This window comes from Bacillus infantis (assembly GCF_020171945.1).
Lineage (GTDB): Bacteria > Bacillota > Bacilli > Bacillales > Cytobacillaceae > Bacillus_AB > Bacillus_AB infantis_A.
Window position 1 is genome coordinate 1 of the sequence record NZ_JAIVAP010000006.1, and the last position, 227,208, is coordinate 227,208.

Annotated in this window: 243 protein-coding genes and 3 pseudogenes (1 of these 246 only partly in view); 176 read left to right on the forward strand and 70 right to left on the reverse strand. The window is 47.6% G+C overall.

The annotated features are described in order from the left end of the window. Positions 1–804, forward strand: an 804-nt coding sequence (locus LCM00_RS10995; RefSeq protein WP_224901528.1) for an ISL3 family transposase, incomplete at its 5' end; no start/stop codon positions are given. A 56-nt stretch (positions 805–860) separates the two neighbouring features. On the opposite strand, the gene LCM00_RS11000 is transcribed toward LCM00_RS10995, so the two are convergent. Next, positions 861–1,154 carry a YesK-like family protein gene (locus LCM00_RS11000; protein WP_224901533.1) on the reverse strand — a complete coding sequence of 98 codons (294 nt, stop codon included), beginning with the start codon at positions 1,152–1,154 and terminating at the stop codon, positions 861–863. A 124-nt stretch (positions 1,155–1,278) separates the two neighbouring features. Here LCM00_RS11000 and LCM00_RS11005 point away from each other — a divergent pair, with 124 nt between their 5' ends. The 14 genes and pseudogenes from LCM00_RS11005 (at position 1,279) to LCM00_RS11070 (ending at position 10,129) form a co-directional block, all read left to right on the forward strand. Beyond that, on the forward strand, positions 1,279–1,827 hold the full coding sequence (locus LCM00_RS11005) for a TVP38/TMEM64 family protein (protein WP_224901535.1): 549 nt from the start codon (positions 1,279–1,281) through the stop codon (positions 1,825–1,827). Positions 1,828–2,011: 184 nt separating this feature from the next. Further along, positions 2,012–2,497, forward strand: coding sequence for a helicase (locus LCM00_RS11010; protein WP_224902243.1), 486 nt, complete (start codon positions 2,012–2,014; stop codon positions 2,495–2,497). Further along, on the forward strand, positions 2,494–2,931 hold the full coding sequence (locus tag LCM00_RS11015) for a GNAT family N-acetyltransferase (RefSeq protein WP_224901537.1): 438 nt from the start codon (positions 2,494–2,496) through the stop codon (positions 2,929–2,931). Before LCM00_RS11010 ends, LCM00_RS11015 begins: the two co-directional genes overlap by 4 nt. 8 nt (positions 2,932–2,939) lie before the next feature. After that, positions 2,940–3,671, forward strand: a complete 732-nt coding sequence (locus LCM00_RS11020; RefSeq protein WP_404802156.1) for an alpha/beta fold hydrolase — start codon at positions 2,940–2,942, stop codon at positions 3,669–3,671. Positions 3,672–3,789: 118 nt separating this feature from the next. Then, the gene (locus LCM00_RS11025) at positions 3,790–4,104 is read left to right on the forward strand and encodes a hypothetical protein (protein ID WP_224901541.1); all 315 of its coding nucleotides are present in this window, start codon (positions 3,790–3,792) and stop codon (positions 4,102–4,104) included. A 68-nt stretch (positions 4,105–4,172) separates the two neighbouring features. After that, positions 4,173–4,964 (forward strand): alpha/beta fold hydrolase, encoded by a 792-nt coding sequence (locus LCM00_RS11030; RefSeq protein ID WP_224901545.1) that lies wholly within the window; start codon positions 4,173–4,175, stop codon positions 4,962–4,964. 81 nt (positions 4,965–5,045) lie between these two features. After that, positions 5,046–6,071 carry a serine hydrolase domain-containing protein gene (locus LCM00_RS11035; protein WP_404802153.1) on the forward strand — a complete coding sequence of 342 codons (1,026 nt, stop codon included), beginning with the start codon at positions 5,046–5,048 and terminating at the stop codon, positions 6,069–6,071. A 155-nt stretch (positions 6,072–6,226) separates the two neighbouring features. Further along, positions 6,227–6,735: pseudogene (locus LCM00_RS11040) on the forward strand (GNAT family N-acetyltransferase). Positions 6,736–6,819: 84 nt separating this feature from the next. Then, positions 6,820–7,668 carry an AraC family transcriptional regulator gene (locus LCM00_RS11045; RefSeq protein WP_224901548.1) on the forward strand — a complete coding sequence of 283 codons (849 nt, stop codon included), beginning with the start codon at positions 6,820–6,822 and terminating at the stop codon, positions 7,666–7,668. Positions 7,669–7,797: 129 nt separating this feature from the next. Beyond that, positions 7,798–8,484, forward strand: a complete 687-nt coding sequence (locus LCM00_RS11050) for a DUF5694 domain-containing protein (RefSeq protein ID WP_224901551.1) — start codon at positions 7,798–7,800, stop codon at positions 8,482–8,484. A gap of 103 nt (positions 8,485–8,587) precedes the next feature. Beyond that, entirely contained in the window at positions 8,588–8,854 is a 267-nt protein-coding gene (locus tag LCM00_RS11055) for a SunI/YnzG family protein (protein ID WP_224901554.1), read from the forward strand. 132 nt (positions 8,855–8,986) lie between these two features. Next, on the forward strand, positions 8,987–9,205 hold the full coding sequence (locus LCM00_RS11060; RefSeq protein ID WP_224901557.1) for a hypothetical protein: 219 nt from the start codon (positions 8,987–8,989) through the stop codon (positions 9,203–9,205). A gap of 35 nt (positions 9,206–9,240) precedes the next feature. Further along, the gene (locus LCM00_RS11065; RefSeq protein WP_224901559.1) at positions 9,241–9,663 is read left to right on the forward strand and encodes an HIT family protein; all 423 of its coding nucleotides are present in this window, start codon (positions 9,241–9,243) and stop codon (positions 9,661–9,663) included. Between the two features lie 235 nt (positions 9,664–9,898). Next, on the forward strand, positions 9,899–10,129 hold the full coding sequence (locus LCM00_RS11070; RefSeq protein WP_224901561.1) for a hypothetical protein: 231 nt from the start codon (positions 9,899–9,901) through the stop codon (positions 10,127–10,129). A 287-nt stretch (positions 10,130–10,416) separates the two neighbouring features. On the opposite strand, the gene LCM00_RS11075 is transcribed toward LCM00_RS11070, so the two are convergent. Continuing rightward, positions 10,417–11,430 (reverse strand): DUF3231 family protein, encoded by a 1,014-nt coding sequence (locus LCM00_RS11075; RefSeq protein WP_224901563.1) that lies wholly within the window; start codon positions 11,428–11,430, stop codon positions 10,417–10,419. 181 nt (positions 11,431–11,611) lie between these two features. On the opposite strand from LCM00_RS11075, the gene LCM00_RS11080 reads away from it, so the two are divergent. From LCM00_RS11080 to LCM00_RS11125, 10 genes are all read left to right on the forward strand, one after another. Next, entirely contained in the window at positions 11,612–11,977 is a 366-nt protein-coding gene (locus LCM00_RS11080) for a hypothetical protein (protein WP_224902248.1), read from the forward strand. Between the two features lie 355 nt (positions 11,978–12,332). Beyond that, on the forward strand, positions 12,333–12,839 hold the full coding sequence (locus LCM00_RS11085; protein ID WP_224901565.1) for a DUF5662 family protein: 507 nt from the start codon (positions 12,333–12,335) through the stop codon (positions 12,837–12,839). A 193-nt stretch (positions 12,840–13,032) separates the two neighbouring features. Continuing rightward, on the forward strand, positions 13,033–13,404 hold the full coding sequence (locus LCM00_RS11090; RefSeq protein WP_224901567.1) for a GntR family transcriptional regulator: 372 nt from the start codon (positions 13,033–13,035) through the stop codon (positions 13,402–13,404). Positions 13,405–13,408: 4 nt separating this feature from the next. Then, positions 13,409–14,275 (forward strand): ABC transporter ATP-binding protein, encoded by an 867-nt coding sequence (locus LCM00_RS11095; RefSeq protein WP_224901570.1) that lies wholly within the window; start codon positions 13,409–13,411, stop codon positions 14,273–14,275. Beyond that, entirely contained in the window at positions 14,268–14,873 is a 606-nt protein-coding gene (locus LCM00_RS11100; protein ID WP_224901573.1) for an ABC-2 transporter permease, read from the forward strand. The genes LCM00_RS11095 and LCM00_RS11100 overlap by 8 nt, the downstream gene beginning before the upstream one ends. A 78-nt stretch (positions 14,874–14,951) precedes the next feature. Beyond that, positions 14,952–15,407, forward strand: coding sequence for an SAM-dependent methyltransferase (locus tag LCM00_RS11105; RefSeq protein ID WP_224901576.1), 456 nt, complete (start codon positions 14,952–14,954; stop codon positions 15,405–15,407). 268 nt (positions 15,408–15,675) lie between these two features. Continuing rightward, positions 15,676–15,852, forward strand: a complete 177-nt coding sequence (locus tag LCM00_RS11110; protein ID WP_224901579.1) for a hypothetical protein — start codon at positions 15,676–15,678, stop codon at positions 15,850–15,852. A 496-nt stretch (positions 15,853–16,348) separates the two neighbouring features. Next, positions 16,349–16,930: a hypothetical protein gene (locus LCM00_RS11115; protein ID WP_224901581.1), complete on the forward strand. Its 582-nt coding sequence runs from the start codon at positions 16,349–16,351 to the stop codon at positions 16,928–16,930. Between the two features lie 37 nt (positions 16,931–16,967). Next, complete coding sequence (locus LCM00_RS11120; protein WP_224901583.1) at positions 16,968–17,246, forward strand: hypothetical protein; 279 nt, start codon at positions 16,968–16,970, stop codon at positions 17,244–17,246. Between the two features lie 68 nt (positions 17,247–17,314). After that, positions 17,315–17,485 (forward strand): hypothetical protein, encoded by a 171-nt coding sequence (locus LCM00_RS11125; RefSeq protein WP_224901586.1) that lies wholly within the window; start codon positions 17,315–17,317, stop codon positions 17,483–17,485. A 45-nt stretch (positions 17,486–17,530) separates the two neighbouring features. On the opposite strand, the gene LCM00_RS11130 is transcribed toward LCM00_RS11125, so the two are convergent. Then, positions 17,531–18,073: a hypothetical protein gene (locus LCM00_RS11130; RefSeq protein ID WP_224901589.1), complete on the reverse strand. Its 543-nt coding sequence runs from the start codon at positions 18,071–18,073 to the stop codon at positions 17,531–17,533. 167 nt (positions 18,074–18,240) lie between these two features. On the opposite strand from LCM00_RS11130, the gene LCM00_RS11135 reads away from it, so the two are divergent. Continuing rightward, on the forward strand, positions 18,241–19,524 hold the full coding sequence (locus LCM00_RS11135; RefSeq protein WP_224901592.1) for a S41 family peptidase: 1,284 nt from the start codon (positions 18,241–18,243) through the stop codon (positions 19,522–19,524). Between the two features lie 49 nt (positions 19,525–19,573). Here the strand turns inward: LCM00_RS11135 and LCM00_RS11140 are convergent, their stop codons facing one another. Next, positions 19,574–20,500, reverse strand: a complete 927-nt coding sequence (locus tag LCM00_RS11140) for a sigma-70 family RNA polymerase sigma factor (protein WP_224901595.1) — start codon at positions 20,498–20,500, stop codon at positions 19,574–19,576. 171 nt (positions 20,501–20,671) lie between these two features. On the opposite strand from LCM00_RS11140, the gene LCM00_RS11145 reads away from it, so the two are divergent. Then, on the forward strand, positions 20,672–21,262 hold the full coding sequence (locus LCM00_RS11145) for a hypothetical protein (RefSeq protein WP_224901598.1): 591 nt from the start codon (positions 20,672–20,674) through the stop codon (positions 21,260–21,262). Between the two features lie 64 nt (positions 21,263–21,326). Here the strand turns inward: LCM00_RS11145 and LCM00_RS11150 are convergent, their stop codons facing one another. Continuing rightward, complete coding sequence (locus tag LCM00_RS11150) at positions 21,327–22,064, reverse strand: MerR family transcriptional regulator (RefSeq protein ID WP_224901601.1); 738 nt, start codon at positions 22,062–22,064, stop codon at positions 21,327–21,329. Between the two features lie 91 nt (positions 22,065–22,155). Between LCM00_RS11150 and LCM00_RS11155 the strand changes: the two genes are divergently transcribed. After that, positions 22,156–22,860 (forward strand): CPBP family intramembrane glutamic endopeptidase, encoded by a 705-nt coding sequence (locus LCM00_RS11155; RefSeq protein WP_224901604.1) that lies wholly within the window; start codon positions 22,156–22,158, stop codon positions 22,858–22,860. Positions 22,861–22,947: 87 nt separating this feature from the next. Then, positions 22,948–23,404: pseudogene (locus LCM00_RS11160) on the forward strand (NUDIX hydrolase). A gap of 40 nt (positions 23,405–23,444) precedes the next feature. Here the strand turns inward: LCM00_RS11160 and LCM00_RS11165 are convergent. After that, the gene (locus tag LCM00_RS11165; protein WP_224901607.1) at positions 23,445–25,091 is read right to left on the reverse strand and encodes a hypothetical protein; all 1,647 of its coding nucleotides are present in this window, start codon (positions 25,089–25,091) and stop codon (positions 23,445–23,447) included. Between the two features lie 2 nt (positions 25,092–25,093). After that, positions 25,094–25,870, reverse strand: a complete 777-nt coding sequence (locus tag LCM00_RS11170) for an ABC transporter ATP-binding protein (protein WP_224901610.1) — start codon at positions 25,868–25,870, stop codon at positions 25,094–25,096. Positions 25,871–26,391: 521 nt separating this feature from the next. Here LCM00_RS11170 and LCM00_RS11175 point away from each other — a divergent pair. Both LCM00_RS11175 and LCM00_RS11180 read left to right on the forward strand, forming a co-directional pair. After that, positions 26,392–27,789: an alkaline phosphatase gene (locus LCM00_RS11175; protein WP_224901613.1), complete on the forward strand. Its 1,398-nt coding sequence runs from the start codon at positions 26,392–26,394 to the stop codon at positions 27,787–27,789. Between the two features lie 63 nt (positions 27,790–27,852). Continuing rightward, a complete protein-coding gene (locus LCM00_RS11180) occupies positions 27,853–28,500 on the forward strand; it encodes a DUF4352 domain-containing protein (RefSeq protein ID WP_224901616.1) in 648 nt (215 codons plus the stop codon). A 158-nt stretch (positions 28,501–28,658) separates the two neighbouring features. On the opposite strand, the gene LCM00_RS11185 is transcribed toward LCM00_RS11180, so the two are convergent. Continuing rightward, complete coding sequence (locus tag LCM00_RS11185; protein ID WP_224901619.1) at positions 28,659–29,276, reverse strand: lysozyme inhibitor LprI family protein; 618 nt, start codon at positions 29,274–29,276, stop codon at positions 28,659–28,661. 359 nt (positions 29,277–29,635) lie between these two features. Between LCM00_RS11185 and LCM00_RS11190 the strand changes: the two genes are divergently transcribed. Next, a complete protein-coding gene (locus LCM00_RS11190; protein ID WP_224901622.1) occupies positions 29,636–30,055 on the forward strand; it encodes a universal stress protein in 420 nt (139 codons plus the stop codon). 55 nt (positions 30,056–30,110) lie between these two features. On the opposite strand, the gene LCM00_RS11195 is transcribed toward LCM00_RS11190, so the two are convergent. Together LCM00_RS11195 and LCM00_RS11200 are read right to left on the reverse strand one after the other, a co-directional pair. Continuing rightward, a complete protein-coding gene (locus LCM00_RS11195) occupies positions 30,111–30,803 on the reverse strand; it encodes an LrgB family protein (RefSeq protein ID WP_165352629.1) in 693 nt (230 codons plus the stop codon). Next, the gene (locus LCM00_RS11200; protein WP_224901625.1) at positions 30,776–31,177 is read right to left on the reverse strand and encodes a CidA/LrgA family protein; all 402 of its coding nucleotides are present in this window, start codon (positions 31,175–31,177) and stop codon (positions 30,776–30,778) included. Before LCM00_RS11200 ends, LCM00_RS11195 begins: the two co-directional genes overlap by 28 nt. Positions 31,178–31,336: 159 nt before the next feature. Between LCM00_RS11200 and LCM00_RS11205 the strand changes: the two genes are divergently transcribed. From LCM00_RS11205 to LCM00_RS11265, 13 genes are all read left to right on the forward strand, one after another. After that, a complete protein-coding gene (locus tag LCM00_RS11205; protein ID WP_224901628.1) occupies positions 31,337–31,774 on the forward strand; it encodes a MarR family winged helix-turn-helix transcriptional regulator in 438 nt (145 codons plus the stop codon). Positions 31,775–31,888: 114 nt separating this feature from the next. Next, the gene (locus LCM00_RS11210) at positions 31,889–32,692 is read left to right on the forward strand and encodes a hypothetical protein (protein WP_224901632.1); all 804 of its coding nucleotides are present in this window, start codon (positions 31,889–31,891) and stop codon (positions 32,690–32,692) included. A 216-nt stretch (positions 32,693–32,908) separates the two neighbouring features. Then, positions 32,909–34,099 carry a YhgE/Pip domain-containing protein gene (locus LCM00_RS11215; protein WP_224901635.1) on the forward strand — a complete coding sequence of 397 codons (1,191 nt, stop codon included), beginning with the start codon at positions 32,909–32,911 and terminating at the stop codon, positions 34,097–34,099. Between the two features lie 45 nt (positions 34,100–34,144). Further along, positions 34,145–34,684: a PadR family transcriptional regulator gene (locus tag LCM00_RS11220; RefSeq protein WP_224901638.1), complete on the forward strand. Its 540-nt coding sequence runs from the start codon at positions 34,145–34,147 to the stop codon at positions 34,682–34,684. Positions 34,685–35,391: 707 nt separating this feature from the next. Then, complete coding sequence (locus LCM00_RS11225) at positions 35,392–36,267, forward strand: SMP-30/gluconolactonase/LRE family protein (RefSeq protein ID WP_224901641.1); 876 nt, start codon at positions 35,392–35,394, stop codon at positions 36,265–36,267. Between the two features lie 153 nt (positions 36,268–36,420). Beyond that, entirely contained in the window at positions 36,421–36,993 is a 573-nt protein-coding gene (locus tag LCM00_RS11230; protein WP_224901644.1) for a class I SAM-dependent methyltransferase, read from the forward strand. A gap of 15 nt (positions 36,994–37,008) precedes the next feature. Next, on the forward strand, positions 37,009–37,695 hold the full coding sequence (locus LCM00_RS11235; protein WP_224901647.1) for a response regulator transcription factor: 687 nt from the start codon (positions 37,009–37,011) through the stop codon (positions 37,693–37,695). Then, entirely contained in the window at positions 37,683–38,759 is a 1,077-nt protein-coding gene (locus LCM00_RS11240) for a sensor histidine kinase (protein WP_224902250.1), read from the forward strand. Before LCM00_RS11235 ends, LCM00_RS11240 begins: the two co-directional genes overlap by 13 nt. Before the next feature lie 236 nt (positions 38,760–38,995). After that, on the forward strand, positions 38,996–40,450 hold the full coding sequence (gene treP / locus LCM00_RS11245) for a PTS system trehalose-specific EIIBC component (protein ID WP_224901650.1): 1,455 nt from the start codon (positions 38,996–38,998) through the stop codon (positions 40,448–40,450). 84 nt (positions 40,451–40,534) lie between these two features. Continuing rightward, a complete protein-coding gene (gene treR / locus LCM00_RS11250) occupies positions 40,535–41,251 on the forward strand; it encodes a trehalose operon repressor (protein WP_224901655.1) in 717 nt (238 codons plus the stop codon). A 137-nt stretch (positions 41,252–41,388) separates the two neighbouring features. Beyond that, positions 41,389–42,393 carry a TRAP transporter substrate-binding protein gene (locus LCM00_RS11255; protein ID WP_224901657.1) on the forward strand — a complete coding sequence of 335 codons (1,005 nt, stop codon included), beginning with the start codon at positions 41,389–41,391 and terminating at the stop codon, positions 42,391–42,393. Between the two features lie 14 nt (positions 42,394–42,407). After that, positions 42,408–42,953, forward strand: a complete 546-nt coding sequence (locus LCM00_RS11260; RefSeq protein WP_224901660.1) for a TRAP transporter small permease — start codon at positions 42,408–42,410, stop codon at positions 42,951–42,953. Then, on the forward strand, positions 42,950–44,245 hold the full coding sequence (locus LCM00_RS11265) for a TRAP transporter large permease (RefSeq protein WP_224901663.1): 1,296 nt from the start codon (positions 42,950–42,952) through the stop codon (positions 44,243–44,245). The genes LCM00_RS11260 and LCM00_RS11265 overlap by 4 nt, the downstream gene beginning before the upstream one ends. Positions 44,246–44,362: 117 nt before the next feature. Here the strand turns inward: LCM00_RS11265 and LCM00_RS11270 are convergent, their stop codons facing one another. Further along, positions 44,363–44,722, reverse strand: a complete 360-nt coding sequence (locus LCM00_RS11270) for a hypothetical protein (protein ID WP_224901666.1) — start codon at positions 44,720–44,722, stop codon at positions 44,363–44,365. A gap of 210 nt (positions 44,723–44,932) precedes the next feature. On the opposite strand from LCM00_RS11270, the gene LCM00_RS11275 reads away from it, so the two are divergent. After that, on the forward strand, positions 44,933–45,658 hold the full coding sequence (locus LCM00_RS11275) for a DUF421 domain-containing protein (RefSeq protein WP_224901669.1): 726 nt from the start codon (positions 44,933–44,935) through the stop codon (positions 45,656–45,658). Positions 45,659–46,037: 379 nt separating this feature from the next. Here the strand turns inward: LCM00_RS11275 and LCM00_RS11280 are convergent, their stop codons facing one another. Then, the gene (locus LCM00_RS11280) at positions 46,038–46,526 is read right to left on the reverse strand and encodes a CBO0543 family protein (protein ID WP_224901672.1); all 489 of its coding nucleotides are present in this window, start codon (positions 46,524–46,526) and stop codon (positions 46,038–46,040) included. 138 nt (positions 46,527–46,664) lie between these two features. Here LCM00_RS11280 and LCM00_RS11285 point away from each other — a divergent pair, with 138 nt between their 5' ends. From LCM00_RS11285 to LCM00_RS11295, 3 genes are all read left to right on the forward strand, one after another. Further along, positions 46,665–46,862 (forward strand): GNAT family N-acetyltransferase, encoded by a 198-nt coding sequence (locus tag LCM00_RS11285; protein WP_263623333.1) that lies wholly within the window; start codon positions 46,665–46,667, stop codon positions 46,860–46,862. Between the two features lie 152 nt (positions 46,863–47,014). Then, positions 47,015–47,413 (forward strand): cytidine deaminase, encoded by a 399-nt coding sequence (locus tag LCM00_RS11290; RefSeq protein WP_224901679.1) that lies wholly within the window; start codon positions 47,015–47,017, stop codon positions 47,411–47,413. Positions 47,414–47,541: 128 nt separating this feature from the next. Further along, positions 47,542–48,576: a DUF3231 family protein gene (locus LCM00_RS11295; RefSeq protein ID WP_224901682.1), complete on the forward strand. Its 1,035-nt coding sequence runs from the start codon at positions 47,542–47,544 to the stop codon at positions 48,574–48,576. A 56-nt stretch (positions 48,577–48,632) separates the two neighbouring features. Here the strand turns inward: LCM00_RS11295 and LCM00_RS11300 are convergent, their stop codons facing one another. Next, positions 48,633–49,790, reverse strand: a complete 1,158-nt coding sequence (locus tag LCM00_RS11300; RefSeq protein ID WP_224901683.1) for an acyltransferase family protein — start codon at positions 49,788–49,790, stop codon at positions 48,633–48,635. Between the two features lie 143 nt (positions 49,791–49,933). Between LCM00_RS11300 and LCM00_RS11305 the strand changes: the two genes are divergently transcribed. Continuing rightward, the gene (locus tag LCM00_RS11305; protein WP_224901686.1) at positions 49,934–50,485 is read left to right on the forward strand and encodes a GNAT family N-acetyltransferase; all 552 of its coding nucleotides are present in this window, start codon (positions 49,934–49,936) and stop codon (positions 50,483–50,485) included. Between the two features lie 100 nt (positions 50,486–50,585). Beyond that, positions 50,586–50,872 (forward strand): annotated as a pseudogene (locus LCM00_RS11310) (DUF523 domain-containing protein); the annotation flags it as partial. A gap of 436 nt (positions 50,873–51,308) precedes the next feature. Here LCM00_RS11310 and LCM00_RS11315 read toward each other — a convergent pair. Further along, the gene (locus LCM00_RS11315; protein WP_224901688.1) at positions 51,309–52,070 is read right to left on the reverse strand and encodes an SDR family oxidoreductase; all 762 of its coding nucleotides are present in this window, start codon (positions 52,068–52,070) and stop codon (positions 51,309–51,311) included. 157 nt (positions 52,071–52,227) lie between these two features. Between LCM00_RS11315 and LCM00_RS11320 the strand changes: the two genes are divergently transcribed. The 3 genes from LCM00_RS11320 (at position 52,228) to LCM00_RS11330 (ending at position 53,992) form a co-directional block, all read left to right on the forward strand. Then, positions 52,228–52,410 carry a DIP1984 family protein gene (locus tag LCM00_RS11320; RefSeq protein WP_224901690.1) on the forward strand — a complete coding sequence of 61 codons (183 nt, stop codon included), beginning with the start codon at positions 52,228–52,230 and terminating at the stop codon, positions 52,408–52,410. 332 nt (positions 52,411–52,742) lie between these two features. Next, a complete protein-coding gene (locus tag LCM00_RS11325; protein ID WP_224901692.1) occupies positions 52,743–53,531 on the forward strand; it encodes a hypothetical protein in 789 nt (262 codons plus the stop codon). Between the two features lie 2 nt (positions 53,532–53,533). Next, positions 53,534–53,992, forward strand: a complete 459-nt coding sequence (locus LCM00_RS11330; protein ID WP_224901694.1) for a hypothetical protein — start codon at positions 53,534–53,536, stop codon at positions 53,990–53,992. 137 nt (positions 53,993–54,129) lie between these two features. On the opposite strand, the gene LCM00_RS11335 is transcribed toward LCM00_RS11330, so the two are convergent. Next, a complete protein-coding gene (locus LCM00_RS11335; RefSeq protein ID WP_224901697.1) occupies positions 54,130–54,456 on the reverse strand; it encodes a hypothetical protein in 327 nt (108 codons plus the stop codon). A 137-nt stretch (positions 54,457–54,593) separates the two neighbouring features. Then, positions 54,594–55,025, reverse strand: coding sequence for a DUF4395 domain-containing protein (locus LCM00_RS11340; protein WP_224901700.1), 432 nt, complete (start codon positions 55,023–55,025; stop codon positions 54,594–54,596). Positions 55,026–55,355: 330 nt separating this feature from the next. Here LCM00_RS11340 and LCM00_RS11345 point away from each other — a divergent pair, with 330 nt between their 5' ends. Together LCM00_RS11345 and LCM00_RS11350 are read left to right on the forward strand one after the other, a co-directional pair. Further along, positions 55,356–56,981 (forward strand): catalase, encoded by a 1,626-nt coding sequence (locus tag LCM00_RS11345; protein ID WP_224902253.1) that lies wholly within the window; start codon positions 55,356–55,358, stop codon positions 56,979–56,981. A gap of 498 nt (positions 56,982–57,479) precedes the next feature. Next, positions 57,480–58,718, forward strand: coding sequence for an MFS transporter (locus LCM00_RS11350; protein WP_224901703.1), 1,239 nt, complete (start codon positions 57,480–57,482; stop codon positions 58,716–58,718). Between the two features lie 14 nt (positions 58,719–58,732). Here LCM00_RS11350 and LCM00_RS11355 read toward each other — a convergent pair whose 3' ends face one another. The 6 genes from LCM00_RS11355 to LCM00_RS11380 all read right to left on the reverse strand — a co-directional run bounded on the left by LCM00_RS11355 (position 58,733) and on the right by LCM00_RS11380 (position 61,758). Then, positions 58,733–59,032, reverse strand: coding sequence for a spore coat protein (locus LCM00_RS11355; RefSeq protein WP_224901705.1), 300 nt, complete (start codon positions 59,030–59,032; stop codon positions 58,733–58,735). Between the two features lie 14 nt (positions 59,033–59,046). Then, entirely contained in the window at positions 59,047–59,241 is a 195-nt protein-coding gene (locus LCM00_RS11360) for a hypothetical protein (RefSeq protein WP_224901708.1), read from the reverse strand. Between the two features lie 16 nt (positions 59,242–59,257). Continuing rightward, positions 59,258–60,394 carry a zinc-dependent alcohol dehydrogenase gene (locus tag LCM00_RS11365; protein WP_224901711.1) on the reverse strand — a complete coding sequence of 379 codons (1,137 nt, stop codon included), beginning with the start codon at positions 60,392–60,394 and terminating at the stop codon, positions 59,258–59,260. An 18-nt stretch (positions 60,395–60,412) separates the two neighbouring features. Beyond that, positions 60,413–60,784: a spore coat protein gene (locus LCM00_RS11370; RefSeq protein ID WP_224901714.1), complete on the reverse strand. Its 372-nt coding sequence runs from the start codon at positions 60,782–60,784 to the stop codon at positions 60,413–60,415. A gap of 16 nt (positions 60,785–60,800) precedes the next feature. Next, positions 60,801–61,046 (reverse strand): spore gernimation protein GerQ, encoded by a 246-nt coding sequence (locus LCM00_RS11375; RefSeq protein ID WP_129613181.1) that lies wholly within the window; start codon positions 61,044–61,046, stop codon positions 60,801–60,803. Between the two features lie 184 nt (positions 61,047–61,230). Next, a complete protein-coding gene (locus LCM00_RS11380) occupies positions 61,231–61,758 on the reverse strand; it encodes an MEDS domain-containing protein (RefSeq protein ID WP_224902256.1) in 528 nt (175 codons plus the stop codon). 221 nt (positions 61,759–61,979) lie between these two features. Between LCM00_RS11380 and LCM00_RS11385 the strand changes: the two genes are divergently transcribed. Next, positions 61,980–62,576 carry a cupin domain-containing protein gene (locus LCM00_RS11385; protein WP_224901717.1) on the forward strand — a complete coding sequence of 199 codons (597 nt, stop codon included), beginning with the start codon at positions 61,980–61,982 and terminating at the stop codon, positions 62,574–62,576. Positions 62,577–62,686: 110 nt separating this feature from the next. Then, entirely contained in the window at positions 62,687–62,887 is a 201-nt protein-coding gene (locus tag LCM00_RS11390; RefSeq protein ID WP_224901720.1) for a hypothetical protein, read from the forward strand. Between the two features lie 80 nt (positions 62,888–62,967). Here the strand turns inward: LCM00_RS11390 and LCM00_RS11395 are convergent, their stop codons facing one another. Next, a complete protein-coding gene (locus LCM00_RS11395; protein ID WP_129613185.1) occupies positions 62,968–63,837 on the reverse strand; it encodes an SDR family oxidoreductase in 870 nt (289 codons plus the stop codon). Positions 63,838–64,104: 267 nt separating this feature from the next. On the opposite strand from LCM00_RS11395, the gene LCM00_RS11400 reads away from it, so the two are divergent. The 3 genes from LCM00_RS11400 to LCM00_RS11410 all read left to right on the forward strand — a co-directional run bounded on the left by LCM00_RS11400 (position 64,105) and on the right by LCM00_RS11410 (position 65,676). Next, positions 64,105–64,584: a DUF2975 domain-containing protein gene (locus tag LCM00_RS11400; RefSeq protein ID WP_224901724.1), complete on the forward strand. Its 480-nt coding sequence runs from the start codon at positions 64,105–64,107 to the stop codon at positions 64,582–64,584. A gap of 9 nt (positions 64,585–64,593) precedes the next feature. Further along, positions 64,594–64,818, forward strand: coding sequence for a helix-turn-helix domain-containing protein (locus LCM00_RS11405; protein WP_224901727.1), 225 nt, complete (start codon positions 64,594–64,596; stop codon positions 64,816–64,818). 90 nt (positions 64,819–64,908) lie between these two features. Next, positions 64,909–65,676 (forward strand): DUF817 domain-containing protein, encoded by a 768-nt coding sequence (locus LCM00_RS11410; protein WP_404802157.1) that lies wholly within the window; start codon positions 64,909–64,911, stop codon positions 65,674–65,676. 46 nt (positions 65,677–65,722) lie between these two features. On the opposite strand, the gene hpaB is transcribed toward LCM00_RS11410, so the two are convergent. The 3 genes from hpaB to LCM00_RS11425 form a co-directional block, all read right to left on the reverse strand. Beyond that, positions 65,723–67,168, reverse strand: a complete 1,446-nt coding sequence (gene hpaB / locus LCM00_RS11415; protein WP_224901730.1) for a 4-hydroxyphenylacetate 3-monooxygenase, oxygenase component — start codon at positions 67,166–67,168, stop codon at positions 65,723–65,725. 180 nt (positions 67,169–67,348) lie between these two features. Further along, positions 67,349–68,332 carry a zinc-binding dehydrogenase gene (locus tag LCM00_RS11420; RefSeq protein ID WP_224901735.1) on the reverse strand — a complete coding sequence of 328 codons (984 nt, stop codon included), beginning with the start codon at positions 68,330–68,332 and terminating at the stop codon, positions 67,349–67,351. Between the two features lie 12 nt (positions 68,333–68,344). Next, complete coding sequence (locus LCM00_RS11425) at positions 68,345–68,842, reverse strand: lactoylglutathione lyase family protein (protein ID WP_224901738.1); 498 nt, start codon at positions 68,840–68,842, stop codon at positions 68,345–68,347. A 172-nt stretch (positions 68,843–69,014) separates the two neighbouring features. Between LCM00_RS11425 and LCM00_RS11430 the strand changes: the two genes are divergently transcribed. Further along, on the forward strand, positions 69,015–69,338 hold the full coding sequence (locus LCM00_RS11430) for a winged helix-turn-helix transcriptional regulator (protein ID WP_224901741.1): 324 nt from the start codon (positions 69,015–69,017) through the stop codon (positions 69,336–69,338). A 70-nt stretch (positions 69,339–69,408) separates the two neighbouring features. On the opposite strand, the gene LCM00_RS11435 is transcribed toward LCM00_RS11430, so the two are convergent. From LCM00_RS11435 to LCM00_RS11445, 3 genes are all read right to left on the reverse strand, one after another. Next, a complete protein-coding gene (locus LCM00_RS11435; protein WP_224901743.1) occupies positions 69,409–70,308 on the reverse strand; it encodes a phosphotransferase enzyme family protein in 900 nt (299 codons plus the stop codon). A 225-nt stretch (positions 70,309–70,533) separates the two neighbouring features. After that, the gene (locus LCM00_RS11440) at positions 70,534–70,836 is read right to left on the reverse strand and encodes an ArsR/SmtB family transcription factor (protein WP_224901746.1); all 303 of its coding nucleotides are present in this window, start codon (positions 70,834–70,836) and stop codon (positions 70,534–70,536) included. A 44-nt stretch (positions 70,837–70,880) separates the two neighbouring features. Then, positions 70,881–71,648 (reverse strand): SDR family NAD(P)-dependent oxidoreductase, encoded by a 768-nt coding sequence (locus LCM00_RS11445; protein ID WP_224901749.1) that lies wholly within the window; start codon positions 71,646–71,648, stop codon positions 70,881–70,883. 163 nt (positions 71,649–71,811) lie between these two features. Between LCM00_RS11445 and LCM00_RS11450 the strand changes: the two genes are divergently transcribed. The 5 genes from LCM00_RS11450 (at position 71,812) to LCM00_RS11470 (ending at position 74,940) form a co-directional block, all read left to right on the forward strand. Further along, positions 71,812–72,084 (forward strand): hypothetical protein, encoded by a 273-nt coding sequence (locus LCM00_RS11450; protein WP_404802154.1) that lies wholly within the window; start codon positions 71,812–71,814, stop codon positions 72,082–72,084. 19 nt (positions 72,085–72,103) lie between these two features. Beyond that, positions 72,104–72,409 (forward strand): hypothetical protein, encoded by a 306-nt coding sequence (locus LCM00_RS11455; RefSeq protein ID WP_224901752.1) that lies wholly within the window; start codon positions 72,104–72,106, stop codon positions 72,407–72,409. Positions 72,410–72,657: 248 nt separating this feature from the next. After that, positions 72,658–72,972, forward strand: a complete 315-nt coding sequence (locus tag LCM00_RS11460; RefSeq protein WP_224901756.1) for a putative quinol monooxygenase — start codon at positions 72,658–72,660, stop codon at positions 72,970–72,972. 142 nt (positions 72,973–73,114) lie between these two features. Continuing rightward, complete coding sequence (locus tag LCM00_RS11465) at positions 73,115–73,720, forward strand: TetR/AcrR family transcriptional regulator (RefSeq protein WP_224901760.1); 606 nt, start codon at positions 73,115–73,117, stop codon at positions 73,718–73,720. Positions 73,721–73,740: 20 nt separating this feature from the next. Beyond that, positions 73,741–74,940 (forward strand): MFS transporter, encoded by a 1,200-nt coding sequence (locus LCM00_RS11470; RefSeq protein ID WP_224901763.1) that lies wholly within the window; start codon positions 73,741–73,743, stop codon positions 74,938–74,940. Positions 74,941–75,055: 115 nt separating this feature from the next. Here LCM00_RS11470 and ahpF read toward each other — a convergent pair whose 3' ends face one another. Continuing rightward, positions 75,056–76,585, reverse strand: a complete 1,530-nt coding sequence (ahpF, locus tag LCM00_RS11475; RefSeq protein WP_224901766.1) for an alkyl hydroperoxide reductase subunit F — start codon at positions 76,583–76,585, stop codon at positions 75,056–75,058. Between the two features lie 13 nt (positions 76,586–76,598). Further along, on the reverse strand, positions 76,599–77,162 hold the full coding sequence (ahpC, locus tag LCM00_RS11480; RefSeq protein WP_009794427.1) for an alkyl hydroperoxide reductase subunit C: 564 nt from the start codon (positions 77,160–77,162) through the stop codon (positions 76,599–76,601). Positions 77,163–77,524: 362 nt separating this feature from the next. Here ahpC and LCM00_RS11485 point away from each other — a divergent pair, with 362 nt between their 5' ends. Further along, entirely contained in the window at positions 77,525–78,133 is a 609-nt protein-coding gene (locus LCM00_RS11485) for a LysE/ArgO family amino acid transporter (protein WP_224901769.1), read from the forward strand. A gap of 73 nt (positions 78,134–78,206) precedes the next feature. On the opposite strand, the gene LCM00_RS11490 is transcribed toward LCM00_RS11485, so the two are convergent. The 4 genes from LCM00_RS11490 to LCM00_RS11505 all read right to left on the reverse strand — a co-directional run bounded on the left by LCM00_RS11490 (position 78,207) and on the right by LCM00_RS11505 (position 82,696). Then, positions 78,207–80,153 carry an ABC transporter permease gene (locus LCM00_RS11490; protein WP_224901772.1) on the reverse strand — a complete coding sequence of 649 codons (1,947 nt, stop codon included), beginning with the start codon at positions 80,151–80,153 and terminating at the stop codon, positions 78,207–78,209. Next, positions 80,143–80,904, reverse strand: a complete 762-nt coding sequence (locus tag LCM00_RS11495; RefSeq protein ID WP_224901775.1) for an ABC transporter ATP-binding protein — start codon at positions 80,902–80,904, stop codon at positions 80,143–80,145. The genes LCM00_RS11490 and LCM00_RS11495 overlap by 11 nt, the downstream gene beginning before the upstream one ends. A 101-nt stretch (positions 80,905–81,005) precedes the next feature. Then, on the reverse strand, positions 81,006–82,010 hold the full coding sequence (locus LCM00_RS11500; RefSeq protein ID WP_224901778.1) for a sensor histidine kinase: 1,005 nt from the start codon (positions 82,008–82,010) through the stop codon (positions 81,006–81,008). Continuing rightward, positions 82,007–82,696, reverse strand: a complete 690-nt coding sequence (locus LCM00_RS11505) for a response regulator transcription factor (protein ID WP_224901781.1) — start codon at positions 82,694–82,696, stop codon at positions 82,007–82,009. Before LCM00_RS11505 ends, LCM00_RS11500 begins: the two co-directional genes overlap by 4 nt. 211 nt (positions 82,697–82,907) lie before the next feature. Between LCM00_RS11505 and LCM00_RS11510 the strand changes: the two genes are divergently transcribed. From LCM00_RS11510 to LCM00_RS11535, 6 genes are read left to right on the forward strand one after another with little or no spacing between them, the layout of a single operon-like run. Beyond that, positions 82,908–83,888 carry an FUSC family protein gene (locus LCM00_RS11510; RefSeq protein ID WP_224901786.1) on the forward strand — a complete coding sequence of 327 codons (981 nt, stop codon included), beginning with the start codon at positions 82,908–82,910 and terminating at the stop codon, positions 83,886–83,888. A 34-nt stretch (positions 83,889–83,922) separates the two neighbouring features. Beyond that, positions 83,923–84,927, forward strand: a complete 1,005-nt coding sequence (locus tag LCM00_RS11515; protein ID WP_224901789.1) for an XdhC family protein — start codon at positions 83,923–83,925, stop codon at positions 84,925–84,927. Next, positions 84,924–85,538: a nucleotidyltransferase family protein gene (locus tag LCM00_RS11520; protein ID WP_224901792.1), complete on the forward strand. Its 615-nt coding sequence runs from the start codon at positions 84,924–84,926 to the stop codon at positions 85,536–85,538. Before LCM00_RS11515 ends, LCM00_RS11520 begins: the two co-directional genes overlap by 4 nt. A 1-nt stretch (position 85,539) precedes the next feature. Then, positions 85,540–87,861, forward strand: a complete 2,322-nt coding sequence (locus LCM00_RS11525) for a xanthine dehydrogenase family protein molybdopterin-binding subunit (RefSeq protein ID WP_224901794.1) — start codon at positions 85,540–85,542, stop codon at positions 87,859–87,861. Then, the gene (locus LCM00_RS11530) at positions 87,858–88,697 is read left to right on the forward strand and encodes an FAD binding domain-containing protein (RefSeq protein ID WP_224901797.1); all 840 of its coding nucleotides are present in this window, start codon (positions 87,858–87,860) and stop codon (positions 88,695–88,697) included. The genes LCM00_RS11525 and LCM00_RS11530 overlap by 4 nt, the downstream gene beginning before the upstream one ends. Continuing rightward, positions 88,694–89,194: a (2Fe-2S)-binding protein gene (locus LCM00_RS11535; protein WP_224901800.1), complete on the forward strand. Its 501-nt coding sequence runs from the start codon at positions 88,694–88,696 to the stop codon at positions 89,192–89,194. Before LCM00_RS11530 ends, LCM00_RS11535 begins: the two co-directional genes overlap by 4 nt. 17 nt (positions 89,195–89,211) lie before the next feature. Here the strand turns inward: LCM00_RS11535 and LCM00_RS11540 are convergent, their stop codons facing one another. Both LCM00_RS11540 and LCM00_RS11545 read right to left on the reverse strand, forming a co-directional pair. Beyond that, positions 89,212–90,201 (reverse strand): ornithine cyclodeaminase family protein, encoded by a 990-nt coding sequence (locus tag LCM00_RS11540; protein WP_224901803.1) that lies wholly within the window; start codon positions 90,199–90,201, stop codon positions 89,212–89,214. Between the two features lie 58 nt (positions 90,202–90,259). Continuing rightward, complete coding sequence (locus tag LCM00_RS11545; RefSeq protein WP_224901806.1) at positions 90,260–91,579, reverse strand: MFS transporter; 1,320 nt, start codon at positions 91,577–91,579, stop codon at positions 90,260–90,262. A gap of 394 nt (positions 91,580–91,973) precedes the next feature. Here LCM00_RS11545 and LCM00_RS11550 point away from each other — a divergent pair, with 394 nt between their 5' ends. Then, a complete protein-coding gene (locus LCM00_RS11550) occupies positions 91,974–92,543 on the forward strand; it encodes a sigma-70 family RNA polymerase sigma factor (protein ID WP_224901809.1) in 570 nt (189 codons plus the stop codon). Then, complete coding sequence (locus LCM00_RS11555) at positions 92,540–93,607, forward strand: DUF4179 domain-containing protein (RefSeq protein ID WP_224901812.1); 1,068 nt, start codon at positions 92,540–92,542, stop codon at positions 93,605–93,607. The genes LCM00_RS11550 and LCM00_RS11555 overlap by 4 nt, the downstream gene beginning before the upstream one ends. Positions 93,608–93,653: 46 nt before the next feature. On the opposite strand, the gene LCM00_RS11560 is transcribed toward LCM00_RS11555, so the two are convergent. The 3 genes from LCM00_RS11560 to LCM00_RS11570 form a co-directional block, all read right to left on the reverse strand. Continuing rightward, the gene (locus LCM00_RS11560) at positions 93,654–94,106 is read right to left on the reverse strand and encodes a DUF305 domain-containing protein (protein ID WP_224901816.1); all 453 of its coding nucleotides are present in this window, start codon (positions 94,104–94,106) and stop codon (positions 93,654–93,656) included. A 189-nt stretch (positions 94,107–94,295) separates the two neighbouring features. Beyond that, entirely contained in the window at positions 94,296–95,204 is a 909-nt protein-coding gene (locus tag LCM00_RS11565) for a Gfo/Idh/MocA family protein (protein WP_224901819.1), read from the reverse strand. 26 nt (positions 95,205–95,230) lie between these two features. Next, on the reverse strand, positions 95,231–96,070 hold the full coding sequence (locus LCM00_RS11570; RefSeq protein ID WP_224901822.1) for a DegV family protein: 840 nt from the start codon (positions 96,068–96,070) through the stop codon (positions 95,231–95,233). A gap of 202 nt (positions 96,071–96,272) precedes the next feature. Here LCM00_RS11570 and LCM00_RS11575 point away from each other — a divergent pair, with 202 nt between their 5' ends. Further along, positions 96,273–96,620: a PadR family transcriptional regulator gene (locus tag LCM00_RS11575; protein WP_224901825.1), complete on the forward strand. Its 348-nt coding sequence runs from the start codon at positions 96,273–96,275 to the stop codon at positions 96,618–96,620. Next, positions 96,607–97,602, forward strand: coding sequence for an HAAS signaling domain-containing protein (locus LCM00_RS11580; protein WP_224901829.1), 996 nt, complete (start codon positions 96,607–96,609; stop codon positions 97,600–97,602). The genes LCM00_RS11575 and LCM00_RS11580 overlap by 14 nt, the downstream gene beginning before the upstream one ends. A gap of 29 nt (positions 97,603–97,631) precedes the next feature. On the opposite strand, the gene LCM00_RS11585 is transcribed toward LCM00_RS11580, so the two are convergent. Then, entirely contained in the window at positions 97,632–98,009 is a 378-nt protein-coding gene (locus tag LCM00_RS11585; protein ID WP_224901833.1) for a VOC family protein, read from the reverse strand. Between the two features lie 12 nt (positions 98,010–98,021). Beyond that, entirely contained in the window at positions 98,022–98,912 is an 891-nt protein-coding gene (locus LCM00_RS11590; RefSeq protein ID WP_224901835.1) for a helix-turn-helix domain-containing protein, read from the reverse strand. A gap of 211 nt (positions 98,913–99,123) precedes the next feature. Between LCM00_RS11590 and LCM00_RS11595 the strand changes: the two genes are divergently transcribed. The 8 genes from LCM00_RS11595 to LCM00_RS11630 all read left to right on the forward strand — a co-directional run bounded on the left by LCM00_RS11595 (position 99,124) and on the right by LCM00_RS11630 (position 108,708). Continuing rightward, positions 99,124–100,122, forward strand: coding sequence for a sugar-binding protein (locus LCM00_RS11595; RefSeq protein WP_224901838.1), 999 nt, complete (start codon positions 99,124–99,126; stop codon positions 100,120–100,122). A gap of 1 nt (position 100,123) precedes the next feature. Then, positions 100,124–101,596, forward strand: a complete 1,473-nt coding sequence (locus tag LCM00_RS11600) for a sensor histidine kinase (protein ID WP_224901840.1) — start codon at positions 100,124–100,126, stop codon at positions 101,594–101,596. Beyond that, a complete protein-coding gene (locus LCM00_RS11605) occupies positions 101,574–103,151 on the forward strand; it encodes a response regulator (RefSeq protein ID WP_224901842.1) in 1,578 nt (525 codons plus the stop codon). The genes LCM00_RS11600 and LCM00_RS11605 overlap by 23 nt, the downstream gene beginning before the upstream one ends. 405 nt (positions 103,152–103,556) lie before the next feature. Beyond that, a complete protein-coding gene (gene mglB, locus LCM00_RS11610; protein WP_224901844.1) occupies positions 103,557–104,618 on the forward strand; it encodes a galactose/glucose ABC transporter substrate-binding protein MglB in 1,062 nt (353 codons plus the stop codon). Positions 104,619–104,790: 172 nt separating this feature from the next. Further along, a complete protein-coding gene (mglA, locus tag LCM00_RS11615) occupies positions 104,791–106,293 on the forward strand; it encodes a galactose/methyl galactoside ABC transporter ATP-binding protein MglA (protein ID WP_224901849.1) in 1,503 nt (500 codons plus the stop codon). Positions 106,294–106,305: 12 nt separating this feature from the next. Then, positions 106,306–107,325: a galactose/methyl galactoside ABC transporter permease MglC gene (mglC, locus tag LCM00_RS11620; protein ID WP_224901852.1), complete on the forward strand. Its 1,020-nt coding sequence runs from the start codon at positions 106,306–106,308 to the stop codon at positions 107,323–107,325. Positions 107,326–107,402: 77 nt separating this feature from the next. Next, positions 107,403–107,594: a hypothetical protein gene (locus tag LCM00_RS11625; RefSeq protein WP_224901855.1), complete on the forward strand. Its 192-nt coding sequence runs from the start codon at positions 107,403–107,405 to the stop codon at positions 107,592–107,594. 124 nt (positions 107,595–107,718) lie between these two features. Then, positions 107,719–108,708, forward strand: coding sequence for a glycosyltransferase family 2 protein (locus LCM00_RS11630; RefSeq protein ID WP_224901858.1), 990 nt, complete (start codon positions 107,719–107,721; stop codon positions 108,706–108,708). A 13-nt stretch (positions 108,709–108,721) separates the two neighbouring features. Here the strand turns inward: LCM00_RS11630 and LCM00_RS11635 are convergent, their stop codons facing one another. Further along, positions 108,722–109,621, reverse strand: coding sequence for a PhzF family phenazine biosynthesis protein (locus tag LCM00_RS11635; RefSeq protein WP_224901861.1), 900 nt, complete (start codon positions 109,619–109,621; stop codon positions 108,722–108,724). Positions 109,622–109,778: 157 nt separating this feature from the next. On the opposite strand from LCM00_RS11635, the gene LCM00_RS11640 reads away from it, so the two are divergent. After that, complete coding sequence (locus LCM00_RS11640; RefSeq protein WP_224901864.1) at positions 109,779–111,563, forward strand: S9 family peptidase; 1,785 nt, start codon at positions 109,779–109,781, stop codon at positions 111,561–111,563. A gap of 96 nt (positions 111,564–111,659) precedes the next feature. Here the strand turns inward: LCM00_RS11640 and LCM00_RS11645 are convergent, their stop codons facing one another. From LCM00_RS11645 to LCM00_RS11660, 4 genes are all read right to left on the reverse strand, one after another. Next, complete coding sequence (locus LCM00_RS11645) at positions 111,660–113,180, reverse strand: UDP-N-acetylmuramoyl-L-alanyl-D-glutamate--2,6-diaminopimelate ligase (protein WP_224901867.1); 1,521 nt, start codon at positions 113,178–113,180, stop codon at positions 111,660–111,662. Positions 113,181–113,371: 191 nt separating this feature from the next. Continuing rightward, complete coding sequence (gene pepT, locus LCM00_RS11650; protein ID WP_224901870.1) at positions 113,372–114,604, reverse strand: peptidase T; 1,233 nt, start codon at positions 114,602–114,604, stop codon at positions 113,372–113,374. A 384-nt stretch (positions 114,605–114,988) separates the two neighbouring features. Continuing rightward, complete coding sequence (locus LCM00_RS11655) at positions 114,989–115,372, reverse strand: VOC family protein (protein WP_224901873.1); 384 nt, start codon at positions 115,370–115,372, stop codon at positions 114,989–114,991. A gap of 45 nt (positions 115,373–115,417) precedes the next feature. Further along, a complete protein-coding gene (locus LCM00_RS11660; protein WP_224902264.1) occupies positions 115,418–117,070 on the reverse strand; it encodes a M20/M25/M40 family metallo-hydrolase in 1,653 nt (550 codons plus the stop codon). A 451-nt stretch (positions 117,071–117,521) separates the two neighbouring features. Here LCM00_RS11660 and LCM00_RS11665 point away from each other — a divergent pair, with 451 nt between their 5' ends. Together LCM00_RS11665 and LCM00_RS11670 are read left to right on the forward strand one after the other, a co-directional pair. Then, complete coding sequence (locus tag LCM00_RS11665; protein WP_087944255.1) at positions 117,522–118,700, forward strand: ParM/StbA family protein; 1,179 nt, start codon at positions 117,522–117,524, stop codon at positions 118,698–118,700. 14 nt (positions 118,701–118,714) lie between these two features. Continuing rightward, entirely contained in the window at positions 118,715–119,323 is a 609-nt protein-coding gene (locus tag LCM00_RS11670; protein WP_224901876.1) for a hypothetical protein, read from the forward strand. A gap of 95 nt (positions 119,324–119,418) precedes the next feature. Here the strand turns inward: LCM00_RS11670 and LCM00_RS24645 are convergent, their stop codons facing one another. Further along, the gene (locus LCM00_RS24645; protein WP_263623336.1) at positions 119,419–119,541 is read right to left on the reverse strand and encodes a thioredoxin domain-containing protein; all 123 of its coding nucleotides are present in this window, start codon (positions 119,539–119,541) and stop codon (positions 119,419–119,421) included. A gap of 81 nt (positions 119,542–119,622) precedes the next feature. Here LCM00_RS24645 and LCM00_RS11675 point away from each other — a divergent pair, with 81 nt between their 5' ends. Further along, positions 119,623–120,525 (forward strand): NAD(P)/FAD-dependent oxidoreductase, encoded by a 903-nt coding sequence (locus LCM00_RS11675; protein ID WP_224901879.1) that lies wholly within the window; start codon positions 119,623–119,625, stop codon positions 120,523–120,525. A gap of 151 nt (positions 120,526–120,676) precedes the next feature. Here the strand turns inward: LCM00_RS11675 and LCM00_RS11680 are convergent, their stop codons facing one another. Then, positions 120,677–121,399, reverse strand: a complete 723-nt coding sequence (locus tag LCM00_RS11680; RefSeq protein ID WP_224901882.1) for a class I SAM-dependent methyltransferase — start codon at positions 121,397–121,399, stop codon at positions 120,677–120,679. A gap of 182 nt (positions 121,400–121,581) precedes the next feature. Here LCM00_RS11680 and LCM00_RS11685 point away from each other — a divergent pair, with 182 nt between their 5' ends. The 5 genes from LCM00_RS11685 to LCM00_RS11705 all read left to right on the forward strand — a co-directional run bounded on the left by LCM00_RS11685 (position 121,582) and on the right by LCM00_RS11705 (position 126,336). Then, entirely contained in the window at positions 121,582–122,043 is a 462-nt protein-coding gene (locus LCM00_RS11685) for a hypothetical protein (RefSeq protein ID WP_224901885.1), read from the forward strand. A 224-nt stretch (positions 122,044–122,267) separates the two neighbouring features. Continuing rightward, complete coding sequence (locus LCM00_RS11690) at positions 122,268–123,926, forward strand: glycoside hydrolase family 13 protein (RefSeq protein WP_224901888.1); 1,659 nt, start codon at positions 122,268–122,270, stop codon at positions 123,924–123,926. 135 nt (positions 123,927–124,061) lie between these two features. Then, positions 124,062–124,538 carry a Cys-tRNA(Pro) deacylase gene (gene ybaK / locus LCM00_RS11695; RefSeq protein WP_224901891.1) on the forward strand — a complete coding sequence of 159 codons (477 nt, stop codon included), beginning with the start codon at positions 124,062–124,064 and terminating at the stop codon, positions 124,536–124,538. Between the two features lie 168 nt (positions 124,539–124,706). Further along, positions 124,707–125,819 (forward strand): PRK06851 family protein, encoded by a 1,113-nt coding sequence (locus LCM00_RS11700; RefSeq protein WP_224901894.1) that lies wholly within the window; start codon positions 124,707–124,709, stop codon positions 125,817–125,819. A 25-nt stretch (positions 125,820–125,844) separates the two neighbouring features. Then, positions 125,845–126,336 (forward strand): hypothetical protein, encoded by a 492-nt coding sequence (locus LCM00_RS11705; protein ID WP_224901897.1) that lies wholly within the window; start codon positions 125,845–125,847, stop codon positions 126,334–126,336. 265 nt (positions 126,337–126,601) lie between these two features. Here the strand turns inward: LCM00_RS11705 and LCM00_RS11710 are convergent, their stop codons facing one another. The 4 genes from LCM00_RS11710 to LCM00_RS11725 all read right to left on the reverse strand — a co-directional run bounded on the left by LCM00_RS11710 (position 126,602) and on the right by LCM00_RS11725 (position 132,135). Next, positions 126,602–127,918: a YjiH family protein gene (locus LCM00_RS11710; RefSeq protein WP_224902268.1), complete on the reverse strand. Its 1,317-nt coding sequence runs from the start codon at positions 127,916–127,918 to the stop codon at positions 126,602–126,604. A 206-nt stretch (positions 127,919–128,124) separates the two neighbouring features. Further along, complete coding sequence (locus LCM00_RS11715) at positions 128,125–129,891, reverse strand: ABC transporter ATP-binding protein (RefSeq protein WP_224901900.1); 1,767 nt, start codon at positions 129,889–129,891, stop codon at positions 128,125–128,127. Continuing rightward, positions 129,878–130,645 carry a MerR family transcriptional regulator gene (locus LCM00_RS11720; RefSeq protein WP_224901903.1) on the reverse strand — a complete coding sequence of 256 codons (768 nt, stop codon included), beginning with the start codon at positions 130,643–130,645 and terminating at the stop codon, positions 129,878–129,880. Before LCM00_RS11720 ends, LCM00_RS11715 begins: the two co-directional genes overlap by 14 nt. 170 nt (positions 130,646–130,815) lie before the next feature. After that, positions 130,816–132,135 carry a short-chain fatty acid transporter gene (locus LCM00_RS11725; protein ID WP_224901907.1) on the reverse strand — a complete coding sequence of 440 codons (1,320 nt, stop codon included), beginning with the start codon at positions 132,133–132,135 and terminating at the stop codon, positions 130,816–130,818. 150 nt (positions 132,136–132,285) lie between these two features. Between LCM00_RS11725 and LCM00_RS11730 the strand changes: the two genes are divergently transcribed. The 5 genes from LCM00_RS11730 (at position 132,286) to LCM00_RS11750 (ending at position 136,080) form a co-directional block, all read left to right on the forward strand. Then, complete coding sequence (locus LCM00_RS11730; protein WP_224901910.1) at positions 132,286–133,185, forward strand: SDR family oxidoreductase; 900 nt, start codon at positions 132,286–132,288, stop codon at positions 133,183–133,185. A 107-nt stretch (positions 133,186–133,292) separates the two neighbouring features. Continuing rightward, positions 133,293–133,784: a GNAT family N-acetyltransferase gene (locus LCM00_RS11735; RefSeq protein ID WP_224901913.1), complete on the forward strand. Its 492-nt coding sequence runs from the start codon at positions 133,293–133,295 to the stop codon at positions 133,782–133,784. 147 nt (positions 133,785–133,931) lie between these two features. Next, positions 133,932–134,612, forward strand: a complete 681-nt coding sequence (locus LCM00_RS11740) for a sigma-70 family RNA polymerase sigma factor (RefSeq protein WP_224901917.1) — start codon at positions 133,932–133,934, stop codon at positions 134,610–134,612. A gap of 23 nt (positions 134,613–134,635) precedes the next feature. Then, entirely contained in the window at positions 134,636–135,217 is a 582-nt protein-coding gene (gene clpP, locus LCM00_RS11745) for an ATP-dependent Clp endopeptidase proteolytic subunit ClpP (protein ID WP_224901920.1), read from the forward strand. A gap of 137 nt (positions 135,218–135,354) precedes the next feature. Further along, on the forward strand, positions 135,355–136,080 hold the full coding sequence (locus LCM00_RS11750) for a hypothetical protein (protein WP_224901923.1): 726 nt from the start codon (positions 135,355–135,357) through the stop codon (positions 136,078–136,080). A gap of 63 nt (positions 136,081–136,143) precedes the next feature. Here the strand turns inward: LCM00_RS11750 and LCM00_RS11755 are convergent, their stop codons facing one another. Next, entirely contained in the window at positions 136,144–137,661 is a 1,518-nt protein-coding gene (locus tag LCM00_RS11755) for a BCCT family transporter (RefSeq protein WP_224901926.1), read from the reverse strand. 215 nt (positions 137,662–137,876) lie between these two features. On the opposite strand from LCM00_RS11755, the gene LCM00_RS11760 reads away from it, so the two are divergent. The 3 genes from LCM00_RS11760 to LCM00_RS11770 are packed head-to-tail and all read left to right on the forward strand — an operon-like array spanning position 137,877 to position 140,611. Next, positions 137,877–138,539 carry a DNA alkylation repair protein gene (locus tag LCM00_RS11760; RefSeq protein ID WP_224901929.1) on the forward strand — a complete coding sequence of 221 codons (663 nt, stop codon included), beginning with the start codon at positions 137,877–137,879 and terminating at the stop codon, positions 138,537–138,539. A gap of 60 nt (positions 138,540–138,599) precedes the next feature. Beyond that, on the forward strand, positions 138,600–139,466 hold the full coding sequence (locus LCM00_RS11765; RefSeq protein WP_224902271.1) for an HAD family hydrolase: 867 nt from the start codon (positions 138,600–138,602) through the stop codon (positions 139,464–139,466). A 59-nt stretch (positions 139,467–139,525) separates the two neighbouring features. After that, complete coding sequence (locus tag LCM00_RS11770; RefSeq protein ID WP_224901932.1) at positions 139,526–140,611, forward strand: PQQ-dependent sugar dehydrogenase; 1,086 nt, start codon at positions 139,526–139,528, stop codon at positions 140,609–140,611. Between the two features lie 398 nt (positions 140,612–141,009). On the opposite strand, the gene LCM00_RS11775 is transcribed toward LCM00_RS11770, so the two are convergent. The 3 genes from LCM00_RS11775 to LCM00_RS11785 all read right to left on the reverse strand — a co-directional run bounded on the left by LCM00_RS11775 (position 141,010) and on the right by LCM00_RS11785 (position 143,498). Further along, positions 141,010–141,663, reverse strand: coding sequence for a TetR/AcrR family transcriptional regulator (locus LCM00_RS11775; protein WP_224901935.1), 654 nt, complete (start codon positions 141,661–141,663; stop codon positions 141,010–141,012). Between the two features lie 78 nt (positions 141,664–141,741). Then, a complete protein-coding gene (locus tag LCM00_RS11780) occupies positions 141,742–142,770 on the reverse strand; it encodes an ABC transporter permease (protein ID WP_224901938.1) in 1,029 nt (342 codons plus the stop codon). Then, positions 142,767–143,498 carry an ABC transporter ATP-binding protein gene (locus tag LCM00_RS11785; RefSeq protein WP_224901941.1) on the reverse strand — a complete coding sequence of 244 codons (732 nt, stop codon included), beginning with the start codon at positions 143,496–143,498 and terminating at the stop codon, positions 142,767–142,769. The genes LCM00_RS11780 and LCM00_RS11785 overlap by 4 nt, the downstream gene beginning before the upstream one ends. A 176-nt stretch (positions 143,499–143,674) precedes the next feature. On the opposite strand from LCM00_RS11785, the gene LCM00_RS11790 reads away from it, so the two are divergent. Further along, a complete protein-coding gene (locus LCM00_RS11790; protein ID WP_224901944.1) occupies positions 143,675–144,118 on the forward strand; it encodes an SRPBCC family protein in 444 nt (147 codons plus the stop codon). 70 nt (positions 144,119–144,188) lie between these two features. Here LCM00_RS11790 and bshB2 read toward each other — a convergent pair whose 3' ends face one another. The 3 genes from bshB2 to pdxK all read right to left on the reverse strand — a co-directional run bounded on the left by bshB2 (position 144,189) and on the right by pdxK (position 146,187). Next, the gene (bshB2, locus tag LCM00_RS11795; RefSeq protein ID WP_224901947.1) at positions 144,189–144,854 is read right to left on the reverse strand and encodes a bacillithiol biosynthesis deacetylase BshB2; all 666 of its coding nucleotides are present in this window, start codon (positions 144,852–144,854) and stop codon (positions 144,189–144,191) included. 21 nt (positions 144,855–144,875) lie between these two features. Continuing rightward, positions 144,876–145,223, reverse strand: a complete 348-nt coding sequence (locus LCM00_RS11800) for a YojF family protein (protein ID WP_224901950.1) — start codon at positions 145,221–145,223, stop codon at positions 144,876–144,878. A gap of 127 nt (positions 145,224–145,350) precedes the next feature. After that, positions 145,351–146,187, reverse strand: a complete 837-nt coding sequence (pdxK, locus tag LCM00_RS11805; protein ID WP_224901952.1) for a pyridoxine/pyridoxal/pyridoxamine kinase — start codon at positions 146,185–146,187, stop codon at positions 145,351–145,353. A 148-nt stretch (positions 146,188–146,335) separates the two neighbouring features. Between pdxK and LCM00_RS11810 the strand changes: the two genes are divergently transcribed. From LCM00_RS11810 to LCM00_RS11850, 9 genes are all read left to right on the forward strand, one after another. Then, entirely contained in the window at positions 146,336–147,007 is a 672-nt protein-coding gene (locus tag LCM00_RS11810; RefSeq protein ID WP_224901955.1) for a response regulator transcription factor, read from the forward strand. Further along, positions 147,004–148,383, forward strand: coding sequence for a sensor histidine kinase (locus LCM00_RS11815; protein ID WP_224901958.1), 1,380 nt, complete (start codon positions 147,004–147,006; stop codon positions 148,381–148,383). Before LCM00_RS11810 ends, LCM00_RS11815 begins: the two co-directional genes overlap by 4 nt. 608 nt (positions 148,384–148,991) lie before the next feature. Next, positions 148,992–149,903: an ABC transporter ATP-binding protein gene (locus LCM00_RS11820; RefSeq protein WP_224901961.1), complete on the forward strand. Its 912-nt coding sequence runs from the start codon at positions 148,992–148,994 to the stop codon at positions 149,901–149,903. Continuing rightward, on the forward strand, positions 149,903–150,610 hold the full coding sequence (locus LCM00_RS11825; RefSeq protein ID WP_224901964.1) for an ABC transporter permease: 708 nt from the start codon (positions 149,903–149,905) through the stop codon (positions 150,608–150,610). The genes LCM00_RS11820 and LCM00_RS11825 overlap by 1 nt, the downstream gene beginning before the upstream one ends. A gap of 1 nt (position 150,611) precedes the next feature. Next, positions 150,612–151,346 (forward strand): ABC transporter permease, encoded by a 735-nt coding sequence (locus tag LCM00_RS11830; protein ID WP_224901967.1) that lies wholly within the window; start codon positions 150,612–150,614, stop codon positions 151,344–151,346. Between the two features lie 428 nt (positions 151,347–151,774). Beyond that, entirely contained in the window at positions 151,775–152,371 is a 597-nt protein-coding gene (gene mobA / locus LCM00_RS11835) for a molybdenum cofactor guanylyltransferase (RefSeq protein WP_224901969.1), read from the forward strand. Positions 152,372–152,442: 71 nt separating this feature from the next. After that, complete coding sequence (locus LCM00_RS11840) at positions 152,443–152,907, forward strand: molybdenum cofactor biosynthesis protein MoaE (protein ID WP_224901971.1); 465 nt, start codon at positions 152,443–152,445, stop codon at positions 152,905–152,907. Continuing rightward, positions 152,900–153,130 (forward strand): molybdopterin converting factor subunit 1, encoded by a 231-nt coding sequence (moaD, locus tag LCM00_RS11845; protein ID WP_224901973.1) that lies wholly within the window; start codon positions 152,900–152,902, stop codon positions 153,128–153,130. Before LCM00_RS11840 ends, moaD begins: the two co-directional genes overlap by 8 nt. A 13-nt stretch (positions 153,131–153,143) precedes the next feature. Beyond that, on the forward strand, positions 153,144–154,163 hold the full coding sequence (locus LCM00_RS11850; RefSeq protein WP_224901975.1) for a ThiF family adenylyltransferase: 1,020 nt from the start codon (positions 153,144–153,146) through the stop codon (positions 154,161–154,163). A 98-nt stretch (positions 154,164–154,261) separates the two neighbouring features. On the opposite strand, the gene LCM00_RS11855 is transcribed toward LCM00_RS11850, so the two are convergent. Beyond that, on the reverse strand, positions 154,262–154,585 hold the full coding sequence (locus LCM00_RS11855) for a general stress protein (protein WP_148975640.1): 324 nt from the start codon (positions 154,583–154,585) through the stop codon (positions 154,262–154,264). Between the two features lie 178 nt (positions 154,586–154,763). Between LCM00_RS11855 and LCM00_RS11860 the strand changes: the two genes are divergently transcribed. The 4 genes from LCM00_RS11860 to LCM00_RS11880 all read left to right on the forward strand — a co-directional run bounded on the left by LCM00_RS11860 (position 154,764) and on the right by LCM00_RS11880 (position 157,353). After that, positions 154,764–155,540 carry a DUF4230 domain-containing protein gene (locus LCM00_RS11860; RefSeq protein WP_224901977.1) on the forward strand — a complete coding sequence of 259 codons (777 nt, stop codon included), beginning with the start codon at positions 154,764–154,766 and terminating at the stop codon, positions 155,538–155,540. Then, a complete protein-coding gene (locus LCM00_RS11865) occupies positions 155,524–156,198 on the forward strand; it encodes a uracil-DNA glycosylase (protein ID WP_404802155.1) in 675 nt (224 codons plus the stop codon). Before LCM00_RS11860 ends, LCM00_RS11865 begins: the two co-directional genes overlap by 17 nt. Before the next feature lie 478 nt (positions 156,199–156,676). Next, positions 156,677–156,958, forward strand: a complete 282-nt coding sequence (locus tag LCM00_RS11875) for a YwdI family protein (RefSeq protein ID WP_224901982.1) — start codon at positions 156,677–156,679, stop codon at positions 156,956–156,958. A 23-nt stretch (positions 156,959–156,981) separates the two neighbouring features. Beyond that, complete coding sequence (locus LCM00_RS11880) at positions 156,982–157,353, forward strand: DUF423 domain-containing protein (RefSeq protein ID WP_009794339.1); 372 nt, start codon at positions 156,982–156,984, stop codon at positions 157,351–157,353. A 35-nt stretch (positions 157,354–157,388) separates the two neighbouring features. On the opposite strand, the gene gerQ is transcribed toward LCM00_RS11880, so the two are convergent. The 3 genes from gerQ to hemQ form a co-directional block, all read right to left on the reverse strand. Next, complete coding sequence (gene gerQ / locus LCM00_RS11885) at positions 157,389–157,892, reverse strand: spore coat protein GerQ (RefSeq protein ID WP_224901985.1); 504 nt, start codon at positions 157,890–157,892, stop codon at positions 157,389–157,391. A gap of 21 nt (positions 157,893–157,913) precedes the next feature. After that, positions 157,914–158,336 (reverse strand): cell wall hydrolase, encoded by a 423-nt coding sequence (locus LCM00_RS11890; protein ID WP_224901989.1) that lies wholly within the window; start codon positions 158,334–158,336, stop codon positions 157,914–157,916. Between the two features lie 267 nt (positions 158,337–158,603). Beyond that, positions 158,604–159,347, reverse strand: coding sequence for a hydrogen peroxide-dependent heme synthase (gene hemQ, locus LCM00_RS11895; RefSeq protein WP_263623337.1), 744 nt, complete (start codon positions 159,345–159,347; stop codon positions 158,604–158,606). A gap of 455 nt (positions 159,348–159,802) precedes the next feature. Here hemQ and pta point away from each other — a divergent pair, with 455 nt between their 5' ends. Beyond that, complete coding sequence (gene pta, locus LCM00_RS11900; protein ID WP_224901992.1) at positions 159,803–160,780, forward strand: phosphate acetyltransferase; 978 nt, start codon at positions 159,803–159,805, stop codon at positions 160,778–160,780. A 399-nt stretch (positions 160,781–161,179) separates the two neighbouring features. Further along, entirely contained in the window at positions 161,180–162,034 is an 855-nt protein-coding gene (locus tag LCM00_RS11905) for a lipoate--protein ligase family protein (RefSeq protein ID WP_224901995.1), read from the forward strand. Between the two features lie 107 nt (positions 162,035–162,141). Here the strand turns inward: LCM00_RS11905 and LCM00_RS11910 are convergent, their stop codons facing one another. Continuing rightward, complete coding sequence (locus LCM00_RS11910) at positions 162,142–162,921, reverse strand: RsfA family transcriptional regulator (RefSeq protein ID WP_224901998.1); 780 nt, start codon at positions 162,919–162,921, stop codon at positions 162,142–162,144. A gap of 312 nt (positions 162,922–163,233) precedes the next feature. On the opposite strand from LCM00_RS11910, the gene LCM00_RS11915 reads away from it, so the two are divergent. The 3 genes from LCM00_RS11915 to LCM00_RS11925 all read left to right on the forward strand — a co-directional run bounded on the left by LCM00_RS11915 (position 163,234) and on the right by LCM00_RS11925 (position 165,615). Next, on the forward strand, positions 163,234–163,458 hold the full coding sequence (locus LCM00_RS11915) for a DUF1450 domain-containing protein (RefSeq protein ID WP_022544517.1): 225 nt from the start codon (positions 163,234–163,236) through the stop codon (positions 163,456–163,458). A gap of 302 nt (positions 163,459–163,760) precedes the next feature. Next, on the forward strand, positions 163,761–165,059 hold the full coding sequence (locus LCM00_RS11920) for an HD domain-containing protein (protein ID WP_224902001.1): 1,299 nt from the start codon (positions 163,761–163,763) through the stop codon (positions 165,057–165,059). Between the two features lie 49 nt (positions 165,060–165,108). Beyond that, positions 165,109–165,615, forward strand: a complete 507-nt coding sequence (locus LCM00_RS11925) for a YwgA family protein (protein WP_009791656.1) — start codon at positions 165,109–165,111, stop codon at positions 165,613–165,615. Positions 165,616–165,661: 46 nt separating this feature from the next. Here LCM00_RS11925 and LCM00_RS11930 read toward each other — a convergent pair whose 3' ends face one another. Beyond that, positions 165,662–165,901 (reverse strand): 2-hydroxymuconate tautomerase, encoded by a 240-nt coding sequence (locus tag LCM00_RS11930; RefSeq protein WP_224902281.1) that lies wholly within the window; start codon positions 165,899–165,901, stop codon positions 165,662–165,664. Between the two features lie 154 nt (positions 165,902–166,055). On the opposite strand from LCM00_RS11930, the gene LCM00_RS11935 reads away from it, so the two are divergent. Both LCM00_RS11935 and LCM00_RS11940 read left to right on the forward strand, forming a co-directional pair. Next, positions 166,056–166,718, forward strand: a complete 663-nt coding sequence (locus LCM00_RS11935; RefSeq protein WP_224902006.1) for a site-2 protease family protein — start codon at positions 166,056–166,058, stop codon at positions 166,716–166,718. A 72-nt stretch (positions 166,719–166,790) separates the two neighbouring features. Next, the gene (locus tag LCM00_RS11940; protein WP_224902009.1) at positions 166,791–167,303 is read left to right on the forward strand and encodes a YwhD family protein; all 513 of its coding nucleotides are present in this window, start codon (positions 166,791–166,793) and stop codon (positions 167,301–167,303) included. Between the two features lie 163 nt (positions 167,304–167,466). Here the strand turns inward: LCM00_RS11940 and LCM00_RS11945 are convergent, their stop codons facing one another. Continuing rightward, on the reverse strand, positions 167,467–169,539 hold the full coding sequence (locus tag LCM00_RS11945; RefSeq protein ID WP_224902284.1) for a transglycosylase domain-containing protein: 2,073 nt from the start codon (positions 169,537–169,539) through the stop codon (positions 167,467–167,469). Between the two features lie 263 nt (positions 169,540–169,802). Here LCM00_RS11945 and speE point away from each other — a divergent pair, with 263 nt between their 5' ends. The 5 genes from speE to LCM00_RS11970 all read left to right on the forward strand — a co-directional run bounded on the left by speE (position 169,803) and on the right by LCM00_RS11970 (position 174,372). Next, the gene (speE, locus tag LCM00_RS11950) at positions 169,803–170,630 is read left to right on the forward strand and encodes a spermidine synthase (protein WP_224902013.1); all 828 of its coding nucleotides are present in this window, start codon (positions 169,803–169,805) and stop codon (positions 170,628–170,630) included. 42 nt (positions 170,631–170,672) lie between these two features. Further along, complete coding sequence (gene speB, locus LCM00_RS11955; RefSeq protein ID WP_224902017.1) at positions 170,673–171,548, forward strand: agmatinase; 876 nt, start codon at positions 170,673–170,675, stop codon at positions 171,546–171,548. A gap of 404 nt (positions 171,549–171,952) precedes the next feature. After that, positions 171,953–172,396 (forward strand): DUF1934 domain-containing protein, encoded by a 444-nt coding sequence (locus LCM00_RS11960; protein ID WP_224902020.1) that lies wholly within the window; start codon positions 171,953–171,955, stop codon positions 172,394–172,396. After that, positions 172,393–174,063, forward strand: a complete 1,671-nt coding sequence (gene argS, locus LCM00_RS11965) for an arginine--tRNA ligase (RefSeq protein ID WP_224902023.1) — start codon at positions 172,393–172,395, stop codon at positions 174,061–174,063. Before LCM00_RS11960 ends, argS begins: the two co-directional genes overlap by 4 nt. A 129-nt stretch (positions 174,064–174,192) precedes the next feature. Next, positions 174,193–174,372, forward strand: a complete 180-nt coding sequence (locus tag LCM00_RS11970; RefSeq protein WP_224902026.1) for a XapX domain-containing protein — start codon at positions 174,193–174,195, stop codon at positions 174,370–174,372. An 894-nt stretch (positions 174,373–175,266) separates the two neighbouring features. Here the strand turns inward: LCM00_RS11970 and uvsE are convergent. Both uvsE and cls read right to left on the reverse strand, forming a co-directional pair. After that, entirely contained in the window at positions 175,267–176,223 is a 957-nt protein-coding gene (gene uvsE, locus LCM00_RS11975; protein ID WP_224902029.1) for a UV DNA damage repair endonuclease UvsE, read from the reverse strand. A gap of 59 nt (positions 176,224–176,282) precedes the next feature. After that, entirely contained in the window at positions 176,283–177,485 is a 1,203-nt protein-coding gene (gene cls, locus LCM00_RS11980; protein ID WP_318247612.1) for a cardiolipin synthase, read from the reverse strand. A gap of 212 nt (positions 177,486–177,697) precedes the next feature. Here cls and LCM00_RS11985 point away from each other — a divergent pair, with 212 nt between their 5' ends. The 10 genes from LCM00_RS11985 (at position 177,698) to LCM00_RS12030 (ending at position 191,913) form a co-directional block, all read left to right on the forward strand. Beyond that, positions 177,698–179,809 (forward strand): (Fe-S)-binding protein, encoded by a 2,112-nt coding sequence (locus tag LCM00_RS11985; protein ID WP_224902032.1) that lies wholly within the window; start codon positions 177,698–177,700, stop codon positions 179,807–179,809. 362 nt (positions 179,810–180,171) lie between these two features. Beyond that, on the forward strand, positions 180,172–181,359 hold the full coding sequence (locus LCM00_RS11990; protein WP_224902035.1) for an acetyl-CoA C-acetyltransferase: 1,188 nt from the start codon (positions 180,172–180,174) through the stop codon (positions 181,357–181,359). A gap of 37 nt (positions 181,360–181,396) precedes the next feature. Further along, a complete protein-coding gene (locus LCM00_RS11995; protein WP_224902038.1) occupies positions 181,397–182,248 on the forward strand; it encodes a 3-hydroxybutyryl-CoA dehydrogenase in 852 nt (283 codons plus the stop codon). A gap of 38 nt (positions 182,249–182,286) precedes the next feature. Continuing rightward, positions 182,287–183,417, forward strand: a complete 1,131-nt coding sequence (locus tag LCM00_RS12000; protein ID WP_224902041.1) for an acyl-CoA dehydrogenase — start codon at positions 182,287–182,289, stop codon at positions 183,415–183,417. Between the two features lie 42 nt (positions 183,418–183,459). Beyond that, entirely contained in the window at positions 183,460–184,599 is a 1,140-nt protein-coding gene (locus LCM00_RS12005; RefSeq protein ID WP_224902044.1) for an acyl-CoA dehydrogenase, read from the forward strand. A 273-nt stretch (positions 184,600–184,872) separates the two neighbouring features. Continuing rightward, complete coding sequence (locus tag LCM00_RS12010) at positions 184,873–185,550, forward strand: TetR/AcrR family transcriptional regulator (protein ID WP_224902047.1); 678 nt, start codon at positions 184,873–184,875, stop codon at positions 185,548–185,550. Continuing rightward, complete coding sequence (gene icmF / locus LCM00_RS12015; protein ID WP_224902050.1) at positions 185,547–188,813, forward strand: fused isobutyryl-CoA mutase/GTPase IcmF; 3,267 nt, start codon at positions 185,547–185,549, stop codon at positions 188,811–188,813. Before LCM00_RS12010 ends, icmF begins: the two co-directional genes overlap by 4 nt. Before the next feature lie 118 nt (positions 188,814–188,931). Further along, the gene (locus LCM00_RS12020; RefSeq protein ID WP_224902054.1) at positions 188,932–189,162 is read left to right on the forward strand and encodes a hypothetical protein; all 231 of its coding nucleotides are present in this window, start codon (positions 188,932–188,934) and stop codon (positions 189,160–189,162) included. A gap of 349 nt (positions 189,163–189,511) precedes the next feature. Beyond that, positions 189,512–190,084: a DNA-directed RNA polymerase subunit delta gene (gene rpoE / locus LCM00_RS12025; protein ID WP_224902058.1), complete on the forward strand. Its 573-nt coding sequence runs from the start codon at positions 189,512–189,514 to the stop codon at positions 190,082–190,084. Positions 190,085–190,305: 221 nt separating this feature from the next. After that, positions 190,306–191,913: a CTP synthase gene (locus LCM00_RS12030; protein WP_094769141.1), complete on the forward strand. Its 1,608-nt coding sequence runs from the start codon at positions 190,306–190,308 to the stop codon at positions 191,911–191,913. 258 nt (positions 191,914–192,171) lie between these two features. Here LCM00_RS12030 and LCM00_RS12035 read toward each other — a convergent pair whose 3' ends face one another. After that, the gene (locus tag LCM00_RS12035) at positions 192,172–192,714 is read right to left on the reverse strand and encodes a DUF2529 domain-containing protein (protein WP_224902061.1); all 543 of its coding nucleotides are present in this window, start codon (positions 192,712–192,714) and stop codon (positions 192,172–192,174) included. Positions 192,715–193,158: 444 nt separating this feature from the next. Here LCM00_RS12035 and LCM00_RS12040 point away from each other — a divergent pair, with 444 nt between their 5' ends. The 37 genes from LCM00_RS12040 to atpD all read left to right on the forward strand — a co-directional run. Continuing rightward, entirely contained in the window at positions 193,159–193,533 is a 375-nt protein-coding gene (locus LCM00_RS12040; protein ID WP_009792595.1) for a response regulator, read from the forward strand. 300 nt (positions 193,534–193,833) lie between these two features. Further along, positions 193,834–194,691 (forward strand): class II fructose-bisphosphate aldolase, encoded by an 858-nt coding sequence (locus LCM00_RS12045; protein ID WP_101548883.1) that lies wholly within the window; start codon positions 193,834–193,836, stop codon positions 194,689–194,691. A 110-nt stretch (positions 194,692–194,801) separates the two neighbouring features. Continuing rightward, positions 194,802–195,449 carry a fructose-6-phosphate aldolase gene (fsa, locus tag LCM00_RS12050; protein WP_224902064.1) on the forward strand — a complete coding sequence of 216 codons (648 nt, stop codon included), beginning with the start codon at positions 194,802–194,804 and terminating at the stop codon, positions 195,447–195,449. Positions 195,450–195,773: 324 nt separating this feature from the next. Next, complete coding sequence (locus LCM00_RS12055) at positions 195,774–197,060, forward strand: UDP-N-acetylglucosamine 1-carboxyvinyltransferase (RefSeq protein ID WP_224902067.1); 1,287 nt, start codon at positions 195,774–195,776, stop codon at positions 197,058–197,060. 37 nt (positions 197,061–197,097) lie between these two features. After that, positions 197,098–198,060, forward strand: a complete 963-nt coding sequence (gene glpX / locus LCM00_RS12060) for a class II fructose-bisphosphatase (protein ID WP_224902071.1) — start codon at positions 197,098–197,100, stop codon at positions 198,058–198,060. A gap of 436 nt (positions 198,061–198,496) precedes the next feature. Beyond that, positions 198,497–199,771: a transcription termination factor Rho gene (gene rho, locus LCM00_RS12065; RefSeq protein WP_009792602.1), complete on the forward strand. Its 1,275-nt coding sequence runs from the start codon at positions 198,497–198,499 to the stop codon at positions 199,769–199,771. Positions 199,772–199,927: 156 nt separating this feature from the next. Then, the gene (gene rpmE, locus LCM00_RS12070; RefSeq protein WP_009792603.1) at positions 199,928–200,140 is read left to right on the forward strand and encodes a 50S ribosomal protein L31; all 213 of its coding nucleotides are present in this window, start codon (positions 199,928–199,930) and stop codon (positions 200,138–200,140) included. A gap of 165 nt (positions 200,141–200,305) precedes the next feature. Beyond that, positions 200,306–200,926 (forward strand): thymidine kinase, encoded by a 621-nt coding sequence (locus LCM00_RS12075; protein WP_129613013.1) that lies wholly within the window; start codon positions 200,306–200,308, stop codon positions 200,924–200,926. A gap of 139 nt (positions 200,927–201,065) precedes the next feature. Beyond that, positions 201,066–201,527, forward strand: coding sequence for a hypothetical protein (locus tag LCM00_RS12080; RefSeq protein WP_224902074.1), 462 nt, complete (start codon positions 201,066–201,068; stop codon positions 201,525–201,527). Between the two features lie 344 nt (positions 201,528–201,871). Further along, a complete protein-coding gene (prfA, locus tag LCM00_RS12085; RefSeq protein WP_009792606.1) occupies positions 201,872–202,945 on the forward strand; it encodes a peptide chain release factor 1 in 1,074 nt (357 codons plus the stop codon). Positions 202,946–202,955: 10 nt separating this feature from the next. Further along, positions 202,956–203,813 (forward strand): peptide chain release factor N(5)-glutamine methyltransferase, encoded by an 858-nt coding sequence (gene prmC / locus LCM00_RS12090; RefSeq protein WP_224902077.1) that lies wholly within the window; start codon positions 202,956–202,958, stop codon positions 203,811–203,813. A gap of 696 nt (positions 203,814–204,509) precedes the next feature. Then, positions 204,510–205,208, forward strand: coding sequence for a stage II sporulation protein R (gene spoIIR, locus LCM00_RS12095; RefSeq protein ID WP_224902080.1), 699 nt, complete (start codon positions 204,510–204,512; stop codon positions 205,206–205,208). A gap of 186 nt (positions 205,209–205,394) precedes the next feature. Then, the gene (gene gsiB, locus LCM00_RS12100) at positions 205,395–205,781 is read left to right on the forward strand and encodes a glucose starvation-inducible protein GsiB (protein WP_224902081.1); all 387 of its coding nucleotides are present in this window, start codon (positions 205,395–205,397) and stop codon (positions 205,779–205,781) included. Between the two features lie 156 nt (positions 205,782–205,937). Next, entirely contained in the window at positions 205,938–206,378 is a 441-nt protein-coding gene (locus tag LCM00_RS12105; protein ID WP_224902082.1) for a GNAT family N-acetyltransferase, read from the forward strand. 176 nt (positions 206,379–206,554) lie between these two features. Next, positions 206,555–207,595, forward strand: coding sequence for an L-threonylcarbamoyladenylate synthase (locus LCM00_RS12110; protein WP_224902083.1), 1,041 nt, complete (start codon positions 206,555–206,557; stop codon positions 207,593–207,595). Between the two features lie 222 nt (positions 207,596–207,817). Next, complete coding sequence (locus LCM00_RS12115) at positions 207,818–208,375, forward strand: manganese efflux pump MntP (RefSeq protein WP_224902084.1); 558 nt, start codon at positions 207,818–207,820, stop codon at positions 208,373–208,375. 369 nt (positions 208,376–208,744) lie between these two features. After that, positions 208,745–209,182 (forward strand): low molecular weight protein arginine phosphatase, encoded by a 438-nt coding sequence (locus LCM00_RS12120; RefSeq protein WP_224902085.1) that lies wholly within the window; start codon positions 208,745–208,747, stop codon positions 209,180–209,182. A 16-nt stretch (positions 209,183–209,198) separates the two neighbouring features. Further along, a complete protein-coding gene (locus LCM00_RS12125) occupies positions 209,199–210,491 on the forward strand; it encodes a methyl-accepting chemotaxis protein (protein ID WP_224902086.1) in 1,293 nt (430 codons plus the stop codon). A 117-nt stretch (positions 210,492–210,608) separates the two neighbouring features. Then, positions 210,609–211,241, forward strand: a complete 633-nt coding sequence (locus tag LCM00_RS12130) for an NUDIX hydrolase (protein ID WP_224902087.1) — start codon at positions 210,609–210,611, stop codon at positions 211,239–211,241. A gap of 122 nt (positions 211,242–211,363) precedes the next feature. Further along, the gene (rpiB, locus tag LCM00_RS12135; protein ID WP_224902089.1) at positions 211,364–211,804 is read left to right on the forward strand and encodes a ribose 5-phosphate isomerase B; all 441 of its coding nucleotides are present in this window, start codon (positions 211,364–211,366) and stop codon (positions 211,802–211,804) included. A 20-nt stretch (positions 211,805–211,824) separates the two neighbouring features. Next, complete coding sequence (locus LCM00_RS12140; protein ID WP_009792620.1) at positions 211,825–212,388, forward strand: TIGR01440 family protein; 564 nt, start codon at positions 211,825–211,827, stop codon at positions 212,386–212,388. Between the two features lie 436 nt (positions 212,389–212,824). Beyond that, complete coding sequence (locus LCM00_RS12145) at positions 212,825–213,370, forward strand: sigma-70 family RNA polymerase sigma factor (RefSeq protein ID WP_224902091.1); 546 nt, start codon at positions 212,825–212,827, stop codon at positions 213,368–213,370. Further along, positions 213,351–214,349: an anti-sigma factor gene (locus LCM00_RS12150; protein WP_224902093.1), complete on the forward strand. Its 999-nt coding sequence runs from the start codon at positions 213,351–213,353 to the stop codon at positions 214,347–214,349. The genes LCM00_RS12145 and LCM00_RS12150 overlap by 20 nt, the downstream gene beginning before the upstream one ends. A 131-nt stretch (positions 214,350–214,480) precedes the next feature. Continuing rightward, entirely contained in the window at positions 214,481–215,722 is a 1,242-nt protein-coding gene (locus tag LCM00_RS12155) for a serine hydroxymethyltransferase (protein ID WP_224902096.1), read from the forward strand. A gap of 164 nt (positions 215,723–215,886) precedes the next feature. Continuing rightward, complete coding sequence (upp, locus tag LCM00_RS12160) at positions 215,887–216,516, forward strand: uracil phosphoribosyltransferase (protein ID WP_224902098.1); 630 nt, start codon at positions 215,887–215,889, stop codon at positions 216,514–216,516. Positions 216,517–216,531: 15 nt separating this feature from the next. Next, positions 216,532–217,680: a non-hydrolyzing UDP-N-acetylglucosamine 2-epimerase gene (gene wecB, locus LCM00_RS12165; RefSeq protein WP_224902100.1), complete on the forward strand. Its 1,149-nt coding sequence runs from the start codon at positions 216,532–216,534 to the stop codon at positions 217,678–217,680. 320 nt (positions 217,681–218,000) lie between these two features. Continuing rightward, on the forward strand, positions 218,001–218,954 hold the full coding sequence (locus LCM00_RS12170; RefSeq protein ID WP_224902290.1) for a nuclease-related domain-containing protein: 954 nt from the start codon (positions 218,001–218,003) through the stop codon (positions 218,952–218,954). A 25-nt stretch (positions 218,955–218,979) separates the two neighbouring features. Continuing rightward, positions 218,980–221,220 (forward strand): S8 family serine peptidase, encoded by a 2,241-nt coding sequence (locus LCM00_RS12175; RefSeq protein WP_224902102.1) that lies wholly within the window; start codon positions 218,980–218,982, stop codon positions 221,218–221,220. Between the two features lie 328 nt (positions 221,221–221,548). Continuing rightward, positions 221,549–221,770, forward strand: a complete 222-nt coding sequence (locus LCM00_RS12180; protein WP_129612995.1) for an AtpZ/AtpI family protein — start codon at positions 221,549–221,551, stop codon at positions 221,768–221,770. Between the two features lie 6 nt (positions 221,771–221,776). Continuing rightward, complete coding sequence (locus LCM00_RS12185; RefSeq protein WP_224902104.1) at positions 221,777–222,151, forward strand: ATP synthase subunit I; 375 nt, start codon at positions 221,777–221,779, stop codon at positions 222,149–222,151. Between the two features lie 21 nt (positions 222,152–222,172). Then, positions 222,173–222,883, forward strand: coding sequence for a F0F1 ATP synthase subunit A (gene atpB, locus LCM00_RS12190; RefSeq protein ID WP_129612993.1), 711 nt, complete (start codon positions 222,173–222,175; stop codon positions 222,881–222,883). 76 nt (positions 222,884–222,959) lie between these two features. Beyond that, a complete protein-coding gene (atpE, locus tag LCM00_RS12195; RefSeq protein ID WP_009792631.1) occupies positions 222,960–223,172 on the forward strand; it encodes a F0F1 ATP synthase subunit C in 213 nt (70 codons plus the stop codon). Between the two features lie 217 nt (positions 223,173–223,389). After that, positions 223,390–223,923 carry a F0F1 ATP synthase subunit B gene (gene atpF / locus LCM00_RS12200; RefSeq protein WP_129612992.1) on the forward strand — a complete coding sequence of 178 codons (534 nt, stop codon included), beginning with the start codon at positions 223,390–223,392 and terminating at the stop codon, positions 223,921–223,923. Further along, positions 223,920–224,456, forward strand: coding sequence for a F0F1 ATP synthase subunit delta (locus LCM00_RS12205; protein ID WP_009792633.1), 537 nt, complete (start codon positions 223,920–223,922; stop codon positions 224,454–224,456). The genes atpF and LCM00_RS12205 overlap by 4 nt, the downstream gene beginning before the upstream one ends. Positions 224,457–224,480: 24 nt before the next feature. Next, complete coding sequence (atpA, locus tag LCM00_RS12210) at positions 224,481–225,989, forward strand: F0F1 ATP synthase subunit alpha (RefSeq protein ID WP_129612991.1); 1,509 nt, start codon at positions 224,481–224,483, stop codon at positions 225,987–225,989. 155 nt (positions 225,990–226,144) lie between these two features. After that, complete coding sequence (locus tag LCM00_RS12215) at positions 226,145–227,005, forward strand: F0F1 ATP synthase subunit gamma (RefSeq protein ID WP_009792636.1); 861 nt, start codon at positions 226,145–226,147, stop codon at positions 227,003–227,005. Between the two features lie 173 nt (positions 227,006–227,178). Continuing rightward, a protein-coding gene (gene atpD / locus LCM00_RS12220) for a F0F1 ATP synthase subunit beta (protein WP_129613042.1) crosses the window boundary here: on the forward strand, positions 227,179–227,208 show its beginning. It continues 1,392 nt past the right edge of the window; only the first 30 of its 1,422 coding nucleotides appear in the window; the start codon lies at positions 227,179–227,181; the stop codon falls past the right edge of the window.

The following is a 227,208-nucleotide window of genomic DNA, read 5'->3' on the forward strand; positions in this document are numbered from 1 at the left end:
ACTGTGAACGAAGAAGCGAAAGAACTGCCGGAAGTCATTGCGATTGATGAGTATAAAGGGGATACAAGAGAAGGAAAGTACCAGCTTATCATCGCTGATGGGGTCACTCGTGAACCCATTGATATCCTTGAGAATCGTTATAAGAAAACAATCAAGCAATACTTAAGGAAGTATGGAGCCAATGTCAAAGTGGTTGTCATGGATATGAGCCCGTCCTTCAAGGCGGCTGTCCAACAGGCGCTCGGAAAGCCAGTTATTGTAGCTGACCGCTTTCACTTCGTCAGGTACATCTATTGGGCATTGGATGGGGTCAGAAGAAGGGTTCAGGCGGAATGGCATGATTATGACCGGAAGAAATGCAAGAGGGGTCGCCATGTATTCTATAAGAGGTCAAATAAGCTGTCGGAGGAAGACAAATGGCTTCTTCGCAGATACCTAGATATGTCCCCTGAATTGAAATTGGCGTATGAATTAAAAGAGCAGTTTTGTCGATGGTTTGACGAAGCAAAGCTAAATGGTGAGGAAAAGATTCTCCTAACCAAAGAGTCACTTTATAATTTCTACGAGGACGTTGCCCAGGCGGGCATTCCTGAGTTCATGAAAGCTGCCAAGACAATTAAAAACTGGCAGATTGAAATACTAAATAGCTTTAGCTATAACTATTCAAATGGCTTTTTAGAAGGCCTCAATAACTTAACAAAAGTCATGAAACGAAATGCATTTGGCTTTAGAAGCTTTAAGCGTTTCCGAGCCAAAATCTTATTAACTCACAAGTATAAAAAATTGGGTGTGCATATTGGATAAGGGTGAAGCCCTTTGGACCTCCCCCCAACATTTGACGTAGAACCTATAAAGTTAATTTACATATAAGGCTTTTTATCTCGATTACGAATAGAGTTTATGAGCCAGTATATAAATCCGTTTAAAATAGTTCCAATAAACATGCAAATGCCAATAAATCCATATCCCATACCGCTCCAGCCGCCGATAAACAAACTAATAATAACGATGGCTATGCTGATTATGATTAGAGCTGAAAAGCCTCCTCTCAGGTACTTGTCTTTCATTTTAGAATTTTTTAGAACTATAGATGCAACTGCCAATAAAGTGCTGATTCCTAATGAAATAAAGATAAAAACTCTAAAGCCTGCCATACTTTTCCCTCCTGAACAAACACAGTTTACAATTAGTTGTACTATTATAGTAATTTTCTTCAAAAAAGCTACAAAGTTTACGAAAACATCCTTATAAAAAGCCGGGAAGGAATGCCTATTTAGTATGAAGGAAATGATCATTGATTTATTTGAGTCATATACGCATATAGCCTTGCTGCTAAGCCTTGTAATCAACATTATCATCAGTCTGCTTGGAGTTGTACCGAGTGTTTTTCTGACTGCCGCGAATTTGGCGGTATTTGGTTTATGGGGAGGTATCACAGTATCCTTTGCAGGTGAGGCCATCGGTGCCGCTGCTGCCTTCATCCTCTACAGAAAAGGATTTCATAGGCTAAAGGATATGCGCGGCCTTTCCCATCCCAAAGTACAGAAACTATTGGAGGCCGATGGCAAGGAGGCATTCTCCCTGATCCTCGCATTGAGGATTCTTCCTTTTGTGCCGTCAGGTCTTGTCACCTTCATTGCATCAATTGGAAAAACCAGTTTCCTTACATTTTTCCTCGCCAGCACCCTTGGAAAAATACCGGCCATCTTGATTGAAGGCTTTTCCGTATACCAGATTATCAATATGGAATGGGAGTGGAGAATAGCGGCAATCGCAATTGCCGGCATTCTGCTCATTTATGTTTCAAGGAAGTTTCGTACCCGGTAAAACAAGACAAGCGCCATTTGAGCGCTTGTCTTGTTTTTTTCCGGAGAATGGGAAAAGGAAATAGGCTTGCTGCATTGAATATGAATATACAAAGCAATGATTAGGAGTGATCACATTGTCCGTTAACAGCCTCAAAATATACCCGGATTGCCCTGTTGTAAAAAGAACGATAGAAGCGGGCGGCATGACAAAGCAACAGCTTCTCCAGAGATTGCAGCAAGCCTCTATCCTGATGAACGAGTATGGAGAGAGATTGTTTGCTGATGATCTGTACACAGCTTCCGCTGAAAGGTACGAGGTTAAAACCATTGAACTGACAGTGGCGAGCCTTGGTTTTCAGCAGGGAGCTCCTCTGGACCAGATTTTTCAAAGAGCAGGTGAACTTGGACTGAGTTTGTGTCCGCTGGAGCTGGGTCCTTATATAAGGCTGCAGTATTTGGATCAGCCTGAAGGGTTATCCGCAGAATCTCAGCGGCATCAGGCACCTTCCGGCTCCATCACCATTGCTTCAGCCGTACTGACAGATGACCATGATTTCCCGAAAGGCTTTTATCTAAGAAGCATGGACGGCGCCTTATGGCTGCGCGGTTATATTGCGGATTACCTGCATATTTGGGATCCCAATGATCATTTTATTTTTGCAGAACCATCCTCGGGAGAAAAGAAATGAAAATGATCCCGTATCAACCGCACTATGCCTCCGAGACCGTGAAAATGTGGAGAGACAGCAAGGAGAAGGCAATTGGCCAAAAGGAAATTCACAGCTTTGAGGACCATGTGTATTTTTTAAATAATATACTGGCTGAACAGTTTCGGATCGAACTGGCGCTGGTGGAAGGAAAAGTAGCCGGAATCATCGCCTATAATGACATTGAAATCAGCCAGCTTTATATTCATACTGATTATCAGGGAATAGGAATAGGAACAGCACTGCTCAGCAGGGCAAAAGAACAGTCGAGCGGAAGGCTAAACCTGTATACATTTGAAATCAATAAGAATGCGCAGCGGTTTTATGAGAAGCACGGATTCACCATTATTGGCCGGGGCACCGTGAACGAAGAAAATTTGCCTGATATTCTTTATGAATGGAAACGAGAGGATTAAATAAATTTATGAAAGAAAAGTTTGTAAATATAAAAGACTGCACACTATTTATAAGAAACATGGGCGAAAACAACGGAAATCCAACCATCATCTTGGAAGCAGGCTATGGCGACCATTCAAAAGCCTGGGACCCGGTAATTGAAGAGCTTTCAACATTGTCGAGAGTCTTCACCTATGACCGGGCAGGGCTCGGAAAAAGTGAAAGAAGCTCCAGCCCGAGAACCAGCGGCGAGATGGTAAAGGAACTAAAACAGCTGCTCACGGCAGCAGGGATTGCCCCGCCATATCTATTAGTCGGCCATTCATTTGGCGGCGGGAATATGCGGATGTATGCAACAGAATATCCTGAAGAAGTATGCGGGCTGATTCTGATCGACTCGACGCCTGAAGAATACAGGGAGAGATTTCTCCCGACAATGCCGGAGGATTTTCAGGAAGCCTATCATAAGCAATTCGTCCGGGAAGGCAATTATGATGAGTTTATGGAAAGCCTCCAGCAGCTGAAGGATACGAGGCGCCGGTTAGATGTGCCGCTCATTGTTCTATCAGCCGGGAAGAAGGCTTACTATTCTGCTGAATCACAGGCATTGTGGAACGATATGCAGCGGGAACTGCTGGAGATTTCCTCGCATGGTGAACTGGTGATTGCTGAAAACAGTGCTCATTATATACAGCGGGATGAGCCTGAAGTGATTGTTGATGCTGTAAGGAAGCTCATTGATCTGCAAGGCTGCGGATAAATATCTTTTAAAAGGACGTTGATTCTATATAATTGAATGTCCTTTTTATTTTGCGGGCAGAGATATCTGGATAAAAGAGGGGATTGCGTTCTGATATAGAACTGTTTATATAGCTGACATGAAGGGGGTGAACCTAATCAAAAAGCTGGCCAAGTACTATTTGCTTGTGAATCTATTTTCTATTCCTGTTTACTTTTTCTCCTTAACAATGGCAGCATTCTCATCAGATTCCGGGAAGGAGTCTGTTTTAACAGATATCCTGATGTTCGCTCCCTTTTTAATTATAAATCTTATCGCGATGCTGTTCAGTTTAAGAAAGAAGGATATTGATCTGCCCTTAGTTTGGAGAATACTCTTTTTGCCGATTGTGTTGTTTGTAGTGCCAGCTATTTCGGTTGCTGTGATCTTTGTGGCAGCGACTGTGTTTTTCTGACCAATTTTAATACTCAAGACAAATTAGATTCTTACATACTTTTAATTAGGAAAAGGAGAACTACAACTATGTCCATGTACCATAAAACCATAGGAGAAGGCTTTCCCATCGTCATGCTGCACGGCTGGACACTTGACCACAGAGTGATGATGCATGCAATGGAGCCGTTGTTCGAAAAGCGGGACGGCTGTAAGAGAATCTATATAGATCTGCCGGGGATGGGACAGTCTCTGCCGCAGACTTCCATACAGAACTCGGATGATATGCTGGAAGCTGTGCTGCAGCTTTTGGACGATATCATTCCTGAAGGGCCGTTTGCAGTCTACGGCTATTCCTATGGCGGCTATCTGGCGAGAGGAGTCGCTTATTCAAGGCGAAATCGTGTCCGCGGACTTATGCTGCTGGCGCCGGTGGCCATAGCTGAATCTGCAGGCAGAACCTTGCCGCAGCATGCCGTATTAAAAAAGGACAGCAGCTTAATCTCATGCCTGTCCCCAGAAGATGCCGAAGAGTTCTGTTCAGTTGGGGTCGTGCAGGGCGAGGGAGAATGGGGAAGGTTCGAAAAAGAAATTCTGCTTCCTTCCAGACTGGCAAATGCAGAGTTCCTTGAGAGAATCCAGACAAATGGATACGGCTTTAGCTTCGATATATCCGCTAAACTTGACTGCCCGGCGCTGATTATCACAGGAAGGCAGGACCATATTACCGGCTACCGTGATACTTGGGAGCTGATAGAGGATTATCCGCGGGCAACTTTTGCAGTTCTAGATATGGCAGGCCACAATCTGCAGATTGAGCAGGAAGATGTATTTAACGCTTTAGCTGATGAATGGCTGGATAGGCTTGAGTCGAAGGACTGAGAATAGGCATAGGAGCAGGTTTCTTGAGTCCAAGCGGGCCGAGGGACCTGTCCCCCTGGCTCAATAAGGAGGAAGCTTAACATGGATGAGATGTTAAGACGCATTACGGCTGCAGCGGACGAAACTGGATTCTCGGGTACAGCTTTTGCCAAAAGGGAAAGGGACGTTTTGGCTGAGGTGAGCTTTGGCTATGCCAACCGTTCTGAAAGGATAAAAAACAGTGCAAATACCCGATTTGGGATAGCCTCTGGATGCAAACTGTTTACAGCGATCGCCATCTGCCAGCTGGTGGAAAGCGGCAAATTATCTTTTGATGCAAAGTTAAAAGATTGTCTGGATGCTTCATTTCCTTCTTTCGATGAATCTATAACAATCCATCATCTGCTGACACATACTTCCGGTATCCCCGATTATTTTGACGAAGAGGTCATGGAGGACTTTGAGGATTTGTGGGTTCATAATCCTATGTACAAAATAAGGACACTGGAGGATTTTCTGCCCCTCTTCCAGGACCAGCAGATGAAGCTAATGGTTGGAGAAAGATTTCATTATAATAACGCAGGGTATATTTTACTCGGCTTAATTATTGAAAAGACCAGCGGCTTGTCTTTTGCAGATTATATTCAAGAATATATATTCAATATGGCAGGAATGAAAGAATCAGGGTATTTTGAGTTTGATAGTTTGCCCGCAAACACTGCTGCCGGATATATCGATTTCTCTGATGGAAGCTGGAAGACCAATATCTATTCGCTGCCCGCAAAAGGCGGTTCAGATGGCGGGGCATACATCACCGTCAATGATATGGATAAGTTATGGGATGCACTGCTCCATCATAAGCTTTTAGGAGATGTTTATACGAAAAAACTCCTCACCCCTTCTGTGCAAACCGATGAGGAAGATCAGTATTATGGCTATGGCGTGTGGATTGAGATGAATATGGAAGATATTTTAAAGTATCATATTATGGGCTATGACCCTGGCGTCAGCTTCCATTCCGCCTACTATCCTCAAAACGGCAGTAAGGTTGTTGTGTGCTCGAACCAATCGGAAGGGGCATACGATGTGATGAAGGAAATTGAAGGTGCAATATTGCGTTTAAAGTAATCAGGAAGGACACAGGGACAGGTTCCTTTTCCAAATTGGGAAAGGGGCCTGTCCCTTTTTCTCGTGATTTCCAACAGCAAGCAGGAAACCTGCCGCCCTGCAGCGAAAAGAGTTATATGCATTTTTTGGAAAAACAGCAAAGGAAGCTGATCATAATGAAATTAATAAGACCTGAACAGATACATGAAGATCAATTAATGAGTTACCGAAAAGCATTTTTGGACTCGGGAGAACATCTTTATGGAGGCTCTTCCCTGCAAAACTATGAAAAATATGAGGAATGGCTTGAAAAAGTCATCAGCCAGGAAAAAGGGGAGATGCGCCAAATCGGGTCCCTGCGACACAGTTCTTGAGCATGGTTGATGATAGAGCAGTCGGACTGATTAATATCCGTCATCGGCTTACACCAGAACTGCTGGTGGAGAGCGGGCATATCGGCTACAGCATACATCCGGCTGAACGCCGCAAAGGATATGCCGCTGAACAGCTGAAGCTGAGCCTGGCTGAAGCAAAAAAACTGGGGCTGGAAAAAGTGCTGGTCACATGTGATAAAGCGAATATAGCTTCAGCCAGGACCATTCAGAAAGCTGGCGGGGTTTTGGAGAATGAGGTCATTTCTCCAGACAGCGGCGGGGCGGTTCAGAGGTATTGGATACAAGTATGACTTCTAATCCGTCTTTTTCCGCACAGGGAATGGCGGATTCAGCTTTTCTTTTTAAGATATAGTAAGCAGGAAAGGAGGTTGAATATGGATTGGCTTTCGAGATTAAATAGAGCAATGGATTATATTGAGGAAAATTTAGCAGGTGAAATAGATGGAAAAGAAATAGCAAGAAGAGCTTGCTGTTCGGGTTACCATTTTCCAAGGATGTTTTCTTCAATGACCGGATTATCTTTATCAGACTATATCAGACGGAGACGCTTATCACAGGCGGCATTCGAGCTCCAAAACAACCCTGAAGTCCGGGTTATTGATCTGGCGTTTCTTTATGGCTATGATTCCCCGGATGCCTTCAGCCGTGCTTTTAAAAATCTTCATGGGATTACTCCATCTGCGGCCAGGAACAAGGGAATTAAGCTAAAAGCCATTCCAAGGCTTTCCTTTCAAATTTCAATTAAAGGGGACGTGGAAATGGATTACCGGATCGAAGTATTGGAAACTGATGTTGAAATAGCGGGAGTCAAGAGGAAGGTGGTTACGGAGGATGCTTTCAAAACAATCCCTGGGCTGTGGAAAGAGGCAACCGAAACTGGCCTGCTGCAGCGGTTTATTGATCTGTCCTGGGAAAATCCCCAGTGCAAGCTGGAAGGGATACTGGGCGTAGTCGGAAAACAGGCTGCCATTACAGATGAGGAATTCGATTATTTCATGGGCTGCCGTTATTCTGGTGAATCTGCAAGCGAAATGGAGAAAATCGTGATTCCTGCAGGTACTTGGGCGGTGTTCCCTGACGTTTCTGAAGCATGGAAGCGCCTTTACACCGAATGGCTGCCTGCTTCAGGTTACGAACTGGCAGATTTGCCGTGCATTGAGAATTATTTGGCGCCTGATAGAGTTCCGAACAGCGAGTTGTGGGTGCCGGTTATAGCTAAATAGACAGGTTATTGTGCCAAGCTGTATGCGGCCTGTTTCTCTGCTTTAAAAATATATTTAGGAGGGGGTTCTATCAAGCCAACTCTGTTAATCTTCGGAACGGACCATTTTGCAGGCATAGACAATGGAGATATGTATGTCACGGACAAATTAGATATTTTATCGAATAAAAGACAGGCAGAAATCCAGGAGGTCGTCACTTGTTTAAAGAAATTTAATCCGACAAAGGTAGCACTGGAAGTTCTGCAGGAAAACGAAGAAGCATTAAATGATGAATATGCTTCTTATTTGAATGAAGACTATGCCTTAACCGTTAATGAAGTCGATCAAGTCGGATTCAGGCTCGCAAAGGAATGCGGTTTGGGACAGGTACATGCGGTCGACTGGAATCAGGATGAGGATGGTGTTCCGGACCTGGGGGATTTAAGTGAATGGGAAGATACAGAAGAGTATAAGGCATTTACAGAGATAGGGCAGAAAATCACTTCTGAAGCAAATACATACTTGCAGAATCATTCCATAAAAGACTATTTGCTTTGGCATAATGATCCTCAGAATATTGCCAGGGGGCAGGAACTTTATATGAAGATGTCCCTGACAGGCAGCAACAGCAACCCGGCGGGCGCTATTTGGACAGCGAAGTATTGGTATTATCCCAATCTGCTAATTTATAAAAATCTGGTTAACTTAGTGGATTCTAATGAAGAACGGATTTTTGTACTATATGGTGCGGCCCATCTCCATTTGCTATTGCAGTTTGCAAGGGAGAGCGGGTTATTTAATGTTGAGGCTGCGGGGGATTATCTAAGGCAGGGATAACTTCTTGATACAGTTTTGAGGCCAGGGGGTCTGTCCCTCTGGCTCAAAAAATGAAACTCTCCTGGCACTTATCCGTATACATATATTAACAGGAGGGATAACGATGGAAGTTAAAGTGGCAGAGAAGAATGGGAATTTGCAGATAAGCTGGCTGTTAAATAAAACTGAAATACCGTTATCGGCTATTACGGAAGTGTCAAATGACGATACATATGCCGGGCAGGAAAAGGAAGCCATAAGAATTGGGTTTCCATCCGGCAATACAGACAGAGTAGTCATTAAAACAGAGAAAGAAACTTATATACTTTTTACGAGTATGGGCGGCATAAAAGAAAATATCTTAGCTTTGGTGAATAATTGTGTGCGTTGATCTCAAGGAGGATTGACGCTTCTTCTGTTGAAGTTCTTTAATAAGCGGGCAGGCACTCATATGTGCAATCACAGCTGAAATGGGCCAGGGGGTCTGACCCTATGGCTCACAACTTGAAAAGGGGGCTGAAATGTGGATTTACTATTCTGGGTTCTTTTCGGTTTTTTCATAGGCGGATTTGCGGTGCTTGTTTCTATGAAGAAAAATATGGAACACAGGGTCGCTTCGCTAAAAAGAGATGGGGAAAGCAGCAGTGTCTCATCCCGGCCTGTAGTCTGGTGGATTATTTTGACGACAGTCTGGGGAATTGTGAGCATGGGGCTTGTTGTGTGGTGGTTTTCGGTTAGCTGACATAAGTTTTGCCGATAAAAGTGAGGAGATCAATTATGGAAAACTGTATTTTTTGCAGGCTGGAACTCGAGCCGGATCAGAATATTATCATGAGCAATGAACATTGTCTGTTTTTACAGCTGGGGCAGAGTCAAATAAAGGGAAGCCAGCTGGAAGGCGCCGGATTAATTGTTCCGATAAAACACAGGGAAACTGCCTTTGATCTATTACAAGAAGAATGGAAGGCAACGTACAGTCTCCTTCAGGATGTCAAAAAGTACTTGGATGATAAGCATCAGCCTCAAGGCTACAATCTGGGCTGGAACTGCGGCGAGGCTGCCGGGCAGCATGTTTTCCATGCCCATTTTCATGTGATCCCAAGATATGGGGACGAGCCTCTTGCAGGTAAAGGAATCAGGTATATGTTTAAAGGAAAAGAAAATCAAAGGGGGCTTAGACCTTCCCCATTGGCCACTTAAAGGAGAGCGCTAATGGAAAACAACGTGTTTGGCAGATTGCTCAAAGATATGATACAGAGAAAAGAAAGCAATCAGCGGAAGTAGTCGCTGGAGAAGTAAGGACTGAACTGCAGAATAGCAAGGATCACATCTGTATGCATACGGCAAGGACTGAATATATATAAAGTCATAGGACAGGTTCCGTGCGAAACGGGCCAGCGGACCTGTCCCCTTGGCTCACAGGGAGGACTTTCAAATGTATAATAAAAACCACGACCCAAAGGGAAACGTGAAGGCGGAGATTTTACTGTCGGGGCAGTCCCTATCTTTTAAACTGGATAAAAGTGAAACAAAGATTTTGCTCGACAATATGGAAAAAGCATCGCATGATTTTAAAAAAATGGACTCTATTAAGCTGTATCATCCTGACGGCAGATTAAAATCGGTAATCAACCCACTGCAAATATCCAGGATTTGGTTTACATGAAAAAGAAGGGACAGGTTCCTTGTCCCAAGCAGACGGGAAACCTGTCTCTCTGTATTAATGTGGAAGCATAATAGTCTTGAGATACTTATTGCTTATGTTAAAGGCTGCATTCTCATTAAGTGATTAAGCCTGTGCTTAAATGTATCCATAAAGAATTCGATCTTTATGAGCAGCGTAATAATCCTTTTAACTAAGCTTGAGAGTGTACTCAAAATTTATCCCTCCACAAGAATATTAGTGCCAGGAAGAACCGGCACTACCATTAATATCTTCTATAGCCATTCCCTTTATTCAAGTCCTTTCTTGATGATTTGGGAACGGTTTTCCATTTGCGGGGGTTCCTCGAACCAGCCATTTTTAATCTTAATGTCAATCCCTTCCTGAGCGTAGAAATAGACATCTTTTGCGAGCAATAGTGTTTTCATCGCCAAATCGTTTCTTAAACTGAAAAATCCCCCTGTGCCTGAACCGATCAGTCCAAACCCATTAAGAATATATATGCAGTGCATCATCAGCTTGTCAGAAAAGGGAGGAACTGTTGATGCAGTTACCGTTGCACCGGAAGTCGCGGAGAGGTGGACATCCCCTTCCAGAAGCAATTCCTCCATAACTTTGACCTGTTTCTTAGCAAGATCTTTCCCTTTTAAAAAATATTGCCTGGCTTCTTTGTTTTGGGCGCACTGAGCAAAGCCTGTGATTAACTGCATTCCAATATTATTAACTTCAAGATTGTGATGAAGTATCCCAACCTCCAGGGCGGATAAAGGCCTTTTTTCACCAATTAACTTAAAACCTTCCATGTACTTTTTGCTTTTAATAAATTCTGTTTTCTTTGGCATTGTCATTTTGGGAGGAAGAGCCAGAATTCCGTTTTCAAGTAAATAACGTGTTGAAAGTTTATAGATTTTTTGAGTGACAGTTGTGAGTCCCTCATAAATGGCCATTACCTTTTTGTTGTAGGTCATATTTAAGCCAAGGGTATACAGGCCCATGCTAACTTCCTTTAATACACGGACAAACATGATATCAAATCCATTGTCATATAACTTGGGGGCCTCCAGGTTTACATCCTCTGATGTGAAGCCCACAGGTTTAACCATCCCCTGTTCAGAAAATAAATTTTCCATCTCAGCTACATAAAAATCAAGCTCCTGCCATAATCCGCCCAGAATATTTCTTGCTTGCGGGTCATCTGCCTTTTCAAGAAAGTATTCCAAAAACCTCATAATCAAGGTTTTTTCCTGATATGTCTGCCAAAGCGAACCTATTTCGGACACATTTAAAGGGTTTGTCAGAACCATGCAAGATACCTCCTAATCAAATATCCCTATATTTGACTATGTATTAATTTCTAGAATATCCAATTAAGGAAATACAATTCTGCTTTAAGGGCAGAGTAACCTGTGACACCGCCTTATTTAATGGTAAAATTTAGTGCGGGAGTGGAAAGAAAAAGATCATCACAGAGAGGAGAGGATCAACATAGAAAAGGTTTCCTTTGAAGATCAGCTGGAAGCAATAAAGTCCTTTCAATCAACCATTCGAAAACTCGAAAAGGCATTGGCCCAAATGACTGAAAAAGGTGCAAATACAAATTTAGTAAAGAAACGATTTAAAGCCGCTTGTATCGGCCTGGATACCCTGGAATACATATGGAATCAAAAACCCCATCATTACTCTTCGGAAGAATTAACAGAAGCCCGCCAAGTCCTTATAGGATTATTCCCATCCATTGAGAACACATATGACAAGTTAAAGGCAGGCAGTCCTCAAAGGACGCTTCTTGATAGAAGACTCAAAGCATTGGAATTGGCGGTGGAAGCCATTGACGACTGTTTCAATAAATAAGTTAACTGCCTGTGGGTGTTTCCTATGATTGTGTTGCTATGGCAAATATCATTAATCCTTTGTATTATCACTCTCCTCTATGGTCTATTTGGGAGATCGCAGCTCTCACTGCTGATTAGCTTTATCACATCAATTCCAATAGCTTATTACTTCCTTGGAGCTGAAAATGGCTGGAGGCTGGTTGCTTTAGCTCCTGTACTGATACTGATGCTGGCTTTTGTTTTATGGAGAAATAAAGCACAATGATCCGCTGAGCAGAAGGATTCCCATCCTTTTTGTGGAACTTTAATTTAGAACCGTCTTTGGTAAGGAGGTCTAGAGGCAAATTAAAGTTCCAGATTTCAAGAAGAAACTGATGAAGCTGGATGGGGGAAGTATCGTGCTGCAGGCAGTCTGGAAAAACACATTGTATATACTGGAACATAAACTCAATGTCCTAATCGAGTGCTGGAAAGAAGGACTATTCCTGCAGGGAATTATCCACGATTGGTCAAAATTTTCCCCGCAGGAGTTTCTGCCGTATGCTAAGAAGTTTTTCTATAAAGGTCAAAAGGACTCCACAGATGAACTAAAGTGGAAATATGCCTGGCTCCACCATCAGCACAAGAACAAGCACCATTGGGAACACTGGGTGGTTGATCCGAAAAATAAACAAGCCCTGCCTATGCCCAGAAAATATCTTCTTGAAATGGTTTGTGACTGGCGTTCGTTTTCGAGGAGATGGGGAAGAAGGGTGAAAGCTTCTGCTATGGACCTGAGCGGCAATATTATATTGCATCCTGATACGAAAAAGGAACTGGAAGTTATATTGATGAAGAAGACAGCAGAGGATGCTAAGCGGAAAAATAGAGACGTGATTTAACTTGGAAAAGGCTGCCCGCAAGGCAGCTTTTTTGCTGTTTCTAAATATAATGCAGGAAAGAAAAGCGGTAGCGGATTTGAAAAGTGAGCCAGGGAACCCGACCCCCTCGCCCAAAAAATGGTTGCACGGTTTTGTCAGTGTGTATATAATGTGTATATAGTATATATACAATAGTTGAAAAAGAGGGAATTCCATGCAAATCATTATCTCCAATCGTAGCAAGGAGCCGATTTATGAACAAATTACTAAACAGATTCAATCCTTGATTTTAGCGGGGGATCTGCCGGAGGGGGCAGCGCTGCCTTCTATACGCCAGCTCGCTAAGGATCTGCAGATCAGTGTGATTACGACGAAACGGGCTTACGAGGAATTGGAGAAGGCAGGCTTTATTTATTCAATTGTTGGCAAAGGGTCTTTTGTCGCCGAACAGAATTTAGAGGTCATTAGGGAAAAGAAGCTGAAGGTCATTGAGGAACAGCTGGGAGCGGTTATAACCAACGGCCGGGAAATTGGTCTCTCATTGGATGAACTTCAGCAGCTATTGAAGATTTTATATGAGGAGTGACTGTATGGAAAACGTGGTCGAATTTAAAAATGTTGCCAAGGAATTCAAGAGTTTTTCCATTAAAGATATAAATTTTCAAGTGAAGCAGGGCTTTATCACAGGATTCATTGGAGGGAATGGCGCCGGAAAGTCGACGACCATTAAAATGATGATGAATCTGCTGAAGCCGGATCAGGGCGAGATCAAGATCTTCGGGCTGGATTATAAGACACATGAGAAGGACATCAAAGAGCGCATCGGCTTCGTTTATGATGGCAATGTGTTTTATGAAGGGATGAATTTAAAAGACATAAAACGTATTGTTGGACCGGCATACAAGCGCTGGGATGATCGTATGTTTTATCAATATGTGGAGCAGTTTGAGCTGCCCCTTAATAAAGCGATCAAAACCTTTTCAAAAGGAATGCAGATGAAGGCGTCGCTGGCGATTGCCTTATCGCATCATGCGGAGCTGATTATCATGGATGAGCCGACATCAGGCCTGGATCCTATTTTCAGGCGGGAAATGCTCGATTTGCTGCAGGAATTGATGCTCGATGACCGGCGCACGATTTTCTTCTCTACACATATCACCACAGATTTGGACCGCATCGCTGATTATATTGCTTTTCTGCAAAATGGGAGACTGGTATTTAATCAGTCTGTGCACGAGGTGGCGGAAAATTATGCGCTCGTAAAAGGCGGGCTGGAACTTTTGGACCGGGATACAGAGAAGGCTTTTGTCCATATTCACCGGGCTTCTACAGGGTTTGAGGCCCTGACTGACAATATCGAACTTGTAAATAATACTTTTGGCCATTCTGTGGTAGTGGAACAGGCGAGCCTCGAGGATATTATGTATTACATGAAGGGGAGGAAAAGCTATGTTTAACCTTATCAGGCGTGATGTGATACTGCAGAAAAAACTGATCTTGACCTTTATTCCTTTTATCCTGTTCTTTATTGTAATGGACTCGCATCCTGTGCTGATTTTCAGTGTTGCCAGCATTTTCATCCCTTTTAATGCCTATGCCTACGATGAAAAAGCAGAGGCGAACATTCTGCTGAACAGCCTGCCTTATACGCGCAATGAAATCATTGCTTCACGTTATCTCGGAGCAGTTATCTATATGATTTTGGCCATAGGCGGCACTTGCCTGGCATTGCTCGCATTCAATAAGGCATTTACCATCGAAGATATGGCTATGGGCGGCGGCATCTTCTTAGCATTTGCTGCATTCACATTTCCGCTGTTTTATATATTTAAACCAGGGCATATCACAACAGTCCTGATGATTACATTCGTTCTATTAACAGGGATGGGCCCGCATCTCCTGAACTTAATTGCTGAAGATTTATCTTTAATCACTGGCTTTATAGAAAGCTTATCCAATCCGGCATTGTACACGTGGGCAGCAGCCATTATTTTGGGCCTGTATAGCATATCTTGGGGAGTCACCACATTCATTTATCAGAGAAAAGCATTTTGAGAAAAATGGATGAAGTATTAGAAAGCTAAAAAAGCAGGGATATATTACATACTAAATAGGGGTTGGAGGGGGAAGGCAATGATTAGTTTGAAGCCAATCGGGTTTGCCTGCAATGAAAGGAATGAAATAGAAGACGATTATTGGGGCGAAGTGGTCAGCAGGATCGTACTGGACAATTCTCTGCCAGAGGAAGCGCTGGCCGGAATTGAATCCTTCTCCCACTTAGAGATCATCTATCACTTTCATCGGGTGGATCAAAGTAAAATTGTGCCTGGTGCAAGGCATCCCCGTAATGACAGCAGCCTTCCTAAAGTCGGGATCTTTGCTCAGCGCGGCAAGAATAGACCGAATCAATTAGGCCTGACAACTGTAAGGGTGGTCAAAAGAGAAGGCAGGGAACTGACCGTTACAGGACTTGATTGCATCAATGGGACACCGATTCTTGATATCAAGCCGGTGATGGAGGAATTTCTCCCTGAAGAGCCGATCAGCCAGCCTGACTGGTCCCGGGAGATTATGAAGAATTATTGGTGATAATGTTCCGGGCGAAAAAAAGAGATCAGCGGCTTCCTGCTGATCTCTTTTTCATTCAGTTGGCTCTATTTATTACCAGAACCGAAACAAAGGGGACAGGTCCCTTGGCTCTTTTTTGACAGGGCCGGGGGACCTGTGCCTGCTGCATTAGAGTGAGGGTTTGTGAATTGTGGTTAAAGATAATTAATGGCGGAAGGTAATAATCTTTTTAATAAAGAATAACTTATAGAAATGGAAATATAGATTCAGAAAAACTGGGGGACAGGTTATGAAAGACAAGGCGGAAAAAAAGTTCAAAGCACCAGCTGGTTCTAAAAGTGCCATTACATTCGGTTCTGCTTTAGCTATAACAATATCGTGGAGTATTCATAAATCCGTTCTCTGGGCAATCCTTCACGGATTCTTTAGTTGGTTCTACGTTATATACTATGTTTTAACAAGATAAGACTAATTAACGGAGCTTAGCAACTCTATGATTCTACAGCAAAGTTCAGAAAAGGGATGGCGCTCTCCATCCCTTTAGTCATTGCCTTCCTATAACATCCTCAACAACCTCAAATGCCTTCTCCTTAGTTATTCCCGCTCCATAAAACCTGAATATCATAAGAGTCTTCTTCAGGACTGAAGAAGGTTATAAGTAAGTCAGTCAGTATCCCCAGCAGCTTCCCTATAGTGAATTACCAATCCGTCTGCGATCTTTTACTCGCTTTCACTGCCACCGCAAAAATCAGTTGTGAAGAATCAGTCACTCAAGTTCGCTATGTATGGTCTCGAGTAAGATTTTTATTAAGCCACTAGCTGGCTAACTTTGAGAGATTAACACTCTAGTTTATGGAAAAAAGGCCAGGTATGTTTTCATAAGTAATGAAACATATTGATATCTTTAACGTAGTAATAGAGAGGACTTTGAGTTATCGTTTGATAGAAAGGGGGCAGGGACGTTGGTGAGAGAAGTAAATAGGTCAGTTAAAAACTTCTTTGATTCAAATGCAATGTACCTCCTGTTTTCAAATATATTGTGGGCGGTATTTATGTCGCTTATCCCGTATGGAATCTGGAATATGAAATTATTTATAACGTTTATGATCGTTACAGTCATCGAAGTTTCAATAGCTTGGATATGGTGGAAAAAGCCCGATATTGGGATAGTAAGATATAATTCTTTAACAGCTTATACTCAATTTTTAACAATGTCAGTGTTTCTCTCCGTTCCTATTTATAGGATGACATGGGGATATATGTGGTTTGCAGTATTCTTAGGGATATTTGTTCTTGTATGGATATTGTCAATGTATAAAAGGGAATCTTTATTCTTGGCCTTTACGAGTCCAAAAGGTTCGAAAACTTTAATCCCAATATTAATGGTACTAGGTGTTTTTTTTATTCTGGGAGGCTTATCTTCATATAGAGGTCAGGAAATGGTACTCATGGCTAGTTTAACGGATTACGGAAAAGCGTGGTATATTTCGTTATTTTCTTACGGATTAGGTTTATTCATAATGTTTATAACTGCGCGCTATTAAAGAAGGGCTGAATGAGTTTACGATCTTGATATATCCTTTGAAAGATTACGAGATAGCATTAAAAGAATTCGCAAGTTTGATGACCAAGCATCTCGGTTCGAATAAAGGGCAGAAAAAGTTGAGAAAGAGAGGACCTCCCTTGAAGCCTTTTAAAGATAAGATTTATTGGACGCTGCTGCCTGTTGGAATAGTAATTGGTATTTTCGCCGTATTTGTTCTCCCAATAAAAAATACCTATGCCTTAATATTGCCAATTGTATTTTGGGTTGTTTATTATACTTGGACTTATCTTGACGTAAAAAAACGTAATAGATAATTTCTTACTGATGTTTAGGTTAAAGGTCAGCTAACATAATCAAGGCGGCTATTAAAGGGAGAAGAAGAATGAAAAAAGTAAGAAGTTTATTTTTTGCTGGCTTACTCATATTGTTGTTAGGAATATATTTGTCTACTCTTTCATTAACTTATTGGGTTAGTATCGGTACATTACTTGCAATTATCGGTGGATTTTTAATGGGCGGCAGTACATATTTTATACCTAAATCCAAGGAGTAAGCATCGTCCCGGCAAAAAAACAAAGGGATGAAATACCCCATCCCTCTACCCATTATTCTCAATAATATCCTCAACAACCTCAAATGCCTTCTCCTTTGTCATTCCCTCTCTCAATGAAAACTCAATATTATAAGAGCCATCCTCGAGATTGAAGAATGTTACTAGCATATCTGTATCCGCTGAAATCTCTCTATAATGAACATCCACACCGTTGATAGTCTTTATCTTGCTGTCATTTTCGCCATCAATAATCTCGAAATTGCTGCAGGTGATGATGAAAAGCCAGGGTTCTCCATCATATAGTCCATATAGAACCTTCGAATCCATTGTGCTCTCGTATTTTTCGATAAACTCTTTGTCCCTTAACTTGCCTTTTTCTTTCGAATAGACCACAACCAGGTCCTTTTTGTCACCTGTTGGCGGATACTTAATCTCTGCAGAGGTGATGGGATACTTCTCATATTCAGGGATATATACATCTGTCTCAATTTCCTCGGCAGCTTGATCTTTAAAAGAATCGGCTCCTCCATTCGTTTGAGAGGAACAGGCACCGGCAATAAACATCAAGCCAAGCAGTAAAAGACTCATTCTCCGCTTCAATTTCTCAGCTCCCTGTTTTTAAGACTGTTATCACATTTTAACATATTATTCCAAACGCTATAAAGGAAGAACAGTTTACCCCTTCAAAGAAGGTCAAACTTCTAATGATATAGAATAGGTAATAAAAGGAAAAATAATGATAGCGGAGGGTTAGAATGGAACAGATCTTCAGAGAGATTGTAGAAATCATGCATCACGACTACGCGGGGTGCATTGATAAAGAGGGATGGGATCATCCAGAGGCTTATTTTGAAAAAATACAGCTTTTAAAAGAAAACAATATGCTGACCAGGGAACATTTTGCAGATACAGTAAGAGACTATCTATTGGACTTTCAGGACCACCATATTTACTTTTTTGACAGCTCGGAGGAAAAAAGAAAGCCACTGGACAGGGGATTCCGGGTCAGGCGGTATAAGGACTGCCTTTATGTTACGGGGGCGAATAATGAACAAGATGTAAAAATGGGAATGGCATTTATTTCACTTGGGGGCTTCACCATCCCGGAACTGAAAGAAAAGCACAGCCGGCTTTTGAAGGCTAACCATCCAGAACGGGAAGACTGGATGCCGATCCTTTCGCTGTATGAATATGGAGACATACAGGATGAACAGGGGAATGTCCGTAAAATCACTTTCAATAGTTATGAAAAACCAGGATATACGCCAGACTATACTGTGGAAAAGGTAAATCAGGATACATTGCTATTCACCATTACAGATTTTGCGGATCCGGATGCCATTGTAAAATTGGTCAATGATAATAGGAATCTGCTTGAATCAGCAGCTCAATGGATTATAGATGTACGGGTCAATTATGGAGGAAGCGACTCCAGCTATTATCCTTTAATGCCGTATATAATGCCTGAAGAAGGTGTGGAGCTCGCTGACAGAGAGGACACAATGCTGTTTAACTGCACTCATTCGAACGCCGGCAGATTCCTGGCAGAAACGCTCCCGGAACTGGAAGGCATCCAGGGGGAAGAGGCACAGCAATTCCTTAAGGTTTTTATTCGGGAGTGGGAGAAGAACAAAGGAAAAGGGTTCGTAGAGTTTGACTTTGAAGATATTGTGCCTGACACCTTTGTTAAAGGCACCCAAAATCCTAAATCAGTTGCAGTTTTGTCAGATTATATGTGCGGCAGCTCTGGTGATTCCTTTGTTGAGCTTTGCAAAAAGTCCAGTAAAGTCCGGGTCATCGGCAGGCCGACAAAGGGATTAAATGATTATGCCAATCTCATAAGCAAGAAATGGGATAACGGATTTGAATTTATGTATCCCACTTCAAGGCTGTCGCGGATCGATAGAGGCATGGGGATGACAGGCAAGGGAATAGAGCCGGATTTGTATGTCCCTTGGACACCCGAGCATTTGGAGCGGGATGCTGACTTGGAGAAGGCGCTAGAGTGGCTGGCATTGGAAAAAAGTACAGCCAGGTAGGGCAGATTTTACAAAAGAAAAAGACAGACCCAAATCTGCCTTTTCATCATTATCTCGCCCAATCCACAGGCGGCTTAGTAAGCTGCGCGGGCACACCTAATTCCTCTGCTGCTGCGAGAATGAATTCTTTCCGGAAAAAATAGCTTACATGCCTGACGATTTTCCCGTTTTCGGTTTCCTGGTACTGAATATCATGGATGAGCGGGCCTTGTCCTTCGTCGGCAAAAACAATAATAACCGGCTTGCCCCAAAGTATTCGGGGTTCTGCCCTGTATCCAGGCAATCCATAGCGCAGCGAGCCATTCCGCATCTCTTCTTTGCTGAATTCCGCGAAGCCTAATGGCGCTTCATTTTGGGCCTGGTCGCTGATCAGATTCAGGACAGCTTCGACATCGCCTTCGTTTAAGGCCTTTAAGTAGGCTTTGATGACCGGCTCATTTTCGTGGTTGAAGTGATGAATGGGAGTCTCGGGACTATTATGCTGCTTCAGTTTCTCCTTCATCCTTCTCGTTGTGGCATAAACGGCTCCCGGCGTGGTCCTGGCCATGCCTGCCACTTCCTCTGCCTTGAATTGAAAGACTTCAAACAGCAGAAATACGGCGATTTGCCTTGGCTTGAACAGCTCAACAAGGCAGCCGAGTGCCTGCTGAAGCTCCAGCGTCTCCGTAAATTCAACCGCTGGGATATCTTCTTCGTCTAATGTGCCAAGATTTCTTTTCTCCCTGCGGCAGTGGTCGATCCAGATGTTAGTGGCCATCCTGTACAGATAGGATTTTGTATTTGTCGGATGCCATCTTTGAAATAATCCGCCCAATGCCCTCAGCATCGTTTCCTGAAACAAATCCTCGCCATCCCACGGAGATCCGGTCAGATAGCGGCAATAATTCCAAAGCTGCCCGGAATGAGTGTCTGCCAGCTCAGTAAACAACTCCTTCAGCTCACGCGCCTTGCTCGTTAGTTCTTGATCTGTCACCATATAATCAGCTCCTTTATTGTTAAGACGAATAGGAAAGGCAAAATTGTACTATAAAAAAAGCAAAAATTACTAAATCTTATTTTAAGTCTACATCGCCGGATGGAATAATGCCCGGTAATATTTTGAATCGCCTAAAAGCTGAAACCTTTTACATAAGAATCCCTTCTAATATTGAAAGAAGCCAAAAGGAGAGGTTATGTGAATAAATATTTGCTCTCAGCTGTATTGCTGCTGTTCACTATTCTAACGGCGGCCTGCCATTCGTCCAATTCTGTCAATAACAGCGATTTAGAAAAACATGAAGTTTCTCAGACCAGCGATGAAACCGTTCAAGGTGACTTTGTCTTCCGGATTAAGAGTGAAAAGGCGGAATATGAAGAGGGTGAGGATATAGAGCTATATGGGGAAATTGAATATTTAGGGGAAAAGGAAGAAATTATTATCCATCATTCCTCGTCCGCCATTGTTTTTCCGATGAAAGAGAAGATTCGGGGCTACGAAATAGGAAGTGCTGTAAATGACATCGGATTATCAACAACGCTTAAGAAGGGTGTGGTTTACCGGGAAGAGTACGGAAAAAGCGGCGGGTATAGCGAGGCTCAAGATCCTCAAGACTATGTAAACTTTATGAAAGAGTTCCTGAATGACACCGGCTTTCCCGCTGGTTATTATGTGGTTCAAGGCTCTACTGATTTTAGTGTTGAATCCGGAGAACATGTCAGGGTAAAGGGGACCGTAGACTTTAAGGTAATGAAAAAATAAAGGGCTATCCAGCCGCAATGATTCAGCCTTGATCTTTCTCCTTTCCAGCTATGTACCATTGAGCTTAGCTGCCAGCCCTTGAATCCGAATAAGCTAAACAGTGCTCCACAAACTCCAGCACCTCTTCTGAAACCGGATAGAGCCCAGTTTCCTCAGCAGGCAATTTCCTGACTTCCCAAAATTGGTCCATCAGCTCTGAATCTCCCTGGAAGCTTAACTGTGACAGTCTGATTAACTCGGAAGCAATCTCAAAGCCTTCGTCTGACTCGGCTGGAATGTGGTTTTCCACGCACCTTTCAATCCTCCGCAGCAGGGAAATATACTGCTGGGTAATTTCATCATTGCTGCCCAGGTTTGGGATTGATTTTTCCAGGAACGCTTTTTCCTTTTCCTGAAAATAGTCGGTCCATTTCTTAGAACGCTTTTGTGATTGCTGCACAAGCTCAGCGACACGGTCCCATGATAGTGATTCCTCCAAATCGGTCATATTGATCAGGGATGCTGTGTTGGAGATGCTTGTTTGCAGCTCTGATAGCTGCTCCTGCAGGTAATTATAGTGGGATACTAAGATTTGTTTATAAGAAAGCTGTTTCAGTACTTCGCGGATCTCCTCTAACGGAAGTGAAAGGGACTTGAGAATCATGATTTTCTCTAATGTAAATAAGTCTTCCTCTGAATAATACCGCTTTCCATTCTCATCTTTAAAGCCTGGGGCCAGAAGTCCGATCTGATCATAATAGCGGAGTGTACGGACAGAAATATTGCGCTGCTTCGCTGCTTCTCCGGTTGTCCAGCGTTTCATTGGAATTCCTCCTAAAAAAATGCTTGCGGGTTACGCTGCGTCACCTAATATAGTTAGATTATACCATTTAATAAAGAAAGAGGGACGGAGAATGGAAACAGATACAACCAACTGGAAAAGGCAGGATCTGTGGGGCTGGAGAGAATTCATTTTATTAATGCTGCTTGAGTTTATTGTTGTAATTGGAGGCATCAAGCTTTTGGTCCAGCCGATATACGCTGAGCTATTCAAGGATGATTTATATGCCGGGACTTTAACCGGGCTGACCATAGCCATCATTCTTATGCTGGGGATATACTTTATTGCCCTCCGCCCAAAAAGGCTGTCGTGGAAGGAAGTCGGAGTAAAAGCATACAGCCCCAGGGACTGGAAGCTTATAGGCCTATATTCAGTGGCTTTGCTGATTGGCGCCGTCATCATTGTCGTGCTTACCAGTTTCATAGGAAACTCATGGGAAAACAGCAAAACAGAGGCCATGCAGCAGAACGTCACTTTTTTCACAGTGCTCATTGCCTTCATTTCTGCTGCTGTCATTTCGCCCATATATGAGGAAATCTTCTACCGGGGCTTCCTGTATCGCTGGCTGCGGACACGGATGGGACTGACGGGGGCACTGCTGCTCAGCTCGCTCATCTTTACCATCATTCATATCCCGACCTATAACGTCATGCCCGTCAATTTCTTCAGCGGCATTCTTTTTGCCCTGGCTTACGAGCGGACAGGCTCCATCTGGCCTCCGGTTCTAATTCACGGGCTGACGAACGGGTTTATGGTCTTGCTGACTAGTCTTGGATAATGGGTGGGATTTTTAAAATAAAATAAGAAGGCGACTGGATTGAGAATATGGAAATATAATCCATGTAGAAAAGAAGTGGGGGAGACTATGGGGTATATAGAAGATTTACGCAGTGTTGTAGGCAATGACCCGCTCATACTGGTTGGCGTTGCAGTAGCGGTCATCAATGATGCAGGAGAATATTTGCTGCAAAAAAAGGATTGACGGCCGCTGGGGCGTTCCGGGGGGATTCATTGAATTGGGCGAATCCACAGAGGAAGCAGGAAGAAGGGAAGTCCTGGAGGAAACCGGCATTGAAATAGGCAGGCTTAATTTGGCCGGCGTGATTTCAGGAAAAGAGCATCATGTGAAATTACCGAACGGAGATGAATTTTATCCTGTGACAATCGCCTATATTTCGAGAGATATGAAAGGCGGCGTTCTTAAAGCGGACGGTTTGGAAACGACTGAGGCAAAATTTTCCAGATTAGATGACCTGCCTGAAAGGCTGAATCCTATGATAAAGAATCTTATTAAGCAATATGCACAATCTTTGTCACAGTAAAAAGGGAGCCGCCAAACCATGGCGGCTTTCTTCTGCCTTCCTATTCAAGAACATCCTTCCAAGTAACCTTAAACGCCAGCTTCCAAAAAACAGCCAGATAAATGAGGGCAACAGCCAAATACAGATAGATTCCATACGGCAGCAATGTGCTTAAATAGTGCAGTCCGGCAAACAATCCGGCAAACAGCATCAGTCCGATTATAATCACACCATTGCCGTTCTGATTATACTGGTCAAAAGACTCCGAAAACGGAATCGCTGTTTTCAGGATCATGAAGCAAAGGACCGCATAGGTGCAGGCATTGATAAACACGACAGCCAGATCCGGCACAACCCTTGCCCCGAAAAGCAGGACAAACAGGACACTCAATATAGAATAGATCGGCAGATACAATTTAAGGATAAATGCCTTTATCGTCCCGCTGAACATGGGGCCAAGCTGGTTTAAAGGTGCGGCTCTGAAAATCCAGCTCCCTTTATATTTACCTGAATACTTCAGAAGGATCATGATGGTCGGGATGATGATCATGCTGAAATAAATAGATAAATATGATTTGCTTCCTTCCAGGCGGCTGAGGTCTGTATCAAAGCTGCTGAAAATCATTAGAAATGGAACAACGATGGAAAAGCCTAATGAAGGGTACACCTTCAGCTTGAAATCCCGTTCATTTTTCATCATGCTGCTGGCAAATTTAAAGAACGCTCTTTCTTCCTTTGAAGGGCAAAGCACCTTAAGGAAGAATTCGCGGGCTTTACTCTGCTTCTTTTCCTTCGCTTTACCGTGATAGGCAAGCTTCTGAAGGTTTTGCTCAAAAGATGAATTGAATTTCGTATAAATCCAGATGCTCAGGAGCGGAACCGCGATGCTTAAAGCTGTAAAGATGATATAAAACGGCTGGAAGCTGCCGTTCAGCACCAATTCCGTATTGGCCCCAAACCACATTGGGAAGATGAATGCCTGCCACCATTCAGGCTCCAGCGAAACGGTGAAATCAATGATGGCGAAGGAGCGGATCAGCAATTGATAGCCGACCATAATCATCAGCGACAAACCAATCTGCACATAATTGATCATGTCTTTTAATTTTTCCCCGTCAAAGAAGCGCAGGAATGCCAGATAGATAAGTGCAGTCAATCCAACGATAAACAGATCAATCAGGATGATGTTGATGACTGCAGTCAGGAAGAATAAGGGGCCAATCCTGAAGAGTCCGACAAACAAAGGGATCGTGACAAGCGCGATGGTAAGGAATGATAGATAGATGACAACATGAACCATTTTCGCCGTATTGATTGTTTTGCGGTCAACAGGCTTCGGAAACAGGATATTCCGGTCTCGGATATCCAGCAGGACTGAAGAAAAATCGGAAATCATTGAAGTCATGACAAAAAAAGTGAAAATCCCATAAAAAAGGCTCATCTGAAAAAGGTAGTTCTCACCCATAAGCAGAAAGGGAATCATAAACAGCCCGAATAAAACATAAATCCATAGTGACTTTATATACTGATTGCTCTTTTCCTTGCCTTCTTCCTTCCGTGCATTCTGTGCAAAAACGGTTGGCACACGCCGCCCATCCATCGTCAGCTTTACTTGCAGGATCATTCTCATAACATTGTAGTCTACACCAAACCTGGTGAATATCCGCTCAAAACGGTCCAGTATTTTGAGAGTTTGAAAGTCCTGCATCCTTACATCTCCCCTACAATCGAAACAAACCTGGCGCCCAGTTCCTTATGCTCGCTGAATCCGGTCAGCTGGTTAAAAATCTGTTCAAGTGAGCCTTCCGTGGTCTGCTGCAGCTCTTCAAAGGTGCCATCAGCAGCGATCCTGCCATCATGAAGGAGGATGATGCGGCTGCTGATCTTTTCGACCACATCCATAATGTGAGAAGAATAGAATATCGTTTTACCCTGCACAGCCAGCTGGGCCATAATCTCTTTAAAAATCATGACACTGTTCGCATCCAGGCCATTGATGGGCTCATCAAAAAACAAGAGGTCCGGATTATGCAATAAGCTCGAAATGATGAGCAGCTTCTGCCGCATTCCCTTCGAATAAGAAGCAATCCGGGAATAATAGACCTCACCGATGCCAAACAGCTCCATCAAGGTCTTTGCCTTATAGCTGGCAAGGTCAGAATCAATTCCGTACAGCTCGCCGATAAAAGTTAAATACTCATGGCCCGTCAGGTTGTCGTATACCTCGGCAATTTCCGGCACATAGCCGATTTTCCTTTTATAATCGATCTTTCCATCCGATATATCCTGGCCGAATATCTTCACACCGCCTGAATACCCGTCCTCAATCCCCAGCATAATTTTCACCGTCGTGCTCTTTCCGGCGCCATTCGGACCGATATAGCCAATGATCTCCCCGCGCTTCACCTGAAAGGAAACACCATTCAGCACTGACTTTGATCCATAGCTCTTTTTCAAATCCTCAATCTCTAATATGATGTCTTCCATACCAGCTACCTCATTTCAAAATAATTCCATTTGTTATTAGTGTAACATTAGGTGCTTGGGGGCTAAAGGGGGGATCGGGAATTGTTTTATTTTTTCGGCTGTAAACATCCTGGAAGGAGGATATTGAATCAGTTAGGGGAGGGGGCTTTAGATGGGGGAGAGTCCGGTATGAGATATTCAAAAGAGGATTTCACTGGCCGAGAGTACCTCAGAAGCATGCCATGAGTCACTCAATAGGATGTATTATCGATCCAGAGTGCTTCAAAAGCCTAATATGAGACACTCAAAAGAGTTAACTAGAGTATCAGAGTACTTCAAAAACCTGACATGAGGTACTCAAGGCAACTAAACGCTGCCGCAGAGCACTTCAACCTGCCAACGCAAACATATTCGCGGCTCGTTTATATCACAACCAAGATTTGTCATCCACTTTTTACAATCCCTTTACTATCTCTTAAACTGCCATCAACAAAACTTCCTTATAGTTTTAATAGAATCATACATAACAGGAGGTTGATCCTATGTTTAAAAAAGGCCGTTTGAGCAAAAAAATTCTTCCTATCGCTGTGATGTCAGCTGTTGCGCTTGGAAGCATCATGTCTTTTGCTCCTGAGAAGGATGTACAGGCAGACAAAGGCGGAAAAGTTAAAAACGTCATTTTCCTGATTGGCGATGGAATGGGTGTTTCCTATACTTCAGCCTATCGCTATATGAAAGATAACCCAAAAACACCTGGCGTCGAACAGACTGCATTTGACCCATATCTTGTCGGACAGCAAATGACCTACCCGGAAGATCCTTCTGAGAACATCACCGATTCTGCATCGGCAGCGACTGCGATGTCTGCCGGCGTGAAGACTTACAATGCCGCTATCGCAGTTGATAATGATAAAAAAGAAGTGAAAACTGTACTGGAAGCCGCAAAGGAAAAAGGCAAAGCGACTGGACTTGTGGCAACTTCTGAGATTACGCATGCGACTCCTGCCTCATTTGGCGCACACGATGAAACCCGCAAGAACATGAATGGCATCGCAGATGATTATTATGATGAGCTGATCAATGGCAAGCATAAGGTGGATGTCCTTCTTGGCGGAGGCCTGTCAAACTTTGTGCGGGAAGACCGCAACTTGACAGAAGAGTTCAAAAAGGATGGCTACAGCTATGTAACGGACAAAAAACAGCTGCTGGCTGATAAGAATGACCAGATTCTTGGTTTGTTCGCTCCAGGCGGTCTTCCAAAGATGATCGATCGCCCTGCTGAGACACCATCACTTGAGGAAATGACTAAAGCAGCCATCAAACGTTTGAACAATGACAAGGACGGCTTTTTCCTGATGGTAGAAGGAAGCCAGATTGACTGGGCCGGCCATGATAATGACATTGTCGGTGCAATGAGTGAAATGGAAGATTTCGAGAAGGCTTATAAAGCAGCTATCGAATTTGCCAAAAAGGATAAAAACACATTGGTAGTGGCAACAGCCGACCACTCTACAGGCGGCTATTCCATTGGAGCTGACGGCGTGTACAACTGGTTCGCGGACCCAATCAAAGCTGCAAAGAAAACACCTGATTTCATGGCTGCAGAAATCGCCAATGGCGCAGATGTTGAAAAAACACTGAAAACGTACATCGACCAGAAGCAGCTAGCCCTGACACCGGAGGAAATCAAGGCGGTTAAAGATGCAGCAGCCTCAAAAAAGGCAGTGGATATTGATAATGCAATCGAGAATATTTTTAACAAGCGCTCCTGCACAGGCTGGACTACTGGCGGCCATACAGGTGAGGATGTACCAGTTTATGCTTACGGCCCTCACAAAGAACGCTTTGCCGGCCAGGTAAACAATACAGACCATGCCGAAATCATTTTCGATTTGCTGAAAAGCAAAGGAAACAAGTCAAACTGGTGGTTCAATAACTAATACATCAATAAGCTTCCCGCTGCCCAGCGCATCGGGAGCTTTTTCTTAAGGGAGGATACTCACTTGAAAAAGCTGGTTCTCATCATGCTGGCAGCGGCCCTTGCCGGCTGTTCGGCGGAATCTGAAACTCAAAAAAAACCAGACAGCGGCGAGGCGACGGTCAAGGCCTCTGCAGCAGTCAAAAAGGATGTATATGTGCCCAATCCGCAGGTGACAGACGACCGCGATCTGGTGCTGGCTGGCGAGACCGTTAAGGACCTCAAGGGCGAGCTTACCCTGAAAGCCTACAGCCCGGTCAATGAGACCATAAAGGTCGGGCCGATAACGATGACAGTCAAAGATGTCAAAGTGCTTCACTATGTACCGGACTACAGTATGATTGACTTTTTCCATGCTTTTACCCATGAAGAAGCATTCGACTTTGTAAAGGTAAGCGTTGAAATAGAAAACAATTCCGATACATCAGTCAAATTTAATCCGATTGCGGCCCTGAAGATGAACAGCGGCGAGCATAAAACATGGGAAGACGACATTTACCTGGAAGAGCTGACCGGGGAAATCGCAGGCAATTCCGTTAAAAAGGGCAGCATGGGCTTTATCCTGGAAAAGAATGATGACTACCAATCGGTGGATCTGTTGACGAGCGATGCTGTCGATGAATCCCATGATGTGGTTGAGCAGGGGAAGCATGTGAGCGTAAGGCTGAACTAGCATCTGGCAGCAATTGTTTTCAGTGATGGAACGGATCGTGAGCTTTTCTAAATCAGCCGCCTGGAAGACTATCACCTGTTGAACTGTTTCCGCTTCGCCATACTTGAAATTAAAAAGAAAAGGCATTGCACAGAAGCAATGCCTTTTTTGTGTGTCCCTTATTTTGCTTCATTCATATAAGTTTCAACCAGCTCATAGCATCTTTCTTCGGTGAGATTGGCCAGGACAGCAACATATTCTAAATGTTCCTGTGTACCGCCTTTATATTTGAGGGATGCCTCCAATGCGCGGGCGTCGCGTTCCTTTAGCCAATCGCGCTGTTCCTCCCTTAAAGACTCCATCTCTTCTGCCGGAAGCCGATCTTGCAGAACTCCATAAATTTCATTCAGCCTGTCATCCCAAATTTCCCAACGGTCATTTTCTACTTTTTTCAAAGCATATGTTGATGAGTCAGCCGCTTCTAATGCGTCTGCTTCTTTTTTGCTGGCATTCAGTTTTTGAAGGTACTCTTCCTTCAGGCTATTTTCCGTATCATTAGCAGGAGGTTCTTCTTCTTTCACTGAGGAGTTGTCCTCAGTATTTGTGCCGCCGGTATTTGAGTCGTCTGCTGGAGAATCGGCATCAGAAGAATCAGGATCTGCTTTTTGAGACGAATCACTATTTTGCTGCTTATTAATATCCTCATTTGATGCACCAGATGAGCTTTCGCAAGCAGCTAAAAGCAGTACTAAGATAACAGTAAATATGGCTATATAATGTTTGCCTTTGTTTTTCATGTTGAAAAGTCCTCCTCTTTCAATTTACTGACTTATTCCGGCGGACAGTTAGAGATTTGGCCTGCCTATTATACTGTAACATTATCTATTTTATGAGGAAAAGCAGCAGGGGTATTAACGGAAGCGGCTGGCCTGTCTGCTCACTGGTTTCAGAACCGTTTTTTCTGCCGTCCTTCCGGCAGTGGGCCGATATCTTCGGGCTTGTTCTGGTTCATAAAAAGGCGGCGGAACAAAAATGATCATGAGGGCAATATTCCTTTTGTATCCTGCTTCATAGCCATTTAGAATATAAATACATTAGTAAGTTGTAGAAAAGGCTAAATAAAAGCGTCATCATTTTAATATCAGGAGGTTATCATATGTACCAAAAGATATTATTAGCAACAGATGGTTCAGAGCACAGTAAAAGGGCTGCTGAAAATGCCATCCATATCGCCAAATGCAGTTCAGGTTCCAAGATTGAAATCATCTATGTCGCCGATCCTGATAAAGCCAAGTCGGAAACGCTGAGCCACTGGAATTCTGCCAATCTTGGCGAGGGGAAAAAGAGGCGGCTGGCTGAAGTTGAAAAGCTGGCAAAGGAATCCGGAGTACAGTATGAGATCATTGTTCTGGATGGAGACCCGGGCCCATGCATTGTCGACTATGCCAATAAAAATAAAGCTGATATCGTAATCATCGGCAGCAGGGGGCTGAATGTCCTCCAGGAATTTGTACTGGGAAGTGTGAGCCATAAGGTTGCCAAGCGGGCGGCCTGTCCGGTGCTGATTGTGAAGTGAGCTGCGGCTTTAAACATAATAAAACCTGCCTTCCAAATGGATAAGCAGGCTTTCTTTAAATATGGAACAGCCACACAATAACCGGACCAAACACGGATCCAAGAAGGGCGCACAGGGTCATCGAAACAGAGCTCATGGAGACGCTGACTTCGCCGTACTCGGAAGCTTTTGAGGTGCCGAGTCCGTGTGAGGCGCTGCCGAGTGCGATGCCGCGGCCAAGCGAGGAGCGGATCCGGACCCACTTGATGATAGAAGGGCCTAATAGGACACCTGAGAAGCCGGCGAGTGTGACAAAGATGACGGTCATGGAAGGAATGCCCCCGATACCGTCTGCAATCTGCATGGCAACGGGCGTGGTGATCGATTTAGGGATGAGCGACAGGATGAGCTCGTGGTTCATCCCGAGCAGCATAGCAAACAGCATGCCGGTGATCATCCCGGTGAACAGGCCCGTGAACACGCCGCCAAGTACCGGCAGACTGTATTTTTTCAAGACTTCGCGCTGAGTATAAAGTGGATAGGCAAGGGCAGTCACAGCAGGGCCAAGCAAAAAGTGGATCCATTTCCCGCCTGTCATATACTCTTTATACGGTACATGAAGTCCTGCAAGCAGGGCGACAATAATGATGGTAGAAGTCAGGACTGGAATGAATACAGGATAAGAATATCGCTTATATACGGAAGCCATCACCATATAGATGGTGATGGTCGAGAAAATCATCAGGATTGCGATGATAAGGCTTTGCACGCTTTTTTCTCCTTTCGTTTATCGGCACGGTTTTCTAAAAACTGGCTCATCAGGCCTGCAGCGGCAATCGTGGCTATCGTGCTCACGACAACGATGGCAGCCAGTACTGCTCCGGTAGCGGAAAGCAGGCTCGGATAATTGACGACGCCTGCCATCGACGGGATGAACAGGAGAGGCAGGATCGACAGCAGGAAGCTTGCTCCGTCTTTCACAAAGATGACCGGCACAATATGGAGCAGCAAACAGGCAAGCAGCAGCAAGAGTCCTATGATGCTGCCTGGTATTGGTATATGAAAAGCCCGCTGGATCACATCACCCGTAAAGGTGAAGGCGTATAGTACACAGATTTGGAGGATAATTTGAAGCCATTTCATGATAGTCATAGCTGTCCTGGAAAATAAGAACAGCGTTCCTCCTTTCAAAATCACTTTACATTTCAAGTAAATGTTTGTATAGTACAAGTATATATTTGTATTATACAAGCATTTTAATCTTTGTCAATCTATGTGCCACTCATATCAGGAGGGGAAAGCATGTCAAAAGAGAAACAAAACGACGTAGAACTAATAGAATACGAATTGGCGACCTTCATCCGCAAGGCAGTCTATCTTGAGCAGTCGGAAAAGAAGATCGGCCAGCTGGAGCGCTCAGCCTATCTGCTGCTCAGACAGCTTGATGAATTCGGCCCAGCCCGCGTTAAAGAGCTTGCTGAAGCATTTAAGCTTGATATCTCGACATTGTCCAGACAGGCTGCGTCACTCGAATCAAAAGACCTTATCAAGCGCTGTTCCGATCCAAAGGATGGCAGAGTAAGTGTATTTTCGATTACAGACCTGGGAAAAGAAAAACTGGAAGCAGATATCGCAAACCGAAGGGCCCATTATTACAAGGTTCTAAAGGACTGGACAGAAGAAGAAAAGGAGATGTTCGGAAAGCTGGTTGTCCGCCTCAATACATCATTCTTTGAGTAGGCTTTTAAGATCCGAAGAAAAGTAAGCGCATCCATATCCGGAGCCGACAGGGAATTTCCATCTGCTTCCCCTTTGATATAATAAGAGAAAAAGAGTGAAAAAAGAGGGAATCTTATGCTTCTTTATAAAATATCAGCATACCTGATGCTTGCCGGCCTGATATGCCTGCTTGGCGATGGTATATGGATCATCAGCAGCTATGAAGACCCTGCTCCTTATCCGTTCGCCGCCTATCTATGGCTCTTTGCCGGAGTTCTTCTTATGCTCATATCTTTTACTTTTATGGAAGTGCTGAAGGGGAAGGCCGGCGGAAGCGATTCAGGCTTCCCTGGTTCTAAAAGAAAAGATATGAGGGAATATATCCAGCCTTTAGCGGCAAAGGCACAAAACGGAGATAAGCGTATTTGGGCTTTGCTGATTGCCGTGGTAATCATCCTGGCTGCGGTCTTTTTTGCCTTTCCGGGTTTTCCGCTGCTCGATGTAGTTTTCACGATGATCCCGGCTGCTGCCGGAGCCGGCTTCGTTCTTTATATGGCGAAAGCCGAGCCGGAGGAAGATGATGAACCAGGCAATGCTTACCGCTGGCTGCGCTTCATTGATTACCGCAGGCATCCGTTCAGCCTCGCCCTCCTTGTATTTATTCTGATGAACTTGTCTTTGCTTTTATCCAAGAAATACGGAATCAGCCTTGTGATTGGTCAGGAAGGCTACAGCCCTTATGCCACCTCTCTCAGGACAGAATTCCATCTCAATGCCGCTCTATTGGTGTCCTGTGCCTGCCTGTATATCAACCAGCACGCCCCATTTCTCGGCTTTCATCCAAAAAACAGCAGCCATATGGTTGTTGTCGGAGTTCATTTTTTTGAGATTCTGGTCTGTGGTGTCGGATTGTTTGTGCTGATTTTGAGCTGGTTTTAGGATGCGGTTTAGTACATACTTGAGTGATTTGCCCTTCAGATCTAAATACTTTCAAAGGACTGCAAGCTGCGTTTCATAGCGCCAAGCCTGCAGTTTTTTTATGTTGACTTTCCCTAAAAGATGCAATAAACTAACAAAGTACTCAAATTAAAGTACTTTTAATAAAGTATATAAGTGAAAGTAATATAAATTTTTACAGAAGGAAGGAAAGCAACAATGAAATTTACGCAGTTTCTAAAAACACGAGGGGCGATCGCATCGATTTTTATGGGGATTTTTTATGCAGCTGCGATGCTTGGCATCTTTCTCCCAGGCTATTCTGCGATTCCAGGGAATGTCGATCAAATGCCGATTGCGATAGTGAACGAAGATGCCGGCGCTTATGGTGCCCAGATTGCCGGGCAGCTCCAGGAGAATCTGCCTTTTAAAGAAATTGAAACAGATATAAGCAATAAGCAGGCCATTAAGGACCTGAATCATAATGACCTGGCTTTAGTCGTGCGGATTCCGGAAACCTTCTCTGCGGATCTGCAAAAAGGTGAGGGATCGACAGGCATTGATTTTACAATTAATGAAGCCTCGGCCACTACCGTTTCTTCTACTATGAAATCTGTCGTCGGTGAAATTAACAACCAGCTGCGCAGCCAGTTCTCACAGCAAACCGCACAGGGTGTCCTGATGAACTTCAATCTGCCGGAAGACCAGGCAGCGGAGATGGCTAAGAAAATTGAAACAGCTTATAGCGGAAATGTCATATCAATCAATAAGATTCCAGCTGGCATGAATAATAATATGCTGCCGATGTTCCTGCCGATGGCTGGCTATGTTGGTGCCATGATCGGTGCGATGCAGCTGGTCGCTGCTTTCAGGGAAAGCCGCGGCAAAGCAAGCAAAACCAGGCTGTTCCTTTATGTGCAATTAACAGCACTCCTGATTGCTGTTGTATCCTCGGCTGTTGCCGTCGGAGTGGCGTATCTGGTCAATGAGCCAAACGGCGATCTGTTCTTCGGCATAGCCGGACAGCAGATCCTGAACTATATGGTCTGCTTCAACTTCACAGCAGTTCTGATCTTCCTCATCGGGGAAGGCGGAATGGTGTTGAACCTGCCGATCCTCCTGATGCAGACACTAGCAAATGGCGCTACCATCTCACGGGAAACGATGTATGCTCCATTCCAATGGATGAGCCATATTTCTCCGATGTATTATTCCGTCCAGGCTTATATGGCCAATATGTACAGCAGCATCAGCCCAAGCCCATACCTCTGGTCAATGGCCGCAATCGGCGGAGCTGCCATGCTGATCAATATCGCCATTGTTGCATTCCTTCACAAACCGGCGCCAGTCGTGGTTCCAGAGCTTGATTCAGGTGATGCCCTCAAGGCTGCAGGTGAAGTCACCGCCTAGTTTTGCTATGATAAGAAGGAGAGTCTTCTTGCAGGAGGATATAATATGTCCATTCAAATTTTCATCCTAAGCAAACTGATGGAGGATAATAATTATCCGTATAAATTAAAAAAACAGCTTTCCGAACCGATCCCGCTCGATCAGCTGAGCGGACTGACGGAAAGCAAGCTGTACTACCATTTCGATACACTGGCGAAGCAGGGCCTCATTGAGACAGTCGAAATTATCAAAGAGGAACACCGCCCTGATAAGCAGGTGTTTGGCATCACAGCTAAAGGCCGTGAAGAATTGCCGAAGAAAATCTACAAGGAATTCGAGAAATCGACCCAAATCGGGGAGATGGTCGTCGCGATTGCCAATATTAAATATGTGGAGCGCGGCAAGGTCATCACCATCCTGGAAAAAAAGCTGGACGCCATCAAGGCCCGCTGGGAGCAGATCAGCAGCATAGACGCCGAGAAGCATGTCGGCGAGGCACAGCAGAACATCAGAGAATTCATGGAAGGCTATGTTTCAACCAGGATGGAGCATACGATCTACTGGCTGGAAGAGCTGATCCGGCGGGTGGAGCGGAAGGAAATTTAGCGTTCCAGGAGAGAGCTGGAGCCACTATTTCAGAGAAAAGCCGGGATAGTGGTTCCAGGTAAGAGAGCTGGAACCACTATTTCAGAGAAAAGCCGGGATAGTGGTTCCAGATGAGAGAGCTGGAACCACTATTTCAGAGAAAAGCCAGGATAGTGGTTCCAGATGAGAGAGCTGGAACCACTATTTCAGAGAAAAGCCAGGATAGTGGTTCCAGATGAGAGAGCTGGAACCACTATTTCAGAGAAAAGCCGGGATAGTGGTTCCAGATGAGAGAGCTGGAACCACTATTTCAGAGAAAAGCCAGGATAGTGGTTCCAGATGAGAGAGCTGGAGCCACTATCTCAGAGAAAAGCCAGGATAGTGGTTCCAGATGAGAGAGCTGGAGCCACTATTTCAGAGAAAAGCCGGGATAGTGGTTCTAGATGAGAGAGCTGGAGGCACTATCTCAGAAAAACGCAGGAATAGTGGTTCCAGGTAAGAGAGCTGGAGCCACTATCTCAGGGAAAAGCCGAAATAATGGTTCCAGCTAAGAAAACTCAAAACCCTTCTGTTAAAAAATTGATAAATGCCCCTAAAGATGCCGCACTTCAGGCTGCCGACTAAGTCGGCAGCCGTTTTTATATTGTTAGCTCAAACGTTTCCCGCCGCTTCCTCCCGGGAAAGTTTATAATAAAGGTAAATCCTAAACAATTGACGGGGTGTTAAAAATGGGAGAAGCGGAATTGGTCCTGGATGCAAAGGCAACACTCGGAGAAGGCCCATGCTGGGACGCTGAAAAGCAGTTATTATACTGGGTGGATATCAAGGAGAAAAAGGTGAACATCTTCAGCCCGGTCTCCAGAGAAAACCGGGAGATCCAGCTGGATCAGAATATAGGGACGATCGTTCCGAGAAATGCGGAGGAAGCGGCAGTGGCGTTGGAGGATGGCCTTTATCTTCTTAACCTCGATACAGAGAAGCTCAATTTAATAATAGAATTAGAGAGCGATATTCCCTCTAATCGTTTCAATGACGGCAAGTGCGATCCTGCCGGCCGGTTCTGGGCAGGTACGATGGATAAGCAGGGTGCAGGTGCTGAAGGGTCGCTGTACTGTCTGGATACTGATAAGCAAGTTGAGAAAAAGTTGGATCAGCTTGGCATTTCGAATGGCCTCGCTTGGTCACCGGATAACAGATTCATGTATTTTATCGATACACCAACAAAAGAAATCAGCCGCTTTGATTTTGACCTCGGAACGGGGGCGATTGAAAATCGCACTGAAATCATCAGCTTCCCGGAAGGAGACGGTGCGCCAGACGGGATGACAATTGATGGAGAGGGAATGCTGTGGATTGCCCACTATGGCGGCGGCAAGGTATCCAGATGGAATCCTCATACAGGTAAGAGGCTGTCAGAAATAAAGGTCCCTGCCAGAAATGTGACCTGCTGTACATTTGGGGGCGAGGACCTAAAGGACTTGTACATCACCACTGCAAGAGATGGGCTGAACGAAGAGCAGCTGAATGAGTATCCATTGTCAGGCGGGCTGTTCAGGGTAAAAACGGATGTGAAGGGAAGTCCGGCTTATTCTTATAAAGGTTAAAATCTGAGCTGCCATGAAGGCAGCTTTTTTTAATTTTCCAGCCTCTTAGCAACTATATAAGCATCTTAATGATTCTTAATAAATTCCCTAAGAAATTCTTCAGGTTTTGAATTTATGCTAAAGGTATAAATTCGACAAATGGAGTGAAGCGAAATGAAGGGGCATGTATTTCTGCAGCAATATTTGAAGCATCCAAGAAACGTTGGGGCACTCTTGCCCAGCTCCAGCTATCTGGCTGAAAAGATGGTCAGTGATCCAGCATTCCGGAGCGCTAGATTGATTGTTGAGTATGGCCCTGGAACAGGCGTGTTCACCAAAAAGATCCTGGAAAACAGAAACCCCGATGCCACCGTCCTGGTGATCGAGAACAACTTGGAATTTTATTCTTTGCTGAAGGAAAAATATAAGAACGAAGAAAATCTGATCATTGTTAACGGGTCGGCAGAGAAGGTAGATTTTTATATTGAGTGGCACGGTCTTGGAAAGATAGATTTTGTCATCTCCGGACTGCCCTTTGCAAGTTTGCCTGAGCCTGTGTCCCATGCTATCTTAAATAACACCAGAAAGCTGCTGGGATCTGACGGGCATTTTATCACCTTTCAATATACAAGGCTGAAAAAAGCATATATAGAGCAATTCTTTAAGAATATAGACATTAAACGGGAGTACCGCAATTTTCCGCCGGCTTATGTAATGAGCTGCAGCAACGATAAACAAGAAGTATGATGGGATGTGTTACGGGTGGATGGCCATATTTTAATCGTGGATGATGATAAAGAAATCAGGCATCTGATTTCGGTCTATCTGGAAAATGAAGGGCTGGAGACAAGCCAGGCAGAGAACGCGCTGGACGCTTTAGGCAAGCTGGAAGAGCAGGCATTCGATTTGATCATCCTGGATATCATGATGCCGGAAATGGATGGCATAGAAGCATGCATGAAAATCAGGGAAGAACAGCATATGCCGATCATCATGCTCTCGGCGAAATCGGAGGATATGGACAAAATCCAAGGGTTGACCTCTGGGGCAGACGATTATATGTCAAAGCCGTTCAACCCTCTCGAGCTGATCGCAAGGGTCAAATCCCATTTGAGAAGATACAAGAAATACAATACAGAATCGGAAGCAGAAAAAAATGTGATTGTGATTGGCAGCCTGGAGATCAATACAGATACAAGGCTGGTGTATGCAGGCGGAAAAGAGATCAGGCTCACCCCGAAGGAATTTGACATTCTGGAGCTGCTGGCGAGGAATAAAGGCATCGTTATGAGTGTCAGCAAGATTTATGAATCTGTCTGGAAAGAAGACCTGCTGAAATCAGACAATACGGTCATGGTCCATATTACAAAAATCAGGGAGAAAATCGAGGAAGATTCCAAGCATCCGATCTATATCAAAACCATCTGGGGAGTGGGATACAAGATATGATGCTGAAAAACAGGCTGTTTTTTAAACTTCTGGGATCTATCGCCATCAGCTTTGCAGCATCTTTCCTGGTGATGGTTGTGCTTTCTCAAATGATTTTCAGGATGTATGATGTTAAGTTTCTGACTGAGCTGAGTGTGCCGATTTACAATGTCACCATGTTCCTGTTCTTTTCCATAATTATTTTAAGCTTCATTCTTGTTTTCCTTTTGCTGGTACGCAAGAAGATTTTCTATTTGAAAATGATCAGCGATCGTGTCCAGGAAATAGCTGGAGGACAGCTGGGCCTGACGATCAATATCAAAGGGAAGGATGAACTATCCCAGCTCGCCGGTAATATCAATTTTATGTCCAAGGAGCTTGAGAGCAGATTCGAGCATGAACGTAGCCTTGAGAACGCCAAGAATGAACTGATCACCAATGTTTCCCATGATTTAAGGACGCCGTTAACCTCGATTATCGGCTATCTTGATCTCTTGAGAAAAGGGCAATACCAGGACACCACAGAATTAAAGGAGTATCTGGAAACTACTTACTCGAAGTCGCAAAGGCTGAAAACATTGATGAATGAATTACTGGAATACACGCGGCTGGCCAGTCCTGATGTTCTCTTGAATATGGATAAGATTGACCTCTCGGCATTATTGAGGCAGATGGCCGGCGAGTATATGCCTATCATGGAACGGGAGCAGCTTACCGTTGATTCATCTATTGCAGAAGAGCCTGTCCAGATTTTGATGGACGTGGAAATGATGGTCCGAGTCTATGAAAATCTTTTCTCGAACAGTATAAAATACAGCACGAAGCCGTCTTCAATAGAAATCTTTCTGGATGCCGAGGGTTCCAGGGCCGTGCTGAAAATCTCCAATAGGACGGATAAGCCTCCTGTTGCCGACTTGAATCAATTATTCGACCGGTTTGTCACAGGAGAAAAAGCGAGAACAGAAAACCAGGGAACCGGCCTTGGGCTGGCCATATCGAAAAGGATCGTCGAGCTGCATGGCGGAAGGATTTATGCGGAATACGCAGAGGGCTGGATGACGGTTGTGGTGGAGCATCAGATATAGGAAAGCTTATGGGCTGTAAAGGCTCATAAGCTTTTTTATTGCCCTCTGACCCAAAAAAAAGAGAACCAGAGGGTTCCATTATAGAAACTGTCCCCATTATCCTGGCAAAAAAGATTGTGTTGACAAACTTGTATATATAAGTTAAATTCTAAGAGAGCTCAGCATTTGTATATACAAGTTAATGAAAGCGCTATTATATCTTTTATGTGCTGATTATAAAATATGGGGGAATACCTATGACAAAATATACAGGCCCTGCAAATGAGCTGCTGGAGCATATCGGCGGCCGGGAAAATATTGCAGCGGTGACACATTGTGTGACGCGCATGCGCTTTGTTCTGAATGATCCATCAAAGGCTGATATTGAAAAAATTGAAAGCATCAAGCTTGTAAAAGGCACTTTCACGCAGGCAGGCCAATTCCAGGTTGTAATCGGCAATGAAGTTTCAAGCTTTTATAATGAATTCACAAAGATTGCCGGTGTAGAAGGCACTTCAAAAGAGGAAGCCAAAACAGCGGCCAAGCAGAACCAGAATTTGCTTCAGCGGATGATGGGGCATATGGCGGAAATTTTTACACCATTAATTCCCGCCCTTGTAGTCGGCGGTTTGATTCTCGGCTTCAGAAATGTAATCGGTGACATTAAGCTCATGGAAGATGGCACCAAGACCATTGTTGAGATGTCCCAATTCTGGGCTGGCGTCCACGCCTTCCTGTGGCTGATAGGCGAAGCGATATTCCACTTCCTTCCTGTCGGGATCACCTGGTCTGTTGCCAAGAAGATGGGAGCGTCCCAGATCCTTGGAATCGTCCTTGGTATTACATTAGTATCACCGCAGCTGCTGAATGCCTATGGAGTTGCCGGAGCAGGGGCAGGAGATATCCCGCAATGGGACTTCGGGTTCGCCCAAATTGATATGATCGGCTATCAGGCACAGGTCATTCCTGCCATCCTGGCTGGTCTGACATTAGGCTTCCTTGAAACAAGACTGCGTAAAGTGGTTCCAAATTCTATTTCAATGATTGTCGTTCCTTTCCTTGCACTAGTTCCGACTGTTTTGATAGCGCATACAGTGCTGGGCCCTATCGGCTGGCAGATCGGTTCCGTAATTTCGGATGTTGTTTACTCCAGCCTGACTTCTTCATTCGGCTGGCTGTTTGCAGCAGTGTTTGGCTTCGTGTACGCACCACTGGTTATTACCGGCTTGCACCATATGACAAATGCCATTGACCTTCAGCTGATGAGTGAGCTCGGCGGAACGAATCTGTGGCCAATGATCGCCATTTCAAACATTGCCCAAGGATCAGCCGTATTGGCCATGATCTTCATCAACCGCAAAAATGAAGAAGAAAAGCAGGTTTCCATCCCTGCGGCCATTTCCTGCTACCTTGGTGTAACCGAGCCTGCCATGTTCGGGATCAACCTGAAATACGGGTTCCCATTCCTGGCTGCCATGATCGGATCGATGATTGCAGGGGTTGTCTCTGTAGCGAGCGGCGTCATGGCCAACTCAATCGGTGTTGGCGGACTGCCTGGTATTCTTTCGATCCAGGCACAGTATATCGGAACATTTGCCATCTGCATGATCATTGCGATTGTCGTTCCATTCGTCCTGACTACCATCTTCGCTAAAACAGGAGTAAAGAACTTTACTTTCAAAAAGCAAAAGAAACAGAGTGCAGCTGTCTAACTGCATACAGGAAGGGGGACGGGTGATTCTCCCTTCCTTTTTCTTTGCCTTTGCCTGATATAAATAATGATTGGGGATTGTTATATGAGAAAGAAGTATCTAGATATCTGCCAAAGCCTCACAGAGCAAATCAGGAGCGGAAGCATTAAACCAGAAACCTTTCTGCCGTCTGAGAATGAAATGGTAAAAGAATATCAGGCTTCAAGGGAAACCATCCGCAAAGCATTGAATCTCCTTGCCCAAAATGGCTATATCCAGAAAATAAGGGGAAAAGGCTCGATGGTCCTTAATACTTCCAAATTCGACTTCCCTGTGTCCGGTCTGGTCAGTTTCAAGGAGCTGGCAGGCAAGATGAGTGAAGCTCCACAGACGATTTTGAACAGCTTGAGCCTGGGGGAAGCCAGGGGCTTTATCAAAAAAGAGCTGCAGCTGGAGGAAGGCGATCTGGTATGGGACGTCCTGCGGACAAGAAAGATGGGAGGAGAAAGAATCATTCTCGACCGCGACTTTCTGGCTGAGAAGCATGTTCCCCACCTGACTGGTGATATTTGCAGGGATTCCATCTATCAGTACCTTGAAAAAGAATTGAAGCTGAACATCAGCTTTGCCAAGAAGGAAATCATCGTGGAGGAACCCACCGATGAGGATCGCTCCCTTCTGGACCTTGATGGCTTCCAGAATGTAGTGGTCATCAGGAGCCATGTATACCTGAACGATGCCAGCCTATTCCAATTCACAGAATCCAGGCACCGTCCGGACAAATTCCGTTTCACCGACTTTGCCAGAAGAGCGCTCCATTGAATAAAATCTTGAAATGCCGGACCTTGCTCCGGCATTTTTTTATGCTCTTTATAAACCCCTCAGTTTTAATAGTCATATTTTAGGGAATAGCTTCAGGAAATCATACAACATTGCATACATAACCTGGAGGGGGATTTATGAAGAATTTTAAGGTGTTTGGCATTATCCTTCTGCTTTTGGCAGGAATCCTGGCCGGCTGTACAGCCCAGGCTGCCGGGGAGGAAGGGACAGTTACATTGAGGCTTGCCCATAATCAGGGTACGACGCATCCGATACATACTTCGCTGACGGAGTTTGCAAGATTGGTAGAGGAAAAGACAGATGGCAGTATGAAGGTCAAAATTTATCCGAGCGGACAGCTTGGCGGGGAGCGCGAGGCACTTGAGCTGACGCAGACCGGTGCGATTGACTTTGCCAAGGTGAGCGCCGGCTCGCTTGAGAATTTTTCAGAAGTCTATTCATTGTTCAGCCTTCCTTATTTATTCGACGATAAAGACCATTTCTATAAAGCGATGAACAGCAGCACCGCAAAAGAGATCTATAAGACTACAACTGATATAGGTCTGAGGGGACTGACGTTCTATGAATCAGGCACAAGGAATTTTTACACAAAGAACAAGCCGATTATGCACCCGGATGATCTGAAGGGGCTGAAAATACGCGTCCAGCCGAGCCCGACGAACCTGAAGATGCTTGAGCTGATGGGCGGATCGCCGACGCCGATGTCCTTCGGTGAAGTCTATACGGCTATGCAGCAGGGGGTCATCGACGGCTCGGAAAATAATGAAACAGCCCTGACGGATAATAATCACGGAGAGGTGGCAAAGCAGTACAGCTACAGCGAGCATGCCATCATCCCGGATATCCTGATTATCAATGAAAGCAAATGGAAGCAATTTACTGCTGAACAGAAGAAAGCTATAACAGAAGCGGCAGAAGAGTCTTCTGTTTACCATAAAGAGGTTTGGCGGAAAGCGACAGAGAAGGCGATAAAAGACGCCAAAGATATGAATGTCACATTCAGCAGGCCGGATAAAGAGCCTTTCATGGAAGCAGTCCAGCCGCTGCATAAGGAGTTTGCAGAAAAGAAGTCGACCGGAAAATACTATAAAGAAATCCGGGAAATGGCTGAAGGCAGCTAAAAGGGGGAGCGATCATGCAGACCATGAAAAAATGGATCGATCTGAGCATTGCCTTTGTGACCTGCACCCTCCTGGGTGTAATGGTCCTGATGGCAATCTGGCAAGTGTTCACAAGATATGCACTGGATTCGCCAAGTACGATTTCGGAGGAGTTTCTCCGGTATTCGCTGATATGGGTTTCCATGCTGGGCGGAGCCTATGCTTTTGGGAAGAAGAAGCATATCGCAATCGAGTTCATCGTAGAAAAGCTGGAAAACAGGAAGAGGCTTGCCGCAGCTGTCCTGATTGAGCTGATTGTCCTGGCATTTGCTGTTTTTGTCATGATTGTCGGCGGGTCTAAAACAGTTGGGATTTCCATGGAGCAGTATTCTGCCGCACTCGGCCTCCCGATGGCCTATATTTATCTGTCATTGCCGGTGAGCGGCGTCCTGATTGCTGCTTATTCTATGATTTCGATCAGGGAAATCTCGGCAAACAGAAAAGCGGACTTATATTCAGAAGAAGTAGAGACTCCAGAGCCAATACATATTGATAAGGATAGAAAGGAGGGGCTGGGATGACAATCACAGCAGGACTCCTATTGCTTTTTGTATTCTTTCTTCTCTTATTTTTGGGCGTGCCTATTGCCATCAGCATCGCCGGTGCCTCTCTTGTCACCATGCTGGTTCTGTTTCCTTTTGATATCGCCGTATTCACAGCGGCGCAGAAGATGGTGGCGGGTCTCGACAGCTTTTCCCTGCTCGCCATCCCGTTCTTCATCCTGTCAGGGGTTATCATGAATAATGGCGGAATTGCGATTCGCCTGATCAATTTTGCGAAGGTCCTTTCCGGGAGGATGCCCGGATCGCTCGCCCATACGAATGTAGTCGGGAATATGCTGTTCGGTTCGATTTCCGGCTCCTCTGTTGCTGCAGCAGCAGCGATCGGCGGCGTCATGTCGCCCCTTCAGAAGAAGGAAGGCTATAACCCGGCGTATTCTGCGGCCGTCAATATCGCATCGGCACCGACAGGGCTTCTGATCCCGCCGAGCGGCCTGCTGATCGTCTATTCCCTTGTCAGCGGCGGGACGTCGATAGCCGCGCTCTTCATCGCCGGCTATATTCCCGGTATCCTATGGGGCCTTGCAACCATGGCTGTAGCATATGTGATTGCTAACAAAAAGAATTATCCGATTGCGCCAAAGATTACGTTCAGCCAGGTGATGAAAGTATTCCTTGATGCGATTCCGAGCCTGCTGCTCGTGGTCATTGTCATCGGGGGAATCATTGCCGGGGTATTCACTGCAACAGAGGGCGCTGCCATTGCAGTTGCCTATTCTCTCATCCTATCGATGTTCTACCGGACTTTTAAAGTTAAAGATATACCGAAAATGCTGATGGAAACGGTTGAGATGACGGCCATCATCATGCTTCTGATCGCCGCATCGACCATCCTTTCCCTTGTCATGGCGTTTACGGGCATTCCTGAAGCCATCAGCAGCGGAATCCTTAGCCTCACCGACAACCCGATCCTGATCCTGCTGCTGATGAACGTCATCCTGCTTGTTATCGGAACTTTCATGGATATCACGCCTGCAGTCCTGATATTCACGCCGATCTTCCTGCCGATTGCGACGAGCATCGGGATGGACCCGGTGCACTTTGGCATCATGATGTGCCTCAATCTTTGCATCGGAAGCATTACCCCGCCTGTCGGAAGCGCCCTGTTCGTCGGATCCAGCGTCGGCAAGGTGAAGATCGAGCATCTTGTGAAGCCGTTGCTTCCATTCTACGCTGCCATCATCGTTGTGCTGCTGCTTGTCACATATATCCCGCAGGTCAGCATGGTGCTGCCGGGGCTGTTTGGACTATAGACTGAAAAAGGGCTGTCTCTGGTTATAAGCAGTTCAGATAATGTCAGGAAAGCCTAAAGTCACAGCCCGAATAGCCTGCGTTTTCGTAACGTATAAGGAAATTAACTATACAACTAACTAACCGAAAAGCTTGGGATATCCCGGGCTTTTTACTTTAGAATGATCTTCGCTGAATAGTTGAACAGACGATTTCCCATTAACTTTAACATTCTTAAACAATGAAATTAGATTCCCTGCTAATGGAGATTGATAGAGGGAGAAATTACCCTTATTTTGAAAATAGTACTCAAAACAGCTTGAATAGAGGGAGAAATTACCCTTATTTGACTCGAAAACATGAAAAAAGATAGTTTTTCTTTGCATAGAAGGAAAAACTCCCCTTATTTTTACAAAAATTACTTCTAATTTGCATTTAAGAGTAAAAACTCCCCTTATTTTTCTACCACTGGCAACCCACTCTTCAGCTGCTTGGGGCAAATTACATTCACAAACATCAACACCCTAAATTGCACGATGACATTATTTATTGTTAAGGTGTTATCTCGGGTGTGGATAGCTATGCCATTTACAGTGTTCCTCCAGGAAAACTGAACTACACACTCTGGGCAAGGGGCCCTTTTAGTTTTCCGTATAGTTCCAGCTCTCCTCCGGATAAACTAAGTGCATCATCTGCCAGGAGGAAAGACTATGGAAGATCTGCTGCATAACTGCCTTCTCATTGCCGGAAGAATCATAACCATTCTGCCGCTGCTGCTCTTTATCACTCTCTTTATGGGGAGACGTTCGATTGGCGAACTTCCTGTGTTTGATTATCTTGTCATCATAACGCTAGGCGCAGTTGCCGGGGCAGACATAGCTGATCCCTCGATCCGGCATCTGGAAACAGGCTTTGCCATCATAGCCATCGGCCTGCTCCAGCGCCTGATTGGCAAACTGAAAATTTCAAAGCGGAAATTTGGGAAACTGATCACCTTTGAACCGGTCATTGTCATACATAAAGGAAAATTTCTTAGCGCCAACCTGAAAAAATACCACTACAGCATTGATAACATTCTCCAGATGCTCAGGGATAAGCAGGTCTTTGATGTTGAGTATGTGGAGCTGGGTGTTCTTGAAGGGAACGGGATGCTGAGTGTGCAATTGAAGCCTGCACAGATGCCTGCCACAAAGGGTGATTTGAATATATCCGGAAGCTCCTCCCAAATTGCCTTTCCCGTCATCGTTGAAGGAACGGTATACCGGGAGGTCCTGGAAAGGTTTGATGCGGATCTGGCCTGGCTTGATTCAGAGCTTTCCCGGCTGGGAATCTTCCGGCTGCAGGAAATATTCTTTGCTTCTATCACCCCTGAGAAAAAATTGCATATCTCGCTGAAAAATGAACAGGTGCATTCTATACCGTCTTTATATCATTAGTGGATTATCATACTGACTGTCTGAAAACGGCAATGTTTGGGGTGTAAAAATAGATAAACAAAATTGCCATGTCTGTTTGCTTGCCCAAAAACTTTGAAAACATGCTGATTGGAGTGCAAGGCACGCAGACTCCTCATAAAATGCATGCGCATTTTCTTCGTGCGATGCAAATTCGTGGATGAGGATTCAACGTCCTGCGGGATTGCAGCGGAAATGTTGAGACCCCGCAGCGCGCAGCGCGAGGAGGTTCAACTTCGCGCCGCGGAAAGCGAATTGCCTGGAACGGAAATTAGCAGCCCCATCCATAATCCATACTTATACAGCAGGGTAAAATAGTTCTATATGCCATCAGACGTCCTTAAAACAAGGGCACCAGCTCCTACTTGTTATCAGGAACTGGTGTATTGTCTGCTTTGCGTATAAACGCTATAAAGGTCCTGGAGAGCAAAAAGATCAAGGTCATGGAATAAAAGCTGGTTAAGGAATTCCAGCCTTTTTTAAATTTGATCAGCTTTGTCCTCTTTTCAAGAAAGTGTTCGGCTACAGCCATTGGGAGACTAAAGTAAAGTACTTTAATAAGAATCCCGAATAAGCTCGATGATTTTGTTGCCTGGTTAAAATACACACAGGCGATCGGGTAGAGCAGGTAATCAAATATGAAGCTGACGTCAAAAGATTTCAGCAGCTTAACAGGGTAGGTGATATAGCCTTTCCTGACAAGAAGCTTATCAATAATCGAGGATATAAACCCTTTAAATAAGAAAATCAGCATCCAGTCTTTCACCGGCGGCTTCCTCATTAACTTGACAAGAGAAATCAGTCCAAAGATGAGCAAAAATCTCAATGTGTTTTTTTCAAACTTATTCATAGGACTTCCCTTCCCGCAGCAGGATTTCTTCTATGGTTACTATCCCATGGATGGCTGGGATGTATTCATATTCAGGGCATTTATCCTTCAAGGAAGGAATAGCTCCCTTTGCGGCACGGATATCGGGGCTGCAGTTATATGAAGGAGGCCTTGAAGGCTGCAATCAATAACGGGTTTAGCCACATGGAGCTTAATCGGATCCATGCCTATGTGGCGCTGAAGAATACAGCTTCAGGAAAACTGCTCGAAAGCCTTGGATTTTTGAAACGGGGCATTTACCGGACAACCATCTGTTCATGGAACAGTATTATGATCAATATACTTACTCCCTGCTGAAAATAGATTGGGAGCAGGAATGAATTGCCTTTTAATCAATATTCGGTATTGACAAACTATTCCCGGAAATATAATATAAGAAGTCCTGCCAACTAAAAATTGGCGAAAGGGGACTGTGAAAGGTTCATTCTTATGTGAGGGGATGGATTGTGATGGATAAAGAAAAATTAATGGAAAGTGCACGCGCTGTAAAACAGGCTGCGTATGCACCGTACTCCAATTTTCCAGTGGGAGCAGCTTTGCTGCTGAAAGATGGAACCGTTATCAACGGAGTGAATGTAGAGAATGTTTCCCTTGGAGCAACCAATTGCGCTGAGAGGACGGCTATCTTTACTGCCGTTGCAAATGGCTATAAAAAAGGGGATTTCCAGGCAATCGCGGTTTCCGGGAATACGGCTGATTTCCTTCCGCCTTGCAGCATCTGCAGGCAGGTGCTGGCAGAATTCTGCTCACCGGACATGCCGGTTTACTTAACGAACGAGAAAAAAGATATATTGGAACTGCCTTTGAAGGAGCTATTGCCATACGCCTTCACTGATTTAGAAATGTAAAGCCGACAATTACTAGAGCCTGCTTTGAAATTATTTCGAAGCAGGCTTTTTCTGTGCATATATACAAAGAATACGTTTCCGGCGTGAGGAGGATACTAACACAATAAAGTGGATGAAGGAGATTGATCATGAATACGATCAAGCCGATTAAAGCTGGAACGAATAAGACTAATCCCAAAGAGCCATTAACATCAGCAGAGATGGGAAAGCTCTGGGCTACCTATATGGGAAACAGTATGTCGAAGTGCATCCTGGCTTACTATCTTAAACATGTAGATGATCTTGATATCAAAGCTTTATTGGAAAATGCTTCAAAACTATGCGGAGAAATCATGAAAAGGACAGAGCGGCTGTTAAAAGAAGAAAACTTCCCAATTCCAGATGGCTTTAATGAAAATGATGTCAATCTTGGTGCCCCCCGATTGTATCATGATGACTATTATGTCCATTATTTAAAATATGCGGCAAAAGCAGGTATGAGCATCTATAACGTAGGATATCCCCTAGTCTTCAGAAAGGATATTGTAGAATTTTTTCAATATTGTCTGCAAGAATCGATGCTACTGATGGATCAGATCAAAGACATTCTTATGAACAAAGGATTGATTATGAAACCGCCTTTCATTCCTATTCCCGACAAGGTAGATTATGCCCAAAAAGATTTTTTAAATGGTTTCCTGGGACGTGTCAGGCCGCTGCACGCGCTGGAGATCACACATCTTTATGACAACATTGAAAATAATGTAACCAGCAAGGCCTTAATTATGTCATTTGCCCAAACGGCTAAAAGTGAAAAGGTCCGGCAGCTGTTCCAAAAAGGGACAAGCATGACACATACCAACCTGGAGAGGTATATGCAAAAGCTGCATGATGAAAACCTGCCGTCACCGATGTTTCTGGACGACCTGGTAACAGACTCCACCTTTGCGCCTTTCTCGGATAAGCTCATGCTGTTTCATAAGATGGATATGTTCTCCATGAAAATCAGGGCATTTGGGAATTCACTGGCAGTGAATGGCAGGCATGATATCGGACTCTTATATTCAAGGTCGCTTATGAGTATTGCCCGATTTGTCACAGACGCATCGGATATTATGATGGAGAACGGATGGATGGAAAAGCCGCCTGAAGCCGCGGAAAGGCAGAACCTGGCTTCCAAGTAACATTCTAAGGGGGTGGATCTGAGGCGCAGTGGGACTCTTCAGATGCACCCCTCTTCTTAAAGGGCAATGCCTCCTTCATTTTTTTGAAGTGAAGGCGGTTTTTGCTGTTTGCGCAAGCCAAATGCAATTCTCAATATATTAAATCTCCGAATGATTACATGATATAAAGCCATGATCACTGCAAAGGAAACGGCTGCCAGGAAAATAAACTTATAAGGCACCATCCAATTTACTTGGACAATCATAAAGCCTAAAACAATAATGAATGGCTGATGCAGGATATAAAAGGGCATGGATGCCTCATTGGCATAATTAAGTGTACGATTGGTGAAATTTAAATACTTATCGCCCAGGAAAAAGACGAACAGCAGGGTATTCCACACCAAGAGAACACGAAGGATCGTAAAGATATAAAAGGCAGTCCCATGCATGGGAAAACCTATCAGGAACGCCCACATGACATAGGCAGCTATACTGACTATGCTTATTGTACCTGTTAGCCTGCCATTGTTTCTTACAAAAATTCTGAATGACTCCCTCGCAAAAAAATAGTACCCATAGATGTAGATCAGCAAGTAAAATATAATTCCCCAGCTAGCCAGATTCAAAAATCCGTTCGTCCATAAAGCTGCACCTGCTAAAGGCAGAGGCAAAAGCAAATAGTGATTAAACGAAAATGAGTTATCCTTTATCCTCTGTCTCTCGTTTAAAAAAAATGGCAATGTTAAGGCAGAAAAGATAAGAAGCATTAACAGATACCATAAATGATGACCAAAGAATGCGAAATTCCCCGTCCCGCCTATCTCTAAATACAATCCGTCAAAATAATGGGGGAAGAATTCAAAGAAAGATCCTTCAAATTGTTTATTGGTCAGCCTCTCTATATACACCTGGGGAGGGGAAAGGAAAAAGACCCCCAAAAGCAATGGAATGCCAAGCCGGACAGTCCGTTCTTTCAAAAATGCTCCTGAATTGCGTTTTTCTAAAGCAAAATAGGTACTGATTCCTGAGATGGCAAAAAACACTGGCATGATCCAATTGCCGACAGATAAGGAAAACAGCTCTATGTACGTTTTGTTAATCACATTATTTTTTACATGCCAGTCAAATGAATTAAAGAACATTGAACAGTGGTATAAAAAAACAATAAGCATTCCCAACACCTTAATCCAGTCTAAATCATAATGCCTTGTCTGCTTTCCCAATGACCCCATATAATTCCTCCCCAGTTAAGTTCAAAGCAGCTATGTATCCCACAGCCTCATATATAATATTTAATAGATTACCTGCCTTTATCAGTGTATATTAATACTTACAAATATAGTATATTTTTACCAAAAATAATGGGGGTGTGCAGATGATCTATGACCATATCAATAACACCATACTCACAGACCGGCTGCTGCTTAGATTGTTTCAGGTATCCGACGCAGAAACAGTGGCAAAGCTCTGTGACAATTATAATCTCTATAAAAGCACCCTTTACCTGCCTTATCCGTACTCACTAAACGATGCCCTATCCTGGATGGAGCATCACCGTGAAAACTTCAACGAAGATAAATCATATGAACTGGCGGTGACCGGCAAGGAAACAGGTGAATTGTTCGGCGCGATTGCTTTATCCAATAATCAACGGTTCCGCCATGGCGAGCTGGCGTACTGGATTGGGGAGGAGTATTGGGGTAAAGGCTATGCTACCGAGGCGGCACAGGCAATGGTGAGGTTTGCTTTTGAGGAAAAGAATTACCACAGAGTGTTTGCCCGCTACTTCGAGTCAAACCCGGCTTCAGGGCGGGTCATGGAGAAGCTCGGCATGAAGGAGGAAGGGGTCCTCGCTGACCATGTGCGGAAGGAAGGCCGGTATGAGAGCCTGGTGTGCTATGGACTTATAAACCCAGTAGAAAAATAGGAACCTTTATAAGAGCTGCCCGTCAAGTGAAGAGAGCAGTCCAGAAGCCATTGCGGCTTTGACCTTCATCCCTGCTTTTTTAAAAACACATAAATCCATAATGGAGTTGATAGCTTCGTTATTAGTCAGTTCGTGCCTGGCGGGGCTGGAAGTAAGATACAACGGCACTCATTGCTGCATGAGAAGATCCATCAATTGATTGATCAAAAGAAAGCTGTGTCCATCTGCCCCGAACTGCTTGGGGAATTCCCGGTACCGCGGGAGCCTGAAGAAATTACAGGCGGCGATGGGGGCAATGTCCCGGACGGCAGGGCTAGGGTCATAGAGAAATCAGGCAGAGATGTAACAGAGTTATACATAAACGGCGCTATTGCAGCTTTGAAAAAAAAGCGGAAGAGCTGCTTGAAGCCTTTAGGCTATAAATGGTATAAACGTAATTTCAGGAAAATACCTGTTATTGTAAAGGGTAACAAATAGTGTTAATCTTGAACAGACATAGTGTCCTTCCTATGTAAAAGGAGCGTTTACACTATGCTTAGTAAGGCGGAACACTTACTAATCAGCAGAGAACTTGGACGTTTAAGAGATGAACTTATGCTATGCAGCGATGACCAAGTAAGGAAAAGCATTCACCAGTATATTCTTTTACTCCGCAGGGCGTTAACAATTACTGCTAGAAAATAGCAGTTTTTTTTCTGCGGTTTTTGCATTAGTGAAACTTACTTTGTTATTGGCTGCTTCTGATATCTGAGAGGAAAAGTAAAGAGGGCCCAGCACTGAGCCCTCCATTTAGATGCGCATTAAGCGGGAAACGAGAAAAAACCTATTCGATCGTGTGTTTCATGGCCTGATACATCTTTGCTGTATGTGCATCGAGTTCATCCCTGGACATGCGAAGGCGCTCAACAGAAGAGCCATAGCCAATCTCTTCTTTGCCTTCTGCCAATCCTTTAAAGATTCCATCTGCAAATTCATTCAAAGGTTCGCCCTGGGTATGAAGCCCGGCTCCGCCCAGATCGGTGTTCACTGCAGGAGGGGCAACTTCAATCACTTCGACTGATGTCCCGGAAAGCTGGTGGCGCAGGCTCACCGTAAAGGAGTGGAACGCTGCTTTCGTAGCGGAATAGATTGGAGCAATAACGAGCGGTGTGAACGCCAGCCCGGAAGTCACATTGATGATGGCCGCTTCTTTTTTCTTTGCCAGAAATGGAGCGAACAGCATGGAAAGGTGGAAGGGTGCTTCAATATTTGTAATGATTTCTTTGTTAAAATAGCCCCAGTCCTTCTTTGCATCCGCTGTCAGCACATTAAAACGCTGCTGAATCCCGGCATTATTCACCAGTACATTCACGTCAGGATGATTTTCCTCCACCCAATCAAACAAGGCCGACCGCTCTGATTCCACAGCAAGATCACAAACTCTTGTAATCAATCCGGGTAATTTCTCCTTGGCTTCCTGCAGGACACTTTCCCGCCGGCCGCAGACAATGACAGTATTGCCGGCCTTCATAAAGCGCTCTGTAAAAGCCAATCCGATTCCTGCGCCGCCGCCTGTGATAAGTATTGTGTTTCCTGAAAGTTTCATTCTGGCACCTCTTCTCTTTCAATTGTTGATTTCCCTATCCACATAAAATTGGCGATATCCCCACTATGATTGTTGATAATTAAGATATCCACAGCAAGATTTTTGGGATTTGCCTGTAAAAGAGCGATATCCACAACAAGATGGTTGAAATCCTTCGATGAATAAGGATATATCCACAATTACTGTATACCCCCAATTGAAGAATGTTCATCCGGTCGTCTGCAAGACCACCATAAGGATCTGGAAGCAGTATGAGCCAGCAAACTGTTCCCGGAAATACAGGAACCTGGATGTAAAGATCCAGGAATTGAACTGGAAAACAGAATTGATGGAACGCTGATTTTTGCTATGGAAGTTGGTAGCGTACGGGAAGGCGAATGCCAAACCCTGCAGCAGGGTCAAGCTGCACTTAATGGTCGGGGTTCGGGGTGGCCCTGAGGTTCAACTCCTCATTCACAGCTCATACCCAGTATTGTAACCACAGAACCATTTACAGATAACATCTAACAACCGGGCATTGATTCTCGTTTCGTGAGGGCGGATAGGGGAAAATTGAAATATCTGAGAGGGCGCTGATCTGAAAGGATCGGCGCCTTTTTTACATTGCCATTTCGAATAAATGAAGGAATGAGAGGAAGGATAATACAATAGAAACTGCTAAGGTGGAAGGCTATGAATAACTATACCAATGACAATACAGCCCGAAGGTACAGAGCGCATGTGAGCATTTTGGGAACCACACAGATCCATCTGAGGGACCCTTATATCATTGCATGGTGGAGCGCCGCCTTTCCAGGTTTTGGCCATCTTCTTTTATCAAAATATCTGCGCGGGTTTGTGCTATTTATCTGGGAAGTGGTCGTTAATATTAAATCGAAACTCAATCTGGCTATGATTTATTCTTTTCAAGGAGATATAGATAAGGCTAAAGATGTTTTGGATACGAGGTGGCTGCTGATATATATTCCAGTCTACATCTTTGCCATTTGGGACAGCTACCGGACAACTGTGGATCTTAATAAGATTCATTTCCTTGCTGAAAGAGAGGAGCATGTGTTCAACACCTTCAGTATGGGGGCCCTTGAAATCAATTATTTGGATAAGCGAAATCCTGTAATGGCCGTAGTATGGTCTCTATTTGTACCAGGATTGGGGCAGCTGTACATCCACCGGATTGTCTCTGCCTTTTTAGGCATTATCTGGACGGTGATCTTTTTTTATTACTCTCATGGACTCGAGGCCCTGTCCTATTTGCTCATGGGAGATATAAAGAAGTCTACTTCTGTCATCAGTCCGGAGTGGCTGCTATTTTTCCCCTCCTTATACGGATTCTCTTTGTACGATTCTTATATAAACACGGTAGAAAACAACAAATTATTTGAAAAAGAACAGCGGGCTTATTTCAGGAAGAATTACCAGTCTTCTTCTTTTCAGATTTTAAAAGGACAGAAGGTGAAATAACGGTGCAGCTGTTTTCCACATTTGAGCATAGCGCTTCTATAGAAATGGCCGTTTCTACTCTGGAGAAGAAGGGAATTAAGCGCGAAAAGATCTTCATCGTCCCATTGGATAACAGGCAAGAGGCACATCAGCTGTTCGATGGCCTGAACCGTTCAGACAGCACCTCCCTCATTGATATTGGAGCAGCCCTTGCGACTGCTTTCTCGGTTGTCGGAGCGAGCATCGGGTTTAAATTGGCATGGGGGCCCATTTACTGGGGACTGATTACAGCAGCTGCCGGGTTTTTGATCGGTCTTTCCATCCGCCTTTTTACAGAAACAGTTGTCAAAAAAAAGAAAAGGCAGCTTAAAGGAGTACATTCCGAAGTCATTCTCATCGTGGAATGCGAGGACTCCGAGGGTGAACTGGTCGAAAATATATTGTTTGGCCATTATGCACTGGGAGTGGCAAAGGTGAAGTGAATAGGGGGAGGGAAAATTCAGGCTGCTTTGCAGGCGGCTTATTCTTTTAGTCCGGCTGATTAAGATTAAAGCCCTCTTCCTAAGGATTGAAAGAGGGCGCTGATCAGACTTAATGTTTAAAGCATCCTGGCTTCCTATCAGGCATTGCGTCCAAAGATTACATAATCAGTTGAGATAGGAATAATATCGATAATGCTATTAGTGTTCAATAGATTATCGAGCTGGCTTCCTCTTCTTGTGACAATCTGTGTTTTACTATAGATATCCCCATTGAAGTTTGTGCTCAGCACAATGCCATTGAGGAATACATTTTGCGCATTTCCATACATGATTGTCCTAGTTTGTCCTGGAGCCAGCGTAAAAGTAACTTCTCCATCAAAGTTGGCCGGGTTATCGCCTTGACGGACAAGCAGAGTGACCTGTAAAGCAGCTGCGCTGCGGTTATTAAATATTTTTTGTGCCATTTTTACACCCCCTTTCTTCTATATACTATGAATGCTGATTATTATGGAGAGGGCTTGTATAGTAGGGGAGATTGATCAATTTTTAATAGGCAGGAAACAGAAAGAGGGAACCTCTGATTTGAGGTTCCCTCTTTCTGTTATTTCTGGCTCATTTTTCGTTTAGCCCGAAGTCTGATCAGCTGGAAGCGGATAAAGCAGCCGATGCAGAAGCCAAGGATGGCAACGAATGCAGCGAGTGCAACCATAACCGTAAAGATATGCCCAAGGATTGTGAAGCCTAATGCGTAGGACAGCAATCCCCCGGCAAGACACACAACTGCAATGACCTGGTTGAACTGCTGCTGGTCCCATTCCTCTGGAATATAGGCGGAAGGTGCTTTCTTCAGGAATGTTCTGGCTGCCCGCATGATGGGGTTGAATCCGAACAGGAGGCCCATCAGACCGGCAATAAGCGGGATGGCCAGAATCCACTCCTGCCCGGTCAGCCAGCTCGCTGCTACACTGATGACAATGAACCATTGATTGGTCCTGACGAGGGGACGGGGAATCGAACGTACTGTTTCTGCCATATATAAATACGACCTTTCGTATATGAATTTAAGGTTTTATACTATCATACTCAATTTACAGCATTTTTGAAAGAGGAAAGTCTTTCTCAATTTATAATTATTTTTTTTTAATAGACAGTTTAAAAGGGTAGCCGGGCGGGTAAAAAATTGGTTGTAATAGCTGGTTTTTCCTTAGAGTTCCCCGGTCAATGTCATCTTTAGACCTACATAGCAAGAAGATCAATTTACAAAATCATCCTTTATCTCTGTATAAAATTTCCTTAACTTGAAAAGATAAAGGTGATTAATTTGAGGAGGTTATGCAGTTTGGATCAGAACAAAGACAAGAATATGCAAAACGGCGATGATGTGAAGCGCGAGAAGCTGACGACCCGCCAAGGCCATCCTGTAAGAGATAACCAGAATATACGGACAATCGGCAACCGCGGTCCCGCTACCCTTGAGAATTACCACTTCATTGAGAAAATTTCCCACTTCGACCGTGAGGAAGTCCCTGAGCGCGTCGTCCATGCTCGCGGCTCTGGAGCATTCGGCTATTTTGAGACGTACGGAAAAGTAGGCGATGAGCCAGTCGAAAAATATACCCGCGCGAAAGTATTTTCCGGTGCAGGGAAAAAGACTCCGCTGATGGTCCGATTCTCCACAGTGGCAGGAGCAAAGGATTCTCCTGAAACAGCCCGCGATCCGCGCGGATTTGCGGTTAAAATGTACACTGAGGATGGAAACTGGGATCTGGTTGGGAACAACCTTAAGATTTTCTTTATCCGTGACGCGATGAAATTCCCTGACATGATCCATGCCTTTAAAGCAGATCCTGCTTCCAACGTGCCTAACCCTGAGCGGATGTTTGACTTTGTTTCCCGCACACCTGAAGCGACCCACATGATCACATTCCTGTTCTCTCCATGGGGCATCCCTGCGACTTACCGCCATATGCAGGGCTCTGGCGTCAACACGTACAAATGGGTCAATGACAAAGGTGAAGCGGTGCTTGTTAAGTACCATTGGGAGCCGAAGCAGGGCATCCGAAACCTGACACAGGAAGAAGCGAACATGATCCAGGCGAAGAATGTAGGGCATGCTACACAGGATTTGTATGAGGCGATTGAACGCGGCGACTATCCGGAATGGGAGCTGTATGTACAGATCATGGAGGATGACTATCACCCTGAGCTGGACTTCGATCCCCTTGATGATACGAAGCTTTGGCCGGAAGACCAATTCCCATGGCTGCCGGTTGGCCGCATGGTCCTTGACCGCAATCCTGTTGACTTCCATGCAGAGATTGAACAGGCTGCCTTCGGAACAGGGGTACTGGTCGATGGAATGGACTTCTCTGATGACAAAATGCTTCAGGGACGCACTTTCTCATACTCAGACACACAGCGTTACCGCGTCGGCGCCAACTACCTGAAGGTGCCGGTAAATGCACCGAAAGCGCCTGTCCGCACAAATCAGCAGCGCGGCCAGATGGATATCCGCGATCCGAAAGAATCCGGGGACAATCCGCACATCAATTATGAGCCATCCATGCTCGGCGGCTTTGAGGAAGTGGGAGAAGCAAGCCCGGCACCGCACCAGCCGACATATAATGCAGCTGCCATGAGCGCGCCGATCGACCGCCCGAATAACTATGGCCAGGCAGGTCACACCTACCGCAGCCTGGAGGATTGGGAGCGAGATGAATTGATCAAGAACCTGTCCGATGCGCTTGCTGCCTGCAATAAGCGCATCCAGGATGCCATGGTCGAGCACTTTACACAGGCCGATGAAGATTACGGCCGCCGCGTGAAGGAAGGCATCGAAAAGAGGACAAAAGAGCTGAAAGAAATGTCAGCAGAAGACAATGTCCCTGGCCGTGAAGCAGGGCAATCCAAATACGGTCAAGGCTCATTATCTGCCAATGAGGCAACAAGGGAAGCAGTGGACAAAGGACACGAAGCGGATCCATATTAATACTCGATAAGCCGGAGGGCTGCCCGGAACATCAGGATGACTGATGGGCCGGGCGGCTTTTTTTATTGTTTAGGAAATTATAAATTGTATGCCTTGTGGATTAAAATCAATTCTTGATCCACGTCCAACCCCCTCGAGGTCACAAGCCAAACCTCCCAAAAAGGCAAAGAACGCCTTTCCGGAAGGTTCGACTTGAGGTCCCCAGGATGGGGGGCATGCAGACGCTGCCACAGGACGTGGCGTTCTTAGTCTGCGTTCCTTAAGGGTGATCAAGGCGCTTGCGCTTCTGTTCTTGAATGAAATTTCAGCTGACAAATAGGTTGTGAAAAATGGAGAGCAATCTGCTGCTGACCCTTTAATTTCTCTTTTTGTCCATCTCCTAAAACTCCTCACTATATAAAGGACTAACTGCAGGTTTTGTCGAATTGGTTCCAATTAGGAGAACTAGCCTTAAAAAGTTCACTTTAATTTATTCCTCAAACATAAGGACTGATAATCTTGCTTTTCAAAAATAGAAATTTCCTTGTTTTATGGATTGGGCAGCTGGCTACGATTTTTGGCAATCGGCTCAGTGAGATTGCCGTTCCTCTGGTTGTACTGCAGCTGACAGGCTCGCCCTGGAAGGCGGCATTGATTGCTGTCTGCTCCAGGGTGGTGCCGCTGGCATTATCCCTGCAGGCGGGCTATTGGGTTGACCGCCATTCAAAGAAAAAAATTGCCATGGGGGCAGATGCCCTCAGTTTCATGACGATGTCTGCACTGGTCCTTTGCTTTTATTTTAATATGCTGAACATCTGGATTTTAGCGATCTGCCTGCTCGTATTGGGAGCGGCAGGGCTCTTTTACAGGATATCGCTGGGAGCGATGCTGCCGTCGATTGTGGGGAGGGATCAGCTTGTCAGGGCCCATAATTATATTGAAGGGGCTGATGCCGTCAGTACACTGGCAGGACCAGTGATGGCAGGTGCTGCTCTTTCCGCTCTTGGTGCTGCCGCCGTGCTCGGCATTGATGCTGTGACCTACTTGATTTCATTAGCAGGGCTGGCTGTATTGACCTATAAAGAAACGCCTGCTGCTGCAAAAGAGGGGGAGGGCTTCAAAAATGTTCTGGCTTTTAAAGAAATAAAATACCTGTTCATCAATTCCTTTCAGCGTTTCATTTCTTTTCATCAGGCTGTTTTAAATTTTACTTCCTCCTGTGTGGTTCTTGCTGTCATTTTTTATACAAGCCAAACGCTCGGCTTTAGCGAATGGCAGACGGGTGCAGTATTATCAGCGGCAGGGGCAGGAAATCTCCTCGGTGTCTTCCTGATGAACAAATCGGTTCACTTCTCGTGGAAAAATTTATATGGAGTGCTGATGGCTGTTTCAGGGCTGGGCCTTCTGCTGATTATGCTGTCTGGCCAGTTCGCTGCCATCGCCTGTGGCATGTTTTTATTTGATGGAGCTTTGTCGATGGCCTTCGTAGTGAATGGTGCTGCCCGGCAGGCGATCACCCCTGATGGGTTTATGGCCCGTGTAGCAGGAGGGGGAATTCTCTTGTCCGGTCTGGCGGCTGTCAGCGGCACACTTTTTGCTGGGGGAATAGCTGAATCCTTACATCCGCGGATCGTTATTGCAGGCTGCTCGTTCCTGCTTTTCATGGCTGCCGCCGTTTCACTGTCGTTCAAGCAGGGTAAAAGCCGGCTGGATAAGCTGGAGCCGATAAGTTTTCAAAAAAAGATGGACCGCATATAAGCAGTCCATCTTTTTCACAGAGTAGGCAATTTCAAAGCAGTCTCCATATTCTGCAGGTTCAGCTTCGTTTGCTCTTCTGTATTCCAGGCATGATACCAGCCTTTTTTCATTATATAAGTGGAGATTTCCTCATGCAGATCCAATGTTGCCTCCAAATGGCGGGTCAGCATTTCCTTGATTTCCGGTGTTCCTGCATCTGTTACAGCCATGGCCAGGTTTCTTGCGCCGCTTTTTGCTGAATTCAGCAGGTCCATGGCGACCATCTGGTCTGTCAGTGCGTCCATGCCGGTCAGTCTTTCTATAAATTGAATCATATAGCGTCAACTCCTCATTGCTGTACTTTTGATAAAACAGAACTGAATTCCTGCAGCTGGATGGTAGAGGCATCCACGTCTCTCTGCATGATTTGTTTCAGCTGCGGATCAGTGACAAGTGCTTTCATCGTTTTCGACTTTGTCAGGCAAAGTGTTTTAAATGCTGCGATTTCCTGGACTTCCAGGATTTCATGTAAAAGATAATCCATTCTGCCAGCTCCTTAGTTAAGGTTTTAGTACGACTTTAATGCAGTTATCCATTTTCGTATCAAAGATTTCGTAGCCATGCTTGGCTTCGCTGAGGGGGAGGACATGGCTCACTACATCTCCCGGGTCAATTTTTCCTGTGGCCACTAGTTCATACATATAGGGCATCAGGTGGATCATAGGGGCCTGTCCTGAACGGATATTAACGTTGCGCTGCATGATGTCCCCAAGCGGAAACCCATTGTACCGGCCGCCGTACACGCCTGTAATCTGGATGGTTCCGGCTTTTCGGACTGCCTGGGCGGCAATGACAAGGGCACTCATGGCCCCGCCATGAAGCTTCAGGCCGCTTGCCAAAAACTCCATATCAGTCATCTTTCCGTCCATGCCGACTGCATCGATGACAACATCTGCTCCGCCATGTGTGATTTCCTTCAAATGGCTCCCTACATTTTCATACTGCTCAAAATTGATGATTTCGACCTTGTTCGTCCGTTTGGCATGCTGGAGGCGGTAATCCACATAGTCAACGGCAATGACCCGTTTGGCTCCCTTCATCCAGGCGAACTTCTGTGCAAACAGGCCGACTGGTCCGCATCCGAGTACAATGACGGTATCCCCGCTTTTTACTCCGGCATTGTCGACACTCCAGAAGCCGGTAGACATGGCATCGGCGATAACACTCAGTTTTTCATCCGGCTCTTCGCAGCTTTCCGGAATTTTGAAGTGGGTGAAATTGGCGAAAGGCACCCGCAGATATTCTGCCTGTCCGCCAGGGTAGCCGCCTGTATTGCCGGAATAGCCGAAATAAGCACCCATATCGCCGTTGTCATTCGTGTTGTCGCACTGGCTCTCCAGCTGGTTCTTGCAGTAAACGCATTCCCCGCAGGCTATATTAAAAGGAATGATGACGCGGTCACCTTTTTTAACCTTTGTCACCTCAGGGCCGACTTCTTCGACGATGCCCATCGGTTCGTGCCCGATTACATAATCCTCCTGCATATTGGGGATAAATCCGTGGATTAAATGGAGGTCAGAACCGCAGATCGCTGTGCTTGTGACCTTGATGATCATATCATCAGGCTTTTCGATCCTGGGATCAGGAACCTCTTTGACTTCGACATTTTTGATGCCTTGATAGGTGACTGCCTTCATGTATGCAAACCTCCAATATTAATGGGACTCATCAGGTGTACGGTCAAACATGCCTTTTCTGTTCGTTTCATGAGGGAAAAGGTTCATGCTGCCGATCATGATTGTATTTTTGGCTGAGAGCTGGTCCAGCTTGTATTGTTCGCTCAGGTCATGGGGATGGAACCATTTCTTTCTGACCATAAGCTCGGAAATTTCCTGATGCATCTGAATTCCCTGCATAAGCTGTTTCCTAAGCAGCACCCGTACATCCGGCGTAGCTGCTTCCGTCAAAGCCACGGCCATATTTCTTACCGCTTCCTTTGTGCGGATGAGAAAATCGAGCGCGAATGTCATATCAGCCAGTTCAGGCATATTTAAGGCATTGATAGGATCTAAATAATCTTGATTCAATTGAGATTGCCTCCTTTCAATTAATGATTGGCGTTGGACGGCTTTCCGGGACGGGAGCACTAAAAGGAACGCGTTCATAGAGGGCCTGAAGCTCGCTAAGGTCTTTTTTGGACTGTTCCAGGTCTTTCTGCATAAGGGCCTTTAAGTCTTCATCAAAAACAAGCCCCTGCATAAGCTTGGATTTTGCGACGCAGAGTGTTTTGAAGTTGACGATCTCATGTAAATCCATTGATTCATGGGGAGCCAGATGCTTCATATCCATTGATGTTCATCCTCCTTTTGCATATACGCGGATTATTTTTCCCCGGCAGCATTTATTTACGCTGGCGGTTTTTGTAAGCTGGTGAGGATTGCAGATGTGAGGGGAATTTCACTGCGGATTTAAAGGTAAAATTTTTGTGAAAATAAAAAAGCTCCCGGAATTGTCCGGAAGCCATTTATTCATTCTATTGGTCAAGCAGCAGGTAATTGTGGTTGGCGAGGAGCCCTGCTTTGAATTCCTGGCTTGCCCTATCTGAGTCATAGGCACAAACCGATAAGATTTTGTTGTCGGATACAATTCCATCTGCTGCTTTTTCGGAAGCCAGCAATTTGCCCTGAATTTCCTCTTCGTTGCGCCACTCTACATGTGCCCAGCTGCGGATCACTGAATTCTCTTCTGAATAATTGTCCAGTACCTTTGGAAGAAAATCAAAAATTGAATTAACCCGAAAATCTCCCTTTGCATAATAAAAATCGAAGTTGTTTATAAACGCTACTTTCTGCAAATAACGCTCTTCCAAGCTTTCACAAAGTTTATTTCTGATCTTTCGGATCCATCGGTCATTTTCTATAATAACGGCATATTCATTCAATTTTAATCCGGTTATGACAAAATCTTCTACATTCGACAGGTACCGGTCATAATCCTCAAAAAAATATAAAACATGTCCCTTGGCAAGGCTTCGAAGCTCGGTAACTTCTTTCACTTGCATTCTTTCCAAATTGGCACCCCATTAAGTATAGACATATAACGCCTTCCGTTCAGCTTAACATACTTTAAAGAGAAAAAATGCTATTCGTTAAAAATAGACAAGTTCTGCATTCAATTCCGGGCTTTTATTAATAAATAGGAGGATCGGAATGTACACGAGGATGGCATTCACCCAGCCCGGAGCATAAGATATCCCGAATAGAAGTGAAAGGATGAGAGCGAATGCATGACTACGGAATGTATCCATATCCATTTATGATGCCGGCAGCTGCCAGCCATCAGCCTGTATTTGGGGGCTATCCGGTGGAAGGGGACTATGCCGCCAGTTTTTATCACATGCCCCACGGGGATTACCGGGTGCCTTTAAAGGATTATGGCCCCAACCCGTTTGTCGTCAATATCAATGAAGCGACGAAACAGAACAAAGCTTTCCGTACAGCCTTGTGGACAGGGAAGCACCTGCAGCTGACACTGATGAGCCTGAAGCCTGGTGAGGACATTGGACTCGAGAGGCATAATAACCTCGACCAATTCCTCCGTGTAGAAAAAGGCCAGGGGGTCGTCCAGATGGGGAAGAAGAAGAATAATCTGGATTTCAGAAGGAATATTTATGATGATTCAGCCATATTCATTCCTGCAGGCACTTGGCATAATCTCACGAACACCGGCAATACATCGCTGAAGCTGTACTCTATTTATGCGCCTCCAAACCATCCATTTGGCACGATCCATCAAACAAAAGCAGCCGCAGAAGCGGCAGAACAAAGCCACGGACATCGCTCCATTTACGCGGGGTATCCTTATGGATGGGGATATTAAGCTAAAAAGATAGATGAAAGGAGGCTGCCGGAGTGTGGCAGCTTTCTTTTCAATATAATCATGGTTAATTATGGTATTATACAAATAAATCCAGCAGAGGAGGGACAGCGATGGCCAAGACTGTCACTTTTTCTTTTGATACAAAATACATCGATTCACGTACAAGTGAAACTTTCACCTTTGAAGAGCTGGGCGTTGCCGAAAACTTGGATGAGGAAGCAGAGAGAAAGATTCTGGAGGACATTCTTCACGCGTGGATTTGGGACAAGCTGAACATCTCTTTCAGCATGGTGTGGAATAAAAATGAATAGATGCTAATAAAGACCCGGAGCTCCTGAATCACCAGGAGTGCGGGTCTTATTTTTATGCCGATGCAAGCATTGCCGCATTCTTAGTACGGAGTACCCCCGTTAATATGCAGCACCTGCCCTGTAACATATGAAGATTCATCAGAAGCAAAGTATACATAGCCTGGTGCAAGTTCGCTCGGCTGGCCCGGGCGTCCCATTGGCGTCTTGAATTCTCCCTCACTGCCGAAACCGTCCACTTCGTCTTTTGTAAAAGAGGCGGGGATGAGCGGTGTCCAGATTGGGCCCGGAGCCACGGCATTCACCCGGATTCCCTGTTCGACAAGAGATCCTGAAAGGGAACGTGTAAAGGCAAGGATGGCACCTTTCGTTGAAGAATAGTCAATCAGCTTCGGTGCACCCTGGAAAGCTGTGATGGACGTGGTGTTGACGATAGAGCTGCCAGGCTTCATGTGATCAAGTGCAGCTTTTGTCAGATAGAACATGCTGAAGATATTGGTGCGGAATGTGCGCTCCAGCTGCTCTGCTGTAATGTCTTTGATGGAAGGCTGGGTATGCTGCTCCCCGGCGTTGTTGACGAGGATGTCCAGCTTGCCGAATTCAGAGACCACTTTTTCTACGGCTTCCTGGCAAAAAGCTTCTTCGCCGATATCACCGGAGATCAGCAGGCAGCGGCGGCCTTCCTGCTCCACATACTTTTTTGTTTCCCCTGCATCGTCATGCTCATCGAGATAGGATATAGCTACATCAGCGCCTTCCTTCGCGAAAGCAACAGCGACAGCACGGCCGATTCCGCTGTCGCCGCCTGTAATCAGCGCAATTTTGCCTGACAGCCTCTCACCTTTTCCTGCCAGGTTCTGTGTAAAGTCGGGACGAGGTTCCATTTCATTTTCAAAGCCTGGCTGGCGTTCCTGCATCTGTCCGGGAATCTGTTTTGGCATGTCTTTATCCATGAATCAATCATTCCTTTCTTCTCACATAATTTATGGTTTGTGATTTATATCACTTATTAGCCATATAGATTTCTTACCCTTGAGGTTGGTTTTAAAACAGGATTGTTTACTGCTGCACTGCTGAGTCGGGCCGTTCTTTATACAAACTTGTTTTTAAGGGAAGAAAATCTTTCTTCAACAAAAATCAATAAAAAACATTAATTATTTATTGAAAAACAATAAAAAATAGCTTATTATCAATATAACTTAACCTGTGAGGTGTTAAATGTGAAAAGGGAAACACTCTTTTTGAAAATAGCTATCTTCCTTATTGGGGCTCCGATACTGGCATTATGTTTATTCGGACTGCCTTCGCTTGCAATCAATGCAGCCGAAAGCGGCTTGGAATGGCGGAACCTGCTTTATGGCATTTTGGCGATTATGTATATATCGGCTATCCCATTTTTTGCTGCTTTGTTTCAGGCCTTCAAGCTTTTAAATTATATCGACCATAAAAGCGCATTTTCAGAAATGGCTGTGAAGGCTTTGAGGGCGATAAGAAATTGTGCCATTGCGATTATACTTTTGTATACAGCAGGCATGCCGCTCTTTTATTTTGCGGCAGAGATTGACGATGCCCCTGGCATCATCCTGATCGGGATGATCATCATTTTTGGTTCCATTGTGATTGCTGTTTTTGCCGCTGTCCTCCAAAAATTATTGAAGAACGCGATCGATATCAAGTCAGAAAATGATCTGACGGTCTGAGGTGAAATTATGGCAATTTTCATTCATATCGACGTGATGCTGGCGAAACGCAAAATGAGCGTGACTGAGCTCTCAGAGAGGGTCGGCATCACCATGGCCAATCTTTCTATATTGAAAAATGGGAAAGCAAAAGCAATCCGGCTGACGACCCTGGAAGCCATCTGCAAGGCGCTGGACTGCCAGCCGGGTGATATTCTGGAATACAAAGAGGACGATGAAGAGCCGGAACGGTGAATTATTACAGATTCTGTTTAGTTAAGGGGGAGGTTTCTTATGAGCATAGCCATACAGAATGAGGTTAAGAAAAAAACAGTAAGATTGCAGATGTTGGGAGGAGCCCAGCAGCTCTGCCGTTTTGGCTGGGAGCAGGCCTTATCCTGCCTGTTTCCTGTTGTTATCTTTGCTTCCCTGGCTTTGACAAAGATCATCCCGCTTCCGTTCCTGCCGCGGTATGACTGGCTGCTCCTCATCTGTCTCGTGATGCAGTGGGGGATGCTGCGCTCAGGACTCGAAACTCGCGATGAATTAAAGGTCATCACATTATTTCACCTTATCGGGCTTGCGCTTGAGCTGTTCAAGGTCCATATGGGCTCCTGGTCTTATCCGGAGGAGGGTTACTTCAAAGTTGGAGATGTGCCTTTGTACAGCGGGTTCATGTATGCGAGCGTTGCCAGCTATCTATGCCAGGCATGGAGGAGGCTAAAGGTTGAACTGGTCGACTGGCCGCCATTTTGGCTGGTTGTTCCGCTTGCAGCTGCCATTTACCTTAATTTCTTCACCCACCATTATTGGATAGACATCCGCTGGTGGCTCTCGGGGCTTGTAATCATTGTTTTTTGGCGCTCTCGGGTCATCTACGAGGTGGGAGGGATCAAGCACCGGATGCCGATTTCCCTATCATTCGTACTCATCGGATTTTTTATATGGATAGCGGAAAACATTGCTACCTTTTTCGGGGCCTGGGAATATCCGAACCAGGAGGAAGCCTGGAGCCTGGTCCATCTTGGCAAGGTGAGCTCCTGGCTGCTGCTGGTGATCGTCAGCTTCCTGATCGTTGCGACGCTGAAGCTGGTCAAGGAAAAGTCACATTAATTAAAAAAAGCCGTATCCTTCTTGCATGGATGCGGCTTTACCAATCCTAATCTGATTTTCGCTGTTCCAGGAATTCACTGATGTTTCGGACAAAGTCTTCCTTTGGATAAGTGTGGTATAAAGTGCTGGCAAGCCGTACGGGGTCGCCGGAGAAATATCTTTCATAATGGGTCTGCCTTGTGCCAAAGGGGCTCATTGTCAAATCCCAGGCCAGCCGGAAGAGCTGGACCCGTTCCTTTGCATTCAAGCCTTCCGTTTGAAGATATTGATCAAGATCCGCCCGGATCCCTGATACAAAATCCTTTTCCGTGGGAAGTGAAGTCATGCCGCTTGCACCGATCATCTGGATGATCTCGCAAAAGCGGGGATACAAATCAGGGAAAAGATTGCTGGCAATCTGGAGAGGGACGATGCTCGGGCGCATGCAGCCGAATTCATCGGGAGCTGCATCGTTTTCTGACTTCTCGAGCAGCGCTTTCATCGATTCAAGACCAATGATGATCTCGGCCATCTTGGCTTGTATATGCTGATATTCGCTGACATTGATGCACTTTACGATAGATTCGGCAATGCCGAGGATGAATTCTGTTTTAACGATCTGCCTGATTAATGCCTGGTGGTAAGCAAATGAATGGAAGCTGCTTTTATTTTTGAATGCCAGGGCGGCCTCGACATTGTCATAGAGGAATACCCTTTCCCAAGGGACCAGTACATCATCAAACACGACAATAGCATCCATTTCATCATAATGGGAGCTGAGGGGATAATCAAAGGCAGAGCCTTCGCCTGCAAAGGAGCCCCTGCAGATAAATCTCAGCCCCTCTGTATTGGAGGGGATGGAAAAAGCAAATGCCTCATCCGTATCAAACCTGCCGGGCGAGCTGAGGACCAGCAGTTCATCGGTCAATCCTCCCTGTGTCGCCAAAAGGCGGGCTCCCTTGATGACCAGGCCATCACGGTTCCTCTCTATCACTCTCGCTGAGATAGGGATGTCAGAGCCAAGGTAAAAGGCAGTGCGGTTAACCTGGGGTGTAATGAGCGTATGGGTAAATGAAAGATCCTGATTTGTGGCGCGGTCATAAAGGGCGCGGACATTGTCAGGAAAGCAGTTTTCCCTGCCCTCCAGGATGGAGGCTGAGGCAGCAAGGCTCATGACTGCCGTATTCATATAATCCGGGCTCCTGCCCATCATGCCATGAGTGCTCCTCGCCCAATGTTCAATCATCTTCCTTCTTTTCACCAGATCCTCTTTTGTTTGTGGCTTCAGGTATGACAGGCCTGCAAGCTCTCCCGTGCCAGGCATGCGAAATGTCATCTCATCCTGCAGTTGCGGATGGTATTGTCTGTCATAAAGCGAGGCCTTTGCCGCCACAATTCCTTTAAAAGCAGGATGTTCCGAGATCTTCCCCGCGACCCTTTCCCCATCCAGCCAAACCTCGTTTTCCATCAGATCCAAACGTTCAATGAATTCCTTTCCATTCCGAATCCCCATTGTCCCAATCCCCTTTACATTTTTGGCCAACAGAACGCGCCTTTAAGCTATTATCACTGTATTGTCCGGCTTGGCTGTTCGTTACTGGGGGAAAAGCCTGATTTAAAATGGGTGATGCATACATTTAACAATCTCTTCAACCAGGGAAGTGCAGGAGCCTGCCTAAAAGGGGGAAGAAGGTTATGAATCTATTTTGGCCACAATTTTCCCTTTAACACGGCGGGTCGCCAGCACATCCAAGGCTGCAGGCACCTCTTCTAAAGATATAATCTTTTCAACGAGAGCATCCAGTCTGCCTTCTTTTAGCATTGAAAGCATATGGTCTCCCATCTCTGCCAGCTTCTTCTGTTCATGAATGTTGCCGGATTGATGTACACTGCCCAGTCCGATTTGATGGAATGAAAGAGGGTGGGCAAAGGAGATGGCCCCATTCACATTGGGAGGGCCGGCGATAAAGGCAATTTGTCCGTTAAAAGCCAAGGCTTTTACAGATTTGTCGGCATTCTCCCTTCCGACTGTATCAAGCACCAGATCAACTCCCAAGCCATTGGTGATTTCCAATGACTTTTGCACAAAATCTTCATTGTTATAATCAATGGCAAAATCTGCCCCAAGGCTTTTTACGAACTCATGGTTGGATGAGGAAGCTGTTGTCAGAACGGTCAGCCCTGCCATTTTGGCCAGCTGGATGGCGAACCCTCCAACACCGCCTGCTCCCGCATGGATCAGGATCGTCTGTCCCTTGGAAGCATTCATTTTGTGGAATAAAGCCTGATAAGCTGTGTAACCGGCGCAGGGAATAGCTGCCGCCTCTTCAAAGGAAACTCCTTCAGGAATAATTGAAACGGTATGTGCCGTTGTGACTCCATATTCGGCAAACCCGCCCTTTTTAGCCAGGTCGCTGTGATATACCACACGGTCTCCGGGCTTTATGCCAGTTGTGCCAGGCCCGGTTTCTTCCACCACGCCCGCTGAATCCACACCAAGAACATGGGGATAATTCCAGTTGGGATTTCCTCCATTCCCGGTCTTGTAGTCAACGGGATTCAGGGCGGCTGCCATAATCTTCACAAGGATTTCCCCTCTGCCGGGAACTGGTTTTTCCAGGCTGCCGACCTTCATCTGACTGACCATTCCTTTGTCTTCCAATAATAAAGCTTTCATATCTTTCACTCCTCAGTAAGCCCCTTGTGAGTAGGTCAGCTCATAGCTGTGTGTGTAAATCTCAATCAGGTTCCCGAAAGGGTCTTCGCAATAAACCATTTTATACGGCTTCTCATTAGGATAATACTCACGGATCGGCATGCGTTGCTTGCCGCCATGCTCTATGATCTTCTGTACAAGTCCTTCGATATCAGGATCCTGTACACAAAAATGGAAAATCCCTGTCTTCCAGTATTCAAAGTTGTTTTCAGGCTGTTCGTTGCCTGCAAACTCAAACATTTCGATGCCGATTTTGTCAGAAGTGGCCAGGTGGGCAATCCTGAATTTCCCCCAGCCTTCTCCGAAGACATCTTTGCACATCAGGCCGATCGGACTGTCATCCTCCACAATTTCCGATGGCTCCATGATGACATACCATCCTAATACCTTTGTATAAAAGCTGACAGCTTCCTCAAGATTCGGCACAGATAATCCAATATGTGAAAAGGAACGCGGGTAAGTCTTATTCATTCCAGTCATCCTCCTTTTTAATCTAAGTTCTTTTTCAGTATAATGATTGCAGACAGTTGATGAAAGACGGCACTTTCCTGTAACCAGGTACCCTGATGGTAACCCTATGCCACTTAGGATAGAACATCATGCCTGATTTTATAACCTGATATCAGTGGAGGATGGATTAGCAATGAAGAAATATAATGTACCTGTCGAAGCAACACTGGAAGTAATTGGAGGAAAATGGAAGGTAGTCATCCTCTGTCTGTTGAAAGAAGGAGAAAAGCGCTTCAGTGAGCTGCAGCGTGCCATGCCTGCCATTACGAAGAAAATGCTTTCCCAGCAGCTGAGGGAATTGGAGAAGGACGGAATGATACACAGGAAGGTTTATGGTGAAGTTCCGCCTAAAGTGGAGTATTCCTTAAGTGAGGAAGGGGAGAGCCTGAGGGAGATTTTGAATATGATGTGTGCCTGGGGAGAGCGAAGGATGGGCGGGGAGCCGGATTGCGGATGATCCAGCAGCGTCTTAAAGAAAGAGCCGGCTGTTCTGTATTTTTGTTAAACAGCTGGTCTTCTTTCCTGATTTATCTGTAGGCAGAGAAATCCGCGATCCCCGCATAAGTTTCACGATTCCTGATTTTCCGCTCCAAATCCAGCAGGGTATACTCCTGCCAATCTTCTAAATGAACTTTATCCCATTTTCGGTAGAACAGCTGATATAAGAAAATCTCCCTTAATTTTAAAAAAATCGGTATCTGGGCAATGGTGTCATGGTGGAGCTCTGATTCGGACTGATATCCGCTAAAAACATGATGCATAAACCGGATTGAGAAAGCTTCTGGCTCCCCAATGAACGAGTCCTGCTGCCAGTAGGCGTGGTAAAACAGCACGGCCAGATCCTGCGCAAACCAATTAAAGGCGCATTCATCAAAATCGATTACCACGAATTCTCCATTTTCCCGTACGATAAAATTCCCTTGATGGAAGTCGTTGTGGATGAGCCCAAAGGTGTTATAGGATGGTTTATATCGGTGCAGGCCTTCCATTAGACAGTCATATTCTTCCCCTAGCCAGCCAGCAAGATCATCTCTGATGCCAAACACATCCGGATCCTCTTTCGTCCAAACCGGCCGCCTATTACGCTCGATCGTATAGTCTTTTGATGAAGCGTGCATCCTTCCCAATATCCGGCCGAACTGTTCAAAATTCTTTTCATTCCAATGGGCGGGATTGGTCACATCAACCGGGTTCCCTCTGACATATTCGAAGTAAGCCTTTACCAGTCCGCCATCCACTTCGATTTCCTTGGCCGGCTGCGGTAAAGGAATTCCGTTTTTATGTAAAAAATTCATCCACTGAAGCTCCTGCCGTACTTCTTCTGCTGACTTGCCAATAGCGGAAATCCTTATAATTCTATTATGTTTTTCATCGAAAAATACTTCATTATGGAAACCGCCGCTGAGGCGCACGTATTCCTCTTTCATACGAGAATCCCTCTTCCTGAGAACTTGATCTTATTATTAGTATAAGCCGTTTTTAAGCGAAAGGAAATCGTTTCTGGTTTAACCTGTAAAATGCTGGGGCTTACAAAGATTATAAATAAGGATGGAGCAAATGATGGCAAAAAATAAGATTCCCCTGGGCTTGCAGGAGAATCTAATAAAGAATATATCTATATTTTCCTTGGCTTCAAACTGCACACAGTATAATCACAAACACTCCGACTCAACGATATGGATCAGGTCCTTCAGCATCTCAACTGACTGGTCCAGTGTAAGGGAGTAGTAACGCTGCGTACCCCGCTGTTCCATTGTAACCAGCTTCTGGTCCCGGAGGATTTTTAAATGATGGGAAATTGCCGGCCTGGATAAGGCAGACTGATCCGCTATTTCATTTACGCTTAAGCTTTCATGATCGGCCAAGAGTAAAATGATATCCTGTCTTGCGGGATCGCTTAATGCCGTGAAAAGCGGTATGCATGAACGGAATACTTCAATTGCCTGCTGTCCCATCGAACAAACTCCTTTAGCCTTTTTCTCCCATAATTAAAGCTTATTTAAGCGTCTTTTGCAACATATTTAGCGATCTTGGCCGCGGCACTTCTCGGAAGAAATTTTGCCGCATAGGCGCCAAGCTTATTTGAAGTTCCAGTAATGACCACACGCTTTCCAGCCATCAGATCCCGGTAGCCTTGCTGTGCAACCTCCCAGGAATCCATGGCTCCGCTGAACATTTTTGTTTTCTCCACCTTTGCAACAGAGGCAAAATTAGTCTTAGTGGCTCCCGGACATAAGGTAGTGACGGTGACATTTGTATCTGCCAGTTCTTCGGCCAGGGCTTCTGACAATGATAATACATAAGCTTTCGTCGCATAATAAACAGCCATTAAAGGACCGGGCTGGAAGGCAGCAGTACTTGCGACATTCAGGATCCGGGCTTTGTCTGGACGATTCTTCATGCCAGGGAGAAAATGATAGGTCAATTCGGTAAGAGCAGAAATATTTAATTGAATCATTTCTGTCTGCTTTAGAATATCCAGCTCATCAAATGGTCCCATAAGCCCGAAGCCTGCATTATTCACCAGCACATCAATGGATATTCCAGCCGCTGTGACTTCCTCAAATATCTCTTTTGCCGCGCCTGCTATGCTCAAATCCTTGCTGATGGTTAAAACCGAAAGATCCGAAAACTCCCTTTGGATTTCCTCCAGCTTGGCTTTATTTCTGGCGACCAGGACCAGGTCATATCCGTCTGCCGCAAACAATTTTACAAAGTCATACCCTAATCCACTTGTTGCCCCTGTAATTAAAACAGATTTCTTCATTATTAAAACCTCCATTTTTTCGTGAATGTTTAATTGTTTAAATGTTTAAGTGTTTAAACACATAATATAACAGGCGATAACTGCTTGCAAGCTTTTTACTGCAAGAAAGAAGGAAAGGGTCCAACTATAGAGAATCTATCCGTAGGAGCCGTTTCAGCACTTCATGAATAGAGGGATACGGATGGATATCGATAAAAGAAACCGGCTGGAAGAGACCCCATACAGCTATCGTGTCAATAAAGAGAATACAGTTTTTCTAGACTATCACGGAAAGCAAGTGAAGGTTTTAAAAGGAAAAGAGGCCGGCAGGTTTTTAAAAAGAGTGGAATCTGCTGTAAACGAAATGGAATTACAATTGCTCATGGCGAAGGCAACAGGCAATTTCAAGAGAGGAAATGAAGGAGACCGGGCCTTGAAGCAAAGAGGAAAGCAATAGGCCGGGCAGGGAGGGTAATATGCTGGCGGTTACCGTGGTCATAATGGCTTTAGGGCTTGTTATTATAGGGGTTGGAATCTATATCAGGGGGAAGGGGAAAACAGCATTCATCGCAGGAAACAATGAAGTATTTGTACCCAAAAATGAGAAGCGGCTGGCAGGCCGGATCGGGGCAGCTGTTCTATTGTTTGGGATTGAGACAGTCCTTTTTCCTCTGCTCTACCAACTGATTGATGGATTGAAAGGCTCCTATTTTGCTGTATTGGCTGTTGTTCATTTATTGGCTGTATTGGTTTTTATGGTGATGGATCAGATAGAGAGATGAGGGAGAAGAGCCTAAGAGGGTTGTGCTCTGAGAACTAAGACCCTCTGAATCATAAAAATGTAAACAGAGGGTGCTGGTCAGGAGAGTAACACCCTCTAAACCGCAAAAATCCCATCAGAGGTTATACATTGATCAAAAAAGACGGGGAAATCGGGTGGGTCACGAAGAAAGTATTGCCAGCTGTTGTGCTTGCAAATTGAAGGATCTGGACAACCTTATAACAGTCTAAATCAGAGGAGGGCATTTAAATGAATAAATTCAGTCTGTTCGGCAGGTTTACAGTAAAAGAAGGAGAACGGGATCATTTGATCAGTATCCTTCTTGAAGCAGCGGAATCCATGAAGGAACTGAATGAATGCGAAATCTATCTTGTCCATACATCGGAGGGCGATCCGGATGCCGTCTATGGTTACGAGGTGTGGAGCGATGAGGCTGCCCACCAAAACTCTTTGTCCCTTGAAGCAACCCAGACCTTAATCAAGCGCGCCAAGCCTATCATTATCGGGATGGAGCGGATCAGCACCATGGAAGCCAGAGGTGGAAAGGGTATTTCCGGCTCTTAATATTGAACAGGGGAAAATCAGCTGCCAGCCATTGGCGGCTTTTCTTTTTTCCGGAGGATGAGCCTGCTCAAATCAGAAGGTTGACTTTCCCGCGGTTTCGGTGTTTAATATGACTAACGAACGTTAGGAAGGGGATTTAACTTTGGCTGTTGAGCTGACCAGAGAAAGAATCAAAATGACTGCTCTGAAGCATTTTGCCCAGTTTGGCTATGAAGGGGCCTCAATGGCTAATATTGCAGAAGAAGTCGGTATCAGGAAGCAGTCTATTTATACACACTTCAAAGGAAAAGATGAGCTGCTGCTGGAAGTGCTGGATGATGTGCTGAAGGACGAACTGAGGTTTCTGGATGACTATGCAGAAACCCATAAGGAGAGCCGGCTGGAGGATTTTCTTTATGGTTTTCTTTTACAATACCGTGACCGCTACGGGAACGATGACTTTACGAAGTTTTTATTAAGGATGCTGTTCTTCCAGCCTGCCCATCTGTCAAAAGAGGCGGAGGAATTCGGCCGGAAGTATGTCGATCATCTGGAAGGAATGCTTATCCTTGCTGCCAGTAAAGGAGAAGAGGACGGCCAGATTGACAGCGAGGTGGGAGCGGGGCCGGCCGCAGTGGCGTATACAGGTGTATTGGATGGTTTGTTTTTCGAACTGTTGACAGGAGATGCATCAAGGGTCCAGGAAAAGCTTGATTTTTCCTGGCGTGTCTATTGGAGAGGGGTATCCAGCCAGCACAGCAGGAAATGACACCTACAGGAGGAAGAGGTATGAAAAGAAATAATTTTGCTTTGGCCATTCTGCTTATGAATCTGCTGATTGCCTTTCTGGGGATCGGCCTTGTTATTCCTGTTACACCTGCCATTATGAATGAATTGAATATATCAGGTACTGTAGTCGGCTATATGATTGCTGCCTTTGCGGGCGCCCAGCTGATTGTGTCGCCTATTGCGGGAAGATGGGCAGACCAGTTCGGCAGGAAAAGGATGATTGTGATCGGCCTGTTCATTTTCAGTGCCTCTGAGCTCTTGTTTGCCCTGGGGCAGTCTGTTATGCCTCTATTTATCTCCCGCATTCTTGGAGGCGTGAGTGCTGCGTTCATCATGCCTGCTGTTACGGCGTTTATTGCTGACATTACAACGATTAAATCCAGGCCAAAAGCGCTTGGCTATATGTCCGCGGCCATCTCGACAGGATTCATTATCGGGCCTGCCATCGGCGGATTTTTAGCTGAAGTTGACACAAGGCTTCCGTTCTTTTTTGCGGCGGCGTTTGCCCTTGGTGCGGCTGTATTATCGCTGATTACGCTGAAAGAGCCGGAGCGGAATCCGGAAAACGGGGAAACGGAGGCAGCCGGGGGACAGAAGGCAGGCTTCAAGCGGGTCTTTGCACCAATCTATTTCATCCCGTTTGTGATCATTCTGATCTCCGCCTTTGGCCTGGCGTCCTTTGAGTCGCTGTTCTCATTGTTTGCCGACCGCAAATTCGGTTTTTCGCCCAAGGATATAGCAATCATGATTACAGGGGGAGCCATTCTTGGTGCCATCGTCCAGATTGTCTTCTTTAGCAAGCTCACGATTTGGCTCGGGGAAATCCGGCTCATCCGCTATTGCCTGATCTTTTCGGCAGTGCTTGTATTTCTGATGACGGCTGTGGACTCTTATGTGGCAATCCTGATGGTTACGATGACGGTATTCGTCGGCTTTGATCTGATAAGGCCTGCAGCCACCACATATCTTTCGAAAATCGCGGGGAGTGAACAGGGCTTTGTCGGCGGCATGAACTCGATGTTCACAAGCGTCGGCAATGTATTGGGCCCTATCATCGGCGGCATGCTTTTTGATGTGGATTTTGACTATCCATTTTATTTTGCAGCCGTGATGATTGTCCTTTCGATTGGCCTTTCATTCTTATGGGCGGAACCAGGGAAAAGGAAGAAAAAAGTGGCGGGGAAGTTGTCTGCCGGATGATAAAGTTTAAGGTGGCTGATTGGTTTAATGCCAGTCAGTTTTTTTCTTGCTGCTGCTGCACCCGTGGAAAATATATAAAAAAGCCGCTCTGCTGCAATGGCAGAGCGGCTTTTTTTTAGTTGCGGATCAGGTAATCAAACGCGCCGAGGGAAGCAGTCGCACCGGATCCCATGGAGATGATGATTTGCTTAAAGGCGCTGTCTGTGCAGTCGCCGGCCGCAAATACACCAGGGAGGCTGGTTGCGCCATGCTTGTCCACGATGATTTCGCCGAAGCGGGTACGCTCGATTTCATCCCCGAGCCAGTCAGTGTTTGGTATAAGACCTATCTGGACGAAAACCCCCTGAAGCTCAACGTGATGCTCTTCTCCTGTTTCGCGGTCAACATAGGAAATGCCGTTCACTTTATCAGTACCGGTGATTTCCTTAGTCTGAACGTTCTTCAGGACTGTTACGTTAGGCAGGCTGTACAGGCGGTCCTGAAGGACAGCATCGGCCTTCAGCTCAGGATTGAATTCAAGCACGGTTACATGCTTGACAATACCGGCAAGGTCGATCGCCGCTTCAATTCCGGAGTTTCCGCCGCCGATAACAGCGACATCTTTTCCTTCAAAGAGCGGGCCGTCACAGTGAGGGCAGTATGCCACACCTTTGTTCTTGAACTCGGCTTCCCCAGGAACGCCGACATTCCGCCAGCGGGCACCTGTTGAAAGGATGACGCTCTTGCTCTTCAGCACAGCGCCGTTTTCAAGTTCAATTTCGATCATGTCTTTCTTTTCCAGGCTCTTCGCGCGCTGGAGGTTCATTACATCAATATCGTACTCTTTCACATGCTCCTCAAGGCTTGCAACGAGTTTTGGGCCTTCCGTATGCTTGACGCTGATGAAGTTCTCGATGCCAAGAGTATCCATGACCTGGCCGCCGAAACGCTCGGCTACAATGCCGGTACGGATGCCTTTGCGCGCTGCGTAGATCGCAGCACTCGCGCCGGCAGGTCCGCCGCCGACAACAAGGACATCGTAAGGGTCTTTATCAGACAGCTCGGAAGCATCCGGGCCGCTGCCCATTTTGCCAAGAATCTCTTCAAGGCTCATGCGGCCGCTGCCGAAGGATTCACCGTTCAGGAAGACTGTCGGAACAGCCATGATGTCTTTGCTCTCTACTTCTTCCTTGAAAGCGGCGCCGTCAATCATCGTATGCGTGATGTTTGGATTGAGGACGCTCATCAGGTTGAGTGCCTGTACCACATCAGGGCAGTTATGGCAGCTCAGGCTGATATATGATTCAAAGCGATATTCGCCTTTGATGTTTTTGATCTGGTCAATAACCTTCTGGTCGGCTTTAGGTGCCCTTCCGCTGACCTGCAGCAAAGCAAGCACCAGGGAAGTGAATTCATGTCCTAGAGGGATACCGGCAAAAGTTACTCCTGTATCTTCACCGATCCGATTCACACTAAAGCTTGGTGTCCTTTGCAATTCTGCTTTTTCCACCTTAATGCTGGATGACATGGAGGCCAATTCGTCTACCAGTGCCAGCATATCGCGGGAGACGTCATCAGAGCCTGCGCTGACCTTTAGCAGGACCTCGCCTTCCATTAATTGAAGATATTGAGCTAACTGTGCTTTTATATCTGCATCTAGTACCATTTAAATTCTCTCCTTAGATTTTTCCTACAAGGTCAAGGCTTGGCTTAAGTGTTTCTCCGCCTTCCTGCCATTTAGCAGGGCAAACTTCGCCTGGGTTGTTGCGCACATATTGGGCAGCCTTGATTTTGTTGACGATTGTGCTTGCGTCACGGCCGATGCCGCCTGCATTGATTTCAACTGTCTGGATGATGCCGTCTGGATCGATGATGAAAGTACCGCGGTCTGCAAGGCCTTCCTCTTCGTCAAGAACGTCGAAATTGCGAGTGATCTTCTGTGATGGGTCGCCGATCATAACATACTCGATCTTGCTGATCGCTTCTGAGTGGTCATGCCAAGCTTTATGTGTAAAGTGAGTGTCTGTAGAAACAGAGTACACTTCAACTCCAAGATCTTTCAAAGTTGCATATTCGTTCTGAAGGTCTTCAAGCTCAGTTGGGCAAACGAAAGTGAAATCTGCAGGGTAGAAGCAGACTACGCTCCACTTTCCTTTGAAGTTTTCTTCTGTTACATCGATGAAATCACCGTTAAAGTAAGCTTTTGCTGAGAATGGCAGTACTTCTTTTCCAATTAAAGACATTTGAAAATCCTCCTAAGTATTTTTTTTAGAAAATAATAGTATGTCCAGGGGACATCCCTATTACTTATCTATAATTATTATAATCAGATATAAATTATTATATATTAGAGTGGGGTTTGTCAAGGGATAGGTATGAGTAAAACTGTTCTAAAATAGCTTTCTCCCTAGGGGGATCTTGATCAGGACTAATTTAATTTCTTTTGTCCCAGACAGCAGGCGATTTTCAATTAATCATCATTACCTTAGGAATGTTGATAATTTGAGCCAGGGGGTCAGGTCCCTTGGCCCAAAAAGCAAGGGGAGTTGGGAAGACAGAAATTCTTTCCTCCGCTATTCTATTAAAGGATAGGGGGTAATGGGAAGTGGAAATACTGCTTCACGGAATCATTCTCGCCTTCGGCCTTATTTTGCCGCTTGGTGTGCAGAACGTATTTATTTTTAATCAGGGTGCTTTACATAAAAGGTTTACCGGTGCGCTGCCGGCGGTGGTGACGGCGGGTATATGCGATACCATTTTGATTTCGCTCGCGGTTGCGGGGGTGTCTATTGTTGTTTTAAGCTTTGAATGGCTGCGGATGCTGCTGTTTACAGCAGGAGCCGTCTTTCTTGCTTATATGGGCTGGCAGATGTGGAAAAGCAGGCCGGAGCCCGCAGCAGGAGAAGGGCAGGGCAGCTTCATGGCAAAGCGCCAGATTGCCTTCGCTGCCTCAGTTTCCTTGCTGAATCCCCATGCTATCATGGACACGATCGGGGTAATCGGAACAAGCTCCCTCGCATATGAAGGCTATGAGAAATGGCTGTTCTCAGCAGGCTGCATTGGCGTCTCATGGTTCTGGTTCCTGGGCCTGGCCTTTGCAGGCAGGAAAATCGGCCAGATCGACAAAAACGGTAAATTCCTCATCTGGATGAACAAAACTTCCGCCCTCATTATCTGGGCCATGGCGATCTATATGGTGGGGCAGCTGATTTGAGCCAGGGGGTCTGACCCCCCTGGCTCTGGTGGTTCAGCTGGTTTGAGCCAAGGGGTCTGTCCCCCTGGCTCGTTTATAGCGCATCCTTCACGACTTTCTTGGAGTACAGGACAGATAGTACGCCAAAGATGGAGTAGAGGATGGTGTATAGGATCATAACGCTGATCATGGGCGTCCATACTTCGGCACCGAACATGAACCAGCCGGACTGTACGGCGAAGTAGCTGTGGACAAGGCCGATTGCGAGGGGGATTCCGAAGCTGAACAGCTGCTTGGCCTGGAGGCCCTTCATGAGATCTCCTGTGGTGAAGCCCAGCTTGCGGAGGATCGTAAAGTTCGGCTTTTCGTCCTCGCTTTCGCCCATCTGTTTGAAATAGAGGATACAGCCGGAAGTGACAAGGAACGAGAGCCCAAGGAAGCCAACAATGAACATGATGAGCCCCATATTGCTCTTCTGGCTGATCATCACATCAAGCTGTGAATCATTTTCCCCGCTTTCCCCAAGCTTTAGTGCATGGAAGGCTTGATTGGCGTCATTAAGGCGTTCCTGATCTTTTATATCAATGCCGATATATACATTATTCTTATCCTGCAGTCCGGGATCCATTTCCGCCTTCAGCTGCTCAAAAACAGCGTCATCCACAATGGCAGTCTGAAGGCCGCCTCTTGTATAGTAAAGCGGAATCAAATAATCCTTTTCCAGGCCAATGTAATCGAGCGGGATATCCTCGTTCTGTGTGTGAAGCTCAACCTTTCCGGAATCCTTCAAGGGCATGAACCTTTGAAGAACGTCGCTGTAGCCTGTAAAAATGACCTCATTTTCATCAAGGTCTTTTCTCCCGGCCGAGCTTTCACTGATGACAGGCAAGTCCATCTTATCGGTATCGAAATTCATTTCCTCCAGCTTTTTCCCTTGAATGTCTTTGACATCAATAGAGGCTGTAACTACTTCAATCCGTTTTTCCCTGTAATCAATGTTTTTGGAATCCAGCTCCTGCCTGAACCGCACCGCGCTATCTTCGACCGTGAAGGAAAAGTCATTTGGCACATTATCCCGGGCCATTTTTTCAGCCGAATAATAGGAGATATAGCTGAGTGAAAGCAATCCGATCGCCAGGGCGGAAACCGTAGTGATGATCGTCAGCAGCAGCGCATTCGATTTCATCCGGAACATGATGGACGAAAGGGAAAGCACTTCTTTTACATTCAAATATCCGTCCTTTTTCTTGCGGATCAGGTAGATGATGAAGCTGACTGAGCCTTTATAGAAGAAATAGGTGCCAAGAATGACGGACCCCAAAATGAAGATCATTGCCCCGAACAGTGCCGGCATCGATGTGAAATCTCCTTCAAACAGGATGCCTGACACATAATAGCCGGCCGCAATCAGGATGATGCCAAGAATGCCGATGATGATATTGAAAATAGACATCTTCCGGATCTTTTCTTCAGCGGATGACTGCACCCTGAAGAGCGACAGGATGCTCTGCCCTTTAATGAACAGATAGTTCACCAGCATAATGAGCAGGTAGATGGCCGTAAAGACGATAAGAGTCTGTACGAGGGCCTTATTGGAAAAATAGAGCTCAGCAACCTCATCAACGCCTGTAATCCTGAACAGAATCATCATCATCAGCTTGGAAACCAGGAAACCGGCCATCATGCCGATCAGGAGAGAGCCATAATAGAGCATGAAATTCTCTGCCGTCAGAATGCGGAAAATCCGGCTTTTTGTCATGCCGATCAGCTGGAATAAGCCGATCTCCCGGCTGCGCCTTTTCGTAAACAGGCTGTTGGCATAAACAAGAAAGACTGCCACAATGGCCACAAGAAGTACAGAGGCCGCTTTCATCCCGGCACCGCCCTTGATGGAGCCCTCAATCTCATCCAATGCCGGGTCGTACTGCAGCGTGACAAACGCAAAATACAAGGCTGCGCTGAAAATAAGCGCGAAGATATACAGATAATAATTCTTCACATTCTTTTTCAGGTTCTTCCAAATCAGCTGGTTAACGCTCATCCTGCACACCGCCCAGAACAGCCTGCGTTTTCATAATATCCTTGAAGAACGCCTGCCTTGTCTGCTCCCCTTTGTTCAGCTGCGTGTAGATCTGCCCGTCTTTGATAAAAATCACGCGGCTGCAGTAGCTCGCCGCGGCGGGATCATGGGTAACCATGACGATTGTCGCCCTGCGGCTTTCATTCAATCCGCCCAGCTTGTTCAGCAGGTCTGCGGCAGCCTTTGAATCGAGCGCACCGGTCGGCTCGTCGGCGAAAATAATGCTCGGCTCATGGATAAAAGCCCGCGCTGCCGATGTCCGCTGCTTCTGTCCGCCAGAGATTTCATTCGGATATTTATCTTTCAGGTCCATGATGCCAAGCTCTTCTGCGATGGCGTGGAAGCGCTGGTCCGCCTCCTTTTTTGCCACCTTCGAGATGGACAGCGGCAGAAGGATATTTTCCTTTACCGTCAGTGTGTCCAGAAGGTTATAGTCCTGAAAAATAAAGCCAAGGTGGTTTTTCCTGAATTCAGCCAGCTTTTTTTCCTTCATGACTGTCATTTCCTTATCTTCAATCCGGATCGTTCCGCCGGTTGCTTTATCGATTGATGATAATACATTCAGCAAGGTTGTTTTTCCCGAGCCGGAGGCCCCCATGATGCCGACGAACTCGCCTTCATGAATCGCCAGGTCAATGCCCTTCAGCACCTCCTGCCGGTTCAGCTTTGTGCCGTAGCTTTTATGGAGCTTGATTGCTTCTAGAATCGCCATATAAGCTTCCTCCTCTAATCTTGATAGTCTTATTATAAAAAGAACCCTGATGGAAATCCTTGCAGCAGACGAACAAAAAGGAAAAGCATGTGACAATCTTGTCACATGCTGATCACTTGGGAAAAATCATTTCTTTTTGGAAAGGAAAGGGTAAAAGCGGTAGCTTCCCCAAGAGTGGAATGAACCTCTATCTCAATGAGAAGCGGAACGGCCGCTTTTTTTGTAAGATACAGTCCCATCCCTGTAGCAGCATGGTCCTCATGCTTCAATGTTGATGTAAAGCCTTTATCAAAGATGCGTGGCAGGTCCCGCGGATCGATGCCGCGCCCAAGATCACGGATTTCAAGCCGTGTCTGTCCGTTCTGTTTCCAGCTTTTGATCTTAATATCTCCTGCATCGCTGTATTTGATGCTGTTCGTCAGGATTTGCCTGATGATGAAAGCCAGCCATTTGCCGTCTGTCAGCACCTCTGTCTCTTCGAGGCTAATGTCAAAGCCGATTCCCTTCTGCATGCACCAGGCCTTCATCGTCAGAAGCTCGTGGTGGATGACCTCCTCCAGATCAACCTTCTGGATATAAAGGTCATTCTCAATGAACGGAATCCGCTTCTGGTGAAGCTGCTGGTCGAGGAGCAGATGGATGCGGAGCCATTCATAGGTAAGGCTCGATTTGAGCGGCCCGTCTTCCATTCTTTCGATAATCAGATGAAGGGCGGTCAGCGGTGTTTTCACTTCATGAATCCAGGCTAGCAGCTGATCCTTTTCTGTCTCGAGGGCAAGGTGGAGATCTCGCGCCTCTTTTTTCAGCAAAGTTGACTGCTCAGTCATCGCTTCTTCCACGGTCTTTTCAAACGGGCTGGAAGGGGCAGGGATGCTCCCGGGGTCGAGGTCGCCAACCCGCTCCTCCAGGTTTTTATAGAAGTAAGATTCCCGATGGCAGCGGACTGCCAGGAAAATCAGAAAGGAGATGAGAGACATTCCGGCAAAATACAGGATGCTATTGAAGGGAATGGCAGAGTCCACGAACGAAATGAACAGCAGCAAAGCATGGGCAAACAGGAAGAACAAGATCCAGCTGAGGCGTTCCCTTATAAATCGGAAAATCATTGGCTCTGCTCCTCCACCGCCATATAGCCCATTCCGACCTTTGTCTCAATAAAGCTGCCAAGACCGATTTCTTCAAGCTTTTTCCTCAGGCGGTTGACGTTCACCGTCAGGGTATTGTCGCTGATGAAGCGTTTGTCGTCCCATAGGCTGCTGATCAGCTGGTCCCGCGTCACAATTTTGTTTTTCTGCTCAATCAGCTGCTTCAGAATGAACATTTCATTCTTGGTCAGCTCCACTTGCCCTGCATCGTTTTCCACGATGCCCCGTTCAAAGTCGATTGCAGCACCGCACCATGTCTTCAGCTTCACTTCATCTGTGCTGTAGCTGTAAACGCGGCGCAGGATCGCCTGAATCTTGGCAATGAGCACCTCAAAATGGAATGGCTTCTGCACAAAATCATCCGCCCCCAGCTGCATCGACATCACCATATCTGTCGGATGGTCGCGCGACGACAAAAAGATGATCGGCACATTCGAACCCGACCTGATCATCCGGCACCAATGAAAGCCATCAAACCTGGGCAGCTGGATATCAATGATCACCAGATCAGGCTTGACCTCCGCAAACTCCTCCATCACCAAACTGAAATCCTGTATCCCGTGCACCTCATACGACCACTGTCCCAGCCGCTCCTCCATCTCCTGAAAAAGAGACCGGTCATCCTCAATCAGCAAAATCTTAAACACCCTCATCACCACACGTTTCTAATCAATTACCTCAAGTGTAAGTAAATAACGGGAAATGGGCAAGTAGAGCCAGGGGGTCTGTCCCCCCGGCACAGTGAGCCAAGGGGACAGACCCCCTGGCCCAAATATAAAAAAGCAGCTGCATAAAAGCGCCTCTTTGATATAAAAATAACGAAAAAATGGATGGAAGAATATGCAGCTGAATAATAAAATGGCAAACCAGTCAATTTTTATATGGAAAATGGCGATTTCCTCTGCACTTTCATGGGAAGCGGCAAAATGGGCGGGCTCTGACCACCCTTATTTGGCGCCTCTTACTGTCATACTGAGCCTTCAGCCAACCATCAGCCAGTCCCTGCAATACACGCTGCAGCGGATTTTAGGCACTGTTCTTGGCATAGCTTTCGCCTCGTACCTGGCCGTGCGGATGCCAATGAATGGCTGGACTCTGGGCATTTTGATCCTTGGAGGAACCTTTATTGCGAAGTGGCTGAAGTTTGACGGCGGAGTGCTGCGCCAGGCAGCGCTTACGATTTTGCTGGTCTTTGCCTTCGAACGGCATTCGCACACATATGCATGGGACCGGATTCTGGATACCATCATCGGGGCAGTGATTGCCGTATTGGTACATATGGTTCTTTTTCCTCCTGCTTTCATCAACAGAGCGGAATCCTCAGTGAAGGATCTGGACAAGCAGATGGCTGCCATTCTTCCCGGGATTGCCGGATGGATTGAGCTGGGCGCAGCCCAAGGCAAGGCAGGAGAGCTGGACTGGGCATTGAGAGCGGCTATGGAGAGCTTGCACAAAGCGAGAATGAATACAGAAAAGGCATCCGCCGCTTTAAAATTCAATCCATTCCGTAAGAAAGATGAGGGACGCCTGGAGGAAATTAAAGCCGGGCTTCAAAGAATGGGGAAGGTCTGCGTTTCTTTGGCCGCCATTGTTGGTACTTTAAAGGATGCTGAAAACGAAACTCTCTGGCGGAATGCGGAATTGGCCGGGATGACGAGAAGAATTGGGAATTATATTGAGCACTATAAGCATCAAGGTCTGGGAATGGGAGAGGATATGCTTCAACCAGACATAGAAGAGGCGATCAGGCAGAGCGGCAATATTCATCTGGCAGCAGTCTATCTGGAGATGAAGAAAATCTTAATACTTTTAAAAATAAGGACAGGCCCTCAGGAATAGAGATAAAAGAAGCTAAAAAAAGTGAGGGAAGCAGATGGAGGATATGCATCGAATCTTGGACGCTGCTGCAGCTGCCGGAGATGTTCCCATGGTGCTTGCTCTAATCATACATGTCGAAGGGTCCGCCTATAAGAAAGAAGGCGCTGCGATGCTCCTGATGGCAAATGGCAAGAGGGTTGGAACTTTAACGGCCGGCTGCCTGGAGGAGGATCTGGCGGAAAGGGCCAAAGTGGTCCACGCCGAAGGGAAATCCGCGGCAGTCCAATATGACCTGAGCAGCGAGGATGATCTTTCCTGGGGGCAGGGGACTGGCTGCAACGGCAAGATCACCATCCTGCTGGAGCCGGTCGGCAAGAGGCTGCGGCAGCAGCTCCTCTTTTTAAAAGTAAAGCTGGACGAAGGGAAGGCTGTTGTACGGATCATCCGGCTGACAGACTCGTTCGAGCCGATGGAAGATATATGTATAGCAGAAGATGGAACGCAATTTGGAAGCGGCCATATCCCGTTTACACTGCAGGCTGACAAGAAGAATCCTATTCTTCTAAAAGGAGCGAAGGATGCGCCAGATTTCTTTTTTGTACATCCCATTTTCCCGGTGCCGCGCCTGTATGTTTTTGGTACGGGGGAGGATGCAAGGCCGCTTGTTTCCCTGGCGGCCCGGACAGGGTTCAAGGTTTTCGTAGCCGATTGGCGGCCTGCTTTATGCTCTCCTGAATTTTTCCCTGAAGCTGCCGGTTGGATCGTTGGGAAAGCAGAAGAGGTGCTGGATAGAATCACTTTTGCCAAAAGGGATTATGCTGTCGTTATGACCCACCAATTCGAAAAGGACCGGATCATTCTGGCACACATTAAGGATGCCCCCCTGTCTTACATAGGTGTGCTGGGTCCCGCCAGAAGGACAGAACGCCTGCTGGGCGGCCGGAATATCCCTGAGATCATCCATTCCCCCGCAGGCCTCCCGATTGGTGCGAAAGGCCCTGAGGAGATCGCTGTGAGCATTGTCGGCGAAATGATTCAGACATTGAGGAGCCGTCCATGAAAGTCACCGGCATCTATCTGGCTGCCGGCAGAAGCAGGCGGATGGGGAAGGATAAGCGTTTCCTTCCTTACCGTGGTGTGCCGCTCGGTTCAGCTGCCCTGGAAAAAGCGTTGCAGTCCAGGCTGGATCATATTGTGATTGTCACTGAAAAGGGAGATTCATTGAAATGGCTGCAGCCTTCTTTCTTAAAACCGCCATACTCACACAAATGGAGCCGCGCCGTTTGCAGGGAGGCCGGCGGCCAGGGCCATTCAATATCATGCGGCATCGAGGAGGCGGTCCGGAGCAAAGCAGATGCGGCAGTCATTCTTCTCGCAGACCAGCCTTTCGTTGGAGCTGAACAGATTAACAGATTAATAGATTGCTATAAGGAAGAAGAGTGCCTGTTTGTCGCCCCCGCAAGCCAAAAGGTTCCGATGCCGCCTGTCCTCTTTTCCAGCGCCTGTTTTCCTCTTTTGCAGAAACTGGAAGGAGATCAGGGCGCTCGGTCCATCATCCGGGGGGAACTATTTCAGCAGGGAAAAATCATCGATTTCCAAATGCCGCTGCTTTTCTATGATGTCGACACGCCGGAGGATTATGAGGTACTGAAAGAGCTGAGGGGGGAATGAGTTGGACTATATCGGAGAAAGTGTCATCCGCAAGGAAGCCTATGATAAAGTGACCGGCAAAGCGAAGTATACCAATGATTATCAGCAGACAGGGACGCTGCACGCCAAGATGCTAATCAGTCCGTATGCCCATGCCGATATAGTCTCCATCGACTTCTCGGAAGCAAAGAGAATCCCCGGTGTAAAAGCAGTATTAGGAAATGAGCCCTATCCGCTTGCCGGCGAAGAAATCAAAGACAGGCCGCCGATCGCCTATAAAAGGGTGAGATACCATGGGGAGCCTGTGGCGGTCGTTGTTGCGGATACACCGCTGAACGCGAAAAAGGGGGTGGACGCGATCAAGGCCGAGTACAGGCCGCTCCCTGCCGTCCACTCACCAAGGGAAGCCCTTAGAAGCGATGCCCCGCTCGTCCATGAGAATCTCGGAAGCTATCAAAAAAGGGAAAGGGTCTATCCCGTGCCAGGCACCAATATCGCCAGCTTGGACAAAATCCGCAAAGGAAATATCGAGGAGGGCTTCAGGGAGAGCGAAGTGGAGGCAGTGTTTTCAATCTCCTTCCCGCCCTCCGACCATGCCGCCATGGAAACCCGCTGTGCCACGGCTGAAGTCCGTGAAAACGGCGAGGTGATTTTCACAGCGTCCAGCCAGGCACCTTTTGCCATTAAAAAACTGATGGAATGGTATTTCGGCATCCCTTCCGGAAAAGTGATCGTCCACACACCGCTTGTCGGCGGGGCATATGGCGGGAAAGCTTCGGTGCAGCTGGAGGTCATCGCCTATCTGGCTTCCCTTGCAGTAGGCGGCAGGCCCGTCAAGCTGCTGAATACAAGAGAAGAGGATATGATCACCTCTCCTGTCCATGTTGGACTTGACGCTACTGTTAGGCTCGGCGCCACAAGGGACGGCATCCTCAAGGCGGCTGAAATCGAATTCTTTTTTGACGGAGGCGCCTATTCCGATAAATCGGTTGATATCACACGCGCCGCTGCGGTCGACTGCACCGGACCATATAGAATCGATCACATCTGCTGCAACTCCTACTGTGTTTACACCAACCATCCTTATCCAGGGGCATACCGGGGCTACAGCCACAGCGAGGTCCACTTCGCCTTCGAACGGACAATGGATGTGCTGGCTGAAAAATTGTCCATGGACCCGCTGGAGCTTCGCTTGAAAAATAGCATCAAGGCAGGCGATACCACGCCGACACAGGTGCTGCTAAGCCCAAGCAGGATCGGGAATCTGCCATTGTGCACTGAGCGCTTGAAGGCATTGATGAAATGGAATGAAGGGCAGCTCCTGGAAATCGGTGAGCGGACCATCCGGGCAAAAGGCGTCTGCTGTGTATGGAAAACATCCACCTTTGATACTGATGCCACTTCAGGAGTGATTCTGACGTTCAATCCGGACGGAAGCATCAACCTGATGTCAGGGGTGGTGGAGATCGGGACCGGGACGAAAACCGTACTTGCCCAGATGCTGGCTGAGCGGATGAAAATGAATGTCGATCAGATTCATGTGAAAATGGCAGTTGATACCCGGACCGTTCCTGAGCATTGGAAAACGGTCGGGAGCCAGGGGGTCCATATGGCTGGCAAGGCAGTCCTGGCAGCCGCAGAGGATGCCATCCGGCAATTGAAGGACCTGGCATCCTGCGTATTGCAGGCTCCGGCAGATGACCTCGAGACCGCCGGCGGGAAGGTATTTATAACGGACCGTCCCCATATCGGGCTGGACATTAGGGAGCTGGCATACGGCTACACGTATCCGAATGGCCATACGATCGGAGGGCAGATCATTGCTGTCGGGCATTATACCCCGCCGCGCGTTTCCTATCTTGACCCGGAAACAGGTGCAGGCGATCCCGGCCCCGAATGGACGGTGGCTGCCCAGGGAATTGAAGTGGAGCTTGATAAAAGGGACCTGACATACAGGATTCTGAAAGCCTATACGGTCATGGATATTGGGAAGGTATTAAATGAAAAGGGAGCCCTGGGCCAGGTGATGGGGGCGATGAATATGGGGATCGCCTTTGCTGCCAGGGAATCTTTTGTGTTTGATCGGGAGGGGAGAGTCTTGAATCCGCAGCTTAGAACATACCGCCCGCTCCATTATGGAGAAGAGCCGGAATATGTCATTGAATTTATTGAAACGCCTCATCTCGCAGGCCCTTATGGTGCCAGGGGTGCTGGCGAGCATGGACTCATCGGCATGCCTGCCGCGCTTGGGAACGCCCTGTCCCTCGCCCTCGGTGTCCAGCTTGATACCCTTCCTCTCCTGCCTGAAACTTTGTGGAGGAAAGTCAGCGGGGTGAAGCAATGATTCCTTTTGACTTCCAATACAGCAAGCCGCAGTCCATTGAGGAGGCAGTCAGGCAATACTATGAATATAGAAACAGCGGGAAAAAGCCATCCTATTTTTCCGGACTCACCGAGCTGATTACATTGGGAAGGCTCAATCTTGTTTACACAGATGCCGTTATTGATCTGAAAGGAGCCGAAGGATATCAGGGGATGGGAGAAGATGGGCAATATTTAATTTTTGGGGGAGGGGCTGCATTGACCGCCATTGCGGAATCCAATCTGTTCCCGCTGCTCGCAAAGACCTCAAGCGAAATTGCCGATAGGACCTCACGCAATAAAATTACACTTGCCGGAAATATCTGCGGCCAGTTTTTTTACCGGGAAGCCGTCCTGCCGCTGCTGCTGTCAGACTGCCTGCTCGGGATTGCCGGAAAAGAAGGGCTTGTGTACCATCCAATCCATCACGTATTTGATCAGGAGATCAGGCTGAAAGAAGGGGAATTCCTCTTTTCCATATTAGTAGAAAAAGAGTATAGAATATTGCCGTACGTGAGCATTAAAAGAAGAAAACAGTGGGACACAGGCTACCCGCTCGTAACGGCGGCCGCGCTTCTGAAAGAAGGGGAGATCCGGATGGCCTTCAGCGGGGTCTGCCCTTTCCCGTTCCGATCCAGGGAAGTGGAGACGGTGCTGAATGACAGGGCGCTGACAGCTGCAGAACGGGCTGAAAGAGCCCTCGCCTATCTGCCGCAGCCCATCCTGGATGATGTCGAAGGGTCGAAAGAGTACAGATTATTCGTATTAAGGAACACCATAACCGATTCTATTCAACAGCTAGAGGGTGAGAGGCAATGACCGTTTCTAAGCAGCTGAAGCTTAATGTGAACGGAGAGGAAATCGGGCTGACCGCAAGGCCTGCAGATACTTTATTATATGTTCTCCGGGTGCGCCTGGGCCTGACAGGCTCAAAGCCGGGCTGCCTGAACGGCGACTGCGGGGCGTGCACCGTCCTGGCTGATGGAGTGCCGATGAAATCCTGCCTGATGCTGGCGGTTGAAGGAGAAGGAAAGAGGATACAGACGATTGAGGGGCTGAAGAATGCCCCGATCCAGAAAGCCTTTATCGAAAACTTTGCCTTCCAATGCGGATACTGCACATCCGGCTTCATCATGAACGGCCATGGCCTCGCCCGGACAAACCCGCGTGCAGACGAAGAAACCATAACAGACTGGCTCCAATCCAATATCTGCAGATGCACCGGATACAAAGAAATCCAGCAGGCCATCCATTCGGTGCTGCGGCAGGGAGCCAAGGGGACAGACCCCTTGGCTCAGCCGAAAGAGGGACAGTAAGCCTGTCCCTCCCTTTGCTATACTTCCACTTCGGTGCCTGCCCCGAGTTCGAGTGCTTTCTGGTAGACGGCGCTGGCGATGGCCAGGTCGAAGTAAGCTGTGCCGACCGATTTGAAAAAGGTGATTTCCTGGTCATTTTCCCGGCCCGGAATCTTTCCGGCCGCCAGTTCTCCAAGTTCCCCATGCAGCCTGTCAAAGCTCCAGACCCCTGAATTTGCCGGGATGATCAAGTCACCGGCCTCTTCCTTCACACCTTCAAGCGTATCAGCGACAATTTTGGAGGATTTAAGAATTGTCTCTTCATCCACCTCCTGCATATGAGGCTGATAAGAGCCGACACCGTTGATATGAGTGCCAGGCTTAAGAGCTTTCCCTGAAAAAACGGGAGTGGAAGAGCGGGTGGCGCAGATAATGATATCCGCTTCGGCAGCGGCACTGTCAGCTTCGCCGGCGATTGTGACTGTCCCGCCAAAGTCCGGGCAGAGATCTTTAATTTTTCCGGCAAAACGATGGGCCTTTTCCGTCGTGCGGTTATAAAGGATGATGGTCGAGATCTTCCTTACCTCTAAGACGGCCTGCAGCTGTTCCTCAGCCATTGCTCCGCAGCCTATGACGGCGGCCGTGCGGGCATCCTCCCGCGCCAGATGCGCAGTTGCCACCCCGCTGATTGCCCCGGTCCGCAGGCTCGTCAGATAGGAGGCATTCAAAAGGGCAAGGTGATCGCCATTCCTGGCATCACTTAATAGAATCACCCCCTGGGTCGTTTTTTTGCCGATGGAAGGGTTGTGCGGAAAAATGGTGACAGCTTTGACAACGGTTTTTCCAGCCGATGGCATGGCGCAAGGCATATACAGGGCAGATGCCTCATGCTCGGGGATATCGAGGACTGTCCGGTGCGGATTGAGGATTTCAGCTTCCGTTTGCCGGATCAGGCCATCCCTCATATCCTGGAGGGCATTTTTCATAGAATAAAAGGACCGTATTTCTTTTTCAGATAAAATAAGCATTCATAATTCCTCTCTTTCTGAAAAAAAGGAACTGCCGGAGCAATTCCTTTTTCATTTTTTAAATCGTAGCGTTTGTATTTGTACTTTCCGTGATTACGGTGCCGGTGTCCAGGTCCTGGTTGTTCCGGTCCTTAATGCTTGCCACGGCCACCAGAGAGATGGAGGCAGTCAGCATGATATAAAGAGCGACCGGGACATAGGAATTATCGTATGCCTGGAGCAGGGCGGTCGCAATCAGAGGCGCGGTTCCCCCGGCAAGGGCAGCTCCAATCTGATAGCCCAGCGAAATGCCGGTATAGCGGACATTCGATTTAAAAATTTCAGAAAACATGGTCCCCAGCACCGCCGTAATCGGAGCCCAGATGATGCCCAGGCCGAGAACTGTGGCAACAATCAGCATCAGGGCAGACCCCTGCTGAAGCATCCAGAAATAGGGGAATGCATAGAGCATCATTAAGATTGTGCCCCCGACATAAAGCTTCTTTCGGCCAATCTTATCCGAGAGGCCGCCCATGATCGGAATCAGGATGGTTGTGACGATCGTGGCAATCGTGACCGCATTGAGCGTCACAGTCCGCGAAAAGCCGAGCTGGGTGGTCGCATAGGAAACAATGAAGGTTGAAAAAATATAAAATGGCGCAGTTTCGACTACCTTGGCGCCGACTGCAATCAGCACTTCCTTCCAATGGGTGCGCATTGTTTCGAGGAACGGAACCTTCGCAATTTCGCCTTTTTCCTGGGCTTTCTTGAAAGATGGCGTCTCATCGATGCCCTTGCGGATCCACAGCCCGAAAATGACGAGCAGGGCGCTAAGAATGAAAGGGACGCGCCAGCCCCATGACATGAATGCCGCTTCCGGGAGCAGCGACATGATGGATAATGCCAGTGTGCCGAGCAGCATCCCGATCGTTACGCCCATCTGCGGGACGCTGCCGAACAGGCCGCGCTTCTCTTTAGGAGCGTACTCGACTGCAAGCAGGAGCGCTCCGCCCCACTCGCCGCCAAGGCCGATGCCCTGGATCAGGCGCAGAATAATCAAAAGGATGGGCGCTGCCACCCCAATGGACGCATATGTAGGCAAAAGACCCATTAAAACGGTCGATCCCCCCATCAGCGACAATGTCAGGACAAGCGTTTTCTTCCTGCCGATCCTGTCGCCGATATGGGCAAAAATCACACCGCCCAGCGGACGGATGAAAAATGCGAGCGCAAATGACGCATACGCGAGCAGCAGGCCGACCGCCGGATCCTCACTGTGGAAAATCACCTGGTTAAAAACAAGCGCAGCCACCGTCCCGTATAAAAAATAATCAAACCACTCGATCGAACTTCCTATCAAACTCGCAATCAATACCTTATTCGCCAGCTTCTTCTCCATGGGCATCTCTCCTTCTGATAGTGCTATACTCTCAAGCATTCTCCGCAAGTCCAGCCCTATTATGTAAGGATATAAAAAAGGTCAAAAAACGGGCAGGACTTAAAGGTTAAACTGCTATACAGACTAGGATATAATCTATGGCAGGTAGAAACAAGAGAAAAAGTTACTGTATTAAAAATTTTCTGAAATAATAATTTAACTGCTAATATAGAAAGCACGCTATCATAAAACCAGCCAAACAAACAGGCTCCTTTCCAATGCGGAAGGAGCCTGTTTTTTGAGGACCGGTTTTTTTAAAAGGAATTCCATCTTTTTAAAAAATGTGAGAGATTCAGCCACTTCCTTCGTTATATAAGGTATAAATGATTTTAGACAATTAGCAAGGAGAATGTACATGAAGTCCAATGAAAGAAACTTCATCATGCGGCTGCAGGCCCGGAAAGAAGACGCTTTGGAATACACGGTTGATCAGTATTTGCCACTAGTAAAAGGCATCACACTAAAGGTTCTGTCGCCGCTGGAAAACGGCGGCATGGCTGAAGAGTGCATCAATGACATATTTCTATCCGTTTGGCATAATTCGAAAAAGTTCCAAGGGGATTCAGCAGCTGATTTTAAAAGATGGATCTGTGCCATTGCCAAATATAAAGCGATTGATTATTACAGAAAGGCCATTAAAAAGATGGAGCACAGTGCTGAATTACTGGATGCCAATACAGGGAATTCAGCAGAGGATGAGCTTCTGTTAATGGAGGACAGGGCTGAGCTGATGAGGTTAATCAATCTGCTCGACCCGGTTGACCGCAATATTTTTATCATGAAGTTCTTTCTGGGCTTAAAAACTGAGGAGATAGCGCTCAAGCTGGGATTGACAAATTCCTCCGTAGATAACCGCCTTTATCGGGGAAAGAAGAAACTGCAAAAAAAAGCCCTGAATCTTAATATTAGAGGGAGTATTGTATGAAGGACCTTTATGAATTATTAAATGATGTTGATATAGATGAAAATGACTTTTTTGAAATAGAAGTGACAGAAACAGAAAGGCAGAAAATTAAAAGCAGCCTGAAAAAGTCTATCAGGCGGAGACGTAAAGGACTCAGCTGGAAAAATGCTGCTGCGGCTGCAGCATTGGCTGGTTTGTCTGTTATCACAATTGGTCTGGCTTTCCCTGCATACGCTGCGAACATCCCAGTGGTTGGGGATATTTTCAGGTTTTTAGAAGGAGGAACAACAGGAATTTATGATAAGTATAAGGAAAATTCTACTGAGATAGCTTTGTCAAAAGAAAGTCACGGAATTGAAGTTGCCCTGAATGATGCGGTTTTTGATGGCAAAACAGTTGCCATTACCTACACAATTGAAAGTGAATATGACTTAGGAGATGAACATGAGCTGGAAAGGGAACCTTTTGTGCAGCCGTTTCTGCTGATTAAAGGCGAACAAGGTTGGACAGGTTTTTCCAGGCTGTCGAAAGTAGATGAAAACCATTATGTAGGAATTACGACAGCCACTACCAATAAATTTATTGAAAAGAAGGGTATCAGCGTTGAGCTGCATATGCCGAGTATCATGACTAAAAATAAACAGAAGGAAATTAAAGGAGACTGGAAATTTAATCTGGATTTAAAAGCAACAGAAAATAACGTACAAATGGTGGATCAGTATTCCGAACAAGGCGGAATTAAAGTTGAGGTTGATAAAATAACCGTGACCCCTATGTCATTCATCGTCTATTATAGTCAGCTGGTATCCCAAGAAGCCTTAAGCAATTGGCCTAATGCAGATGTGAATCTCGAAATAAAAGATGAATTAGGAAATATATACAGCGGGGAAGTGTATGGCGGCTGGTCAGATGAGGAGAAGGAGGTCCATGGATTCAGCAAGACATATGGTGAACTTAATCCGAAAGCAGCAAAGCTCATTATTACCCCCCAGATAAGGTTATATAAAGACATTGCTGAAGATGGCTCTTATATTGGTGAAAAAACATTCACATTGAAAGACATCACAGTAGATTTAAAGAAATAGCGGGGAAAGGGGCGGAGAAGAAGTTGGATCCGCCCTTTCCATTCCGTCATTCCTTCTCCTCCAGATCCTCAATCAGCTTCTTCATCTCCTCAATTTCCCTGCGCTGCGCTTCAATGATATCTTCAGAGAGCTTCTTGACCCTCGGATCCGAAATGCTGGCGCGTTCACTCGTCAGGATGGCGATGGAGTGGTGAGGGATCATCGCTTTCATCCACGCGGTGTCCTCAATGGTAGCCTGGCTGCGGACAAGCCAGAGGGAAACAGCAAACACAACAGCGCTCCCTGCTAAAATCAGATAGTTCAGCTTCTTGTTTTTATACATATTCCACATAAATAAAAGCATGACAATGGCCATGGCCGAGCCCATGATCAGCGCCATATACACCCGTGTCTCGCTGTAAAAAATATGATCGAGCTGAAAAACATTCAAATACATAAGTCCGAACATAATGACCGTCGAAACGGCAATCATCAATCCGAATCTACCGTAATGCTTCATTGCAAACCCCTCTTTCTATATAGTATCTATAATGCTCGTTCCCTTGCTGCGCCTGGAACAAACCAGAAATTCCCCAGGCGGCTTATACTGCAGGCCAGCACAAAAAGCCGGAAACAGATGTCTCCGGCTTTCCTTTTATTCCATTGTCATTTCAAAGATTGGGCCAAAAAACCTGTCCCTTCACCCTGCTCAAGCCTCCGGATTAATCTGCCTGACTATCTGCTCGCAGATCTGGTGGGTAATGAGCGAGTCTTCAATAGAAGGATCAGGGGTTTTATTCTGCCGGACAGCATCGAGAAAATGGCCGATCAGCTGGTAGAAGCCGCGTTTGTAGAGCGTGGGCTCCCAGTCGCCGAATTTGGTCACCTGAATGCTTTTGTCATGATAGTGGACCGTTTCAACAAGGGCATTGACCACAAATTTGTCCTGGCCGGTGCTGTATTCGATGATCTCCTCAGTAACCCCGCCATTGCGGTTCATAATGCCGACCGCCGTGCTGCTTTCCCCAATCAGCTGGACGATGAGGTGATCCAGCTTGCCGCCTGATCCTTTTGACTGGACAGTAACCTCCTTGACCGGCTCATCCATGAGGAAGCGCAGGGTGTCAACGACATGGATGAAGTCCTCCACCACAAATCTCCTCACGGCGTCAGGGGAGGAGAAGCGGTTCTTCTGCATCAGGATCAGGCTTGCCCTGCCATGCTCCTTCAGCTCCCTAACCCTGGGGATGAAGCGGCGGTTGAAGCCGACCATGGCAATTTTGCCTTTTTCTTTTGCCAGACTGACAATCTTTTCGGTTTCTTCTAAGTTCATGGAAACCGGCTTGTCTATGTATACATGGATGCCATGCAAAAGCAGTTTTTCTGCTATGTCAAAATGGGCCTCGGTCGCCGTGCTGACAATGACTGCTTCAGCCCCGGCAGCAATCAGCTCCTCAACAGTGCCGGCAGTTTCCCTGATTCTGTACTTATCTGCAAGCTGATTGAGCGTCTCCGCATTTCTCGTACAAAGTACAAGCTCAATATTTTCCTGTTCCGACAATACAGGCAGATAAGCCTTTTTAGCAATGTCCCCAAGGCCGATGATGCCAATTTTCATATGCTCACTCCGTTCCATTATTGATTTTACACAAATGAAATGATGATCCCGCCCTTGCCCGCATAGGTGCCCATCGTCGCACCCATATAATTGACGATGATTTCCTTCGGATGGTACCGGCTTTCAATCTCAGATTTTATATACTCCGCATCTTCGATATTCCCTGTATGGGTAATCCCGAAGACTGTATTGGAAAAATCGGCCGAACGCTCTCCGATAAGGTCTAAAGACCGTTTAAAAAACCGCTTAGTGCCGCGTACCTTTTCCAGCATTTCAATATTCCCCTTGATTCCTTCCAGGATGATCTTGATATTCAGCACCTTGGCGATGGAACCCTGGAATTTGCCGAGCCTTCCGCCTTTAACCACATTCTCCAATGTGTCGAGCAGGATAAGGATCGTCATCCGGTCCCTGATCTGCTGAAGCCCCTCGGCGATTTCCTCAAGAGGCTTTCCTTCGGCCGCCATTTCAGCTGCTTTAATAATCTGGATTCCATGCCCAAGAGACCCGCCAAGCGTGTCGAACACCGTCACGTCCGCACCGGATATTTCCTTCCCGAGGCAGGCAGACTGATACGTCCCGCTCAAGCCTGAGGAGATCGTGAAGCAGAGCATCGGCTCCCCGTTCTTTGCCAGCTCCGTAAACACATTGGCGAAGTCTGAAGGCGAAGGCTGCGAGGTTTTTGGCAGCTCATCAGAGGCGAACATTTTTTCATAAAATTCCTCCGGTGTGATTGTGATTCTCTCCTGATATTCGGAATCCCCGATCCGGACCGATAGAGGGACAACTTTAATCCTGTATTTTTCAATCAGCTCCAAGGGCAGATCGGCGGAGCTGTCTGTAATAAGCTGAACCATTGGCTTCATGCCCCCTTTATGTTGGTTATATGATTTGCTGCTGTCTCCCTGATTATAGCAATTCCGCCAAAAAAGGTATGGGCAGGTGCTTCATTTTTTAATAAATCAAATATTATGTGATCAACAATAGTGTATATCGCATAGTATATAGTATACTGTATGACATATAGCAAACAACCCAGAAATACTTGAGATCAATGAGGTGAAGCTGATGGATTCATTGCTGAACAGTTTAATGACGGAATTGAGGAGGGGGACATTGACGCTTGCGGTGCTCAGCCAGCTGGATACGCCCCAATACGGCTATTCGCTGGTGCAAAGGCTGGAAGCGGGCGGCATTGCGATTGAGCAGAGCACCCTGTACCCGCTCCTGAGAAGACTGGAAAAGCAGGAGCTTGTCACAAGCAGCTGGGATACGAGCGAAAGCAGGCCGCGCCGCTACTATGTGCTGAGTGATTACGGTACAGAGGTTTACAAAGAGCTGAAAAAAGAGTGGGAGCGGAGCACACAGGACCTTCGCGGCCTGCTGAAAGGGGATGGAAAGGATGAACCTGATTGAGCTTTACATCCAGGAGGTGGTGCGCCGCCTTCCGGAAGGCAAGCGGGAGGATATTGGACTGGAGCTGCGTTCGACAATCGAGGATATGCTTCCGGATGATTTTGAAGAGAAAGATATAAAAGAAGTGCTCATAAAGCTGGGCAGCCCGGCACGGCTGGCAGCGAATTACATGGACCGGCCCATGCACCTGATCGGCCCGCGGTATTTCGACGTTTATGTGCATCTCATCAAGCTGATTCTGCCCATCGCTGCAGTTATCGCATTCCTTGCAAATGCAGCTGTTGAAATTATGGCCAGGCACACTGGCGAATCTGCGCTCGATATTATTCTCGCTGTCTTTGGAACTGGCATTTGGGGGATGCTCGGTGCAGGCATCCAAACGCTATTCTGGCTGACACTGGTGTTTGCCGTCATCGAACGGACAGACAAAGGAAATAATCAGGAGCCGGTAACAGACAGTCTGCAAAAATGGACTCCTGATGACCTTAAAAATGTCCCTCAGATCAGCAGGGAAAAAAGGATTCCGAAGCATGAGCCGATCGCAAGCCTGATCATGACCATTATTTTCGCCGCCCTCTATTTCAACGCTGATAAGATCATCGGGCTGTATGAACAAGGCGGTGCCGGACTGGAGTTCAGGATACCGGTATTCCAGCAGGATATCCTGCTGTCCTATTGGCTAATTGTAATAGCAGCCGTCATTCTGGAGCTCGTATTGATTTCGTTTAAATGGATAAAGGGACAGTGGACGAAGGGGCTGGCAATCCTGGCAGCTGGCTCACAGGCTGTATCCTTAGCAGCCTTTATCCTGGTCTTCAGCAATGCTTCGGTTTGGAACAAGGAATTTACAGATTATATGGATGAACTCTTCCATGCTTCGCTCCGCCTCGAACACTGGGTTCTCTGGGGCGGCATTGTCTCTATCATCGTTTTTGGTGCGATAGAGGTGTACCACGCCTTCAGAAAATCCCGGATCCGATGAAAAAGAAAAGCCCGCCATAAAAGGCGGGTTTAAAGCTGTACCGGAATATCGCTCGTCAAGGCATGGGTATTTCCTTCAGTATCCTGAAAAAATGCCATCCATGTCTCGGTGTCCCCCATTTTGGCCACCATATGCGGCTCGCCTGTAAAGCCTGCCCCTTTTTCAGCGAGCTCCCTGTATGACTGCCGGATATCCCCCACCTGGAAATAAAGGACTGAGCTTGGATGGGCAAACTCTTCCTTTTCCGGCAGGCTCAGCATCAGGCGCTGTCCGCCGCACTCAAAGAACGCCATTGTCTCCATGCTGAATAAGAGGGGAAGGCCCAGTACATCCCGGTAAAACGGGACTGCTCTTTCAATATTTTTGACCGGGATGCCAATTTGGCTGATTTTCTGGATTTGCTGCATTTCTGTCACTCCTTAACTATTCTTCTTCACTAGCATAGTTGAAAAACCAGCCTCATTCTTGTCCAATCTCACCTTTTTCCGGTACTGGAGGGGGGAAAAGCCTGTTTTTTGCCTGAAAATCTTACTGAAGGAGGAAGAAGTCTGGTAACCTACTGCAAAGCTGATGTCCGTCATACTCCACTCCTCTTTTTCCAGCATCTCCTTCGCCTTTATGATCCGGAACTCTGCCAGATGCTGATGTGGCGTCCTGCCGAAGAATCCGGTATAGGTGCGGAGCAGGTGGTTAGGCGATAGGCAGGCGATTTTTGAGAGCTCGTCCAAAGAAACCGGGCTTGCATAGCAGGCCCTTATATATTCATAGGCTGTCATCAGGCGTTTATAGAGTTCCTCGCGTGTTGAACGCCGCTCGGCTCCGATAGCTGATGCTTCCTTTTTTGCAACTGACTGTTCTATGAGGATTTCCTGCATAAGCGGGTAAAATTGCTCTTCATAGGCAGCTGGATCTTCCAAAAGCAAATGTGTTTCCTGCATCCTCGCAAGCTGACCGCTAAGACCGGATCCGGGCTGGTATGTCCTTTCGAAGAATCCTTCATCATAGGCAGGACGGAAGGGGTCGCTGAGAAGATTAACAGGACTGGCAGTGAGCGATTGCAGCACCTCCCCCGCGAACCCTTTTCTGAAGAATACACAAAACGACTCGACCGGTTCTGCCTCCTCAATTGAAAGAGCATAATTTCCCTCATTCAAAAGCAGATAGCGGCCTTCTTCTACAGCGTAAGTTCCCTGGCCTTTTTTATACTGGGCATTGCCGTTCCGGAAGGTTTTGACCGAAAGCTGGCCGCTGCCTTCCCAATAAAATTCATTGCTCCTGGCATGGAGCACATAATTGGAGGTAATATTCATTCTTCTTCTCCGGATAAATTTTCTATAAATTCTATTATAACTTCTATCTCTTTTTTAGAGCCTATTATTCTTAAAATCCTGCATGAAATTCTGAAAATTATACCACCTTTTGAAAAGAGGCGTTATAATATTTCTATTCAATAAAGCAAGACTTTGGCCCTGGTCATCGTTCCTGTCAATTTACTATTATTAAAAAAGAGGGTTGTCTGCCATGAGCAAATGGTCAGTGTTTGCCTATACATCTCTAAGCTTCTTTTTTGTCATCAGCTGTACCATGGCTGTTTTCTATGGATATAAAGTGATTGCCCATCATGTTCCCCAGGAATCCGGCAAGCTTGAGGATTACCGCTATCACTTTGTGCTTGTGCCGGAGGAATTGGATAATGAGTACTGGAGGCTTGTTGAAAAAGGGGCCAGGAAGGCTTCGGAGGAAGCGGGTGTTGTCCTCGAATATGCCGGTCCGAATCAGGCCAGCATTGATGAACATCTGGAAACCATTGAAAAGGCAGCTGCCTCTAAAGTTGATGGCATCATCACCCAGGGCCTTAGCGATGAGCAGTTCACGCCGCTTATCAACAAAGTGGTCGAGAAAACCCCTGTTATCACCATTGATACAGATGCAGCCAACAGTGAACGCCTAGCCTATATCGGCACTGATAATTATTATGCCGGCTATCTGGCCGGAAGGGCGCTTGTAAAGGATATGAACGGAAAGGCTGAAGTCGCCATCATCACCGGCAATTTCTATGCAAACCACCAGATCCAGCGGGTAAACGGCTTCAAGGCTGCAGTCGGAAGCGAAAAGAATATCCGGATCATTGATGTGGAAGAGTCGGAAATCAGCAGGGTAAAGGCAGCCGAAAAGGCATACCAGATTTTAAAAGAGCATCCAAATGTAACCGCTTTCTATGGAACCAGTGCCCTTGATGCCATCGGGATCGCCCAGGTGGTTGAAATGATGCAGAAGCAGGGGGACATTTATATCATGGGATTCGACACGCTTCCTGAAACCCTGGATTATATGAAGAATGGCACCATCCAGGGAACAGTCGTCCAGGAGCCGTTCGAGATGGGCTATCAGTCCGTGCGGATGATGATAGACCTGCTTGAAGGCAGGGAGGTTCCGCCTCTTGTCCACACCGACACAAAGATTCTGAGAAAAGCAGACCTGCCGATCAGCAGTCAGGAACAAATCAGGGAGGTCCACTAATATGCTGTTCCGCATAAGGTCAAAGCTGCTCTTATATTTTATTGTCCTCGTCGCCCTTCTGACTTCTGTCGGCCTGTTTTTCTATAAAGCAAGCGAAAAATTGGTCACAGAGTATGACAACAGCTTTGAGAGATTCCTTCTTCTTAACGATATCTCACAGCGGACCGATTTGGTGACAGAGAAGCTGAAGGCCTATATCACAGATAAGGACCATACGTACCTGATTGAATATGAGCAGGAAAAAATAAAGCTTGTGGATGACCAGAAAAGGCTCTATGAAATTATGGGCACTAATGATCTGACGCTCGTTAACTATAAGAACATGATCGACAGCTTCCTGGAGGAAACAGATGCCTCACTGGAAGCCTTTCAGCGGGATGAAATCAACACCTACTCGGGCCATCTGAATGAGGTGCTTAAAATCGGCGGTTTTCTCCAGGAAAATACGCTTGCCCTGCTAAACAATAAATTGACCGACTACCGTTCCTTCTACAGGCAGATGGAGCAGCAGAATCACTATTATAAGATGCTTTCCCTGTCCCTCTTTGCCGCAGCCTTCTTTTTAAGCACGCTGCTCGCCTTCTGGATATCAGGAGGGATTACGAAGCCAATCTCCAAGCTTTCAGAGGCGGCGAGGCAGATTGCAAAAGGGAATCTGGAAGGCGAAGAAATCAAAGTGGCGGCCAAGGATGAACTGAAGCTGCTGACAGATACCTTCAACCAGATGAGGGAAAACCTAAGGACACTGGTCATTGAAATCAAGCAGAAGTCAGAATTGGATAAGCTGCTGAAGGAGCTGGAGCTCAGGAGTCTCCAGAACCAGATCAATCCGCATTTTCTATTCAATACACTGAATACGATATCTAAAATGGCGTATCTGGAGGATGCCGAGGAAACCTCGCGCCTCATTGAATCTGTTGGGGCGCTGCTTCGCTACAACCTGGGGGATCTGGACAAAGCCTCGACTCTCAGGGAGGAGGTCAGGGTGGTAAAGGAGTATTTTTATATCCAGCAGACGCGCTTTGGAGACCGCATCCGCTTTATCACTGACATTGAAGAAGACTGCCTGGACATCGAAATACCGGGGCTGACCCTGCAGCCATTAATAGAAAATGCCTTCATACACGGGGTGGAAGAGTATGAGGAAAATGGGGTCATCCGCCTGGGCATCAACCGCAGAAGTGATGAGATTCTTGTAGAAGTCAGCGATAACGGCCCCGGGATGGACCCGCAAGCCAAAAGAAGGCTCCTGGCCTATGCAGAGGGGCTGGAGGAAACTGTGCCCAAGGAGCAGCCAACCGGACACTCGACAGGCATCGGGGTCAGGAATGTCATGAAGAGGCTGCAGCTGTTTTATCAGAAAATGGATGTCGTGGAAATCGAATCAGCGCCTGGGAAGGGAACAACTTTCAGGCTGGTGATCCCAGCCAGGGCAAAAGGGGGAGAAAAGCTTGCTCAAAGTACTGGTCGTTGATGATGAGGTATTGGAGAGAAAGGCCGTAGCCAAAATGATCCGCAGCTCATTCAATCATGCCGAGGTGGTAGGGGAAGCAGCCAATGGACGGATCGCGATTGAAATGGCAGTAGAGCATGAGCCGGATATTATATTTATGGATATTAAAATGCCGGGCGTGGACGGAATCGAGGCTGTCCGGGAAATCAGGAAAATCAGGCCGGAAACGCGATTCATCATGGTATCTGCTTTTGATACCTTCGAATATGCCAAGAAGGTGATGCAGCAGGGGGTAAAGCAGTATATCCTGAAACCGAGCTCAAAAGCAGATATCACCGCAGCCTTTGAAAGCGCGGCCGGCGAAATCATGGAAGAGCGCAGGAAAAGGGAGGAAGAGCGGAGCCTTAAGGAAAACCTTGAAAAAGCAGTATCCATTGCCCAAAAAGAGTGGGTCGCTTCCCTCATGATGAACCAGGTGCAGGACATCACCTTTGAGAGCTGGAGCCGGCTTTTGGGCACTGAAATCCTCTCCGGCTATATCATGCTGTTCAGCTATCAGCCTAAGCCTGGCAGGGAAGCTGCTGAGGACCGGAAAAAAGAGTGGTACAGCTGGCTCAAAGAAACACTCTCCAGCCTGCCTGAAAACCAGGAGGCCATGGTCGGGCCTCTCGTTGACGATCAGGTTCCTGTGTTATTCCTTTGCCAAAAACCGACTGAAAAAATGCACTTCAAATCCAAGTCCCAAACTGTTCTGGATGCTCTTCTTGCCAGATTCTCCAAGAAATTCGGAGAAGCGGAATTGAAGGCAGGAATTGGCCACCCGTACGAGGAGGCGCAGGATCTTACTAAATCCTATCACGAAAGCGTCCTGGCCCTTCGGAAGCTCTTGCAGCTGCCCGGACGGTCTTACTTATTCGGGGAAAAGCAGGGGAAAACGGCCGCAGGAAGCCTGCCGCCTGGCTATAACGCAGAGAAAGAGCTGCTGGAAGCGTTGCGCCAGGCAGATGTGAACCATGTCCTGTCTGCCTTTGACCGCTTTATGGTCAGCCATGCTGAGGAAGCACAGGAAACAGCGGACATCCGCAGGTCTCTTCAAGAGCTGTTTGTGCTGGTATCGAGAATGCTTTATGAACTCGGCATTGACTACAGGCAGGTGCCCGAGCTCAGCGATTCTGAAGACAGCGCGGTCCTGTTTGAGCAGGGAAAGAATCATCTTCTCCGCATAGTCCGGGATGTGCAGGCATGGCGGAACAGCCATGCCAAAGATATGCTTTATAAAGCAAAGGAATATATCGAAGCCCATTATGCCGAGGCACTTACCCTCGAATCGGCTGCTGAACATGTAGACTTGAGCCCGTTCTATTTTTCCAAGCTGTTCAAAGACCGCTTCGGGATGACCTTCATCGATTTCGTCACCGACGTCCGGATCAGGAAGGCAAAGCATTTCCTCAAGGAAGGCTCCCTCAGCCTGAAGGAAATCTGCTACAGCATAGGCTACAAAGATCCCAACTACTTCAGCCGCGTCTTCAAAAAACACACCGGCCTCTCGCCAACCGAATACCGCAAGGAAAGCTGAAGGACTCCAAATTTGGGGTCTTTTTTTATAAAAAGGGAAAAGTGTTTCTCTCCAACAGTGGAACGCAAAAAAAGTTTCAAAAACCTGTTGGTTGGAGTGGAAGGCACGTAGACTCCTGCGGGAGATAGCGGAAGAGTTGAGACCCCACAGGAGCTTGCTCCGAGGAGGCTCAACTCCGCCCCGCGGAAAGCGAAGTGCCTGGAACGGAAACCAACTCCCCCTTGACAAGGAACTCCCTTTTTGAAAATTCCTATATAATCAAGATTTCTAATGGGTGAACGCGCTTTCACAAAATAATCTAGAAAATCACAATTTAATGCTAGTTATTCCAAATATAAATCTCCTACTCTCCTGCTACTATATTTGTAAGGGCTTACAAACTAAAACCAAAAGGGGATTGGGAAAATGGCTAAAAAGAAAAAAGGTTTGCTTTTATCACTTACGGTTGCATCAAGCATCATGCTGGCTGCTGGCTGCAGCAGCGATTCGACTGGCGGATCAGGGGATTCAGGCAAGGAGGAAGGCCTTCCGGCTGTCGGGGCAACCATCTACAAATTTGATGATAACTTCATGTCCTATGTGCGCCGCGCAATGGAGGATTCCGCAAAGGATCAGGCTAACCTGATGCTCAATGACTCCCAAAACGACCAGGCAAAGCAGATCGAACAAGTCGATACACTGATCGCCAAAGGAGCAAAGTCTCTGGCCATCAACCTGGTTGATCCAAAAGCGGCACAGACCGTTATTGATAAAGCAAAAGCAAAGGACCTGCCGGTTATCTTCTTCAACAAAGAGCCGGATGCAGCGGTCATGAATGGTTATGACAAAGCGTACTATGTCGGAACGACTTCTTCCGAATCAGGTGTAATCCAGGGTGAATTGATTGCCAAGCAGTGGGAAGCGAATGAAGCGGCATGGGATAAAAATGGAGACGGCAAAATCCAATATGTGCTCCTGAAAGGCGAGCCGGGCCACCCGGATGCCGAAGCCCGCACCAAATATGCAATTGACACAGTCAAGGGCATCGGCATTGAAACAGAAGAACTGGCAATGGATACAGGTATGTGGGATGCAACGAAGGCAACCGAAAAAATGGATGCCTGGCTGGCAAAATACAGCGACCAGATTGAATTCGTCATCGCCAACAATGACGGCATGGCACTCGGGGCAATTGCTTCCCTTGAAAAAGCAGGCTATTTCTCCGGAGATAAATTCATGCCTGTCGTAGGCGTCGACGCTATTCCGGAAGCATTGGATATGATCGAAAACGGCAAAATGGTCGGAACGGTCCTGAACGATGCACAGAACCAAGGGAAAGCGACCGTCCAGCTTGCAGTCAACGCTGCAAATGGCAAAGACGTGCTTGACGGAACAGAATGGGAGCTTGACGAAGCCAAAGCCGTCCGCGTTCCTTACGTAGAAGTGACGAAAGATAATATCGACGTCGGCAAGAATGCTTACAAGTAAGAACTGCGCCTCAATTTTATGGCAGCAGAATAATAGATAAAAAGAGTTTTTCCAACAATGGGGGGCTTGCTGTGCGGGTCTCTCATTGTTTTCCAAAAAATAGCCGGCAGGATGAAACAGCCATAACAGGCAGTGCCGGCACATGCAGAAGGGCAAGCAAGGAGGTGCACTCATGCCGGAAACAAACGGAGCAGTGCTGCTGGAAATGAAAAATCTAACAAAAAGATTCCCCGGGGTCATCGCCCTGAACAACGTCTCCCTCAAGGTAAGGGCAGGGACAGTGCATGCGCTGATGGGGGAAAATGGAGCAGGCAAATCAACTTTGATGAAATGCCTTTTCGGCATCTATTCAATGGACGAGGGACAGATCCTCCTCGAAGGCCGGGAGGTAGCTTTTGCCAGTTCGAAGCAGGCGCTGGAAAGCGGGGTCTCCATGGTCCACCAGGAGCTCAACCAGGTGCGCCAGCAGAATGTCATGGATAATATCTGGCTTGGCCGCTACCCGAAGAAAGGCATCTTCATTGATGAGAAAAAGATGTATGAAGATACGGCAGCCATTTTTAAAAGCCTGGACATCCGCATCGATCCGTCCAGCAAGGTAAGCTCTCTCTCGGTTTCAGAAATGCAGATGGTTGAGATCGCCAAGGCGGTTTCCTACCAGTCCAAAATCATCGTCATGGACGAACCGACCTCATCACTGACAGAAAAAGAAGTAAATCATTTATTTAAGATCATCAAAAAGCTGCAAAGTGAAAATGTAGCCATTATCTATATATCCCACAAAATGGAGGAAATCCTCCAGATATCCGATGAAGTGACGATCATGCGCGATGGACAGTATATCGCGACAAAGAGCGCCGAGGAGCTGACAACAGATGAAATCATCCGCCTCATGGTCGGACGCGATTTGTCACAGCGGTTCCCGGAAAAGGTGAACAAGCCGGGAGAGGTTATTTTAAAGGTTTCCGGCCTCACAGCGGAGGCAAAGCATTCTTTCTCTGATATCGGCTTCGAACTGAGAAAGGGAGAAATCCTTGGCATCGCAGGGCTGGTCGGCTCAAAGCGGACCGAGGTGGTGGAAGCACTGTTTGGCATGAGGGGCGTGAAGTCAGGAAAGGTTGAGCTTCACGGGAAGGAAGTCCACAACCATTCCCCGCAGCATGCCATCAAGAACGGCTTTGCACTCGTTACAGAGGAAAGAAGATCTACCGGCATCTTCCCGGAGTTGAGCATCAGCTTCAACTCTATCATTGCCAATCTGAAGAAATACAGGAAAGGCATTTTCCTTTCAGACGGCAAGGTGGCAGAGGATACGAAATGGGTCATTGATTCCATGAATGTCCGGACACCGTCGCAGAAAACATCCATCGGCAGCTTGTCCGGAGGGAATCAGCAGAAGGTCATTATCGGCCGCTGGCTCCTCACAAGGCCTGAAATCCTGCTGTTGGATGAACCGACGCGGGGAATCGATGTCGGGGCCAAATTTGAAATATACCAGCTGATCAGCGAACTGGCGGCAGAAGGCAAGGGGATCATTTTCATCTCATCAGAAATGCCCGAGCTGCTGGGCGTGAGTGACCGGATCATGGTCATGAGCAACGGGAAACTGGCTGGGATACTGGATACTGCAGAAGCCTCGCAGGAAGAAATCATGCGGCTCGCTGCGATGTACTAGGAGGAAACACACATGAACAAAGCGGAAAAAAGATTCGATGCAGCCAAATGGCTCGTCGACAATGTCATATATGTCGTACTGGTCCTGCTTGTCATCGGGATCATCATTGCGTCACCTGACTTTCTATCAATCACGAACTTTATCAATATCCTGAGCCAGTCTTCATCCAGGATCATCATTGCCCTCGGGGTAGCAGGTATTCTGATCACTGCCGGGACAGACCTGTCAGCGGGAAGGCTTGTCGGACTCGCTGCTGTTGTGTCAGCATCAATGCTGCAGGCTTCTGATTATGCTTATAAAATGTATCCGAATCTTGCTGAGCTGCCGATCATCGTACCGATCCTGATTGCCATGGCGGTCACAGGCCTGTTCGGGGCGCTCAATGGTGTCATCGTTTCCAAGTTCCATGTACCGCCGTTCATTGCCACCCTTGGCATGATGATCGGCGTCTACGGCGTCACTTCGATCTACTTTGACCGCCCGCCATACGGCGCCCAGCCGATCGGCGGACTGAGCCAGAGCTTCACAACATTCGCCCAGAGGGGAATCCCGATCGGCCAGTATGAACTGCCATACCTTGTCATTTATGCGGCTGTTGTTTCCATCATCATCTGGGTGATCTGGAACAAGACCCAGCTTGGGAAAAATATGTACGCAATCGGCGGAAATCCTGAGGCAGCAAAGGTTTCAGGCGTCAACGTGGCAAGGAATATCATCCTGATCTATCTGATCGCAGGCCTTCTCTACGGCTTCTCCGGCACCCTTGAAGCCGGGCGTGTAGGAAGTGCTACGAATAATACAGGAAATATGTATGAACTCGATGCCATCGCAGCCTGTGTTGTCGGCGGGGTATCTTTATCCGGCGGGATCGGCACCGTGCCGGGCGTCATCACCGGCGTACTGATTTTCCAGATCATCAACTACGGACTCGCCTTCCTTGGCGTCAGCCCATATATCCAATTCATTGTAAAAGGCGCCATCATCATCGTCGCGGTCGCCTTTGATATGAGAAAGCACGCGAAGAAAAAATAGCCATCCAGGCTGTGTTTCGCATTTCCATCATCCTGTGCTATACTTGCCAGACATATCCGGCAAAAGGAGCTCAGACCATGAAATTCCTCAAATCACAAATGAAGCAGCTGGTTAAGCAGAACAAAGAACTGCAGCTGCGTTTAAAAGAGCTCGAAAAAGAGCATATGCTTGAAAAGAACTTCGCTCTAAAAGCCTTGTACCACGCAGAGGTTGCAGACGGAGGGAAATATCAGACCGCCTATCAAGCTTTGGACCTGCCTAAAAGGTAGGTCTTTTTTTTTGTCCATTTTAAAAAGGCAAGGACTTTTTCCATCATCTTCCGGTTTGATGGACGGGCAGTGGAGGGAAAAGATGTAAAAAAACTATACATATATAGTAAAGGGGGAGGGCCTCATGAGCCAAATCAAAGTAACTGTCGGGATTCCGGTCTATAACTCTGCCAATCATATCAGCATCTGCCTGGATTCGATCCTGAATCAGTCGATGGAACAGGAGAGCATTGAAATCATCATGGTGAATGACGGGTCGACCGACAGTTCCGGACAAGTGCTGGACAGCTACGCAAGCTCCCATCCGAATATTACTGTCATCCATCAGAAAAATACAGGAGGGCCGGGCGCCCCGCGCAATACAATTATGAAACAAGCCCGCGGAGAGTTTATCTTTTTCGTGGATGCGGATGATTATCTGGGTCCGGAGGCGTTGGAGCGGATGTACAAGATGGGGAATGACAACCATTCTGACATTATTGTAGGAAAATTCACAGGAGTGAATGGGCGATGGGTGGCCAAGTCGATGTTTGCAGCGAATGAGCCGTTCACCAATGTGTATGAATCAAATGTGCTCGAAGCGATCGGCCCTACAAAAATGTTCCGCCGCCGCTTTCTGCTTGATCATGATATCACCTTCCCGGTAGGGATCTGCACAGCAGAGGACCAGCCATTCATGGTAAAGGCCTATGTCCTGGCACGCGGCATTTCAATCGTAGCGGATTATCCTTGCTATTATGTGGTCAATCATAAAGATAAGCAGCATGCGAGCGTCATCCAGGTCCAGCCGCGGGACTATTATAAAACGCTTGAAGAATCTGTGAAGGTCATCCACCGCTATGCCGAGAATGAAGAGAAACGGAATCTGTTAAAAGCAAAATATTTAAAGAAAGAGCTGACAACCGGAAGAAGCATCCTGTTTGCCGGCTCTCAAATGGGCCTCGATGAAAAGGTCCGCTGGCTCAGTGAACTGAACCAATTTTTATACAGCTGGGTAGACGAGAAAACAGAAAAGCTTCTGCCGCTCAACATGAGGGCCTTCCTTTTCCTAGTGAAGCGAGGGGATCTGGAGAGGCTGAAGGCGCTCTCCGGCCTGGAGTCAGTCCAGGCTTAGGGTGGAGGGATGCTTAAAAGGCCAGCATCCCGGAGATTACCGTTACTGCCCTTCCGCCAACTGTAATCCGGATATTCTCCCCATCGGAGCTGACGCCCGCTTCAAGCAGTCCCGGCCTGCCGGCTGCATGCCCCTGGCCTATGACCAGCTTATGGCTTCTTCCACGTTCAAGAATACGCTCGAGCATTAAATATCCAATGAGGGCGCCATTCGCGGAGCCTGTGACAGGATCTTCCCTGATGCCCGCAGCAGGAGCAAAATCCCTTGTATAGATGTCATATTCCATGCCCTTAGCATCAAAAGTAAACAAATGCGTCGTGCTGATCCCCAGCCGGCGGTTATGCTCCTCCACCAGATCGAACTGTGGTGCTGCCTGATCGATTGCTTCACGGGTCTTCAAGGGGACAAGCAGATGCCAGTTCCCTGTATACCCCAGCCTGACAGGATAACGCTCGTCAATGTCGGCAGAAGAAACGCCGATCATCCTGCACAGGTCTTCCAGGACATATTCTATTTCTTTTACTTCCGGTGATATTTGAGTCATTTCTGCAGAAAGGAGCTTTCCTCCGTCTGTCTGAAAAGTAACCGGCACGATGCCAATATTGGTCTCAAAACGGATTTCCCTGCTGTGCTTGAGCCAATCTGATTCGGACGCCATGATCCAGGCGGCGCTCAAGGTCGCATGGCCGCAGAAATCGATCTCGCAGGAAGGCGTAAAATAGCGGACCCTGAAATCGGCATTTTCGCTGCCTGAAGGAGATAGAAAAGCAGTTTCAGACAGATTGAATTCACGAGCTGCCAGCTGCATCTCTTCTTCCTCCAGGATTGCGGCTTCCGGGACCACACCGGCAGGATTGCCGCCAAATGCCTGATCAGTAAAGGCATCCACCTGATAAAATTTGATATTTTTCAACAAAAACTCCTCCTTCTTTTCCTATTTTCAAGAAAATTCTTGCAAAAAGATAGGGATTCCGGCCTTTCTTCCCGAATAGGATAGAGATGCCGGCAAATCTATTATACAGAATCACTGCCGAATCTAGTGAAAACAGAGAAGAAGGGGGAAAACTAAAATGCTGTCTTTTTCCAAACCGGATGTTGAGTATTTTTTCCAGACCTTTGGGATCCAGACATTTGCTGTAAGCCCGGATGAATCGCAGCTGGTGTTCAGCACAAACCTGAACGGGAAATACAATCTATGGGCGATGGATCTGCCAAACCAGTTTCCTTATCCATTAAGCTTCCAGAACCAAAGCTGCCAGGAGATAGAATATGATAAGGAAGGGCGCTTCCTGCTTGCTGTCATCGACTCGGACGGCGACGAAAACGGCCAGGTCTATGCTCTGCCGAGGAATGGCGGCGAATTAAAGCCTATCCGCACACACGAAAATGCCCGGCATATGGGACTGATCGCCTCTAAGGATGGAAAGACACTTTATTATACGTCCAGCAAGGAAGATGCCACCTTTTTGAAGGCGTACGCCTATAATATGGAGACGGGAGAAGAAAAGGTCCTGCTTCACGGCCGGGATGCGGCCACCTTCCTGACAGCCAAAAGCCCTGATGAGAAGCGCTTTGTCTTTGGCAGGATGTTCGCGAATACATACTCGCTTGCCTATGCCTGGGATGGCGAGAAAGAGGTTCTGCTGACGCCTGAGGCAGAGCCGCAGCATACAGTCACTGATGCTGTCTTTACTTCGGAAAACGATATCTATCTTGTAACCAACTATAAAGAAGACTTATCTTATTTAGCTAAATTCAGTCTGGAAACGAACGAATTCACAAAAGTGCTTTCGCTTGATGGGGAAGACTTTTCAGGGCTGAAATTTGATAAAAAAGCCCGCGCCCTGTATATCAGCAGCCAAAAAGGAGCAGAGGACCATCTCTTCCGCTACGGGCTTGAGGAAGGCAAGGCAGAGCAGCTGGAGCTCCCTGCGAGCACCATCGACGGGCTGTCAGTGGCAGAGTCCGGAAACCTTTATCTGCTAGGCAGGTCTGCAGTCACTCCTCCTAATCTTTATAAATATGAAAAGGGCAAATGGACACAGCTGACCAATAATCGTGTGCCTGGCGTCAGTGAAGAGGAAATGGCAGAACCTGAAATCCTGCACTATCCATCGTACGACGGACTTGAGATCGAGGCGCTCTTCTTCAGGGCCAAGGAGGAAAACAGCAACGGACATGTCATCCTCTGGCCGCACGGCGGGCCTCAGGCAGCAGAAAGGGCTTCTTTCCGCTCTCTGTTCCAGTTCCTTGTCCACAGGGGCTACAGCATCTTTGCACCGAATTTCAGGGGCTCCTCGGGCTACGGGCTCTCTTATATGAAAATGGTCGAAGGCGACTGGGGCTATGGCCCGCGCCTGGATAATGTTGAAGGGCTTGAATGGCTCATCAAGAACGGCTATGCAGAGCGGGAGAAGCTCCTGCTGATGGGAGGAAGCTACGGCGGTTATATGGCCCTGCTCCTGCACGGCAGGCATCCTGAGTATTTTAAAGCTGTTGTGGATATCTTCGGTCCGAGCGACCTGTTCAGCTTCATCGAATCGGTTCCTGAGCACTGGAAGCCTGTCATGAACCAATGGGTCGGCGATCCGGTCAAAGACAAGGAAAAGCTGATCGAGTACTCGCCGATCACCTATCTTGATACAATGACAAAGCCGATGCTCGTCATCCAGGGAGCTAAAGACCCGCGTGTTGTCAAAGCGGAATCCGACAAGATCGTAGCTGCGCTTCAGGAGAAGGGGAGGGAAGTTGAATACATGGTCCTCGACGACGAAGGCCACGGCTTTTCGAAAAAAGACAATGAAATTAAAGTCTACCGCAAAGTTCTGGAGTTCTTTGACGGTTTTATTCAATAAGGCTTTGCCGGAAAGTACACACTGTGTGTGCGCTTTCCGGCTTTTTTGCTGCCGCCAACCCAAAAGAAAACAGGCAAGCCCACGGCCTGCCTGTCCTCACGCTTCAAAGCGTTCAAGCTCTTCACTCTCTTCAAAGTTCCGGAAGAATTCCTGGATAATCTCCTTGTCCGAATGAGGTATTTTCTCGCCTTTTACAATCTGGGCTCCATTGATGCAGCCGCTTGTGAGAAGGATTAAATCATCTTCATCGCTGACAGATAATGCTGCAAGGACGCCGTCCCTCCGAGTCGGCTCCTGCAGGATATTCCCGGCATGGGGCTTGGAAAAGCCTTTCATCACGTGGCCGACCACTTCCCAGGGGTCGAGGAAGCCGGGATGGTCGACCGATACGATTACCTGGTCTGCCTGGTTCTCAACAGCCTTTGCCATTTGCGGCATTTTTTCTTTATCCCTGATCCCGATTCCTGTAATCATCACAATAAGTCGCTTATGCGGCAGCTTTTTCGCTTCCTTCAGCAGACTTTTGAGGGCGACCGGCGTATGTGCGTAGTCAATGATAATCTTCCTCCGGCCGAATTCCTTCAGCACTTCAAAGCGCCCTGACGGATTCTCTACGCGCGGGAGGGCCTCAATGATCTGTCCGATCGTAAAGCCAAGGTGCATGGCCGTACAGATGGCTGATAGGAGGTTTGCCACATTATAGCTGCCAAACACAGGCGTCCGGACAATATAAGAATCATTCCCAAGCTTCAATTCAAAGCTTGTCCCATCATTTGTCACTCTGATGTTGGAAGCCTTTACATCGGCAGCAGAATCCTTTTTCAGGCTGTAGGTGAGAAGGCTGCCCTGGAAGTCCTTAATGATGTCAGCGCCCATCCCTTCGTCATCAAGATTTACGACGGCCCGCTTCGCCTGGCGGAACAGCTTCAGCTTTGCCTGCTTATAATTCTCAAAGGTTTTATGGAATTCAAGATGCTCTGGCGACAGATTCGTATGAATGGCCACATCAAAGTTAATGCCGGCGGTCCGCTGCTGCTCAATGGCAACGGAAGAGACCTCCATGGCGGCGAGCTGGTCTCCGCGCTTGGCGAAATCAGCAAAAATGGCATGCAGATCGCTCGCCTCAGGAGTAGTCGGTGTGGACTGGACAAAGCTGACCGGGCCCTTGGACGAGAGCACCCCGTTGGTGCCAATCGAACCGGAGGGGATGCCGAGTGCCGTCATCAGTGATTTCACAAAAGCCGCAACAGTCGTTTTGCCGTTAGTGCCGGTAATGCCGACAGTATGTATTTTTTCATGGATCCTTCCATGGAATATAATCGATAATTGGGCAAGGAAAGCCCGTGCATCTTCCGTTTGGAGAAAGGTAAGCTGCGGGAATTTTTCGCTGAATTCCTCTAGAATGGCAGCATTCTCGCCTGCAAGGACAGCTGCGCCCTTTGCAATGGCTTCTTCCAGGAATGTATGGCCGTCATGATTTTCGCCGCCCATGCAGACAAAGACCGATTGAGGGCCTGCATTGCGGGAATCATATGTGATGCTATTTATTTTTTGGCTGGGGCTGCCCCATCTCTGCCTGATGTTCAGCTGACCATATTGCTCAAAGTAGATGTCCATAGTGATGCTATCTAAACCCCCTGTAATAAAAGCCTGAATTGGCACATTTTTCGACAATGCGCCATATACCTATACCCATACTAAAAGTATTTACACATTCAATTGAAAAAATGTACCTTATGAATGTGCTCCGGTAATTCAGGATATTGGAGGCAGAAAAAAAGGCGAAGATTAAATCTCCGCCCCTGACATTATGCTTTCTCTTCAAATAGCTTTGCGATTTCTATGATGACATTCGCTGCTTTTTCCATATTATCAACTGAAATATATTCATATTTCCCGTGGTAGTTTTCGCCGCCTGTGAAAATATTCGGCGTCGGAAGCCCCATATAGGAAAGCTGGGAGCCGTCCGTGCCGCCCCTGATCGGAAGGATTTGCGGCTCGATATCAAGCTTTTTCATTGCCTCTCCGGCAATGTCGACAATCTCGATGACAGGCTCGATTTTCTCTTTCATGTTATAGTACTGGTCCTTAAGCTCAAGCTGGATGCGCTCTTTTCCGTATTTCTCCTGCAGTGTGGCAACAGCTTTTTGAAGCAGGTCTTTTTTATGTTCAAATTCCGTACGGTCAAAATCACGGATAATATAGCTCATCTCTGTCTTTTCCACGTCTCCTTTGAATGAGCCGAGGTGGAAGAAGCCTTCATAGCCTTCAGTCAGTTCAGGTGCCTGTTCCTGCGGCAGGCTGTTTTGCAGCTCCATCGCAATTTTGATGCTATTGACCATTTTTCCTTTGGCAGAGCCAGGATGGATATTGGTGCCGTTAACGGTGATCTTGGCTCCCGCTGCACTGAAGCTTTCATACTGAAGTTCACCGAGCGGCCCTCCGTCCATTGTGTATGCATAGGTGGCATTGAAGGCTTCCACATCAAATTTGTGCGGGCCTCTGCCGATTTCCTCATCTGGTGTAAAAGCGACCCTTATCGCTCCATGCTTGATTTCCGGGTGCTTGATGAGGTATTCCATCGCCGTCATGATCTCAGCGATTCCTGCCTTATTGTCAGCCCCGAGAAGGGTAGTGCCATCAGTTGTAATCAGTGTATGGCCCTTATACTGCTCCAGGCTTGGAAAATCCTTCGGTGAAAGCACAATATGTAAAGAATCGTTCAGGACAATATCCCCGCCATCATAATTTTCGGTAATCTGCGGGTTGACGTTTTTGCCGGTAAAGTCGGTAGCTGTATCCACATGGGCAAGGAAGCCGATGACAGGAACCTGCTTTTCTGTATTGGAAGGGAGAGTGGCCATGACATAGCCGTTGTCGTCCATTGCTGCATCCTCCATGCCAATGGCTTTGAGCTCGTCTACAAGCTTCTTGCCAAGGTCCAGCTGTCCAGGGGTGGAAGGGCAGGTTGTGCTGTTATCGTCTGACTGTGTGTCCATTTTTGCATACGAAACCAGGCGTTCAATCAGGTCTTTTTTCATCAGAATCACTCCAAGCTTTTTTCTTTCATCATATCATTTTTGTTTCGGGAAGCGAATAAAAAAAGGCACAAAAGCAGAACTTTTGTGCCATGTTTTTTTTGAAAAATGGGGATTGAATTGGCTGACTTGTCACAAACCTGTTTTTGGCCATATTAATGGAGCTGGTAAAAAAAGTTTATAAGCCCTGTTGATTGGAGTGCAAGGCACGTAGACTCCTGTGGGATTGCAGCGGCAAAGCTGAGATCCCGCAGGAGCGACAGCGACGAGGAAGCTCAGCGCCGCCCCGCGGAAAGCGAAGTGCCTGGAACGGAAATCAACAGCCCCAATATTAAACAAAAAAGAATAAACAAACCAGCTTCTTTAATCCTAAGTATGTCTTTAACCTTAACGCTGAAAGAACTCAATCCATTCTCTGTCAGGCCCGTAAAAAAAGAAATACTTGTAGCCATTCGGGAGAGTGGTGATTTCCTGGTCTATGAGTTCAATTCCAAGCTCCTTGAGACGGGTGAATTCGCCCTCCACATCATCGGTGCTGACCGCAAAATGATGGACCGTACCTTCCTCCGGGAGCTGGTCATTATAGCCTTGAATCAGCTCCAGCTCAGTCTCTTCATTCCCGCTGAAGCCAAGGAATGCAAGCTTAATGACACCGTTTGAATGGGGCACCTCTGCCTTCAGCTCCATGCCGACAGTGTTGGTATAAAACTCTATTGATTTCTCTATATTTTTAACCATTACTCCTACATGGTCGATTCTTTTTCCTGCCATAAAAACATCTCCTCACTATTATTTTGCAATCATTTCCCAGGAAACCTAGCACTTTAGTACCTGCTGTATCACCCGGTTTGTCAGGTTAGGGACAATCTCAAGTGAATATTTCATTTCCATGCGCTCCAGTTTCTTGTGTGCATCCAGCCCGTATGGCCCTATATTGATGACAGGCACATTCATTTCGCGGATATCACTGTATTCCACATAATGCTTTGTTCCCCATCCAGGGTTATTGTCAGATACAGCACTGATACCAGCTTCATCATCGCTGAGTGCGATAAAACTCATGTCCGATATATAAGGGAAAAAGTTCTTTGCGATGATTGGGTGAGGATAGGAAGGCTGGATTTCTTCCACCGCCTGATCCAAAGCTTCAATAAGCCTTCTTTCATCCTCCGTCTGTCCGGAAAGCTCAATTCTCGGCGAGTATAAAGAAGAGTAGAAAAGAATCATCGCCGGGCTCTTATCCTTCATCCACTTCCATGCTTCTTCCACGACTCGAGCTGCATACATTCTTGTATCTAAAGTGTTATCAAGGAGCAATTCTTCTTTAAAGCCGTCCATATGGTCAGTATAGGCTTGCCCATGCTCATCCACCAGCATCCTGTGCATCTCCTCATATGTGTAGACGCGCGGCTGCCAGGGCAGCTCGGCATATGGTTCGCCGCTCATTTCGGCAAATTGCCGGTTCCGCTGTTCAAAGGAAGAGAGGGCGCTATTGAAGGCGATATAGGCTTGCTCCTTCAGCTTCTCCAATACTTCCTTTGGTGACCATGAATGAATGAAGAAATTATAGTAGACATAAGCACTCAGTGCCGTCTGGACTGTATAGGAAGGCTTGAGGTCGGTCTGCTTCAGAGATACCGGGGGAACTGTTGTTTCCCCAAGCGCTTCATTGCTCAGTTCCGGATTATAGCTGATCTGCCTTGTCAGTTCAGCAGCAAGGAAATTCGGATCCAGACCTTCAAAGCAGGAGCCAACATGTGTTTCAGCGCCTGTTATGAAGAAGGAGGGGAGGAGCTTCCCAACCGTTCCTTTGTAGATATACCGGTTTGTATCTCCCTCAAATCGGGGGGAGACAAAGTCAGCATTAATGGCTGCAGCATAATGGAACTTATGCTCATCCTTCCATTTCTTCAAGGTCTTCAAAGCAGACAGGACTCCATGTGAACCGTCCTCTTCATCACATTCTGCAAGGAAGACGAGATTTCCTTCTAATTCTTCCGGATGCTCAGAATAGTACTTTAAAAGATAGAGATGGCTTGCAAGCCCGCTCTTCATATCAAGCACACCTCTGCCAAACATCCAGTCGCCGGATTCAAGCTGTTCCTTTGCTCCGGAAGGGAGTTCTTCATTCCTGAACAGGTCTGCAAGCTGATCCGGGTCGCATGCTGCATCACGGAGCTGATTGAAATCATCGATACCGACAGTATCCATATGTCCCATCAGAATGACTGTGCGGCTGTTTTTTCTTTTAGTTCCTTTCACAAAAGCCAGTACATTATACCGTTCCAATTCATCATCTATTGTCTGCTCTATAACGAGCTGTCCACTGTTCTCCGCAAAATAGGGGAACGAGGATAAGAGTGTATATAAAGAATGGGCGATCACCTTCTCGCCATTTGTATTTACTATGCTTTCGATATTGACCAGCTGTTTCGTAATGGCCAAAGTTTCTTCGCGGCAATTAAGCATCTTCATCAAGCTCTCCTTTTATCTAGTAAACTGTTAATGTATTAAAATTATCCTATTTTTGGAACGGTCGTCAAGGGGACTGTTTTTTAACTGTTTAAAGTTCCTGGAAGGGGAGGAGAGCAATAGATTTTTAAGAAGAAAAAAGGAGTTAAATAGGTTGAAAACAAATTTGTTTACTTGTTTGCGTATATGTTTGCAAATGAAAACAATAATGTGAACTTGCAAACAAATTGTATACATAATGTTTATAAAAATGTTTACAAGTTTACAAAGTTGTTTAAATACTGATTTGACAACGTTTTTTGAAAAAGAGATAAAGTTTGCGTAATGTTTACAATCTAACATTTATATTACTTTATATGAAACTCATTGAATATTTTCCAAATATTAATTAAGCTTAAGATAATTGCTTGTACGATAAGCAAGGTACAATGTGAAAGGAATGGTAGATTTGAAAAACCCGAGAATAGCAGCAGTAGACGTAGGCAATGATTCGCTTAAAGCCTTATTCGGAAAATTGGATTATGAATTGAATATACCGAATGTCATTGCGAGGGATGTTGCGGACAGACCGGTAATCGGCATAGAAGAATTAGACAGCAAAGAACCTTTGGACGGGATTCATGTTAAAGTTCATTCCCCAGCATTAAAAGACAATAATGCAATCTATCGTGTAGGAACACTGGCAACTAAAAGCGACAATGCTTCCGAGCTTGATCCCGGCAGCAGTAAATCCGAGGAAGACCAGACGCTTGTCATGCTTTTCGTTTCACTTGCCCTTGATGCGGTAAGGGAAGAAAATGCTGGTTTGTTCCCGAAAAATAACAATATTATCGATACTAATTACATCCTGGGCACAGGGCTCCCTCTCCGTGAAGTGAAGGAAGGGAAAGATGCGGGCTACCGTTCGAAGCTGCTTGGGTCAGTGCACCAGGTGGAATTCCTGGTCACGCCTAAATACCAGGGCATCAAAGTCAATCTGAAATTCAGCGATGTAAAGGTTTATCCAGAAGGATTCGCGGCATTCATCAATCTTGTGATGGATAATGACCTGAACATTATTAATAAGGAACTGATCGACAAGCGTATCCTAATCCAGGATATCGGGGGCCTATCCACAGATATCGCTGTCATCAAGAACCGTACGGTTGATGATGACAAGGCACAGGGCTTTAACCTGGGCGTATCGGAATCACTGGAAATGATCCGTGAGGAAATCAGATCCAAGCATGGCGTTGAGCTGGACAGCCGCCGCGATGTGGTGGAGATCATCACCAAGAAAAATGACCGCAACCATATCATGGTCAAAGGAAGCAGGACAAGCGTCCATGACATCACTGACCGCATTCTGTTCGACCTTGCCAAAAAGCAATACCGCCTGCTCCGCAATGTCTGGCAGAAAAATTCGCAGACAGAGATCTGCTACTTCGTCGGCGGGGGATCTGCTGTATTGAAGGAATATATCAAATCACTGAACAACAGCCTTGATGGATATAATATCGACTTCTTCGAGGATGAAAAAGAGAGTATCTGGATGATGGCAAATGCTTATTACAAGCTGGTTGCCGACCATTTGAAGAGAACATCCAAGCCGGACAAGCAGGATGAGAAGAAGCCAGTAAAAGCATAAAATAAGGTGGTAACATGACAAAATCTTCATCCAAGGGGATCGAAAGAGGCCAGACGATTGCGTTTCGTGTACCTTCTGATACCCCGGAATACTTAGTTAAACAGCTGCAAAAGCTTAAAGAGGCTGAAAAAAGGAATTTTTCCAGCAGGATTGCCGACTATGTCATGCAGGGTGTCAGCCAATCAGTCAAACAGGAACAGGAAACCGTTACAATTCCGCTGCCGAAGGCGCTCAGCAAGATGCAGCGCGACTGGCTCAAGCACGAGCACTCTGAAGCCCTTCTCGGCAGCATCATCTACCAGCTGATCACAGATCCGGTACGGTCCGCTGCGCTGCTTGCCAGCCTGAACAGCAAATCGACCGATATTGATGAAGCCCTTTATCTGCAGGAACAGAAGGAAAGGGAAGTGGAGCCGGTCTATCAGGCGGATGTTCCTCCTCCCTCCCCTCCAGTGCAGGAAGAAGAGGAAGCAATACCTGCGTTCACAGATGGTGCTGATGACGATCTGGATGATATTGATTGGTCAAGTGTACAAATAGACCGTTCGGCTGAAAACGAGGACCAGGAAGAAGAAAGCATGGAAGACCTTCTTGGCGATTTTCTTGCTCATATGAACAAATAGGATGAAGAAAGAGACAGGCGCACTAACTGGCCTGTCTCTTTTTTTGTTTTTTTTTTCTATACGACGCTAGTGCCAAGAGCAGAAGTTGATTTTGTCTAATTAACCAATTCACCTGCCCAGTCATTCAAATCTTCTTTGCTCATTTCTCCTTCGTACACTCTGGCAATTTTTCCTGAAGAATCTATAAAGAAGCTGGACGGGATTTTATAATCAGCCAAAATAGCATTTCCGTGAGTTAATAGAACCCTAATGAGGGTAAATTACCTGTAAATACCTAAAAGGCGCAAGGAGGCCATAGAATGACATACGATTGCATCATCATCGGCGGAGGGATTGCGGGCCTGCAGGCTGCGATTCAATTGGGAAGGTATAAACACAAGGTGCTGGTTGTGGACTCAAACCATGGACGGTCGACCATCTGCAAAAGCTATCATAATATCCTTGGGTATCCTGATGGGGTTAGCGGCCAGGAGCTCAGGGACATCGGGCGGTCTCATGCAGTAAAGCTTGGAGTGGAATTTAAGCTGGGAAAAGCAGAGAAGGCGGAGAAAGAGGGAAGCGGGTTTAAAATTACCCTTGAGGACGGCGGACAGCTGGAGTCCAAAAGGCTGCTGTTATCAACGGGGGTAATGGACAGGATCCCGGAATTCCCGAACCTTTATCCAACGCTCGGCGTCAGTGTGTATGTATGTCCGGACTGCGACGGCTATGAGGTGAAAGATAAAAGGACGATTGTGATCGGCTCTGGCAATCCTGGGGCCAATATGGCTGTAACGCTTTCCTACTGGACAGACGAATTAGTTTTTATCAATCATGAGAAAAAGGAAGTCAGCCCGGAGCTGATGGGGAAATTGCGCGAACTGAATATTGAATATATGGAAGAACCAATCGCGGAAGCCATAGCTGACGGGGCGAACATCCAGGGATTTCTGCTTGAAAATGGGCAGAAGGTTATGGGGGAACGGGGCTTTACGGCTTTTGGGGGAAATGAAGTCAAGTCAGACCTGGCAAAGCAGCTTGGGGTGGAAAGGCTTGAAAACAAGCATATAAACGTAAATCCTCGTTCCAAGATGACCAATGTCAAGAACGTATGGGCGGCGGGAGATGTAGTTGCTCATTCAGAACAAGTGACCATTGCGATGGGAGACGGATCCCAGGCAGCGATTTGGATCCATAAGTCCATTCTGGCGGAAGAAAAGTAAATAATGAATAAAGAAACCCCTGCTATGCAAAAGGCGGGGGTCTCTTTATGATTGTGTGTTCATTATAATGAACAACCCTGCCGCCGCTGTACTTCCTGGGTGGACACTATACATACAATGCCGGCTTCATGCATAGATTGTATAATCACGTCTATTTTTGCATCCGGTATACCCGGTATCCCAGTCGCTCGGCATAGATGGCCAGCAGCTTTTGGTGCTCAATCAGTATATGCTCGTATTTAGGATTGACAAGGTGCGGGTTAGCGATTTCCGGCTGCTGATCCCACGGTGAGTTGATGATTTCAGTATAAATGGAATTGGCCGCTACCGTCCTTGGGGACCGGAAACCTACTGATGTATAAGTCTGCAGCCATTCTCCCTCTGTCAGCAGGCGCTTGATGCTGTAGACACTCTGAATTTGGTTTTTCTCCTGGGGATTCAATGGCTCCTCAGCCGTCATTTCGAGGTCAAGGAATATACCGCCTGGTTTGAGAACCCGTTTAATTTCTTTCAAAGATTGTTCAATGCTGGTAAAAATAATGACAGATTCGGCGATAATATAGTCAAAGCTATTATCAGCAAAAGATAGATTTTCGATATTTTCCCTAAGGGCATTGACTGCCAGGCCTTCCTGGGCAAATCTTTTCTTTGCCTGGCCAATCATCAGTGGATGGCGGTCGATCGCTGTTACCTGGCATTTGAAGGATTTGGCTATGAAGGCAGCTGTCTGCCCTGTGCCGCAGCCTGCATCCAGCACCTTTTCCTTGCCTGAGAGCTGTTCCATTCCCAAAACTCTTTTCGTCAAAGCCAAACCGCCCGGGTGAGCGCCGCCCATTCCGAAAAAAGCAAGGGCATCCTGATATGATGGCTTCATGTTTCCGGTATCCCTCCTGTTCCGTTCTGTCTGTGCCCTACAGTATATGGATAAAAAGGGTGCAAAGTCACAAAAATAATGGTAAGATAATGTTTCATTACAGAGTTAATGGGGTAAAGGATTTGTTTCCCTTTCTTTCGCTGTGATGGATTATTAGCTTATTTGCAAAGAAAGGTGTAAGAATGGCGAATAAAAGGCTTGAACTAATCGTTGATGAGCTTCTTGAAAAAGCAGGAAGCACGGCCGTTGTCGTTTTGGAGGATTATTTCGGGGGAAACCGTTTTGCCGGTGGAAAATACAGCATGGGGACCCATACCATTACATTATATATCGAGGAAATTAAAAAGCAGTGTCAGCAGATTTTTTCCTCGCTTGACCATTTTGAAGATTATTTTGCAGTCGTTTGCGCACATGAAATCGGCCATGCCGAAGACCGGGAGCTCGGGGAGCTTGCAGACCGTTTTGACCTTGCAGCCACCTCGCAGGAAAGAAACCAGCTTGCTCTCCGTATTGAAGAAAACGCTTGGGAATTTGCAGAAAAACTATTGGGGCATATTAATATCGCTTTTGTAAAAACCATCATATATCATTCGCTTCAGCCCTATATGGAGCTGCTTGAGGCAGAAGCCGCTGAAGCTGTGTAGACCGGCGCATCCATGAGGATGGCCGGTTTTTTGCTGGATTTGCCTTATAGTGATTCTTAAACGCACATTGTCAAAGGGTCATATTTTCCTATCCTTGCGCTTCACTTTCGTATTGATTAAATTCTATGTAAGCGTTACACTACATATAGATGTATGCAGTTTTTTTTTTGCTCATTAATGCAAACGTTTGCGCATACAAACATTAATTACTTGAGGGTGTTCATATGAAAAAAATCTGGTGGAAAGAAGCAGTAGGCTATCAAATATATCCCCGCAGCTTTCAGGATTCAAATGGAGACGGAATCGGCGATCTTCAGGGAATCATTGAAAGGCTTGATTATGTAAAGGATCTTGGCATCGATGTGATCTGGATTTGTCCTGTCTATAAATCGCCGAATGATGACAACGGCTATGATATCTCCGATTATCAGGACATCATGGAGGATTTCGGAACGATGGCCGATTTCGACAGGCTGCTCGAAGAGGTCCATCAGCGGGGCATGAAGCTGATCATTGATCTGGTCCTCAATCATACGAGTGATGAGCATCCATGGTTCATAGAATCACGTTCTTCCGAAACCTCGCCAAAGCGGGACTGGTACATTTGGCGGGACGGCAAACAGGATGCTGAACCGAATAACTGGGAAAGTATTTTCGGAGGCTCTGCATGGGAATGGGATGAATTGACTCAGCAATATTTCCTCCATGTATTCTCAAGAAGGCAGCCGGACTTAAACTGGGAGAACAGCGATGTCCGCGAGGCGCTTTATGATGTTGTGAACTGGTGGCTTGAAAAAGGAATCGACGGTTTCAGGATCGATGCCATCAGCCATATCAAGAAACGCCCCGGCATGCCTGACCTGCCGAATCCGGAAAATAAGAAATATGTTTCTTCCTTTGATATGCATATGAACCAGGAAGGCATCCATGAGTTCCTTCAGGAGTTCAAGGAAAAGACGTATGCCAACTATGACAGCATGTCCGTCGGCGAAGCAAACGGCGTCACCGTGGACGAAGCAGACTTATGGGTAGGCTCTGAAAACGGAAAGATGGATATGATCTTCCAATTTGAGCACCTTGGTCTGTGGGATGCGGAAACAAATCCTGAGCTGGATATCGTTGAGCTGAAAAAAGTGCTGACCCGCTGGCAGAAGGGCCTTGAAAAAGATGGCTGGAATGCATTATTCATTGAAAACCATGATAAGCCGCGTGTTGTTTCAACATGGGGCAATGACCAGGAGTTCTGGCGGGAAAGCGCGACCTCAATGGCTGCGATGTATTTCCTGATGCAGGGGACGCCTTTCATCTACCAGGGCCAGGAGATCGGGATGACGAATGTCCAGTTCCCTTCCATTGATGATTATGACGATGTGGCCGTAAAGAATCTTTACAAGCTTAAAACAGAAGAAGGCAAGAGCCACCAGGAAATCATGGAGATCATCTGGGCTTCATCCCGCGACAACAGCCGGACACCGATGCAGTGGAACAGCACAGCCAATGCCGGCTTCAGCAGCGGCAGCCCTTGGATGAAAGTGAACAGCAATTACACAGACATCAATGTTGAAAAGCAGGAAAAAGATGAAAAGTCCATCCTGTCTTTCTATAAAAAAATGATCACTTTGAAAAAGGCCAATGAAGTCTTTACCTATGGACAATATGACCTGCTGCTTGAAGATGACAAGCAGATCTATGCCTATACACGCACATCAGAAGACGATCAGGTCATCGTCATCACCAATCTGTCCGCAAAAGAAGCCATTTTTACAAGCGATTTCGCCTTAAAACCGGAAAACCTGCTCCTGAACAACTATCCGGCAGCAGAAGCGGAAGGGAAAAGCGTTACCCTGAAGCCTTACGAAGCGCGGGTATACCGTATTGGGTGACAGGCACCTATACCACCTATAGACCAGTTCAAGAAGAACCCCTCCTGAAACGGGAAGGGTTTTTCTGTTTCATAGGTGCCTGGAACCCGTTGGAAATGCTACTATAAAGGAAAAACGCTGCAGGAGGGAAAAGCAATGGCCCAGGGTAAAACGAATGCAATGAGGCTGCTGGATGCAGCAAAGATGGAGTACAGTTCTTTGGCCTATGACAGCAAGGACGGCAAAATTGACGGAGTATCGGTTGCCGGAAAAATCGGCAGGGATCCGGAATTGGTTTATAAAACACTGGTCGCCCAGGCTGGCAAGAATGTCTATGTTTTCATTATTCCGGTTGGTGCAGAGCTCGATCTCAAAAAAGCTGCCAAAGCAGCAGGCGAGAAAAAGGTGGAAATGGTGCCAGTGAAGGATATTCAGAAGCTCACAGGCTATATCCGCGGCGGCTGCTCGCCTGTCGGCATGAAAAAGCTGTACCCCACCTTTATTGATTCACAGGGGGAGCAGCTTGAAAGCATTATCGTCAGCGGCGGGAAGATCGGCCTCCAGATTGAACTTCCGCCTGAAGGGTTGAAGGAATTGATTAAAGCCGAATGGCAGGAACTTGTAAAAGAATAGCAGCACCTAAAGGCCCCTGCAGCGCATGGGGCTATTTATTTTGTCCTCAAAAAAAGTACATCCACTAGCAGCAAATTTCTGTACATAGGCGTTCACCCATACGGCCGTCCCAGCATACAGTAAAGGGGTAGGACCATTCAGCAATCAACTGAAAAAGGATGTGTGAATGTGGCTGGAAAAATTATCGACTATTTTGCAGGCGGCAATACTGCAAGAGGATTCCACAGCTTATATGAATCCAATCTTCAGGATTTATCGCGTTTATTTATACTTAAGGGCGGACCTGGCACCGGGAAATCGACACTCATGAAAGGAATAGGCTCTAAATGGCTTGATAAAGGCTATAACATCGAGCTCATCCACAGTCCATCGGACAATGACTCTGTCAGCGGGGTGATCATCCCAGCTCTAAAGGTCGGAATTGTAGACGGCACTGCGCCGCAGGTCATTGAACCGAAAGCGCCTGGTGCCATAGAGGAATATGTCAATCTTGGGGAAGCTTGGGACTCTGCCCAGCTGGCCAGCCAGAAAGGGAAGATACTCAGGCTCAACAGCAAGATCAATGCCTGCTATAAACAGGCTTACAGCACATTTGCAGAAGCATTGAAAATTCATGATGACTGGGAGAAATTCTATATTGACAGCATGGATTTTGAAAAGGCGAACCAGCTTACATCAAAACTGATACAAGTTTTTTACGGCAAAATGACTTTAAATAAAATCTCATCTGTAAAGCATCGGTTCTTAGGTGCTGCCACGCCAAAGGGCGCGGTCGACTGCATTCCGAATCTGACGCTTGATATTCATAAGCGATACTTCATCAAGGGCCGTCCAGGCTCAGGCAAATCGACGCTACTGAAGAAGCTGGCCGCCGAAGCTGAAAAGCGCGGCTTTGACATCGAGGTGTATCATTGCGGATTTGATCCCAACAGCCTTGATATGCTGATTATCCGTGAGCTGGGCCTGGCGATTTTCGACAGTACGGCTCCCCATGAATATTTCCCGAGCAGGGATGGGGATGAAATCATTGATATGTATGAACAGCTGATCACACCTGGCACCGATGAAATTTTTGCTGATGAAATCAAAGAAATTGCCTCCAAATATAAAGCGAAGATGACAGAGTCAACAGGCTATCTGGCAGACGCCAAGCGGCTGAATGATGAATTGGAGAAGATTTATTCAGAAGCCATGGATTATTCAATTGTGGACAGCATCCGTGACAAGATTGAGGAGAAGATTCTCCGCATTGAAACACCCCATCCAATCTATGCCGATTAACTGAAAGCAGAAAGGGGAACGACCCATGAATTATTATCCTTACCAAGGCCAGTATTATCCTCACCCTCAGGCAGATCTGCTGCCGCAGCATTCAAGATTTAGTGTATTTCCAGGGGGCGGGGGCCAGCCCGGCTTTCCTTTCCAGCCCGGTTTTCCAGGCCAGCCTGGCTTCCCGGGAGGCGGAGGGCAGCCCGGGTTCCCAGGTGGAGGAGGGCAGCCTGGATTCCCAGGCGGAGGAGAAGGTCAGGGCCAGGCGGGAGGACCGCCCAGCAGCCCGCCGCCATCCTTCACCCCTGAACTCCAGACACAGGCTGCCTCTGTCTTTGCCGTCGATCCTGGCGCCATCAGAGGCTGCTTATACCGCTTCACCTATTTATGGCTGAATAATGGCAGAAGCTTCTGGTTCTATCCGACATTCGTCGGCAGGACTTCTGTAGCCGGCTGGAGGTGGAGAAGGTTCCGCTGGGAGTATTACGGCACAGATACCAGCCGGATCCGCTCCTTCCGCTGCACCTGATAAGAAATGTGCAAGCGCCTTGGTCACCCTAAAGGAACGCAGACTAAGAACGCCACGTCCTGTGGCAACGTCTGCATGACCAGCTTCCTGAGGGCCTCAAGAAAATCCTGGCAAAAAGGCGTCCTTTGCCTATCTATATGGCAGGATCGGCTTGTGACCTAGAGGGGGCAGGCGCAGCTGCAAGACAGTATTCAAAGTTAAAAGATATACTTTCTTATCAAATAAAAGAGACCCCTTCAGCCATCCTGAAGAGGTCTTCTCTTCGTTAAAAAATAAGATGTGCTGCCAGCACGATGACCGGCAGGGTAATGATCGTCCGTTCCAGGAAAATGATGATCAGGTCTTTCAGGGAGACAGGGATCTTGCTTCCAAGCAGGAGTCCGCCGACTTCTGACATATAAATCAGCTGTGTCACTGATGTACAGGCGACGATAAAGCGGGTCATCTCGCTCTCAATTCCGCTTCCGATGACAGATGGCAGGAACATATCCGCAAAGCCGACGACGAGTGTCTCTGAGGCTGCTTTCGCCTCAGGCACCTGCATAAGCTCCAGGAGAGGTATGAACGGCATGCCTGCAATCTTAAAGATTGGCGTGAATTCCGCCACAATCAGCGCCAATGTCCCGAGCGCCATGACGATCGGCGCGACACCCATCCACATATCGAGGATGTTTTTCGCACCCTGCTCAAAGAATTGCTTGATGCCGCGGTTTGTTGCCGCTTTGGCTGTTGCCTGGGCCACACCCCAGCTGAGCGGTGTGTAGCCTTCCGGAATGGTTTCATCAAGCTGGGGAGCATCCTCTGTAACATAGGTGTCAGGCTTGGTTGACAACGGCGGGATTCTCGGACAGATAAGGGCTGCCACAATCCCGGCTGTGAGGACGGTCAGATAAAAAGGAACAAAATAGCTTCCTAAATCCACCTGGGAAATAACAACAAGGCTGAAGGTGATCGAGACAACAGAGAAGGTTGTGCCGATGACGGCCGCTTCCCTTTTTGTATAAAAGCCTTCCTCGTACTGCTTGCTCGTCAAAAGGACACCGATCGTGCCGTCGCCGAGCCAGGATGCCGCACAGTCAACCGAAGAGCGTCCCGGCAGCCTGAACAAGGGCCTCATCACCTTCGTCAGGAGGGAGCCGAAAAGCTCGAGCAGCCCGAAGTTCAGAAGCAGCGGCAGGAATAATCCTGCAAATAGAAACACTGAAAATAGAACAGGGAGCAGATCAAAAAGAAGCAGCCCTCCTGTATTCTCAGACCATACCCATTCCGGGCCGATCTGGTAGAAAGTCATCAATGCAAAGATGGCGCCGATCACTCTTGCGGCAAACCAGATGGCCGGTACATCGAACAGAGCAGTGAAAAACGCGCTTCTGCGAATGAAGGCGGGCTTTACAAGCTTGGCAAGCAGTGTGCCGGCAAGCGTCAATACAATGATCACGGTCATGATGGCCGGCAGATAGGCTGCCAGAAGGTCCTGGACAAGGCCGGATAAAATGGCGATGGGAATGGTCACTTCGCCTTTATAAGAAATAGGAAGCATAAATAAGCTGATACCGATCAATGAAGGAATGAGGAAGAGCATAAAACTTTTTCCTGATGCTTTTTTCCTCGCTGCAGATTCTATCAAAACATTCACCCTTAATACAATTTATATTTATAAGACAAAGGTTATTTTAATTCATCCTGTATGAATTGCCAACCCACTTCTCTTAAATTCCACGGATTCCCTTGTTTTTAAACCTATTTCCCAAAGAATATATTTATAAAAAAAGAGACTGACCTGAAAAGTCAGCCTCCTGTGGCAGCAGAGCGGTCTGATAGCTGCTGCTCTGCGAGCTCCCTGTATAAAGAATGTTTTTCATACAGTTCCTTGTGTGTGCCTGTCCCGGTAATGCTTCCATTTTCCAGTACGGCAATCTGATCGGCATCCACTACAGTGGAGAGCCGGTGGGCAATTACAAGGGTGGTGCGGCCCTCCATCAGATGCTCCAGCGCTTTCTGGACAAGATGCTCTGATGTGCTGTCGAGATTGGATGTGGCTTCATCAAGCAGCAGGATGCGGGGATTGCGGATCAGCGCCCGGGCAATGGCAATCCTCTGCCTTTGGCCGCCGGAAAGCTTGATGCCGCGCTCACCGACCTGTGTGTTGAAACCATCAGGCAGGGCATTGATGAATTCCGAAGCATTGGCGAGCCCGGCAGCTCTTTCAATTTCCTCATCAGGCACCTCCCGCTCCATTCCATAGGCAATATTATCGCGGATGGTGCCTGACATGATCGGGCTTTCCTGGGAAACATAGCCGATGGATGACCGCCATGAATGAAGGCGGAAGGAGCTGATGTCCTGATCCCCAAGAAGGATCCGGCCTGTCTGCGGCAGGTAGAAGCGCTCCAGCAGGGCGAACAGGGTGGTCTTTCCGCCTCCGCTCGGGCCGACGATTGCTGTCGTCTTTCCGGCAGGTACAGTCAGTGATGCCCCGCCAAGGATCTCCTTCTCTTTGTAGGCGAAGCTCACCTTCTCAAAAGTGATATCCTGGCTGGGGTTGTCTACAGCCTCCGTGCCTTTATCCACTTCTTTTTCGGTGTTAAATATATGCTGGATCCTTTCTGTTGCCCCGACAGCCTTCTGGAAGGCTGTAAAGAAGGATGCCATCTGGCTGAAAGGGACGACAATCTGGAACATATAAATGATGATTGCGACGAGCGAGCCGGCCGACAGGGCGCCAGAAGCAACGCGGACGCCCCCATAACCGATCAGGATGACAAGCACAAACATCATGATGAAAGTCATGAAGGGGGAAATGACTGCCTGAATTTTCGCTTCCCTCAGCCCGAATTGGAATAAATGGCGTATTCCTTTGTCACCGCTCTCCTGCTCTGCTTTTTCAGCATGATAAGCTTTAACGAGGCGGATATCGGCAAGGACCCGCCCGAGATTGCCGGAAAAACTGGCCATTTCATCCTGGGTTGCCCTTGAAATCTTATACATCTTCTGCCCGAGCGGCATGATCATAGCAATGGCCAGCGGTACGGCAATGATCATCACAAGAGTCATCTTCCAGTCGATCAGGAGAAGGATGATTACGGAGCCGATGATGGAAATGATACCGGTCAGGAATGAAATTAAATGCTGTGTAATGAGGTTTTTCACAATATTTGTATCCTGAGTGACCCGGCTCATCGTTTCGCCCGACTGCTGCTGGTCAAAGAAAGGGACCGGCAGATGGAGAACCTGCCCCCAAAGCTTTCTCCTGATGGATGCTACAACTGCTTCCCCGATATAGCTGAGGAAATAGTAGGAAAAGCCGGAGGAGACAGTCTGGATAAGGAAGGCACCTGCCAGAAGCAGTATGACGCTCATCTCCAAAGATGATGCGGCCAGCTGGTCGACCATTGACTTGGTGAACAGGGGGACGATCAGCCCGGCACCGGTTTCCAGGATGCTGAGAATAATGGCCGACAGCAGGATCCAGCGCGGCGGCTTGGAATCCTTCAGCAGGCTCCAGAAAGCTTTCCAGCTTCCTTTCTTGATTGCAGGCTCCTCATTTTTCTTCATCAACATTCATTCCTTTCTGCTCCAGATACAGACCGAGTGCGGCTGCAAGCCATTCTTCCTCTTCAGGGGAGAAGGGGATATGGAAAAGGCCGCCGTCATCATGATCGCCGAAATCCACGGAACTGAGTTCTTTCAGAAGCGAAGGGTCATTTCCTGAGATTTCATCGACTATCTCCATCATTGCCTTAATCAAAGCCAGAACTTCCCCGCTGGCAGGGTCTGAACCTGCAAGCTCCTTCAAGCCCATGGATATGGAAGCCCATCTGCTTTCATATTCCCGCTGTTTCTCCTCAGGAATGGCGTAAATGGAATTTACTCTTTCTTCCGGGAGGATGCTCTTCAGCCATTCTTTCTGCTCGTCCTCCCGGTGGATGGTGTTGATGAGTGAAATGAAGACGCCTGCATCCACCTCGCCTTGATCCTCCATCACATAGAGGGCCCGGTCCAAAGCCCGGATGACCCCTTCGACTTCTTCCTTCTTCCGGATCATCTCTGCTCTTTGGAAGGCAAGGGAATCCTTTAGGCTCCATTTTTCATTCTGGAGCATCCCTTTGATCTGCTCGAGAGAATAGCCGATGTATTTTAGTGTCACAATCCGCTGGAGCACGGTGAAATCAGGGTCGGAATAGTAGCGGCGCCCTGAGTCTGTTATTTCGGTTGGCACGAGGAGGCCGATTTCATCATAATAATGGAGTGTCCTGATCGTGGTGCCGGTTTTTTTTGAAAATTGACCGATTGAGTATTTGCCAGCCATCTCTTCATCTCCCCTATTCTATCTGTCTATATCATAAAACCTCACGCAGCGTGAGATGCAAGCTGTTTTTATAAAAATTGCTTAAGTCTATTATAGCCAAGCCGCTGCCCCGCCCATAAGCAGGAAGCGGCCGCATGAAAAAAACCCGCCGGAGCGGGTTTTCGGAAGTCTTATAGAAACAGCATCCCCAGCGATATAATGACACCGCTTACAAATAAAGCAAGCGCGCAATAGCCCATGATATCCTTCGCCTTCAGCCCTGCAATGGCAAGGGCGGGAAGTGCCCAGAATGGCTGGATCAGATTAGTCCAGGCATCGCCCCAGGCGACTGCCATGGCCGTTTTCGGTATTGAAACACCGAGCGTTTGTGCCGCCTCAAGCATGACCGGCGCCTGTACAGCCCATTGGCCGCCTCCTGACGGAACAAAGAAATTGACCAGGCCGGCGGAAAGGAAGGCGAAGAATGGAAAGGTGAAGTCATTGGAAATGGACACGAATGCCTCTGACATCACAGCCGCAAGCCCGGAAGTCGTCATCATTCCCATGATCCCCGCATAGAACGGGAACTGGATGATGATGCCGCTGGCTCCTTTCACGGCATTGACCGCGGCGTTCAGGAATTGCTTTGGAGTCCCATGGAACAGGATGCCCAGGAACAGGAACAGGAAGTTAACGATATCAAGATTGAGTTTAAAGCCGTTTGTGGCAAAATAATAGAATAAGAATACAAGTCCAAAAAGACCGATCAGCATGGAAAGAATTTTGCTGTTCTCAAGCCGGTCTGCCGGTGTAAGGGCAGCCTGTTCAATGGCAGCGGCCGGCTGGTCCTCCTCAAGCAGGGCAGGATCGACTGCGACGGTATCCTCCCTGGACGGCATCATCATCCTGTTAACAATCGGCATAATGACGAAAATGCCTATGATAATAGCAATATTGAAAACAGCAAAAATGGTCTGGTCTGTCGGGATGATGCCGATCAGGTCCTCTGAGAAATGCCCGGCGGTTGCAATTGTGAGCGGAATAGAACCGGAAATGCCTCCATGCCAGACGATAAAGCCGGTGTATGCGCTTGCAATCAGAAGCCGGTAGTCTACATTCTTGACCTTTTTAGCCAGTTCTTTGGCAAAAAGGGCTCCGATGACGAGGCCGAAGCCCCAGTTGATCAGGCTTGCCAGCATCGAAATGATGGTGACAAGGATGATGGCCTGACCCGGTGATTTGGCCAGGCCGGCCAGTGAGCCAAGCCCTTTCTTAAAAATCCGGCTGCTTGCCAGCACATGGCCGGTCACCAGCACGAGCACCATCTGCATCGAGAAGGTCAGAAGCCCCCAGAACCCGCCTCCCCAGAATTGGACCATCTGGTACGGGCTGCTGTCTGTAAAGATGATCCCCAGACCGAAAACGGCGAAGGTCAGGATCACGACAAACAGGAATGGATCCGGCAGATAGCGCTGCATGATCCGGTTAAAAAGTGAAACGACAGCTTTCATATAAATTCCCCCTTTAAAAAAACAATACCTATATAGTTTCTGTAATATTCTAATTTTTCCTTCTTTTGCTCCTTAATCTTCTTTTTTCACAAAGGAGGCAGATTGCGAATACACTGGATAGTCATATGCCTATGAACAGGAGTGGTGAGCATGTATCCAGTCTATCCTTATTACGGAAAAAAAGAGGAATGCAAAGAAAAGCCGCTGTCTTTCCCGCCGCAGCATCAGGATGTACAGCCCGGCCTGGAATATAAGATGGTGCCAAGACCGATTTCGGAGGACCCGGACTATCGGGGTTCAGGAAAACTGAAAGGGAAGGTGGCCATCATCACCGGCGGCGACAGCGGGATTGGCCGTGCGGCGGCCTATGCGTTTGTAAAGGAAGGCGCCAAAGTCGTCATTGTCTACCTGAATGAGCATCAGGATGCCCGGGAAACACAGGAAAGGATCCGGGAGCTTGGCGGGGAAAGTCTTTTTATCGCCGGCGATATGAGGAGGGAAAACTTTTCCCAGGAAATTGTCGAACAATCGCTTCGCCAATTCGGCAGGATTGATATCCTCGTCAATAACCACGGCGTCCAATTTGTACAGAAAAGCATTCTCGATATCACAAGGGAACAGCTCTTCGACACCTTTGAAACCAATATTTTCGCATTTTTTTACTTAACAAAGGCCGTTCTTCCCCATATGAAGGCAGGGGGCTCCATCATTAATACAGCATCTGTTACGGCCTACGAAGGCCATAAAGACCTGATTGATTATTCCTCGACAAAAGGCGCGATTGTAACCTTTACAAGGTCCTTATCATTGTCGCTTGAGAAAAAGGGAATACGGGTGAATGCCATAGCTCCCGGCCCTATCTGGACACCGCTCATCCCGGCCAGCTTCTCAGCAAAGAAGGTATCAGAATTCGGCACGGATACGCCGATGAAAAGGGCCGGCCAGCCGTTTGAGCTGGCGCCTGGCTATGTTTACCTTGCCTCCGATGATTCCCGCTATATGAGCGGGCAGGTGCTGCACATCAACGGCGGGACGATGGTTAGTTCATAAGAAAAGCTGCCGGGCTGGCTGGCCCGGTTTTTATATGGATAAATCTTGCTGAAACACCGGGAACCTTATATTATTTTAATAGTCTGACAAAGAAGAGGAGAACATTTATGAATATAACTTTAGCCGGGGCAGAGGCTTCAAAAAAGGAAATAGTCCGGAACCTGTACAGCTTCTACCTGCATGACCTGTCTCAATATTCACCCTCCCTTATTCCGAATGGACAAGGTACATTTGAGTTTGACTCGTTCGATGCAATTTGGGATACACCGGGCATTTCGGTTCTTCTCATTAAACACGGGGAAGAGATTGCCGGCTTCCTGCTGTTTTTGGAAAAACCATTCCTGAAAATGGCCGATTACTGCATCAATGATATGTTCCTTTTCCATCCCTACAGGGGAAAAGGGATTGCGGAGGAGGCCCTCGATATATTGTTTCAGAAGCATAAAGGGACTTACTATGTTGAGCAGCTTGCAGAAAACAAGAGGGCGGTAAGCTTCTGGAAGAAGGTATTCAGCACGAATGGGTTTCCTTATGAGGAAATGGAAAAAACAGAGGACGGGGAGCTGTGCCTTGGCCAGTTTTTCACAGTTGGAAAATAAACCGGGAAGGTTTGGGCCGGCTTCCTGAAGAATACACTATTAGAGAACTCTTTCATGCAGCTGAATAAAATAAATGTGATTAGCCGTATCTTTTCTTCCTCCCTGATCCGTTTAAGGGGCAGAGATGTGTAAAAGGAGTGAGCAGCGATGGTGATGAAGCAGGAAAAGGCAGACCGGGTACAGGGATTGGCGGAGAAGGCGGATGAGATGTATCCCGCCCTTCAGCGCTATAGCCGATTCCTGGCGCAGAACAGCTGGGATGGAGACGACCTGGCCCAGGAGGCTTTCCTCCGTGCCGCCAGCAGCTATGAGCCTGAGCGGGTCAGTCAGGCACTTTTGAAGAAAATTGCCTATAACTGCTGGGTCGATGTGACGCGCAAACGGAAAAAGGAGCAGCTGGAGGAGGCGCCGGAGCCCATCCGGAAAGAAGAGAAGCAATACGTCAGCATTGAAGCTGTCGATAAGCTGATGGAATGCCTGACATTGAAGCAGGCAGTCATTTATGCTCTTAAGGAGGGGTTTCAATATACCTCAAAGGAAATCGCCGGACTGTTGCAGACAACCGAATTTGCCGTAAAGTCAGCCTTAAGCCGGGCGCGCAGGCAGCTGCAGACAGATGCTGACACAGGCAGCCCTGACACCGGGAGCGAAGAAGCTGCTGCTGTTGCCAGGCTGCTGGCCAGGTCCCTCCAGGAAGAAGATCCAGGCTGTCTTCTAAAGGCGCTCCCCATGCTGCCGTCCCTGAAAAGCCTTTCTGTCCACGCTGAGCCAAATCCCTGCCAGCATAGGCAGACTCCTCCGCAATGCACACTCTCTATCGCGGCGTAGACCGCAGAAAGGGAGGAATTGATATGACGGCAATACCTTATGTAATCGAACAGTCGAGCAGGGGCGAGCGCTCCTATGATATCTATTCACGGCTTTTGAAGGACAGGATCATCATGATCGGAGAAGAGATCAATGATCATGTGGCAAACAGCGTAATTGCCCAGCTGCTGTTTCTTGCCGCTGACGCACCTGACAAGGATATATCCCTATACATCAATAGTCCGGGCGGCTCAACTACAGCCGGCTTTGCGATCTATGACACTATGCAATACATCAAGCCTGATGTCAGGACAATCTGCACGGGGATGGCGGCCTCCTTCGGTGCCATGCTCCTGCTCGCCGGCACGAAAGGCAAGCGCTGCAGCCTTCCGAACAGCGAAATCATGATCCATCAGCCGCTCGGCGGGGCAAGGGGGCAGGCGACTGAAATTGAAATATCCGCAAAACGCATTTTGAAGCTCCGGGAGCATATCAACAAAATCATTTCCGAAAAAACCGGCCAGCCTGTTGAAAAAGTAGCCAGGGATACAGACCGCGACTATTTCATGAGTGCCGAGGAAGCAAAGGAATACGGGATTATTGATCATATCATTTTTCATAGCTGATAGCGGGAAAGGCAGCCTTTTAAGGAGGGCTGCCTTTTTTGGGGAAATGAATTTTAAATCCTGTTGGGAAATTCACATTAAGTTCTGGAAACGAAAGAAAATATGGTAATATTTAGGGTAATGAAAGGGGGCGGATCATGACTAATAAATCTTTGAAATGGGGGATTGGAGCGATAGCGCTATTGGCTATATTGCTATCTTTCGATATATGGAAACTGTATAAAGAAGAAAAGCCTCCATTCCCTGAAATAGTGTCAGAAGGCAAGGAAGCTCAAGCAGTTTTGTTTGATTATTCATGGAACGGGACGGACACTTCCAAAGTATTGAATAAAGCTAATCTATCAGACTCCCTGGAAAGCATTGAGGCATTGCCGGTCGGCCCATTTGCAGATCTTGCTGTCTCTTTTCCGGAGAAGCCTGATCTAATATCCATTTCCGCCTGGGAGCCGCGGCTTGAAGAAGAAATCTATAAACAGGATGGATCTGTCTTTCATTTTACAAACCGTCCCGGAACTGTGACTCTTGTGATCAAGGCTGAATGGAATAAAGGAAAGGCAACGTATTTAACCAGAGTCAAAACTGAAAAGACTGTCTCTTATCAGGAACTTCTGGATCCGGATAAAGAGGTTCAAACTATCATTGGGTTTGCTGCCAGCGGTTCATCATCCATTGAATTTGCCCAAAAAAAATCAGGCGATCGATTTGCCTCAGGATACATCTCTGGAGAATTGGATTATTTAAAAAAAGTCTATCATGAACTGGAACTGAACGAGCTGCCTGCCTATTTTGTTTTTAATCAGGAGAAGGTTGTTTTTCGTACAAATAACATGGAGGAGCTTGAATCATATATATCAAAGCATTAGGGGAAAAATAATATGGACACCCTATAAAAGAAAACTCCCGCTTATACACGGGAGTTTCGCTGTTTATTTTTTGGTCCTTGGCACAGGCGGTTCCTTGCTCAATGATTTGAGGAGCGAAACGCACATAAAGACAAGGATGACGGTGAACGGCAGGGCTGCGACAAGCGAGGCAGTCTGCAGACCCTCAAGCCCGCTGCTGAGCAGGAGGACGGCCGCAATCGCACCGATCAGGATGCCCCAGACGATGCGCACACCGAGGGGAGGCATCAGCGAGCCCTTGGATGTCATGCTGCCGAGAATATATGTTGCCGAGTCTGCTGAGGTGATAAGGAAGGTAAAGATCAGCAGAATCGAAAGGATGGAAACAATAAATGTCATAGGCAGTTCCCCGTAGGTTGTAAACAGCGCACTGGTAACATCCGCATTGACTGCTTCTGCAATGCCGGTTCCCTGGAACAGGTCAAAGTGCAGGGCGGTCCCGCCGAACACGGCTGTCCATAAAAGGGCGATCAGCGGCGGGATGATCAGCACGCCGACAACAAATTCCCTGATGGTCCTGCCCCTTGAGACCCTGGCGATGAAAGCACCGACGAACGGGGACCAGGCAATGGCCCATGCCCAATAGAAAATCGTCCAGTCGCGCACCCATGTACCTCCTTTATAAGGTGTCAGGCGCAGGCTCCAGTTGATGAAATTGGTAATATCATCCCCGATCCCCTGTGTGAACGTATTCAGGATGAATACAGTCGGCCCGGCAATGAATACAAAGAGCATGATGATCAGAGCAAGGGAAAGGTTAAGATTGCTCAAATACTTGATTCCTTTATCCAGTCCGGTCGTAGACGACAAAAGGAAAAGGGCTGTCAAAACGACGATGATGATAATCTGTACCCATGCACTGTTAGTGATCCCGAAGGCAGCATTCAATCCGCCGTTAATCTGCAGGATCCCAAGCCCGAGTGATGTGGCTACACCCAGGACAGTGGCAATGACAGCCAGGATATCAATGAATTTCCGGAGGCCTGTCCGCTCCTTTTTTACACTGATGATTGGCTTGAGCGTAGTGGAAATAAGCCCGTCCTGCTTTTTGCGGAATTGGAAATAGCCGACTGCGAGTCCGACAATCGTGAAGACTGACCATTGGCTGACGCCCCAATGGAAGAAAGAGTAGCCCATGGCAGTCCTTGCTGCTTCAGGTGTGAGCCCTTCCATGTCAGCGATGGGAGGCGAAAAGTAATGGCTCATCGGCTCGGCGATTCCCCAGAAGACAAGGCCGATGCCGAATCCGGCGCTGAAGAGCATGCCGATCCATGTGAAAAAGGAATATTCGGGTCTTTCATCATTTCCGCCAAGCCGGATGCGGCCATATTTGCTGATGGCCAGGAATAGGCAGAATAATACAAAGAGGAGTACCGATAGCAGGTAAAACCAGCCAAAGGCGTATGTAGTGAAATCGAAGGCTTTCTGTGCGGCCCCTGAAAAAATCTCAGGCAGGAAGACGCCTGTGAGGACAAGCAGAAGGATCACTGAAGCAGAGACCCAAAAAACACTGTTTAATGACTTATCTTGCTGTTCATTCATAGAATACCCCCTGTTTTTTCTCTATATTTAACCTTAACATGTATAAAAGGCAGGTGAAAACGCCATCAATAGCTGGAAATGGCCATATCCAAGAATATTTGGCGGGAAAGCCGGGATTTCGCTGCCTTAAGAGTGCCTCACGTGCATATATACTCAAATAAGCAAGCTAGCAACCTATTTAGCAAAAAATCTGAATATACAAGGAGCTGGATGGAATGCATCTCAAACATCTGGAAGAAAAGTTCATCCTGCACAAGAATGCGGAGCAGGCAGTGCCGATGAGAAAATATATGAAAGACAACTTCCCGTTCCTGGGAATCAGGACGCCGGAGCGCAGGAAGCTGACAAAGGAGTTTTTTGCAGAAACAGGAATCCTGAAGGAGCCCTTTCAGCATGATTTGGTTTCGAAGCTATGGAAGAAGGAAGAAAGAGAATATCAATATGCAGCCTGTGACTATATCATCAGCTCCTTGAAGAAGCTTGTTAAAGACGACATGCGTTTTATGGAGAGATTGATTACAGAAAAATCCTGGTGGGATACTGTTGATACATTGGCTGCCCATCCTGTCGGCCGCATTGCCGCCGATCATCCTGAAACCGTTAAGGAGACAGTGAGGAGCTGGGCATATGGCAGCCATTTGTGGCTGAGAAGGACGAGCATCATCTTCCAGCTCCGCTACAAGCAAGATACAAGTGAAGACATCTTGTATGAATTCATCAGCCAGAACGCCGGAAGCAGGGAATTTTTCATCCAGAAAGCAATCGGCTGGGCATTGAGGGAGTACAGCAAGACAAATCCCGAGTCAGTCAGAAGCTTTATCAGCAAGTCTTCGCTCGCACCCTTAAGCATCCGTGAAGGTAGCAAATATTTAAAGTAAGAAGGAAAAACTGATAGAATGCTACATAGATTGAAAAAACAATTAGTAGGTGAAGAAAATATGGTAAAATGCATTGCGATTGATATGGACGGTACACTGCTGACTGCAACCCAGCAGATTACAGAAGAAAACAAAAAGGCGATCCAGAAGGCTCAGGCTGAAGGGGTGGAAGTGGTCATCGCCACAGGGCGGTCTTATTTTGAGGCAAACTTTGTCCTCGAGGAAGCGGGGATCCGCTGCCCGATGATCTGCGTCAATGGGGCGGAAGTGAGGTCCATCGATAAAGAAGTGATAGCCAGCAATCCGCTCGACAAGTCGACGGCAAGGACAGCCGGCATGGCGCTCCTGCAAAATGGCGTTTATTTCGAAGTATACACAAATAAAGGCACATACACGATTGATGCCGATAAAGGCGTTTCTATCATTGTTGATATTTTCATGAGCGGAAACCCTGAAGCTGATGTGGATGAAGTCATGAAGGCAGCGGAGGAAAGGTTCACAAAAGGGCTTGTCCATAAGGTCGACAGCTACGATATCCTTTTCGATGACACAGAGCATCAGATTTATAAGCTCCTTGCATTCTCAGTCGATGCTGAAAGGCTGGCAGCTGCAAAGGAAGCCCTTGTGCCGCTTGAAGACGAAGGACTTGTCATCAGCTCTTCCGGTGAGGAAAATCTGGAGCTGACAAGCAGAAATGCGCAAAAGGGCGTTGCGCTTGAAGCCTTCCTTGAAAAAAGCGGGACAGGCATCCAGGATGCTATGGCAATAGGCGATAACTATAACGATCTTTCTATGTTCAAACGCGTGGGCAGGTCTGTTGCCATGGGCAATGCAGATGACATTATCAAGGCACAGTGCGACTATGTCACGCTGACCAATGAAGAAAGCGGGGTTGCAAAAGCAATCCTGGATGCCCTTGAGGCATAAGGGAAGGACGGCATGTTTTTTGGACGTTTTGAAACCTTCAGCTGAAAGGCGGAGATACTGTGAAAAAATCAGTCCTATTCATGCTGCTTGGCCTGCTTGCAATGGCAGGCTGCTCGGCAGAAAACAAATCGAATGAGGAAGAGCCGCGGCAGCAGGAAAGCGAGGAAGCGGCTTTAGCCGTGCCGGATGCAGAAGAACTCGCAGCCGATCTGAAGACCCCGTGGGCAATCGACCAGGCAGGAAGCACTTTTTATATGACTGAAAGGACAGGGAGCATTGTAAAAGCAGAAAAGGGCAGCCTTCAGAGGCAGGAGGTCCGCCTGAAAAAGAAACTCTCACAGGCTTCAGAGGCCGGCCTGCTCGGCTTTGTCCTTTCCCCGGATTTTGAAAGCTCTGGAGAAGCTTATGCGTATTATACGTATGAGGAAGGGGCCGTCCAGCGAAATCGGATCGTCGTCCTGAAGCAGACGGAGGATGCCTGGGAGGAAACAAGGCTGCTGCTTGATGGGATTCCGAGCGGGCAATACCATCATGGAGGACGCCTGAAAATCGGCCCTGACGGCAAGCTTTATGCTACGGCAGGCGATGCGGCAGCTGATCCGGCAATCGCCCAGGACCTGGATTCTCTTGGCGGAAAAATCCTCAGGATGAATCTGGATGGAACAGTTCCGGACGATAATCCATTTGCCGGTTCTTATGTATACAGCTATGGCCACCGCAATCCGCAGGGGCTGGCCTGGGCTGAAGACGGTACTCTCTATGCCTCTGAGCACGGACCATCCGCCAATGATGAGATCAACCGGATCGAGGCCGGGAAAAACTACGGCTGGCCTGTCATCCAGGGCAAGAAAGAAAAGGAAGGCATGGAAGCGCCGCTCTTCACCTCCGGGGAGGACAATACCTGGGCTCCATCCGGCATAGCCATCAAGGACGGGAAGCTTTATGCCGCTGCCCTGAGGGGGGCTGCAGTCCTTGAATTCAACCTGGAAACAGGAGAGCAAAAGGAACTCATCACCGGTGCCGGAAGGATCAGAGATGTGCTGCTCTCCGATGATGTCCTGTATTTCGCCAGCAATAATACGGATGGCCGCGGCAACCCGGGACCAAACGATGATAAGCTGTATAAAATCCGGCTTTCAGAATAGAAATAGAGGCAGGTTCACTGGGTAAATAGTTCAGATAATGTAGAGAGAACAGTCCAAATAATATACGTATACAGCACGGGAATTAACAAAACAAAAAAGCTTGGGATATCCCAAGCTTTTTATTTTAAAAATGTTGTTCATTAACGCACTCAATCGCTGAATAGTTGAACGGCCGGGTTCCCTGCAAATGGATTTTTATAGAGGGAGGAACTGCCCTTATTTAGCGAATAGTACTGAAAACCTCTTATATAGAGGGAGAAATTCCTCTTATTTGATTTGAAAACGTGAAAAAAGATAGATCTTCTTTGCATAGAGGGAAATACTCCCCTTAATTTCCCTAAAAACCCTTCTTATCTGCACTTAAGAGTAAAAACTACCCTTAATTTACTATCACTTTTTTATGATAGGGGCGAAAGGCCGTTCATCACAAAGCGGATGGTCCGCTCCACTTCTGCTTCATCATCCCATTGAGCCTCGGGGAGGAACAAATAGCGGATAGCAAGGTGGCCTATTAAAGAGCTGAAGGTCATCCGCACAATGCTTTTTGGAGGGATGCCGGATATGATCTGGCCCTGCTCCTGATAATATTCCACAATTTTTGCGAACTGCTGAAAAACCTTTTCGGCAATCTGTTCAATAAATCGTTTCTTCAAATCAGGATGAAAAGGGATTTCCTGTATCAGTATTTTAACAATCGGCAGGTTTTTCTTTAAAAAGGCTATGCGGTTGTCGAGCAGGGAGCGGAGGAAGTCTTCATAACGGATCGGCCTCTGCTTCAGCACCTGCTCGATATCCTGGATGAGGTACGGGGCCACCAGATCGCTCATGATCGGCTCGACAATGGCCAGCAAAAGATACTTTTTCGTTTTATAGTGCCGGAAAATCGTGCCCTCCGCCACACCTGCCAATTTTGCAATTTCACTCGTCGATGTCGCGGAATAGCCTTTCTCTGAAAACATTTGAATGGCCGCAAGCAGGATGCTTCTCTGCTTCTCTGTCAGTCCGGCTTGTTCTCCGAATAGATAATAGATCAGGGACTCTTGTTCAGGCATAACATACTCCTTATACGATAGGTTTTCACCGTGTCTGATAAAGCCATTATAATCATATCCGGAGGAAAAGAAAAACAGCTAGATTTTGCGGTATCTTTTCAGGGCAAGGACATTGAGCAGTGCAAAGCCGATGGAGAAGCCGGCCAGAACAAGAAGGTCCGGGTAGATCTCCTCAAAGCCAGTTCCGCGAACCATTACATCCCTTAAAGCATTCGCAGCATAATAGAGCGGTGTCAGCGGACCGATCCAGCTGAGCCAATTGGAGATCGTCTCCAGGTTGAACAGTCCGGAAAAGAAAATCTGCGGCACGACCGCAAGCGGGATGAACTGGATCATCTGGAGCTCGTTATTGGCAAAAGCAGATAAAAAGATTCCGAGTGTAAGAGCTGTCAAGGAGAGCAGCAGGACAGTGAGCAGCACATAAAGGAAAGAACCTTCCATTCTCATATCCAGTACATAAACGGCAAAAGAGGCAATGATGCCTGCCTGGAGCATAGTGAAAATGCCGAAGCCTGCAATATATCCGCCTACGATCTCCCAGCGCCTTAAAGGACTGGCCAAGAGCCGCTCAAGCGTTCCGGTAGTCCTTTCCCGCAAAAACGAAACCCCTGCGATCAGGAAAACAAAGAAGAAGGTAAAGAAACCGACCAGAACCGGCCCAAAGTAATCGAATTGTCCCATATCTGGTGAGCCGTGCAGCTGGCTGATCTTCAAGCCGGGCTCCTGGCCGCCAGGCTGAAGCTGCTTGAAAGCTTCCTGGATTTCCTGTGCCGCTTCCCTGCTTATGCCGGGATCGCTTCCTTCCAGCCTGACCGTTGGTGTCCCATTTTCCATGGACAGATAGGCATCCAGTTCTCCTGCCTTCAGGTCAGCTTCTGCCTGCTTAGCTGAATCATATTCCGTCAGGGCTGCATCCTGGAACTCAAGCCTTTCGGACCATTCTTGCGGAATGCCGGCCAGCCCGATCTCAGGTTTATAATCTTCACCGTTAAAGACGAGATGCAGCATCGTCAGGATGAGGATCGGAGCGAGGATCATCAGTGCCATTGTCCGTTTATCACGTAAAAATTGCCTTAAAATCCTGATAACCAGTGCAGTCAGCCTCATTGCTGATCACCCCCATAGGCCAGAAAGGCTTCTTCAATCGTGCTTGCATCCTTATCCGCTTTTAACTGTGCCGGGCTGCCGGACGCAATCAGTCTGCCATCCCGCAGCAGCCCGAGCCTGTCGCATTTTTCTGCTTCATCCATGACATGGGTGGTGATGATCAGTGTCTTTCCTTTCAGCTTCAACTCCTGAAAGGCAGACCAGATGCTCTGGCGCAAAACGGGATCGATTCCGACCGTCGGTTCATCAAGAATCAGGAGCTCCGGTTCATGAAGAAGGGAGATGGCAAGCGACAGCCGTCGTTTCATCCCGCGGGAATAGTTGGAGACAAGCTTATCCATATGCTCAGATAACCCGACAACCTGCATGGATTCCTGCATCCGCTCTTTTTTACGGATCCCCTTCAGGCCGTATAAGGAAGCAAAAAAGCTGAGGTTCTCTGCAGCAGTCAGCTCGCCGTAAAGAGCGTCTGATTGGGCCATATAGCCGATCCTCTCCAGAAGGCTTAGAGATGGAACCTTTTCGCCAAATATCATGATGTCCCCGGCATTGGGGATATCCAGACCGGCAATTTGTTTGATCAGGGTGGTTTTGCCTGCACCAGAGGGTCCGAGCAGCCCATAGATTTCCCCTTTGTGAATAGTCAGGCTGAGGCCTGTGAGAACATCCTGGCTTCCGAATCTCCTGCTGACATCTTTAATTGAAACGAGTGGAGATTGACTATGCATGAAAAAATCACCTCTTACAATTAGTGAGTGATTACTCACTTTTATAGTAAGGGGTTTATGCGGCTTTGTAAAGTGAGTAATCACTCACAAATTATGTAAATTAATACCTGACTCATATCCCTCAAAAAGGTATAATGTTTTTTGTACCAGCAAATCTTTTAAACGGGGTGCAGAATATGGCTGATTTTAAATCAACTGTCATTATAAGAAGACCAGTAGCAGAAGTTTTCCAGTACGCCACCAACCCGGACAACGCGCCTGAAATCATGCCGAATGTCGTCAAGATGGAAAAGGCCACGGACGGTCCGATCGGGCCTTCGACGAAATTCATTGAAACAAGGATGATCAGGGGCAAGAAGGTCAAGGCTGAAATTGAATATACACAATTTGAACAGGACAAGTCCTATACAGCAAAAAGCAATTCCAACGGGCTGGTTGTCACGTATGATTATACATTCACGGAAATTGATGAAGGCACCCAGGTGGAGCTTGAGGCCAATATCCATACATCCGGCTTCATCATGTCCCTGACGAAGCCAATGCTTGTAAAGATAATTAAGAAAGAAGATGGCAGACAGCTGTCCTATCTGAAGCAGATGCTGCAGGGAGATGAAGATTAAAAAAAGAGCCCGGGGGGCTCTTTTTTTTATGGATATGGTGCCCTCTTGCTAAAGAAGGCCGCATCATATTTTAAAATTTATATGTCCAGAACCGCTCATTCTGGATCCAGGCTGTAGCCTGAGGGTCTTTATTTTTCAGCTTTTCCTCGGTTTGGGCAGCCATCAGCTGCGTCTGGGAAAGGTGCGCTTTAATCGCTGCCAGCTTCTGGTCGACGACTGCACTGACATCATTTAGGATATCCGCTTCGCCAAGTTCATCGACACAGTTATTGGAAAATGCCACACAATGCAGCTTCGGCCGATCCTGCTCAGGCAGGCGTTCAAGCGCTCTTACAACAGCAGCCCCTGTTGCATCATGGTCAGGGTGAACCGAGTATCCCGGATAAAAGGAGATGACCAGCGACGGATTCACTTCTTCCACAATGGAGAAAAGGTGGTCGGTGAGCAGTTTTTCATCCTCAAATTCAATTGTTTTGTCACGATACCCGAGCATACGCAAATCCTGGATCCCCAGGACGCGGGCGGCCTCCTTCAATTCTTTGCGGCGAATCAGCGGCAGACTCTCCCTCGTTGCAAAAGGAGGGTTCCCCAGATTGCGCCCCATCTGGCCAAGCGTCAGGCATGCATATGTAACAGGGGTCCCGCTGTTGACATGGGAAGCAATCGTTCCTGACACGCCAAACGCTTCATCATCCGGGTGCGGGAAAATGACGAGTACATGTCTTTCCTTTTCCATTAGCTATTTCTCCTTTCACATTTATTCAAACGGAGTCTCACTGATCTGCAGCGCCACAGCAAGCTTTCCGCCATTATCATGGCCAGCCATCAGCAGGCGGCCGATTTCATCAACTTCAAAGTGGGTGATCCCCTCTGCATACACCCAGCCAAATTCCATTTTCAGTCCGACTCTGAACGGGCCGTCCCCGGTGATTTTCCCGAGTTCATATTTGAGGGAAGCGTTGCGGATATAGGCTCCGGCAGAGAAGAAGGACTCATCGAAGTGGGATGCGTACGCCCCATTCGTTGTTTCGAGGTGGACAAAGACATTCTTCCCGGCAAGCCGGCTGATTTCCTTTTGCACCTCTTCTTTTATGACAGGCTTCATATATATGCCTCCTTTCAGCACAATGCTGCTGTTCCTTGAATGAGATTATTTTACTAAAAAAGGAATGGAAAAGCGAAATCGGCGCTTCCACATTCCTTTTAGGCAGCGGCAGGTTTATCCTCCGCTATCAGATTTTACGGCCTTCAGCTTTTTCGATTGAGCCATTGCTGCGGTATGCCCCATGCATCGTAGGACCCACATATTCGTTCAGACGGAAACCATGGCGGATTGCTTCCGTGATGAAGGATTTCGCGATTTCGACAGCTTCTGTCACGCTATGGCCCTTCGCAAGTCCTGCTGTTACTGCAGATGAATAGGTGCAGCCGGCCCCATGCGTATAAACAGTATCAATCAGCTCGTTTTCAAATAGGATAAAGTCTTTTCCGTCGTACAGGAGGTCAGCCGCTTTTTCATGCTTCAGCTTGCTGCCGCCTTTGATCAATACAAACTTTGCACCCATATCATGAATTTTGGCTGCTGCTTCCTTCATATCATCAATGGTGCGGATAGGCCCGGTCTGCGCCAGCTGCCATGCTTCAAACAGGTTCGGTGTCACCACTGTTGCCCGCGGCAAAAGGAGCTCCCTCATTGCGTCAGTGGTTTCAGGGTTCAATACTTCATCTTCCCCCTTGCAGACCATCACAGGGTCAATGACCGTGTTGCTCAATTTATTTTCATCCATTACCTTTGCCGCCAGCTCAATGATTTCCACCGTTCCGAGCATGCCTGTCTTCATGGCATCGATGCCGACAGAAAGGATGGTTTCAAGCTGCGCCTTCAGCGTTTCGATTGGCAGCGGATGTACATGATGATGCCAATGGTCTTTCGGATCCATCGTGACAATGGTTGTCAGGGCAGTCATCCCGTACACGCCAAGCTCCTGGAATGTTTTAAGATCTGCCTGGATGCCTGCTCCTCCGCTAGTATCCGATCCAGCAATCGTAAGTACTTTCTTCATAGTCATGTCATGCGCCTCCCATTTTATTGTTCTAATTATGATTATAACAATATTATATCTCAGTACAATTGGAACGAATTGCAGTGACCCCTTTTCTTTTCGCCAAAATTTACCTATGATAAAAACAGAAATAGCAGATTGAGCGGTGATAAAGATGAAGAACATTCTATATATCGAAGACGATAAAGAAATCGGCAAATGGACGAAAGATTATCTCCTTGAAAAAGGCTACTCGGTCGACTGGCTGCAGTCAGGGGAGGGAGCAGCCCAGGCAGCTGCCCGGGCCGACCTGGTCATCCTCGATGTGATGCTGCCCGGGCTTGACGGTTTTACGGTCGGCCAGCGCCTGAAGAAGGATGTCCCAGGGATCCCTATCCTGATGCTGTCGGCCCGGACGGCAGTCGATGATAAGCTGCAGGGCCTGCAGTTTGCCGATGATTACCTGACAAAGCCATTTCATCCGGAAGAACTGGCGGCAAGGATCGATGTGCTGCTCCGAAGATACGGGAAACCGGAACAGAGCCAGCTTCGGCTTCGCCATCTCGAAGTCAGCCTTGGGGAAAACCGGATCATTGATACAAGAAGCGGCGAAGAAATCATCCTGACCGGCAAGCAGCATCAAATCTTCATGTACATGCTCCGTCATCCTAACCAGATTCTCACAAAAGAGCAGATTTTTGAGGCAGTCTGGGGAGAGCACTATATTGACGGAGATAAAACCTTGATGGTCCACATCCGCTACCTGCGCGAAAAAATCGAAGAAAATCCGGGCTCGCCTGCCATCCTTGAAACCATCCGGGGCATCGGCTACAGGGTGAAACAATGAAGCCAAAATCGCTGCAGGGCAAGTATCTGCTCATCATCCTGCTGGCACTGGTGCTGATGCCGATCACTTTTCCGCTCGTTTCAGTATTATTCCATATCCCATTTTCCATGCAGGAGCATGACCCGAATCTCTACGAAGACAGCAAAGGCCTTGAATCGATGTGGAAAAAAGAAGGGGAGAAGCTCGGCGGAAAAACGGATGAAGAAATCAGCGAAAGACTCTTGGAGCTGAAGCAGAAATACAGCAAGGCAAGCGTCTTCTGGGTTGACGAACAGGGGAGCACAAAGCTGAAGCTTCCTGAGCAAATGAACATCCCTGCCCAGTGGGACCCGCTGTACACTATAGATTTCATGAAAACTAACCGGGGACTTGAAGCTGATCCTTATACTGTCGTTTCGTTCATCGGGTCCGGGAAATCAGAAGGGTTCATGGTCATCCAGGTGCCGCGGGGAGAAATGGACACAGAATGGGAGAAAGTAAGCAGAAGCTATGACTATTATTATCTGATTGCCACCTTTGGGGTGCTGGGATTGTTCCTGTTTGTGTCCTGGATTTTCTTTTACAGAATCCGCCAAAGGCTGCTCCGTCTCCAGGAGGCAATGGACAAGCCTGCTGAAGGCGGAATCCCCCTGCCGATCGCCATTGAAAAGAAGGATGAAATCGGCCAGCTGGAAGGGGCTTTTAACCGGATGATCGACCAGCTTGAAACAGGCAGGCAGCGGGAGCGGGAAGAAGAAGAGCTCAGGCGCCAGCTGATCGCCAATCTGTCCCATGACCTCAGAACGCCGCTGACAACAATCAGGGGCCATGCCTACTCTTTGAAAAAAGAAATCACTTCCGAAAAAGGGCAGGAATCTCTCGAACTCATTGACAATAAAATCAGCTATCTGGGCCAGCTGATCGAAAACCTGCTTTCCTATACACTATTAACCTCCGGCAAGTATCCATACAATCCGGAAAAAACCGATATCGTCCGGCTCGTAAAAACCTCGGCAGCCGCATGGTATCCTGTTTTTGAAAATGAAGGCCTTGAGCTTGATATTGAGCTGCCGGACAAGAGCATCTACTGGCACATAGACGGGCAATGGATGAACCGCATCCTCGATAATCTGTTTCAGAATATCCTCCGGCACGCCGCCCAGGGCAGATATGCCGGCGTCCTGCTTGATGCGGAGAAGGAAACCCTTATGATTAAGGATAAAGGTCCGGGAATGACAGGCGAGTCGGCTGGAAAAGGCGCCGGCATCGGGCTTTCTATTGCTGCTCTCATGCTGAAGGAGATGGATTTTGACCTTCAAATTAACAGCAGCAGCGGCGGGACGGAGATGGTGATTGGGAGGAAGGGGGATTCGGGAATAGGGCATAAGGATGGATAAATATTGTGGAGGGTTCGGATGATTTCATCTGGACTCTTTTTTTCGAATTGAGTAAAAAGACTAGAATAAAATTTTGAGGCGATAAGGAAACAATACAAATTTAAAAACCCTGTTGATTGCAGTGGAAGGCACGCAGACTCCTGCGGGAGATAGCGGAAATGTTGAGACCCCACAGCGCGTAAGCGCGAGGAGGCTCAACTTCGCCCGGCGGAAAGCGAAGTGCCTGGAACGGAAATCAACGGACGAAGTCCGAAGAGATAAAAATATTAATAAAGGGTCAGCTGATTTTTTACTGAAATGGTAATAAATGTATAATATGTAGAATAATCAAAAAAGTATGTAGAATCTTTTGGTTTTTATGTAGAATCATTGAAAATTTATGTAGAAAAACGCCGAATTTAGGTAGAATTAGCCGGAATTCATGCTGTGGACACTACCGGGTTCTAAGACAGCTAGACTTTTTCAACCAAAAATACCTCACCCCTTCCCAAAACCAGTCAAAAATCAGGTAGGCATGCTAATTTCCCCCCCTTTTTTAAACCAAATTTAAACTTCCCCCCACCTCCAGCTTAACCTTCACGGGATAAGATGGTTCCGAGGTGAAGAAAATGAGCGAATTAATCTTGGAAACGAATGGTTTGACGAAAAAGTTTGGTAAACGTAGTGCGGTCGAAAATGTGGACCTGCGTCTGGGGAAAGGAGAAATATATGGATTTCTCGGCCCGAACGGTGCGGGCAAGACAACGACGATCCGGATGCTGCTCGGGCTGGCCAGGCCGACGGGCGGATCCATCCAGATTTTTGGCAGGGACCTGAAAAAAGAGAAGCTTCAGATCCTCCGCAAAGTCGGCTCCCTTGTTGAGTATCCGTCTTATTACGGCCATCTGACTGCCATCGAAAATCTTGAGGCTCTCCGCAAAATCCTTGAGGTGCCAAAATCAAGAATCGATGAAGTGCTCGCCATTGTCCGCCTGTCAAAGGAAGCGAAGCGGCCGGTAAAAGGCTTTTCCCTTGGAATGAAGCAGCGGCTTGGAATTGCCGCCGCCCTGCTTGCGAATCCTGAATTGCTGATTCTGGACGAGCCGACGAACGGACTGGATCCATCCGGCATTCTTGAAATCCGCGAGCTGATCAAAAGCATGCCGGCACAGCATGGGATGACCATCCTTGTATCTAGCCATCTGTTATCCGAAATCGATCAGATGGCAACACAGGTGGGCATCATCTCCAAAGGATCGATGATCTTCCAGGATTCGATCCATGTTCTCAGGCAGAAGGCAAACAGCCAGATTGCGATTACTGTCAATGAAACAGAAAAGGCCTGGAGAGCGCTCCTGTCAAACGGCATCCAGGCAGAAAAAGAGCGGGAGCATCTGCTGCTTGACGGGACGGACACCCAGGTTGCCGCGGCTGTGGAAACACTGGTCCGCCATGATGTTTCTGTGTACCGTGTCCAGGAGCAGAGAAAAACGCTCGAGGACATCTTCCTGGAGCTGACAGGAGAAGGGGGAAGCCTCTGATGATGAACATGCTTTCCGCTGACTTCCTGAAAATTAAAAGAAAGATGTTTCTGTTCCTCGTTTTTCTCGGCCCCTTTGGAGTCGTCGCCCTTGAAGCGGTCAATTTCGGGCTCCGCTATGAGTATTTGACTGGAGTTTATGCAGAAGATTTATGGAAAGGGCTGATTGGTGAGGCCGGCTTCCTCAGCATCCCTGCCATCATGCTGGGGCTTGCGCTGGTCACCAGTATGATAGCCAATATTGAGCATCAGACAAATGCATGGAAGCAGCTATTGGCCCTTCCCGTTTCTAAAGGAAAGGTATTTACCTCCAAGTTTCTATTGGCAGCCATCTTATTGCTTATTTCCTGTGTGCTGCTGTTCTTTGGATTGATCATTCTGGGACTGATCCTCGGCTTTGGCACAGACATTCCCTTCCTTCATCTGGCGAAATCAGTGTTCTTTCCTTATTTGGCCGGGATGCCTTTCATTGCGCTGCAGCTATGGATTTCCATCACCATGAAAAATCAGGCCATCCCGCTGACGGCCGGCATTCTGGCAACGGTGCTTACCCTGTTTTCCGTGAAGTTCCCGGACTGGGTCCCGCTGAAATGGCTATTTCTTGAGAGCTGGGGAGGTCCTTTTTATTCGGCACTGGCCGGCGTCCTGCTCGGCATCAGCATCTATTTGACCGGGCTGATCGATTTTTCCAGAAAGGAAGTGAAATAGCATGATCCATCTATTAAGCTCTGAATGGCTGAAGCTTAGAAAATCGTCTGTCTGGCTGCTTATATTTATAAGCCCTCTTCTGGCAGCATTGGCCGGCTTTGGTGAAGCGGATGTCCCCGGGATGGAGGGAGAGCTGCAATGGCTCTACACCCTCAGCAGCATGGCGTTCGTCCATGCGCTGCTGTTCCTGCCGTTATTGACCGGTGTGTTCTCTGCATTTGTCTGCCGCTATGAGCATTTGGGCGGAGGCTGGAAGCAGCTGCTGTCACTGCCGGTTTCCCGGAGGAATGTATATATCGTGAAATTCAGTCTTGTCATGGGGCTGATCGCTGTTTCTCAGCTTCTTTTTTTAGGCGGCCTGCTGCTGGTGGCACAATTGAAAGGGTTCGACACACCGATTCCGTGGAAAATCATCCTGGAAAGCGTAGCCGGCGGATGGGTTGCCTGCCTTCCGGTCGCAGCCCTGCAGATGTTTGTTTCAGCCGCATGGTCCAGCTTTGCTGCCCCGCTGGCCATTAATGTGGTTTTCACGCTCCCGAACATCCTTGTAGCCAACTCAGAAACCTATGGCCCGTTCTATCCATGGGCACAGCCGTTTCTGACCCTGATTCCGCGGATGGGAGAAGAATTCGGGGCACTGAATGCCTCCATGGAAACCCTCCTGATCGTCATCCTCGGCGGCTTCGTACTGTTTTTCCTATCAGGATTGACGTACTTTCAGCGCAAGGAGATTTAGCAGCCAGTTTATGGTATGAAAAGTGGGACAGGGGCAGAGTTTTGTAGATTTAAAACAATTTAGTCTAAAAACTTTGCTGCTGTTTTCCGTTCCAGGCACTTCGCTTTCCGCGGGGCGGCGCTGAGCCTCCTCCCGCTCCGCGGTGCGGGGTCTCAGCTTTGCCGCTGCAATCCCGCAGGACGTTGATTCCGCTTCTCGAACGCACTTCGCACGAAGAAAATGAGCATGCATTTTATGAGGAGTCTGCGTGCCTTGCACTCCAAACAGCAGGTTTCTAAAACTTTTTATGCAAGCCTATTTTCCGCAAGTTTGTTTTCCCGCTGTCACCACTAAATTCTGTCACAACCCATGGATGTTTTTCCCAATACCTATTAATCCACCATCAAGAAAGCTACAATAGTTATATATACCAAAAAGGAGGCTGCTGCATGAAAGCGACAGGAATCATTCTTGCGGGCGGGCGTTCAAGCCGGATGGGCCGGAATAAGGCGCTGCTCAGCTTAGAGGGAATCACGGTCATTGAACGGGTGCGTGCCGAGCTGAAAAAGACAGTCCAGAGTATCATCATTGTCACCAACACCCCGGAAGACTACGATTTTCTCGGCTGCCCGATGGCTGGTGACATCTATCAGGACGGAGGGCCGCTCGCCGGACTCCATGCAGGACTGAAAAACTCGCAAACAGATTATAATCTTGTCGCAGCCTGTGATATGCCCTTTCTTTCAGCCGGGCTCGGCAGCATCCTTTTAAACGAGCTGGCCGGATGCCAGGCAGCTGTCCCGAAAATCTCCGGGCAGCTTCATCCCTTGTTCGGTGCCTATCACAAGAGTTTATACCGGAGGGCAGAGGAAATGCTGGAGGCAGGCGACCGTAAAATGAGGAATCTGCTGACAGAGGACAGCAGGATACTATCAGAGAAAGAGCTTTTGGATAGAGGCTGGACTGGTGAGGAGTCCTGTTTTTTTAATATGAACCATCCTTCTGAATACGAGCAGGCTAAGCGTATGCTCGGAAGGGAATCTTAAAATTGGGAATGGGGAGTCAATCCTGCTATTCTATATAGATAAAAACTTCGAGAATCCTAAGAGGTGAGAAAATGGATTTTGAACTATCAAAAGAACCGATTGATGTGCAGGCTGTCACTGATAAAGTCATCCAGCGGAATGCCGGGGCGGTCACCGTGTTTATCGGGACGGTCAGGGAGCTGACAGGCGGCAAGAAAACCCTGTATCTTGTGTATGAAGCATATGAGCCGATGGCAGTGAAGAAGCTTGAGCAGATCGGCCATGAAATAGAAGAAAAATGGGAAGGCGCCAAGGCAGCCATCACCCATCGGACAGGCAGGCTGGATATTACCGATATAGCCGTCGTCATTGCTGTATCTACCCCGCATAGGGCGGATGCCTATGAAGCGAACCGCTATGCCATCGAAAGAATCAAGGAAATAGTCCCTATCTGGAAAAAGGAACACTGGGAGGACGGGGAAGAGTGGATCGGCAACCAGCTTGAAACCGTTTCTTATCCGGCTGGACGTCCGCAAAAGGAGGATCTCGATGAATAAAATCAAACTGTTTGCCCACTTGCGGGAAAGTGCAGGCCATGAAGAAATAGAGCTTGAGGCTGCAGGGAAGACGATCAATGAACTGAAAGCCATTTTAACCGAAGCCTATCACCTCAATCTGGAAACCGTTATGACAGCAGTGAATGAAGAATTTGCCCTGGATCACGAGCTGATCAAAGAGGGAGACGTCATTGCTTTCATCCCGCCGGTCAGCGGCGGCTGAGGAGGGGGATAGGTTGGACGAAAGATATTCGCGCCAGACGCTGTTTCCCGGAATCGGCACGGCTGGACAGGAGAAGATCGCCCGGAAGCATGTCCTGATCATTGGTGCCGGGGCGCTGGGGTCAGGCTGTGCAGAGCTCCTTATCCGTGCCGGTGCCGGAAGATTGACGATCATTGACAGAGATTATGTGGAAGAAAGCAATCTCCAGAGGCAGCAGCTTTATGCGGAGAAAGATGCGAGGGAAAAGCTGCCGAAAGCGAAGGCGGCGGAAAGGCGGCTGAAGGAAATAAATTCTTCCGTCAGCTTAAACTGCATCGTTGGGGATGCGGATCCTTCTTTGCTGGCTGAGCTTGCGCCTGGAACTGATCTGATGATTGATGCGACTGACAATTTTGAAACGAGGATGGTCATCAATGATTTGTCGCAGAAACTCGGAATACCTTGGATTTACGGAGCCTGTGTCGGCAGCTTCGGGATGAGCTTTACCGTGATCCCGGGTAAAACCCCATGCCTGAATTGCCTTCTGAAAGCTGTTCCGCTTCAGGGTCTTACCTGTGATACAGGCGGCATCATCGGACCGGCCGTCCAGATGACCGTAGCCCATCAGGGGGCAGAGGCGCTGAAAATCCTTGCAGAGGACTGGGACGCTGTCAGGACTTCGTTTGTCAGCTTCGATCTTTGGCACAGCCAGTATACAAATATGGGGACGGCGAAAGCAAAGGATCCGGGCTGTCCTTCATGCGGGGCTGAAAGGACCTATCCTTACCTTGAGCAGGATAACCGTACAAGAACAGCAGTTCTCTGCGGCCGTGATACCGTCCAGATCCGCCCGCCCGGCAAGCGGGGCCTTGACCTTGAAGGGCTGGCCGGCCAGCTTGGCCGGCTCGGCTATGAAGTAAAGGGCAATCCGTATCTCCTGTCTGCCGAGCTTGGTGCCGAAAGGGCCGTCTTTTTTAGTGATGGCCGGGCTCTCATACATGGCACGAAGGATGAGGCCCATGCAAAATCCATCTACCAGCGCCTGCTTGGTTAAATGCAAGAACCCCTCTGCCTGGCTGCAGAGGGGTTTTGCTTTTTCAGTAAGAAAGCCGCCCCGGGAGATGTCCCGGAACGGCTGGCGAATCTTCTTTATTATTCGTTTGAACCGACAATGACAAGCTTGCCTTCATCAAGAACCTTTTCGTATTGCTCAGCTTCAACCTTAGAAAGGCCTAAGGATTCAAACTTATTACGGAGCTCGTCGCCGCGCTTATTGAACATATTGCCAACAGAATCAAATAAACCCTGTTCCTTCATGCCAACGCTTCCAGTGTTAGTGGCATCTGTTAAATCTTCGGAGCGGTTTTCGTCATGCGCAAAAATAAAGATATTATCCTTTTCATAGCCTTCTGCTGTTAAAGTTTTAATAGTGTCCGTTGCTTGTACGCCGTTTTCACAAACCTCAATTTTATACATGAGTAATTCCTCCTCTAATTTTTTTGGACAATGAGCCTGTCCGCTTATTCTTTTATTTATCCTTTTTTTCCATCCTTAAACTTCGAATTTTGTGTATGATGTTTCAGCAAAATTTTACAAAAAAGGCAGTTGCCATTTTATAATGGAAATGAACGGGTATAGAAAAGGAGCGTAAATATTGAAAAAAGACCAGGAAGTATTAGAACAGATGGAGGCGCTTATGAAGGAACTGAAGACTTCCCGCAAGCAGGCTGCAAGTGCCGCCGCTCTTGAAGGCAGCGGTGGTGCGTTTACCTTTTCACGATTCTTGCGCTACGGATTCAGGAAGTGGAGCTGGAAAATCGGACTGCTTTTATTGTCGCTTATTATGATCGGAATTTTGCTTACAGCAGGAATCTTTTATTTTTATACAGGATCATCAGCTCAAGAAGAGAAAGGGAGTTTTATAGAGCAGGTGCGCGGCCTGTCTACGCTGGCATCGTCACAGGCGCTTGTGAAAGCCGTGATCGAGAAAGAAGACAATGAACTGTTTGGCAGGCAGATAGAAACGGATCTGCCGGGGACAAAGCGCAAGCTTCTGCTGATTGTCCCGGGAACGGTAACGGCAGGGGTCGATCTTGAGCAGATTGGAGAAAAGGACATCAAGGTATCGGAAGAGGATAAGAGGATCGAAGTTTCCCTTCCGAAGGCAAGCATCCTCCAGGAACCATCGCTCGATTTGGAGCATGTCCAAACCTTTTCGGCTTCCGGCATTTTTCGGGATGATGTGAATTGGGATGAGGCATACAGCCTTGCAGCGGAGGCAAAGGAAATGGTAGAGGCGGAAGCGATTGACCAGGGGATTCTTGAACTTGCTGAGAAGAACGCGGAAAAAACGATCAGCGAATTTTTTGGCAGGCTGGGCTATGAAGCCTCTGTCAGCTATAAGGGGGATTCTGATGCAGCTATTAAATAACCGCTGGGGCGAGCTTTTGGAAGAAGAGTTCGAAAAAGCGTATTTTCATGAGCTGGAGAGATTCCTGGAAGAGGAATATGCGAGCGGGACGGTCTATCCGGCCAGGGAGGATATCTTCAACAGCCTGAAGTATACCGATTATGAGGATGTAAAAGTGGTCATCCTGGGCCAGGATCCTTACCATGGACCAGGGCAGGCCCACGGTTTGAGCTTCTCGGTCAAGCCGCAGACCAGGATCCCTCCGTCCTTAAGGAATATCTTCAAGGAGCTTCATGAAGACCTTGGCTGCAAAATCCCTGATAATGGATATCTGGTCAGCTGGGCGGAGCAGGGTGTCCTGCTGCTGAATACCGTTTTGACTGTGCGGGAGGGAGAAGCCCATTCCCATAAAAATAAGGGCTGGGAAACCTTCACCAATAGCGTCATCAGCCTTCTGAATGAAAGGGAAAAGCCGGTGGTGTTCCTGCTTTGGGGAAAGCCGGCCCAGGAAAAGGCCAAGCTGATTGATAATCCGCACCATATAATCCTTAAATCGGTTCACCCCAGCCCATTATCAGCAAGAAGAGGATTCTTTGGGAATCATCATTTTTCAAAAACCAATCAGATTTTGAAGGATAATGGGGAAGAAGAGATAGACTGGCAGATACCAGATCTCTAATTCCGGCATGTTTCACGTGGAACGGAAATTGTATATATGAAAATGCCGTCGAAAGCTGACGGCATTTTTTAATAGACAAGTATAAAATAACGTGGGCAAGGCGCTTCCGCCTTTCTCTATTCAAAGAACTGTCAGAGTTTTAGGATGTATAATGGGTACAAGTCATGTAAAATAGAAACCGATAGCCAAATGAGTTAGAAATAAGACTCAGCAAAGGATGACAGGATTGAACAGCAATCAAGCTAATTGCTTTAAATGCAAGCATTTCTACGTGACATGGGACCGGCAGTTTCCGAAAGGGTGCAGGGCGTTTCAATTCAAGGGAAGGCAGCTGCCATCCAAAGAGGTTGAAAGGGCTTCGGGCCATCCTTGCCTCAAGTTTGAGGGAAAGGCCAAGTGATTGATGCTATTCTGAATAGCATGGTTGCCTGCTGCCGAAAATGAAGCTGTAGAGACACAGAAAAAAGAGGTGAATACTATGCAGATCCCTGTTGGAAATCTGCTTGCCAAGATGGAAAAGGAGCTGCAGGAGGCCAAATCAAGCTCTTCTGAGGAACGGATCCGGGAACGGGTATATTCCATAAAGGCTTTATGCGAGCTGCTTCTGGAAGGTGAGAAGACAAGTTCTGAGCCGGTGCGCCCGGCTGCATCTTATATTCCTCAGCCGGTACAGGAAAGCGTGCCGCTGGCTTCGATTCAGCAGCCCAGAAAGATGAATATGGAAAATGAAGCGAACGGAGATTCAATTTTCGACTTTTAAGCAGTAAATGAAGAGGTGAAATCATGAAAATTTTTATCATAATCGGTGCAATCAATGCATTCCTGGCTGTTGCTCTTGGTGCTTTCGGCGCCCACGGCCTGGAAGGGAAAGTGGAACCAAAGTATCTTGAAACATGGAAAACAGGCGTAACCTATCAAATGTTCCATGCCACCGGGCTCCTGATCATCGGGGTTCTGCTGGGACGCCTGCCGGCAACGGCCTTACTCTCTTGGTCCGGCTGGCTGATGCTGATTGGAATCATCCTTTTCTCCGGAAGCCTGTACGTCCTGACGCTGACAAAGATCAGTGTCCTCGGCGCCATCACGCCGCTCGGCGGAGTTGCCTTCCTTGCTGCGTGGGTTCTCCTGATCATTGCCGCAGTTAAATATCTGTAAAAAAATGAGCCTGGCTGCATAAGCCAGGCTTTTCATTATCTTGGCGGAAAGGCTGCCAGCCCTGGAGCCGCTCCATATGGATAGTCATACTCTATTTCCTCATCAAACGTAATATAATCCAGGTAAATCATCGGGATCAGATAGCGTGTGCCTGACTGCGGATCACTCAAGATCAGATGATCCCTTCCGGCTGCTTCAATGATTCCCTTGAAAATCTTCGCATTCCACTCCCGGTTGTTCTCAAAGGTGGCGTAAACGGTTGCCAGCTTCCCTTTGTTCAGACGGAGGATGTTTTCAATATAAGATTGTTCAATTGGAAGCATTCCCGGGACCTGTGCGGCTGGCGAGACTCCAGTAGTTGGAGATGTGGTGAGCATGGAACCGGACGGCATCTGCGGATAGGCCTGCTGGGCGCCGTATCCCTGTGCCTGTGTGCCGGCCCCATAGTAAGGCTGCTGCTGCTGTGGCTGCTGCTGCTGATAAGGCGGATAAGTGCGGTAATCGACATATTGCTGCTGCGGTACAGATTGCTGTTTCAAGATAAATCCCTCCTAAATTCATTAATAAACAGTGGGACAGTCTGCCTGTGCCGGCTGGAAGAAGCAATGTGATTTATATCTTCCTGCATTCGGCTGATTATACCATTGCGCAGGGCAGTCCCCGGTGGGGCGGAAAAACCAGAGCGAATTGCTGGCAGGATGATGGCGCTGCCCCTTGATGACTTTCCTGGCCAGGTCGAGCTCATTTTGGCGGGGCCGCTGATAAAAGTAGCCCTTGATGGTGGCTTCAAATCCGCCTGGCCGCTGATAAACCATTTTTCGGATGGAAGGAATCTCCTTGAAATCCAGGCAATCGGCCCTGACCCGGTTCACCCCGACGTTGCCGACCATCAGCATGCCCAGATTTCCTTCCCCTTCAGCCTCTGCACGCATCAGCCGTGCGAGAAGCCTTACATCCTCTTCGGTATAAGGAATAACGGCCATAACTTCACCTCTCTCAGCAGCTATTAAAAGGCTGTAAGTGAAAGTATCCGTTTAAAACCAAACTCACTATTTCATAAATATGTGGGAAATGCTGTATTATGCCTGATGGGGAAAAGAAAAGCGGAGGGGGCTTGCTCAGTAAGCAGGAATCTATCTATAGGTAACTGAATAGATAGAAAAATTGGAAGCCGAAATGCAAGCAATGTGACGAATTATTTTTCAATGAAAAAAAGCCCCGGCAAGAGCCGAGGCTTGATTCATATATTATTAAACACTCAGGAAGCTGCCTACCTGATCTTCCAGGAGCAGGTTTCCTACAAAGAAGGAGCCAAATTCGCCGTAGCGGGCACTCACTTCATCAAAGCGCATTTCGTAGACAAGCTTCTTGAATTGAAGCACATCGTCCGCGAAAAGGGTTACTCCCCACTCATAATCGTCAAAGCCGACAGAGCCGGTGATGACCTGCTTTACTTTGCCTGCATATTGGCGGCCGATCATGCCGTGGCTGCGCATCATATTGCGGCGGTCTTCCATAGGGAGCATATACCAGTTGTCTTCACCCTGGCGGCGCTTGTCCATCGGGTAGAAGCAGACATACTTTGCTTTAGGAAGCTCTGGGTAAAGGCGTGCCAGGACATGCGGGTTCTGGTAAGGATCCTCTCCGGCCGGCAGATAGTTGCTGAGCTCCACAACGGAAACATAAGAATGTGCCGGAATCGTATACTCGGCAAGCTTTGATTTATTGAACTCATTCTCAATCTCATTCAGCTCTTCCATTGTAGGGCGCAGGATCATCATCATGAAATCTGCTTTTTGGCCAACGATCGTATATAAAGCATGGCTGCCATTTTTTTCGCTCTGCACGGAATTCCATTTATCCACAAGACCCATAAACTCCTGGATTGCTGCATCGCGCTCTTCTTTCGGAGTCATTTTCCATGTAGTCCAATCCATTGTGCGGAAATCATGGAGGCAATACCAGCCATCAAGCGTTTGTGCTGCTTCAGTCATTCTGATCACTCCTATATATGTACTCGAATTCTCACCAATACTATATCATAGTTTCACCATAACACGTCTGCCTGAAACTTGAAAATTATATGTCACTTATCTGCTGTTCAAAAATAATTCTCAATCAGGTTTCCAACAGTGAAAACAAGGGGATTCAAAAGAATAGCAGACAAGACAAACAGAACGGGGCGGAATCGGATATTTTCCGGCGAAAAGGACCATATTAACATCGTCCGGAACTATCGGATTCCAAGTATTAAATATAAGAATTTTAAGAAAACAAAAACATTTCAGGTGTAACCGCTGCCACTTCTCCTTGTTCTTGAATTTTCACAGTGGAGGAGTATCCTAAGGGAGTGAGAATAGCGGCCCGGGGTGCCTTCTCTATGGATAAAGGCAGTCTCAGCGCCGCTTTAGTCGAGTGATTTGTTACATATAAAAGGAGGATTTTTCATATGAGTGATCTTTTTGAAGGATTAAGGAACAAGGTTTCCGGCAATAATCTGCGAATCGTATTTCCTGAGGGAACGGATGAAAGGATTCTGACAGCAGCAGGCCGTCTGGCAGCTGATAAAATTCTTACGCCTATTCTGATCGGGGACATTGCCCACATCGAGGATAAAGCAAAGTCATTGGATGTATCCCTTGAGTTTGTTGAAATCTACGATCCGAAAAACTTTGCCATGATGGACGAACTTGTTGCTGCATTCGTTGAGCGCCGCAAAGGAAAAGCGACAGAAGAAGATGCCCGCCGCATTCTTCTTGATGAAAACTATTTCGGTACCATGCTTGTTTATGCAAATAAAGCAGACGGCCTTGTAAGCGGAGCTGCACACTCTACTGCAGATACAGTCCGCCCGGCACTTCAGATCATCAAAACAAAAGAAGGCGTCAAAAAGACTTCCGGTGTCTTCATCATGGTCCGCGAAGATGAAAAGTATGTGTTTGCCGACTGTGCAATCAATATTGCACCAGACAGCGCAGATCTTGCGGAAATCGCCATCGAAAGCGCCAAGACAGCAAGAATGTTCGACATCGATCCGCGCGTCGCCATGCTGAGCTTCTCTACAAAGGGCTCTGCGAAATCACCTGAAACAGAAAAAGTATCCCAGGCAGTTGAAGAAGCCAAGCTTCGCGAGCCATTGCTCATCGTGGACGGCGAATTCCAGTTCGACGCTGCCTTCGTTCCATCCGTTGCTGAAAAGAAAGCTCCGGATTCACCGCTGCAGGGAGATGCTAATGTATTTGTATTCCCAAGCCTGGAAGCAGGGAATATCGGCTACAAAATTGCCCAGCGCCTGGGTAACTTTGAAGCGGTCGGACCGATCCTTCAAGGCCTGAACCGCCCGGTAAACGACCTGTCCCGCGGATGCGACCAGGAAGACGTGTATAAGCTTGCGCTAATTACAGCAGCTCAGGCATTGAATCAGTAATAGGAATAGATCCGGTGCATTGTGTGCCGGTTCTTTTTTATGTGATGCGGCTTGGCGCGGTGAGTGAGGCTGTCCAGCTGCCGGTTGGTAGAAAAAACGCCTGATCCGGTAGATTATGGCGTGGGTTCGGTAGAATATAGCGTGAATTCGGTAGATTCCCGTACCAGCTCGGTAGAATATGCTCCGAATTGAACAGAACAGCAACGCCAGCGCCGTCTGTGCCACCAAAAGATGGACTGTTTTCAGGCAGCAAGAGCAGTTTTCTGCAGAAATAGCAGTCAAAACGCGGATCCCCATAATCAAATCGCGCTCTCAATCAGCGGCTCCGCCCCTTTTCTTCTCCCCGCCCCCCATATGCTATAATAATACCCATATTGCTTATTTAAAGGAGTACTGAAGATGAACGAAGCAAGTGAGCTGCTGCATCAGCCGGAGTGGCGGATAATAGACCAGTCGAGTGCAGGTCTGCATTTGAATGCGATGCATTCGTTCGGGATGGATGATACACTCTGTGCTTCTGTCGGCTCTGGGAAAACCCCGGCAACGGCAAGGGCATGGGTTCATGACCGGACGATTGTGCTTGGCATCCAGGATTCGCGCCTTCCGTATCTGGAAGACGGGGTGGACTGGCTGCGCGAGCAGGGTTACCGGACGATTGTCCGCAATTCGGGCGGCCTGGCAGTTGTGCTGGATGAGGGTGTACTGAATTTGTCTCTCATTTTTCCAGAATCGGAAAAAGGGATTGATATCAACCGCGGCTATGATGCTATGTGGCTTTTAATAAAAGAAATGTTCAGCGACTTTCCATATGAAATAGAAGCAAGGGAAATCGTCGGCTCCTATTGCCCCGGGAGCTATGATCTGAGCATCGGCGGCAGGAAGTTTGCCGGCATTTCCCAGCGCAGGCTGCGCAAGGGAGTGGCAGTCCAGATCTATTTATGCGTAAATGGCAGCGGAAGCGGGCGGGCTGAATTGGTACGGGAGTTTTACACCAGGGCGAAAAAGGATGCGGTCACGAAGTTCTTGTACCCTGACATTACACCGCCGGTCATGGCATCGCTCAGCGAGCTGCTCCAGGCCGGGCTGACGATCGCAGATGTGATGATGAGGTTCCTGAACGTGCTGAAAAGCAGATCAGGCAGGCTGTATGCCGGCGGGCTGAATGAAGAAGAGGCCGTACTTTATGAAAGCTATTATGAGCGGGTCGCCGAGCGGAATGAAAAAGTATTCGGCACCCTTCAGGATCACGCCTGATCATCCATCAAATAGTAAAACCGCCCATTAAAAATGGGCGGTTTTCTATTTAAGGGGGCAGGCTGCTGCCATTTCTTCTCTCCAAGTCTATAAAACAGCGGGGTCCTCTATTCTGCTACCTTTTCCAGGTTCCCGTTGCGGTCCATCTTGAATTTGGTGGCCGGGCGTTCTTCCTCATCAAACAGAACCAGTTTTCTTGCCCTGTTCATGATTTTCATGAGCGTCTCGTAATCTTCCTGGATCGTGATGGTATTTTGCTCCAGCATGCCGATTTTTCCTGATAATTCCTCGTTCTGGCTCCTTAGCATCGCGATTTCGCGCTTTAATCTTTCATTCTCGCTTTTTAACAGATCAGCGCTGAGGGTGGAGCCGTTCAGGCTTTGCAAATAGCTGATGACAGAGTCCAGATTCAGCTGGGCCCGCGGCTGTGGCGCCGATTGATAGGCAGGATAAGAGAATACTGGTTCTGGAGCTTCCATTGTTTCTTCCTCAGCATCTGCATCAGCATCTATATCTATCTCTGTATAAGTCTCCGTATAGACTTCTGTTTCCTCTGGCATTGGCAGTGTATCAGCAGTGAGTAATTCAACTTCTTCAACGGCTGGAACCGGAGGATTGTACAGCAGCTTTTTCTTGCCGCCCTGTTCTTTCCCGAGCAGCCTGTTGCGCTGTTTGCGCTGTTTCTTGGCGAGCTGCAGCGCCTTTTCGTAGCGGTGCCTTACAACAGCGTTCCAGCGGAATCCGCAGGCAGCAGAGGTGCGGTTCAGCTTATCTCCGACTTCCTCGAAAGCGTTCAGCTGGGTGCTTCCTTCCCTGACATGCCTTAATACCGTTTCAGCAAGCAATAAATCATTTTCTTCTGACCATGCATCCTGTCTTACTTTCATTTTTTCTTCAGCTCCCTGGGCAAAATTGGTTTATATAACCTTCTAGCCCTAGCATGGCCACATCTTTCTTTCTTTATACAGAGGGAATAAAAGGATAGTAGTTTTTTTTTCTGATATATTCAGGGAGTGGGGAGAAAAGGGAGAATATGCTGGAAAAAATCCCTGCAGCCTGCCATCGAAGCTAAAGATTGCAGCTTGCAATACAAGTTGAGAAAATGTAAAATACCCTTTAGTGCCTCCGGGCAGATTAATTGAGATAGCAATTAAAACTTCTATAGATAAAAATGATAGACCGAGAAAGGGATGTACAAAATGGCAAACGAATTCCGTGTTTGCGACGACTGCCAGGCAGTTAATCTGAAAACACTGATCCCCATGCTGAAGGATATCGACCCTGAGGCAAAAGTGGACGTAGGCTGCCAATCCTATTGCGGGCCGGGCAGGAAGAAGACCTTTGCATTTGTCAACAACCGTCCGCTGGCAGCATTGTCGGAAGAAGAGCTAAGAGAGAAAATCGAAAAAAAGCTGAAAAAATAAATCGCCTTTGACACCTGTCTTAAGGTGATTTTTTATTCGCTGAATGCTGTGCAGCTGCAGCAGATCAGGCAGTTTCTTTTCTTCCCGGTACGTTTAGCCTGCTGCCTGTTTGTGGAAAAAGAACATCATCTGGACACAGGGGGAATTTTATTTTTCCGAAAGCCCTGCTGTGTCTGGATTTTGTCGAAGAAAAGGGAATTACAGCAGATTTTGTAATGATTTAGCGGTGAAAACTGGCTATAATAGATACAAAGGAAAAAAACGGGAATAAGCCAGGCAGGTGCACAGGAAGAGGGGAAAAGATGCCATATTCAACGGAAAAATTAAGCGAAGAAAAAGTATTCAAGGACCCTGTCCATCGCTATATTCATGTTCGTGACAGAATGATCTGGGATTTGATCGGGACGAGGGAATTTCAGCGCTTGAGGCGGATCAAGCAGCTGGGGACGACTTATCTGACCTTCCACGGGGCAGAGCACAGCCGCTTCAATCACTCACTCGGAGTCTACGAGATTGTCAGGCGGATCATCGATGATGTATTTGCCGGCCGTGAACAGTGGGATGGAAATGAACGGCTTGTATCCCTATGCGCGGCGCTCCTGCACGATTTGGGGCATGGCCCATTTTCCCACTCATTCGAGAAGGTATTCGACCTGGATCATGAGCATTACACACAGGCGATCATCCTTGGCAATACAGAAGTGAATCTTGTCCTTTCAAGAGCGGGGAAGGATTTTCCGAAGGATGTAGCTGATGTGATTGCGAAGACTTACCGGAATAAGCAGGTCGTCAGCCTGATTTCCAGCCAGATCGATGCCGACAGGATGGACTATCTGCAGCGCGATGCGTATTTTACGGGTGTCAGCTACGGCCATTTTGATATGGAAAGGATCCTCCGGGTCATGCGCCCGAGGGAGGACCAGGTTGTCATCAAGCAGAGCGGCATGCATGCGGTCGAGGATTATATCATGAGCCGCTACCAGATGTACTGGCAGGTCTATTTCCACCCGGTTACAAGGAGTGCGGAAGTCATATTGACGAAAATCCTGCACCGGGCCAAGCAGCTCCATGAAAATTATTATGCGTTCAAGTACCTTCCCCTCCATTTCTATACACTGTTTGAAGGCGAAGTGACGCTGGAAGACTATCTGAAGCTTGATGAAGCCGTGATACTCTATTATTTCCAGATGTGGCAGGAAGAAGAAGATCCGATCCTGAGGGATTTGTGCAAGCGGTATATGGACCGCAATCTTTTTAAATATGTGGAGTTCGACCCGGCGAAGGAATACAAGAAGCTGGCCGAGCTGTCTGTGCTGTTCAGCAAGGCAGGGCTTGATCCTGAGTATTACCTGGTTGTCGATTCCTCCTCAGATCTTCCGTATGACTTTTACAGGCCGGGAGAGGAAGAGGAGCGTCTTCCGATCCACCTGCAGATGAAAAACGGGGACCTGCGGGAACTGTCGCGCGAATCGGAAATCGTTGATGCGATCTCCGGAAAAAGGCGGACGGACCACAAATTATATTATCCTGCTGATTTGATTATGGACGAGGGCAGCAAGAAGACTGTTAAGAAAAAAATCCGTGAAATGCTGGAGATCTAATCGACATACATAAACGCGGTAATTACTTTGGAGTAGGAGATGAGGGGTTTTGTTAAAAGATCATGCCAATTTGGTGCACGCTTTGGCGGCTTCCGGGGAAGTCATCGGCCGGAAAAAGCTTCAGAAGATGATTTTTATTGCAAAGAAGATTTCTTTTCCTTTTCAGGAGCGGTTTCAGTTCCACTTTTACGGGCCGTATTCAGAGGAGCTGACATTGAGGGTGGAGGAGCTTTGCAATATGGGCTTCCTGAATGAAGTGAAAGAGAAGAAGGGCGGCTATTTTCAATACCGGTACACACTGACGGACAACGGCCGGGAATTTCTTTCCGTCAACCAGGTTGATATGCCCTGCCTGCCGGACTGCCTGGAGGATATGAACAGCCAGAATGCAAGATTCCTGGAGCTTGTCTCAACAGTTTTATATTTTGATAATCTTCCCCGCGAAGAGGTGCAGGAGAAGGTCTTCACTTTAAAAAGCAAGCAGAAGTACACAGAAGAAGAGGTTGAAGAGGCCTATCAATATATCGAAAAGCTGAAAGAAAAAGCTAAGCACTAGCGGTGTGCTTAGCTTTTTCTTTAGTTTGCGGCCTTACGAAGCCAGTTTAAACTTCGTCGCTTAAGCGTTTGCCTGCGACGGCATAGTGGTTTTTGCTCATTTCTTCGATAAATACGACGACTTTGTCTTTGGAAGCACCGGTCGTTTCGCTGACCGCATCGGTCACTTTTTCAACAAGAGCTTTTTTCTGGTCTTCTGTACGTCCTTCAAGCATTTTGACTGTAACATATGGCATATTAACTTCCTCCTTTTTATACTTTTTACTATAGCAGAAGGCTTGCGGGATGTGCCAGTTCGGAACGCCGGCGAACGCTGGGCTTTTCCCGGAAGCGGAGTTTTCCCTTCGCCAGGCATTTCATGTATACTGAAAAATAGATAAGTGTGCAGGCAAGTGCCTGCTGCCTGAGGACTTTATTCATTCAAATAAAGGGGTATTGCCGTTGGAACAATTCTTAGCCTTTTCTTTAAGGGAGATTCCCTATGTTGCTTTGACTTTGATGATCGCTTTTACGGTCCATGAATTTGCCCATGCGTTTGTTGCTTATAAATTCGGCGACCCGACGGCCCAGAAGCAGGGGCGGCTGACGCTCAATCCGATCCACCATCTGGATCCCCTTGGAACCATCCTGATTTTTATAGCAGGATTCGGCTGGGCGCGGCCTGTGCCGGTGAACCGTTTCCACTTTAAAAATCCAAGACTGGCGGGGATTTCGGTTTCGCTTGCCGGACCGCTCAGCAATCTTTTGATGGCTGGCCTGGGCCTCGGCATCTGGTACGGACTGGCCGCGGCCGGTGCAGCAGCGGGCCTGCCTGATTTTGTGCCCGAGTTTCTGGATTTGTTCATTTATTTGAATCTTATGCTGTTTGTGTTTAATCTGCTGCCTTTTCCGCCTCTTGACGGATACCGGATCATTGAGGATCTCGCCCCGGCGGGAATCAGGCCGAAGCTGACACAGTTTGAGGCATATGGTTCTATTATATTCCTGATTCTTGTCATCACACCGCTCGATCAGTATACGATCCAGCCGATCTTCAGCACAGTGCTGCCGGTTCTGATCAACGGAATGCACGACTTCTTCTCGGGACTGTTCCTGCGCGGCTGACGACCCGGGAATCAGGCCTGAATTAAAGATCAAACTAAGATAACTGACCTTTTTAAAAGGAGGATAATTCAAATGGAAGATAAGAAGAAAAAAAATATTGGCTTTAACATCATTAAGAGCGACCCGACAGACGGGCATGGCGGCTTTGGGGGAGGTTCCCTCAGCCTTGATAATGTGTCACCGGTCTTTGTGGATGTAGAAGCGGGGGATGCCCATGTTGATATCGGCGCTATGCATGCGAGAAGCACTGTAGAAAAAGGAATCAAGTTCCTGACAAACCAGGAAGACGTTCCGAACGGAAAGCCTTACTGGCTCGTATGGGTGACGATCGACCGCAAGCAGGAAGGCCCTTATTATGCCGGTGTCACTGCTTGCTTTATGACGGTGGACAGGGAAATCCGCCGCGGCTATAAACTGCTGCCTGAGCATGTCAACAGGCTTGATAAAAGCATCAAACGTCATATCATCGTCGACCATATGGATGACAAGTCTAAAGGAATCCTTGCAGACTTCCTGAAGAATCACGATATGGGCATGTGGGAAAGAGCAGAAGACCAGCTGAAAAAGGATTTGGCTGTCAGCTGAAATATTTGACGAAATTGTGACAGATTTTCGAACTTAAATTCCAACCTACTTGCCGAGCGGCGATAAAAAAAGTAAACTTATTTACAGTGTTGATGCACTGTATAGAACTAGGACACGAAAAACCCCGGGCGGAAACCCGGGGTTTTTCCTTTTATTGAGTGCGTTAAGCCCCCCACTGAAACAGCCTTTTATACCAGGTTTTCTTCTCCTTGGGCTTTTTCGAAGGCTGTTCAGGCTCTTCTTTCATATGCTCCAGATGATCGGTGCAATATTCGGTCGGCTCTGTTCCGGCTGCAAAATAGGTCAGGCGCTGAACCGGACACTGATCAGTGGCGATTTTTCCGTTCTCCGGATTGATATAGACGCCAACCGTTCCTTTTGGACCTTTGAACCGTTTAACGGGCATATCTTTATGGGCATCCTCCATAAACTGGATCCAGATATTCTTCGCATAAGATTTATCTGCAGTCAATGTGATCGGCTTGCCCTGGTCATATCCGGTCCAGACGGCGGAAACGAGCTGTGGCGTGAATCCGGCCATCCAGCTGTCTGTATCGGTGGAGCCAGACTTGCCGGCATAGGGCCTCGTCATTTTGCTGATGATGGTGCTGCCCGTAACGCTGGAATAGCCGTCGAGCTTATGGTCAAACATGCCGGTCATCATTTGCGTCATAACATATGCATCCTCCGGCTTCAGCACTGGCAGAGGCTCTTTCTTTTCTTCATAAATCACTTCGCCTTTATGGTTTTCAACCTTTGTCACCAAAACGGGGGAAACCTTCTTTCCTCCATTGGCAAAAAGGCTGTAGGCATTGGCCAGTTCAATGACCCTTATGCCTGATGTTCCGAGCGCCAGGGAAGGAACCTCAGCCATTTTGGAAGTAATGCCGAACTTTTTCGCTGTTTCTGCAAGCGTATTTTCGCCTAAAAAGAGATGGGTTTTTACAGCATACACATTGTCAGACAAAGCGAGTGCCTGTGCCATGGTGATATCACCATCCGCATATTGATTGTTAAAATTATGCGGCGTGTATTCCTGCCTGCCGTCATCAAAACGGAAGGTGGTCTGCTCGCTCCTCATCATGGTTGCAGGGGTAAATCCCTGCTCGAGGGCGGCATAGTAGAGCAGCGGTTTAATCGTCGAGCCAGGCTGGCGGACTGCCTGCACCGCCCGGTTGAACGGGCTCTCGCTATAGTCCCTTCCGCCGACCATTGCCTTGACATGGCCGTTCTTCGGGTTGACTGATACAAGCCCGACCTGGATCTCCGATTCTTTGCTGATATTGCCGGATACTGCTTTTTCAGCGGCAGCCTGGATTTTTGTATCAAGTGTGGTGTATACCTTCAGGCCGCCAAGCTCTATTGTGCGGTCATCAAGCTGAAGCTGATTTTTCAGGGCACTTTTAACTGCATCCTGAAAATATGGCGCCTTTTCAATTGCTTTATGCGGAAATTCACCGACAAGCTTGAGCGTTGCACCAAAGGCCTTATCAGCTTCCTCCGCGGTGATTTTCCCCTGCATGGCCATTGTGTCCAGAATGATCCGCTGGCGGTCCCTGGCCCTTTCGAAAGAGGCGAGCGGGGAATAGACGCCAGGACCTTTCGGTATCCCGGCAAGCATGGAAGCCTCGGCAAGGTTGAGCTCCTCAGCATCTTTCCCAAAATAGTACTGGCTTGCCGCCTGTACTCCATAAGCGCCATAGCCATAATAAATCGTATTGATATAGCCTTCCAGAATCTCATCTTTTGAATAGTTCATCTCAAGCCTGATTGTATAGAAGGCCTCCATCATTTTCCGTTTCCAAGTCTTCTCGTGTGCGAGAAACAGGTTCCGGGCATACTGCTGGCTGATGGTGCTGGCTCCCTGGACCTTCGCCATCGCTTTTAGATCGGCAAGGGCGGCCCCTGCAATCCGTTTATAGTCAAAGCCATGGTGGGAATGGAAATTCTGGTCCTCGACTGAAACCGTTGCATCTATCAGATAAGGGGAAATATGATCAAGCGTCACCCAATACCGCTTCTGGCCGTTGCTGCTTTCCCCGATCACTTCACCTTCCGCCGAGTAATAAAGAGTCGACTGCGGTACGGCCAGCGGGGGAGGGCCAAGAACCTTCGCATAAATCAGGACAGCGCCGATGGCAAGTCCGGCAGCAATCATTCCTATTAAACTGATGACAGCGGCTGCCCGCACATATTTCTTCGCTCTCCTGAACCGCTGATCGGCCAAGACTTCCATCATATTCACCCCTTTTTATGGACAGTGCCCGCAATGGTCTCCGGCACCCAAATCTGGTCTTTATTCCTAGTATTGAAATAACAGAAGGAATTTATTCGCGAGTTTCATTTTTTTCTTGCAATTTTGCTAGATTCATCTATACTTTTTCTCATGTTTGTAATTAAACAGTTAGGGAAGCATAAAGATAACCGCACAACTTTTAAAAAGTTTTGAGAGCGTTTTATGCGCGCTATACAAATTTTTAAAATGGAAGGATGTTCAGAATGGGACTTTGGTTTACAGAGAAGCAGACAGAGAACTTTGGCATCACAATGAAAGTGAAGCAGACTTTACATACAGAGCAAACTGATTTCCAAAAGCTTGATATGGTAGAGACAGAAGAGTGGGGCAATATGCTCCTCTTGGATGATATGGTCATGACATCCATCAAGGATGAGTTCGTATACCATGAAATGGTGGCACATGTGCCGTTATTCACGCACCCGAACCCTGAAAACGTCCTTGTAGTGGGCGGCGGCGACGGCGGCGTTATCCGCGAGGTGCTGAAGCACCCAAGCGTGAAGAAAGCAACGCTTGTTGAAATCGACGGCAAGGTAATCGAGTACAGCAAGAAGTATCTCCCTGAAATCGCAGGCATGCTTGACGATGAAAGAGTAGAAGTGAAGGTTGACGACGGCTTCATGCATATCGCCAACAGCGAAAATGAATATGACGTCATCATGGTTGACTCCACTGAGCCAGTCGGCCCAGCTGTTAACCTGTTCACTAAAGGCTTCTATGCCGGCATCTCCAAGGCGCTGAAGGAAGACGGCATCTTTGTTGCGCAGTCTGACAACCCTTGGTTCAAGGCAGACCTGATCCGCACAGTCCAGAAGGATGTAAAAGAAATCTTCCCGATGACGAGCCTGTATCTGGCTAACATCCCGACCTATCCAAGCGGCCTTTGGGCATTCACCATCGGAAGCAAGAAATACAACCCGCTTGAAGTGAGCGAAGAGCGCTTCCACGAAATCGATACGAAGTACTACACAAAAGAACTGCACAAAGCAGCGTTTGTACTGCCTAAGTTTGTTCAGGACCTAGTGAAATAATTTTTGGTGCCAGGCACCAGCATATAAAGCGAGGGAGTCATTTTGGTTAGATTTGATGAAGCTTATTCAGGAAATGTATTCATCGGAAGCCATCCGAATTTTATGGAAAGCCAGGCGGTCCTTTACGGAATGCCAATGGACTGGACGGTCAGCTACCGTCCGGGCTCACGCTTCGGCCCGACCCGCATCAGGGAAGTGTCAATCGGACTTGAAGAATACAGCGCGTATCTCGACCGCGAGCTTGCGGAGGTTAAATATTACGATGCCGGCGATATTCCGCTTCCTTTTGGAAATCCGCAGAAAAGCCTTGATCTGATCGAGGAGTTTGTCGATAAGCTACTGGCTGCCGGCAAGTTCCCTCTTGGCATGGGCGGGGAGCATCTCGTTTCATTGCCCGTTTTCAAGGCGATGTATAAGAAATATCCGGATCTTGCCATCATCCATATGGACGCCCATACAGATCTGCGCGAGAACTATGAAGGGGAGCCATTATCCCACTCAACACCGATCCGAAAGGCAGCTGACTTGATCGGCCCTCAGAATATCTTCTCCTTCGGCATCCGTTCAGGAATGAAGGAAGAATTCGAATGGGCAAAAAAAGTCGGAATGCACATTTCAAAATTCGATGTGCACCAGCCGCTCAAGGAAATCCTTCCTAAGCTGGCAGGCCGCCCGGTATACGTAACCATCGACATCGACGTCCTTGACCCGGCCCACGCGCCAGGCACAGGCACAGTCGACGCCGGCGGAATCACATCCAAGGAGCTCCTGGCCTCCATCCACGAAATTGCCCGCTCAAACGTAAAAGTCGTCGGAGCCGACCTCGTGGAAGTAGCACCCATCTACGACCCATCAGAACAAACAGCCAACACAGCCAGCAAACTCATTCGCGAAATGATCTTGGGCTGGGTGAAATAGAAAAGCGGAGGCAAAGCCTTTGTCATAGTAATTTAGAGGGGTACAGAATGAATTCTGTATCCCTTTTAATTTTCCTTAAGTGAATTGAGCAAATAGAGTCTTTTAAAAGCCTTTTTCCTAGAGTCTTGGTTATACCGCTGAAAAAGTTAAAAAAGCCCTGTTGATTGCAGTGGAAGGCACGAAGACTCCTGTGGGAGATAGCGGCAATGCTGAGACCCCGCAGCGCGCAGCGTGAGGAGGCTCAGCGTCGCCCCGCGGAAAGCGAAGTGCCTGGAACGGAAATCAACAGGCCCCCATAATTAAACCAATCCCTATCACTGCCCAACTTCATTTGCACTTCAACCCCAAAAAAATTATAATTAAAAAGTTATACTAAAGAGTTAAACGAAAAGGAAGTGTGCCCGTTGCTAAATAGCCCAGCGGAACAGACACCTGTTAAAATAAAAGTAAAAACCGATATTCGCACCGGAGGCAGCAAAGAAACTTTTGAATTGACTGCGTTTGGCCGATACTATAAAAAAAACGGCTCCCGCTTTCTTCAATATGATGAAGAAAATGAAGCAGGGACAGTTAAAACGATTGTAAAGATGGCGGAAGGGGAAGCCTTGATCCTCCGTTCAGGAGCCGTAAAAATGAGGCTGCCCTTCCGGATGAACAAAAAGATGAGGGGAAGCTATGAAATGCCCTTCGGAACCATGGAAATGCTAACTTTGACAAAAGGACTTTCGCAGTCCTTTGAAGACGGCAGCGGAACAGGGTCATTTGACCTTCTATACGAAATGAAAATGCAGGGATCACAGGCAGGTACATATCATTTGGCAATCACGTTTGAGGAGGAAGGAAAATGAATATAGTCGAACAAGTGCAAAGCAATCTAAAAGAGGAAATCAAGCAGGCAGTCATGAAAGCAGGCCTTGCTGCAGAAGAGCAGATTCCGGATGTAATCCTGGAAACGCCTAAAGAGAAGGCGCATGGCGACTATTCTACCAATATGGCGATGCAGCTCGCACGTGTTGCCAAGAAGGCGCCGCGCATGATTGCCGAGCAGCTGATCGAGAACTTTGACAGCAGTAAAGCATCCATCGAAAAAATTGAAATTGCAGGACCCGGCTTCATCAATTTTTATATGAATAACAGCTATCTGACGAACCTGATTCCAGCTGTGCTTGACGCAGGAGATCAGTACGGAGAAACGAATACAGGCAATGGCCAGAAGGTGCAGATTGAGTTTGTTTCCGCCAACCCGACAGGCGACCTTCACCTGGGACATGCCCGCGGTGCGGCAGTCGGCGATTCCCTCAGCAGCATCCTGGCCAAAGCAGGCTATGATGTATCCCGCGAATATTATATCAATGATGCCGGAAACCAGATCAATAATCTGGCATTGTCCGTTGAGGCCCGTTATTTCCAGGCGCTTGGCATGGAAAAAGAAATGCCTGCCGACGGCTACCACGGTGCAGATATTATCGGCATCGGCCAAAAGCTTGCCGATGAATTCGGCGACAAATATGTGAATGCCGATGAAAAGGAACGCTTTGATGCATTCCGCGAATACGGCCTTAAATACGAAATGGAAAAGCTGAAACAGGATTTGGAAGATTTCCGCGTTCCTTTTGATGTCTGGTACTCAGAAACTTCCCTTTACCAGAACGGCAAGATCGACAATGCTTTGAAAGCACTCAAAGAGAACGGACATGTCTATGAAGAAGAAGGCGCAACCTGGTTCCGTTCTACTGAATTCGGCGATGATAAAGACCGCGTGCTTATCAAGAATGACGGATCTTATACTTATCTGACGCCGGATATTGCTTATCATAAAGACAAGCTCGAGCGCGGATTCGAAAAGCTCATCAATGTATGGGGCGCCGACCACCATGGCTATATCCCGCGTATGAAGGCTGCCATCCAGGCGCTTGGCTACGGCAAGGATGCTCTTGAAGTGGAAATCATCCAGCTTGTCCACCTGTACAAGAACGGCGAAAAGATGAAGATGAGCAAACGAACAGGAAAAGCTGTCACCATGCGCGACCTTGTGGACGAGGTGGGACTTGATGCAGTCCGCTACTTCTTCGCGATGAGAAGTGCTGACACTCATATGGATTTCGACCTTGATTTAGCTGTGTCCCAGTCCAATGATAACCCTGTTTATTATGCCCAGTATGCACACGCGCGCATCTCGAGCATCCTCCGTCAGGGAGAGGAGCAGGGCTTGGCACTCAGCCGCGATGCGGATTTCTCCCTCATCTCTGCTGAAAAGGAAATCGACCTGCTGAAAAAGCTCGGCGAATTCCCGCAGGCGGTTGCCGAAGCGGCAGAAAAGCGTATGCCGCACCGCATCACCAACTATATTTTCGAGCTCGCATCTGCCTTCCACAGCTTCTATAATGCTGAAAAAGTGCTTGATAGCGAAAATCCGGAAAAAACAAAAGCACGTCTCGGTTTGATTAAAGCTGTACAGACAGCATTAAAAAATGCCCTCAAACTAATCGGTGTATCTGCACCGGAAAAAATGTAAGACTTCTTGGCCCCGCTTCCTGAAAGCGGGGTTTTTTTCTGTTTCTATGGCGGTGGAATCATAGAGCTGTTATTGCACATAATAAAGGATATTTATGGAACAATATGAGCTTATTGTAGGAGGAATATGATGAAAATTGTTCTGCTGTCACTTATAACAGGCTTTGCGGTCGGTTTTATTTTTGCCCTGTTCAAACTGCCGATACCCGCCCCGCCAGCATTGGCCGGAGTAGTGGGGATCATCGGCATCTACTTAGGATTTAAGGCATATGAACAAGTAGGCCCTTGGTTTGGAAGCTTTTTAAAATAAGGCAGTGGGGATGCAGGGAGAGTGGAGAATCCTGCAGTAGAGGAGAGGCAGAGGGCGTTGTCCGGCCGGAAAAGAGTGAGCATATGGCCAGGGTGCCCACTGTAGTACATAACTTTATGTAAAAAGAGGAGGTCATGTATCGCGGAATCAGATTGAGGTACATGACCCGGCGAAAAAAGCGCAACTCATGTATCCCAAAAGCAGTCTGAGATACATGACCCGGTGAGGAAAGCGCAATCCATGTATCCCAAAAGCAGTCTGAGGTACATGACCCGGCGAAAAAACCTTAACTCATGTATCCCAAAAGCAGTCTGAGATACATGACCCGTCGAAAAAAGCCTAACTCATGTATCCCAGGAGCAGTCTGAGGTACACGACCCGGCGAAAAAACCTTAACTCATGTATCCCAGGAGCAGTCTGAGATACATGACCCGGCGAAAAAGTCCCGAGTCATGTATCCCAAAAGCAGTCTGAGATACATGACCCGGCGAAAAAATCCCGAGTCATGTATCCCAAAAGCAGTCTGAGATACATGACCCGGCGAAAAAAGCCTAACTCATGTATCCCAAAAGCAGCCTAAGATACATGACCCGGCGAAAAAAGCCTAACTCATGTATCCCAAAAGCGCTCTAAGGTACATGACTCGGCGAAAAAAGCCTAACTCATGTCTCCCAGGAGCAGTCTGAGGTACATGACCCGGCGAAAGTAGCGCAGCTCATGTATCCCAAAAGCAGCCTAAGATACATGACCCGGCGAAAAAAGCCCGACTCATGTATCCCAAAAGCAGTCTGAGGTACATGACCCGGCGAAAAAAGCCCAACCCATGTATCCCAGAAACAGCCCCAGGTACATGATCCGGCCCAAGAACCCCATCTCATGTACCCTAAGCCAGCCCTATTTCCACTCAACCGCCCCGCCGCTGATCCGCTTCACTCCGCGGATCCGGCTGATATCCTCAACAAGCTTTAATAAAGCTTTGTCCTTCATCTTTGCTTCTATCATAAAATCAACATCTTCGCCTATGGCATGAAGGTGATCCAGCAGAGGCTTCAGGAATTCGGCGTCCACGTAGTCTGCATGCGACCTGAAGGCTTTTTCCGATTTAGGCGAAGACACATGGATCTTCGGCTTCATGCCAAAATGATCCCAGGTCCGGAAAATGTCCGGGAGCATATCCTCAAGCGGCCTTTCGCTCAAATTCGCCATATGATGGTGATAGTCAAATATAAGCGGTATCTGCTCCCGCTGGCAGGCGGCGAGCGTTTCTTCAGCGTTATAGGTTTTATCATCATTTTCAAGGGTCATAACCCCTTTTATATGCACAGGAAGGGTTTTTAAATTCTGATAAAAGCGTTCAATGGATGTCTCCTTATCGCCATAGGCCCCGCCGATATGGATATTGATCAGCGCCTGGTTTTCCAGACCCATTGCCTCGAGCATGCGGTAATGGTATTCCATATCAATTACAGCATTTGCTGTGACTTCGCTGCGGGGAGAGGTAAAAAGGGTGAACTGGTTCGGATGGAAGCTGACCCGCAGGCCATTGCCCCTTACCAGTCTGCCGAGCTCCTGCCATTCGTCACGGAAGGGGGAGACAAAATCCCACATGACCTCCGGATGGGTGGCAAGGGGGGCGATGGAGCTTGAGAACCGGTACAGTTCAATATCGTGGGCGAGGTTATAATAAAGCATCCTTCTTGTGCTGCGCAGATTTTCTGCAGTTGCAGCCAGCAGCTTCTGCATTCCTTCTTCTTTTGTCATCTGCTTGTATCTCGTAAATGTCAGTGTTCTCGCAGGGGATGCCTCCCAAAGGCTTACCGCCTGGGAAACATAGCCGAATCGTATTTTCATAAATTACTCCTTTAAAAAAGGCCTGGGTCCGCCGCTGAAGGGAGGAGAGGCGCAAGCCCTCAGAGAAAGTACGAAACAGATCTCGCCACTCCTTCCCGCAGCCACCGGATTGCATTAAAGCCCGAAATGTTTTTGAGCATAAGCAGTTTTGAGTCCTTCATATCCTGCTCGAGGACTTCTTCCGCTTTCTGGATGAAAGCTTTGTCATATATATAACAGTTGAGTTCATGATTTAAATACAAGCTTCTTTTATCAAAATTGGCCGTCCCGATATCGCATACTGTGTCATCTGCGAGAAGGATCTTTGCATGGTAGAAGCCGTTCACGTATTGATAGATACGGGCCCCTTCCTTCAGCAGCACCCGCAAATAAGGATAGGAAGCTTCCTTTACAAGGGGATGGTCTGTCTTCGCCGGGACAATGATGCTCACTCGGACTCCTCTATCTAATGCCCGCTGCAGTTCCTGAAAAAGGGCAGGGCTTGGAATGAAGTATGGTGTGCCGATGATGAGTTTCCTTCGGGCATTCCGGATGATGGCAATGAAGGTTTCCTCCAGATAGCCGGCTTCAGTGGGAATATGCTGGAGCCGGATGTTCCCTTTTGGAAGATCGGGAAAATAGGCCGCATTCCGCAGCAGGTTTGTCCCTGTAGCATCACGCCAATCGTAAAGGAATTCACTCTGAAGATCTTCCACTCCTTCACCTGTTAAACGAAGATGGTAATCCCGCCATGGACACAGCTTCGCATCCAGATTGACGTATTCCTTGCCAATGTTATACCCGCCCAAGTAGCCGATACTCCCATCAATGACGGTTATTTTCCGGTGGTTCCTCGATTGGGAGGTATAGAATAGGTAAGGGAGCTTTGGCACATGGCAGAAAGCAAAACGGACCCCGGCTTCCTTCAGGCCGGCAATCAGCTTCCTTTTTACATGCAGGCTGCCTACCCAATCGAGCAGCAGCCGGACCTCGACGCCTTCCTCAGCCTTTTTCTTCAGCAGGGTTAGGAACTCGCCTGAGATTTTATCATTTTTTACAATATAAAATAAAATATGGATATGCTTTTTGGCATGTTTGATATCAAGGAACAGCTTCTCGAATAAGTCCGGACCGGCTGTGATTAAATCGATGCTGCTCTGCCTGACCGGATAGCTTTTTCTTTGGACCTTTGACAGCTCTTTCCGCCGGCCGAGTGCCAAATCGCATGATACCCAAAGCAGCAGCAGCATCCCTATAGCAAGTATGATAATGGCAGTTTTCAAGTCGCATGTCCTCCTCAAACCTTTTCCTGATAGCATCCCCTTTGAAGCGGGTTTCTATGAAATCGGAGAGCTGGCCGGGAAAAGTGGGAAAAAGCAGAAAAAATTATTGACTGAATGCTCATTCATTATATAATGGTACTAAGAATCTTTTCAGAAAATTTTGTTGGTTATAAATTTTCTGGTGGGAAAAGGACGAAAGGAGATTATCAGCTATGAATGGATTACTATGGATCAACTTAATTGCGTTCCTGCTTGTAACCGCTTACGCAGTCAGCCTGTTTGTCTATGTGGTTAAGACCAGAATTGAATATATTAAGCTCGGCAAGAAAGCGGAGTTTGATAAAAACGTCAAAGAGCGCCTGGGGAAAATATGGGTGAATGTCTTTGGCCAGAAAAAACTCCTGAAGGACAAGAAGAGCGGCGCCATCCACGTAATGTTCTTCTATGGATTCATACTTGTCCAATTCGGGGCGATTGACTTTATCATCAAAGGTATCAAGCCTGGGGCACATCTGCCGCTAGGGCCGCTGTATCCCGGGTTCACTTTCTTCCAGGAAATTGTGACGCTGATGATCCTTGTCGCCGTTCTCTGGGCTTTCCATCGCCGCTATGTGGAGAAGCTTGTCCGCCTGAAGCGCAACTTCAAGGCAGGGCTTGTCCTCATCTTCATCGGCGGACTGATGCTGTCCGTTCTTCTTGGTAACGGAATGAGCATGATCTGGCATGGCCATGAAGGAACCTGGACAGAGCCGGTTGCTTCTCTGATAGCCGGAGCTTTCTCAGGGATAGGGGAGACAGCCAGCATTGTCATATTCTATATTTCCTGGTGGATTCACCTGCTGTTCCTCCTCGCTTTCCTGGTTTATGTACCGCAGTCCAAGCACGCGCATTTGATTGCAGGGCCTGCGAATGTGTATTTTGACCGGACCGAGAATGCCGGCAAGCTGAAGAAAATTGATTTTGAAGATGAGTCACAGGAATCATTCGGAGTCGGCAAAATTGAAGACTTCAATCAACTGCAGATGATCGACTTCTACGCGTGTGTGGAATGCGGCCGCTGTACGAATATGTGCCCTGCAACAGGGACAGGCAAAATGCTGTCGCCGATGGATCTGATCCTGAAGCTGCGCGACCATCTGACAAACCATGGGGCCGCCGTAACATCCAGGCAGCCATGGGTTCCAACCTTCGCCTTCTCCAATACAAAGGGCAATCAGCTTGCACTTGCAGCAGCAGGGAAGGGCGCAGAGGAAGCGGCAGCAGGCCTCTCATACAGCCCAAGCCTGATCGGCGATGTCATCACAGAAGAGGAAATCTGGGCTTGTACGACTTGCCGAAACTGTGAAGACCAGTGTCCGGTCATGAATGAGCATGTAGACAAAATCATCGACCTTCGCCGTTATCTTGTTTTGACAGAAGGAAAAATGGATGCCGATGCACAGCGTGCGATGACGAATATTGAACGCCAGGGCAATCCTTGGGGCTTGAACAGGAAAGAGCGTGAGGACTGGCGCGAGGCAAGGGAAGATGTGTCTGTTCCGACTGTGAAGGAAATGAAGAAGTCCGGCGAGGAATTCGAGTATCTGTTCTGGGTCGGCAGCATGGGTTCATATGATAACCGGAGCCAGAAAATCGCTTTATCCTTTGCAAGGCTTCTTAATGAAGCGGGCGTGAAATTCGCGATCCTTGGCAACAAGGAGAAGAACTCCGGCGATACGCCAAGGCGCCTCGGCAATGAATTCCTGTTCCAGGAGCTTGCAACAAAGAATATTGAAGAATTCGAGAAAAATGAAGTCAAGAAAATCGTTACGATCGACCCTCATGCCTATAACATTTTCAAAAACGAGTATCCGGATTTCGGACTCGAGGCAGAGGTGTATCACCACACAGAGCTGCTTGCCGAGCTGGTTAAAGAGGGCAGGCTGAAGCCGCAATTTGACGTGAATGAAACAATTACCTTCCATGATTCCTGCTACCTCGGGCGCTACAACGAAGTGTATGATCCGCCGCGGGAAATTCTGAAATCCATCCCTGGCGTGAAGCTGGTGGAGATGGAAAGAAACCGCGAGACAGGCATGTGCTGCGGAGCCGGCGGCGGACTCATGTGGATGGAAGAGGAAACAGGGCACCGCGTCAATGTTGCCCGGACAGAGCAGGCACTGGCTGTCAATCCTTCGGTCATTTCCTCCGGCTGCCCGTACTGCCTGACCATGCTGTCAGACGGCACGAAGGCTAAAGAAGCGGAAGATACAGTCCAGACCTATGATGTGGCCGAGCTGCTTGAAAAAGCTGTCATTGGCGAACCGCAAACACTCGTATCTTGAGCCAAAAACTAAGAAAGGCCTGGCGCACCGGGCCTTTCTTAAAAATATAATGAATTATTATTAAGAATCTTCAGGTAAATATTTTTATTTTTGCTGCGGATGGAGTAAGATGGAAATATAAATAAAGCGCTTACAAAGTTGGAGAACCTTTTTGAATGGTCTCCTTTTTGTCCTTATTGAATTTAAATCATGGAAGACAGGCTGATGTTCAGCAGGTTATGGCTTCATTTCGAGCGAGCGTTCAGTCAAATCAGAAGATCAAATTCGTCTAGCCTATCAAGAAATTAAATTTACCCAGCAAATTAAAGACTTAATTTGCCTGGCAGATCAAAAATCAATTTTGCCCAAAGGAGAGGATACAGATGGGAAGAACAGTCATTATTAGCGGAGCGCGGACACCTTTTGGAAAAATGGGAGGGGCATTAAGCAGCCTGACTGCCTCTGATTTAGGAGCTGCAGCCGTCAAGGAAGCATTGAAGCGTGCAGATGTCCGTCCTGAAGAGGTTGGGGAGCTGATTCTCGGATCGGTCCTTCAGGGGGGGCAGGGCCAGATACCATCCCGGCAGGCAGGCAATAAGGCCGGCCTTCCATGGGAAGTTAAAACAGAAACGATCAATAAAGTCTGCGCCTCAGGAATGAGGAGTGTGACGCTTGGCGACCAGATCATCAGGGCCGGTGATGAAGAAGTCATTGTGGCCGGCGGGATGGAATCGATGAGCAATGCGCCATATCTTCTGCCTAAAGCAAGATGGGGGCTGCGGATGGGCGATTCGACCGTGAAGGACCTGATGATCCATGACGGTCTCAGCTGCAGCTTTACAGGCGTCCATATGGGCACTTACGGCAATTCAACGGCAAAGGAAATGGAAATATCACGGGAAGAACAGGACCAATGGGCCTACAGAAGCCACCAGCGGGCTGTCGAAGCGATCGAATCCGGCAGGCTGGCTGAAGAGATTGTAGCTGTAGAGGTGCCGCAGCGCAAAGGCGATCCGCTTGTCGTAGAGCAGGATGAAGCACCTCGCAAGGATACTTCCATTGAAAAACTGGCAAAGCTAGCCCCTGTATTCAATGGAGATGGAACGATTACTGCCGGGAACGCACCTGGGGTGAATGACGGAGCTGCCGCACTGGTGCTGATGAGCGAGGAAAGAGCTGAGCGTGAAGGAAAGGACGTTCAGGCTTACATACTGGCCCACACGGCAATCGCTGTTGAAGCAAAGGATTTTCCGAAAACACCCGGGCTTGTCATCAATGAGCTATTGAAAAAGACAGGCAAATCCATGGATGAAATTGATCTGTTTGAAATAAATGAAGCATTTGCGGCGGTTGCCCTGACGAGCGGAAAGATCGCCAATCTGGATGAAAATAAAGTGAATGTGAACGGTGGAGCCGTTGCCATCGGCCATCCGATCGGGGCAAGCGGTGCAAGGATTATCCTGACGCTGATATATGAGCTGAAGCGCAGGGGCGGAGGAGTCGGCATCGCGGCAATCTGCAGCGGCGGCGGCCAGGGAGATGCCATCATGATTGAGGTTCCGGCGAACTGATAGATTAGAAGACTTGAAGAGAAATGGAGGAATAACCGTGGAAGTGAAAACAGTAATGGTCATCGGTGCAGGGCAGATGGGCTCCGGTATCGCGCAGGTATGTGCACAGGCGGGGTATGAGGTGCTGCTGAATGATTTGAAGGCTGAATATATTGAGCGGGGGCTTGGCGTGATCAAGAAGAACCTGTCCCGTCAGGTATCCAAAGAGCGCATGACAGAGGCGGAGATGGAAGAGGTGCTTCACCGCCTGCAGCCTTCTGACAATTTGGAAGACGCAGGCAGGGTGGACCTGGTGATCGAAGCTGCCGTAGAAAATATTGAAATTAAAGCCGATATCTTCAAACGGCTTGATGGAATCGCTCCTGAACATGCTATTCTGGCAAGCAATACTTCCTCACTGCCAATAACGGAAATTGCTGCGGCGACAAAGCGTCCGGAAAAGGTAATCGGGATGCACTTCATGAATCCGGTCCCGGTTATGAAACTGGTTGAAATCATCCGCGGGCTTGCTACAGCAGATGAGGTATACACCGCGATCGAGGAAATGACCCATAAACTCGGCAAGGTGCCGGTTGAAGTGAATGACTTTCCGGGATTTGTCTCAAACCGCATCCTGATGCCGATGATCAATGAAGCCATCTACACACTCTATGAAGGTGTTGCCGAAAAGGAAGCGATCGATGAAGTCATGAAGCTTGGCATGAACCATCCGATGGGGCCGCTCACATTGGCGGACTTCATTGGTCTTGATACCTGCCTGTACATTATGGAGACGCTTCATGAAGGGTTCGGCGATGATAAGTACCGCCCGTGCCCGCTGCTCCGCAAATATGTGAAGGCCGGCTGGCTCGGCAAGAAGTCCGGCCGCGGCTTTTATCAGTACAGCTGAACGGGGAAGCCCGGAATGGACACCAGGAGGGATTAGCCATGAATTTACGGTTTACAGAAGAACAGGAAATGATGAGGAAAATGGTCCGCGACTTTGCCCAGAGCGAGATAGCGCCATTCATTGAAAACATGGAGCAGGGGGAATTTCCCCGTGACATATTGAAAAAGATGGGCGGACTCGGGCTGATGGGAATTCCCGTACCCGAAAAATATGGCGGTGCAGAAATGGATTTCACCTCCTACATCATTGCCATCAATGAGCTGTCAAAGGTATCCGCAACCGTTGGGGTCATCCTGTCTGTCCATACATCGGTCGGGACCAATCCGATCCTGTACTTCGGGACGGAGGAGCAGAAGCAGAAATATGTCCCGAAATTGGCTGCCGGCGAATATCTCGGAGCATTCTGTCTGACAGAGGCAGGGGCAGGCTCTGATGCAGGAAGCTTAAAAACCAAGGCTGTTAAAAACGGGAACGATTATATTCTCAATGGCTCAAAGGTCTTCATTACAAACGGCGGCGAAGCAGATGTGTATATTGTTTTTGCATCCACCGCCCCTGAGCTTGGGACAAAGGGAGTTTCCGCCTTCATCGTTGAAAAAGGAACACCTGGCCTTGTAATCGGCAAGGATGAGAAGAAGATGGGGCTTCACGGTTCCCGGACAGTCCAGCTCAGCTTTGAGGATATGAGGATTCCGGCAGGAAATCTCCTTGGTGCCGAAGGGGAAGGCTTCAAAATCGCCATGGCCAACCTGGACGCCGGGCGCATCGGCATTGCAGCCCAGGCCCTTGGCATAGCGGAGGCGGCATTGGAAGCAGCGGTTGCCTACTCGAAGGAACGCAGCCAATTCGGGAAGCCGATCAGCCATCAGCAGGGCATCGGCTTCAAGCTGGCTGATATGGCCACAAATGTGGAAGCCTCAAGACTGCTGGTCTACCAGGCGGCGATGATGCGCCAGAATGGAGAACGATGCGGGATGCAGGCCAGCATGGCAAAGCTTTTTGCCTCAAAGACAGCGGTTGAAACGAGCATAGAAGCTGTCCAGGTGTTTGGCGGCTATGGATATACAGAGGACTATCCTGTTGAGCGGTTTTTCCGCGACAGTAAAATAACCGAAATCTATGAAGGTACTAGCGAGATTCAGAGAATTGTCATCAGCAAAAACCTGTAAGCAAAAGGCAAGTCAATATTGAAATGGACGGGGGAAAATACGATGAATTTCCGACTGACGGAAGAACATGAAATGATCAGGAAAATGGTCCGCGATTTTGCAAAGAATGAAGTGGCGCCAAGCGCTGCAGAGCGCGATGAGGAAGAGCGCTTTGACCGTGAAATCTTCGACAAAATGGCCGGGCTTGGACTGACAGGGATTCCCTGGCCTGAAGAGTACGGCGGAATCGGCAGCGACTATCTGGCATACTGCATTGCAGTCGAGGAGCTTTCAAGGGTCTGTGCATCCACAGGGGTGACATTGTCTGCACATACTTCGCTTGCCGGCTGGCCGATCTATAAATTCGGCAGTGAAGAACAGAAGCAGAAATACTTGAAGCCGATGGCGCAGGGTGAAAAGATCGGCGCTTACGGCCTGACAGAGCCGGGCAGCGGATCGGATGCGGGCGGCATGAGGACGACTGCCCGCCTTGACGGCGACCATTATGTGCTGAACGGTTCAAAGATTTTTATCACAAACGGCGGGATTGCCGACATCTATGTGGTATTCGCACTGACAGATCCGGAGAGCAGGCAGAAGGGCACTACAGCCTTCATCATTGAAAGTGATTTCCCTGGCTTCTCTGTCGGCAAGAAGGAAAAGAAACTTGGCATCAGGTCTTCACCGACAACAGAAATCATTTTTGAAGACTGCCGCGTGCCAAAGGAAAACATGCTCGGCAAAGAAGGCGAAGGCTTTAAGATCGCTATGATGACCCTTGATGGCGGCAGGAACGGCATTGCAGCCCAGGCTGTCGGCATTGCCCAGGGAGCATTGGACGCTGCAGTCGATTATGCGAAAGAGCGGGAGCAGTTCGGCAAGCCTATAGCCCTTCAGCAGGGAATCGGCTTCAAGCTGGCCGATATGGCGACAAGTGTGGAGGCGGCAAGGCTCCTCACCTATCAGGCTGCCTGGCTTGAATCGGAAGGCCTGCCGTACGGCAAGGAATCAGCCATGTCCAAACTGTTCGCCGGCGATGCGGCCATGAAAGTGACGACAGAGGCTGTCCAGGTCTTCGGCGGCTATGGCTATACAAAGGACTATCCGGTAGAGCGCTATATGCGTGATGCCAAGATTACACAAATCTATGAAGGCACACAGGAAATCCAGCGCCTTGTCATTTCCAGGATGATAACCAAATAGAAGATAAGAGGATAGGGCTCTTTCCTATTTAAAATAAGTACCTCCGCAAGAACAGCCACCAGTAGGGAAAGGTCCACTTTTAATAGGTAAGTAAGTATGTATCTTAACTTCGATTACTGTCTAGCTCCAGCGCCTACCCCCTCGAGGTCACAAGCCAATCCTCCCAAAAAGGCAAAGAACGCCTTTTCGTGAGGCTCGTCTTGTGCTTGTCGGGGGTGGGCAAGGCGCTTGCGCTTTTCTAATGGAGCGGCCAGAGGAGGGCAGTGCAATTCTATGAAAAAACGCGAAGTCCATGCTTCTGTTAAAGATGAAAAGCTGGTGAAAAAGCGGCGGGACGAAATGATCAAGGGAGCGGTGAATCTTTTTAAGCAAAAAGGCTTTCACCGCACCACGACGAGGGAGATTGCAAAGGCCTCCGGATTCAGCATCGGGACGCTCTACGAGTACATCCGCACTAAGGAGGATGTGCTGTACCTTGTCTGTGACAGCATCTATGATTCGGTCCGCGACAGGCTGCAGGAGGCCCTTGATGCCAACAGGGGGACGCTGGAAAGCCTGAAGCTCGGGATCGCCTACTATTTCCGGGTTGTGGATGATATGCAGGATGAAGTCCTGGTCATGTACCAGGAAGCAAAGTCCTTGTCAAAGGATGCCCTTCCATATGTGCTGAGAAAAGAAATTGAAATGGTCTCCATGTTTGAAGACGTCATCCAGCGCTGTGTGGACAACGGGGAGCTCCATTTGACGGAGAAAGAGGTCAAGATGATCGCTCACAATATTTTCGTGCAGGGCCAGATGTGGGGCTTCCGCCGCTGGGCGCTGCAGAGGGTGTACAGTCTTGATGAATATATTGAACTGCAGACAGAGCTTCTGATTCAGGGGATAAAGCAAGACCAGGCAAAAGTGCCTGCCGGCAGTAAAATCCAGGAACAGGGGGAGTCAAGCGAATGAGTACAGCAGAAATTTACAGGCCGAAGCATCACTTGCGATTCGTTACCGCCTCAAGCCTTTTTGACGGACATGATGCTTCCATCAATATCATGAGAAGGATCATCCAGGCGAGCGGGGCAGAGGTCATCCACCTTGGCCATAACAGGTCGGTGGAAGAGGTTGTGAATGCAGCGATCCAGGAGGATGTCCAGGGAATCGCGATTTCCTCCTATCAGGGAGGCCATGTTGAATATTTTAAATATATGTATGATTTGCTGAAGGAAAGGGGGGCCTCTCATATCCGCATCTATGGCGGAGGCGGAGGGGTCATCATCCCGCGCGAAATCAAAGAGCTGCATGAATACGGAATTGCCCGTATCTTTTCCCCGGAAGACGGGCGCCAGAAGGGTCTGCAGGGCATGATCAATGAAATGCTCGCTGAGTGCGACTATCCGACTGTTTCAGTGGAGAGTGCAGCAGAGCTTGAAAAGCTTGAAGCAGGCGAAGTGAACAGCATCGCCAAGCTGATAACGCTTGCCGAGCATGGCGTCGGGCTTGAAAAGGAAGCGGCAGCTGCAGCAGAATCGCTCATGGAAAGAATCAAGACACTGGAAAAAACGGCACCGGTTATCGGAATCACCGGGACTGGCGGAGCAGGTAAAAGCTCATTGACGGATGAGCTGATCCGCCGATTCATCAATGAAATCCCTGAAAAGAAAGTAGCCATCCTTTCTGTCGATCCGACAAAGCAGAAAACAGGCGGGGCGCTCCTTGGCGACCGGATCCGCATGAATAGCATCTTTTCTCCGCGCGTTTACATGCGGAGCCTTGCGACACGGAAGTCCAAGAGCGAGCTGTCGCTGGCAATCAAGGATGCCATCTCTGTCGTCAAGGCCGCCGGCTTTGACCTGGTTGTCGTTGAAACAAGCGGGATTGGGCAGGGCGATGCTGAAATCGCAGAAATCTGCGATCTCTCCATGTATGTCATGACAAGTGAATTCGGGGCGCCTTCCCAGCTTGAAAAAATTGATATGCTTGATTACGCTGACCTGATCGTCATCAATAAATTCGAGCGCAAGGGCTCAGAGGATGCCCGCCGCCAGGTGCAGAAGCAATATCAGCGCAACCATATGCTGTTCGAGAAAGAGCTGGAAGAGATGCCGGTCTACGGCACGATCGCCAGCCAGTTCAACGATCCGGGCACAAATGCTTTATTTGCCGCCCTTGTCGAAAAAATGAATGAAAAAGCGGGCCTCGGCTGGAGCACTTCTTTTTCCAAAAATGAAGTGGTCGAAAAGCAGAATGTCATCATTCCGAATGAACAGCGCTATTATTTGCGCGAAGTATCTGAAACGGTCCGCAATTACCATAAAAAAGCGGAAGAGCAGGCAGCCCTTGCCAGGAAGCTGTTCCAGCTTGAAGGTGCTATCCAGGCCGTAAAAGAGTCAGGCGGAAGTGAAGAGGCTCTGGCTTCCTTAGAAGACCTGGCAGCGGAAACAAAAGAAAAGCTGACAGCCGAATCGAAAAAGATCCTCGAAAGCTGGGATGACCTCAAGGAGAAATACTCAGGGGAGCAGTTCACAACAAGGATCCGCGATAAAGAAATCATCACGATTCTTAGAACGAAGAGCCTTTCAGGCCTGCAGATCCCTAAGGTCGCGCTTCCGAAATACAGGGACTACGGAGAAATTATCCGCTGGGTCTACAGGGAGAATGTGCCGGGTGCTTTCCCGTATACAGCAGGCGTCTTCCCGTTCAAGCGGGAAGGAGAGGATCCGAAGCGCCAGTTCGCTGGTGAAGGGACCCCTGAACGGACGAACCGCCGCTTTCATTACTTATCAAAAGACGATGCAGCCAAGCGCCTAAGTACAGCGTTTGATTCCGTAACCTTGTACGGCGAGGATCCGGACTACCGCCCGGATATCTACGGAAAAGTCGGGGAGAGCGGTGTCAGCATCTGTACGCTTGATGATATGAAAAAGCTGTATGCCGGCTTTGACCTTTGCCATCCGTCCACATCTGTTTCCATGACGATCAACGGCCCGGCTCCGATTATCCTGGCCATGTTCATGAACACGGCGGTTGAGCAGCAGGTGGAAAAGAAAGAAGGGGAGCTTGGCAGAAAGCTGAACGAAGCGGAACTTGAGGAAGTGAAGGCTGCGACTCTGCAGACAGTGCGCGGTACCGTCCAGGCTGATATCCTGAAGGAAGATCAAGGCCAGAATACTTGCATCTTCTCAACAGAATTCGCTCTCAGGATGATGGGCGATATCCAGCAGTATTTTATCGATAAAAAGGTCCGCAATTACTATTCTGTCTCCATTTCGGGCTATCATATTGCCGAGGCAGGGGCAAACCCGCTTTCACAGCTGGCCTTTACGCTGGCGAACGGCTTCACTTATGTTGAGTACTATTTGAGCAGAGGCATGAAGATCGATGATTTTGCGCCGAACCTTTCCTTCTTTTTCTCAAATGGGCTCGATCCGGAATACACCGTCATCGGCAGGGTGGCCCGCCGCATCTGGGCAACTGTAATGAGGGATAAATACGGAGCCAATGAGCGGAGCCAGAAGCTGAAGTACCATATCCAGACTTCAGGGCGCTCACTTCATGCCCAGGAAATTGATTTCAATGACATCCGGACAACACTCCAGGCATTAATGGCGCTTCATGATAACTGCAACTCCCTGCACACGAATGCCTATGATGAAGCGATCACCACGCCTACGGAGGAATCTGTCCGCCGGGCGATGGCCATCCAGATGATCATTACAAAAGAACATGGCCTTACAAAAAATGAGAATCCTCTTCAGGGGGCCTTCATCATCGATGAACTGACTGACCTGGTGGAAGAAGCGGTCCTTCAGGAATTTGAAAGGATCAACGACAGGGGCGGTGTGCTCGGCGCCATGGAAATGCAGTACCAGCGGGGCAAGATCCAGGACGAATCTATGTATTATGAAATGAAGAAGCATACAGGCGAGCTTCCGATCATCGGCGTCAATACGTATCTGAACCCAAATCCGCCGTCAGAAGAGCAGATGGACAGCATGGAAATCGCCAGGGCGACGAAGGAAGAAAAGGAAACACAAATCAGGAATCTAAGAGGCTTCCAGGAACGGAACAAGGATCATGCAGGCGAAGCCCTGTCCCGCCTGAAGGAAGCAGCAGTGACAGACGGCAATATCTTTGCCGAGCTGATGGAAACCGTCAAATATGCAAGCCTCGGACAAATTACGAGGGCATTGTATGAGGTAGGCGGACAATACCGCCGCAATATGTAGCAAGGATAGAGCCAGGGGCAGATTATAGCCCATGGCTCTGTCTTATATTCGGAAAAAGGATATATTTTTCTGGAAAACCTCATAATGTGTTTAGGATAAAAGGCTTTTCTCCGCTATAATGAAAGGGAATGCAGTCCTAAGTGATATTGATATGCAGGATGTGAACGGATTGAGACAGATATTTTCAATAGGCGCTTTTGCTGCTGCGATAGCGGCCTTCTACTTCTTATACCAGAGGCAGCTTGGTGCGGTCGCTTTCTTTCTGCTGTCCATCTACTTTCTGTACCTGGCCATGGGCCAGCTCTCCGGAAGAAAAGACAGGAAGCCGGGGAGGGGGAAAAAGACATAACGGTGTTCCCGGATATAAGCTCTTTCTGTCCAAAAGAAGAAAGCCATCCGGGAGACCTGCAGCAGCAAGCCTTCTAAAGTTTGTCTCACAGCAAAAATGCAAGGAAACTGGAGATAGAACTAGCATAAACACCAGCAATTTGTTTATAATGAAGAATATGTATTTTACATAAGCTGTCTATCCAGCTTGCAAAAGGCATTCTTATGCCTTTTATTCATCTAGGGATGCTTTTGGAGAGGCTGAATCCAATGCCTTTTTAAAAGCAATGCATATCCGGGAAGCCCCGGTGTTTTTTACAGTATTTTGCGCTCCGATAGCGAGTGTTATATAGGGAAAGGAAGTGCGTATAGTGAGTCTAGACCAATTCACAAAAGAAGAGCTGCAGGAAATGTCCTTTATCGATATCGCCTACGAACTGCTTAAAGGCACAAAGCAGCAGGTTTCTTTTACCGACATTATGAACGAATATAAAACGCGTCTTGAGGTATCAGATGAGGAAATACGCTCAAGGATCGCCCAGTTCTATACTGACCTGAACCTTGACGGCCGCTTCATTGCAATGGGAGAAAACCGCTGGGGCCTGCGCAGCTGGTACCCTGTTGATACAATGGAAGAAGATACAATGACAGCAGCGAAGCCGAAAAAGAAAAAGGCCAAGAAAGCGGCGAAGGCTGAAGACATCGATCTTGATCTGGACGAGTATGATGAACTCGACGAGGAAGACATCGAATACGATGACCTTGATGACGATGATGATGACCTGGACGAAGATGACGACGATCTTCTTGAAGATGATCTTGATGAGGACGCAGACGACGACTTCGAAGATGATGATGATGAGCTTCTTGAAGACGATCTCGATGAAGACGAAGACCTTGACGAAGATGACGAGGAACTCGACGAAGACGAAGAAGATCTATAATCGCTTGACTTTTCCGAGCCAGGCTTGTAGAATCATTTTTGGGCTCCTTAAAAAAGGACCATATGAATGTATATGCAATAGCGCTCCCTTACTGTTTGGTAGGGAGCGCTTTTTATTTTTGGCTGTTCTTGGCTCTGATCAGGAACAGCAAATTTTTTTTAGGAAAAGCCTTACCTAAAGGATGCAGAAAATGCACAAACTGAATATGAGGGGGAAATAACATGACAAAGTATATTTTTGTAACAGGCGGCGTTGTGTCGTCATTGGGAAAAGGGATCACCGCTGCGTCTTTGGGCCGCTTGCTGAAAAACAGAGGCTTGAATGTCACCATTCAGAAGTTTGACCCCTATATCAACGTTGACCCGGGAACCATGAGCCCATACCAGCACGGTGAAGTTTTCGTTACGGGCGATGGCGCCGAAACGGATTTGGATCTGGGCCACTATGAGCGCTTTATCGATATCAATCTGACTAAGTTCAATAATGTGACAACTGGAAAGATTTACTCCACTGTCCTGAAAAAAGAGCGCCGCGGCGACTATCTGGGCGGAACAGTCCAGGTCATCCCGCATATCACCAATGAAATCAAAGAAAGAGTTATGCGTGCAGGGCATGAGACCAATGCCGATGTTGTTATCACAGAAATCGGCGGTACAGTAGGGGATATTGAATCCCTGCCATTCCTTGAGGCAATCCGCCAGATCAAGAGTGATATCGGGCGCGATAACGTTATGTACATCCACTGTACATTGATTCCTTATATCAAAGCTGCAGGCGAAATGAAAACAAAGCCGACACAGCACAGTGTAAAAGAACTGCGAAGCCTTGGAATTCAGCCAAATGTCATTGTCGTTCGAACTGAAATGCCGGTTTCCCAGGATATGAAGGATAAAATCGGTCTGTTCTGTGACCTTGATCCAAAGGCTGTCATCGAGTGCCGTGATGCCGATACATTATACGCAGTCCCTCTTGCCCTGCAGGAGCAGAACTTTGACCAGATCGTCTGCGATCACTTGAAGCTGGATTGCGGACAGGCAGATATGGCTGAATGGACCGAGCTTCTGAACAAGGTCCGCAATCTGTCCAAGACAACGAAGATTGCCCTTGTCGGGAAGTATGTTGAGCTCCAGGATGCCTATATTTCTGTTGTGGAAGCACTGAAGCATGCCGGCTATTCATATGACTCTGATATTGAAATCAAATGGGTCAATTCAGAAGAAGTAACAGAAGGAAATGTGGAGGAGCTTCTTCAGGATGCTGACGGAATCCTTGTCCCAGGCGGATTCGGCGACCGCGGCATTGATGGGAAGATCCTTGCCATCCAGTATGCGCGCGAGCAGAAGCGCCCATTCCTTGGCATCTGCCTTGGCATGCAGCTCGCTTCTATTGAATTTGCCCGCAATGTCCTTTCATTGGAAGGAGCGCATTCAGCGGAAATCGATCCTTCTACACCGCATCCGATCATTGACCTGCTGCCTGAGCAGAAGGACATTGAAGACCTTGGAGGAACACTCCGCCTTGGCCTACAGGCGTGCAAACTGAATGAAGAAACGAATGCATATGCTGCATACCAGGATGAGGTTGTTTATGAGCGCCACCGCCACCGCTATGAGTTCAACAACCATTACCGCCAGGCGATGGAGGAGAAAGGCTTTGTTTTCTCTGGTACAAGCCCGGACGGCCGCCTTGTTGAAATCATTGAAGTGAAGGATCACCCTTGGTTTGTCGCTTCCCAGTTCCATCCTGAATTCATCTCAAGGCCAAACCGCCCGCAGCCGCTGTTCCGCGACTTCGTCGGTGCATCCTTGAAGCATCAGGAAAATAACTAAGTATACAAAAGCCCCCTCTGGATTGAGGGGGCTTAGTTTTGTATTAATTACAGGGATAAAGGCTGTATGTTGCCCAAAAAGTTTTAAAAACCCTGTTGATTGCAGTGGAAGGCACGAAGACTCCTGCGGGATTGCAGCGGCCATGCTGAGACCCCGCAGCGCGTAAGCGTGAGGAGGCTCAGCGTCGCCCCGCGGAAAGCGAAGTGCCTGGAACGGAAATCAACAGCCCCATTTAGAGGCAGAAAACTGTACTTGGGGTCATCTGCGCTGCTGCTCATACTCACTCAAAATCTCATCAATCGTGAACTTCAGACCATGGTATACAAAGAGGGCGGCGATGGCGGATGGGTAGCCGAAGCGGTTTCCTTCTTCATCGGGAAGCAGTCCCTTTGTCAATTTCAGGTCGATATGGACATCCGCAAGCTCAGCTAGTGAAGGGCCATCAGCTTCTACAAAAGTGGAAATGGCAGCAAACGGAATCATTTTTTCAGAAAGTGCTTTTGCCAGGGCAACTGCCTGTTCATCATCAGAGTGGCGGGAGATGATCAGAAAGCGGTCTGTATCAGCGATATCATTTTCTGAATGAGCATCAGTCCAATGGGCGGCAGATGCGAGCGGTTCTGCTCCTTCCGTGGCATCCAGGACAGCAGCCTTCATTTCGCGTGTGGCATAAATCTGGATCCTGCCCTCGCCTGCAGGGGCCTGGGCAAGCAGCCGGGCTGCGTCTTCAATGCTGAATTCTTCTTTTTCCATCAGCTTTTTGAAGATTCCCGTCAGCTGGGTTGAAAACATTTTTAGCAATATAACTTCCTCCTTATTGGTGCGATAATCAATCTGCAGGCCATAAACTCCGCAGGATCATGAACACTATTTGTGGTCTTATTATAGTGAAATGAATGCTAAAGGTAAAATATTCGGCAGAATTGCTTAAAAAGAAGCAGGAATTCAGGCGGGAAAGGGAGAATGTTGAGAAGTGGATATATTTTCTATGACCATTGGTCATTTTTAAAAAAGCAGGAGTTTGATTTCACTGGCGCTGGGAATCCCGCATAACAGCAGCCGGCATGGCTTCCAAACGGGAAGCGGTCAAATTGCAGCAGTGAGCTTCTTAATCTTATCGGGAAAGCGGGAATTCTTATGTGCTGCCAAAAAAATAGAAGGGTCGTATGAGCCCGGCAGGACATAAGAATTCCGCTTTCTGTCTATCAGCATCAGAAGTAACTATTTTAGGGAAGAGGTGGCTGTATGAAAGGGAAAATATTAATAGTAGACGATCAGTTCGGCATCCGCATTCTATTGAATGAAGTGCTGCAAAAGGAAGGCTATGACACCTATCAGGCTGCAAATGGCGTCCAGGCCCTCGAAATCGTTACAAAGCATTCTCCGGATCTTGTCCTGCTCGATATGAAAATTCCCGGCATGGACGGCATTGAAATCCTGAAGAGAATGAAAGTCATCGACCAGGATATCCGGGTGATCATCATGACAGCCTATGGGGAGCTCGACATGATCCAGGAGGCAAAGGACCTTGGGGCATTGACCCATTTTGCCAAGCCATTTGATATCGATGACATCAGGGCCGCTGTTAAGAAGTATGTCCCTATTACGAATTCATTTTAGGACAGGCCGGTTAAATTTTGATGAAAAATGGCCGCTGGCCAAAAATTTTTGCTGGCCCGGCTCAAAAATATGAAAATTTAAAATGATAGCGTTTGCTTTAAAATATTCTGTCCTGCAGCGAAAAATAGCGCTGGATTAATGGAATTTCTGATTCTCTTTTGGTATGATACAAATGAATTCCAAAGGATTGCGTCCGTTTTGCCTATTGCAAGATAGGGTACATATTCATGGGCCTGCCGGGAAAAACTTTATGTGAATCCCTGCAAAGAACGATGCAATCATTAATAAGGAGGAAGAAATATGCCTTTAGTTTCCATGACTGATATGCTGAACAAAGCTAAATCAGAAGGCTATGCTGTAGGTCAATTTAACTTAAATAACCTTGAGTTCACTCAAGCGATCCTTCAAGCTGCAGAAGAAGAGAAGTCACCTGTTATCCTTGGTGTTTCTGAAGGTGCAGCTCGTTATATGGGCGGCTTCAAGACAACTGTGAAAATGGTAGAAGGGCTTCTTGAGGACTATAAGATCACTGTTCCTGTTGCCATCCACCTTGACCACGGTTCAAGCTTTGATAAATGTAAAGAAGCGATCGATGCAGGCTTCACGTCTGTTATGATCGATGCTTCACACGGTCCTTTCGAGGAAAACGTGGAAATCACTTCTAAAGTGGTAGAATATGCACACTCAAAAGGTGTTTCTGTTGAAGCCGAGCTTGGAACTGTCGGCGGACAGGAAGACGATGTAGTAGCTGACGGCGTTATCTACGCTGATGCTAAAGAATGTGACGAGCTTGTCAAGCGCACTGGCATTGACTGCCTTGCTCCTGCACTTGGCTCTGTCCATGGTCCTTACAAAGGCGAGCCAAACCTTGGCTTTGCTGAAATGGAAGAGATCGGGAAGCTTACAGGCATGCCTTTAGTCCTTCATGGCGGTACAGGCATTCCTACTAAAGACATCCAGAAAGCTGTTTCCCTTGGAACAGCGAAAATCAACGTAAACACTGAGAACCAAATTGCTTCCGCGAAGCGCGTGCGCGAAGTATTGGCGGCTGACACAGAAGTGTACGATCCGCGCAAATACTTAGGACCTGCACGTGAGGCGATTAAAGAAACAGTAATCGGCAAAATGCGCGAGTTTGGTTCATCTAACAAAGCCTAATACAGATCCACTATGTTAAAATAGACTTGAAACCGCCTTTCTGAAAGGCGGTTTCAATTCATTTATGTCGATTTTAAAAAAATAGTCGAATAATCTTAGGGGGAAGCGAAATGAAATTTTTTATCGATACGGCAAACCTGGAAGAGATTAAAGAAGCCCATGCACTGGGGATACTGGCTGGAGTAACGACCAACCCTTCTTTAGTAGCAAAGGAAAAAAATATTTCGTTCCATGACAGGCTGAAGGAAATTGCTGAGCTTGTACCCGGCTCTGTAAGTGCAGAGGTCATCGCACTTGATGCAGAAGGCATGATCAGAGAAGGGAAGGAACTGGCAGCAATCGCCCCGAATATCACCATCAAGGTCCCAATGACACCGGATGGACTGAAGGCTGTCCATGCTTTTTCAAAAGAAGGCATCAAAACAAATGTAACCCTCATCTTCAGCGCCAATCAGGCTTTGCTTGCAGCAAGGGCAGGGGCTTCCTATGTTTCTCCATTCCTTGGCAGGCTTGATGATATCGGCCATAATGGCCTTGACCTTGTAACCTCCATCAGGGAAATCTTTGATATCCACGGAATCGAGACGGAAATCATCGCAGCTTCTGTCCGTCATCCGCAGCATGTCACAGATTCTGCTTTGAGAGGGGCCCATATTGCCACCGTCCCGCTTAAGGTCATCAATCAGATGTTTAATCACCCTCTGACTGACAAAGGGATTGAAGCATTTTTGGCTGACTGGGACAAGCGTTCTGAATAAACCTGGAGAGAGCCTTTCTTCGCCGGGAGTTTTCTGAATAGGCGGAAATGTAAGTGCATACTTCAAAAATTTAACTTTTTTCAATTCTCATACATGAAGTTTAAATTTTCGTGTAAACTAGATGGTGAGGATAATGTCGGAATTCGTATTTTGTTCATGGAAAATTATCCCTATAAGATAGCTTTTGATATAATGGACAAGCTATCCCATACTGAGAATGAAAAGTCCAACGGTGCTAAACTTTCGCCTGCAGCGGCAGGCTGGCAATCAATGTTCAGACTGGATTTGCAAATAGGCACTTAAGGGCAGGAAAGGAAGTCGAAAATGGAAAAGCTTATGATTGCGGGCGGCTACCCTTTAAAAGGAACTGTTAGAATCAGCGGAGCCAAGAACAGTGCTGTTGCATTGATCCCTGCTACAATTCTTGCAGATTCCCCCGTAACAATTGAAGGTTTGCCGGATATTTCTGACGTTCAAATACTGAAAGGGCTTTTGGAGGAAATTGGCGGGAGTGTCGATTTTGCTGATAACGATATGACTGTTGATCCTTCTTCGATGATTTCCATGCCCTTGCCCAATGGAAAAGTTAAAAAGCTGCGTGCCTCTTATTATTTGATGGGGGCAATGCTTGGACGCTTTAAAAAAGCGGTGATCGGCCTGCCTGGCGGATGCCATCTGGGGCCGCGCCCGATCGACCAGCATATCAAAGGCTTTGAAGCGCTAGGTGCCAGCGTGACAAATGAGCAGGGTGCCATCTATCTCCGCGCAGACGAGCTGAAAGGCGCAAGGATTTACCTGGATGTCGTCAGTGTCGGCGCCACGATCAATATCATGCTGGCTGCGGTCAGGGCCAAAGGGAAGACGATTATTGAAAATGCGGCGAAAGAGCCTGAAATCATTGATGTGGCAACGCTCCTCACCAATATGGGTGCGAAAATCAAGGGAGCGGGTACAGATGTCATCAGAATTGAAGGGGTGGACCAGCTGCATGGCTGCCGCCACACCATCATTCCAGACCGGATTGAAGCCGGGACATATCTGATCCTCGGTGCCGCCGCTGGTGAAGGGATCCTGATCGACAATGTGATTCCTCAGCACTTGGAATCACTGATTGCCAAGCTGCGTGAAATGGGTGTGAACATAGAGGCCGGAGATGACCAGATCTTTGTCAGCCCAGCTGAAAGAATGAAGGCCGTTGATATTAAAACGCTTGTGTATCCGGGATTCCCGACCGATCTCCAGCAGCCTTTCACTTCTTTGCTTACAGGGGCCGAAGGGACAAGCATGGTGACGGACACAATCTATGGCGCCCGCTTCAAGCATATTGATGAGCTGAGAAGAATGAACGCCAATATTAAAGTCGAAGGCCGTTCAGCGATCATCAATGGCCCGATCCGTCTGCAGGGGGCCAAGGTGAAGGCAAGTGATCTCAGAGCGGGGGCCGCCCTCGTCATTGCCGGGCTGAAAGCCGAGGGGATAACGGAAGTGACAGGACTTGAACATATAGACCGCGGCTACAGCCATCTCGTTGAAAAGCTCAATGGGCTGGGTGCGACCATCTGGCGCGAGAATCTGACCAAGGAAGAAATGGAGCAGATGAAAAACGCCTGAAGACAGATAGAGAAAACAACCCGGGGAGGAAAACAGAATGGAAAGAAGTTTATCGATGGAGCTTATCCGTGTTACAGAAGCAGCAGCGCTTGCTTCAGCCCGATGGATGGGAAGAGGCCTGAAGGATGAAGCTGATGATGCTGCTACCTCTGCCATGAGGGATGTGTTTGACACGGTGCCGATGAAGGGAACCGTTGTAATCGGTGAAGGGGAAATGGATGAGGCGCCAATGCTTTATATCGGGGAAAAGCTTGGGACAGGCTACGGCCCCCGCGTCGATGTAGCAGTAGATCCGCTTGAAGGCACCAATATTGTGGCCTCCGGAGGCTGGAATGCGCTTGCTGTCCTGGCTGTCGCTGATCATGGAAATCTCCTTCATGCACCGGATATGTATATGGATAAGATTGCAGTCGGTCCCGAAGCGGTCGGGGAAATTGATATCAACGCTTCTGTTATCGATAACTTGAGGGCTGTCGCCAGGGCAAAAAATAAAGATATAGAAGACGTAGTGGCAACGGTGCTGAACCGGGATCGCCATCAGCATATCATCAGCCAGCTGCGGGAAGCAGGGGCGAGGATCAAGCTGATCAATGACGGCGATGTCGCAGGTGCCATCAATACTGCGTTTGACCATACAGGAGTAGATATCCTGTTCGGATCTGGCGGTGCGCCGGAAGGAGTGCTTGCTGCAGTTGCACTGAAATGCCTCGGCGGTGAAATCCAGGGCAAGCTGGTTCCGCAGAGCGATGCAGAAGTTGAAAGATGCCAAAGCATGGGCCTTGACCTTGGAAAGATTCTCCGCATGGAAGACCTTGTCAAAGGTGATGATGCCATCTTTGCAGCAACAGGCGTCACAGACGGCGAGCTGTTGAGAGGGGTCCAGTTTAAAGGCTCCTACGGTTCAACGCATTCACTTGTCATGCGCGCCAGGTCAGGAACGGTCCGCTTTATTGACGGGCGTCACAGCCTGAAGAAGAAGCCGCATCTTGTCATGAAATAAAGATTTTTTTTGCATGCCGGTGCAAACCCTTTCAAGAAAGGGATCCTGAGACGGCCTGTATTAATAATTGCTGGAAGAGAAGGGACCTGGCTTGCCGGCTTAAGCCGGTCCCTTTATATATTCCCCGAAACAAGGCAATCTATGAAAGAACAGAAAAATTATATTGATTAACTTTCAGGTATAGGGGTAAAATAGAGATTGTTTTTGAAATCTGTTATGATGGATATGCAGATCTGGTCTGTTTTTGGTCCGGGATACTGGGATGCCAGGAACATACCAAAAATTCTCTACCCTTTTTAACAAGCTGAATCATCCTTCCAATGCTTCGATGAACCTCAAACGCTTCTTTCCTTTTTCCTTTCATATTCTTAATACAGTACGATATTGTTATTTTATATGGGGAAAATGATTTAAAATTCAAAAGAGTGGTGTCAATATGGGATTAAATATATCCAGTTTAGAAAATATGAAGTTAAAAGAGCTCTATGAACTTGCCCGGGAATATAAGGTTTCCTACTACAGCAAGCTGACAAAGAAAGAGCTGATTTTTGCCATCCTGAAAGCGCGCGCTGAGCAGGAAGGCTACTTTTTCATGGAAGGCGTGCTGGAAATCATCCAGTCTGAGGGCTTCGGCTTCCTAAGGCCGATCAACTATTCGCCAAGCTCAGAGGATATCTATATTTCTGCATCGCAAATCAGGAGATTCGATTTAAGGAATGGAGATAAAGTATCCGGAAAAGTCCGCCCGCCGAAGGAAAACGAGCGTTATTTCGGCCTGCTGCAGGTAGAAGCTGTCAATGGTGACGATCCGGAATCCGCCAAGGAGCGTGTCCACTTCCCGGCTTTGACGCCTTTATATCCTGATAGGCAAATGAAGCTGGAAACAACGCCGAAGCATGTTTCCACAAGGATCATGGACGTACTTGCACCGGTTGGATTTGGCCAGCGCGGACTGATCGTCGCTCCGCCAAAAGCGGGTAAAACGATGCTGATAAAGGAAATCGCCAACAGCATCACTACGAATCATCCAGAGGCAGAGCTGATTGTTCTCCTCATTGATGAGCGTCCGGAAGAGGTTACTGATATTGAACGTTCTGTTGCCGGCGATGTCGTCAGCTCGACATTCGATGAAGTGCCGGAAAACCATATTAAAGTAGCCGAGCTCGTCCTTGACCGGGCGATGCGCCTCGTGGAGCATAAACGGGATGTCATCATCCTTATGGACAGCATCACAAGGCTTGCGCGTGCCTATAACCTGGTTATTCCGCCAAGCGGACGTACGCTGTCCGGGGGTATCGACCCTGCGGCATTCCACCGTCCGAAGCGTTTCTTCGGGGCGGCGAGGAATATTGAAGAAGGCGGAAGCCTGACCATCCTTGCCACAGCCCTTGTTGATACCGGCTCGCGGATGGATGATGTCATTTACGAGGAATTCAAGGGAACAGGAAACATGGAGCTTCACCTTGACCGTCAGCTTGCAGAGCGCCGCATTTTCCCGGCCATCGATATCCGCCGTTCAGGTACACGCAAGGAAGAGCTGCTTATTCCGAAAGAGCATCTGGACAAACTGTGGGCGATCAGGAAATCGATGTCGGATGCGCCTGATTTTGCAGAGAAATTCCTCCGCAAGCTGAAGCAGACGAAATCCAATGAAGAATTCTTTGCCAATCTTGGCGAAGAAATGAAGAACGGCAGGCGTTCCCAATCCTGATCTGTTCCTCATCGGAAAGTCAGTAAATCCCATCTTGCAAAAACATGATGTCCTTGTTATAATAACAACAGTGTGTTTTTGAATTATACGGTGTGTCCAAGCATCGTACTATATAACTCTGTTTCGCAAGACTCAGGGCAAAAGGAGATGAAAGAAATGAAAGCAGGAATTCATCCTAATTACAAGAAAATCACGGTTACATGTGCTTGCGGCAATCAGTTTGAAACTGGTTCTGTAAAAGATGAGGTTCGTGTTGAGACTTGCTCTGAATGCCACCCATTCTATACTGGCCGTCAGAAATTCGCTGAAGCAGGCGGACGTGTGGATCGTTTCAACAAAAAATACGGTCTTAAAGGTCAACAGCAATAATGATAAAAGACAGGCAAGTTTTTACTTCTTGCCTGTTTTTTATTGCCGATAGAAAAGAATATGATGATAAGTTAGGTTTATACTTTTAACAAAAAGTGTAAGTTGTAAAAGGGGAACTGGCGCTTTGGCGCTGTGTTTTCTTTAGCAAGGAAGGAGAGGCCACTCATGTATGTAATGAAGCACCACGGCTGGGTTGAGGTAATCTGCGGCAGCATGTTTTCCGGAAAATCGGAAGAGCTCATCCGCCGTGTCAGAAGAGCGCAATTTGCAAAGCAGAAGATAGCTGTGTTCAAGCCGCAGATCGATAACCGCTACAGCGAGGAAGCAGTTGTCTCCCACAATGGAACATCAGTGATTGCCAGACCCATCAGCCATTCAACGGACATCTTCAAGCATATTGACGAGGATATGGAGATTATCGCCATTGATGAGGTGCAATTTTTTGATGATGAAGTTGTGAAGGTGATTCAGCATTTGGCTGACAGCGGATACCGGGTGATCGCTGCTGGGCTCGACCAGGACTTCCGCGGTGAGCCGTTTGGGCAGATGCCGGCTTTGATGGCAATTGCAGAACTTGTGACAAAGCTTCAGGCAGTATGTGCAGTGTGCGGTTCGCCTGCCAGCAGGACCCAGCGCCTCATCAACGGAAAGCCGGCTTCTTATGACGATCCGGTCATTCTTGTCGGGGCATCAGAGGCTTATGAGCCGCGCTGCCGCCACCATCATGAAGTTCCGAAATCGCCGAACGTCCTCACCGATTCGGAAACGACCCGTACTTTATCTTAATAGATGAAAGCTCAGGCTCTGCTTAGTGAAAGCAGGGTTTTTTGCTGTCTGAAAAAGCCGGATTCCTCCAGCAAACTGCCTGAATTTGGGTTGTGGCTTCACCCCCAGGAAAGGAAAACCTAGTAATGGAGGTGTTGAAATGATGAAATCAGCTTTAGCAGCTGCAGCAGTCCTTCTATCCGTCCTGATGGGAGGATGTGCACAGGATGATAATGTGGCGGGAATTCATGAACTGAACGAAGACAGGAATGGGACAAATTTGATAACTGACGGCGGCGGCCAGGTGAAAAGGGGCCTTGATCAAGTCTCTGACGATGACCGCGACAGAACGATGGGCGATCAGAATCCGAACTTCCTCAATATTGATGGAGGGCGGGTAAACGATCAATCTGATGTTGACAAAGCCCGTCAGGTAGTAAATCAATACACAGAATATGAGCCAGATGAAGTCAGGATCAACGGCGGCCGCATGTGGGTCACAGCCCACACAGGCAAAAGCCTGTCAGCCGAAGAAAAACGCCAGGCCCAGGCCGAGCTGCACAAAACACTCACCAAAGCCCTTCCCCGGTATAACATTGAAGTGCGGTTGAGTGAGCGGTAGGAGAAGTGTGGAGAAGGTGGAGAAGGAGGAGAAGGTGACAGGCACCTGTACCACTTCTTTACCAGTTGGAGTTTGAAAGGTGACAGGTACCTGTACCACCTCTCTGCACGACGGCCTTAATGTGGAGAGGTTTAAACTGAATTGGGTGCCTGTCACCTATACCACCGCCTATACCACTTTCAGCCCTGGTTTTCCGGGGCTTTTTAGGTTTTGACCTGGGATGCGCTGTATACTATAATTAGAATGTTATGGGCATGATGGTTTAATGGACTTATTTTATGAATTTATGAGCTTTTTTAGGTATGAAAACCGATTTATATAGAATCAAAATGAGGTGAAGGACTGTGTACGATCGTCTTCAAGCTGTAGAAGATCGCTACGAAAGGCTGAACGAGCTTTTGAGCGATCCTGAGATTGTAAATGACACAAAGAAGCTGCGCGAATATTCCAAGGAGCAGTCAGGCATCCAGGAAACGGTGGAGGCATACCGCGAGTATAAAGAAGTCCGCGGGCAATACCAGGATGCAAAAGCGATGCTCGAAGAGAAGCTTGATGCAGAAATGCGCGAGATGGTAAAGGAAGAGATAGGGGAGCTCGAAGACAGAGTGGAAGCTCTGGAAGCGCGCCTGAAGATCCTTTTGATCCCGAAAGACCCGAACGATGATAAAAACGTTATCATGGAAATACGCGGCGCGGCCGGCGGCGACGAGGCTGCCTTGTTTGCCGGTGACCTTTACCGCATGTACAGCCGATTTGCTGAGGTTCAAGGCTGGAAAACAGATGTGATCGAGGCCAGCTCCACAGGTGTCGGCGGCTACAAAGAGATCATCTTTATCATCAACGGAAACGGTGCCTTCAGCAAGCTGAAGTTCGAAAACGGTGCCCACCGCGTCCAGCGTGTGCCTGAAACTGAATCAGGAGGGCGCATTCATACTTCGACGGCAACGGTTGCAGTTCTGCCGGAAGCGGAAGAAGTTGAAATCGAGATCCACGATAAAGATATCCGTGTCGATACATTTGCTTCAAGCGGACCGGGCGGCCAGAGCGTTAACACGACAATGTCAGCCGTGCGTCTGACCCACTTGCCTACAGGGACGGTTGTTTCCTGCCAGGACGAGAAATCACAGATTAAAAACAAAGAAAAGGCAATGAAGGTCCTTCGTGCCCGTGTGTATGATAAATTCCAGCAGGAAGCACAGGCGGAATACGACCAGCAGCGGAAATCCGCAGTCGGTACCGGTGACCGTTCCGAACGGATCCGCACCTACAACTTCCCGCAAAACCGTGTAACAGATCACCGCATCGGCCTGACCATCCAAAAGCTTGACCAGATTCTTCAGGGCAAGCTGGATGAAGTGATTGATGCCTTGATCATGGAAGAGCAGTCAGCCAAGCTGAAGGAAGCTTCAGATGCCTGATCAGCAGCCTATGAAAGTCTACGAAGCCCTGAAGTGGGCTTCTTCTTTTTTAGAAACAGCCGGGCGGGATTCCAATGCGGGTGAAATCCTCCTGGGCCACTTTCTGAATATGAGCCGTTCCCGCCTGCTTGCGGAGATGAGGGAAGAGCTGGACCCGAAGATACAGGATGCCTTCAAAGAAGCAGTAGAGCTGCATGCGGACGGCAGGCCAGTCCAATATATCATTGGAAAAGAAGAATTCTATGGGCGCACATTCCTCGTGAATGAAAATGTGCTTATACCCCGGCCGGAAACAGAAGAGCTGGTGCTGGAAGCCTTGAAGAGGAAGGAAAGGCTTTTCGGCAAAGAGGCTGCTGCTGCCGATATTGGAACCGGAAGCGGAGCGATTGCGGTAACCTTGAAATTGGAATCGCCTGACCTCCAGGTAACTGCCACAGATGTGTACGGACCTTCGTTGGACACGGCAAAAGAAAATGCGGACAAGAACGGTGCTGAAATCGAATTTATTCTAGGAGACCTGCTGCAGCCTTTCATAAAGGAAAGCCGGAAATTTGATATCATCATTTCCAATCCTCCCTACATCCCGCTCAGCGATATGGAAGGAATGTCTGAAGTCGTCACCGAAAACGAGCCCCACCGCGCCCTGTTCGCCGGCCAGGACGGCCTCGACCTCTACCGCCGGTTCATGGAAGAACTGCCGCTCGTCCTAAAAGAAAAATCACTAGTCGGCTTCGAAGTCGGCGCCGGCCAAAGCAAAGCCGTATCAGAACTGCTGCGGACCGCATTCCCAGATGCCAACATAGACATAGTCTACGACATCAATGGGAAGGACCGGATGGTTTTTGCGGAGATTGGCTGGCAGGATTAGCTTTGTTGAGGAATTTATGTATTTGAATTCTAGTGTAAGGGGGCCATTTGTGGAATGGCTTCCCTTTTTTTATTTTGAACTTGTAATTTACGCTAAGATTTTGTGGGAAAATTAAATTTAGTGAGCAGGCATACCATTTTCTTAAATTATACAAGAAGACTGAAGGTGTTCCTGTCTTATTATTGGCGGAAATTACTAGTCGTGGGTGGTATTCTACATAAATTTTGATTTATTCTACAAAAAAATTCGATATTTCTACTAAAAATCCCATTTATTCTACATAAAAATCAAAAGATTCTACATATAATACATTTATTGCCAAATAATGAAGCGCAACACAATAATACAGCGCCCCACAGAAAGATTAACAGACTCCATTCAAAGAACAGAATTTAGTCCCCTTCCTTTGGTCTTATGCACATAAAAAAACCAGTTGATTTCCGTAGAAGGCACGTAGACTCTTGCGGGAAATAGCGGAAGAGTTGAGACCCCACAGCGCGCAGCGCGAGGAGGCTCAACTCCGCCCCGCGGAAAGCGAAGTGCCTGGAACGGAAATCAACAGACTCCATTTATAAACCAAATACATTCTAAAAAGATTCCTCAATGGGATCTTTTTTTATATACAAAATTATATTTTGCTAGTTTAAGAATCCCCCTTCCTGTCCACAATGGATTAGTGAAGGGACGGTGTCGGAAATGACAGCAAAATCATTAGCGAAATTATATATCATTATCTTATCCTTAGGAACAATGCTAAGCCTATACATACCAAAAACAGAGGTGGCAGCGGAAGATCCGCTCGTCATACCGCAGGAAGCCATCCGTCTCCGCATCCTCGCAAACAGTGACAGCGAAGGAGACCAGGCGCTGAAACGGCTGGTGAGGGATGCGGTCAATAAGGAAATCACTGAATGGGTCAGCGAGCTGACTTCCATAGAGGAAGCCCGATCATTAATAAAGTCGCGCCTGCCGGAAATCCAGGAGATAGCAGAGAACGTGGTTGAAGAAGAAAATTCAGTCCAAACAGTTAAAGCCAATTTCGGCAAAGTGGATTTTCCTACCAAGCTCTACGGCCAGTTTCTATATCCTGCCGGCGAGTATGAAGCAATTTTAATCACACTTGGTGAAGGTGATGGAGCGAACTGGTGGTGTGTTCTTTTCCCTCCTCTATGCTTCCTTGATTTCTCGAATGGAGTGGCTGTAAGCGATGGATTTGAAGAGGAAAATCAGGAAAAAGGAGAAGTTGGTAAAAAAGTACCAGAAGGGAATGTGCTGGAAACTAATAATCCTAAAGAACTATCTGGTGAAAAGGAGCCGGTCTTTGTTAAAGAAGACGAAGAAAAGCCGGAAGTTAAGTTTTTTATCAAAGAATTATGGGATAAAATTTTCGGATAGTATGCTGCTCTTTTCATAGGGCGGCATTTCTTTTTATAGGAAAAAGGACATAAGAGAAGCTAATGCCATTGTTACAAGTGCATGACAAGCCTTTTACAGATGCTGGGAGCATGTTTGATTCTGGGAGAAGCGGATATTAAAGGAGTGTAAGCCAAAACAACAACTACTGAAAAGGAGATGGAACACATGGCAAACAACAATAACAACGACAAAATGTCCCGCGAGGAAAGAGGCCGCAAAGGCGGAGAAGCAACCAGCAATAACCACGACAAAGAATTCTACCAAGAGATCGGCCAAAAAGGCGGAGAAGCAACCAGCAATAATCACGACAAAGAATTCTATCAGGAAATCGGCCAAAAAGGCGGAGAAGCTACTGCTGAAAGCCATGACAAGGAATTCTATCAAGAGATCGGTAAAAAAGGCGGAGAAGCTACTTCTGAGAATCACGACAAAGAATTCTACCAGGAGATCGGCCAAAAAGGCGGAGAAGCTACTTCTGAAAACCATGATAAAGACTTCTACCGTGAAATTGGTGAAAAAGGCGGAAATTCAAGAAACAACAACAACGACTAAGTTTATAATGTAAAGGAAGTTTAAATTGAAAGATTCAAGATAGCACGGCAGCCCGTTAACTGATGGCTGCCGTGTTTTTTATTCTTTTTGAGTTCTACTTTTTCCCGCGCCCCATAGATATATTACTAGATTACAAATTCTTAGTGGGGTGAGAGGATGGAAACATTGATCCGCTGTGCACAAAAGGAAGACGAAAATAAACTGGCCGCATTTTTAGAAAAAGCCAATCTGGGGACAGAAGGCATTGCTGATTCTATCAATTATTTTTTGCTAATGGAAGATGAAGAGGAGAACATTAAAGCGACATTAGGCATTGAGCCTCTAGGCAGTGTAGGCCTGCTCCGCTCACTGGTGCTTTCGGAAAGAGCATCTGAAAAAGATCTGCTGCTGCTTGTGGAGCAGATTTTGCGGCTTGCGAAAGAAAGGGAACTCGAGTCCCTATATATGGCGACAAATAAAAAAGGAGCAGCAGAGTTCTTCAAGCTGCTTGGCTTTCAGGATGAAAAAAGCGAACTTCCGGAAGAGCTGTACCGATCTGCACATGTCCAGCATATTCTAACTGTGGATAACTTTACATTCCTGAAGCTTTCAATATGAATTGTGGATATATCCACAAAGTTATCCACTATTCTTGAAAAGTTATACACAAATTGTGGACAAAACTTGAGTTATCCTCCATCTTCTTTTATACTTTCAAAAGTGATTGTGGTTTAAAAGCTGAAACAATGGGTATACCACACAGAATTTGAACAGTATTGAAGGTGGGCATAACGATGAAGACAGAAATTTGGTCAGTGGATAAAAATGTGGATAGTTTAAATGATTATCCACAGATTAAACAGGCAGCTGCTCTTTTAGCCCAAAATGAGACGGTTGCCTTTCCGACTGAGACGGTTTACGGACTTGGTGGAAATGCAAGAAATGACGAAGCGGTCAAAAAGATATTTGAAGCGAAGGGCAGGCCATCTGACAATCCTCTCATTATTCATATTGCAGACAGGAAACAGCTTGAGGAGATTGTGGAAAGTGTCCCGGATAGTGCAGATAAGCTGATGGAAGCCTTTTGGCCGGGTCCGCTGACAATTATATTCAATAAAAAAGACGGGCAGCTTTCAGAGATAGCGACAGCAGGTCTTACTACGGTCGGAATCAGGATGCCGGATCACCAGGTGGCTCTCGCCATCCTACGTGAAAGCGGCGTTCCGGTAGCGGCTCCAAGCGCGAACAGATCCGGGCGGCCCAGCCCGACCACTGCCGGACATGTCGAGGAAGACTTGAACGGAAGGATTTCCGGGATTGTGGATGGCGGTCCTACCGGAGTCGGTGTCGAATCCACTGTTCTGGATTGTACGGGGGAAATTCCTGTCATCCTGAGGCCTGGCGGAGTGACGAAAGAGCAGCTCGAGCAGATAGTGGGAGAGGTAGCAGCTGATCCCGCGCTTGCCGATGAGAAGGAAGCACCTCGATCCCCTGGCATGAAGTACCGGCATTATGCACCTGACGCTCCCTTATATATAGTAGAAGGAACAAGGGAGAGAATTCAAGAACTGGTAAACGAACAGCATGCGGAAGGCCTGAAAGCCGGTGTGCTTACAACGGCAGAAAATGAAAAATTTTACGATAGCGATTTTACATTTATATGCGGCAGGAGAGCGAATCTGGAAACAGTGGCAGCCTCCCTTTACGAAGCATTACGGAGCTTCAACAGCTCTGGAGTGGATGTGATCTTCAGCGAATCCTTCCCCGCAGAAGGTGTCGGTGAAGCCATCATGAACCGGCTTCTCAAAGCAGCAGGCCATCGAATCATTAAATAATTTTAGTGCCAGGCACCGTCTGTGGACAATTCACTTTGATTTGTCCACGGGCGGTGCCTGGCACTTTTTAGGCCCGCTGGATGCGGGTCATGCGTACGTTGCCACAGGACGTGGCGTTCTTAGCCTGCGTTTCTCTAATAGGGCAAGCGCCCTCCGCATTTCTAATTCTATTTCCCTTTGGACGTGCATATGCTGAATTAGCAAGTCCAAGGAGGAGAATGGATGACTTCGTTTTTTGGGGAACTTATTACGTTGATGTTAATGGCGTTTGCCCTCGGGATGGATGCTTTTTCGGTTGGGCTTGGCATGGGCATGTTCGAGCTGCGCCTGAGGCAAATTTTTAAAATAGGAATAACGATCGGTCTTTTCCATGTGTTCATGCCGCTGTTTGGAATGATTGCCGGCAGGTTCCTGTCGGAGCAGTTCGGCTCTATTGCGGCTTATATCGGGGGAGGGCTGCTGCTGCTGCTCGGCGCCCAGATGATTTGGTCAAGCATCAAGGACGATGATGCAAGCTTGATCACACCCGCAGGCTTCGGCCTGCTCATCTTTGCGTTAAGTGTCAGCCTGGACAGCTTTTCAGTCGGGCTCTCGCTCGGGATCTACGGAGCAAAAACGGCTCTTGTCCTGGTATGCTTTGGCGCTGCCGCTGCGATTCTGACCTGGGCGGGGCTATTGGCCGGACGCAAGGTGCAGGGCTGGATCGGCTCCTACAGCGAAGCCCTCGGCGGAGCCATCCTCCTCGCTTTCGGGATAAAGCTGTTATGGCCATTTTTTTAAAACGGGAAGCCATTGATTCATCGCAGCAAACGAAGGCATCCGTGGGGATGTCTTTTTATGTTACGGTCCTCTATGTAGCAAGCGCCCTCCGCATTTTCGTGTTGTCCAGCTGCGACGGCTAGCCCTTCGAGTCATAAGCCACTTTAGGATTGAAGGCAAAGAACGCCTTCTATCCTAAAGCGTCTTATGCTTGAGGCCCGCAGGACGCGGGTCATGCAGGCGTTGCCACAGGACGTGGCGTTCTTAGCCTGCGTTCCTCTATTGAGCAAGCACCCTACACTTTTCTATGAACTTTCTATAAATTTTTCCATGCTTGTCTATTGAAACTGTGACATTTGGCTTATAATGGAGGGAAAGGGGGCTGCATCGATGAAACGCGTATTGTTTGTTTGTACTGGTAACACTTGCCGGAGCCCGATGGCAGAGGCGATTTTGAAGAGCAGGGAGCTTCCGGGGATTGAGGTGAAGTCTGCTGGTGTGTTTGCTGCCAATGGGGGACAGGCCTCCGCACATGCGAAGCAGGTTCTTGAGGAGCAGGGGATCTGCCATGTACATACCTCGAGCGCACTGACGGCAGAGCTGGTAGAATGGGCCGATGTGATTTTGACGATGACGTCCGGGCATAAATGGAATGTGGTCAGCATGTTTGAAGGAGCAGAGAGCAAAACCTTTACACTGACAGAGTTTGCAGGTGAACAGGGCGGTGAAATTCCTGATCCATTCGGCGGAAGCCTTGAAATATATAGACAAACCTTTAATGAACTGAAAAAGCATATCGAAAAGATCATTATCAAAATAGAGAAGTAACGACCAGGGGGCAATTATGGAGAAGAAGCGCTATAAATTCGGGTTGAGAAAAAAGCTTGTGCTGTTGACGACCATATTGGCATTCATTACATACACCACGAGTGCGGTGTTCATTTATGGTCTTTTTCCAATTGTGAAGGATTACCTGCCGTTCGGGGAAGCGGCCTTTAACATCATCACCCTTACTCTTGGGGCCATGTGGTCCGGTGTATTGACATTTGTTGCGGCTGGCTTTATCACTAAACCGCTGCAAAAGCTGGAGAAGACAGCCTTGAAAGCCGCAGAAGGCGATATCAGGGAAGACGCGGAGCTTTCCAAATCGGATGATGAAATCCGCTCGCTTGGAGTGGCATTCAACCATATGCTTTACAATCTCCGGGAAATGGTCGCAAAAATCGATGAAAACTTTCAAAATACCAATAACAAAGTAGTCAGCATCTCGCAGGAAGCTTCTGCTGCTGCCGAGCAGGCTGCAAGCATCTCAAGAACGATCGGCGAGATTTCCCTGGGTGCCGACAGCTCTGCTGTGTCGATTCAGGCGACAGCCGAATCGGTCGAAGATGCCACAAGGATTGCTGAGGAAGTACAGCAGCAGGCGAAAACTTCTCAGCAGGTTTCCGGTGAGCTTGTCGACGATCTCAATGAATCGAAAGAAGTGATTCACTCCCTCGTAGCGGGAATCACCAAGCTGGCGGAAGACAATCAGGAATCTTTGCAGACCGTCAAGCGTCTCGAAGATAATGCATCGAAGGTAGAGCAGATCATCCAGCTGGTGGGAGATATAGCGGCCCAGACCAATCTGCTGGCGCTGAATGCTTCAATAGAAGCTGCGCGTGCAGGCGAGCACGGAAAAGGCTTTGCCGTTGTGGCAGAGGAGGTCCGGAAACTGGCTGATGAAAGTGCCAAAGCGGTCCAGGGCATTTCCGAATTGATTAAAAACATCCAGAATGAAGTCCAAAATGTCGTTGAGCAAATCACTGCTCAGGTCGAAACAGCTTCTGCCGAAGGGAAAAAAGGAGTCAAAACCAATCAGGTCATCGGCGAAATGACGAATACCGTCAACCAGATGGCATCGTCTGTCACAACGATTTCGAGCCTGGTGGAGCAGCAGATGGAAGGCATCCGCCATTCTGCCACCCAGTCGCAGGAAGTGGCAGCCATCGCAGAGGAAACATCCGCAGGAGCCCAAGAGGTCGCCTCTGCGACAGAAAATCAATCAATGGTCATTTCCAATGTAGAGAAGCTTGCCTTTGAGTTAAAGGATGAGGCGGAAAAGCTGAAGGAAACGATCACCAAATTCAGGGTATAAACAACAAGTTAGAATCTCTGCAGCTCAGGCGGGGGTTCTTCTTTATTTCGCAGCAGCGATTTTGCTGAAGGATAAATAGGGGAATAGATATAAATATAAATGGAGGTGGATGGGTGAATGAATATAGAGGAAATTATCTCAGGATTGGGCAGCCGGACACCGGCCATCCTGGGAAGCAATAAATTCATAAACTATTCAGTTCTCGTACCGCTGATTGAAAAGGAAGACGGTGTCCATGTCCTATTTGAGGTCAGGTCCATGGAAATGCGCAGGCAGCCGGGGGAGATTTGTTTTCCGGGCGGCAGGGTCGACAGATCGGATCCGGACGTGAAGCATACAGCAATCAGGGAAACAACCGAAGAGCTTGGAATACCTATGGATGAAATCAGAGGGACAGTTCCCCTTGACTATATGGTATCCCCGTTTGGCATGATTATCTATCCCTTTGCAGGAATGCTGAAGCCATCACAGCCTTTCAAGGTGAACCCGGAAGAGGTGGGCGAAGTATTCACCGTACCGCTTTCCTATCTGCTGAAAACCAAGCCTGAGATTTATAAAATGAATTTCAGGCTGGAACCAGAGAACGGATTTCCTTTTGATCGGATTGCCGGCGGCGAAAACTATAATTGGCAGACACGGTCAATGGAGGAATGCTTCTATTATTTTGAGGATAAGGTCATTTGGGGCCTGACTGCCAGGATTCTGCAGCATTTTATAGAGATTGTAAATGAGCTCCGGGAACAGAACTAGACCCTTCCGCCGCTGCCTTTCTGTAATTTTTTTAAAGGCAGATACAGTCCGGCCAGCTTTCTATTTCTGCTCATTTGTGTCAAAATAAAGGAAGAATCGTGTTTATTTAGGAGGTTTTTGTAATGAAGGTTGCAATTGCTTCAGATCATGGCGGAGTGAACATCCGCGAAGAAATGAAACATTTGATGGAAGAAATGGGCATTGAATATGAAGATTTCGGCTGCGAATGCGGCGTTTCGGTCGACTATCCAGACTATGCTCTGCCTGTAGCGCAAAAAGTGGCAGCAGGCGAATTTGATAGAGGGATCCTGATTTGCGGCACAGGGATCGGAATGAGCATTTCCGCCAACAAGGTGAAGGGCATCCGCTGTGCGCTGGTTCATGATGTGTTCAGCGCCAAGGCGACCCGCCAGCATAATGACAGCAATATCCTTGCCATGGGCGAGCGCGTGATCGGCCCCGGACTTGCCCGGGAAATAGCGAAAACCTGGCTTGAAACCGAGTTTGAAGGCGGACGCCATGCGAACCGGATCGGAAAAATCAAAACCTACGAAGATCTATAAGCAACTGGAAGGGTGATACCATGTTCGAAGAAATTCAGACTGAATTGAGAGAAATCCTCGATGAGTTCGGCGGACAGGTGGCGCTTAACGAAAACAGCGTGCTTGTGGTCGGCTGCAGCACAAGTGAAGTAATCGGCAAAAGGATCGGCACATCCGGCACAGATGAAGCCGCGGCCATCCTCTTTGAAGAGCTGAAGAATTTTGCCGAACGGACAGGGGCAAGACTTGCCTTCCAGTGCTGCGAGCATCTGAACAGGGCGCTCGTTGTGGAAAGGCAGACTGCAGATCAGAAGAATCTAGAAGAAGTATCAGTCGTACCGGTGCGCCAGGCCGGAGGTGCCATGGCCTCATATGCCTACAGGCAGTTCAAGGACCCGGCCGTCGTCGAATTCATCAAGGCCGACGCCGGCATCGACATCGGCGACACCCTCATCGGCATGCACCTGAAGCATGTAGCAGTCCCAATCAGAACCAAACAAAAAAGCATCGGCAGCGCCCACGTCACCCTCGCCTCCACAAGGCCTAAGCTCATCGGCGGAAGACGGGCCGTGTATGAGAGGCTGCCGGAGAATGAATCGTGTTGAAGAATTGCTTATTAAAGGAGTACGGTGGAAAAATTGCCTGTACTCCTTTTTGATTTTTAAAAAGACTGCTTGGAACCACTTGACCTGCCAAAAAATTTTAAGGCACCTGTTGATTGGAGCGGAAGGCACGAAGACTCCTCATAAAATGCATGCGCATTTTCTTCGTGCGATGCAAGCTCGAAGGAGCGGATTCAACGTCCTGCGGGATTGCAGCGGAAATGTTGAGACCCCACAGGGCGGAGCGTGAGGAGGCTCAACTCCGCCCCGCGGAAAGCGAAGTGCCTGCAGCGGAAATCAACAGCCCCATTCACAATACAAAACTAAGATAGACAGCCTTTTCATCAGGGCTGTTTTTTATTTTTCTCAAAAACCTGTAACAAATCCAATCTCCGTACGTTATGATTATAGCCATTCAAAGAAAGGAGGGAAAAAGCAGTTGGACGCCCGCAGAAAAGAAAAACTCGATGACCTGTACTCACACTACGCAAAACCCCTATATTACTACCTGCTCAAGCTTTCCGGCTCAGAACATATGGCCGAAGAACTCGTCCAGGAAACCTTCGTGCGTGCAACTGTTTCACTCTCCTTTTACCAGCAGGAGGATGTACGTGCCTGGCTGTTCAAGGTTGCCAGGAATGCCTATCTGGATGAATGGCGAAAACGGCAGCGGCGCAAATGGGTGCCGTTTGCAGACTATCTTTTTTCAAAGGAAGAAATGCTCAGCCCCTACGGCCTTCCCGAAGAAGAGGCGCTGGCTGCCGAGCTGGAGCAGAATGCCGCGAATATGCTTGAGCTGCTGCCGGAAAAATACCGGACGGTCCTCTATTTAAGAGAATATGAGCATTTCAGCTATAAGGAAATACAGGAAGCGCTGGACCTGACAGAAAGCCAGGTGAAGGTTGATCTTCACCGTGCCAGGAAAAAGCTCACTATAATCGCAGAAAAGAAAGGATGGAAAAAGGATGGCAGACTGGAGCACTGATAAAGAAAAGAAAATCCTGACGAAATACCGTTTTGCCCTGACTTTCCGGGTAATCAAAGTCCTGATTGCCGCGTTATTTTTCTTCTGGGTATATATGCTGGCCGTCACGATCAGCTATGACAGCCTGCACCTGGATCGGAAACATGTTTTCTACACCCAGCTGGCGATGGATTGGACCCAGCCGAATATCCATAAAGACTTTGGCGGATTCGCACAGTCGGAAATCACACCATTTTTCACACAGAAGATTTCTTATCCTGTAACAAGGCGGGTAGGCAAAGAAGAACAGCCTGCCGGTGAAATGCATATCAGGAAAGGGCCCTTGAACAGCTACTCGACGCGCGCGCTTTCCTATTATCAGCCGGAACAGGAAGGTGGGTTCCGTTTCTACTTCCCTGAAGATCCGAAGACAGGAGGTAAGCTGGATGCCGAAGACAGCAATGGTGTTTGGGAGGCATTGGATAAGGTTCATGAAGGAACAGTGGCAGAAGCTGCTTTTTCAACAGACCGGTTTATGGAGCCGGAGGAGCTGTTCACACTTCTTGAGCCATTTGATCTGGACGTCCTCTGGATGCCTTTGTACACCGGTGAATTGAAAACTTTCAAAGGAAACACAGGGAGCGGCGGCAATTCTATCTCTCCAATCCCGGCCTTCGGTTTGACGGGCGGAAGGGAAATCAGCGATGACCGCATGTCAGAAAGCGAATATGAGTTTACACTGGAAATGCTCGAAAAAAATAAGGAGCTGATGCTCGGACAGATGGAGAAGCTCCTAAAAGAAGAGCGGAAAAGCTATTATGAGAGATTTCTGGGCATCGGCTATCTTGAGGAACGGCATGCTTATCTGAAGGAGAACGGCTTTCAGGTATACGGGGCGGTTGTGACAGGGCCGGTCAAGGAGCTGCTGAAGCTGAGAGAGGTAAAAGAGCTGCGGGGCGCCCAGCTTGGCGAGATGGATTACTGGAACTGGACGGAATAACCGAAGAGCCCCGCCTGTTTTTGGCGGGGTGTTGAAGTTGGGTTCCTTTTTAAAACCAAAACATGATAGAATGTAAGAGGATTTTACAAAAAAAGCATACATATGTAGTTTTTCAAAAAGGGAGGATTACAATGAAGCATTTAGCACAGCAGGATGAGCAGGTTTTTCAATCGATTCAAGAAGAATTGAAGCGCCAGAGAACGAAGATCGAATTAATAGCTTCCGAGAATTTTGTCAGTGAAGCGGTGATGGAAGCACAAGGTTCTGTATTGACCAATAAATACGCCGAAGGCTATCCGGGCAGACGCTATTATGGCGGCTGTGAGCATGTCGATGTGACGGAAAATCTGGCGCGTGACCGTGCGAAGCAGATTTTCGGGGCAGAGCACGCCAATGTCCAGCCTCACTCGGGCGCCCAGGCAAACATGGCTGTTTATTTCACGATCCTGAAAACAGGGGACACTGTCCTTGGCATGAACCTGTCCCACGGCGGACACCTCACCCACGGCAGCCCTGTAAACTTCTCAGGCATTCAATACAATTTCGTTGAGTACGGAGTTGATAAAGACACACACCGCATCAATTATGACGATGTCCTTGAAAAAGCACGCGAGCATAAGCCAAAGCTGATCGTAGCAGGCGCAAGCGCCTATCCGCGCGAGATCGACTTCAAGCGTTTCCGGGAAATTGCCGATGAAGTCGGTGCTTACCTGATGGTCGACATGGCCCATATTGCCGGCCTGGTCGCAGCGGGACTCCACCAAAATCCTGTGCTATATGCTGATTTTGTAACAACCACTACACATAAAACTTTGCGCGGACCGCGCGGCGGCATGATCCTTTGCCGTGAAGAATTCGCGAAGAAGATCGATAAGTCTATCTTCCCTGGCATCCAGGGCGGCCCATTGATGCACGTGATTGCAGCAAAGGCTGTCGCATTCGGCGAAGCCCTGCAGGACAGCTTCAAGGATTATGCGCAAAATATCATCAATAACGCTAAAGCACTTGGAGAAGGACTGAAGGAGGAAGGCATCGACCTCGTTTCCGGCGGAACGGACAACCACCTTCTTTTAATTGATCTCCGCTCCCTTGGCCTGACAGGCAAGGTGGCTGAAAAAGTGCTTGATGAAATCGGCATAACTGTTAATAAAAATACGATTCCATTCGATCCGGAAAGCCCGTTTGTTACAAGCGGCATCCGCATCGGAACAGCTGCAGTCACTTCCCGCGGCTTCGGCGAGAAAGAGATGAAGGAAATTGCATCCCTGATCGCTTTTACCCTCAAGAACCATGAGGACGAAGCAAAGCTTGCAGAAGCAAGCAGCCGTGTTGAGGAACTCACAGGCAGATTCACCCTTTATAAAGAGCTTTAAGATGGAGGGCCTTCCTTTGCGGGAGGCTCTTTTTTCGGGAGGCAAAGGCAGCCTTATGACGATTATTTAACAATTTCTGCTCCCAGTTGCCCTTGCATTTATTTTTCTGTAAAATTAGACGAAGTGTAAACGAAACATAGCGAAGAATAAAGGAGAGATTTTCAATGGCAAAAGTATACGTCTTTGATCACCCGCTCATTCAGCACAAGCTTACATACATCAGAGAAAAAAACACCGGCACGAAAGAGTTCCGCGAACTGGTTGATGAGGTCGCAACACTTATGGCCTTTGAAATCACACGGGATATGCCTTTGGAAGAGATTGAAATTGAAACTCCTGTCAGCGTAACAAAGTCAAATGTCCTTTCCGGCAAAAAGCTTGGAATTGTGCCAATCCTGCGTGCGGGAATCGGCATGGTGGACGGCATCCTGAAGCTGATCCCGGCTGCCAAGGTAGGGCATATCGGCCTTTACCGCGATCCGGCAACACTTCAGCCGGTTGAATATTATGCCAAGCTGCCAAGCGATGTCGAGGAAAGAGACTTCATCGTTGTCGATCCAATGCTTGCAACAGGCGGATCTGCCATTGAAGCAATGAATTCCCTGAAGAAGCGCGGCGCGAAAAACATTAAATTCATGTGCCTGGTTGCTGCCCCTGAAGGTGTGGAAGCAGTGAAAGAAGCACATCCAGACGTAGACATCTACATTGCTGCACTTGACGAAAAGCTGAACGAAAAAGGCTATGTTGTACCAGGCCTTGGAGACGCTGGCGACCGATTGTTTGGAACTAAATAAGAAGAGGTGTCTTACATGAATCGTCCGATTAAAGTCATGACTATCTTCGGGACAAGGCCGGAAGCCATCAAGATGGCGCCGCTCGTCCTTGAACTGCAAAAGCACCCGGAGCACTTTGAGTCCATTGTTACCGTTACGGCGCAGCACCGCCAAATGCTTGACCAGGTGCTGGGCATCTTCAGCATCACCCCTGATTATGACCTGAATATCATGAAAGACCGCCAGACGCTGGTCGATGTAACAACCAGGGGGCTTGAAGGCCTTGACAAGGTCATGAAGGAAGCGAAGCCTGATATCGTCCTTGTCCACGGTGATACAACGACGACTTTCATCGCGAGCCTTGCTGCCTTCTACAATCAGATCACGGTTGGCCACGTGGAAGCAGGCCTGCGTACATGGAATAAGTACTCTCCGTTTCCGGAAGAAATGAACCGCCAGCTGACAGGCGTCATGGCAGATATCCATTTCTCGCCTACAGCCATGTCTGCTGAAAACCTTCTTCGGGAAAATAAGAAAAACGAAAGCATCTTCGTTACAGGCAACACAGCCATTGATGCACTGAAAACAACCGTCAAGGATGCCTACTCGCATGAAGTGCTTGATAGGCTTGGCAATGACAGGCTTGTCCTCCTGACGGCCCACCGCCGTGAAAACCTTGGGCAGCCGATGAGGAATATGTTCAAGGCAATCAAGCGGATCGTGGAAGAGCAGCAGGACATCCAAGTGGTATATCCTGTCCACTTGAACCCAGCTGTAAGGGAAGTGGCGGACGAAATCCTTGGAAACGACCCGCGCATCCACCTGATCGAGCCGCTTGATGTCATTGACTTCCATAACTTTGCCTCAAGGGCAGAGCTGATCCTCACCGATTCAGGCGGAGTCCAGGAAGAAGCGCCGTCACTGGGCGTTCCTGTGCTAGTCCTCCGCGATACAACTGAAAGGCCGGAAGGAATCGATGCCGGCACTCTCAAGCTTGCCGGTGTTGAAGAACAGCCGATCTACGAAATGGCAACCGAACTTCTCACAAACCGGACGGCCTATGAAAAAATGGCTAAAGCTACAAACCCTTACGGAGACGGAAACGCCTCTGCCCGGATCGGAGAAGCGATTCGTTACTATTTCAAGCAGACAGAAGAAAGACCTGGAGATTATAATCCGAATTAATGGGACCGGCCGCGGAGAGCGGCTGGTTTTTTTATTTGTTTTGAATGGGTGTTTTGGTAATAAATGTATTTTATGTAGAATAATGCAGATTTTATGTAGAAAAACAAAAAAATTTAGTAGAATAACAGAAAATTTATGTAGAATCCTGACACTTCACGAAGATAAAATGATTCAAACCTCAATAAAAGAGGAGTTTTTCCATTAAATAAAGAATAAAATACTGACCAAATACCATTTCAAAGAGGTGAAAGCCCATATGATTGCAAAAAAAAAGAGTCGTTCCTTTAAAAATCAGGCAGCTTGAAGCATTGTTGAGAAGATTGCCGCCGCATCATCCGAAAATCCCTCTAATTGAGCAAGATCTTATAAAACGCCGCACCGGTTACCGCGGAGAAAATAACGTAGACTATCATCTTTCCTTCCTGCCGGATGAATATCTCATATTTCATGGCCTCCGCTTAGTGCATCAGCACCCCTTCCAGATAGATACCCTTATACTTGCCCCCTCATTTATCACAGCAGCTGAAATCAAGAACATTTCCGGTACACTATTTTTCGAAAAACACTCCCATCAAGTAATCAGGCAGTCCAGCAAGGGGGAGGATGGGTTTTCCAATCCGCTGCTTCAAGTCCAGCGGCATAAAGTTCAGCTGCAGGGTTGGATGGAGAAAATGAAGCTTCCAGCCTTGCCAATTGAGCCGCTAGTCATCATCAGTTCCAATTCCACGATTATTAAAACAAACACAGGCAATGAGCATATTTATAAAACCGTGATACATGCAGAACAGCTGCCCAGAAAACTTGAAAAGCTCCGGCCACTCTCTCCCTCGCTAATCCTAACTAGCAAAGAGATGAGCAAAGTGAAAAGGCTCCTGCTGAAAAACCACGAGCCACTCTATACATCAATTCTCGAACAATATAGCATCTCACCAGATGAAATCATCCGCGGGGTGCAATGCCCCGGATGTCAGCTGTACGCGATGTCCCGCATACATGGCAGATGGATTTGTCCGGCTTGCACCGGTATGTCCAAAAAAGCCCACATCCGCGCTATCCTTGATTACTTTCTCCTTGTGGAAAACACCCTCAGCATTCAGAAGTGCAGAGATTTTCTGCTATATGACTCCAGCAGGAACATCCACCAACTAATATCTTCACTCAACCTCCACTCCTCCGGCACCACCAAAAACCGCCTATACCACTCACCCTCCGAAGAAAACTGGGAGGACCTTGAAAACCTCCTGAATACTCCCGCCCTTCAAAACAAACCCTAAGGAAAAACGCCGAAAGGAGCCTCCCATGAAAAAAATCTTCCTCATTATCAGTCTGTTTGCGGTCATGCTCAGTCCTCATGTGAATGCAAGAACACTACAAATCCCTCCGCTTCCGGCTGAACCGGAGGATACAGAGCGGGTGGCAATTGTCCTGATGAAAGAAGGGAAAACCGAACAGGACCGGAATATCCTTCTCCGGCAATACCCTGAATTAGTTCTTAGGCAAAGTTTCCAGGAGGCCTTGAACGGTTTTTCAGTAAAGGGACCTGTCAACAGTCTGGACAGGCTTTCCAAAGAAGAGGAAGTCTTGACGATATCCCAGGCGGTCACTTATCAGGCAGAGAATGAGGATGGCATCAGCCTGATCGGCAGCCATACAGTCAGGGGGCTGTTTGATGAAAAGGGGGAGCGGCTGTCTGGTAAGGGTGTCACCATCGGTGTGATTGATACGGGAATTGATTATAATCATCCGGACCTGCGGAGGAATTACGCCGGCGGCCGCGACCTGGTGGACCAGGATAATGATCCGATGGAAACGGTGAGGACGGCAGGAGAGAATACTTTTCACGGAACCCATGTGGCGGGAGTGATTGCGGCCAATGGCAAAATGAGGGGAGTGGCGCCTGATGCAAAGATCATTGCCTACCGGGCGCTCGGACCTGGAGGGGCGGGGACAACGGAGCAGGTGATTGCAGCCATTGAACAGGCCATCAAGGATAAGGTCGACATTTTGAATCTATCGCTTGGCAACAGTGTCAATGGCCCGGATCTGCCCATCAGTCTTGCCCTGAATAAAGCAGTCGATAAGGGCATTACCGCTGTCACTTCGTCTGGAAATTCAGGGCCGAACACCTGGACGGTCGGCTCGCCGGGTACTGCCTCCAAAGCGATATCGGTAGGTGCCTCTACACCAAAGCTGCGGATTCCATATCTTGATTTCGGAAGCGGAAAGAAAGTGAAACTGAATCCCCTTCAAGGCTCTTCACTCTGGAATTTAGACCGTTCCTATGAGCTGGCGTTCGGCGGGCTTGGCAAACCCGAAGAGCTTGAGAGGATAAAAGGGAAGATTGCACTCATTCAGAGGGGTGGCCTTACTTTTTCACAAAAAGCCAAAAATGCCAGGGAGGCAGGCGCCATCGCAGTTATTATCTACAATAATACGGACGGAAGCTTCGCAGGCAATCTTGAGGAGGATGCAGGCCTTCCGGTCGTGTCGCTCTCTAAGCAGGATGGGAGCCAGCTGAAAAAGCGCCTGCAGGAAGAAACGGTGCTGGCCCGGACATATATAATAGAAGAAAAGGATATTCTTGCCGATTTCAGCTCCCGCGGACCTGTGACTGATACCTGGGAAATCAAGCCGGATGTACTGGCCCCGGGTGTGGCTATCAGCAGTACGGTTCCCGGGGGATATCTGCCGCTGCAGGGAACGAGTATGGCCTCGCCCCATGTCGCAGGTGCATGTGCGCTGATTAAACAGGCTCATCCTGATTGGAGTCCGGAAGAAATCAAAGCCTCGCTCATGAATACGGCTCTGCCTCTTTATAATGAAGGAGGCATGCTGTACAGGACCTATGAACAGGGGGCAGGCCGCATCCAGGTCGAAGAAGCGGTGAAGGCCCCTGACTTAGTGATGCCGGCCTCACTCCAGTTTGGCAAGTTCAAAATAGCCGGCCGTGAGAATGAGCATGTCCGCTATCTGACTGTTAAAAATGCCGGCAGCCGAACAGAGTCATATTCATTCTCTGTACCCTCTAACATAAGCGGGATTGAATGGGAGATGCCGCTCGCCTTTCGACTTGAACCCGGCGGGAAAAAGAAGGTCGCTATCAGGATGAGAATAGATCCGGAAGAATTCAAACAGAAAATCCATGATGGGCGGCTTGTCCTGAATGCGGGCAGCAGGAAAGTCAGCATCCCGTATTTGTATGTCCTCGAGGAGCCGGATTATCCTCGTGTAATGGGGTTTGATTTTGGCAGGGGGGACAATGGCGGAAGTTACCGCTATGAAGTCTATCTGCCAGGGGGAGCGGAGGAATTCGGAATTGCGCTGTTCGATCCCGATACACTTCGTTTCATTCAATTTCTTGACTGGAAGCGTGATGCGGGCAAAGGCCAGATCCGCAGGGAATTAGCGAACGATGATCTGCCTCCGGACGGCGTCTACATTGCCCAGGTCTTTGCAAGGAAAGCCGGCAGGCAGGATAGGATCGAGGCCTATCTGGAGGTAAAAAAAGAAGAGGATGAGGGTGCAATTGGAGCGAGATAATGCCTCGCTCCAATTGCAAGTTAATATTCGAAAAAAAAATCGAAAATAGTGTGAACAAAGACTTTTCCGTTACTGGAGTTTGTGAACTTTTTCACTCCGAATGCATTGACATTGACAGATGCCTATTGTATGCTTACAAAGGGTATAAAATGATAGGGTTTTCACAGATTTCATGCGAAAGAAAATTACCGCAATCTGCATGATATCAACAATGAAAACACTTACCTCAAAACAAACACCATTCTCTTTTTACCAGTAGGAAATCCTGCATTCTTAAGACAAATTATCCGTCAAAGGAATACATTTCCATCATGGAGGATGCGTTATCATGCGTCGAAAAGACCGCCACCCGTTTCAAGCCATGGCTTTAATGTCCGCCATCCTTTCCCAATTAGTAGGCTCTATCCTGATCGGCATCTTCCTTGGAAGATGGTTTGATAAAGTAATTGGAACCGAGCCGTTATTCCTGATAATCGGATTGCTTATAGGATTGGCAGCGGGGACTTATGCCATGCTTCACCTGGTCAGACGTTTCTTTACAGGAGACTAACAGCCTATGCCAGACCTCAAAACAATGTTTATACGGCAGCGCAAATACATATTCCTACTGCTGTCAGTCTATGTTCTTGGCTGGGGGTTCACCTCTTATCAATCTATTTTTATGGGGCTGATATTGGGGACAAGCCTGAGCCTGTTCAACTTATGGCTGATGGTAAGGAAGACGGACCAGCTTGGGGAAGCGGCAGCGAATGGCCAAAGGATGCGGTCGCTCGGGATGCTGTCGAGGATGGCGACGGCAGTGCTTGCCGTCATGATCAGCATGAGGTACCCGGATGAGGTGCACCTGATCAGCGTAGTTCTGGGATTAATGACATCATATATTGTCATTATGATAGATTATTTTCTTCAACTTTTTGTTTTACGTAAATAGCCGGGAAGAGAGGTGAATACTGTGCATCATGAAGCACCTATAGTTGAATTTCTTGGTTTGAACTTCAACTTGGCAAACATTTTGATGATTACAGTTGCCAGTGCCATTGTTTTCATCATCGCTGTTCTTTCCACTCGTACGCTCGCCATGAGACCAACCGGAATGCAGAACTTTTTCGAATGGATCATGGATTTTGTAAAAAACATCATCAACAGTACGATGGACTGGAAAGATGGCGGAAGATTCCATATCCTTGGAATCACCATCATTATGTATGTTTTTGTTTCAAATATGCTGGGGCTTCCATTCTCCGTGGTCATCAATGACCAATTGTGGTGGAAATCGCCAACAGCAGATCCTGCTGTAACGCTGACATTGGCAGTTATGGTGGTTGGGTTATCGCACTATTACGGTGTAAAGCTTCGGGGAGTAGGAGAATACGGAAAAGAATTTTTCCGTCCATTCTGGTTCATGTTCCCAATCAAGATCATCGAGGAGTTTGCCAACACGCTTACACTCGGCCTTCGTCTTTATGGTAACATCTATGCGGGTGAAATCCTGCTGACACTGATTGCCGGAAGCCTGGCAACAGGGTGGGTCGGAACTATTGCCGCGATTGTACCAATGCTTGCATGGCAAGGGTTCTCAATATTTGTCGGCGCGATCCAGGCATTTATTTTCTGTATGTTAACAATGGTTTATCTCTCCCATAAAGTGAGCTCTGACCATTAATATATACCTGTTCATTCTATGAACAAAACATTCAAACACTATATTATTTTATACAATCCTAAGGAGGAAATTTATAATGGGTCTTTTAGCAGCAGCAATTGCAATCGGTTTGGCAGCACTAGGTGCCGGTATTGGTAACGGTCTTATCGTATCACGTACAGTTGAGGGGATTGCCCGTCAGCCGGAAGCTCGCGGAATGCTTCAAACAACTATGTTCATCGGGGTAGCGTTAGTTGAGGCCGTGCCGATCATCGCAGTTGTTATCGCGTTCATGGTTATTGGTCAATAATTATAAGCATTACACATAATGGCGAAGATCATGGATGTGACCCTTCGCCATTCCTTTATGCCCAGGTGCGGATGCGCCTTATTCTTGGAGATCCGCTTAGCCTGTGCAGGCGGATGCAAACTGGCTTTTTGAATCTGAAAGAACCGAATTCATATGATGAAATTCGTTAACTTGTTGATAGGGAAAGTGGAAGACTCTTGAAGGGAGTGAATCGAGGGTGTTAGCAAGCAATTTAGTATTAGGCGCTGCAGAAGGCGCAGCACATACAGCATTCAACGGCGGGGATATCTTATTCCAGCTGATTATGTTCATTATTTTGTTGGCATTGCTCAAGAAATTTGCGTGGGGTCCTTTAATGGGCATCATGAAACAGCGTGAAGAGCATATTGCCAATGAAATCGGCGCGGCTGAACAAAGCCGTGTTGAAGCAAGCAAGCTTCTGGAAGAGCAGAGAAGCCTTCTGAAGGAAGCCCGCACAGACGCTCAGAACCTGATCGAAGGTGCAAAGAAGCAAGGCGACGTGCAGCGCGAGGAAATCATCGCCGCAGCCCGTGCTGAAGCTGAGCGCGTGAAAGAATCAGCGAAGCTTGAAATTGAGCAGCAGAAAGAAAAAGCAGTTGCCGCAATCCGCGAGCAGGTTGCTTCACTGTCTGTCCTTATTGCTTCCAAGGTTATTGAGAAGGAACTGAGTGCAGCAGACCAGGAAAAGCTGATCAATGAATACATTCAAGAGGCAGGAGAAAACCGATGAGCGGCTCTACAGTAGCAAAGCGCTATGCGTTGGCTCTGTTCCAGCTTGCGAATGAACATCAGCTTCTTGGCCAAATGGAAGAAGACCTTCGCATCGTCAAAGATGTCGTAAACAATAATAAAGGCCTGGATGCAGTCCTGAAATCCCCGAAACTTGAGAATGATGAGAAAAAAGGGATCATCAAAACTGCCTTCGCGTCTGTTAATCCTTTAGTACTTAATACACTTATGCTATTGATTGACCGCCACCGTGAAGATCAGTTCTCTGATCTTGCGGAGGAGTTCATCAGCCTTGCGAATGACGCAAGGGGCATTGCGGAAGCAAAGGTCTACTCAGTCCGTCCGCTGACAGAGGCTGAGAGCAGCGAGCTATCTGCTGCATTTGCATCAAGGGTCGGAAAAACGTCCCTCCGCATCGAGAATATCGTGGACCCGGGCCTGCTCGGCGGCATCAAGCTCCGCATCGGAAACAGGATTTTCGACGGCAGCATGCGCGGCAAGCTGGAACGCCTGGAACGTCAATTATTAAGCTAAGATTTATAGATAGGGGTGAAACTCATGAGCATCAAAGCTGAAGAAATCAGTGCGCTGATAAAAAAGCAGATCGAAAACTATCAGTCGGAAATTCAAGTGAGTGATGTAGGTACAGTTATCCAGATCGGTGACGGTATCGCCCGTGCTCATGGCCTCGACAATGTCATGGCTGGAGAACTTGTTGAATTTTCAAACGGCGTTATGGGTATGGCACAAAACCTTGAAGAAAATAACGTCGGTATTATCATCCTTGGCCCATATACTGAAATCCGTGAGGGAGATGAGGTCCGCCGTACGGGCCGCATCATGGAGGTTCCTGTCGGGCCTGAGCTGATCGGGCGCGTAGTCAACCCGCTTGGACAGCCTGTTGATGGCATGGGGCCAATCAACACAACAAAAACACGTCCGATCGAAAGCCCTGCACCAGGCGTTATGGACCGTAAATCTGTTCATGAGCCGCTGCAGACTGGTATCAAAGCGATCGACGCCCTCGTGCCAATCGGACGCGGACAGCGTGAACTTATCATCGGTGACCGCCAGACTGGTAAAACTTCCGTTGCCATCGATACAATCCTGAACCAGAAGGATCAGGATATGGTATGTATCTATGTGGCTATCGGACAAAAAGAATCTACTGTACGTAATGCAGTAGAAACGCTCCGCAAGACAGGTGCATTAGAATACACAATCGTTGTAACAGCTTCTGCATCACAGCCTGCTCCATTATTGTTCCTTGCTCCTTATGCAGGTGTAACATTCGGTGAAGAATTCATGTACAACGGCAAGCACGTTCTTGTTGTGTACGATGACCTTACAAAACAAGCAGCTGCTTACCGTGAGCTTTCACTATTATTGCGCCGTCCTCCAGGACGTGAAGCATATCCAGGGGATGTATTCTACCTGCACAGCCGCCTTCTTGAGCGTGCTGCAAAGCTGAGCGATGCAAAGGGAGCAGGTTCCATCACTGCACTTCCTTTCATTGAAACACAGGCAGGGGATGTATCAGCATACATTCCAACAAACGTAATCTCAATCACGGACGGACAAATCTTCCTTCAGTCTGACCTGTTCTTCTCAGGCGTACGCCCTGCGATCAACGCTGGTCTTTCTGTATCACGCGTCGGCGGATCTGCACAGATCAAAGCCATGAAAAAGGTATCCGGTACACTGCGTCTGGACCTTGCATCATACCGTGAGCTTGAAGCATTTGCCCAGTTCGGATCTGACCTTGATAAAGCAACACAAGCGAAGCTTAACCGCGGTGCCCGTACAGTTGAGGTACTGAAGCAGGATCTTAACAAGCCGCTTAAGGTTGAAAAGCAGGTAGCCATCCTGTATGCATTGACTCGCGGCTTCCTAGACGATATCCCTGTCCAGGACATCCGCCGTTTCGAAGCTGAATTCCTTACATGGCTTGACCATAACAAGAAAGATTTGTTAGACCATATCGCTACAACGAAAGAGCTTCCTGCTGACGATGATATGGCTTCTGCGATCAACAGCTTCAAAAAGACTTTCGCAGTAACCGAGTAATAGCGCAAGTCCCAAGCAGAAAAAGCCTGATTCAGGCTTTTTCCCTTGAGGATGGATATCGCTGTTAAAGGTCTGACAATAGAAGGGCTGGCGGGGCTGCCCCAAAACGGGCAGGCTCTCAGCCTGACATTCTTTGAAAAGGGTGGTGAGAACCTGTGGCATCATTGCGCGATATAAAAAATAGGATCACTTCTACAAAGAAGACGAGCCAAATCACAAAGGCCATGCAAATGGTATCTGCGGCGAAAATGAACCGTGCAGAAATGAATGCTAAGTCATTCGTTCCCTACATGGAAAAAATTCAGGAAGTTACTGCCAGCATCGCACTGGGAAGCACCGATGTATCGCATCCGATGCTGACATCCCGTCCCGTTAAAAAGACAGGATACCTAGTCATCACTTCCGACCGCGGATTGGCCGGGGCATACAACAGCAATATTTTGCGGACTGTATACCAGACCATCCAAAAACGCCATAAATCAAGTGATGAGTATGCAATCATCGCCATCGGCCGCATTGGGCGCGATTTCTTCAGGAAGCGCGGCATGAACGTCATCCTGGATATCGTGGCAGTTGCGGACCAGCCTGCTTTTGCGGAGATCAAAGATATTGCCAGCAAAACAGTCGGCATGTTTTCAGACGAAACATTTGATGAACTATATATCTACTACAGCCACTATGTCAGTGCAATTCAGCAGGATGTAACAGAGAAGAAGCTTCTTCCGCTGACGGATATCTCTTCTTCCGGCGGCAAGCTTACATCCTATGAATTCGAGCCTTCTGCAGAAGATATTCTGGAAGTCCTTCTTCCTCAATATGCAGAAAGCCTGATCTATGGCGCGCTGCTGGACAGCAAGGCCAGTGAGCACGCGGCCCGTATGACAGCGATGCAGAGTGCGACGGATAATGCGAAAGAGCTTATCAATTCGCTTAGCCTAAGCTACAACCGTGCGCGTCAGGCGGCCATTACCCAGGAAATTACCGAAATCGTCGGCGGCGCAGCAGCGCTGGAATAATAAATGCCAGTCCTGGACGCTGATAGAAGCTGCTGCTTAGGTGCCTTCACTGCTGATGGCGCCAAAGCATCTGCATCTTACAGCACAGGCCAGGCAAAGCAAGATAGAGATGCCCGACTGATATCATGCCAGGCGCAATCCTCTATTGAATTGAAATATTAGGAGGGAAAATGATGAACAAAGGACGCGTTCTTCAAATCATG

What these genes read in the sequence shown, in the direction of transcription:
- LCM00_RS11000 (WP_224901533.1), bottom strand. Translation starts at nt 1,154, where the DNA reads ATGGCAGGCTTTAGAGTTTTTATCTTTATTTCATTAGGAATCAGCACT.
- LCM00_RS11005 (WP_224901535.1), top strand. Translation starts at nt 1,279, where the DNA reads ATGAAGGAAATGATCATTGATTTATTTGAGTCATATACGCATATAGCC.
- LCM00_RS11010 (WP_224902243.1), top strand. Translation starts at nt 2,012, where the DNA reads ATGACAAAGCAACAGCTTCTCCAGAGATTGCAGCAAGCCTCTATCCTG.
- LCM00_RS11015 (WP_224901537.1), top strand. Translation starts at nt 2,494, where the DNA reads ATGAAAATGATCCCGTATCAACCGCACTATGCCTCCGAGACCGTGAAA.
- LCM00_RS11020 (WP_404802156.1), top strand. Translation starts at nt 2,940, where the DNA reads ATGAAAGAAAAGTTTGTAAATATAAAAGACTGCACACTATTTATAAGA.
- LCM00_RS11025 (WP_224901541.1), top strand. Translation starts at nt 3,790, where the DNA reads ATGAAGGGGGTGAACCTAATCAAAAAGCTGGCCAAGTACTATTTGCTT.
- LCM00_RS11030 (WP_224901545.1), top strand. Translation starts at nt 4,173, where the DNA reads ATGTCCATGTACCATAAAACCATAGGAGAAGGCTTTCCCATCGTCATG.
- LCM00_RS11035 (WP_404802153.1), top strand. Translation starts at nt 5,046, where the DNA reads ATGGATGAGATGTTAAGACGCATTACGGCTGCAGCGGACGAAACTGGA.
- LCM00_RS11045 (WP_224901548.1), top strand. Translation starts at nt 6,820, where the DNA reads ATGGATTGGCTTTCGAGATTAAATAGAGCAATGGATTATATTGAGGAA.
- LCM00_RS11050 (WP_224901551.1), top strand. Translation starts at nt 7,798, where the DNA reads ATGTATGTCACGGACAAATTAGATATTTTATCGAATAAAAGACAGGCA.
- LCM00_RS11055 (WP_224901554.1), top strand. Translation starts at nt 8,588, where the DNA reads ATGGAAGTTAAAGTGGCAGAGAAGAATGGGAATTTGCAGATAAGCTGG.
- LCM00_RS11065 (WP_224901559.1), top strand. Translation starts at nt 9,241, where the DNA reads ATGGAAAACTGTATTTTTTGCAGGCTGGAACTCGAGCCGGATCAGAAT.
- LCM00_RS11070 (WP_224901561.1), top strand. Translation starts at nt 9,899, where the DNA reads ATGTATAATAAAAACCACGACCCAAAGGGAAACGTGAAGGCGGAGATT.
- LCM00_RS11075 (WP_224901563.1), bottom strand. Translation starts at nt 11,430, where the DNA reads ATGGTTCTGACAAACCCTTTAAATGTGTCCGAAATAGGTTCGCTTTGG.
- LCM00_RS11085 (WP_224901565.1), top strand. Translation starts at nt 12,333, where the DNA reads ATGAAGCTGGATGGGGGAAGTATCGTGCTGCAGGCAGTCTGGAAAAAC.
- LCM00_RS11090 (WP_224901567.1), top strand. Translation starts at nt 13,033, where the DNA reads ATGCAAATCATTATCTCCAATCGTAGCAAGGAGCCGATTTATGAACAA.
- LCM00_RS11095 (WP_224901570.1), top strand. Translation starts at nt 13,409, where the DNA reads ATGGAAAACGTGGTCGAATTTAAAAATGTTGCCAAGGAATTCAAGAGT.
- LCM00_RS11100 (WP_224901573.1), top strand. Translation starts at nt 14,268, where the DNA reads ATGTTTAACCTTATCAGGCGTGATGTGATACTGCAGAAAAAACTGATC.
- LCM00_RS11105 (WP_224901576.1), top strand. Translation starts at nt 14,952, where the DNA reads ATGATTAGTTTGAAGCCAATCGGGTTTGCCTGCAATGAAAGGAATGAA.
- LCM00_RS11110 (WP_224901579.1), top strand. Translation starts at nt 15,676, where the DNA reads ATGAAAGACAAGGCGGAAAAAAAGTTCAAAGCACCAGCTGGTTCTAAA.
- LCM00_RS11125 (WP_224901586.1), top strand. Translation starts at nt 17,315, where the DNA reads ATGAAAAAAGTAAGAAGTTTATTTTTTGCTGGCTTACTCATATTGTTG.
- LCM00_RS11130 (WP_224901589.1), bottom strand. Translation starts at nt 18,073, where the DNA reads ATGAGTCTTTTACTGCTTGGCTTGATGTTTATTGCCGGTGCCTGTTCC.
- LCM00_RS11135 (WP_224901592.1), top strand. Translation starts at nt 18,241, where the DNA reads ATGGAACAGATCTTCAGAGAGATTGTAGAAATCATGCATCACGACTAC.
- LCM00_RS11140 (WP_224901595.1), bottom strand. Translation starts at nt 20,500, where the DNA reads ATGGTGACAGATCAAGAACTAACGAGCAAGGCGCGTGAGCTGAAGGAG.
- LCM00_RS11150 (WP_224901601.1), bottom strand. Translation starts at nt 22,064, where the DNA reads ATGAAACGCTGGACAACCGGAGAAGCAGCGAAGCAGCGCAATATTTCT.
- LCM00_RS11155 (WP_224901604.1), top strand. Translation starts at nt 22,156, where the DNA reads ATGGAAACAGATACAACCAACTGGAAAAGGCAGGATCTGTGGGGCTGG.
- LCM00_RS11165 (WP_224901607.1), bottom strand. Translation starts at nt 25,091, where the DNA reads ATGCAGGACTTTCAAACTCTCAAAATACTGGACCGTTTTGAGCGGATA.
- LCM00_RS11170 (WP_224901610.1), bottom strand. Translation starts at nt 25,870, where the DNA reads ATGGAAGACATCATATTAGAGATTGAGGATTTGAAAAAGAGCTATGGA.
- LCM00_RS11175 (WP_224901613.1), top strand. Translation starts at nt 26,392, where the DNA reads ATGTTTAAAAAAGGCCGTTTGAGCAAAAAAATTCTTCCTATCGCTGTG.
- LCM00_RS11185 (WP_224901619.1), bottom strand. Translation starts at nt 29,276, where the DNA reads ATGAAAAACAAAGGCAAACATTATATAGCCATATTTACTGTTATCTTA.
- LCM00_RS11190 (WP_224901622.1), top strand. Translation starts at nt 29,636, where the DNA reads ATGTACCAAAAGATATTATTAGCAACAGATGGTTCAGAGCACAGTAAA.
- LCM00_RS11200 (WP_224901625.1), bottom strand. Translation starts at nt 31,177, where the DNA reads ATGAAATGGCTTCAAATTATCCTCCAAATCTGTGTACTATACGCCTTC.
- LCM00_RS11205 (WP_224901628.1), top strand. Translation starts at nt 31,337, where the DNA reads ATGTCAAAAGAGAAACAAAACGACGTAGAACTAATAGAATACGAATTG.
- LCM00_RS11210 (WP_224901632.1), top strand. Translation starts at nt 31,889, where the DNA reads ATGCTTCTTTATAAAATATCAGCATACCTGATGCTTGCCGGCCTGATA.
- LCM00_RS11215 (WP_224901635.1), top strand. Translation starts at nt 32,909, where the DNA reads ATGAAATTTACGCAGTTTCTAAAAACACGAGGGGCGATCGCATCGATT.
- LCM00_RS11220 (WP_224901638.1), top strand. Translation starts at nt 34,145, where the DNA reads ATGTCCATTCAAATTTTCATCCTAAGCAAACTGATGGAGGATAATAAT.
- LCM00_RS11225 (WP_224901641.1), top strand. Translation starts at nt 35,392, where the DNA reads ATGGGAGAAGCGGAATTGGTCCTGGATGCAAAGGCAACACTCGGAGAA.
- LCM00_RS11230 (WP_224901644.1), top strand. Translation starts at nt 36,421, where the DNA reads ATGAAGGGGCATGTATTTCTGCAGCAATATTTGAAGCATCCAAGAAAC.
- treP (WP_224901650.1), top strand. Translation starts at nt 38,996, where the DNA reads ATGACAAAATATACAGGCCCTGCAAATGAGCTGCTGGAGCATATCGGC.
- treR (WP_224901655.1), top strand. Translation starts at nt 40,535, where the DNA reads ATGAGAAAGAAGTATCTAGATATCTGCCAAAGCCTCACAGAGCAAATC.
- LCM00_RS11255 (WP_224901657.1), top strand. Translation starts at nt 41,389, where the DNA reads ATGAAGAATTTTAAGGTGTTTGGCATTATCCTTCTGCTTTTGGCAGGA.
- LCM00_RS11260 (WP_224901660.1), top strand. Translation starts at nt 42,408, where the DNA reads ATGCAGACCATGAAAAAATGGATCGATCTGAGCATTGCCTTTGTGACC.
- LCM00_RS11265 (WP_224901663.1), top strand. Translation starts at nt 42,950, where the DNA reads ATGACAATCACAGCAGGACTCCTATTGCTTTTTGTATTCTTTCTTCTC.
- LCM00_RS11275 (WP_224901669.1), top strand. Translation starts at nt 44,933, where the DNA reads ATGGAAGATCTGCTGCATAACTGCCTTCTCATTGCCGGAAGAATCATA.
- LCM00_RS11280 (WP_224901672.1), bottom strand. Translation starts at nt 46,526, where the DNA reads ATGAATAAGTTTGAAAAAAACACATTGAGATTTTTGCTCATCTTTGGA.
- LCM00_RS11285 (WP_263623333.1), top strand. Translation starts at nt 46,665, where the DNA reads ATGAAGGAGGCCTTGAAGGCTGCAATCAATAACGGGTTTAGCCACATG.
- LCM00_RS11290 (WP_224901679.1), top strand. Translation starts at nt 47,015, where the DNA reads ATGGATAAAGAAAAATTAATGGAAAGTGCACGCGCTGTAAAACAGGCT.
- LCM00_RS11295 (WP_224901682.1), top strand. Translation starts at nt 47,542, where the DNA reads ATGAATACGATCAAGCCGATTAAAGCTGGAACGAATAAGACTAATCCC.
- LCM00_RS11300 (WP_224901683.1), bottom strand. Translation starts at nt 49,790, where the DNA reads ATGGGGTCATTGGGAAAGCAGACAAGGCATTATGATTTAGACTGGATT.
- LCM00_RS11305 (WP_224901686.1), top strand. Translation starts at nt 49,934, where the DNA reads ATGATCTATGACCATATCAATAACACCATACTCACAGACCGGCTGCTG.
- LCM00_RS11315 (WP_224901688.1), bottom strand. Translation starts at nt 52,070, where the DNA reads ATGAAACTTTCAGGAAACACAATACTTATCACAGGCGGCGGCGCAGGA.
- LCM00_RS11320 (WP_224901690.1), top strand. Translation starts at nt 52,228, where the DNA reads ATGAATAAGGATATATCCACAATTACTGTATACCCCCAATTGAAGAAT.
- LCM00_RS11325 (WP_224901692.1), top strand. Translation starts at nt 52,743, where the DNA reads ATGAATAACTATACCAATGACAATACAGCCCGAAGGTACAGAGCGCAT.
- LCM00_RS11335 (WP_224901697.1), bottom strand. Translation starts at nt 54,456, where the DNA reads ATGGCACAAAAAATATTTAATAACCGCAGCGCAGCTGCTTTACAGGTC.
- LCM00_RS11340 (WP_224901700.1), bottom strand. Translation starts at nt 55,025, where the DNA reads ATGGCAGAAACAGTACGTTCGATTCCCCGTCCCCTCGTCAGGACCAAT.
- LCM00_RS11345 (WP_224902253.1), top strand. Translation starts at nt 55,356, where the DNA reads ATGCAAAACGGCGATGATGTGAAGCGCGAGAAGCTGACGACCCGCCAA.
- LCM00_RS11355 (WP_224901705.1), bottom strand. Translation starts at nt 59,032, where the DNA reads ATGATTCAATTTATAGAAAGACTGACCGGCATGGACGCACTGACAGAC.
- LCM00_RS11360 (WP_224901708.1), bottom strand. Translation starts at nt 59,241, where the DNA reads ATGGATTATCTTTTACATGAAATCCTGGAAGTCCAGGAAATCGCAGCA.
- LCM00_RS11365 (WP_224901711.1), bottom strand. Translation starts at nt 60,394, where the DNA reads ATGAAGGCAGTCACCTATCAAGGCATCAAAAATGTCGAAGTCAAAGAG.
- LCM00_RS11375 (WP_129613181.1), bottom strand. Translation starts at nt 61,046, where the DNA reads ATGGATATGAAGCATCTGGCTCCCCATGAATCAATGGATTTACATGAG.
- LCM00_RS11380 (WP_224902256.1), bottom strand. Translation starts at nt 61,758, where the DNA reads ATGCAAGTGAAAGAAGTTACCGAGCTTCGAAGCCTTGCCAAGGGACAT.
- LCM00_RS11385 (WP_224901717.1), top strand. Translation starts at nt 61,980, where the DNA reads ATGCATGACTACGGAATGTATCCATATCCATTTATGATGCCGGCAGCT.
- LCM00_RS11390 (WP_224901720.1), top strand. Translation starts at nt 62,687, where the DNA reads ATGGCCAAGACTGTCACTTTTTCTTTTGATACAAAATACATCGATTCA.
- LCM00_RS11395 (WP_129613185.1), bottom strand. Translation starts at nt 63,837, where the DNA reads ATGGATAAAGACATGCCAAAACAGATTCCCGGACAGATGCAGGAACGC.
- LCM00_RS11405 (WP_224901727.1), top strand. Translation starts at nt 64,594, where the DNA reads ATGGCAATTTTCATTCATATCGACGTGATGCTGGCGAAACGCAAAATG.
- LCM00_RS11410 (WP_404802157.1), top strand. Translation starts at nt 64,909, where the DNA reads ATGTTGGGAGGAGCCCAGCAGCTCTGCCGTTTTGGCTGGGAGCAGGCC.
- hpaB (WP_224901730.1), bottom strand. Translation starts at nt 67,168, where the DNA reads ATGGGGATTCGGAATGGAAAGGAATTCATTGAACGTTTGGATCTGATG.
- LCM00_RS11420 (WP_224901735.1), bottom strand. Translation starts at nt 68,332, where the DNA reads ATGAAAGCTTTATTATTGGAAGACAAAGGAATGGTCAGTCAGATGAAG.
- LCM00_RS11425 (WP_224901738.1), bottom strand. Translation starts at nt 68,842, where the DNA reads ATGAATAAGACTTACCCGCGTTCCTTTTCACATATTGGATTATCTGTG.
- LCM00_RS11430 (WP_224901741.1), top strand. Translation starts at nt 69,015, where the DNA reads ATGAAGAAATATAATGTACCTGTCGAAGCAACACTGGAAGTAATTGGA.
- LCM00_RS11435 (WP_224901743.1), bottom strand. Translation starts at nt 70,308, where the DNA reads ATGAAAGAGGAATACGTGCGCCTCAGCGGCGGTTTCCATAATGAAGTA.
- LCM00_RS11440 (WP_224901746.1), bottom strand. Translation starts at nt 70,836, where the DNA reads ATGGGACAGCAGGCAATTGAAGTATTCCGTTCATGCATACCGCTTTTC.
- LCM00_RS11445 (WP_224901749.1), bottom strand. Translation starts at nt 71,648, where the DNA reads ATGAAGAAATCTGTTTTAATTACAGGGGCAACAAGTGGATTAGGGTAT.
- LCM00_RS11450 (WP_404802154.1), top strand. Translation starts at nt 71,812, where the DNA reads ATGAATAGAGGGATACGGATGGATATCGATAAAAGAAACCGGCTGGAA.
- LCM00_RS11455 (WP_224901752.1), top strand. Translation starts at nt 72,104, where the DNA reads ATGCTGGCGGTTACCGTGGTCATAATGGCTTTAGGGCTTGTTATTATA.
- LCM00_RS11460 (WP_224901756.1), top strand. Translation starts at nt 72,658, where the DNA reads ATGAATAAATTCAGTCTGTTCGGCAGGTTTACAGTAAAAGAAGGAGAA.
- LCM00_RS11470 (WP_224901763.1), top strand. Translation starts at nt 73,741, where the DNA reads ATGAAAAGAAATAATTTTGCTTTGGCCATTCTGCTTATGAATCTGCTG.
- ahpF (WP_224901766.1), bottom strand. Translation starts at nt 76,585, where the DNA reads ATGGTACTAGATGCAGATATAAAAGCACAGTTAGCTCAATATCTTCAA.
- ahpC (WP_009794427.1), bottom strand. Translation starts at nt 77,162, where the DNA reads ATGTCTTTAATTGGAAAAGAAGTACTGCCATTCTCAGCAAAAGCTTAC.
- LCM00_RS11490 (WP_224901772.1), bottom strand. Translation starts at nt 80,153, where the DNA reads ATGAGCGTTAACCAGCTGATTTGGAAGAACCTGAAAAAGAATGTGAAG.
- LCM00_RS11495 (WP_224901775.1), bottom strand. Translation starts at nt 80,904, where the DNA reads ATGGCGATTCTAGAAGCAATCAAGCTCCATAAAAGCTACGGCACAAAG.
- LCM00_RS11500 (WP_224901778.1), bottom strand. Translation starts at nt 82,010, where the DNA reads ATGATTTTCCGATTTATAAGGGAACGCCTCAGCTGGATCTTGTTCTTC.
- LCM00_RS11510 (WP_224901786.1), top strand. Translation starts at nt 82,908, where the DNA reads ATGGCAAACCAGTCAATTTTTATATGGAAAATGGCGATTTCCTCTGCA.
- LCM00_RS11515 (WP_224901789.1), top strand. Translation starts at nt 83,923, where the DNA reads ATGGAGGATATGCATCGAATCTTGGACGCTGCTGCAGCTGCCGGAGAT.
- LCM00_RS11520 (WP_224901792.1), top strand. Translation starts at nt 84,924, where the DNA reads ATGAAAGTCACCGGCATCTATCTGGCTGCCGGCAGAAGCAGGCGGATG.
- LCM00_RS11530 (WP_224901797.1), top strand. Translation starts at nt 87,858, where the DNA reads ATGATTCCTTTTGACTTCCAATACAGCAAGCCGCAGTCCATTGAGGAG.
- LCM00_RS11535 (WP_224901800.1), top strand. Translation starts at nt 88,694, where the DNA reads ATGACCGTTTCTAAGCAGCTGAAGCTTAATGTGAACGGAGAGGAAATC.
- LCM00_RS11540 (WP_224901803.1), bottom strand. Translation starts at nt 90,201, where the DNA reads ATGCTTATTTTATCTGAAAAAGAAATACGGTCCTTTTATTCTATGAAA.
- LCM00_RS11545 (WP_224901806.1), bottom strand. Translation starts at nt 91,579, where the DNA reads ATGGAGAAGAAGCTGGCGAATAAGGTATTGATTGCGAGTTTGATAGGA.
- LCM00_RS11550 (WP_224901809.1), top strand. Translation starts at nt 91,974, where the DNA reads ATGAAGTCCAATGAAAGAAACTTCATCATGCGGCTGCAGGCCCGGAAA.
- LCM00_RS11555 (WP_224901812.1), top strand. Translation starts at nt 92,540, where the DNA reads ATGAAGGACCTTTATGAATTATTAAATGATGTTGATATAGATGAAAAT.
- LCM00_RS11560 (WP_224901816.1), bottom strand. Translation starts at nt 94,106, where the DNA reads ATGAAGCATTACGGTAGATTCGGATTGATGATTGCCGTTTCGACGGTC.
- LCM00_RS11565 (WP_224901819.1), bottom strand. Translation starts at nt 95,204, where the DNA reads ATGAAAATTGGCATCATCGGCCTTGGGGACATTGCTAAAAAGGCTTAT.
- LCM00_RS11570 (WP_224901822.1), bottom strand. Translation starts at nt 96,070, where the DNA reads ATGAAGCCAATGGTTCAGCTTATTACAGACAGCTCCGCCGATCTGCCC.
- LCM00_RS11575 (WP_224901825.1), top strand. Translation starts at nt 96,273, where the DNA reads ATGGATTCATTGCTGAACAGTTTAATGACGGAATTGAGGAGGGGGACA.
- LCM00_RS11580 (WP_224901829.1), top strand. Translation starts at nt 96,607, where the DNA reads ATGAACCTGATTGAGCTTTACATCCAGGAGGTGGTGCGCCGCCTTCCG.
- LCM00_RS11585 (WP_224901833.1), bottom strand. Translation starts at nt 98,009, where the DNA reads ATGCAGCAAATCCAGAAAATCAGCCAAATTGGCATCCCGGTCAAAAAT.
- LCM00_RS11590 (WP_224901835.1), bottom strand. Translation starts at nt 98,912, where the DNA reads ATGAATATTACCTCCAATTATGTGCTCCATGCCAGGAGCAATGAATTT.
- LCM00_RS11595 (WP_224901838.1), top strand. Translation starts at nt 99,124, where the DNA reads ATGAGCAAATGGTCAGTGTTTGCCTATACATCTCTAAGCTTCTTTTTT.
- LCM00_RS11600 (WP_224901840.1), top strand. Translation starts at nt 100,124, where the DNA reads ATGCTGTTCCGCATAAGGTCAAAGCTGCTCTTATATTTTATTGTCCTC.
- mglB (WP_224901844.1), top strand. Translation starts at nt 103,557, where the DNA reads ATGGCTAAAAAGAAAAAAGGTTTGCTTTTATCACTTACGGTTGCATCA.
- mglA (WP_224901849.1), top strand. Translation starts at nt 104,791, where the DNA reads ATGCCGGAAACAAACGGAGCAGTGCTGCTGGAAATGAAAAATCTAACA.
- mglC (WP_224901852.1), top strand. Translation starts at nt 106,306, where the DNA reads ATGAACAAAGCGGAAAAAAGATTCGATGCAGCCAAATGGCTCGTCGAC.
- LCM00_RS11625 (WP_224901855.1), top strand. Translation starts at nt 107,403, where the DNA reads ATGAAATTCCTCAAATCACAAATGAAGCAGCTGGTTAAGCAGAACAAA.
- LCM00_RS11630 (WP_224901858.1), top strand. Translation starts at nt 107,719, where the DNA reads ATGAGCCAAATCAAAGTAACTGTCGGGATTCCGGTCTATAACTCTGCC.
- LCM00_RS11640 (WP_224901864.1), top strand. Translation starts at nt 109,779, where the DNA reads ATGCTGTCTTTTTCCAAACCGGATGTTGAGTATTTTTTCCAGACCTTT.
- LCM00_RS11645 (WP_224901867.1), bottom strand. Translation starts at nt 113,180, where the DNA reads ATGGACATCTACTTTGAGCAATATGGTCAGCTGAACATCAGGCAGAGA.
- pepT (WP_224901870.1), bottom strand. Translation starts at nt 114,604, where the DNA reads ATGAAAAAAGACCTGATTGAACGCCTGGTTTCGTATGCAAAAATGGAC.
- LCM00_RS11655 (WP_224901873.1), bottom strand. Translation starts at nt 115,372, where the DNA reads ATGGCAGGAAAAAGAATCGACCATGTAGGAGTAATGGTTAAAAATATA.
- LCM00_RS11660 (WP_224902264.1), bottom strand. Translation starts at nt 117,070, where the DNA reads ATGCTTAATTGCCGCGAAGAAACTTTGGCCATTACGAAACAGCTGGTC.
- LCM00_RS11670 (WP_224901876.1), top strand. Translation starts at nt 118,715, where the DNA reads ATGACAAAATCTTCATCCAAGGGGATCGAAAGAGGCCAGACGATTGCG.
- LCM00_RS11675 (WP_224901879.1), top strand. Translation starts at nt 119,623, where the DNA reads ATGACATACGATTGCATCATCATCGGCGGAGGGATTGCGGGCCTGCAG.
- LCM00_RS11680 (WP_224901882.1), bottom strand. Translation starts at nt 121,399, where the DNA reads ATGAAGCCATCATATCAGGATGCCCTTGCTTTTTTCGGAATGGGCGGC.
- LCM00_RS11685 (WP_224901885.1), top strand. Translation starts at nt 121,582, where the DNA reads ATGGCGAATAAAAGGCTTGAACTAATCGTTGATGAGCTTCTTGAAAAA.
- LCM00_RS11690 (WP_224901888.1), top strand. Translation starts at nt 122,268, where the DNA reads ATGAAAAAAATCTGGTGGAAAGAAGCAGTAGGCTATCAAATATATCCC.
- ybaK (WP_224901891.1), top strand. Translation starts at nt 124,062, where the DNA reads ATGGCCCAGGGTAAAACGAATGCAATGAGGCTGCTGGATGCAGCAAAG.
- LCM00_RS11705 (WP_224901897.1), top strand. Translation starts at nt 125,845, where the DNA reads ATGAATTATTATCCTTACCAAGGCCAGTATTATCCTCACCCTCAGGCA.
- LCM00_RS11710 (WP_224902268.1), bottom strand. Translation starts at nt 127,918, where the DNA reads ATGCTCTTCCTCATTCCTTCATTGATCGGTATCAGCTTATTTATGCTT.
- LCM00_RS11715 (WP_224901900.1), bottom strand. Translation starts at nt 129,891, where the DNA reads ATGAAGAAAAATGAGGAGCCTGCAATCAAGAAAGGAAGCTGGAAAGCT.
- LCM00_RS11720 (WP_224901903.1), bottom strand. Translation starts at nt 130,645, where the DNA reads ATGGCTGGCAAATACTCAATCGGTCAATTTTCAAAAAAAACCGGCACC.
- LCM00_RS11725 (WP_224901907.1), bottom strand. Translation starts at nt 132,135, where the DNA reads ATGAAAGCTGTCGTTTCACTTTTTAACCGGATCATGCAGCGCTATCTG.
- LCM00_RS11730 (WP_224901910.1), top strand. Translation starts at nt 132,286, where the DNA reads ATGTATCCAGTCTATCCTTATTACGGAAAAAAAGAGGAATGCAAAGAA.
- LCM00_RS11735 (WP_224901913.1), top strand. Translation starts at nt 133,293, where the DNA reads ATGAATATAACTTTAGCCGGGGCAGAGGCTTCAAAAAAGGAAATAGTC.
- LCM00_RS11740 (WP_224901917.1), top strand. Translation starts at nt 133,932, where the DNA reads ATGGTGATGAAGCAGGAAAAGGCAGACCGGGTACAGGGATTGGCGGAG.
- clpP (WP_224901920.1), top strand. Translation starts at nt 134,636, where the DNA reads ATGACGGCAATACCTTATGTAATCGAACAGTCGAGCAGGGGCGAGCGC.
- LCM00_RS11750 (WP_224901923.1), top strand. Translation starts at nt 135,355, where the DNA reads ATGACTAATAAATCTTTGAAATGGGGGATTGGAGCGATAGCGCTATTG.
- LCM00_RS11755 (WP_224901926.1), bottom strand. Translation starts at nt 137,661, where the DNA reads ATGAATGAACAGCAAGATAAGTCATTAAACAGTGTTTTTTGGGTCTCT.
- LCM00_RS11760 (WP_224901929.1), top strand. Translation starts at nt 137,877, where the DNA reads ATGCATCTCAAACATCTGGAAGAAAAGTTCATCCTGCACAAGAATGCG.
- LCM00_RS11765 (WP_224902271.1), top strand. Translation starts at nt 138,600, where the DNA reads ATGGTAAAATGCATTGCGATTGATATGGACGGTACACTGCTGACTGCA.
- LCM00_RS11775 (WP_224901935.1), bottom strand. Translation starts at nt 141,663, where the DNA reads ATGCCTGAACAAGAGTCCCTGATCTATTATCTATTCGGAGAACAAGCC.
- LCM00_RS11780 (WP_224901938.1), bottom strand. Translation starts at nt 142,770, where the DNA reads ATGAGGCTGACTGCACTGGTTATCAGGATTTTAAGGCAATTTTTACGT.
- LCM00_RS11785 (WP_224901941.1), bottom strand. Translation starts at nt 143,498, where the DNA reads ATGCATAGTCAATCTCCACTCGTTTCAATTAAAGATGTCAGCAGGAGA.
- LCM00_RS11790 (WP_224901944.1), top strand. Translation starts at nt 143,675, where the DNA reads ATGGCTGATTTTAAATCAACTGTCATTATAAGAAGACCAGTAGCAGAA.
- bshB2 (WP_224901947.1), bottom strand. Translation starts at nt 144,854, where the DNA reads ATGGAAAAGGAAAGACATGTACTCGTCATTTTCCCGCACCCGGATGAT.
- LCM00_RS11800 (WP_224901950.1), bottom strand. Translation starts at nt 145,223, where the DNA reads ATGAAGCCTGTCATAAAAGAAGAGGTGCAAAAGGAAATCAGCCGGCTT.
- pdxK (WP_224901952.1), bottom strand. Translation starts at nt 146,187, where the DNA reads ATGACTATGAAGAAAGTACTTACGATTGCTGGATCGGATACTAGCGGA.
- LCM00_RS11810 (WP_224901955.1), top strand. Translation starts at nt 146,336, where the DNA reads ATGAAGAACATTCTATATATCGAAGACGATAAAGAAATCGGCAAATGG.
- LCM00_RS11815 (WP_224901958.1), top strand. Translation starts at nt 147,004, where the DNA reads ATGAAGCCAAAATCGCTGCAGGGCAAGTATCTGCTCATCATCCTGCTG.
- LCM00_RS11820 (WP_224901961.1), top strand. Translation starts at nt 148,992, where the DNA reads ATGAGCGAATTAATCTTGGAAACGAATGGTTTGACGAAAAAGTTTGGT.
- LCM00_RS11825 (WP_224901964.1), top strand. Translation starts at nt 149,903, where the DNA reads ATGATGAACATGCTTTCCGCTGACTTCCTGAAAATTAAAAGAAAGATG.
- LCM00_RS11830 (WP_224901967.1), top strand. Translation starts at nt 150,612, where the DNA reads ATGATCCATCTATTAAGCTCTGAATGGCTGAAGCTTAGAAAATCGTCT.
- mobA (WP_224901969.1), top strand. Translation starts at nt 151,775, where the DNA reads ATGAAAGCGACAGGAATCATTCTTGCGGGCGGGCGTTCAAGCCGGATG.
- LCM00_RS11840 (WP_224901971.1), top strand. Translation starts at nt 152,443, where the DNA reads ATGGATTTTGAACTATCAAAAGAACCGATTGATGTGCAGGCTGTCACT.
- moaD (WP_224901973.1), top strand. Translation starts at nt 152,900, where the DNA reads ATGAATAAAATCAAACTGTTTGCCCACTTGCGGGAAAGTGCAGGCCAT.
- LCM00_RS11855 (WP_148975640.1), bottom strand. Translation starts at nt 154,585, where the DNA reads ATGTATAAAATTGAGGTTTGTGAAAACGGCGTACAAGCAACGGACACT.
- LCM00_RS11865 (WP_404802155.1), top strand. Translation starts at nt 155,524, where the DNA reads ATGCAGCTATTAAATAACCGCTGGGGCGAGCTTTTGGAAGAAGAGTTC.
- LCM00_RS11875 (WP_224901982.1), top strand. Translation starts at nt 156,677, where the DNA reads ATGCAGATCCCTGTTGGAAATCTGCTTGCCAAGATGGAAAAGGAGCTG.
- LCM00_RS11880 (WP_009794339.1), top strand. Translation starts at nt 156,982, where the DNA reads ATGAAAATTTTTATCATAATCGGTGCAATCAATGCATTCCTGGCTGTT.
- LCM00_RS11890 (WP_224901989.1), bottom strand. Translation starts at nt 158,336, where the DNA reads ATGGCCGTTATTCCTTATACCGAAGAGGATGTAAGGCTTCTCGCACGG.
- hemQ (WP_263623337.1), bottom strand. Translation starts at nt 159,347, where the DNA reads ATGACTGAAGCAGCACAAACGCTTGATGGCTGGTATTGCCTCCATGAT.
- pta (WP_224901992.1), top strand. Translation starts at nt 159,803, where the DNA reads ATGAGTGATCTTTTTGAAGGATTAAGGAACAAGGTTTCCGGCAATAAT.
- LCM00_RS11905 (WP_224901995.1), top strand. Translation starts at nt 161,180, where the DNA reads ATGAACGAAGCAAGTGAGCTGCTGCATCAGCCGGAGTGGCGGATAATA.
- LCM00_RS11910 (WP_224901998.1), bottom strand. Translation starts at nt 162,921, where the DNA reads ATGAAAGTAAGACAGGATGCATGGTCAGAAGAAAATGATTTATTGCTT.
- LCM00_RS11915 (WP_022544517.1), top strand. Translation starts at nt 163,234, where the DNA reads ATGGCAAACGAATTCCGTGTTTGCGACGACTGCCAGGCAGTTAATCTG.
- LCM00_RS11920 (WP_224902001.1), top strand. Translation starts at nt 163,761, where the DNA reads ATGCCATATTCAACGGAAAAATTAAGCGAAGAAAAAGTATTCAAGGAC.
- LCM00_RS11940 (WP_224902009.1), top strand. Translation starts at nt 166,791, where the DNA reads ATGGAAGATAAGAAGAAAAAAAATATTGGCTTTAACATCATTAAGAGC.
- LCM00_RS11945 (WP_224902284.1), bottom strand. Translation starts at nt 169,539, where the DNA reads ATGGAAGTCTTGGCCGATCAGCGGTTCAGGAGAGCGAAGAAATATGTG.
- speE (WP_224902013.1), top strand. Translation starts at nt 169,803, where the DNA reads ATGGGACTTTGGTTTACAGAGAAGCAGACAGAGAACTTTGGCATCACA.
- argS (WP_224902023.1), top strand. Translation starts at nt 172,393, where the DNA reads ATGAATATAGTCGAACAAGTGCAAAGCAATCTAAAAGAGGAAATCAAG.
- LCM00_RS11970 (WP_224902026.1), top strand. Translation starts at nt 174,193, where the DNA reads ATGAAAATTGTTCTGCTGTCACTTATAACAGGCTTTGCGGTCGGTTTT.
- uvsE (WP_224902029.1), bottom strand. Translation starts at nt 176,223, where the DNA reads ATGAAAATACGATTCGGCTATGTTTCCCAGGCGGTAAGCCTTTGGGAG.
- LCM00_RS11985 (WP_224902032.1), top strand. Translation starts at nt 177,698, where the DNA reads ATGAATGGATTACTATGGATCAACTTAATTGCGTTCCTGCTTGTAACC.
- LCM00_RS11990 (WP_224902035.1), top strand. Translation starts at nt 180,172, where the DNA reads ATGGGAAGAACAGTCATTATTAGCGGAGCGCGGACACCTTTTGGAAAA.
- LCM00_RS12000 (WP_224902041.1), top strand. Translation starts at nt 182,287, where the DNA reads ATGAATTTACGGTTTACAGAAGAACAGGAAATGATGAGGAAAATGGTC.
- LCM00_RS12005 (WP_224902044.1), top strand. Translation starts at nt 183,460, where the DNA reads ATGAATTTCCGACTGACGGAAGAACATGAAATGATCAGGAAAATGGTC.
- LCM00_RS12010 (WP_224902047.1), top strand. Translation starts at nt 184,873, where the DNA reads ATGAAAAAACGCGAAGTCCATGCTTCTGTTAAAGATGAAAAGCTGGTG.
- icmF (WP_224902050.1), top strand. Translation starts at nt 185,547, where the DNA reads ATGAGTACAGCAGAAATTTACAGGCCGAAGCATCACTTGCGATTCGTT.
- LCM00_RS12020 (WP_224902054.1), top strand. Translation starts at nt 188,932, where the DNA reads ATGAAAGGGAATGCAGTCCTAAGTGATATTGATATGCAGGATGTGAAC.
- LCM00_RS12030 (WP_094769141.1), top strand. Translation starts at nt 190,306, where the DNA reads ATGACAAAGTATATTTTTGTAACAGGCGGCGTTGTGTCGTCATTGGGA.
- LCM00_RS12040 (WP_009792595.1), top strand. Translation starts at nt 193,159, where the DNA reads ATGAAAGGGAAAATATTAATAGTAGACGATCAGTTCGGCATCCGCATT.
- LCM00_RS12045 (WP_101548883.1), top strand. Translation starts at nt 193,834, where the DNA reads ATGCCTTTAGTTTCCATGACTGATATGCTGAACAAAGCTAAATCAGAA.
- fsa (WP_224902064.1), top strand. Translation starts at nt 194,802, where the DNA reads ATGAAATTTTTTATCGATACGGCAAACCTGGAAGAGATTAAAGAAGCC.
- LCM00_RS12055 (WP_224902067.1), top strand. Translation starts at nt 195,774, where the DNA reads ATGGAAAAGCTTATGATTGCGGGCGGCTACCCTTTAAAAGGAACTGTT.
- glpX (WP_224902071.1), top strand. Translation starts at nt 197,098, where the DNA reads ATGGAAAGAAGTTTATCGATGGAGCTTATCCGTGTTACAGAAGCAGCA.
- rho (WP_009792602.1), top strand. Translation starts at nt 198,497, where the DNA reads ATGGGATTAAATATATCCAGTTTAGAAAATATGAAGTTAAAAGAGCTC.
- rpmE (WP_009792603.1), top strand. Translation starts at nt 199,928, where the DNA reads ATGAAAGCAGGAATTCATCCTAATTACAAGAAAATCACGGTTACATGT.
- LCM00_RS12075 (WP_129613013.1), top strand. Translation starts at nt 200,306, where the DNA reads ATGTATGTAATGAAGCACCACGGCTGGGTTGAGGTAATCTGCGGCAGC.
- LCM00_RS12080 (WP_224902074.1), top strand. Translation starts at nt 201,066, where the DNA reads ATGATGAAATCAGCTTTAGCAGCTGCAGCAGTCCTTCTATCCGTCCTG.
- prmC (WP_224902077.1), top strand. Translation starts at nt 202,956, where the DNA reads ATGAAAGTCTACGAAGCCCTGAAGTGGGCTTCTTCTTTTTTAGAAACA.
- spoIIR (WP_224902080.1), top strand. Translation starts at nt 204,510, where the DNA reads ATGACAGCAAAATCATTAGCGAAATTATATATCATTATCTTATCCTTA.
- gsiB (WP_224902081.1), top strand. Translation starts at nt 205,395, where the DNA reads ATGGCAAACAACAATAACAACGACAAAATGTCCCGCGAGGAAAGAGGC.
- LCM00_RS12105 (WP_224902082.1), top strand. Translation starts at nt 205,938, where the DNA reads ATGGAAACATTGATCCGCTGTGCACAAAAGGAAGACGAAAATAAACTG.
- LCM00_RS12110 (WP_224902083.1), top strand. Translation starts at nt 206,555, where the DNA reads ATGAAGACAGAAATTTGGTCAGTGGATAAAAATGTGGATAGTTTAAAT.
- LCM00_RS12115 (WP_224902084.1), top strand. Translation starts at nt 207,818, where the DNA reads ATGACTTCGTTTTTTGGGGAACTTATTACGTTGATGTTAATGGCGTTT.
- LCM00_RS12120 (WP_224902085.1), top strand. Translation starts at nt 208,745, where the DNA reads ATGAAACGCGTATTGTTTGTTTGTACTGGTAACACTTGCCGGAGCCCG.
- LCM00_RS12125 (WP_224902086.1), top strand. Translation starts at nt 209,199, where the DNA reads ATGGAGAAGAAGCGCTATAAATTCGGGTTGAGAAAAAAGCTTGTGCTG.
- LCM00_RS12130 (WP_224902087.1), top strand. Translation starts at nt 210,609, where the DNA reads ATGAATATAGAGGAAATTATCTCAGGATTGGGCAGCCGGACACCGGCC.
- rpiB (WP_224902089.1), top strand. Translation starts at nt 211,364, where the DNA reads ATGAAGGTTGCAATTGCTTCAGATCATGGCGGAGTGAACATCCGCGAA.
- LCM00_RS12140 (WP_009792620.1), top strand. Translation starts at nt 211,825, where the DNA reads ATGTTCGAAGAAATTCAGACTGAATTGAGAGAAATCCTCGATGAGTTC.
- LCM00_RS12150 (WP_224902093.1), top strand. Translation starts at nt 213,351, where the DNA reads ATGGCAGACTGGAGCACTGATAAAGAAAAGAAAATCCTGACGAAATAC.
- LCM00_RS12155 (WP_224902096.1), top strand. Translation starts at nt 214,481, where the DNA reads ATGAAGCATTTAGCACAGCAGGATGAGCAGGTTTTTCAATCGATTCAA.
- upp (WP_224902098.1), top strand. Translation starts at nt 215,887, where the DNA reads ATGGCAAAAGTATACGTCTTTGATCACCCGCTCATTCAGCACAAGCTT.
- wecB (WP_224902100.1), top strand. Translation starts at nt 216,532, where the DNA reads ATGAATCGTCCGATTAAAGTCATGACTATCTTCGGGACAAGGCCGGAA.
- LCM00_RS12175 (WP_224902102.1), top strand. Translation starts at nt 218,980, where the DNA reads ATGAAAAAAATCTTCCTCATTATCAGTCTGTTTGCGGTCATGCTCAGT.
- LCM00_RS12180 (WP_129612995.1), top strand. Translation starts at nt 221,549, where the DNA reads ATGCGTCGAAAAGACCGCCACCCGTTTCAAGCCATGGCTTTAATGTCC.
- LCM00_RS12185 (WP_224902104.1), top strand. Translation starts at nt 221,777, where the DNA reads ATGCCAGACCTCAAAACAATGTTTATACGGCAGCGCAAATACATATTC.
- atpE (WP_009792631.1), top strand. Translation starts at nt 222,960, where the DNA reads ATGGGTCTTTTAGCAGCAGCAATTGCAATCGGTTTGGCAGCACTAGGT.
- LCM00_RS12205 (WP_009792633.1), top strand. Translation starts at nt 223,920, where the DNA reads ATGAGCGGCTCTACAGTAGCAAAGCGCTATGCGTTGGCTCTGTTCCAG.
- atpA (WP_129612991.1), top strand. Translation starts at nt 224,481, where the DNA reads ATGAGCATCAAAGCTGAAGAAATCAGTGCGCTGATAAAAAAGCAGATC.